This is a genomic window from Chryseobacterium nakagawai, from assembly GCF_900637665.1.
Lineage (GTDB): Bacteria > Bacteroidota > Bacteroidia > Flavobacteriales > Weeksellaceae > Chryseobacterium > Chryseobacterium nakagawai.
The window spans coordinates 518,712-749,397 of record NZ_LR134386.1 but is presented as its reverse complement, the minus strand read 5'-3'; the positions used below and the strand labels follow the sequence as shown (position 1 = coordinate 749,397).

Sequence of the window (230,686 nt, the reverse complement as noted above, 5' to 3'; positions counted from 1 at the left end):
TATTTTTAATATCAATCTTTACAAAGTTCTCATCACCATTGGACAATTTTTCCGGCAATATTCTTTGTGCCTGTACGGCATTTTTCTGATTAAAAATCAGCAAATAATCCACTATTACGGCAAGAAAGCATATCAGAAGTGCAATGTGGGCTACCCACATCAACACCGGAAAGAAAAATGTCAGAACATACAGTATCCCCACTCCAATGAGCGTAAAGAAGAAACGTGTATTGATATATAAGTTTTTCATTGTTTAGGTGGCTGGTAGCAGATTATAGGTTTTACAAGAGATCCTTACCTATTACCTATCTAGGGATTTCTATTCCTTCTAAGATTTGACGGATAATTTCATCTGCAGTAAGGCCTTCCATTTCTCTTTCCGGAGAAACAATCACTCTATGTCTTAAAACAGCGTAACTTGCCTCCTTAATATCTTCAGGAGTTACAAAATCTCTTCCTCTTAATGCTGCAAAAGCTTTGGAAGCCGTAAGAAGTGCTAATGAAGCTCTTGGTGAAGCACCTAAATACAAGAATTGGTTTTCTCTGGTGTTGATGATAATCTTCGCGATATATTCCATCAACTGAGATTCCACGATGATTTCCTTAACCAAATGCTGATAACTTTTCAGTTGTTCTGACGTAATAACATGGTTTACCCCTTCTGTCTTATCTTCTCTTTTACTTTCGTGCTGATTTTTAATAATGGCGATTTCTTGCTCAAGATTCGGATATCCCACAGTAATTTTGAATAGGAAACGGTCTAGCTGGGCTTCAGGAAGTCTGTATGTTCCTTCATGCTCTATCGGGTTTTGTGTAGCAACCACCAAAAATGGCTCTTCCATAATGTAGCGGTTACCATCCATCGTAATCTGTCTTTCCTCCATTACTTCAAATAATGCCGCCTGAGTTTTCGCTGGTGATCTGTTAATCTCATCAATTAATATAAAATTGGAGAATATCGGTCCTTTTTTAAATTCAAATTCAGAATTTTTCACATTGAAAACTGAGGTTCCTAAGATATCAGAAGGCATAAGATCCGGTGTAAACTGAATTCTGCTGAAACCTACATCAATGGTCCTTGCTAATAATTTTGCGGTAATCGTTTTTGCTACTCCCGGAACACCTTCAATAAGAACATGTCCGTTTGAAAGTAATGCTGCCAGAAGATGTTCTATCATTTTCTCCTGTCCTACAATTACTTTTCCTATTTCCGCTTTTACCTTATCCAGGCTTGCACGAAGCTCAATCATATCAATTCTTGACTGAAACTGATCTTCGTTCTTATTAAGATTTATAGAAGATTGATTTTCTATGTTTGGGTTATCAAGATTTTCCATATTTTTTTCTTTGGGTTTGATAGGACTTCGTTCTATCTTTTATTAAATCGTCCCTTAGGATGCTTATTTTATTTTAATATCTCGTCAAGCAGTTTATTGATTCTTGCCAGATCTTCTTTCATTACACTGGCATACGGATCCTGTGCTCTTTTGATCAGGCTAATGGCCTCATTAATCATTTCCATTGGTTTTCCTGTTTTCATTTGCAGCTTTTTAGCAAATTCTTCATCTAGATTTTGCGTATCAATCAGAAGATCCATTCTTACCTTATTCAGGAAATATTGAGCCTTCTTGGCCATCATATCATGAAAATCTCCTTCCTGAAGGTATAGATTTCCAATGCTTTTCACAAAATCCAGTGATGTATTTCTCAATGCCTCTATAACCGGTACAATTCTTTGTTTTCTTTTTGCATTGAAGAGAATAAAAAGAATAAGGCCACCCAGGAATATCCACCATGCATATTTCAACGCTGGATTTCCCAATACAAATCTCATGAAGAAACGGGATGTCTTAGTGTTATTATCAACAAACCAAAGGGTTTCCCTATCCTGAAGATAAGAGAAAACATCCTGTGCATATTTCACATTTCCAGGCTTCAATAAATAATAATTGGTAAGGAAAAGTGGCTCAGTGTGAACATAGAAGTTTCCTTTTCCAAATTTCACCTTGATAAAGTTAGCCTGATCTGTATTTTTACTCTCCACCGTCTTTCCCAATACTTCCACTCCAGGCTTAATAAATGAGAACCCTCTTCCTGAAGGAAACTTATCTAATTGAATAAAGTCATTTTTATATTTTTGATCTGTAAGCTTTAGTACATTCTCTTCTTCAAAAGAAATTTCTGAATCATAAAATCCTATACTGTCTGAAATCTGCTTGGGCATACTGCTTATCACCAGCATAGCATCTGAACCTTTTGATACCTGATCCATAATCTTCTTCCAGGATTCTGTATCAATATCAGTTTCAATAATGACAATATTATGAGCTTCTTTTTTATGTTGGTTATAATATTCGTAAGGAGCCCGATCTATTTTCTTCAGATGAGTTTTAAAAAGATCTTTTGCTTCGTTATCAAACACAAAAAGGCCAAATGGAGACTTCTCATTGATATCAAAATTTTTACGCCAGTCTGTAGTTTCTTTTTTATTCACTTCAAGCAATGCCAAAATAACCATCACAACGATGAAGATCACAGCATATATTCTGAAAGTCTTATTCATGGTAATGGGGTTATGGTTTAAATGCCTGGTATTGATTTTTAAATCTCTGGTAACTCTGTTCGTCAATATTGAATTCACCATACCATACATAATCAAAGATGTAGGACAGATCGAAGAATTCATTTTTAAGATGTGCCGCTTTTAGCTCTGTTACATAATCTTTATTGGTTTTCTCAGGATTCCAGTTAATCAGTTTTTTATCACTTAATTTTTTAAGAATGAATAAGAACTGATAACGAACAGCAGAACGATAATCTCCAGCATGTTCAAATTTTGCAATACTTTCCGGAAAGTTGATTTCATGGATATTTTCGTGAAGTTCTTCTACATTCAGATCTAGTTTTTTATTCTTTTTACCAAAGATAAAACTCCCATCTTTTCCAAGAATATACTTAATAATAAAATATAAAAGAAAGCCTACCAGAATAATAGCAAAAAGCCGAACAAGTGCTACCGTCAATTGGGAAGATTTTTCAAAAACGGTCTCTCCAAAAATGCTTCTAAAAATACGATCTATTTTCTTCAATAGTTTTTGCCAAAAAGATTCTCTGGGTTTTGATACAGAATAATCAAATTCATTTCCTTTATATCTTGATGGAACGTTTTTCTTAAACTCTTTAGGATATACAGTATTTTCAGAAATAGGATTCTTTGCCAGTACGGAATCTGCACGCAGCATATTATGATAATGTCCCGTTGTAAACAGTGAATCGCCCATATCATTTTCATCCTGAGCTTTAACAAGGCTTAGGGAGAAAACGAATAATATGAAAAAAAGAATCTTATTCATTAATTCCAATAGTGTCTATTTCTTCAAGTTCTACTTTCTGATGAAGATCTGTTCTGCTGTCATAATACATGAATCCTGCATTCACATACAACAGATTAGAAAGGAAGAATGAAAGCAGCATTGAAATTCCGTAAAATACAAAAAATATAATTCCGAAAGCACCTGTAAAAGGATCTTGCTCAAAACTTCCATCGGGTGTAGAGGTAAGTATTGAACCGTAGAAAAAAATCATGGGAATATAGGTAAATACAGAGCTGGCGATGGATATGATAATAAACATCACAAATCCTGCACCCCAATATTTCCAGTAAGGAGATTTTTCGCTTCCATTAGGATAAGAAAACTGTGAACGGATAGAATAACTCAGGCTCTCCATAAAACCTCTGCCCGAATTAAAATAATCATACATCAGAAATGTAATCACATTAAATAATGTAGGATAAACAATCATGACAAGAAAAATCCCGATAAGCACAAATATCAGAAGATAGGAAAACCCTACTATAAATAAAGATAAAGGAATTACAATAAATGTCATCCCAATACACAACTTACCAATTCTACCTATATTTTCTTTAAAGTCACCTAAGATCTCATCGGTCTTTATATTTTTTGCTCCGGCAGCGATTCTTTTAAGATAAAAAACAGGATAAAGATAATTAACAATAGCCAGAATCATAAAAAGCAGGAATGTCACTATCCCAACTCCAATCAGCATTCCGGCGTTGTCTGAAAAATACCGTTCAAAATAATAAGTATCTCCCCCCAGATTAGATCCGAAAATTTGAGAAAAAAGCTCTCTATATCCAAAAATAAAAACGGTTACCATTAAAATTAACAGTAAGCCATTGATCAGAATGTAATTCTTAAAATAATTCTTTCCGTATAATTTGAAAAAATTGAAACTGTCACTGATGAAAGTTCCAAAATCTCTTTTTTTATAAAATTGTATCATTGATGTGTTTATTAGTTTTTTTATTGACCATAACCGGATATACAAAATAGTAAAATCCTATAATCGCCAGAGATCCCAGAATAATAATCAGGTTCAGGATGATAGGCATTTTTAAAGCATGTCTTGTCACATACCCTTCGATAATTCCGGCACAAATAGTGAAGGGAACGGTGCTTAAAAATATTTTAAAAGAATCTTTAAATCCTTTTTTAAAAGAATTAAATCTTGAAAAGGTTCTCGGAAATAAAATAGATGCTCCTAAAATCAATCCACACATCGCTTCTACAACCATAGCAAAGATTTCAAAAACGCCATGAAGCCAAATTCCTCTGGCACTCTCTTTCAAAGCACCATAATCATAAAAAAAGTATTGGAAAGATCCTAACATAACACTGTTGGAGAGCAATGCAAATAAAGTTCCCACTCCACCAGCAATTCCGTAGATATATAATTTAGCACCTACCTGGATATTGTTAAAAATAATACCAATGGTTGTTCCCCAAGTTGTTCCACTCTGATAGACTCCAACTGCATTATTCTTTTTAATATTTTCAATAGTCTCATTTACATAACTTTCACCAAGAATAATATTCACAAAATCTTTATCATACATAGCAGAAAGTACTCCTATAGAAGTAAAAAGAACAAAAAACAGAAAAGCATACAGTAAATATCTCCGATACTGATACACCAGCAGCGGCACTTCTGTTTTAAAGAAATACACCAACCTGTTCTCCTCTACTCTTTTGGTTTTGTAAATCTTTTGGAAAATTTGTGAAGATAGGTGATTCAGATAAATGGTTGTATTACTTTTAGGATAGTAAGTCTGGGCAAAAGAAAGATCATTGATCAGGTTAATATATAACGAAGACAGGTCATCAGGATTTTTTTTAATTTTCCCATCAATAACCTGTTCTATTCCCAACCATTTTTCTTTATTTTGTTTAATGAAATAAACTTCTCTCATAATTGTAAGGCTAAAATAATAAAAAATATGTCTCAGATTGCGATAAATACCTCACAAAATGTAAATATTAACTTCAATACCGCAAGTGTTGGAGAAAGAATGCTTGCATTTATCATTGATCTTTTGATAAGAGTTGCTTACGTTGTCATTGTTCTGTATTTGTTTTTCAATATCCTGGACTTGGGATATTTACTTAATGGTCTGGATAACTGGTCTGTAATGGCAGTTTATATTATACTCACCTTCCCTACTTACATTTATCCTCTTGTTTTGGAAAGTTTGATGGAAGGGCAGACGCCAGGTAAAAAACTCATGAAAATCAGAGTGGTAAAGATTGACGGATATCAGGCAAGTTTTGGAGATTATTTGATCCGTTGGGTATTCAGGCTGATAGATGTATCTTTTGCAGGAGTGGTAGGCTTAATCTCAATGATTGTTTCCAAAAACAATCAGCGTCTGGGAGATATCGCTTCCGGAACGGCTGTAATTTCTTTAAAGAACAATATTAATATTTCTCATACGATTCTCGAGAATATCAATGACGATTATATCCCTTCATTTCCTCAAGTTATTGCTTTAAGTGATAATGACATGAGAATCATCAAAGATAATTATACGAAAGCAGTGAAAGCCGGTGATCGCCTGATCATCAGTAAACTTTCCAATAAGATCAAAAGCATTCTGAAACTGGAAATAGACCCTACAAAAATGACGGAAAAACAGTTTATTAATGTTATTATTAAAGATTATAACTATTACACAGGAAAGGACAAATAAATTGTCAATAGTCAATTTTGCTTCGCAAGTAAAGAGTGAATAGCAGGACTATCGAACCCAATACATTTTATCAGTCCTCATAATTTTTGTATCTTTAATAATAATAAACATTCTATCATGAAATTTGAAAACAACAGATCCGGAAACGGCGGAGTTCTTACCCTGAATAATGAAACAAAAGAAGTAGGAAGACTAACCTATACAATTTTTCCTGAAGATCATAAATTGATTATTTCTTTTGTTCTGGTTCATCCTGAATTTGAAGGACGAGGAATGGGAAAATATCTGGTAGAAGAAGCCATCAAATTTGCAAGGGAAAATAATTGGAATGTTTATCCTCACTGCTCTTATGCAAGAGCTGTAATGATGAGAATGAATGATGTGGATGATATTTTCTTAAAGAACTAAGACATCCTTCACCAGGATTTCTTCAATATTATCAGGATAATCAACTTTAAGGTGATGATCTGAAGCCACCCATTCCATAATCTCCTGCAGATTTAAAACCTTAGAGTTGGGAATTCCCATTTTATCCAGAGCACAGGCATTGCATTCCTGTTCATATTGGTTATGAATTGGGATCACAAATAATTTTTTATCCATAAAAAGTGCTTCAGCAGGGGTTTCAAAACCTGCATTGCAAAGAATTCCTTCACACCCTTCAAAATATTTCAGATATTGGATTTCATCAATAGGAAATACTTCAACATTTTTTACTTTAACCTGTACTTTACTGTATTTTGAAAACACTTTCCACTCTACCGGAATTTTTCTCAGAACTTTAATGATATTTTCATCTGCAAAGCTCGGAAGATAAACAAGGTAATATCCTTTCTTATAAGGATTAAGATTTCTTATCTTTCTGCGGATTACCGGTTTCTTGATCTGCGGATGGTAATTTTCAAAATGGAATCCGATCTTCCTTTCACTGGGAACATAATATTTTAAAATCATTTCTCCCAGAAAATCTTTTTTTTGAGGTTTAGGGGTTTCAGGAAAACTCATAGATGCCTGATGACTAAGCTCAATCATTGGTAGTTTCTTTAATTTAGAAGCCCACCCCGTTAAAGGCTCATAATCATTGATGATCAGATCATATTGGGAAAGCTCCAAATCCCTTATAGTTTTTGCTGCATCAATAAATTTATTATCTGTAAATGTTTTTCGGTAGGATAAACCGCCTGTTTTATTATAAAGAAGGGAAATACCCCTATATTGAAAGTTAATGTCAAAATCAGCCTTTAATTGTGATTGATGACCACTAATGAGTGTATCCACCGAAGCGTACTTTTTGAGTATCGGAATAATCTCCTGTGCCCGGGCTACATGTCCATTACCGGTACCCTGAAATGCATACAAGATCTTCATTAGGTAAAATTAGTTACGATTTTTAAAAGCTCAGAATTATCCATCTCTTGGATTTCCTCTGCTTCATCATCATTCAGTAAATGTTTGTGTTCATCATAATAAAAGATCTTCCATTCTTTATCATGATATTCCAATGCAGAAAGATTCTCTATCCAGTCTCCAGAATTCAGATAAGTACAAGAACCTTTTTTATTCACAACTTCTCTGATTTGTGGTTGATGAATATGTCCGCAAATTACATAATCATATTGATTATCAATAGCCAGTTCAGAAGCGGTGAGTTCAAAATCACCAATATACTTTACTGCTTTCTTCACATTATTTTTAATTTTTTTTGAAAATGAATATTTTTCTTTACCCATTTTTTCCAAAAACCAATTTACAATATTATTTATGATTATTAAAAGGTCGTATCCCTTTCCGCCAAGTTTGGCGATCCATTTAGAATGTTGAACGGATGCATCGAAGACATCACCGTGAAAGATCCAGGTTTTCTTCTGGTCAATAGTCAGGCAGATTTTATTACAGACTTTAAGCTTTCCCAGTTCAAAATCGGTAAACTTACGGAACATTTCATCATGATTGCCTGTAATATAATACACATCTGTATTCTTGGTAGCAAATGAAAGAATCTTTCGGATCACTTTCAAATGAGGTTTAGGGAAGTAAGACTTTTTGAATTGCCAGATATCAATGATATCACCATTTAAAACCAAAGTTTTAGGCTGGATAGAATTGAGGTATCTCAGCAATTCCTTAGCCTTACATCCATAAGTTCCCAAATGAACATCCGATATAACAACTAACTCAACGTTTCTTTTCATCCGTATATTTTTCAGCTTTTAAATTGGCCGGACGGAACGCCTGCTATTCCACAACGAAAATATGTTAAGGCGTTTCACAGTTTTTTACAAAGAAACTAATTGAAAGTTAACTGTATATGAATGCTATATTATTTTTTATAAAGAGTTCATTAGCTCTTCGCTGATTTCCATATTGTGGTAAACGTTTTGCACATCGTCGTCATCTTCGAAACGTTCAAGCATTTTCATATTCGCTTTGAACTGTTCTTCATTTACCTCTTTCGTGTTATTCGGAATTCTTTGTAATTCTGCACTCTTTGCTTCAATTCCAAGTTCGTCTAATTTGTGAGATAAAGATCCGAAGTCTTCAAAAGCAGTAGTAATCATTACTTCTTCTTCATCTTTTTCTACATCTTCAGCTCCCCCATCAATCATTTCCATTTCGAAATCATCCCAGTCCATTTTAACTTGAGCTAAATCAATTGTAAAAATTCCTTTTCTGTCAAAGATAAATGCCAATTCACCATTTTTACCAAGATTCCCGTCAAACTTATTGAAAACAGCTCTTACATTGGCTACCGTTCTGGTTGTATTGTTTGTAGTACATTCTACAAAAAAGGCAACTCCTCCTTGCCCGTATCCTTCATAAGTAACTTCTTCATAGTTTTCAGCATCTGCACCGCTCGCTTTTTTAATTGCTCTCTCTACGTTATCCTTAGGCATGTTTGCCCCTTTTGCATTTTGGATACATCTTCTCAATGCCGGATTCGCTTCTGGATCTGTCCCTCCAGCTTTTACTGCTAATGCAATATCCTTACCTATTTTAGAGAAAGTTTTGGCCATTTTATCCCATCTGGCCATTTTAGAAGCTTTTCTATATTCAAATGCTCTTCCCATTTTTAAATTTTAAATTTTCAACAAAATTACTTAAAAGTCTACAAAAAAAAAATACCTCCAAAAAAAATTGGAGGTATTCATTATTTAGAAAAATTAATTATTTTTTCTTTTTAACTACTTTTTTCGCAGGAGCTTTTTTACCTCCTTTTTTAGTAGCTTTTTTCACTTTTACTGGAGTTGGATCATCGTAATCTCTTTTCTTAAGAGCATTCCATTGAGCATCATCTTCAATAGCAGTTACAACAACTTTTCTGTCTACTTGTCTTTCAGCGTCAGTAGCTTTAGCAGGAACTGTAGCTTTAGCAGAACCTACACCGATTGATTTAAGAGCGTTAGTTTCAACACCTCTTGTATCTAAAGCAGCAACTACAGAAGCAGCTCTTTGTCTAGATAATTTCAAGTTGTAAGCAGCAGCACCTTTAGCATCAGTTCTACCTTCTAATAGATAGTGACCACCATCCTTCTTAATAATTTCAGCAGCCTGATCTAGAGCTGGTTTAGATTCAGCTTTAATTGTAGCTTTATTGAAATCGAAGAATACGCTTCCTAATTTAGTTTCAACATCTTTAGCAGTTACAGTCTTAGGCTTAGGACATCCGTTGTATTCTGGAAGACCTGGAACAGTAGGACAAGCATCATCTTTATCAAGGATACCGTCACCGTCTGTATCTGGCCAAGGACAACCTTTGTTTTCAGCAGGACCTGCAACAGTAGGACAAGCATCATCTTTGTCGATAACACCATCACCGTCTGTATCTGGCCAAGGACAACCGTTGTTTTCAACTGGACCAGCTACATCTGGACATTGATCGTCTTTATCTGGAACTCCATCTCCGTCAGTATCAGGACATCCTTGGAATTCTGGTAAACCTGGAGTATCTGGGCAAAGATCGTCTTTGTCTAGGATACCATCCTTATCTCTGTCTCTGTTTCCGAATCTGAATAAGATAGAAGCAGAAGCTTGCCAGAAGTTAGCAACTGTAGATTTATCACCTGGAGTTGATACATAATCTCCTTGGATACCAAGACCGAAGTTTTTAGTTACCCAGAAGTTAGCACCAGCACCTGTAGATACAGCAAAGTGGTTAGCTTTACCATTCTCGTTACCATCTTTTCCATTAGGTACATTGTAATCTAATACATTTCCATTAGCATCAAGTCCATTTTTAGGGAAAGCTTGACCTGTATAGTCATGTCTTAGGTAGTTAGCACCAACTCTTAAATATGGATCAAACCAAGATTCTTCGTTCCATAAAAGACCTGCAGCTTTAGCCTGGAAACCAATACCTGTCATTAGGAAAAATTCTTTCCCCATGTTGAATCTTTTGTTTTCAACATTTCCAACAGAAGTTTGCCAGTCAATTACTAAACCTTTACCAATGTTTCTAGCAACTGTTAACTTAGATAATGGAGGTGTAATAGAATAGCTGTTCATATTGAACAGATTCTTTGTCAAATTTTTCGCAGAGAACGTATTACTGAAACCTGCACGTGCAGCTACATGGTTTTCTGCGTGAGCACCAACTCCGATTAACCACGGATTGTTGGTAGTCTGTGCGAAAACAGTAGAAGCAACAGTAAGCGCCAATGCTGAAATTCCTAATTTTAGATTTTTCATAGAATTAAATGATTAAATAATTGATAATGCAAAATAAATATAATTTTTCTTTATATACAAAGTTTTTCAAATGATTTTTAACTTTTCTTTAATATTCTGTCCAGGTTCCGCTTATTTTCTCTATCTTTAATGGCCTCTCTTTTATCGAAAAGTTTTTTCCCTCTACCCAGCGCTATCAGCACTTTTGCTTTACCTCGATCAGTGATATATAATTTTAAAGCTATAATCGTGTTTCCTGCATCCTTTAACTTTTTTTCAAGTTTTTGCAATTCTTTTTTGTGCAAGAGCAATTTCCGTTCCCTTTTTGTCTTATGGTTGTAAAAAGTTCCCAATTTATATTCATCAATCATCATATTAATGATGTATAATTCCCCATCAATAAACTGACAGAACGATTCTGTGATAGATGCTTTAGAGGAACGCAAAGATTTTATTTCCGTACCCGTTAAAACCATCCCGGCTTCGTATTCTTCAAGAATCTCATATTCAAAGCGGGCTCTTTTATTTAATATATTAACTGTTTTCTCAATCTTCATTATTATAAAATTTCGTTAATGAAATATATAAAAAATACCATACATTTAAAAACTTGACTATTATATTATTACAATATACCCAAATTCTTTTTGTATTTTTGCGCCAAATTTACAAAACTATATGTTAACAGTATCTAACTTATCTTTACAATTCGGGAAAAGAGTTCTTTTTGACGAGGTAAATATTATGTTTACCAAAGGAAACTGCTACGGGATCATCGGAGCAAACGGGGCAGGAAAGTCTACATTCCTTAAAATATTAACAGGAAAGCAAGATCCTACAACAGGTCACGTGTCTCTGGAACCAGGGAAAAGAATGTCAGTTTTAGAGCAGGATCACTTTGCTTATGATCAGTATACTGTTCTTGAAGCTGTATTAAGAGGTAATAAAAAATTATTTGAGATAAAGGAGGAAATGGATGCGTTATACGCAAAAGAAGATTTCTCCGATGAAGATGGAATTAAAGCAGGTGAATTGGGGGTAATCTATGATGAAATGGGTGGATGGACTGCGGAATCAGATGCACAAACCATGCTTTCCAATGTAGGTGTTAAAGATGAAATGCACTGGCAAACGATGAGTGAACTTGAGAACAAAGATAAAGTAAAGGTTCTTTTGGCTCAGGCACTTTTTGGAAATCCTGATGTATTGATCCTGGATGAACCTACCAATGACCTTGACATTGATACGATCTCTTGGTTAGAAGATTTCCTTGCTGATTATGAAAACACGGTAATCGTAGTTTCTCACGACCGTCACTTCTTAGATACAGTGTGTACTCACATTGGAGATTTAGATTATGCGAAACTTAACCTTTACACGGGTAACTATTCTTTCTGGTACCAGGCATCTCAATTAGCAACAAGACAAAGAGCTCAGGCTAATAAAAAAGCTGAAGAGAAGAAAAAAGAACTTCAGGACTTCATTGCCCGATTCAGTTCTAACGTTGCTAAGGCTAAACAGGCTACTGCAAGAAAGAAAATGATCGACAAATTAAATATTGACGATATTAAGCCTTCTTCAAGAAGATACCCGGCTATCATTTTCGAAATGGAAAGAGAAGCAGGAGATCAGATTCTTGATGTAAAAGGTCTTGAAAAAACAAAAGACGGAGAATTATTATTCTCTAACATTGATTTAAACCTTAAAAAGGGAGATAAAGTAGCTGTACTTTCTAAAAACTCTTTAGCCATCACGGAATTTTTTGAAATTTTGGCTGGAAACGTTGAAGCAGACAAAGGAACTGTTGCTTGGGGAGTTACTACGAACCAATCTCACATGCCTTTAGATAACACCAATTTCTTCCAGGAAGATTTAAGTTTGGTTGATTGGTTAAGACAATTCACTAAAAATGATGAAGAGCGTCACGAAGAATTCGTAAGAGGATTCCTAGGAAGAATGCTATTCTCTGGTGATGAAGCGTTGAAATCTTGTAAAGTACTTTCAGGAGGTGAAAAAATGAGATGTATGTTCAGTAGAATGATGCTTCAGAAAGCTAACGTTCTTTTATTGGATGAACCTACCAACCACTTAGACCTTGAAAGTATCACAACATTGAACAACTCATTGTCTAATTTCAAAGGAAATCTATTATTGGCTTCTCATGACCACGAAATGTTGTCAACGGTCTGTAACAGAATTATTGAATTAACTCCTAATGGAATTATCGACAGAGAAATGACTTATGACGAATATCTTGCTGATAAAAAAGTAAAAGAATTAAGAGAAAAGATGTATTCTTAATCTGATATACCAAATGAATATAAAAATACCTCAAAGCATTGCCTTGAGGTATTTTTGTTTAAACAATAAATAAAATAATTATTTTGTAAGTTTTGTTGTAGGAAGTGAAACAGTTCCCGGATCTTTCCATAATCCGTCTTTTTCTGCTCTCTTTTTGATTGCTTGAGCTCTTTTTTCACTATCCGGGTGAGAGTTAAACATTTTTTCAAAACCAGATTGTGCACTTCCTTCAGATAACAATGCTAACTTTCTGAAAGCTGTATAAGCACCTACTACATCATATTTATTAGCTTTCATAAAGTCATAAGAATAAGTATCTGCTTCAGATTCCTGCTTTTTGCTGTGGGAGGCATCTAAAAATGCATTGGCCATTTTCCCAACCTGGCTTTCATTAAGAGTAGCTACTGCGTTAGAAGCAGATGATGCTGCATCTAATGCTGCTGCTTTTAAATAAGCAGATTTCATGGCATCTTTTGTATCCTGATTTTTAACATGACCAATTTCGTGACCAATTACAGCCAGTAATTCATTATCTGTCATAATATCCATCAGGGAAGAAAACACACGTACACTTCCATCCGCACAAGCAAAAGCATTGATATCTTTCACTTTATACACTTTATAGTTCAAATTCAAACCATCTTGTGTTTTGTGTTTTCCAAACAATTTGTTCAGTCTTACTGTGTAAGGATCTTTGGGTCCTGCTACAGTATTGTTTTTATCCATCCAATCTACAGATTCTTTGGATAATTTAATAGCATCTTCGTTAGTAAACGTTAAAGCTTTGGCACCATTTGAAACAATCCCGGCAGCTTTTCCAAGATTGATTTTCTGTGCACTGATCGAATTCATTGCCCCTAAAAATGCAAGGCATACGATAATTTTTTTCATACTCATTTAAATTTGGAGCACGAAGGTAATCAATTTTTAACAATCTTTAAGTCAAAACTTCGTTCCCTATCCAATCAAAATGCTATTTTTTTTCCTTATTTTTGTGAACATGAGTCAAAAATGGATTTACAAGCCCGAACCCGATGAGGAAGTTGTGGATGGACTAAGTTCGTCACTTGGTTTTGGCACTTTTGAATCTAAACTTCTCGTTCTAAGAGGAATTGACAATTATCAGAAGGCGAGAGAATTTTTCAAACCAAACCTTACCGATATACACAGCCCGTTTTTAATGGCAGACATGCAAAAAGCTGTAGAGCGTATTGCCACTGCAATAGAAAATGGTGAAAAAATATTAGTATATGGTGACTATGATGTGGACGGAACCACCGCCGTTGCCTTAATGTACCTTTACCTCAGCAAAATTGTTGAGAAAAAATATCTGGATTACTATATTCCGGACAGGAATTCTGAAGGATACGGAATTTCTACAGAGGGAATTGATTTTGCCAAAGAGAATGGTTTTTCATTAATCATTGCACTAGATTGCGGAATTAAAGCTCTTGATATGATTAATTATGCCTCCAGCCTGGACATAGATTTTATTATTTGTGATCATCACCTTCCCGGTGAAGAGATTCCTGATGCTGCAGCTGTACTTGATCCTAAAAGAAGTGACTGCCGATATCCGTTCAAGGAACTTTCAGGATGTGGTGTAGGTTTTAAACTTTGCCAGGGACTGAATACCATCTACAAACTTCCGGATGCTGAATTATTTGAACTCACAGATCTTCTGGCTATATCCATCGCTGCAGATATTGTTTCGATGACTGGAGAAAACAGAGTTCTTGCTAAAATGGGATTAAAAACCCTTAGAAAAACAAGAAATCTTGGGTTAAGATTATTAATTCCAGAGGATAAACTGTCTCATTTCGAAATTTCAAATATTGTTTTTGAAATTGCGCCTAAGATAAATGCTGCGGGAAGAATTTCCCATGGAAAAGCGGCTGTAGAACTTATGGTTTCTGAAAACCTGAAACATGCCAACCAGATCGTAGGTGATATCATGAACCTCAATGATGAAAGACGCGAACTGGATATGAACTCTACCCTTTCCGCTTTGAATCAGATTATAGAATCCCAACAGGAAACAAAGCATACTACCATTGTTTATCACCCCGAATGGAACAAAGGTGTAATTGGAATTGTGGCGTCAAGACTTATTGAAACCTATTATAAACCTACATTGGTCTTTACAGACGGTAATAATGGTGAAATGGTTGCTTCTGCAAGATCTGTTTCAGATTTTGATGTTCATGAAGCTCTTGATATGTGTTCAGAATACTTTCTTAAATTCGGGGGACATCATGCTGCTGCCGGACTTTCAATGGAGAAAGATAAGTTTGAAGCATTCAAAGTTAAATTTGAAAAAATTGTTTCTGAAAAAATAAAAGAGCACCAAAAGGAACCTTCCATTAATATTGATTCTGAAATTAAGGTTGATGAGATCAACAGAGAGTTTATCAACTTTCATAGAAAACTAGCTCCTTTCGGACCTCAAAATATGAAACCTATCTTTACCTTGACTAACCAAAGGCTTTCTGGTTATGTAAAAACAATGGGTAAAGATAACAATCACCTGAAGTTTTATATCAAACAGGAGGCTACAGGAAGAAATATTGAATGTGTCGGTTTTAAGCTTGGGCAGTTTGTAGAGGATTTTAAAAATAAAAATTTTGATCTTGCATTTACACTGGAAGAAAATCACTGGAAAGGCAATGTGACTCATTATCTTAATATAAAAGATGTAAAGTTTAGGGATTAGATATATTCATTTATAATACTCCCCTATCTACTATCTAACAAACATGAAAAAAATCGGTCTATTCTTCGGATCTTTTAATCCGATCCATATCGGACATCTTATCTTAGCCAATTATATTCTGGAAAATTCGGATATGGATGAGCTGTGGCTTGTAGTAAGTCCACAGAATCCTTTCAAAGACAAAAAATCTTTACTGAAAGACCATAATAGATTAGATATGGTTCAGCTGGCAGTGAAAAACTACCCTAATATGCGTGCTTCCAACGTGGAGTTTTCTCTTCCAAAGCCAAGTTATACCATTGATACGCTTACTTATCTGCATGAAAAACACCCAGACTATTCTTTCAGCCTGATTATGGGCGAGGACAATCTGGATAGCCTGCACAAATGGAAAAATTCTGAAGCTCTGATTAAAAATCATCATATCATTGTTTATCCAAGAGTGTTTGAAGGAGAAAAGAAGGATTCAGAATATCTTCAGCATGAAAATATCTCTTTGATAAAAGCTCCTGTGATAGAACTTTCTGCTACAGAAATCCGTAATATGATCAAAGAAGGTAAGAATGTAAGACCTATGTTACCACCTGAAGTTTTTGAATATTTGGATGGAAGTAACTTTTATAAGTAATTTTGCAAAACCATTAATAAGAGATTAAAGTGGGAAACTGTAGAGTCTCTTATCTTTAATACTCAACTTATTCTACAAAAATGAACTTCATCGAAAATTTCTTCTCAAAATATTCTCAGGAAAAACTCATCAAATGGTTTAAACAGATTTGTCTTGCGGAAGCTATTTCATGTGTTTTATTATATTGTGTGGCTATGATCTGGATCCGGTATGATGAAAATCTGTATTCTATTATTTTCATCAGCGTCATTGGTAGTCTACATGGGTTATTTTTTACACTTTATCTTTTACTCTGCATTCCCGCAAGAAAAATTTACAACTGGGATGACGAAGATTTTGTGTTCGCTTTATTAGCAGCCTTTTTCCCCTTTGCTACAGTATGGGTAGATAAAAAATTGGCTCAGTTCGACAGAGAATAAATTATTTTTTTATAAAATTTCATATTTTGCTGTAACAAAATTCTTGTTACAGTTGTCTTATTATACAGAAAGGTCAAGCAAGCAATATTTTAATACAAAATTTTAACAACTGAAAATCAACTATTTAAAACTATTTAAAAATATTTTTCAGTACTTTGTATTGCATGATACTAAATTTATTATATATCTTTGTAATGTAAAATAACAAACGATACAAGCTATTAAACTAAAAATATAATAATCATGAAAACTCAAATTTTTATTGCAGCCCTATTTTTAAGCGGATTTGCTACAGCTCAGCAGAAAAAAGACAGTTTGAAGGTTAACAGCATTGAGGCTGTCAATATTAAGAAACAAGTTTTCAAAAAGCAGGGTGACCGATTGGTGTATGATGTAGCAGCCTCTCCTATTGCAAAAGGTACCAATACATTTAACCTTTTAAAGCAAACTCCTATGATTTCCAGCATTGATGGTAAAACCCTGAAAATTCTTGGGAAGTCTGATGCTGTTATTTACATCAACAATAAAAAAACCAATATGGATTCTGAGGCATTGATTGAAATGCTGAAGTCTACTCCATCGGAAGATATTCAGAAAATTGAGGTGATTACGGTTCCGGGAAGTGAATTCCAAGTTGAGTCTAAGGAAGGGGTTATCAATATTGTAATGAAGAGGAACAAAAATAATGGCTACAACGGGACGTTGAAAATGCAGAACGAGCAAGCTTATTACAACAACCCTAATGCAGGAGGATCTTTTAACTTCAGACAGGGGAAATGGTCAGGAAATTCTAATTTTAGAATGGGTAGCTGGACAGAAAGACAAAGATATACGCTTTCTAATGGAGACCCAACTTTCAGAAATGAGTCTTATGGTTCTAACGATGATCCTAATAAAAACTTTGGAGGTGGGTTTAATATTGATTATGAGATCAGCAAAAATCAAAGTCTGGGATTATCCTATAATATGAGATACAATAAGAGTTTCAATTCTATTTTGGATATGACGAACTGGCAAAATGGGGTCTTAATGGACAGAACTGTTAACCATGAAGATGCTCAAACCAGAAATCACTCTTTCAACTTAAATTATGAGATCAAGACAGATTCTATAGGCAGTAAACTTACTTCTAATGTTTCTTATTTATGGTTCAACAGAAATAAAGTAAGTTTCAATGAAAGTATTCCGTTCAATCTTGATCCTTCCAGTGAAGCGTACAAAAAAAGGTATTCAGCTTTACAACAATCTGTACCTCAAATCATCAACAATTATGCAGCTAATATAGACTATCTTAAAAAAACAACAAAAGGAGCAACCTGGTTAATGGGAGTAAGCTATAATTATACGAATACAGATAATGATACCAGACAGGACAAATTAATCGGGGATGAATTTGTAATGGATACTAAGCAAACCAATCATTTCATTTATAAAGAAAATATTATTGGTATTTACCTCAACTATGAAAGAAAACTGACTGAAAAGTTATCCGGAAAAATAGGTGCCCGTTACGAAATGACCAGAAGTACCGGAGATATCCTTGGAAAAACAGGATTTGAAAGAAATTATAATAATCTGCTTCCTTATCTGAATTTAAACTATGCCATCAATTCCGACCATAATTTAAGTTATACTTTCTCCAGTAGAATCAGAAGACCAAGATTTTGGGAACTCAACCCATCCAGAACGTATTTTACTCCAACCAATTATACCCAAAATAATCCTTTTGTCCTGGCAGCTAAATTCTATAATCAGGAGCTGAACTATATGTATAAAAATGCATTTTATGCTAACCTGAGTTATACAATGGTAGACGATGCTGCAGCTTCTGACCTGCTTCCTTTACAGGGAATTTTAACTACTCCGCAAAAGGATGAAAATGGTAATTACTTATACGATGAAGCGGGTAATATGCTTATGGATAAAATAAGATTCTTAAGATATATCAGAACCAATTATGGTAAGAATAGAGAAATCAGTTTGACGCTTGGAATGAACAAGTCCTGGTTTAAAGATATCTGGACCACCAACTATTCTGTGAATCTGGGATATATTACTTACACAGGCGGAGTATGGCAAGATCCAACGTCTCAGCTTGGGCCATACGAAACGGAAGAACTCGAACCTTATATTGTTAATGTTAAAAACTATAATATGTCTGCAACCATCAATAATATTGTTCGTCTTTCTTCTAAAAAAGACTGGTTTCTAGGAGTGAATTACTTTTTCGGAAGCAAAGTAGCTATGGAAGGTGGTACAATCGGAGTAAGACAGAGCTTTGATATCAGTCTGAAAAAAATTATTGGCGATTGGACTGTAGTTGCAGAAGCAAATGACCTATTTAATCAAAGTTTTTATAGAGTTAACAGTATACAGCCGAACGGAAATTATAATAATATAACCAACTTTAACTACCCACGATTAATAAGCATTGGAGTAACCTACAATTTCGGAAATCAGAAACTGAAAAAAGCGAGGGAAATGAAATCAGCCAATGATGCTGTAAAATCAAGAACCTAATCTATAAAACTTATCTCTCTTAACCACTCTTAAAAAAATAAACATGAAACGTATACTTTTGTCAATTGCAGTCATATTCGGAACTTGTGCTTTTGCACAGGAAAAGAAATCTGACTCGACAAAAACTAAAAATATAGAAGGGATTACCATCACCAAACAAGTTTTCAAAAAACAAAGTGACCGTCTAGTATATGATGTTGCTTCTTCTCCTATAGCCAAAGGAAACACAACCTTTGATATTCTGAAACAGACTCCATTATTGTCTTCAACCGATGATAAAACATTAAAGATTGCAGGAAAGAACAATGTGTTAATCTACATCAATGGAAGAAAATCCAATATGGATGCAGAATCATTAGCTCAGTTCCTTAAAAATACTCCGGCAGAAAACATCCAGAAAATTGAGGTAATTACAGTTCCGGGAAGTGAATATCAGGTAGAATCTTCTGACGGAATCATCAACATCGTTTTAAAGAAAAAAATGATTGATGGTCTTAATGGAAATATGAGATTCTCTAACACCCAAGGTAAATACAATGCCAGCCAGGCAAGTTTCTCTGCTAACTACAGAAAAGATAAACTGGGAATAAGTGCCAGTCTCAGCGGTGGTGAAAATATTGAAGCTCAAACCTATACTCTGAAGAACAGCAGTAAAAATGCATCCAATGAATCTACAGGTGATATTGATGATCCAAACAAAAACATTGGCGGTTATCTGAACATCGACTATCAGTTAAATGATAAAAGCAACTTAGCTCTATCCTGGAATACCTGGGCCAATAAGAGTTATAATTCAACGGTAAACTTGTTCAATACTATTGTTAACGAAAAAGGCCCACGTTATACATGGTCCAAAAATAAAGAAGATGCAAGAAGTTATAATAACTCGCTCAATTTAAATTATGAATTGAAAACCGATTCTTTAGGAAGTAAACTGAATGTAAATGCAGCTTACCTGAATTATAAAAGATTCCAAGCTATAGATAATATTACTTATAATTCTGACATCAACAGAAACATAGGAAATAAGTCTATACAGATGTTCCAGGATCTTCCGCAGATTATCAACAATTTCTCCGGAATGGTGGATTACATTCAAAAATTTAAAAATGATCTGACCATTTCCATTGGAGGAAATTATAATAAAACCCAAACAGATAACGATACAAAAAGTGATACTTACTTTTTTGACCCAGAGGATACGCCAAAGTTAGCCCCTAACCACTTTATCTATGATGAAAGTATCTATGGTTTCTATGTGACTGCTGAAAAAAAGTTTTCGGATAAGTTCTCTGGAAAAATTGGAACAAGATATGAGATCACTAATAGTTTAGGAACCTCAGATAATCCACCTGAAGGGGCAGAAGCTCTTAAAAGAATTGAAAGAAACTACAATAATTTTCTTCCTTACCTGAGCCTTAACTATACTATTAATGATAAGAACAATATTTCCTATTCATTTTCAAGCAGAATGAGAAGACCAAGTTTCTGGGAAATCAATCCTGTGGTGAACAAGCTGACTGATGACAATTATACACAAAACAACCCATTTGTAAAGGCTTCCTCGACTTATAATCAAGAGCTAATGTACATGTATAAGAATTCATATTTTGTAGTTTTAAACCATTCTTATATTAAAGATGCAATCACCCAGGTTCCTCTACAGGGCTATCCTGTGAAGCCTAATGGAAATACTGGCAAAAATCTTGCTTTAAGATATATTAGAACCAATTTTGGAGATAAGCAGGAAATGTCAGCGATGATAGGAGTTCAAAAATCATTCTTTAAACAGTATTGGACAACCAACTTCAGCATAGGAGTTCAGCATAACAGTAACAACGGAAGTTTGGATATGGATCCTACCACAGGGGATCGATTCAAAGATGAGCTTGGAAATTTTGTAACCTATGTCAATAATGTAAATTCTACCAGTCTTTTGATTCAGACCAATAATACCATTCGTCTTGATAAAGCGAAAACGTGGTTCCTTGGAGTGAACTTTTTCTACATAGACAAACAGCAGATAGAATTGGGGATGTTACGAGGTTTATCAAGTTTAGATCTTAGCATCAAGAAAAACTGGAACGACTGGACTTTTGCCCTGAATGTAAATGATGTTTTAAGAACCAATATTGTAGTAATTGATGATTACCAAAGCAACGGAAACTATAACTATATCCACCAGAATCAGTATAAAAGAAACTTAACAGTGAGCCTTACTTACAATTTCGGAAATAAAAAACTGAAAAAGGTAAGAGATATTGAAGGGGCTTCCGATTCTATCAAAAACAGAACTAGATAAAAACTATCTTTCTTCATATTCAATCAAATTATTTTGTACACAAACCTGTTGATTCTTCAGCAGGTTTTTTATCTTTAATTGTATGAAAAATAGCTTAGTATTCATCACCTTTTTTACTTTCTTTTTACTTACAGCCTGTAAAGAGGACAAAATCAATCTGGGCAACAATATCAGTTTTAAAAAGGAGAAAAATGTACATTATGGAAATCATCCGGAACAGGTTATGGATCTTTATATTCCTAACAAAGCATTATCTGGAGAAAAAGAGGTTTTTATTATTATTCATGGTGGAGGCTGGCATGGTGGAGATAAATACCAGCTCAGTCTCTTTACTCTTTCTTTGATGAAAAGGTTTCCGGATCATGTCTTTGCTAATATAAATTACAGACTTGCTTCTTCACAACAATATGCCATTCCTAACCAAATGAATGATATTAAAAGTGTCATTACAGCCCTAAAAAAGAAATTCAACCATAAAATTAAGTTCCTTCTGCTGGGAAACAGTGCAGGTGGGCATTTATCTATGCTCTATTCTTATCATTTTGATGCGGATAAAGATGTAAAAGCAGTTATTAATATAGTAGGTCCTGCTGATCTTTCAGATACAGGTTTTAAAAACTATGAAGAATATTCTTTTGTAGAAAAGCACATGGTTGACCCCAAAATATTATCTACAGGAACCCCAGCCGTCAACTTTGCCAGCCCAATACATTGGATTACCTCAGCATCTGCTCCTACTCTTTCTTACTATGGAACAACAGACCGGGTGGTTCCTTTAAGCCAAAACAAAATTCTGGATTCTATTCTCAGCAAAAATAATGTCGTTCACGAATCATACGAGTTTAATGGAGGTCATCTGGATTGGGATAAACAACCCAATAATACTTTTCTTATTGATAAAATTGGAAAATTCATCAAACATATTGATAAAAAATAGCACGCCCTAATTAGTTAAAGCGTGCTTCATTTTATATCCCAAATTATTTATTCAGATTTTACGATTTCTGTTCTTTCAGACATTCCATTGGCATTGAAAGCTTCAATCTGGAAATAATAAGCATCCGTTCTGTCTGCACCTGTAAAAAAATATTCGTTCTTTCCATATACCATAATGCTTCCGTATAATTTATCAGGAGATTTTCCCCAATAGATTACGTAGCCGTCTGCTTCAGGATTTTGCTGCCATTCATCCAGATACTTCTTCTTTCACCATATTTCTTAGGATCGGCTCTTAATGGGACAAAACCTTCTACTTTCTTAGGTTTTGCTCCTGCTCCTTTCCCGAATACCCTGAAACCGCTTAATGCAAATTTCCCTGTTGGCATTTTCAGATTTTCTATTTTAAGGAATCTTGCGATTGCTGGCTTTTCAAGCTCAATATAGTCATGAGGAACATCTTTTGTGTTTTTGCTTTTATCCACAATGACCTTCCATTTTTTGCCATCATTTGATCCATAGATTTTGTATTGGTGCATTTTGCCTAAAGTCTTTCCCATAAACTCTGCGTCCTGATCTGCATAGTTAATCTGAATGGCATTGATCATGGATACCTCCCCAAGATCGGTCTGAAACCATTCTCCGGAATTTGCGGTTTTTGCACTCCAATAAGTCTTAATATCTTCATCTACGGCAAAATTGGGCTGATAGCTTCCCAGAGTAGATGAAACCTGAACGGGCTTATTGTAATTCAGCAACATCCATCCGGCAAAAAGACCTTTTGAAAAGTCTTTCCCTTGCGCATACTGCGGCAGGTAAGTCGGGTAATCCCCATAAGCTGTATTGGTATACATGACATCATCTTTATCAAATCCTGCCGGCCATATTCCCAGTCTTCTTTCAAAGTTATTTTTTGTGGAAATAAAAATGGTTGAAACATGCCACCAGTTTTTATAATTGTCTTCAAAGGTTGCCCCATGTCCGGCACCTCTTGCAAATCCTCCCGGTTTATAGGAAAACGGATTGTGCTTCTGATATTCGAAGCCTTCCAAAGGATTTTTGCTGACATATACACCATCTGAATATCCGCTAAACTCTGTTGCCGGAGCACCATACTGCATATAATATTTTCCTTTGTGTTTGGTCACCCAGGCTCCTTCCACAAAGGGTTGAAGAAAAACATTATCGTTATATTCTCCAAACCTTTCCCATCCGTGATCTTCCGGCTTCAATTTAAGGATCGGTTTTACAAAGCCTTCAGATTGAAGGGTTTTCACTTTTACTTCTGTTCCTAATAAAGGCCATTCGTTGCTGGAACCCCAATACAGATAAAGCTTGTTTTTATCTTCATCATAATGGAATGCAGGATCCCAAGCGCCAACCTTTAAGGTGTCTACAGCTATTTTCCAATCATCTTTGGTGGGATTGGTACTTTTCCAAATGGGGAAATCCTGTTCCCAGGTAGAGCCATACACATACAGGGTATCTTTCATTGCCCATACTGCCGGAGCATTGAGATCGTGAATATATTTATTATCTCTTAGAAATTTTCTTTTTACAAACTTCCAATCCAGCATATCATCGCTATACCAGTATCCCTCCTGGTTCGTAGAGAAAAGGAAAAGTTTATCTTTAAAATTGACAATTACCGGATCTGCTGTAGCACGATGTTTTCCTTGTTTTGAAAAGACTTCAAAAGGAGTATATCCATAATCTATATTAATCGGATTACAGAACGTCTTCTGTTGCCCGCCCACCAATATTCCGAGGAGAATTGCTAAAGATAAAAAGTATTGTCTCATTTTTAGATTTTAAACATTCCAGACAAAGTTAGCTAACTTTTTCCTGTTTCTTCATGTAAAAAACATACAGAAACTTTTATCCTCTGAATGATAAAAAAAACTTCTGACCCTGTTTCCAAAGTCAGAAGAATATAATGGTAATGATTTTAATTATTTTTTAGGAAGAAAAACCTCAGCAAGCATACATCTTGCACTTCCACCACCGTTTACTTCAATGGTATTTAAATCAGAGTAAATAATTTCGCAATATTTTTCAATGGCAGCTACTTGCTCCGAAGTTAAAGATTGATAAGCTGTCTGGCTCATAACAAGGAATTTTTCACCTTCTTTATTCTGAACCTGAAGCATATTTCCTGCAAACTGCTGCATTTGCTCTTCTGAAATTTCAACGATTTCTTTTCCTGAATTTTTAATGGCTTCAATCACCTTTTCTCTTTCCAGCTCATCATCAATACAGTCAAGACAAATAACTACAAACCGATCTGCCACACACATCATTACATTGGTGTGATAAATAGGAAGTCTTTCTGCACCCACCGTTTGATAAGAATGGAAAACTACTGGTGTAAAGCCATATTTTTCACAGAATTCTCTGAATAGATTTTCATCTAATCTCAAGGAAACAGATCCGTAAGCAATCTTATTATCGTGATCGAAGATCATACTTCCTGTTCCTTCCAGGAAATGTCCCTGAGTTTCAGGAAATGACCAGTCGTCAATTTCAGCAACTTCAAATCCCTGATCTTTGATACTTTCTATAATATCATCTCGTCTTTCCACTCTTCTGTTGGAAGCGAACATCGGATATAAAACCACTTTTCCATCTTTGTGGAAACTTACCCAATTGTTAGGGAAAATGGAATCCGGTGTATGAGGGTCTAATGTATCTTTTATGGTAATTACATTGATTCCTTTCTCTCTCAGCTTTCCAACAAAGGTATTGAACTCTGCTAAAGCCTTTGATTGAATATCAGAACCTGTCTGTTCTACCTGAAAGTAATTATTTTTTGCAGTTTCTGCGTTGTAACCGAATGCAATCGGTTCTATCATTAATACTGTATCTGTCGTTTGCATGTTTTTTGATTAAAAGATTGAAAAATTAAAAGATTGAAAGATTAAAACTCTCTCACTTTCAGACACTAAAACTCTACCGCTCAACTATTCTCTCACAAGCGGCATGGTAGAACATCTCAACAGGCCACCCATTTTAGAGATCTCTCTGTAAGGAATTTCTTCAACGGTCATTCCCCATACATCTCTTAAGTGATTGTTCATTCTGGTAAATGCTTTGTCTGAAACTACAACATCCGGAGAAATAGAGAAGATATTCGGAAACATTTCAAACATTTCTTCATCATTGATATGGAAACAGTTTTCTTCTCCGAAAATATCGATGATAAGACGGTAATCACTTTCGTCTACAAAACCGTTTTTGTAGATGATACATTTATCTTCTCCTACCGGATTGAAGGTGCAATCCAGATGTAAGATTCCTTCAAACGGAACTTTATCATTTTTCTTCAGTTCAAGATCAATGATTCTTTTCTTCGGAAAGTATTCTTTTAAAATTTCGATGGCATACTCGTTGGTCCTTGCCGTTTTATAATTTCTGTAATCTTCACTGAAGCAGGTTCCTATAAAAAGGAAATCATTCCATACAATAACATCTCCTCCTTCGATATGTGCTGTTTCCGGCAGGTTGATAATCTTTCTCCAGGCTACTTTTTCAAAAACACTTTTGTAGGCTTCCTGCTCATCTGCCCTGTCAACAATCACATTAGAAATGATCATTTTATCATCAATTACAAAGGCTACATCTCTTGAAAAGACCTGATTATAATCTTGGATAATGCTTGGACGAAGTACTTCTACGTCATACTTTTTTAAAACTTCTTCGAAGGCGTTCATCTCATTGATGATATCCACTTCCTTAGGATAAATGTTGTGTTCGATTGAGTAATATGACTTGGCGTCATAACTTTCCTCTAGCGTGGGAACAGCTCCCAATGAATTAGGCTGGCCTAGAACTACTGACTTCAGCCTTCCCGTTTCGTTTTTAATGTTTAGTCTCATAAAGATTTATGCAATACTACAAATATAAGTAAAGGACTCTATCTAGAAAACTTTTGGATTATTTTATGCCTGAAATTTGGCCTTCCTAAGTACTCTCTTCTAGCGAAATCCTCCCCCTATTCACTAAACCGTAGTATAAAGCATACAAAAACATCTACAACCTACTATATTTCATCTACATAAGAACGAAAAAATAGATTTTTTTTACAATTTAACATCCTACATTAGTGATATAATTTTCGCGGAATTATATATGCTAAAACTTTATTATTAACATCAAAAATCAAAGTCATGAACAAGAAAAATCCTGTGCTGAAAAATGCACGAAAATTAGAAAGAGACCAACAAAAATTTATTATTGGAGGTGAATTTACAGGGCCTAGAAAATGCTGTGAATATGATGATGTAACTGGAGCATGCTTCCTGTGGGTATGTAACAGATGTGGTTGTCCATAAAATATTTAGAAAGCCGTTTCATGAATTTTGATACGGCTTTTTTAATGCGTCTAAATCAAATTATATGTATAAGGGTTTTTGTAACAGTAACTTTCAATTTCACCTTTCTGAGTCGTACTCTATCTTCTTTATTTTATGATAAAAAATTGTTGAAATTCTATTTAATACAATACAACTTATTAAATTTCACATACATAATAATAAAAAATTCTTTTTTAAACAAAATAAAATCATATATTAGTGATATAATTTATCATTAAATTATATTGTTTAAAACTTAACTATCAACATCAAAAAATCAAAATCATGAACAAGAAAAATCCTGTGCTAAAAAACGCACAAAAATTAGGAAGAGAGCAACAAAAATCAGTAGTAGGTGGAATAGGAATCTCAGCAGGCAAAAGATGCTGTGAATGGGATCCGTCAGGAAAATGCACGCTCTATACTTGTGATAGATGTCAATGTCCATAAAAAATCAGAACTTAACTATCTATTAACATCAAAAACAACAAAATCATGAACAAGAAAAATCCTGTGCTAAGAAACGCACAAAAATTAGGAAGAGAGCAACAAAAATCGGTGATCGGTGGAATAAACAGAGAAAGATACTGCTGTGAGTGGAATGAAGATGGTAGCTGCAGAATCTGGACATGTGGTAACTGTGTTTGCCCTTAATAAAATAATAAACCTGCTTTTCCAAGCAGGTTTTCTTTTATCTTGCCCTGTTTTCTTCCTCTGTTCTCTGAACTTCTTTCACCTGATACTTTGAAACTCCGAAAGTATAACTCAATGAGAAGAAAAATCTACTGCTATCCCACCAATGCCTCAAACGATTATCCATAATCTGTTTATGCCTGAACTCCAGGCTCTGCTCATTGGAATCAAAAATATTATTATATCCCAACTTTGTATTCAGCTTATTATCCAACCAGGATTTTTGAATGGATAGATCTATGCTATAACGTGGTTTAATAATATAAAGGCTATTTCCGGTTTTGGATTCATAATTTGCAAATAGATTAACGGTATATCCTTTGGGTAAAGTAAAGACCTGATTTAACCTAATTTCATAATTATAGATATCTAGTGCAAAGACCTCATCAAGATAGGGTCTGAATTCGTAATTATAATATCCAGCTACCTGGCTAGTGATACTCCACCATTTTGTCATTTTTAAAGGAAAACTGGTTTCAAGAGAGGCAAATTTACGATAAGGAAGATTGGTTCCGAGATACTCCAGTACATTGGTTGCCGGATTATATATCGGATAACGGGCCATTACATCTTTTTCTTTACCAATGGTAAAGCTTGTAATCCAATTTTTATACCGATAGGTTGCTTTAATCTGACTGGTAAAAGAAGGTAGCAGATAAGGATTTCCAATCCAATAATTCAAGGGACTAAAGTAAAAACGAAAAGGATTAAGCTGTGAAAAAACAGGTCTTGTAATCCTCCTGCTGTAGGAAATGGAAAGTTCATTGGATTTATTAAAAGAATAACTTACACTGAAAGAGGGCAGCCATTCAAGGTAATTTTTTGAAACAATAGAATCAGTAGTAACGGCATCAGAAATACTCTGGGTATTTTCAGCTCTTATTCCTGCGTTGATCTGAAGTTTTCCGAATTTCTGTCTGTAAGCAACATAACCAGCAACTATCTTTTCCCTGTAAGAAAAGATATTACTTCTTGAAGGATCAAATATAAACTGGTTGTTCACAGATAAGGTATCATATCTGATATTATTGTTAGTTAATGAATGACTGTACTTAAATCCTGCTTCTATATCTGCATTTCCAATTTTTTGAGAGGCATCAATCTGTCCTGTATAAATATCAATTTTATTAAAAAGGTCAGATTTCCAATAGGATAATAATTCAGAAGATGGCTGATTTTTATTGATAAATTTATCTTTCTGTTTATTTTTTACAGAAAGATAATTGCCTAAAAAACTTATTTTAAGACCTTTATTTTGAAACGAATAATCCGTAGTTACCCCCCAATTATTCTGTGAATAATCTATTGGATTTAAGCTTTCGGTATTAAAAACAACCTGGGTTTCACTTTTATCAGTGGTAAATAATGATCCTGCTCGGGTACGGTCACTATCTCTAAAATTGCTTCTCAGATTTAGGCTCAATCTATTTTTAGTATTTAATCTGAAATCAGCTCCTGCCTGAATACTATATACCTGCCCTATATCTTTTTGGTTGGTATTGGTACGCATAACATTCGTATTGGCCAATCGCTGTAAAGCACTATACCGATAGGTGGAAATCCCATCATTTAATCCCACCTGCATCGTATAGGCAATCTTTTCTGTGTTGTATGACAGATTTAAAGCATTTTCTCTGTAATTGAACTTATTGATGTATATATTCCCATTATAATTTCCTTTCCAGCCGAGATTAGTGTTCTTTTTTAATCTGATATCAATAATTCCTTTAAATTCTGCATCATATTTTGAAGAGGGATTGGTGTTTATCTCAAGAGATTCAACCATTTCAGGAGACAGGGACAGGAGGTATGCTTGCAATTCCTGATTACTCATTACAGTAACTTTTCCATCTATAAAAATAGCCGGAGAAATTCTTCCTCCAATAAAAATCCCTCCTTCCTGATCTATGGAAACTCCGGGAGTTTTTCTTAAAACATCAAGCAAATGGGTGGATGTTTTAAAGTCTTTATTTCCGGAAATAGTCATCGTCAAATTTCCATCATTCAATTTAACGTTTCGCGGAGCAGATTGAATAACAACTTCTGAAATGTTTGTTGTCGGAGGCTTTTGTTGAGCAAGAGAATCTGATACCTTTTGTCCTGTGGTTTGCTGTGCATTACCAAAAACAGAAAGGAAAAGCAGTAACAGAAAGAACCATAATTTGATCATCATAATTTTTAAATTTTATGAGATCAAAAGTATTGGCTTGTTGCAAAAATCTGGTTTTGAAATTAAAATTCCGCAGTACGAAATTATAAATTAAGACTATGAAACCCAGTATCAGAAGGTGTTTGTGTTTGCTTGTATAAAAGTGGTGTTGTATTCTTTATTTTTTTGAATGTTGAAAAGAAAGTTGATTTTGAGTTGAATCCTACTTCATAACCAATCTCTTCAATTTTTAAATAAGAGCCATTTTCTATTTTTCCACAAGCTTCATTAATTCTGTATTCATTAATATAGGTGGAAAAACTTTTACCCAGATTATCATTTAACAGCTGGGAAAGCTGATGAGTCGATATATTCATTCTGAAGGCAAGGTCACTTAATTTAAGATTCGGATTTTTATAGAGTTCTTCTGCGTTCATAAGTTTTTCTAATCTGGAAACAAAATTATCCGCCTGCTCTTCGGAAATCTTTTTATTGGAATACCTGTTGCCGGGATCTTTTACCGGGATCTGCTGATCTTTTTTATTGAATAAAATTAAAAAATTAGCATACAGAACGAATGAAAAAACTAAGCTTCCTCCTGCACAATAGATTTGTACCCAACCTGTAGAAATCAGTTGGTAAGTCAAAAAGATAATCACATTACTGATCAGAACCGGAAGAACAAATTTGTTAGTCATTACAATACTCTGCTTAGAAAAAATATAATACTGATAGACTGTCAGACAAATAAATACTGACCAAACGGTGTATATAAAAGTTCCAAAATAATGATCTAAAGTTATTGGAAAGAACAGGTAAAGCAAACCAACAATACCTAAAATCACTGTCAGTATTCCAAATATCTTACGGCAACTTTTCCAATTAAAATGTTCTTGTTGAAATGATGACTTAATGTAATAATATAAAGTAGGCCCTGTAAAAAACAATGCTGCTAGTCCCAAATATGGTATCAGTCTAGGCAGATCAGGGTAAAAGTAAATACACACTGAGATTCCCACTCTTAAGCTAAGCATGAGCAAAAGAAGTCCGAGGAAAAAATCCGGTATATATTTCAGTTTTTTGACAAACAGCAGATAAATACCAAGCAGCAACCCATTAAAGGCCCCTACTGCACTAAAGAAAAAAAGCAACTGTTGTCCGAAGGTCATGGCTTATTTATTTTTCTAATATCAATTGTTCTATCAATAGAAACGGACTTTAGTCCGTTTCATCGATAAATATTATTCATTTGGCTTTAGCCGAAACTTATCTTTTTTACAAGAGTAAATTTAATAAATTATTAAATTGAATTTCAGACAGATGGAATATTTTTTAGGTTTTGGCTAAAGCCAATCCATTTTTTTTATTTCTAAACGGGCTAAAGCCCGTTTCTATTGAATAATAAGCATTGTGGATAATGTTGTTCGGGTATTTATAATGCCCCATATCCTTAGCCCCGATAGAAACGGCTACCCCGCAGCAGCTTTTGCATAGCATGGGCGCGAGGAGTAAAAGTGGATAGCGGGAAACAGCTCCTAACCATTAAAAAACAAAAAATCCCAAAGCAAGCCTTGGGATTTTGATATGGTAAAAGCAAATATTATCTGCTTGCGATATCGATATAGTTTCTTTCCTGAGCACCTTGGTAAACCTGTCTTGGTCTTCCGATTGGGTCTCCTTTCAATCTCATTTCTTTCCATTGAGAGATCCATCCTGGTAATCTTCCTAATGCAAACATTACTGTAAACATTTCTGTAGGAATTCCTAATGCTCTGTAGATGATCCCTGAATAGAAGTCTACGTTTGGATACAGCTTTCTTTCGATGAAGTATTCATCTTCAAGCGCAACTCTTTCTAACTGCATTGCAATATCAAGAGCTTTATCCTGGATACCTAGTGCAGTAAGGATATCATCAGCAGCTTTCTTGATAATTTTTGCTCTTGGATCGAAGTTTTTGTATACTCTGTGTCCGAATCCCATTAGACGGAAGCTATCTCCTTTATCTTTAGCTTTAGCCACATATTTAGATACGTCACCACCATCTTTCTCGATCAGTTCAAGCATTTCGATTACAGCCTGGTTAGCACCACCGTGAAGTGGTCCCCAAAGTGCAGATACCCCCGCAGAGATAGAAGCGAACAGACCTGTATGAGCAGAGCCTACCATTCTTACCGTAGAAGTAGAACAGTTTTGCTCGTGGTCAGCGTGAAGGATTAATAATTTATCTAATGCATTTACAACTACCGGATCGATTTCGAAATCAGCGTTTGGTAATCTGAATGCCATTTTGTAGAAATTTTCTACGTAGCTTAAGTTATTATCTCCGTGGTTTAATGGTAAACCTTGAGTCTTTCTGTATGTCCAAGCACAAAGATGAGAGAATTTAGCGATCATCAGCTCAGCAGCGTGATCCATTTCTTCTTTAGAGTTTACGTTAACGGCTTTCGGGTTGAATGCTGTTAAAGCAGAAGTCATAGAAGAAAGAACTCCCATAGGGTGAGCAGAACGAGGAAAAACATCAATGATCTTTTTCATCTCATCTGCGATGAAGTTATATTTTTTAATATTATTGTCGAAAGAAGTAAATTGATCCTGAGTAGGTAATTCTCCATGTAATAAAAGATACATTACTTCTGTGAAGTTAGATTTTTCAGCAATTTGTTCAATTGGATAACCTCTGTAGAATAACTCTCCTTTATCTCCGTCTAAGTAAGTGATGTCGCTAATAGTAGCTCCTGTATTTTTGTAACCTAAATCCAGAGTGATCAAACCTGTCTGGTCTCTTAATTTTGAAATATCAATCCCTCTGTCTCCGATAGTACTATCCACGATTGGATATTCATATGAATTACCGTCGTAATTCAATATTACTTTGTTGTCTGACATTATTTATTTATTTTTTTTAAATATACCACTTTCCATAAAATACGGCAAACAAAAATTATCGCTTGCCGTTATTTATAAATTCAATTATCTTTTTATTTTAAATGCTTCTAAACCTGGGAAAATTGCTGTTTCACCAAGAGCTTCTTCAATTCTTAACAACTGGTTGTATTTTGCCATTCTATCTGATCTTGAAGCTGAACCTGTTTTAATTTGACCACAGTTCATTGCTACCGCTAAATCAGCAATCGTAGAATCTTCAGTTTCTCCAGATCTGTGAGACATTACTGAAGTGAACTTGTTGTTCTGAGCCATCTGTACTGCTGCCATTGTTTCAGAAAGAGAACCAATCTGGTTTACTTTTACAAGGATTGAATTGGCAATTCCTTCTTTTACTCCTCTTGATAACCTGTCAACGTTAGTTACAAATAAATCATCACCTACTAACTGTACTCTGTCACCGATTTTATCCGTTAACATTTTCCATCCTTCCCAGTCATCTTCCTGCATACCGTCTTCGATAGAGATGATTGGATATTTAGCAGCTAGTTCTGCAAGGTAAGAAACCTGTTCTTCTCTTGATCTGTGCGCTCCTTTATCTCCTTCAAATTTTCTGTAATCGTAAGTTCCGTCTTTGTAGAATTCTGAAGCGGCACAGTCTAATGCCAACATGATATCGTCACCTGGCTTATATCCTGCCTTTTCGATCGCCTGAAGTAGAGTATCCAAAGCGTCTTCAGTACCATTGAAAGTTGGAGCAAAACCTCCCTCATCTCCTACAGCTGTAGAAAGACCTCTCCCTTTAAGGATTGATTTAAGGTTGTGGAAAATTTCTGTTCCTTTTCTCAATGCATGAGAGAAAGAATCAGCTTTTACCGGCATGATCATGAATTCCTGGAATGCGATAGGCGCATCTGAGTGAGACCCACCATTGATTACATTCATCATTGGAACAGGAAGAGTGTTTGCGTTTACCCCTCCTACATATTTATACAAAGGCATTCCCAGTTCTGCTGCAGCTGCTCTTGCTACTGCCAAAGAAACCCCAAGGATTGCATTAGCACCTAGATTTCCTTTGTTAGGAGTACCATCAAGCTCAATCATAATCTGATCGATATAGTTTTGTTCAAAAACCGGCTGACCAACTAAATTCTCTGCAATTACTTCTTTTACATTTTCAACAGCTTTCAAAACTCCTTTCCCTTGGTATTCTGAACCTCCGTCACGTAATTCTACGGCTTCATGCTCTCCTGTAGATGCTCCTGAAGGAACAGCTGCACGACCCATCGCACCGTTTTCTGTAAATACATCCACTTCAATGGTAGGATTACCTCTGGAATCTAAAATCTGTCTTGCTTCTATGTAAGAAATTGCACTCATTTTTTATTTTTTTAGTTTAGACAAATTTAATCAAAATTTAGCTTTTAGGGGTATTTAAGGAGATCTTTTTGAAATAAATCCAAGTTAAATTTTAGTTAATTTATATTATGATAAACTGGGGAATTGATAGGGTGGAATTATACTAAAAAACTCTCCGGATTATATGATCCGGAGAGTTGAAATTTGTGTTTGATATTCTTTTACCTATCATGTCTGTATTATAATTTCATTCTTCCTAATCCAACTAATAGATTCAGTGCCACAATAAGGTTACCTTTCTTTTCATAGTCTCCATTAAAGTCTTTTCCGAATGAGAATGTTAGCCTTTGGTTTTTAGCCAGCTCATACTCAAAATTAAGAATATATTTCCAGGAAGCTTCAAAGGCTGATTTATTCAAAATACTTCTATAAATACATTCCCCACTCAAAAAAAATTTATCATCAAATAGTCTGAATATTAATCGTGAACCCATATCTAAAGTATGCAGATTTTCTTTTTTCAATGATGGGTTTGCCAAAGATGAGTCCGGATTATATAAATATCTGGCCATAAAAATAAATGTTGAAGGATTCTTCTGCCAATTATAACCACCGGTAAGCCAAGCTCCAACTTTGGATATTTGTGAGTTATTGAATGTATTAGTTCTAAAATCAAGAACGGTTCCCATTGACATATCTAAGAAAAGACCAAAGCGTTCCAATTTAATGTCTTTTGCTATTTTTGTTATTTCCTGTATTTTTTCTTCGTCATCAATTACTTTTTTATGATAGTTCTCAATATCAATTCTAATTTCTTCGATCTGTTTTTCTAATTCTTTATATTCTACAGTATTTGTTTTTTCAGCATCTTCCAAAAGCCTTTTCTTGTGTAAAAGGGAGCTGTTGATACGGTCAAGCTCGGCTAATTCCGGACTGGTATTATTCACCCAGATTCTTCGTTCCTGTAACAATTGATGGACTTCGTGAATTTTATCTAATGCACTCATCGTTTCACTATTGAATTTTCCCCTTTTAATAGAAAACTTTATCCCGAAACCTATCCTTGATTTTTCTTCTATATTCAGATCTTCATCTGCTGCTATTCCTTTATAAGCTAAAGAAGTTACAAATGTCTGCTTAAATGTTGTAGCAAAATCAGTATTAGCTCTTAAATCCTGATAATTTCCATTCAATTTAAATGGTGCAAGATCAATCGCAAATGAAGTAGGTAAACTTGAAAAATTACTGGTTCCCTCTCTTAATGCAACCATGATACTTTTAAGATCTGTAGGTTTTTCAATATCAGAATTAGCAATTCCTAACAGATTGGCTCCTGGTGATGCCTGAGCTCTTAGTATATCTAAGTCTATTCCTTTCTCTTTTTCTTCCTGCCCAAAACAAAAATGTGAAAGTAAGAGAATGACTAGTACATAAATCAATTTTAATGTTTTCATGGCTATTTTTTAATAAAATGTAATATGATGTGTATATAATGAAACTCCGCCTTCAGTTTTAACTTCAGAAACATGGGTATCATCATAAATAACTTTTCCTGCATTTCTAATCTTTACAGTCAAAATAGTTTTATTGCTCTCTCTACTTACATCCTGTATAAAAGATTCTATATTCAAAACATGTCCAATAAGCTCGTTACATGTTCCTATTAAAATATTGTCAATAGATTCTTTAATGAATTTACTTTCCTGATTGGTTCTCAAAACCTTAAGTGTAGCGGATCCTAACTGCCCCTCCCCACCAAAGTAAATTGAAACAGTAATCTGAGATCCATCATCTGGAAGTCTTATATTTTTAGCAGCAACATATCTGCTGTCATTTTCCTGTGTGCCTGATACAACACTCCCCATCTGTAGTTCCATAATTTTAAGATTGAGTAATTGAGATTGGGTATTTATAATTCTTGTTAATTGATCTTTTTTAGTTTTCATGATTTTAGTTTTTTAAGTTTAATAATTTATTTTCTAGGGGAAGGAGATAAAAGGCCAGCTAAAGCTCCAATGGCTCCTGATGAAATGGTAGCAAAGATGGTTACCAGCTGACTGTCTGGTTCACCTTCACTCCAAAAGGAAAGAAGAATAAGTCCTGCGATAATGGCTATAATGGCCAAGCCAAGCATAATCACAATAATCCTGTAAATCCAGTAATCCGTGTCTTTGGGATTTCTTATTTCCACACTTCTGATGGCCTCTATAGGATTGGTTCTAAACTTCTCCTGAAGATCACTGTTGTTTTTCAAAGCAGTTTCTAAATCTTCAATACTGTCATTAATTAAAGTTTTCATGGCTATTGGTTTTATATATCAAATTTCCCTCTAAAAAATATACCTGTCAATTACACAAAAGGGTGATTATAAAACAAAACAGCACCATTAGAAATGGTGCTGTAAATAAAAATTATTAGTAATTATAATGTAACTTTGAAGATCAGATTATTTCCGGAACTTGTAGAGCATACTTTACACTCTCCTTCCGCTTCACTCATTCTTCTTTTCATATTTCTAAGTCCGTTTCCTTCAGTTTGTCCATCGGGAATACCGATTCCGTTATCCTGAATCTTCATTAAAAAATGATTTTGATTTTGAGAGAATGAAAGTTTTAATGTACTTGCCTGACTATGTTTATAGACATTGTTAACCGCTTCTTTTAAGCATAAAAAAAGGTTACGTCTCAGCTCTGTAGAAATGGGAGTATCAGAAATAATGTCTTCACATTCTGAATGAAGGACAATTTTTGTTTTCTTTAAAAAGTTCCCGGTATAAAGTATAGCATAATCAACAAAGCTTCCTAGTGTATCATTTCCTGAGTTCAGACTCCAAAGCATTTCACGCATGGAAATATTCATTTCTTCGGAAGTTTTCAGAAGTTCTGCGATATCATTCTTCAGATCTTCATCATTTGCTTTCTGTTTTAAAAATTCTGCCTGAAGCTTCAGTGCGGAAATACCTGCTCCGAGATCATCATGCATATCATGAGAAATACGTTCACGTTCCTGTTCTATGGATTTTTGTTTTTCGAGCTCTTTTTGGAGGAGCTGGTTCTCGTATTCTGCTTCCTGAAGCTTCTGCTCCTGTATAAAAAGCAGTCTTTTTTTATTAAAAAGATAGGTTATAAAAGCCAAGCTTATCACTATAAAAACAATGATTATACTTATTAAAAGTATGGTAAGCTTAATCTTGTCCGGCATAGCTATTTTTTTTCCATTTAAAATACGAAAAAGTGTATAAGATAATACAGATATAATTTCCGGCAATAAAAAGGATCTTGCTAAAGCTTAAAATACCTTTATTAGAATCATTAAAATAATACATGGGAACTGTTCTTAAAATAAAAAAGCTGGCCCAAACAATTTGTGAAAGACTGATCCAGTATAACGGATTATCTATAATCTTTGCACCATCAAAATAATAGTTTTTTTTCAAAAGCCATGACAATGAAAGAATGATATAAAAGAAAGAGATAATGAAGCCTAATTTCAAGTCGAAAATATTGTTCAGGAGATCTATTTTCAACACATAAATAAAGAATAAACACAGAGCCGAAAGAATAATTAAAAAAATATTCCAACGCTTTTTATCCCAATACAAATAGAGAAAATAGAACATTGAAAAAATGATATAAAAATTAAATCGTATAGCGTTAGGTTCATCTACCTTTATTATTTTTTCTGCAAAGCCCATGACAACATCTACTAATAAAGTAACTAACAGATATATAAAAAAGAAACTTTGGGAATAAAATTTCTTTCTTATTCCCAAAGTGAAAAATAATATTGTAAGCGTTAATAAACTACAACAATATATATAATAAAATACGGTTAAGGCCATAAACTGGTTATATCAGAAGGATTGCTAAAAGACATCTGTTTACCTTCCGGATCTTGAGTTTCAAAACAATATTGCATAGCGATTGAAAGCCTTCCCAGTCTTTTTTTATATTCAAGATCGAGAATTGATCCTTTTATTCTTTTAAACAGAATAAAACTTATTTTAACATATTTAAAAAATCTCCACATAGCAGAATAAGATTTAGAAATATTAAAATTAAATAGAGCAATATCATCCACCTCATAAGATACAATGCGGGTATTAACCATATTGGTTATTCTATCCACATAATCTCCAAGCCCCACCTCATAATTTTTCTTTTCCTTAAGAAAGTCAACGAGATCCGTTGATGGAATTAAATTATATACCGTGACTCCTCCATTCTGAACTTCTTCCAGACTATAGACTTCGTCGTCAGAGTCTAAAGAGATAATACTGTCAGATAAATGGATCATTAAAGAAATATTTTTATTTTTTTCAACAAAGCAGAAGTTTACATACTTTTTTGAAGATCTTAAAATAATCTGAATAAGCGCTGCGTCCACTATTAAAGAATCCGTAAAGGAAATTTCATTTTGGTTTTTTAAGCGCTTAAATTCTCCTGTAAGTTCAATAAAATCACTTTCTGGCAAAGGGCTTACGGCAAAAGCTTCGAGAAAAGATTTTGGCATTTCTTCAATGTTTTCATGAAAAAAAAGTTCTGATAGTTTGGTTTTCATAATGTCTTAGTTTTTAAAATGGTTAAATTTATTAATAGCCTCCACTTTATTATTGACGTGGAGTTTTCGGTAAATATTTCCCACATGCTTTTTAACGGTATCCATACTGATATACTTTTTATCAGCAATTTCTTTGTACAGCAATCCTTGTGAAAGAAGTTCAAGAATTTCTTTTTCCCGTTCTGTAAGTTCATCCAGTTCTTTAATTTCAGAACGTTTTTTTTCGAAATGCTGTAACACTTTTCGGGCGATAGAAAAGCTCATGGGAGCACCACCATTATAAACATCCCGGATTGAGGAAAGTATTTTGTCCATGCTTTCTCCTTTCACAAGATACCCCATAGCACCAGCTTTTAGAGAATTGAAAACCTTTTCATCATCTTCAAAACTGGTACACATGATAAACTGGGTGTTAGGCATGTCTTTTTTAATCTTTTCAATGATTTCAATGCCCAACATATCCTGAAGCTGGATATCCATCATGACAACATTTGGTGAAATATCGGGAAGGTTTTTCAAAGCATCATTCCCATCAAAGAATTGAGCTACTACTTTCATATCCTGTTGATAATTGATTACCTTCTTCAACGCATTGTTGTAGTTCTTCTCGTCTTCTACTATCGCAATGGAAATGCTCATGTCATTATTATTTGAAACAAATTTCAACAGAAAACAGATGGGAGTCAATTACACCTTTGTGTAATATTAAAGTTTGAGTTTAGAGTTATGGTTATTTTTTAGTCCTATTAAAATTAATTATTTTTCCATTTCAAAACTATATTTTTTTAATAAATGTTAAATACCCCATAAAAGCATTAAACTGAGAATGATTTCATTACTCTAAACCAAGAAGAAAAAAAAGCAAATTACTTGTAAAAAGAGCAAAAAAATCATCATCTTGCAAGGCATGATTTTTGTAAAATTAAAAGGTAAAAATCATATTGAATTCAAATAAAGTAATCATGAAAAAAAGTCTTTTAGCACTAGGTGCTGTACTTACATTAAGCGTAATCAGCTGTAAAAAAAGTGAAAGCGGAAATAAGAGTATCATTAAAACAGACAGCTCAGAAACGCTAATTACAGATCACAATGGAAAGGTTGATTCGATAGATCAAAGCTCAACTATAGTTGATATCAATGGTAAAAAATACGAAAAAACAGATTTCGTTTATAAAGCGACAGATGGTACTCTGGTAAAGGTTGTTTTCAAAAATGATCCGAAGGAAAGTACTGTAGCAATTACCAGTAACAAAAAAACATTTACTTTGCCTAAAACAGACACCAAAGGTGATGAAACCATCTATAAAAAAGATGACATGACTGCAAGGGTAAAAGGTGATAGTCTTCACCTTGAACAAGGCGGTAATATTATTGAATTAAAAAGAACTAAAATATAAAAAAAAGCTGTCTATTAGGCAGCTTTTTAATTTGACTCTCTTATTTATCAATATTTAAAACAAAATTAGGAATACCTATATAGCATAAAAAAAAACCATCCGGATTTCGGATGGTTTTCATTTTATATCTGAATGAATATTACTCTTCAGTTTTTTCTTCAGTAGTATCAGCCTTAGCTTCTTCTACTTTTTCTTCTACAACTGGAGCATCAGCAGCAACTACTGCTTTAGCTGGTGTAGATCTTCTGCTTCTTCTTGTAGCTTTTTTCTCCTCAGCATTCGGGTTGTAAAGCTCATTGAAATCTACCAATTCGATAAGAGCCATATCAGCAGCATCACCTGGTCTGAAACCTGTCTTAATGATTCTTGTATAACCACCGTTTCTTTCAGCGATTTTCGGAGCTACAGTTCTGAATAATTCAGCAACCGCAAATTTATTTTGAAGGTAAGAGAATACTACTCTTCTGTTGTGTGTAGTATCTTCTTTTGCTTTTGTTAATAGAGGCTCAACATATACTCTTAAAGCTTTAGCTTTAGCTACAGTAGTGTTGATTCTTTTATGCTCAATTAGAGAACAAGCCATATTAGAAAGCATCGCACTTCTGTGAGATGAAGTTCTTCCTAAGTGATTGAATTTTTTACCGTGTCTCATTATTAATTATTTATCAGCGTCTAACTTATATTTTGCAACGTCGAAACCGAAGTTAAGACCTTTTGAATGCACTAATTCTTCTAGTTCTGTCAAAGATTTTTTACCAAAATTTCTGAATTTCATCAAATCAGACTTACTGTAAGAAACCAATTCTCCAAGAGTTTCTACTTCAGCTGCTTTTAGACAGTTAAGGGCTCTTACAGAAAGATCCATATCTGCTAATTTAGACTTAAGAAGTTGTCTTGTATGAAGAGTTTCTTCATCGTACTGGATAGATGCTTTTACGGCTTCAGTTTCAAGCGTGATTCTCTCATCAGAGAATAACATGAAGTGATAAATTAATATCTTAGAAGCTTCTGTTAAAGCATTCTGAGGGCTAATAGACCCATCAGTTTCTATATCTAATACAAGTTTTTCGTAGTCTGTTTTTTGCTCTACACGATAATTTTCAATGCTGTACTGTACTTTCTTGATCGGCGTAAAAATAGAGTCAATAGCAATAGTACCTACAGGTGCATTGTTTGACTTATTTTGTTCTGAAGGAACATATCCTCTACCTTTTTCAATATTGAAAGTAATTTCGAAAGTTACATCAGTATTTAGGTTACAAATCACTAAATCCGGGTTTAAAACCTCGAATCCGTTGATCGATTTTCCTAAATCACCAGCAGTAATAATCGTTTGACCTGAAACTTTAGCAACAACCTGCTCATTCGCCTGGCCTTCTGCTGAAGCTTTTAATCTAACCTGCTTTAGGTTAAGAATAATTTCGGTAACGTCTTCGATTACTCCTGGAATAGTTGAAAATTCGTGCTCTACACCTTCTATTTTGATAGATGAAATAGCGTATCCTTCCAGAGAAGAAAGCAACACTCTTCTCAAAGCATTACCGATTGTAAGCCCGAAACCTGGTTCTAAAGGTCTGAATTCAAATTGACCTTTAAATTCATCAGAGTTAAGTAAAATTACTTTATCGGGTTTTATGAATTGTAAAATTGCCATATTATTGGGTTGAGCAAAAATTTGATTAAAAAATTATTTAGAGTAAAGTTCGACGATAAGGTTCTCCTTAATGTCCTCCGGAATTTGGATTCTTTCAGGAGCAGAAATGAAGGTACCTTCTTTCTTCTCATCGTTGAATTGTAACCACTCATAGTTTGACTTAGAAGCCAATGCATTGGTAACAACTTCAAGAGACTTAGACTTTTCTCTTACAGCGATTACATCACCAGCTTTTACCAAATAAGAAGGGATATTAAGAATTTCTCCGTTTACAGTAATGTGTCTGTGAGAAACTAATTGTCTTGCACCAGATCTAGTTTTAGCAAAACCTAATCTGTATACTACGTTATCCAATCTTGATTCACAAAGTTGTAATAGAACTTCCCCTGTTACTCCTTTGCTTCTGTGTGCTTTTTCAAATAAGTTAGCAAACTGTCTTTCTAAAATACCGTAAGTATATTTAGCTTTTTGTTTTTCAGCTAACTGAACTGCATATTCTGATTTTTTAGCACCTCTTCTTTTGTTAGGACCGTGTTGTCCTGGTGGTTGGTTTTTTCTCTTTTCGAAGTTCTTATCATCTCCGTAGATTGCAGCTCCAAACTTTCTAGCAATCTTAGTTTTAGGTCCAATATATCTTGCCATAATGGGTAAATTCAAAAATTAAACTCTTCTTCTTTTAGGTGGTCTACATCCATTGTGTGGCATTGGAGTCACATCAACGATTTCGCTAACTTCAATTCCTGAATTATGGATCGTTCTGATTGCAGATTCTCTACCTGCTCCAGGACCTTTCACATACACCTTTACTCTTCTTAATCCAGCTTCATGAGCAACATTAGAGCAATTTTCAGCTGCCATTTGAGCAGCGAAAGGAGTGTTCTTTTTAGAACCTCTGAATCCCATTTTACCGGCAGATGCCCAAGAGATAACCTCTCCGTTTTTATTTGTTAAAGAAATGATGATGTTATTGAAAGAAGCTTGAATATGTGCTTCACCAATAGCTTCAACTTTTACTTTTCTTTTTTTAACTACTTTACTTTGTTTTGCCATAATTCCTAACGATTATTTACTTGCCTTTTTCTTGTTAGCAACAGTTTTTCTCTTTCCTTTACGGGTTCTAGAGTTGTTTTTCGTTCTCTGGCCTCTTAAAGGTAATCCTAGTCTGTGACGTATTCCTCGTTGGCATCCTATGTCCATCAATCTCTTGATGTTCAATTGCACTTCAGATCTTAATTCTCCTTCTACTTTTACGTTTTCTGAGATATAGGTTCTGATTGCAGCCAATTCATCGTCATTCCATTCGTTGACTTTCTTGTCTTCGCTGATACCGGCAGCTTTAAGGATTTCAGAAGAAGTATTTCTTCCTACTCCATAGATGTAAGTTAAACCGATAACACCTCTTTTGTTTTTTGGTAAATCAATACCTGCAATTCTCGCCATAATTTAATGTTAACCTTGTCTTTGTTTAAATTTTGGGTTCTTCTTGTTGATTACGAATAGTACACCTTTTCTGCGTACGATTTTGCAATCAGCGCTTCTTTTTTTAATTGATGCTCTTACTTTCATTTTGATAGTATTTATTTTTTACAAATGCCAAATGGAATGAGTATTCCATTTGGCTAAATGTTTTAATATCTAAATGTGATCCTCCCTTTCGTTAAATCATAGGGAGACATTTCTAGTTTTACCTTATCACCAGGTAAAAGTTTAATATAGTGCATTCGCATTTTACCAGAAATATGAGCAATAAGAATATGCCCATTTTCAAGTTCTACACGGAACTGAGCGTTCGAAAGTGCTTCCGTTATAACGCCGTCTTGTTCAATATGTTTTTGTTTTGCCATAAATTAATATCCAGTCGTTCTAGACAGTTTAGATTGCATTAAGCCATCATAATGATGATTCAGCAGATATGTATTAATCTGTTGAACTGTATCTAAAATTACACCTACCATAATCAATAGTGACGTTCCCCCGAAAAATAGGGCAAACGCATCTGTCTGAACAAAGCTTCCATGCACAATTGCTGGAAGGACTGCAAAGATAGATAAAAAAATTGCACCTGGCAAGGTAATTTTTGATAAAATATCATCTAAGTAATCTGCTGTCTCTTTACCGGGTCTTACTTTCGGTACTAAACCTCCATTTCTCTTTAAATCATCAGCCATTTGGTTCACCGGAATTGTAATTGCAGTATAGAAAAACGAGAAGATAATAATTAATAGCGCAAACAATACATTGTACTGCCAGCTAAAAACATTCTTGAAACCTGCAAGAAAAGTGTTGGACTCATCGAATTTTGTTAATAATCCTGGTACGAACATCAATGCCTGAGCAAAGATAATTGGCATTACACCAGCAGCATTTACTTTCAATGGAATCCATTGTCTTGCGCCCTGCATAAGATTCTTGTTTACACCTCCTCTTGCTTGAGCTCTGCTTACATACTGAATAGGAATTTTTCTAACAGCAACTGATAAAATTACTGCTAAAAGAACAACCACCATCCAGAATAATACTTCGATAAGGATCATGATAGATCCCATTCCTCCTTTTCCGTTCTGCACGGCCATCTCCTGTACGAATGCCTCAGGTAATCTTGAAAGAATCCCCACCATAATAAGGATAGAGATACCATTTCCGATTCCCTTATCGGTAATCTTTTCACCTAACCACATTGCGAATACTGAACCACCTACCAAGATTACAATACTTGGTAACCAGAACATAATCGAATTGGGTTCTACAAAATATGCAGATTGGAACTGAGCATACGGTAAGAATAATTGAGTAATAGAAGTTAAGTAAGAAGGTGCCTGTACCAGACAAACCCCAATCGTTAACCATCTTGTAATTTGGTTCAATGTATTTCTACCTGACTCTCCATCTTTCTGAAGCTTCTGAAGATAAGGAATAGCCATCCCCATCAACTGAACAATAATAGAAGCAGAAATATAAGGCATAATTCCCAACGCCATTACGGAAGCGTGGCTGAAAGCTCCCCCCGTAAACGACGAAAGCAAGCCAAGGAGACCTGCTCCTTGCTTGTTACCGCCTTGATTTTTATAATGCTCTAAGAGATCTCCCACTTCTGCAAGGTTAATCGCTGGAAGTGAGATATAAGATGCGAATCTATACACAAGGATAATCCCTAAAGTGAAGAGAATTTTATCTCTTAATTCTTTAAGACTCCAAATATTTTTAAGTGTTTGTATAAATTCTTTCATTAGTAAGTATTATAAGGTAATTGCTTTTCCACCTGCCTTAGCAATAAGCTCTTCAGCAGATTTAGTGAACTTGTCAGCAGAGATTGAAACCGCAGATTTCAATTCTCCTCTACCCATAATTTTCACTAATTCGTTTTTAGAAACTACTCCATTTGCTACTAAAACTTCTTTCGTGATCTCTCCAGTGATGGATTTGTTCTCGATTAAAGTTTGGATAGTATCAAGATTAACTCCTCTAAACTCTTTTCTGTTTACGTTTTTGAATCCGAATTTAGGTAATCTTCTTTGTAAAGGCATCTGTCCACCTTCGAAACCGATCTTCTGAGAATAACCAGCTCTAGCTTTCTGACCTTTGTGTCCTTTTGTTGAAGTACCTCCTTTTCCTGTACCTTGACCTCTACCAATTCTTTTTGAGTTGAAAGTAGATCCTGCAGCAGGTTGTATGTTATTTAAATTCATTTTAATTTCTCTTTTATAAAATTATTTTTGAACTTCTAGTAAGTGACCTACAGCAGCTATCATTCCTAAGATAGAAGGAGTAGCTTCGTGCTCTACAACTTGGTGAAGTTTTTTTAATCCTAATGCTTCAAGCGTTCTCTTTTGGGTTTTTGTTCTACCAATAGCGCTTCTTACTTGCTTTACTTTAATTGTTGCCATTGTTTTATTATTAACCGTTAAACACTTTACTTAGAGAAACTCCTCTCATTCTAGCGATCTCTTCAGGTCTTCTGATATCCAATAACGCTTTGAAAGTAGCTTTCACCACGTTGTGAGGGTTAGAAGATCCTTTAGATTTTGAAAGGATATCGTGAATACCAGCTGATTCCAATACCGCTCTAACCGCACCACCGGCGATCAATCCTGTACCGTGAGAAGCAGGTCTTAAGAAGATATCTGCACCACCGTATCTAGCAGTAGTTTGGTGAGGAATAGTGTGGTTCATTACAGGAACTTTAACAAGGTTTTTCTTAGCGTCTTCAACTGCTTTAGCAATTGCAGAAGCAACCTCTTTAGATTTTCCTAAACCGAAACCGATAATACCTTCTTCATTTCCTACTACAACAATAGCAGAAAATCCGAAAGCTCTACCCCCTTTAGTTACTTTTGTTACTCTGTTAACAGCTACGAGACGATCTTTTAATTCTAATCCTCCCGGTTTTACTCTTTCTATATTATCTAGTCCTAACATATTTTCCGAAATTTAATGATTAGAATTTAAGTCCACCTTCTCTCGCTCCATCAGCTAGAGCTTTTACTCTACCGTGGTAAACGAAACCGTTTCTGTCAAATACAATACTTTCGATTCCTGCAGCGATAGCTTTAGCAGCGATAGCTTTACCAACAGCAGCAGAAATTTCAGTTTTAGTACCTTTAGCGTCTACACCTTTCTCTCTTGAAGAAGCTGATGCTAAAGTTTTACCATTTTTATCGTCGATTAACTGAGCGTAAATTTCCTTATTACTTTTGTATACAGATAATCTTGGCAATTCAGAAGATCCAGAGATTTTCCCTCTTACTCTTCTTTTGATTCTTATTCTTTTTTCTAATTTACTTAATGCCATAATACTTATAATTTATTAAGCAGATTTACCAGCTTTACGTCTAACAATTTCTCCTACGAATCTTACACCTTTTCCTTTGTATGGCTCAGGCTTTCTGAAAGAACGGATCTTTGCAGTCACCATTCCTAGAAGTTGCTTGTCGTGAGACGCTAAAGTAATAATTGGGTTTTTACCTTTTTCAGTCAATGTATCAACTTTTACTTCACTTGGAAGCTCTAATACGATACCGTGAGAGAATCCTAAAGCTAACTCAAGTTTTTGACCTGTGTGAGAAGCTCTATATCCTACCCCTACGAGTTCTAGTTTCTTTTCGAAACCTTCAGTTACACCAACGATCATGTTGGCGATTAACGCTCTGTATAAACCGTGAAGCGCTTTGTGTTGTTTAGAATCAGATGGTCTGTTTACGTTAAGTTCACCCTCTTTCTGTTCTAAAGTGATTCCTGCTGTAAGCTCTTGAGAAAGTTCTCCTTTCGCTCCTTTTACAGTTACTACACCATTGTTTTCAGTGATTGTAACTCCAGCTGGAATTGTTATAATTGCTTTACCAATTCTTGACATTTTCCTCTGATTAAAAATTAATAAACATAGCAGATTACTTCACCGCCTACTTTCTCTTCTCTAGCTTTCTTGTCAGTCATTACTCCTTTAGAAGTAGAGATGATAGAAATACCCAAACCGTTTAGTACTCTTGGAAGTTCAGTAGAACCTTTGTACTGTCTCAAACCTGGTCTAGAAGCTCTTTGAATAGACTTAATAGCAGGTTTGCTAGTTTGCTTATCGTACTTTAAAGCGATTTTGATCACTCCTTGAACAGCGTTATCTTCAAACTTGTAGTTTAAGATATACCCTTGATCAAATAAGATCTTAGTAATCTCCTTTTTGATTTTCGATGCAGGAATTTCCACCACTTTGTGGCCTGCGCTTTGTGCGTTCCTTACTCTTGTTAGGAAATCTGAAATTGGATCTGTTACCATTTTTCTTTTATAAATTATTGGTTAAAGACAATCAGTATTGAAAAGACTTGAAGATCAAAATATCAGACGTCAGAAATCTTCGGTCTGATATTTTTATTCTCTAGTATCTTGACAACTTAATTGTCCCGATTTTTAATTAGTAATTATTACCAACTAGCTTTTCTTACACCTGGGATAAGACCGTTGTTAGCCATTTCTCTGAAAGTTACTCTGGAAATACCAAACGTTCTCATGTATCCTCTTGGTCTACCTGTTAGTTTACATCTGTTGTGTAATCTTACAGGAGAAGCATTTTTAGGTAATTTTTGAAGTCCTTCGTAATCACCAGCTTCTTTAAGAGCTTGTCTTTTAGCAGCGTATTTAGCAACTAGTGCTTCTCTTTTGCGCTCACGCGCTTTCATTGATTCTTTAGCCATTTCTTAGTTCTTTTTAAATGGTAAACCGAAGTGAGTTAGTAATGCTTTAGCTTCTTTATCTGTCTTCGCAGTAGTAACGAAAGTGATGTCCATCCCTTGGATTTTTTTCACTTTGTCAATTACGATTTCAGGGAAGATAATCTGCTCAGTAATACCTAAGTTGTAGTTACCTCTACCATCAAAACCATCAGCTTTGATTCCAGAGAAATCTCTGATACGTGGTAAAGCAGAAGCAGTAAGTCTGTCTAAGAACTCATACATTCTGTGAGCTCTTAACGTTACTTTTGCACCTACAGGCATTCCTTTTCTAAGTTTGAATGCAGCTTCATCTTTCTTAGAGATTGTACCTACTGCTTTCTGACCTGTGATGTTAGTTAACTCTTCTACAGCATAATCAATAATTTTCTTATCTGCAGTAGCGTCTCCTAAACCTTGTGATACAACGATTTTCTCTAATCTAGGTACTTGCATAATTGACTTGTACCCGAATTCTTCCATCATTGCAGGAACAATTGTCTCTTTGTATATTTTTTTGGGTCTTGCTATAAATTCCATGTTAATTCAAATTATAAAGTTTCACCCGTTTTTTTGTTGATTCTTACTTTCGTATCTCCTTCGATTTTGTAACCGATTTTGATAGCTTTTCCGTCTTTACCAACTAAAGCTACGTTTGAGATATGAATAGAAGCTTCTTTTTCAGTAATTCCTCCTTGAGGATTTGCAGCTGAAGGCTTAACGTGTTTTTTAACGATGTTAAGTCCTGCTACGATTACTCTAGGGTCTCTCCCTTCTTTCTTAATCACTTCAATAACTTCACCAGTCTTACCTTTGATATCTTTCTTACCAGTAGTAATGATTACGTTATCTCCTCTTTTTATTTTTAACTTTGACATTTCTTTTAAAAATTTTTAAAATTAAAGTACTTCAGGAGCTAATGAAATGATTTTCATATATTCTTTGTCTCTCAACTCACGAGCAACCGGTCCGAAAACACGCGTTCCTCTCATTTCTCCTGCTGCGTTTAGTAATACACAAGCATTGTCGTCGAATTTGATGTATGAACCATCTTTTCTTCTTACTGCTTTTTTAGTTCTTACTACTACAGCTTTAGATACCTGACCTTTTTTAGCGTTTCCTGATGGTGTAGAATCTTTGATCGTAACAACGATTTTATCACCAACTGAAGCATATCTTCTTCTGGTTCCTCCCAGAACTCTGATAACTAGTACTTCTTTAGCACCTGTGTTATCAGCAACTTTTAATCTTGATTCTGTTTGTAACATTATTACTTAGCTTTTTCAATGATTCTTACTAATCTCCATCTCTTGCTCTTGCTCAAAGGTCTAGTTTCTTGGATCAAAACTGTATCACCTTCTGTGCATTCGTTGTTCTCGTCGTGTGCAGTATATTTTTTCGTTTTCAAAACGAATTTACCGTACATCGGGTGCTTTACTCTTGTAGTTTCGCTAACAACAATAGTTTTTTCCATTTTATTGCTGGAAACCACTCCGATTCTTTCTTTTCTTAAATTTCTATCCATTGTAAAATGAAATTATTGTTTGTTAGTTAACTCAGTATTTAGTCTAGCGATTGTTCTTCTCAAATCTTTGATTTGAATCGGGTTTTCAATTGGGCTGATTGCATGAGCCAATTTCAATTTTGAATATTGAGCTTTTGCTTCAGTTAATTGAGCTTGAATATCACCCGCGCTTAAATTTTTAATATCAGCATTTTTCATTGTACTCAAAGATTATAAAGGTTTAACAAAATCGTTAGCAACGATGAATTTAGTAACTACTGGTAATTTTTGTGCAGCAAGTCTTAAAGCTTCCTTAGCGATATCGTAAGGTACACCTCCGATTTCGAACATAATCTTACCTGGTTTTACTACAGCTACCCAGTATTCAACAGCACCCTTACCTTTACCCATACGTACTTCCGCTGGTTTCTTAGTAATTGGCTTATCTGGGAAGATTTTGATCCATAGTTGACCTTCTCTCTTCATATATCTTGTAGCAGCAATACGAGCAGCTTCAATTTGTCTTGCAGTGATCCAAGCCCCCTCAGTTGCTTTGATCCCAAAAGTTCCGTAAGCAAGTTGACTACCTCTTTGGGCATTCCCCTTCATCTTCATCTTGTGAACTCTACGGAATTTGGTTCTTTTTGGTTGTAACATAATCTCTAAATTTTAGATTTTAGATTTTAGATTTTAGATTTTTTTTAATTTTAAAAAAGTAACGGTAATTTAAAATTCAAAATTTCTAATCTAAAATTTTAATTATTATTGTTATTGTTGTTGTTTTTTCTAGGTCTTCTGTTGTCTCTGTCTCCTCCTCTGTTTCCTCTGTCTGACTGACCTCCTTTTTTCTGTTGTCCTACTAATGGGGAAAGTTCTCTTTTACCATAAACTTCACCTTTCATAATCCAAACTTTTACACCTAATCTACCGTAAGTAGTGTGAGCTTCTGCCCAGTGGTAATCGATATCTGCTCTGAAAGTTGACAATGGAATTCTTCCTTCTTTGAAAGATTCTGATCTTGCCATTTCAGCTCCGTTCAATCTACCAGAGATTTGAACTTTAATACCTTCAGCACCCATTCTCATAGTACTTGCCATTGCCATTTTAACAGCTCTTCTGTAAGAAATTCTGTTTTCAATTTGCTTAGAAATACTATCAGCAACTAGTACAGCGTCTAATTCAGGTCTTTTGATTTCGAAAATGTTGATTTGAATATCCTTACCTGTAAGTTTCTTCAATTCTTCTTTCAATTTATCAACTTCCTGACCTCCTTTACCGATGATTAATCCCGGTCTAGCAGTAGTGATTGTAACGGTTACTAATTTTAGTGTTCTTTCAATATAGATTTTTGAAATACCACCTTTAGATAATCTAGCCTCAAGGTATCTTCTGATTTTGTAGTCTTCAGCGATTCTGTCTCCATAATCGTTTCCACCAAACCAGTTAGAATCCCATCCTCTGATGATACCTAATCTATTACCAATTGGATTTGTCTTCTGTCCCATACCTTGATTAATTTTCTTTTTTACCTAAGATTAATGTAATGTGGTTTGATCTTTTTCTGATTCTGTACCCTCTACCTTGTGGAGCTGGTCTCAGTCTCTTCAATTGTCTTGCACTGTCTACAAAAATTTCTTTAACGATAAGATTTGCTTCTTCAATATCAGCACCTTCGTTTTTAGTTTGCCAGTTAGCCATTGCTGAAAGCAATACTTTTTCTAACTTGTTAGATGCGTCCTTTTTAGAATATTTTAGAATGTATAAAGCTTTGTCTACTTCTACTCCTCTGATGATATCAGCTACTAATCTCATTTTTCTTGGAGAAGACGGGCAATCATTATGTAATGCTTTTACTACATCTTGATTTGTTAATTTACGTGCTAATGCACTTTCTCTTTTTCTTGATCCCATGATTATCTGCTTCCTTTGTTTTTGTTACCACCATGACCTCTGAAAGATCTTGTTGGAGAAAATTCGCCTAGCTTGTGACCAACCATGTTTTCTGTAACATAAACAGGGATAAAAGATTTCCCGTTGTGTACTGCAATAGTTTGTCCTACGAAGTCCGGAGAGATCATTGATGCTCTAGACCAAGTTTTAATAACTGTCTTCTTACCAGACTCTATGTTTGTCTGAACCTTCTTATCTAAAGTATGATGAATGAATGGTCCTTTTTTAAGTGATCTTGCCATAATTATTTACGTTTAGATATGATATGACGGTTAGACGCTTTATTTTTCTTTCTGGTTTTGTAACCTTTAGCAGGCATACCATTTCTAGATCTTGGGTGACCTCCTGAAGAACGTCCTTCACCACCTCCCATTGGGTGATCTACTGGGTTCATTACAACTGCTCTTGTTCTTGGTCTTCTACCTAACCATCTGCTTCTACCAGCCTTACCTGATACAGTTAACTGGTGGTCAGAGTTAGAAACAGATCCAATCATTGCCATACATTCAGTAAGGATCATTCTAGACTCTCCTGAAGGTAATTTGATGATTGCATATTTCCCGTCTCTTGAAGTCAATTGAGCTGAAGAACCAGCACTTCTTGCTAAAATTGCACCTTGACCAGGCTTCATTTCAACACAAGAAATTACAGTACCTAATGGAATGTTTTTCAACTTCATTGCGTTCCCTACATTTGGTTCTACGCTTTCACCAGAAATTACTTTCTGATCAACTTTGATACCGTTTGGAGCGATGATATATCTCTTCTCTCCATCAGCATACTCTAGTAAAGCGATAAATGCAGTTCTGTTTGGATCATACTCTACAGTTTTTACAGTTGCTTCAACGTTTGCTTTGTTTCTTTTGAAGTCAATAATTCTGTATTTCTTTTTGTGTCCACCTCCGGTGTAACGCATGGTCATTTTACCAGTTTGGTTACGTCCACCTGACTTACTAATACCAACTGTTAGAGATTTCTCTGGTTTGTTGGTAGTAATTTCTTCAAAATTGTTAACAATTCTGAATCTCTGTCCCGGGGTGATAGGTTTTAATTTTCTAACAGACATTACTATTATATATAATTAATAATTAATTTACAGCAAAAATATCGATAACATCACCTTCAACAAGTTTAATTACCGCTTTTTTCAATTTATTTGTCTTTCCTACTTGAAGACCTTTTTTAGTGTACTTTGAAGAAACCTTCGGAGCATAAATCATTGTATTAACGTCTGCTACTTTTACACCATAAGCTGCTTCTACAGCCTTTTTAATCTGAACTTTATTCGCCTTAGGGTTAACTAAGAAAGAATAAGTACCTCTTAAATCTGTAAGGTAGTTAGCCTTTTCTGAAATAACTGGTTTAATAATAATAGACATGACTTATTTCTTTAAATTTTCCTGGAATTTTTCAACTGCACCTTCTAAGAAAATGATCTCACCAGCGTTTACTAAATCGTAAGAACTGATCTCGTTGAAGTTCATTACTTTAGTTTTAGGTAAGTTTCTTGAAGATAAATACACATTCTTGTTAGCTTCAGGAAGAACGAATAAAGATTTTTTACCGTTAAGTTCCAATGCATTTAATACATTGATAAAATCTTTAGTCTTAGGAGCACCAAAGCTCAAATCTTCTAAAACTTTAATGCTGTTATCTCTCATTTTCTGAGATAAAACAGATTTCTTAGCTAATCTCTTAAGAGCTTTGTTCAATTTGAATCTGTAGTCTCTTGGTTTTGGTCCGAATACTCTACCTCCACCTCTGAAAGTTGGAGATTTAATATCACCATATCTAGCAGATCCTGATCCTTTTTGCTTCTTAAGCTTTTTAGTAGAAGCAGTAATTTCGCTTCTTTCTTTTGCTTTATGAGTCCCTTGTCTTTGTGCAGCAAGGTACTGTTTAACTTCTAAGTAAACCGCGTGCTGATTTGGCTCAATTCCGAATACTGTTTCGTCTAGAGTTACTTTTCTTCCGGTCTCTTTTCCTGATGTATTTAATACTACTAGTTCCATTTTCTGATAATTACATAAGAATTTTTAGCTCCCGGAACAGCACCTTTTACTACTAAAAGATTTTGTTCTTGATCAACTTTTAACACTTGAAGGTTTTGAACAGTTACCTGCTTACCTCCCATTCTTCCAGCCATTCTCATCCCTTTGAATACTCTTGAAGGGTCTGAACCAGCACCGATAGAACCTGGAGCTCTAAGTCTGTTGTGCTGACCATGAGTTGCCTGCATTACACCTCCAAATCCGTGTCTTTTAACAACACCCTGGAAGCCTTTACCTTTTGAAGTTCCTGTTACGTCAACATATTCACCTTCAGCGAATAGATCAACTTTTACTTCTTCTCCTACTTTCACTTCATCAACAAATTCTCTGTAGAATTCTACTAATTTAGCTTTAGGAGCAGAACCAGCCTTTTTAAAATGGCCAGCTAACGCTTTACCAACGTTCTTCTCACTCTTGTCATCGAAACCTAATTGAACAGCTTTATATCCGTCAACTTCTAAGGTTCTGACCTGTAAAACCGAGCATGGACCAGCTTGAATAACTGTACAAGGAATGTTTTTCCCTTCTTCGTTAAACAAAGACGTCATACCGATTTTTTTACCAATAATACCTGACATTGTTTATATTATAATAAAATTTATCCTTTATTTTTCCCATTTTTCGGAAGTCTGAAGTGATTTCTACTTTTGATATAGGCACACTACGCTCCTAAAATGAGTGTGCAAATTTATGAATAATTTTGTAACCGACAAATATTTTGAGTAAAATATTTTGATTTTTAATCATTTAGACCATTTTAAGAAAAAAGTACAGGTTACAAAAATGAGTTCAACATAAACAACACCTCTTTTCTTCTCATTGTTTATTATAACAATTCAAAGCCAACAGCTGATAACAAAAAAAATGCCATAACTATAGGATAATGAAACATTTCACAATTCTCAGCAGAAAAACACCATCCTTATATTTTAAATAAAACAAGAAAGCCTCAATCTCCTCTTCTCAGAAAAAATAAAATAACACCCTAATGGCAATTCACTAAAAAATAAAAGCCACATGATTACTCATGGGCTCTGTATTTGGAATATTATTATATAGATTTAGTAACTTTTATAAGATTATTTAATTACATTAACTCCAATTTCCTCTAGTCTGACCTGGTCTTCGGCAATAATCCCGCCATCCGTAATCAGATAATCCACCTGATCCAGGGAAGCAATTTTACCAAAACCTTTTTTATTTAACTTTGAAGAATCTGCAAGAACTACTGTTTTATCTGCACATTCAATCATAACCTGATTAAGGTGAGCTTCAGCAGCATTGGATGTACTGATTCCAAACTCAAGATCAATCCCATCTACCCCAAGAAAAAGTTTATTACATGAGAATTGTTTAAGAATGCCTTCTGAAATAGATCCTACAATGGAAGTAGAACTTTTTCTTACCTCTCCTCCTAATTGAATCACATTAATATTAGGATTATTACAAAGTTCAATTGCAACCCTCAATGAAGAAGTTAAAACAGTAAGCGGACCGAAGTTCATTAACATCCTTGCAAGATAATGCATAGTAGTTCCTGATGCCAATATAATACAGTCATTCTCTTGAATTAAAGACAGCGCAGCTCTTGCAATAGCTTGTTTTGCTTCTACATTAATATTTTCTTTTTCACCTACGTTCTGCTCATAAGCATATCGTACCTGTTTACTTGCTCCTCCATGATTTCTAAAAAGAAGTCCTAAACTTTCGAGATAGTTCAGATCCTTTCGTATCGTAACCGAAGAAACATTCAGCCTTTCGCACAAATCCTGAACAAGAACATGTCCTTTTTCATCCAGTTCCTTTAATATTTCATCATGCCTTGGTATTAGCTTCTCCATTTTATTCGTTTCCTCAAAATTACCGTTTTTTTTTCACATGCAAATTTTTATTGTTTTTAAGGTCCTACGTAATTACTTCACCTTCAATAATAAAGGTTTTTATAAATCATAGTCATTTCACATTTTAAAATTTCATTTATTTTCTTTTTGCTTTCATTTTTAATTTATATATTTGAAAACGAAACATAAACGAAACATTTATGAAACGAAACGAAGAACTCAGTAAATTAACCAGTATAAAAGAATGGGACTTTATTGTCATAGGAGGAGGAGCCAGTGGTTTAGGTTCAGCATTAGACGCAGTAAGCAGAGGATTCAAAACTTTATTACTTGAATCTCATGACTTTGCGAAAGCAACTTCCAGCAGAAGTACCAAACTGGTACATGGTGGAGTAAGATATTTAGCACAAGGAGATATAGGCTTGGTGAAAGAAGCATTAAAGGAAAGAGGCCTGTTAGCAAAAAATGCAGCACACATTGTAAAAAATCAGTCTTTCATTATTCCTAATTATACTTGGTGGGGCGGAATCTATTATAAAATAGGTTTATCCGTTTATGATTTCCTTGCCGGAAAATTAAGTTTGGGTAAAACGAAATACATCAGCAAATCAAAAACCATTGAAAAACTTCCTACTATTGAACAAAATCATTTAGCAAGTGGTGTTGTTTACCAGGACGGACAGTTTGATGATGCGAGACTTGCAGTCAATTTAACTCAAACCATTATTGAAAAAGGAGGAAGCGCTGTGAACTATGTAAAGGTTGTCAATCTTCTGAAAGATGATAAGGATAAAGTAATAGGTGTAGTTGCAGAAGACCAATTCTCCAAACAACACTACCAAATTCATGCAAAAGTGGTTATTAATGCTACCGGTGTTTTCACAAATGACATCCTTAATATGAATAATCCAAAACATGGTAAACTGGTAGTACCAAGTCAGGGAATTCACCTGGTTCTGGATAAATCATTCCTGAAAAGTGATGATGCCATCATGATTCCGAAGACTTCTGACGGAAGGGTGCTGTTTGTAGTACCTTGGCATGACAGGGCTTTGGTAGGAACAACAGATACTCTTTTGGAAAACGAAAGCTTTGAACCTCGTGCTTTGGAAGAGGAAATTAGTTTTGTTTTAAATACAGCAAGACAATACCTTTCTAAAAAACCAACCCGTGATGATGTAAAATCTGTTTTTGCCGGGCTTCGTCCTCTTGCCGCTCCAAAAGACGGAAGCAAGAGTACAAAAGAAGTTTCCCGAAGCCACAAGGTGATTGCTTCTGACACAGGATTGGTTTCTATTATTGGCGGAAAGTGGACAACTTACCGTAAAATGGCTGAAGATACTATTGATAAAGCCATGCAGGTACACAATCTGGGCAATACGAGTTCTAAAACAGAACATATGTCTATTCATGGAAACGTAAAACCAGAACAAGTAGACAGAACGAATCATTTATATGTATACGGATCTGATATCCCTGCCATAAAAGCTTTACAGGAAGGTAATCCACGTTTTTCACAGAAACTACACCCGGACCATCCATTCACGGTAGCGGAAGTAGTTTGGGCTGTAAGAAATGAAATGGCTGAAACAATTGAAGATGTACTGGCAAGAAGAGCTCGTTTGTTATTCCTTGATGCAAGAGCAGCTATAGACACGGCACACAATGTGGCCAGAATTATTGCTGAAGAAAAAGGACATTCTGAGGAATGGGCCCAGCAACAGGAAAATGAATTCATCGAATTGGCAAAAGGATATTTATTAACTCCTTATTCACCTAAAGTTATCAACCTTAATTAATCACCATATGAATGAAAAGCTAATTCTCGCTTTAGATCAGGGAACAACTTCCTCCAGAGCGATTCTATTCAACCATAGCGGAGAAATCAAATATGTATCACAAAAAGATTTCAGACAAATCTTCCCTACTCCAGGCTGGGTAGAACATGATCCAAACGAAATCTGGTCATCACAGATCTCCGTTGCTGCAGAAATTATTGCCAAAGCAGGCATCTCCGGACTGGAAGTAGCTGCTATTGGAATTACCAACCAGCGTGAAACCACAATAGTTTGGGATAAAGAAACCGGAGAACCTATTTACAATGCGATTGTATGGCAAGACCGAAGAACTTCCAAATATTGTGATGAACTGAAAGAACAAGGTCATGCAGAAACCATTAAGGAAAAAACAGGTCTTGTACTGGATGCCTATTTCTCTGCCACCAAATTAAAATGGATCCTTGACAATGTTGACGGAGCAAGAGAAAAAGCAGAAGCTGGAAAATTATGCTTTGGAACAGTTGATACCTGGTTGGTATGGAAACTAACCCGTGGGAAAATGTTCATCACTGATGTTTCTAACGCCAGCAGAACCATGCTTTTGAATATTCATACATTGGAATGGGATAATGATCTGTTGGAGCTATTCAACATTCCTAAAGCCATTCTTCCTGAAGTAAAACAAAGCAGTGAGATATATGGTGAGACAGCCACTACTCTATTCTCTACCAAAATTCCTATTGCGGGAATTGCGGGAGATCAGCAGGCGGCTCTATTTGGCCAAATGTGTATCAATCCGGGAATGGTAAAAAACACTTACGGAACAGGATGTTTCTTATTAATGAACACAGGAAAAGAAGCTGTTTCATCAAAAAATAATCTTTTAACGACCGTTGCCTGGAAAATCAATGGAGAGGTGAACTATGCATTGGAAGGAAGCGTATTTGTAGGTGGTGCAGCTATTCAATGGCTAAGAGACGGTCTTAAACTGATTCATTCTTCTGATCAAGTGAATGATCTGGCAGCCTCTGTTGAAGACAATGGTGGTGTTTACTTTGTTCCTGCCCTTACAGGGTTGGGAGCTCCTCATTGGGATCAATATGCACGTGGGACTATTGTAGGAATTACCCGTGGTACCACTGACGGACATATTGCAAGAGCTACATTGGAAGGAATCGCATTCCAGGTGTTTGATATTGTAAAATCTATGGAAGCAGATTCCGGAAGAGCAAGTCTTGAACTGAGAGTAGATGGTGGTGCTTCGGCAAGTAACCTATTGATGCAAATACAATCTGACCTTTTCGGATTTAAAATTACAAGACCAAAAACATTAGAGACAACAGCATTAGGTGCGGCTTATTTAGCAGGTCTTGCTGTAGGATACTGGAAAAATATTGATGAGATACAGGCTCAATGGATTGTAGATAAAGATTTCCATCCTCAATTGGAAAAGGAAAAAGTAGATACTATGGTTCATTTCTGGAACAAAGCGGTATCCCGTGCTCAAAGTTGGATTGAAGATTAATTTCTGACCTTAAAAATACACATATGACTCCATTTATCGCAGAAGTGATCGGGACGATGCTTCTAGTTTTGTTAGGCAACGGTGTTGTAGCCAATGTTGTCTTGAAAGATACCAAAGGGAATAATTCCGGATGGATTGTTATTACTACTGCCTGGGCATTAGCCGTTTTTGTAGGAGTAACTGTTGCAGGGCCTGTAAGTGGAGCCCATCTAAATCCGGCCGTTACGATCGGTTTGGCTGCAGCGGGAAAGTTTGCCTGGGATCTGGTTCCGTCTTATATTGCGGCTCAGATGATTGGAGGAATGTTGGGAGCCTTTTTGGTTTGGCTGTTTCATAAAGATCATTTTGCCATTACAGAGGATGAAGGAGCAAAACTCGCTTGTTTCAGTACCGGACCAGCAATCAGAAAAGTTTCATCTAATCTTATCAGTGAGATTATCGGAACTTTTGTATTGGTATTTGTTATTTTCCACTTTTCGGACCCAAGTATTAACTTACAGGCCGACCCTAATGCGAAAGTAGGATTGGGTTCTATAGGAGCAATTCCTGTAACCTTTCTTGTATGGGTAATTGGATTGTCATTAGGTGGAACTACCGGATACGCCATTAACCCTGCTAGAGATCTTGCTCCGAGAATCATGCACGCTATTCTTCCGGTAAAAGGAAGCAGTGACTGGAGTTATGCATGGATCCCTGTTATAGGACCTATCACCGGAGCTGTCATTGCCGCATTATTATTCATGGTATTAAAATAAAAATACGATGAAGAAAATCTTAACAGGCATCTTCTTGCTTACTTTAGCTACAGGAAGATTATTTTCACAGGAAAACAGCGAAGGTAAAGAAAGTAAAGAAGGAAGACTTGATTTTACCGCTAACATTCAAAACAACCATTTATGGAGAGGATTGATTATTACAGATAAACCTGTAGTGATGGGAAATCTTTCGTACGCTTTGGATGCAGAAAAGAAATGGAAAGTAGGTATTTGGGGAGCTTCTGCTTTGGCAGATGATAAAGATAACACTCATTATAAAGAAATCAATTATTATGTTCAATATTCTAACGGACGTTTTTATATTGGATTATGGGATCTTTATAATTCCAGAAATATCAATACGGCTGTTGCTGCAGATGATATCTTCAGTTATTCACAAAGAAGAACAGCACATATCATTGATTTAAGAACAAACTATACCTTTGGTCCTTCATTTCCAATGAATATTGAGGCAGACATTATGTTATATGGAGGTGCCAATGCAGGAGAAGTAATCCTTGAACCTGATGGAAGTTATAAAAAGAACAGATATTCTACCTATGTTCAGGCTAGTTATCCTGTCATCAGTGGCCAAAAAGTGAATCTTGATGCTTTTGTAGGTGCAGGATTTTCATTGAATGGCAACACCTTTTTGTATGGAAATGGAAAAAACAACTTTGATATTGTAAACTTAGGGGTAAAAGCTGGAAAGGTTCTCAAGATCACAGAACATTACAGTTTACCTGTTTCTATGATGGCCATGTGGAATCCTTCTAATAAATATGCAAGAATTCAACTGGCTGCGACAGTTTTTTAATTTAATTTTTGACTAAATTATATGGAAGCCACTCCAAAAGGAGTGGCTTTTTGTTTGTTACGTAGAAAACTAATCTGTCAAATCTGCGATTTACTACCATTCCGGCGGAAGGGAGTAATTATATGAATGAGAGTTGGAAAAGAACCAGAAGAATACTAATAATAATCACTTACTCAATTACCGGGATTTTACGGTTTATAGGTTTGGCTGATATTTTTAAATTTGAAGAAAAAATATTATGAAAAAAGTTTTCAGTTTAATGATCTTATGCATCAGCATTTTCACTCTCGCACAAACAAAACTGCCTTTTACCGGCCACAGAAGTTTTGATATCCTGAAAGGATACAGTGGTACTGGCACTCCTCAATATTATCTGGATGTAAAAAAGACAGGTGATGTGTATTTCGGATATGTTCAGGTTAATCAGGCCAACGGAAAAGAAACCAAAGAAGAAATTAATGCGGGTAAATATGCTCCCAATAAAGTAATGAAAGTGGTTTTCAAAAAGTATAAAGAGACCTTCTTTGTGAAATTCGGTAAAGATAAGATCTACCTTACTGATGAAAAGGGGAATATTCAGAATCTTGAAGGCTGCTGTTCTGCCAAGGATAGTATTGATAAAGATACTTGTAATTGCGAAAGTGAATTGTATCAATAAGCATAATAGAAAACCACTCCTTGTGGGGGTGGCTTTTTGTTTGTTGAGGTGTAAATCGTCAGCAAAAAGTGTACCGATTTAGTTCAGAACTAAGATAGTGTTTTCATAATAAACAGAACAAAAAAAACCATTAAATTTGATTTATTATGACAGCCAAAAAACCAATCAGTAATCCTGAAAATTATTTAAAAGACATCCGCAGAAAAACCAGAAGGATTTTCACCGCGGAACAAAAGATCCTAATTGTGATGGAAGCCCTTCGGGCTGAAACCTCCATAGCCGAACTCTGTCGCAAGCACGCTATTCAGGAATCTACCTTCTACAAATGGAATAAGGAGTTCATTGAAGCCGGTAAAAAGCAACTCTCAGGAGATACTCTTCGCCAGGCAACCTCCGAAGAAGTCTCTCAGCTTCGGGAAGAGAACCGAAAACTCAAGGAGACGGTCGCCGACCTCGTTATCCGCTACGACATTGTAAAAAAAAGTTTGGAAATTCTGGAATAACCGAAAAATACAGAAAGTATATGAGGTTGTTACCTGAAGAAAAACTGGAAATCATCCAAATGGTTACCCGTAGTGAAATCGGCGTGAACAGGACACTCAGGGAACTTGGCATTCACAAAAGCACCTTCTACAAGTGGTATAATCTGTACCTTGAGAAAGGTGAAGCGGGATTTCATTCTTCCCCTTCTTCTGGCAGAAGGCAGTGGAACAACATTCCTGAAGAAGAGAAAAATCTGGTGGTAGAAATCGCTTTGAATTATCCTGAACTCTCCAGCAGAGAACTGGCTCATAAAATCACCGATGAGAAGGGTGTATTTATCTCAGAATCCAGTGTTTACCGTATTTTAAAGAAAAGAGGACTGATAACGGCTCCATCGCACATCCTGATTTCTGCCTCGAATGAATTTAAGGATAAAACCAATTTTGTTCACGAAATGTGGCAGACAGATTTTACTTACTTTAAAATTCTGGGTTGGGGCTGGTACTATCTAAGCACGGTGATTGACGATTTTAGCCGCTATATCGTTCATTGGGAATTGTGCCGAAATATGAAGGTGAATGATGTTCAAAGAACCATTGACCGAGCTGTGAAGAAAGCAGGTTTAAGAAAAGGACAAGTTCCGAAACTTCTGTCGGACAACGGTTCTTGCTATATTACCGAGGAATTAAAGGAGTATTTACACGATAATCACGGCATGAAGCAAATCCATGGAAAGCCCGCTCATCCACAGACGCAAGGCAAGATTGAACGCTACCACAGGACGATGAAAAATGTGGTGAAACTGCATCATTATTACAGTCCAGAGGAATTGGAAGCGGCTTTGGAAGTATTTGTAAACCGCTATAACAATGAGCGTTATCACGAATCTTTGAAGAATCTAACTCCAGCGGATGTGTACTTTGGAAGAGCCGATGAAGTGTTGAAAATAAGACAGCAGATAAAATCTGAAACTCTAAAAAGAAGAAAAAAGGAATATTACAAAAGAAAATTAATCGAAACCTAATTTTTTTTCTTTTTAAAAGCAAAAAACTAAACTTTAAATTCTATATTTGAAACAGAAAACACTCTCTAAGAAAAAGTACACTTTCTTTTGAAGACATACACCAAAACTGGGTTTGATAAATTGTTTGTATTGATATCAAACCAGGTGAAGTTAAACCTTAGACGCTCATTGAACCAATCCGATTTGAATCCAGCTTCCCATTGTTTAGTGGTAGAAGGTCCCATCAGCCCTGCAAACTGAATAGCATTATTTGCCGTTCTTAAAGAAGTGGTAGTGGTATAAGATCCAAACACATTAATATTTTCAACTGGAGAAAGAATTAATCCAAAAGACGGGTTCCATGCATCTTTATCTGCATTGCTAGTTCCATTAAGCCTGCTGTATCTTAATCCTAAATGTGCTTTTACATATTTCCCGATTGATAGTACATCCTGAGCCATAATACCAATGGTAGGACTTAAATTAGGGACAGATCTTTCCAGTTTATCAAACGCCAGATCAAATGGTAGGACGTTTGGAATAACGCCATTAACTACATCAAACTGATCGATCACAACTGATGGAATAGCTTTATTATTTACTTTTCTTGGTGAAGAAAGCAAGTTACCCGGAGCAATAGAGTTTTTATAAACATCATAACCCGTAGTAGAAGTTTCTGTTTCTCTCCAGTCAAATCCTACCTGGAAGGTATGCTTGATAAAACCAGTTTTAATATCTTCTCCAATGAAGTCAAACTGTAATACCTTGTTAAGATCTTCTGATGCAGATCTGCTTATTGTACGTTGTCTTAAATTATAATTGATTGTTTTAGGATCATTCCCTATTGTAGAAACAGATGAGCCTAAATTATCTGAATTGCTCACAGAATTGATGAAAGCTCCTCTTACTTTTAATTTGCTGGTAAGCTGACGTACCACAGTTGTAGCAAAGTTATAGGTTTCCGTTTTCATATAATCGGAAGAATATCCTAAGAACTTTCCTTTTGGCATATGATATAATGCTTCTGTAGTTCCAGGTGCAAGATTCACAGTTCCTCTGTCCGGAGTTCTTTTATCATGAAGATAATCCATCTCCACATTGATTAATGTTTTATCATCCGGGCGGAATGCCACTGAAGGATTCACATATATTCTTTCTCCTGAAACATGACTTCTGAAAGAATTATTGTTCTGATAGGCACCATTAAATCTTACTGCAACTTTCCCTTGAGAATCCAAAACTCTTTGGAAGTCTACAGTAGGTCTGTAAAAGTCCCAACTTCCATAACGGAAGCCTACATTAGTTTGATCAATAAATTGAGGTCTTTTAGTTACCACATTGATTACTCCCCCTGCAGATCCTAAACCATTACCAATCCCCTGGCTTACTGCCGCTGAACCTTTAATTACCTGGATACTTTCAACTCCCTGCATATCTGTCATCATCCCAGCAGTACGGAAGTCTGAATCCATCTGAACACCGTTCTTCAATACCGGAACCCCACGGTATCCTCTGATAGACATACTTTCACTTCCTCCTCCATAGCTGGAAAATAAAGTTACTCCGGGTACGTTTTTCGCTACATCGGTAACGGTAAGTGCTCCTAGTTCCTCAATTGCTTTATGGGAGATCACAGAAATGCTCTGGATCTGATCTCTCGTCTTCAATGGTAATCTGGTAATTGCCTCCAAACCTTGCGGCTGTTTTTTTCTTTCACCAAACAGTTCTACTTCTTCAATTTTTTTATGCTTAATTGAATCATTTGTCTTCTGTGCATTTGCAAGAACCCCACCCAATAATAGCAGAGAAAAGGATACTACTTTATTCATCTGATAATTTTTTGCAAATTTATTATTTTTAATGATTCTAAATAAATAAACTAAGGTGACATATCTCACCTGATAATTACCATCAATATAGGATCAACAATCTCATCATAATTATGATAAAAATATACTAAAGTAGCCTTTCTGCTATTGAGGATAAGCCCTCCATACTATACAATGATTATCAATATTGAAAAAGAAAAAAAATGCGCATATTATATGGATCTCAATTTCATTTATACCCATCATTAAAAAATAAAAAATCCATCCCTAAAATAGGGACGGAAAGTATTATGTATTGTCTTTATATTAGTTTAAAGGGTACTTTATGGCTTTATCAATTTCGATTGGATTATTATCCCGAAGCATTACTCTTCTTCGTTCATCAGACATTCCTTTGAGCTGATCTATGCTTTTAACCTGTACTCCGGAAACCCAGAAAGTATTCTCGGGATTAGTATTGGATTTAAACGATTCTGCGATGTCATGTAACGGATCGTTGTAAAGCTCCAATTGTTTCTTTGCAATAATTTTTTCAGTTACAGGAAGTGGTTTCTTTCCAACAAAGCTTTCAAGAAAGGGTGTTTCATAAGTCTTGGGGAATTTCATACTTTTAGCCAGCTTAAAAATAAAATTCTTATTAGTGTCTTCTATTTCAAAGATGAGCCCCGGAAGCCCACGGAACTTATAAGGTCCCTCACTTAAGTTGATGTCTTTGCAAAACCATGCAATCCATTCTCTGCCACCAAAGCGAGTAGTTGCTTTCTGCAAATTATATTGTCCGTCAACTTTTGTATCACTTAGTAGCTTCCAGTTTATTTTATCAGTGGATTTTACAGAAAAGAAATCATTCACCAGAATCAATGAAGTATTTTCAAAAGAACCCTTTTTCCTGATAACAGCAGGAAGATCATCATCCCATCTTGCTCTGTTCTGGCCACGAACCTTATTCAAAGAATCAGTCTGGGCATATGAGTACGGATAAAATTTGACATCATCAGGGTTGACGTCGAGGATCATATTAGCTTTGGTAAAATCCTGTGCTAATGAATCTTTTTTATATTGTAGTAGATATATAAAACGATGGGTCTGTGCACTCAATAGTAAAGGGAATAATAAGAGTATCAGTTTTTTCATGGTATAGATTTGAGCCAAAAATATCAATAATATTTGGATTCAACTAAATAGGTCGTCATCATTTTGAAAATGAAAATAAAAAAATCCGCTCCTAAAAAGGAACGGATTCTATAATCATTGCAAAGTATGCAGTTATCACACTTTAATTTCAACGTCTACACCTGAAGGAAGTTCTAATTTCATTAGAGCATCAACAGTTTTAGAAGAAGAAGAGTAGATATCCATTAGTCTCTTGTGAGCTGATAATTGGAACTGCTCTCTTGCTTTTTTGTTTACGTGCGGAGATCTCAACACTGTGAAGATTCTCTTGTTCGTTGGTAATGGAATTGGTCCGTTTACAACAGCACCAGTAGCCTTTACCGTTTTTACGATTTTCTCAGCAGACTTGTCTACCAAGTTGTAATCGTAAGATTTTAGTTTTATTCTGATTCTTTGTGACATTTCTTTAATTTAAAAATTAACCTTTTGCTTTAGCTATGATTTCTTCAGCAACGTTTTGTGGAGTAGCTTGGTACTTCTCTAATTCCATAGAAGAAGTAGCTCTTCCTGATGAAAGTGTTCTTAGAGTAGTTACATATCCAAACATTTCAGAAAGTGGAACAGAACCTTTGATTACAACGGCACCGTTTTTCTCCTCCTGACCACTGATTGTACCTCTTCTTTTGTTAAGGTCACCAATGATGTTACCCATATATTCTTCTGGAGTTACAACTTCCAGTTTCATAATAGGCTCCATAATTACTGGCTTAGCAGCACGTCCCGCTTCTTTAAATCCTAATTTAGCAGCCATTTCAAATGAAAGAGCATCAGAATCCACCGCGTGGAAAGATCCATCTTTAAGAGTAACTTTAATACCTTCAACTTCGAAACCAGCCAATGGACCGTTCTTCATTGCAGCTTTAAATCCTTTTTCAATGGCAGGAACAAATTCTCTAGGAACGTTACCACCCTTGATCTCATTGATGAATTCTAAACCAATTTTACCTTCGTCAGCAGGTCCTAGTTCAAATACAATGTCAGCAAATTTACCTTTACCACCAGATTGTTTTTTGTAAACTTCTCTGTGTTGAGCAACTTTTGTTAAGTTTTCTTTGTACTCTACCTGAGGTTGTCCTTGGTTTACTTCAACCTTGAACTCTCTTCTCATACGATCTACAATGATATCTAAGTGAAGCTCACCCATACCAGAGATAATCGTTTGTCCAGAAGCTTCGTCAGTTCTAACAGTAAACGTTGGATCTTCTTCAGCCAATTTAGCTAAAGCGTTACCCATTTTATCCTGGTCAGCTTTAGTTTTAGGCTCAACAGCGATACCAATTACCGGATCAGGGAAAACCATCGATTCAAGAACGATTGGGTTTTTCTCGTCACACATTGTATCACCAGTTTTGATAGATTTGAAACCTACCGCAGCACCAATATCACCAGCTTCAATATATTCTACTGGATTTTGCTTATTAGCGTGCATCTGATAGATTCTAGAGATTCTTTCTTTATCTCCTGAACGAGTGTTCAAGATATAAGAACCAGCATCTAGTCTTCCTGAATATGCTCTGAAGAATGCTAATCTTCCCACGAATGGGTCAGTAGCAATCTTAAATGCTAATGCAGAGAAAGGCTCATCTACAGATGGTTTTCTTGTAATTTCAGCGTCAGTTCTTGGGTCAGTACCTTTGATATCATCTTTATCCAATGGAGAAGGCAAGTATTTACATACTGCATCCAACATAAACTGTACTCCTTTATTCTTGAATGAAGAACCACAAGTCATTGGGATAATAGATAAATCGATAGTAGCTTTTCTTAGAGCTTCGTTGATTTCCTCTTCAGAGATTGAATCTGGATCTTCGAAGAATTTCTCCATCAAAGTATCATCATAATCTGCAACAGCTTCAACTAATTTCTCTCTATATTCAAGAACCTCATCTTTCATGTCTTCAGGAATTGGAACTACCTCGAAAGTAGCACCTTGTCCAGCTTCATCCCAGATGATCGCTCTGTTTTTGATTAAGTCTACAACTCCTTTGAAATCTTCTTCAGCACCGATTGGTAAAACGATTGGAACTGCGTTAGATCCTAACATATCTTTAACCTGGTTTACCACGTTAAGGAAGTCAGCACCTTGTCTGTCCATTTTGTTTACGAATCCCATTCTAGCAACTTTGTAGTTGTCAGCAAGTCTCCAGTTTGTTTCAGACTGAGGCTCTACTCCATCTACTGCTGAGAATAAGAATACCAATCCATCTAATACTCTTAAAGATCTGTTTACTTCTACAGTGAAGTCAACGTGTCCTGGTGTATCAATGATGTTGAAGTGGTAAGGCTTAGTATCTGCAAGAGGCTTTCCTTGGTCTGTTGGAAAGTTCCAAGAACAAGTAGTTGCAGCAGAAGTAATAGTAATACCTCTTTCTGCTTCCTGCTCCATCCAGTCCATTGTAGAAGCACCATCGTGAACTTCTCCAATTTTGTGGTTTACTCCTGTATAGAATAAAATCCTTTCAGTAGTGGTAGTCTTACCTGCGTCAATGTGAGCAGCAATACCAATATTTCTTGTAAATTTAAGATCTCTACCCATTTCAGATTAGAATTTAAAGTGTGAGAAAGCTTTGTTAGCTTCCGCCATTTTGTGAGTATCAGATTTCTTTTTGAAAGCTGCACCTTCTTCTCTTGAAGCAGCTACAACTTCATTAGCTAATTTCAAAGCCATAGACTTATCATTTCTCTTTTTAGAGTAGCTAATTAACCATTTCATTGCCATAGAAATTTTTCTATCAGCTCTGATTGGCATAGGAATCTGGAAGTTAGCTCCACCTACTCTTCTAGAACGTACTTCTACGTGAGGCATAACGTTTGTTAATGCATCTTTCCAGATTTCAAGGGCTGTTTTCTCAGTTTCTCCTTTTTTAGTTTCTACGATATCTAGTGCATCATAGAAAATTTTGAATGCGATAGACTTTTTACCGTCTAGCATTAAGTTGTTTACGAATCTCGTTACCAATTGATCATTAAACTTCGGATCTGGTAACAACGGTCTTTTTTTCGCTTTTGTCTTTCTCATTGCTTCTGTACCTTATTTAATGATTATTTTTTCTTTCCTTTTGCAGGAGCTGCAGCAGCTTGTCCTGGTTTAGGTCTCTTAGCTCCGTACTTAGATCTTCTCTGAGTTCTTCCATTTACACCAGCTGTGTCTAATGCACCTCTTACGATGTGGTAACGTACTCCCGGTAGGTCTTTCACCCTTCCGCCTCTAACCAATACTATCGAGTGCTCCTGAAGATTATGTCCTTCGCCCGGGATATAGGCGTTAACTTCTTTACCGTTAGAAAGTCTTACCCTTGCTACTTTTCTAAGTGCAGAGTTAGGTTTCTTAGGTGTAGTAGTATATACTCTCGTACATACACCACGTCTTTGTGGACAAGAATCAAGGGCAGCCGATTTGCTCTTCTTGGCAAGCGTGGCTCTTCCTTTTCTTACTAATTGTTGAATAGTAGGCATTTAATTGCTTTTTATTTTAGGCTGCAAAAATAGTAATATTTTTTTAATTGACAAGCAGTTATGATATTTTATTTCGTCATCAATTTTCTTTAATTGTTTTCAAAACTACCGAAAACCTCCATTACTTTTATGTTATTGTGGCATTTTAAGTAATGGAGGTTCGTATCAAAAAATCAAAATTTTATCTAAAGGCATCCTTTATTATTTTTCCTTTCATATATTGTTTAGGAACTCCTAAAAGTTCAGCCATTGTACTTGCAATGTCAATTTGCTCATAATTTCCGGTGCTGATTGTCGCATTCTTTTTAAAATCGGGCCCCATCGCGAAAAATTCTATGTGTCTACAACCTTCACAATCATCTCCATGGTTTCTGAATCCACCTTTACTATCCAAATGTCTTCCATGATCATTGGAAACAATTAAGGTCGTTTTATCTTTATAAGTAGGAAGTGACTGAATATAATCCCAAATCTCTTTAATAGAAGCATCTGTTGTCTTGATCGCCTGAATGTATTCATTATACTTATTATCATGCCCATATGAGTCTACATCTTTTAGGTTGATCACAATCATATTAGGGCTATACTTTTTCATGATCTCCTTCGTATTAGCCATTGTAACGGCATCAGCTCTATAACCGGATCCATTTCCACTTATCCCACAATCTACACTTGGCTGATATTTTCCTTTCCAGTCTGCCAGTTTACAGTCGTTCAACACTTCCAATTTATCTTTGGAAGCAATCACCCATGCTTTTGTTTTATCTGCTCCAGTGAACTTTAACCATTGTTGCATCACAGACGGATAGCCTGGCAATTCTGTTCCATCATTTACAATATTTTCATAGACCCCTGAACACATCGCACTATGCCCTGGGTTTGTATTTGTAGTTCCATTGTTTTTAAAATTGCTGATAAAAACACCCTGGTTTAATAAACTTACCCTGTTAGGGATGTTTTCTTTATTTGGAGCTTCCCAGGTTTCAGAAATACGAGGGCCATCCACCACTAAAAGTACAACGTTTTTAGTTTGGTATTTACTTTCAACTTTAGGGTCTGTGATGATCTGCGCCTCTGCATCATTATTACTGCATGAGAACATGAATAATGATACCATAGAATACAGGAAAAACTTCTTCATTGCTTTTTACTTTAAATTATATTTCGAGTGCAAAGCTAGAAAACACAATCTCCGGATTCATTAACAAATTGTTATCTATTTCTTAAGAATTTAATACGAAAATCAACAATAAGAGAAATAAAAAAACATCGGAAAGGGAGGTTGTAATTGATATCTATTCTATTATTGTAACTGTAACATTTTTATTCCAATTGAATTTTTTGATATTTTGTTTCAACTGTTCAAGATTCTTCACATCTATAGAATATAAGGAAACTTCCAATCTGGCAACTGTTACTTTATCTTCAATCTTTAGCGTGGCTGCTTTTCTCCAATAAGAAGGAACATATCCCTGCAGCCAGCCTTCATATACAACCGCAATGTCATATTTATTATCCAGACAATAGTTGCTAAGAAAGTTTCCAAATTTTTGGTCAAACGATTTTTTATTTTCATTAAAATGAATGGTTTCTACAGATCCAAGACCTGCAATATCCAGCAAATGAATATCCGTATAATAACAAACTGCCCCAATATCATTAGCTACTACTTTAGAAGTATTATAAAACTGGTGTAAAAATTTTGCAGACTGTACCTGTTGTTCATAAATATTCTTACCTCCATTGCTCATAATAGGATGAGCAACCCAACATTTATAGATCATCAAAAAAACATTAGCTGCCACTAACAGACTTATCCATTTTTCTTTTACAATATAATCTTTCCAATTAAAGAACAGTCCTTTACATTTTGGTATTAATACCATACTAAAGCCTGTAAGAATATAGGCTTCATAACGTAAATGCCCTTTTAAATCAGCAAACATAGAATGACAGATCATCAACAGTGAAAATACAATTAATAAAAAATTATCACTCACTACATCTTTTAGTGTTTTCATTCTAAAGTCTCTGTAAATAAAGACTGTACACAACAAAAGAGGAAAAATTCCTATTTTATAAAAGCTGATATTCAGCAAAAGATTATCCAGAAAAATGACTTTAAACTGACCTAACACATTGGTATCAAGACTTAGCTTTGTTCCTTTTACCACTACTGAGTTAGGAAAAAAATAACCATCCTGCTGATAATTGAAAGCACAAAATGCTATAATAGGAATGAAACCCAGCAATACGACAAACAATGCTTCTTTCCATTTTCTGACAACGGCAAACATAAAGGCCAGAATTACAAAATAAAACATACTTTCGAAGCGAACTAATCCCATCAACAGCAAACTGAAATAAAAGCCAAATAGGATAAGTTTATTATGATCAATACGGGAAAGACAAAAGATATTAACCGCAAACAAGAACACCTGAAAAACATGTTCCATTCCTGAAAGAATATTCAAAGGAAGTACAATAAAGAATGCAGTAAAAAGTATGGCTAAAACAGTTTTTTTAACTTCTTTAAAAATTTCAGCATAATATTCGGAAAGAACATAAAGAATTCCAATACTAAAAATAACATTGAAATACAGCGGAATCTGATCATTGTTTCCAAAAACTTTAATCAGTACACTAAGAATATACGTGAATAATGGAGAAGAAGAAGTAGAGGAAAACTGATATCTTGTCATCCCCCATACTTCATAGAATGCAAAATTCTTTGCCATTGCAAGATGAATGTATGCATCATCTAAAAGATAGACGTAATGTCCGTCAGTTTTCAGAATAGAATTGATATAATATAATAAACAAACTGAGAAAAAAAAGATAAAAGACAGCAAGAAGCTTCGTACACCTATATTTCGGACTATTTCCATTTTAAAATTAAATATAAACATTAATTATTCAGCTGATAAATTCAGCCTATGATTTCAGCTATCACCTTCCTATCCCCACGCATAGCCTTCATCATTTGCAATATTAATACTTCCAAACTATTTTAAAAAATTTTCTTATAGTTATCATCTATTGATATCCCTGGCTATTCGGCACGATATTTCGTAACTTTGAGATATATAAAAAGATAAACTTATGAAAAACGCTAGTATTATAGGGCTTAAAGAAGCCGACTGCAAGAAAATAGCAGAAAAATTAAATGCACTTTTAGCCAACTATTCTATTTTTTATCAGAACACCAGAGGTTCTCACTGGAATATTAAAGGGGACCAGTTCTTTACCCTTCACCCGAAGTTTGAAGAACTTTACAATAGCTTAGTTTTAAAAATTGATGAAATTGCAGAAAGAATTCTGACATTAGGGGCTATTCCTGCCCACAACTACTCTGATTATTTAAAAGTAGCCACCATCAAAGAAAGCAAAGAAGTAACGGACGGAAACAAAAGTGTTGAGCAAATTCTAAGCTCATTCAAAGTTGTTATTGACCTACAGAGAGAACTTTTGGATATTACAGATAAGGCTGGTGATGAAGGTACCAACTCTCAGATGAGTGACTACATTACCGAACAGGAGAAAGAAGTTTGGATGTACAATTCTTATTTGGGGAAATAAACCGATAGGTTCATCAAAATATTTCAAAAAAATCGCCTTACATTTAGGCGATTTTATTTTTAATTTTTATATTTGCGTTAAAATTACACATATTATGAACGACGTGAGACTAAATTCTATACTGGATAACGATTTCTATAAAATAACCATGCAAAATGCTGTGGTAAAACTTTTTCCTAGTTCTATTGTTAAATATGAATTCATCAACAGAGGGAAACATCATTTTCCGGAAGGTTTTGATGTAGCATTAAAGGAAGCTGTTAATAAAATGGCTGAACTTAAACTTACCAAGGATGAAAAGAAATTCATGGCAAGAACATGTCCTTATATTGATCTTCCGTATCTCGATTTCCTTGAAGGCTATCATTTTGATCCATCTGAAGTGAAAATTCATCAGGAAGGTGGAGATCTTTCTGTAATTGTTGAAGGTCTTTGGTACAGAACAATTCTTTGGGAAGTTCCTCTATTGGCACTCATCAGTGAGCTGCACTATGAAATGAACCATATGGAGAGGGATTCTAATGAAGTGGTAATGAGCAAAACCCTTGAGAAAGCAGATTCTTTAGGCAGACTGGGAGTAACATTTGCTGAGTTCGGGACCCGTAGAAGACATTCCTATAAAGTACAGAATTTAGTCATGGAAGCCTTAACACAGAAAAAAGATTCTACTTTCATCGGAAGTTCCAATGTTCATTTTGCGATGAAATATGGAGTGAAGCCAATCGGAACCCATGCTCACGAGTGGTTCATGTTCCATGCTGCCGAATATGGTTTCAAAATGGCTAATGAGCTGGCTTTGGAACATTGGGTGGACGTTTACAGAGGCGATTTGGGAGTAGCTCTTTCTGACACTTATACAACAGATGTTTTCTTCCAGCAATTCGATAAAAAATTCGCAAAACTTTTTGATGGGGTACGTCATGACAGTGGTGATGCCTTGGAGTTTGCGGATAAAACCATTGCGCATTATCAGAAAAACGGCATCAATCCAATGTTTAAATATATTATTTTCTCTGATGCCTTAAATCTTGAAAAGGTGGAAGAAATTACAAGCTACTGCAGAGGAAAAATAGGAATTTCTTTCGGAATAGGAACTAACCTTACGAATGATGTGGGATTAAAGCCAATGAATATCGTAATGAAACTTATTGGTGTACAAGCACCCAACAAGGAATGGATTCCAACGGTGAAACTTTCGGATGAGCGCGGAAAATATACCGGTGATCCTAAAATGATTGAATTGGCCAAAGAATTTTTAAGAATAAAAGATTGATATAACCTCATCAAATCTATTAGATATAACCTCGTAACCATCGAGGTTTTTTCGTATCATATCATCATTTGAAATCGAAGTCTCATCAATTTATTGGGTTTTATTATATTTGATCAAAACAAAGCAATATGATATTAAGAACATTACTTACCGCTTCTCTCCTCTTCTCTGTATTATCTTTCGCTCAGGAAAAGAAAAATGAAAAAGCAAAGTTCAATCAGGAATTGGCTACTTCATTGGGAGCAGATCAATATGGCATGAAAGCTTATACTATTGTGATGCTGACAACCGGTACTGCAAAAATTGAAGATAAAACCAAAATGGGAACTTTAATGAAAGGACACATGGAAAACATTGGTAAACTGGCTAACGAAGGGAAAATTGTGGTAGCAGGTCCCTTCCTGGAAAAGAATAAAGAAAACTACCGGGGGATGTTTATTTTCAATACAAAATCTAAAGAAGAAGCCGAGCAGTGGGTAAAAACTGACCCTGCAGTTCAGGCTGGAATTTTCAGTTATGAAATTTTCCCTTGGTATGGCTCCGCAGCCTTACCGTTATACCTGAAACATCATGATGAAATTTCAAAAGAGAATCCTTAAAGAATAAAGCAAAACCCCTCAATTGAGGGATTTTTTATTGTTAGTCCATACAAATAAATGGTTTTCTTGGCGGATAGCAACAATAAGGATTGCTACAGAATGTATAGCCTGCCGGGCAGTTTCCTCCCTCCACTGGTACCAGGCATACAGCTGCGGCACCTCCTAAAACAGTTTTCAGCTCTTTTCTGTTTAAATTTTTTAAATTTTTCATAGGTATTTAGTTTAGTTTTAATTTCCTACTCTTTAAGATTTTCGGATTCCTCTTTTTATTTCTCATTAATTAGAAATAAATATACAATTTATTTTTTAATTAACTACATTTCAAATAATTATCAAACAAACCAATCATAATATCTCTTGTTTTAATGAATTAATTTAATTATTTTAGCTTATGGTAAAACAAACTTACAAAACTGACTGTAAGCAAGTTATAATTATCATTAACATAAAAAATTAATTCCATGAAAAAAATGAATCTCTCAAAACTTTCAAGACCAGAACTGAAAGATGTATTCGGCGGGTATTTACATCTACCAGAATGTCCAGGAGGATGTCCTGGTGAAGGCATGATCAGATGCCCTGACGGCTCAACCACTATGACTAATTTTGTATGCATGGGGGGAAGATGTGAACCGGCTGCGATGTGTAAACCTCTGGTTCTTGAACCTTTTCCTGAACCGATTGTAATCACTCCATAGCCTGAGAAATAAAGTGAGCTTACTGCTCACTTTTTTCATGAATAAAAACTACTCTACGAATTTCCAAAGCCATATACCACTGATCACTGGTTTTTATTATCTTTAAATAAACAAAACCTGCCATGAAAGCCATCGAAGAAGTCTTGAAAAGACTAGATGAAATCATCATCTGGTGTAAGGAAAACAAAAGCCCGGCTGGGTATTTTGCCTGTACCTACCGCATCATGACGGCTCAGGTACTAAAAGGGATTCAGCAAAAGAAATTTGAAGACAATCCCAGAATGGCACTGCTTGATCTGGCTTTTGCACAACGCTATCTTGAAGCATGGGAAAACTATCATAATGATAAAAAATGTAGCAATTCCTGGTATATTGCCTTTGAAGCCACCAAAAATAAAGACCTTCTGATATTACAGCATATTTTTCTGGGGATGAATGCTCATATTAATCTGGATCTGGGAATTTCTGCAGCGACTATTATGCCCTATCGGAAGATTAACCCACTAAAAAAGGATTTTGAAAATATCAATACTGTTATAGCATCTATTAATCAGAAAGTTCAGGATTCCCTGAACAAAATATGTTATCCCGTCAACCTCATCGATAAGCTGTCTAACGGAAAAGATAACGCTGTACTAGATTTTGCGATATCCAAAGCCAGAGATACCTCCTGGGCCACCGCTGTTATATCTTCAAACTCTCCTATTTTTTTAAGGGAATCAGTCATTAATATTGTAGATTACGCTGCTGCCAAAGTTGCCACACAAATCTTAAATCCTAAAATCCTTACCCCTACCCTGCTTAACGAACTGAAAAAATGTGAGAGCAATGATGTTGTAAAGAATATTGAAATTCTGGGATCAACGAAAACGGCTTAAGCTCAAAATAAAAAGGCCGGGATCTTCCTCACGGATCCCGGCCAAATAATGAACAAATAAAAAGAAACTATAGGGTCTTTTTATGCTTTTTACGATAGGCATAATAGAACACAATCGGTAATATGGTAAATGAGAGCAGCATACAGATAATTAATCCGCCTACAATCATAATAGCCAAAGGTTTTTGAATTTCAGAGCCCATTCCATTGGACATTGCTGCCGGAAGAAGTCCCATAGATCCCATCAGCGCAATCATCACCACCGGGCGGATCCTGCTTTTAACTCCTTCAGCAATGGATTCTCTGAGTGACATTCTGTTCTGAAGATTTTCTTTCATCACTCCAATCAGAACAATCCCATCAATAGTAGCTACTCCAAAAAGAATAATGAAACCAATTCCTGCAGAGATTCCAAAGATGGTTCCTGTAAACCACAGGGATAGAAATCCTCCAATGAAAGCAAATGCTAATGTAATAGAAGAGATCAATGTATCTTTTACATTCCCAAAGTTGAAATACAGCAACATTAAAATAAGTACAAGTGAGATAGGAACTACCATGGCCAATTGCTTCGCAGCTCTTTCTTTACTTTCAAACTCGCCGGCCCATGTCATCTTATGACTTTTCGGAAGTTTGACTTCTTTCTCTACTTTTTCTTTAGCTTCTTTAATGGTACTTCCCAGATCTCGTCCTTCAATATTAAATCCTACACCAATATATCTGCTGTTCCCTTCTCTGTAAATAAATGAAGGTCCGGTATGATAATCAATGGTTGCTATTTCTTTCAATGGAACTTTTTTATTATCCTGTGTCGGGATCAGAATATTCTCCATTTTTTCCGGCGTATCACGATATTCTTTTTCGAATCTGAGCATCACATCAAACATTCTTTCTTCTTCATAGAACTTAGTAGCCGCCTGTCCGCCAATGGTCATTTCAATTACCGCCTGGGCATCTGCTGTAGACACTCCGTATTTTGCCATTTTTGAATCGTGAAGCTGTATCCTCAATTCAGGAAGTCCAATATTTTTAAATACATTCACATCTGAAATTCCAGGAACCGTTCTGATAGAATTGGCTACCTGATTGGCATAATTTTCAAGTTGAAACAAATCATTCCCGAATATTTTAATCACCAGCGGTGCTTTTACCCCGGCTACATATTCTTCCACATTATCCTGAATCGGCTGACTGAATCCAAAATTGATTCCCGGATATTTTTCAAGGGAAACTCTCATCTCTTCAAGAAGTTCATCCTTGGATATTTTTTTCTTCCATTCGTTTTCTGGTTTCAGCTGAATATTAAATTCGATATTAAAGAATCCTGTAGGGTCTGTCCCGTCATTAGGGCGGCCGGTTTGAGTCATTACGAATTTCACTTCATCATATTTCATCAAAATCTCCTTCATCTCTTTAGTCAAACGAACAGATTCATCCAGGTTGACACTATTGGGAAGTGTAGCACGTACATAAATAGCTCCTTCATTCAGTTTAGGTAAGAATTCCGAACCGTAGTTTGAAAATCTCCACCCACAAATGGCAAGTAAAGCGATAAAACCGACAACAAATCCTTTTTTATGACGAATACTGAATTCATAGATTCTGTAAATGTTTACTCTAAAGAATTTTGAGATGAAGTTTTCTTTTTCCTCAATATTTTTAGTTAATAAAAGCTTACACATTGCCGGAACGTATGTCAAACTTAAAATCAAAGATCCTAATAAGGCATATCCCAATGTAAATGCTAAAGGAGAGAACATTTTCCCTTCCACTTTCTGGAAAGAGAAGATGGGCATCAAGGCTACAATCAGGATTAGTAAGGCAAAGAAAATATAGCTTGCCACACTTCCTGCACTTTTCTTAATAATTCCCAATTTGGAAATTTTATTAAATCTCTTTAATCCGATCTTCTTGGCCTTCAGCTCGAGGGCAACAAATACATGTTCAACGATGACTAGCGTTCCTTCCAGTAATAGTCCAAAGTCCAGGGCTCCCATAGAAATAAGGTTAGCTGGAAGTCCTTGAATTTTCAGCATAATAATGGCAAAAAGAAAAGCCAGCGGAATTACTGATGCTACAATAAATGTTGTTCGCCAGTTATACAGGAAAATGAATACAATAATGGAAACCAGAATAACTCCTTCAATCAGGTTTTTGGAAACCGTATGAACCGTTGTATTTACTAATTCTGTACGGTCAATGATTGGTACGATCTGAACATCACCAGGTAATTCTCCACCATTTAACTGTTCTATTCTGTCTTTAAGTCTTGCGATCACCTCACTTGGGTTTTCTCCACGAAGCATGATGACAATGCCTTCCACTACATCATTTTCCTTATTGTATCCTACTTGCCCTAATCTCGGTTTTGCCGACACTTTAACTTCAGCAACATGCTTTACCAAAATAGGAGTGGAACCTTTTACTTCAATCTGAATATTTTCAATGTCATCCTTCTTCTCTAAAAGACCGATCCCCCTTACCACATAAGCCTGATCTCCTTTGGCCACAACATCACCTCCTACATTAATATTACTCTTCGAAACTGCTTCATACACATCCAGGGGGGAAAGGTCGTAATTATGTAATTCCGTAGGATTAATTTTTATTTCATATGTTTTTTCTTCGCCACCAAAGCTTACCACATCAGCAACTCCGGGAACAGCCAGTAATTCTCTTTCTACCACCCAATCCTGAATAGCCGTGACTTCTTTAATCGGCAATTTACTTTTAATGATATAGCGGTAAATTTCACCAGTTGCTCCGGATGGAGGCTCAATGCTATATTCTGCACCGGCAGGAAGATTTACATTACCCAGTTTATTAGATGCATACTGCTGCGCATAAAAATCATTGACATGGTCATCAAAAATTACTGTTACCACTGATAATCCGAACAGGGAAATAGATCTCACCGAAGTTTTATTCGGAATAGCATTCATTTCCTTGGAAATGGGCAAAGTGACAAACTTTTCTATTTCTTCGGCACTTCTTCCCGGCCATTGAGTGATTACTCTTACCCTGGTATTGGTAACATCTGGGAAGGCTTCAATCGGAGTGTGTATATAAGAATAGATTCCTCCAAGCAACAGCATGAAAGTTCCTAAAAGAACAATCAAAGAATTTTTCAAAGAGAAGGAAACTATATTCTGTACAAATTTTCGCATTACTTCTTAGAATTATTTAATTGGTTTTTCAGGTTCTCATAAATCAGCAAACCATTGGAAGCAATTACATTTTCTCCCTGTTTCAGATTTCCTTCCACATAGATATATTGACTGTTTGAAGCGATCTCAGTTACCGGTCTTATTTCCAACTCACAGTCTTTTTTATATACTACTACATAGCTTTGATTATTATCGAAGATCAAAGCCTTCGCAGGAATAGCCAAAGCACTTTTATTTTGGGAATTAATCGGCAATACAACATCTGCAGACATTCCCGGTCTTAGTTTCATCCCGTTATTATCCATAATGATCTTCGCTTTCAGTACTCTTTCATTTTCATTAAAAACCTGAGAGATATTATTGATCTTCCCTGAAAAACTATCATTCGGATACGCTAAAGTCTTTACTACTACCGGCTGATCTACATAAACATGTCTCATATTGGTAGCATACACATTCGCCATAACCCAGACCTTATCCAGATTGGAAATGGTAAAAAGCTGGTCACCACCTGCAGTAACAGGCATCCCTTTAGAAATATTCTTGTTGATGACATAACCATCCGCAGGAGCTTTGATCTGAAGATTGCTTCCTCCCGCAGAATACAATTGCATATTCTTTTGGGTTTTAGAAATATTGGACTGCAAAATTGTTACCTCTGCTCTTGCTTCCTGAAGATCTTTCTGAGAGGCAATATCATCTTTATACATCGCTTCTACAGAAGACAGTTTTCTCTTAGCTACGGCAAGCTGAGCCTGCAATGTTTGAGTATCATCCTGCATTTCATTAACAGCCGTACTTTTTACAGTCGCCAGAATCTGTCCTTTTTTTACATAATCTCCAAGAGAAAAATACGTATCGGTAACTACTCCGTCCACAAGGCTCACAAAGGGAACTGTTTTATCAGAATTGCTCTCCACTTCTCCGGTAAGGGTAATGCTTTCTTCAATAGGAAGCATTTCTGCCTTAGCCAGTTTAATATCTTTTTTAAGTTCTTTGCTGATACAATATCCTTTTTCAACTTCGTTGCCCTGCTTCTGATCTTTACACCCCGTAAGTGTTACCATAGCGGACAGATAAATTACTGCGATATATTTAGTAGTGTTCATTTTCATAAGTAGATGTTCATATATTTTAAGGCCATGCTGAATGTTCATTTATAAATCCTGTCCTACAACGTATTGCAGGTTTTCAAAGTATTGGTTAAGTTCTTTTTTAGTATCCAGAATAATCATTTTATTACCAATGTAGGTATCCAGAAAATCCATATACTCCAGCATACTGATATTTCTAAGCCTAAAGTTTTTTTCATGACTTACCAATAAACCATCCAGTGTAGATTCGTAGGTATCATCAATTTCTTCGGAAACTTGCTGAGTAAGGATATAGTTTCTGAAAACAGAGACAATTTCATTCTCTGATTTTAGCTGATTTTTACGGGTTTCATTTTTACTTTTCTCGATTTCAAGCCTGGCTTCCTGAATATTTCCTTTATTTCTGTCGAAGATGGGAAGGTCAACCGAAACTCCTAATCCAATAAAATCTTTCATGATGTTACCTCCGCGGTCATAGCCTATTGAAACAGCTACATCAGGAGTTTTCATCGCATTTTGTATTTCAAGATTCTTGGCAGCGTGCTTCTCCTTATTTTTAGCGATCAGGATATCCGGACGGTTTTCTTTTGCTTTTTCCATCCATTGTGTCAGTTCAATTTCTGAAAGCTGTTTTTCCGGCATTGCAAATGAATCTGAAATAACGAGATAAGAGTGAGATGGGATCATCAGCAAAGCCTTTAGTTCAGCCTGTTGGTCTTCTATTTCCTGCTTCAATGAAACCAGCTTTTTCTTGAATTCAATTTCCTGAGCCTTCAAACGGATATATTCAGCCTTACTGATATTCCCCAAGGTTAATTGATTGTTATAGGATCTTGTTAATTTTTCGATAGAAGCAATTTGCCCTTGATAAATCTTCTGCTGTTCCTGATTGTATTGAATTTCAGTAATCGAATTCCTTAGCGTCTTTTTGAGCTCCCGCAATACTTCCTGTAATTCATATTTTTCACCTTCTACTTCTATTTTTTGCAGTTCGATATTTTTCCGCCTTTTCCCTGCGGTCTGAATCACCTGCTCTATTTCAGCAGAAATCTGAGTGTTCTTTCCCCAGTTTCCGATCAGGGCAGGCTGTTCTTCAATATCATAGGTTCTCCAAAGGTTTACTTCACTGATACTTAATTTAGGATTGGGCCAGTATTTGGCCTGAAGCGCTCTGGCTTCAGCCTGAGAAATCTCTAATTTCTGAGCAATAAGATCTAGGTTATTGGTCAGAAAAATGGTTTCAGCTTCCTTTCTGCTGATCTTCAGGGTATCTGAAATCTGTGCTGAAAAGAAACTGAAACAATGAATATAAAATAGTGTAAAAAAAATCTTCTTCAAGGTCTCTTATTTTAAGACCACAAAGCTATTCTCCTAATATTAGAGCTAATTTCGAATGAAATTAAAATTCAATTAGCCCAACATTAGAGTTTGATTAGAACAGGTAGAGATTCATTTTAAAACACTCATAGATCATATAGATTAAGGAGATTTCTAAACACGATTTACATGAATGCATTCACAAATGACACGATTTATATTCCCTTAAAAATTCATCCATAACCCTCTGTGAAAATTCGTGGAATCTGTAGGAGATTACCATCAAAAGAAACGGACTTTAATAGGTTTACATCTAAATAAGGATTCGATTGGCTTTAGCCAAAACCTTTATAATTTTAGAAATTAGCTGGAAATACAAGCAGGACATCCGTACCCACATCTACTATAGAATCAATTTTCATAGTAATATGATGGTGATCAAAAATACTTTTTGATAATGATAACCCAATGCCACTCCCCTTAATTGAATCCACATTCTTCCCTCTGTAAAATGTTTCTGTAATCTTTACAAGATCATCTGCAGGAATCCCCTTTCCTTGATCTCTAACTTCAATATTCAATTGATTGCTTTTTTCGGATAAGATGATCTCAACAGGATGGCTGTAGGAATACTTAATGGCATTTTCTACAATATTATATAAAGCCAAATAGAGGAGGGTCTCATTTCCGGGAAATTCTAATAAAGCGGGTTTTGTAACCTGCAGCTGTATTTTAATATTAGATTTTTTTTCTTTTGCTTTGGATTCCAATTTTTCATAGATCTTCCATATAAGCTCATCTATTCTTACTTGTTTGTGAGAAGATTCAAGTTTGGACATTCCGGACATCAGGAGAAGGTTATTGAGAATATTCTCAATCTCATAAACATTATCCAGAGATTCTTTGACTACCGTTTTATATTCTTCGGGAGTACGGTCTTTTTGAGCAAATACTTCCAGGTTTCCGGAAATTGCTGCTAAAGGAGTTTTAAATTCGTGAGAAACATAGTTAATAAAGTTTTGCTGCAACAGAACATTTTCAGAAATTCTTCCCAGTAATTTATTATAAGACTTGATCAGATCTTCAATCTCATCATTGGTATTGGTAGAAGTAATAGCAGTAGAAATATTATTATAATCTACCTGATTAATACGCTCCACTACATTAGAAATAGGCTTATATACCACCTTTGAAAGATAACGGCTTAAAAAATAAATAGCCAAAAGCCCAATAATCAACACAGAAAGCATAATGATAGAAAGCCTCCAGATCTGTGATTGAAATGACTCATTGGGAGATTTCACAAAAACAACAAAGTCTCCCTGATTATCAGGATAGAAAATCCCATAGTAGAACTGATTATCAGACATAAACTGAGTTCCCTTATTATTTCTGGCAGCTTGTAAGTGAGAAGCTTTAATATTTTTATCATTCAAATTTTGCCCAAACGTGACTTCATTATTCTGATTATAAACAGCTACCTGATTATTCTGAATAAGATGTTTGTATTCCTGTTTAATCTGGGCATGCCTGTCTTTAGGTAATTCGTCTTTTTCAAGATAATAAATGGCTGAAATCAGAGCGGTATTCCTGAGTTTTTCAAAATAAAAGATCTTCGTACTGTCATAATAGGCAAAAAATATCACCGCAGATGTGATGATAGAAACAATGCCGAACGAAAGGCTGGAAATAAGGGTAAACCTGTTCCTGAGCGTCATCCTAATCTTTAATTAAATATCCTGTTCCTTTTACAGTATGAATAATTTTCTGTCCCGATTCATCAATCTTGTTACGAACGTAGGAAATGTAGACATCTACCACATTCGTTGTACTGTCAAAATCAATTCCCCAGACGTTATGCAAAATCTGAGTTCTGCTCAACACCTTGTTTTTATTCTCCATAAGAAAAGTAAAAAGCTTGTATTCTGTAGGAGAAAATTCGATTTCCGTATCATTTTGGGTGACTTTATGAAGATCAGTATCAATTCTAATATTACCACAAGACAGATACTGGTCTTCTTTCTGATAACTTAATTTATTTCTTCTTGTTAATGCTTTAATCCTCGAGATCAATTCTTCGAAATGAAATGGTTTGGATAAGTAATCATCCGCTCCCAGATCTAACATCTTAATCTTATCATCCGGACTATTTAATGCACTTAACACTAAAATCGGAGTATAATTTCCTTTAAACCTTATGATCTGTGTAAGCTGCATTCCATCCAATCCCGGAAGCATAATATCCATTAATATAATATCAAAATCATAGGTATGAAGAATTTCCCTGGCCTTTTCACCAGAATCTGCAAGCGTCATCGTATAGCCGGCTTCAGAAAGTCCTTTCAACAGGAAGCTGCTAATTCTCTGATCGTCCTCTACCAATAAGATATTCATAATGTCTCTGAAATTTCCCATAAATATAGGGATTATGATTGAAGAAAGGAAGCCAGAGGAAGGAAGCAAAGATTTTTTCAGAGATTAAAAGAATGCTTATGGTAATGTAAAACGCCTTCCGAAATTTATTATTCAGTATTAACTTCCAGCCTTTTTTCCTAATTTTGAAGAATGGAGATGACCTATTTAATTATTGGATGTATTGTGGGCGGAGTCCTGGGAGCCATTATTTTATATTTTGCCTTGAAATCTTCAACGGTTTCAAGAAGCTCTTATGATGAACTCAATTTCTTGCATATTAAAAACAAATCAGATCTTGAAAACTCGAACACAAAGATCCAGGAACTTAACCAGCATCTCAATAAAGAAAAAGAACTCAATATCCAGCAGCAGGATCTTCTAAACGATCTGAAAAATGAATTTGCCAGACTTTCTGCTCAACATTCTTCACTGAACAGCCAATTTCAGGATCAAAAACAACTAATGTTAAAACAGGATTTCCAGATTGAAAATCTTATCGCTGAAAAACAGGATTTCTTTGCTAAAAATTCTGAGCTTTCTGCACAAAATGAAAGTCTTCAGAAATCGCTGAATACTCAAAAAGAAGAGATCACTAAAATACAGGAAGAATCCAAACTGCAATTTGAAAATCTGGCCAATAAGATATTGGAAGAAAAAACAGAGAAATTCACCACTTTAAATCAGAATAATCTAAAAAACATCCTTGAACCCTTCCAGGAAAAGATTACAGATTTAAAAAACAGAGTGAATGAAGCCTATGAAAAGGAAAATAAAGAACGTTTCTCTTTGGCTGAAAAAGTAAAAGAACTTGCCGAACTGAACCAACAAATCTCCGAAGATGCCAAAAAATTAACCAGAGCGCTGAAGGGTGAAAGTAAAACCCAGGGAAATTGGGGTGAGATGATTCTTGAAAGCATCCTTGAAAAGTCCGGATTGGTAAAAGGAAGAGAATATTTTCTGGAACATGAACTTCGTGATGAAGACAATAAAGCTTTATTCTCTGAATTTTCCGGCAAGAAGATGCGACCAGATGCCGTTGTAAAATACCCGGATGAAAGAAACGTCATCATTGATTCTAAAGTTTCTCTAACTGCATTTACGGAATTAGTGGACGAAAACGATCAGGATGTCTATATGATGAAACTTAATCAACATTTGGGTTCCATCAAAAATCATATTATGCAGCTTAGTCAGAAAGCGTATGATGATTACGGAAAATCTTTGGATTTTGTCATGATGTTTATACCTAGTGAACCGGCATATATTGCAGCTATGCAAGCAGACCAAAACCTTTGGAATTACGCCTATGATAGAAGAATCTTGCTATTAAATCCAAGCAATCTGATTACCTCTTTAAAGCTAATTGCAGATCTTTGGAAACGTGAATATCAAAACAAAAATGCTCTTGAAATTGCTGAAAGAGGAGCCCGGTTATATGATAAATTCGTAGGATTTGTGGATAACCTTGAAAAAGTAGGACGAAATCTTGATCTTGCCAAAAATGTTTACAATGATGCTTACAAACAGCTTTACACAGGAAACGACAACCTTGTGATCCAGACTCAAAAACTGAAATCATTGGGAATTAAAAATAAAAAGGACCTGCCTCAAAGTCTTATTGACAACAGTAATCTGATAGAATAAAAACCAGAATACTATGAAAAAAACAAATCTTATCTTATTAATATGTCTTATTCTTTATCTCACCTCACTTCCTTTTACAGCAGTTTACGCAAAAGGACATGACATGAGTGGGCTGGCCTGTGCACTGCTAGGTTGGGCAGAAATGGATGGCGGCGGAATAGCATGGCTGGCTAATCCTCTACTTTTTATCGGAGCTTTTTTTCTATTATTAAAACAAATAAAAATATCTGCTGTACTCAGCCTTATCGCCTTTGGTCTTACGTTTTGCTATTTATCTGTAGGAGAAATTACAGTGAATGAGGCTGGGCACAAATTCTCCATAACCGGATATGGTCCGGGATATTTTCTTTGGATAGCAAGCTGTTTTTCATTACTGATTGGAAATATTATTTTGATAAAAACATCTGAGAAGACCCACAACCCTACTTAATTTTTTAGGCATAATCAGTAGATAAATAAATTCAGAATACTGAAAAACAAAATGAGACAGCCTTTATTTCAGACTGTCTCATCTATTTTATTTCCTGATAAACTGAACGGATTTTCCGTTTTCAAGTTTCAGAAAATAGACACCTGAAATAAAATGATGAATATTAATTTTTCCATTATCGGAAATATTTCCTTCAGCAATGTGGCTTCCTACTGCATTATACACAGTGTATTTTTGAAGTTTACCTACTCCTGAAACCTGAATAACATCAACCGCAGGATTAGGATATACAGAAAGTTCGGTTTGTTTGATTTTCACTTCCTGTGTTGCTAATGTACCTCCTGAAACATTAATCGTGCTACTGAAATCCTGTGTACTCTGTCCACTTCCAGCTGCAGTTCTCCATTCTATTGTATACGCTCCAGCCTTTGTTGGATTTTTAATCATCCCTGATATTACAATCTTAATCTTTGCACCAGCCGGAATAGCAACACCGGTTGTTGACCCTCCTACAGATAGCTGTACACCAGAATTCCAGCTTCCTCCTACTCCAAATGAAGTAGAACATGGATAAGCTACTCCATTTACTTTAAAACTAACATAAGGATCTAAGTTGTTTGCACCTGTTACAGCAGGAGAAATTGCTGGAAATTCTGTAGGCAATAAAAGATAAAAAACATTAGGCGTTAGAGTTCCTTTACCAATAGCCACAGATGTTGTATACTCAAAAGTATAAACAGATGATTGCCCCGCTCCGCTATTACTCACAGTTACTGTTTGTGCTTTGGATAGTGAAATCCCACATAGCAGGTTAATCATTAAAACATAGAAAAATTTCTTCATAAATTCTTTTTTAAAGGTTGTTTGTATAATAAAAGGCTATTAGTTTTTAATTCTTTTTTCATCATTTAGTTTTTATTGAGTTCAGATAATAATGTAATATTTTCTTCCCTAAAATCAGTCGAGTTATACGAGTTATTATCCTGAAACCTTCTCTATCATTATGTTTTTGCAAAATTAAATCTTATACAAAATCATAAAAGCGATAGTAAAATCATATTGAAAAAATGATTGAAACATGTATACACTCCTGAATATTAATTTTTTAACCCAATCATTTTATGAATATGATTAATTATGTTTTTTTTGAAGATTATCAAAACAGTCTGTAATAAAAATTTAATTTGAATGTTTGCTTTGTATAAAAAAATTTAGAGACTATATTTGCCGCTTCTAAATCATGAATAAAAGCTGAAGGCCTGCTGCGATGAGAATTACTCAATATTACAATAACAGAATACATTCGTTAAAAAAGCAGCTTATTGAAACTTATTTAGTCATTCTAGCTGTCTTCCATATTGTTTCTATTTATATCTATCTGTTCTGGTTAAAAAATACTTTTCCTCTTTATTACTTTGCAGGTGCATTAGTATTTTATGTTTATTCATATATACTTATCAGGAGAAATTTTAATATATCCAGAATTGTTAATGCTTATCTTCATTTCAGTTCTCTATATATTTCTGTCATCATCTTAAACTTTATTGATGATTCCCTGTAGGATTTATCTGGTTAATCCCGATGCCAGTGTGTGCCTATGTTTTTTTAAAAAGGAAGATGGTTATCTATTACATGTTTTACACAATAATATTGATGCTGCTCATTATGCTGTTTGCTAAATACTTTGACCATCATTTTTATGAATACGACAAAAAATATCTCCGTCCCACTAATGCAGCAACGGTGTTGGCTAACTTTTCTCTCATCTGTTTATTTATCTATTACAAAATCAAAATAAGCCATTTAGAATTTAAGGCTTTTGGATACAGGATTAAAAGCAAGATGAAGGAAAAACATATACACAAAGCGAAAATGCTTTCAAAAGAACCCCATTATATTATAGAATTATCCTCTAAGCATAAAAGTGATGTAACAATAGATCATCACAAACTGGAAAATTTATTTTTGGAATTGGATAAGTACATGCGATACAATAATTACTTTACCAATCCTTCTATTAAACTATCCGGATTATGCTCAGAATTAAAAACAAATATAAACTACCTGTCAAGAGCTATTGATTATAAGGGATATAAGAACTTCAATCAATATCTCAATTCATTAAGAATCAATTACGTAAAAAACCTCATTGAAAAATCGGATTTAACCAAGGTTACCCTGATGTACATTTATACAGGCGCCGGTTTTACAAGTCAGGCAACCTTCAACAGAGTATTTAAACAATTCGAGGGCATCACTCCAAGTGAATACATAACTCAGCTTTTGCCTACTGACAGCAAATTATCTTCTGTTGATTCATAATAATCAAATACTAATTTTATATAACTTTACCAGGATGATATAAAATACTCAAGTACTGTAAAATGAAATTCCTAACTTCATTAAAATCATATCCATATCCGAAGTCTGAATCCTTCACAGAAATTCTTCTATCTTCTATAGGAGCCGGGGTCACAGTATATCTTTTTCTGATCATTTTTCAGCCATTTGGAACAGAAAACTTTCATCATCCTTACAAATATCTTCTTCTTTTTCCTTATACTATCATTTTTGGAACTGCATTTTTCATTTCAAGCCTTTGTACCTTCAGCTTCAATCATTGGAATATTGTATCAGAGTTATTAAAAATTTTTGTAGTTCTCTTACTGGGTTCTGTTCTTTCTTATTTTTATAATTCACTATTCATAAGCCATGTATCGCTAAGTTTTGAAAACTATGCTTATATGTTTCTCTATTCCATGGCAATAGGAATACCCATTTCTGCTATTTATATTCTGTCAAGGTATATTTATTTAAAAACGATCCATGAAAACACAGCCAAGAATATTTCACAGCATCTATCCCATAAAACAGAGCATATTCCTAGCAAACTTCTTACTATTTCAACAAATAATATAACGCTAACACTTTCTGAACATGATCTTATTTGTGCACAGTCTATGGAAAATTATTGTACTTTATATTTTTCTGAAAATGGTTCGGTAAAAAAAGTGTTGCTCAGAATAAGTTTATCAGGACTTTTAAAACAAAGTGAAACAAACACAATCCAAAAGTGTCATCGTTCATATATTGTTAATTTAGATAAAGTAGAAAGCCTTAGAGGAAATGCACAGGGATATAAACTTATCATCCCAGAAATAGATTTCGAAATTCCGGTTTCCAGAAGTTTCATTCCACAAATTATCCCACAATTGCAACGATAGAAAGGCTAAGTTTGTCATTGGTCACTATTTCTTGTCATTCATCACTTTACATTGATTCACTTTCCGAAAAGCTTCATTTTTGCTCAAAAATATTCAATATGAGTAAAAACATCCGCTTTATTTTAATCTTTATTCTGGGCTTCACAGCCTACTATTTTTTGGATCTTATTTGTTTTAAATCGATTCAGTCTTATTCGAAAGATCTGTTTCATAATAAGGCTATAGCCCATGTTATTGCTTATACAATTACATTAATTCCATTAATGATCACGGCAAAGATTTTATTTCCTGAAAAAAATATTCCCTACGTATTTTCTTTGGACCAATCTATTAGCAAGGGTTTTATCTTCTCTTTTATGGGAACACTGCCCATGCTTATAGGATATATTGTTCATTTCAATATGACCCACACCATCCATTACCAGTCTCTATTCATTAACACGATCTCTTCAGCCTTCTTTGAAGAAATTATTTTCAGGGCATTTCTTATTGGAATTTTATTCAGATTTACAAAACTGGGATTTTTATCTTCCATACTCCTGGGATCATTATTGTTTGCCCAGGTACACTTATATCAAAGCCAGGAAACGGTAGAACTGATGGAAATTTTTGCCATTACATTTCTTGGTTCTGTTTTCTTTTCATGGGTTTATTTTGAACATACATTCAATCTTTGGGTGGCCATATTCCTTCATTTTTTCATGAATCTGTATTGGGAACTCTTTAATGTATCAGAAAATGTTTCCGGAAATATATATGGCAACCTTTATAAAATTATTTCTATTGTACTGGTTGTAGTACTTACAATTGTTCACAAAAGAAGAAGCCGCCAACCATTTCAGGTGACATGGAAAAACCTTTTTATAAAATCTAAAGAAGTTCAATCATAAATTTTGCATAATTTTGCGGAATGTTGATAGAAAGTTTTCAAAACGATAAAATAAAAAATATCACTAAACTTCTTAGTGATAACAGATTTCGAAAAAAATCAAATGTTTTTGTAGTAGAAGGACAACAGGAAAATGAAAGAGCGATACAGTACGATTTTGAGCCTGTGGAATTCTTTATAAGTGAAAATATATTCAAAGGAACGCCTCCTGAGGGGAAAATTCATTATGTAAGTGATAAAGTGTATGAAAAAATAGCGTACAGAGGAAGTTCAGAAGGAATCATTGGGATATACAGCTCAAAGGAAACTCCACTTTCCTCTTATGTTCCGAAGGATGATTCTACTATTATCATCGTTGAAGGAGTAGAAAAGCCGGGTAATTTAGGAGCTATCCTGAGAAGTTGTGAAGCTTTCGGTATTGATGCCCTTATTGTTGCTGATGGAAAAACCGATTTTTATAATCCAAATGTGATCAGATCTAGTGTGGGCTGTCTTTTCGGAATGGAAGTTTATCAGGCTGAAAACGAAGAAACACTAGAATTTCTTCAGAAAAACAGTTTCAATATTTATACAACATTGATGGACGAAACGGCTGAAGATCTTTATAAAAGAGATTTCACACAGCGTTCTGCTGTATTATTCGGGACTGAGCACTCGGGGTTAAGTGATTTCTGGATCGGAAAAGGAAAGAATACATTGATTCCGATGGCTGGCAGTATTGATTCTTTGAATCTGAGCAATGCTGTAGCCATAACTTGCTATGAATCTTTAAAACAAAAGAAAGGATAAGATACGATTGGGGTAAAGTTTGGCGATTGTCAGACAGATCAATATTGTTATATTATCCTATAATGAGATTGCTTCATCTTCAGTTCAGGATGACAGGCTAAGGGAAGAGACCCTATATAAGCATAAAAAAACCGTTTCACTGGGAAACGGTTCTTTTATTTTTAAGCTTAAGCTAGAATTATTTCTTAGCAGCATCTTTAGCAGCATCAGCAGCTCCTTTAGCAGCATCAGCAGCACCTTTAGCAGCGTCAGCAGCACCTTTAGCAGCATCTTTAGCAACTTCAGCTCCAGCAGCAGTAGTAGCAGCAGCAGCATCTTTAGTAGCTTCTACAGCAGTAGTTGCAGCAGAATCAACAACTTTAGCAGCAGAATCAGTTACAGTAGCAGCAGAATCAGCAACAGTAGCAGCAGCAGAATCAGTAGTACCTTCAGTAGCTGTAGCGTCAGTTTTTTTACAAGCAACTAGAGAGATTGCAGCGATAGCAGCTACGAATAATGACTTTTTCATAATAAATTAAATTTAATTTTGTTAATATTGTTTTATAAAATTTTCTTCTGTTCTGTTATTTGAACAAGACAAAGGTATAGCAGTTAGAAAGTTTGTTTATGAAAAATAATTGTAATACCTTTGTAAAATAGTTTTACAAAAAAAGATAACTGATAATCAACAATTTAATCATTTTAAAAAAAATTGACAGATTTAGATCTATTACACTTTGAACAGCTAAAAAAGGATGTCCAAGGTCAATATTTAAAAGAATACACCCCTTCACAGGATGACATATCCAAGTGGAAGGGTATAGATATCATATATTTTCAGGAAGACCTGCGCAAAAAAGCCAAAGGTAACATCAGTGAAAAGTCATTTTATACCTATTTCAAAAATTCACCAGTCACTAAATTACCAAGGATAGACATGCTTAATTTATTGAGTATTTATGCAGGTTACGACTCATGGTATGAATTCAAAAAACAGCATCTTTTTGCCGGGGAATTGCTTCAGGAAAACGAAAGTCTTGAGGAAGATGAGATCAATGAACTGGAAGAAATAGTTTCTAAAGCTCCTGATCTTCCAAAAACTGAAATTCAGCCTAAAAAAACCGAATTACAGACCCAAGAAAATATTGATTTACAAAAAACAAATACTGAAAACCAACAAGTTAACCAAAAACAAGTTAATCAAAATGAAGTTGAAATTTTAGCTTCTCCTGCTAAGAAAAATTTCTTCAAAAAGAATGCCTGGGCTCTTATTACTTCCGTTTTAATTGCAATCACAGGTTTATTGGGATTTAAGGATGTCCTTTTTTCAAAAACGTATACCTATTGCTTTATTGATAAAGACAGAGGAGTTTCTGTTATCAACACCTTAGATATAATGGTTATCAAGGAAAATGAATCTCCTTTGATGTATAAAATAAAACCTGGTGAATGTTTTTCTTATTCAACCAAAGATAAAATTCTGAAAATGAAGATCAGCGCTGCTTTTTATGAGCCACTTGATGTCAACAGAAATCTTGAAAATGCTCCCGAAGAAGAAAAAATTGAGCTTAAACCGGATGATTACAAAATGGCAGCTTATTATTTCTCAAGAAAAGATATTACAGGAAATTCTGAAGAACAGGTAGCCCTTATTAAACAGAAAAGAAACCAGCTGGAAAACCTTATCAGTAATAATGCTGTGATCTATCAGGTATATGATAATAACACCTATGGTATCGAAAGATTAGACAAACAAAAGTATATCACCCTCGTTACAACCCCTACTACATCTCTAAAAAACCTGAATGTAATAGAAATGAAAAAAGACAACGGTAAGATCGTATCCATTAAATTCAAAATTGCGACTACAGATGAAAAGAATTAATAATTTTTTACTCCTCATTATACTTCTGACTTTATGTGTTGCCTGTAATAAAAAAACAGAAGCTAGTGACCTAGATAAACTACGAAACAGTAACAACACCAAAAGTTATCCGGCTGTACAAATGGATAGTATGCAGGCCATCAATTCTATAACAAAGCAGAAAGTTCAAGAGCTCCTTGATCTATCTACTCTTTACATAAGTGGCAATAGAAATACTGAAGTAGACAGTTTTATTTATTCCCAAATGGAAAGTTATTTCCACAAACCTGACTCTCTGACCTTCAAAAGAATGTTTAAGGAATTAGATAGTATGAAAGTGAAAGCAGCCAAGGTAAACTCGTTAAATGTTTATAAGGAATTTTATAAAAAAGATACTCTGGATTACGCAAAATTCAATGTAGAGTATTTTGATGATAAAAATAAATCCTTGGGAAGTTTTGAAAAGAATGCACAATATATATTACTTTCAACCTCCAAAATGAAAAAGGAATTTAAATTTTACTTTTTAGATTTTTATTCCAAACCGCTTAAAAAAGACAGTACCTCGGTAGCCGTAACCAAATAGTCCAGAGGAATATCATTTTCCCAGACATCATCGATATATTCATCGGGGTCAAAATAATTGACTCCGATTTTTTTTGTTTCAGGAGATACACTTTGGAAAAGCCTGTCATAGAAACCTTTTCCATATCCTACCCTATTTCCTTTCGGATCACAGTATAAAAGCGGAGTAATCACATAGTGAAAATCGTTCTCTCCGGAATCCTCATTGGAAATTGGTTCTAAAATCCCCCAATTATTTGTTTCAAAGACAATATCGTTGAAAATTTCAATAGCAATCAGTTTATCCTCTACAATTTTAGGCACGTAGACATGGATATTTTGCGCTAAAAAATAATCAATGAAGATTTGAGTATCCATCTCATTAAACTTCTCAATCGGAACAAAAATATGGACCTTTTCTCCAGACTGAGGTTTAAAGTAAGTAATGAAATTCTGAAAAATCTTTTCAGATAACAAGAAAGCCTCATCACGAGATAAGGCTTTTCTTTTTTGCATATATTGTTTTCTAAGCTCAGCTTTCAACATAATAGTTACATTATTTTTACTGAACAGCTTCTTTATACTTTATACGTTTTCAGAAGGTTCAAGAATTTTATACAGTTTGTCTGATAAACGAACTCTAAACGGAATTTCAAAAGTGATCTGATCTCCCTGTTTTGCTGTTTCGCAAGGACCTCCATTAGCATAAATCTGAGTAATTGTGAGTTCCTGTTCTCCTGTTGTAGGTCCGGAAACCAACACTCTATCTCCTACTGAAAGTTCTTTGTTTTCAATTAAAAACTGCCCGATTTTTGATTTTGAGAAATAATGTTCTGCTTTTCCAACCAAAACTTTTTTAACCGATATTTTCTGGCGGATATTTTTGGTTTCCGCCTTTGCTAAAGGCGCTTTAGGCAGATCTCCTGAGTTTTTAAACTTCAGCGCATCAGATTTCCCTTTTCTGAACACTTTATTTCCAACCTGCAACCCTTTTCTTAATTTCAATTGTTCTTCCCAAGGCAAATGGATGGTATCCAGACATTCTGTTGAACAGCAGTTTTCCATTGCCGCCTTACATTCATCACACTGGATAAATAACAGGTGACAGGCATCATTGGCACAATTGGTATGATTGTCACAAGGTTTTCCACATTGGTGACATTGAGAAATAATATCATCTGTAATTCTTTCCCCTAAACGGTGATCGAATACAAAATTTTTACCAATAAATTTACTTTCTATTCCATCTTCTTTAATCTGGCGCGTATATTCAATGATTCCGCCTTCCAGCTGGAACACATTTTTAAACCCTTGATGTTTGAAGTAGGCACTGGCTTTTTCACAACGGATCCCTCCGGTACAATACATCAATAGATTTTTATCTTCTTTAAAATCCTGTAGTTGCTCATTGATAATAGGCAAACTTTCTCTGAAGTTTTCAACATCAGGCGTAATCGCTCCTTCAAAATGCCCTACTTCACTTTCATAGTGATTTCTAAAATCAACCACGATGGTATTAGGATCATCAAGCATATTATTAAATTCCTGAGCTTTTAAATGAACTCCTTTATTGGTTACATCAAAAGTTTCGTCATTCAGACCATCTGCAACAATTTTATGTCTTACCTTAATGGTCAGTTTTAAAAAGGAATGATTGTCTTGTTCTACCGCTACATTCAAGCGGATACCTTTCATGAAGTCGTACACTTCTAACGTATCGCGGAAAGCCTCAAATTGTTCCGCAGGAACACTCATCTGAGCATTAATTCCTTCATGGGCAACATAAATACGGCCAAGAGCATCAAGGGCATTCCAGGCTATGAATAAGTCGTCACGAAATTTTTTGGGATCTTCAATTTTAGCGTACGCATAGAAAGATAAAGTAAGACGTTCCTTACCAGCTTCATCAATAAGTCTAGCTCTTTCTTCTGCGCTTAAGGTGTTATACAGTTGCATGCTATAAACGTTTTAAGTGAGAAAAATATTTTTGCAAAGATAAACATTTTCAAATTAACGCCTTTCCATAAGCTAAATGATAATTGACAGCTACCTATCATGAGTAATGAAATTATTTTTTTACGTTGGTATTATTATGGCAACATTTTGTCACATTTTCTTTAATTTTTTTTTAATTTTTGTTAACTCAGGGCTTAACAATTATGACATAATGCATAAAATGATATAATGGCCGTTAAATTTTAGTTAAAATTGAAACATAGCATACTAATTGCTTACTTATTTAACATTAAATTTGTTTAGTCAAAAACAAAAAAAAGATTAATTAATAAACAAGAAAGATATACAATGAAGAGTACTTTAAAAAAACTATTACCATTTGCAGTAGTTGGGGTTATTTCCGGAGCTACTACCGTTGGAACTATACAATATTTCGGACACGGTTCCAATAATGGAGATCAATCATTTTTCACTACATCCGCACCTAATACATCATTCGCAGGAATGAATACAGGAGCAGTAGGTGATGACTTTGTAAAAGCAGCTAAAACAACTGTTCCGGCTGTAGTTACTATTAAAAACTATCAAAGCAGAACAGCAAGCAGAGCTACTGAGCAGGATCTGTTCGATTATTTCTTCGGGGATCCGTTCGGAGGAAGAGGCCAGCAAAGGCAAAAGCAACAGCAGGCTCCTGACAATATGCCTTCAGGGATGGGTTCTGGAGTAATCATTTCTCCTGATGGTTATATCATCTCAAACAACCACGTAGTGGCAGGTGCCAACAAACTGGAAGTTGTTCTGAGCAACAAAAAATCATATATCGCAACTTTAGTGGGAACTGACCCCAATACAGATATCTCTCTATTAAAAATTGAAGAAAAGGGACTTCCTTACTTAAATTTTGCTAACTCTGACAATATTGATGTAGGACAATGGGTACTTGCAGTAGGAAACCCACTGGGATTAAACTCCACTGTAACAGCAGGTATTGTTTCTGCTAAAGGAAGAGGAATCGGTATCTTAGGAAGCCAAGGAAAAGCAAGTAATCCAATTGAGAGTTTTATTCAGACAGATGCTGCCATTAACCCAGGTAACTCTGGTGGTGCTTTGGTAAATACTAACGGTGAACTTATCGGGATCAACTCTGCGATTCAATCTACAACAGGATATTATCAGGGATACGGATTTGCGGTTCCATCTAACTTAGCAAGAAAAATTGTTGAGGATATTAAGAAGTTTGGTATTGTACAAAGAGGATTCCTAGGCGTTTCGTCATTAGACCTTTCCAATGACCAGCAAGTTGCAGCCTATAATAAACAATTTAAAACCAATATTAAGTCCGGTTCTGGAGTATATGTAACAGGATTTGGTGATAATAGCGGTGCAGAAGATGCCGGTCTGAAAAAAGGAGATATCATTACCAAAATAGACAGCTATGATATTTCAGATTTTGCTGATCTATCGATGTCAATTGGAAGCAAACGTCCTGGAGATAAAGTTCAGGTAACGTATTCAAGAAACGGTAAAGAAGCTACAGCAAATGTTACATTAAGAGACCAGAAAGGGGGAACTTCTACCAGAACTAAAGCTGATTTGAGCGTAACGGAAAAAATCGGAGCTGAATTTGATCCGCTTACTGAAAGGTTCAAAACTGAATATGGACTGACTAGCGGTGTAGTTAGTAAAAATGTATCGGAAGGAGGCGAAATGGCTAAGATAGGAATCGTAGACAATTATATTATCATTGAAATTAATGGTAAGCCGGTGAATTCACAAAAAGACATCGAAAACATACTGAATAAATACCAAGGTAATGTACAGGTGAAATTCGTAGATGACTATGGAAGAATGTACACGAAAGGATTTAAAATGCCTTAATCAATAACAGAACAATAGTTATTTTCATATCAAAAGAAAAACGCTGCAAATATTTGCAGCGTTTTTTTATTTATTTGGATTTATTCATTTTCTCAGCGATTCTTTTCTGTTTGTTCCGTTCATAGATCACTTCTACAATCTTACCTCCAATCCAGGAAAACGGGAAAAAAGTAAGAAAGATGGAGATCTTATAAAAGGTAGGATGATAAGGAAATATAATTACATCCAGCATCGCTATAAAAAGCATGATAAAACCGATCAGAATAGCATAGGCCACTTTAGCGTATTTAACGATGATTGCCGTTGCTACTCCACCAATGGTAGTTCCCAGTCCGGAAACAAACAAAAGAAAGCCAAAAAAGGCCTTATCGTCTTTCATACTGAAAAGAAATCTCTGCCAATGCTCAAACGGAGCAAAAGCTTCAAAAGTAACCCATTGCGGGAAAGCCCTTATACCTAGAGTAATTATAAGCCCTGCTATACCAAGACCTATCAATACCGCAAATGTATTTCTTATAAAGTTCATTAATCCTGATGTGCGATCATAGAAATTTCAATATCCACATTTTTAGGCAAACAAGAAACCTGTACAGTTTCACGTGCAGGATAGCTTTCTGCATCTAAATATGAAGCATAAATATCATTCATTACGGCAAAATCATCCATGCTCTTCAGGAAGATTGTTGCTTTTACAACATTTTTAAAAGTCATTCCAGCCTCTGTAAGAATCGCTTCAAGGTTTTTCATTACCTGATGGGTTTCCTTTTCAATTCCTTCTACCAGTTTACCAGTTGCAGGATCTACAGGAATTTGTCCGGAGATGTATAAAACTCCGTTTGCCATATTTGCTTGCGAATATGGGCCGATAGCTGCAGGCGCATTAACTGTGTTGATTATTTGTTTCATATACGGATATTTATTTTTTTAATAAAACTATCTTTCTATTACCAACGATAAGTTAAGCAATTTCATGATAATTTCGTTAGATTTATTTTGGTTGCAAATATAAAATTTATATTGGCAAATGCCAATCTGATATTAGAAAGGTGAATTTGGCTGTGTAAAACTTCTATCTTTATACTTCAATGCATCGCTTAAGATATTGGCTTTGATCCCGATAAAGAAATCATACACTTTATACTGTCCGAATGGTACCCAGTTAAAATTAATGGTAAAACTTCGCTGATCTCTTGAAAAACCAATTCTTGTATAGGCTAGCTCTTTAGTCACCAAGTCATAGTGTGTACTACCAGTAACATTCCAATAAGGAGTAAGCTTAATACTTCCATCAAGACCTACAGATGCAATTTTACTTCCAATTCTGCTAGTCCCTCTTGAATAAGCATAATTGGCATTAACATTCAATGTCCAGCTTTGATCAAAACGTGAATAATTGTCATCATCAAAATAATAGTTTTCATTTCGGACTTCACCTTTTGAAGCATATTTCTTCGCATAATCTGTCTTTTCTCCAAAGATTTCACTGCTTAAAGGATAAGATAGCTGAACATTGAATCCTTGTACACCGAAAGCTCCAAATTTTTCTGTTCTTATTCCCTGATCCTGTCCCGGAATAAATTCAATTTTATAAGGATCAAGAGAAAGACTGGTATTAACGGTAAGTTTATTATTAAAGAAAGAAGACTGTCCATTGATACTGAAAATAGACCAAGGATGATCTTTTGCGGCAAAGTTATAGCTTCCTGTAAGGTTTAAAGATTCAAAAATCTTCACTTTCTTTACTCCGGTAGAATCACTCTTAGATTTCACCTTCATTTCAATATTGTTTCCTATACTGAATCCTAATGCACCAACCAGACTATTTGAAGGGCTTCCAATAATTCCTTTTTCAAAGATGGAATAAGGCGTAAGCGCTCCGGTTGCATTATAATAGTTCTTGTAATATCCAAAACCAGGGCTTGAGAAGTCTGGAGAGTAAGTAAATCCAATACTTGGAATCACCATGTGTCTCACTGCTTCTACAATAGATCCTTTTTTAAACTTCATCATCCCATACAATGTTGTCTGAAGACTGGCAGTAGTAGAAAATGAAGAATATCCTGCAAAGTTCTTATTGATTTCATCTACTGTTACATTCTTTATAGGATCATAATATCTGTTTAAAGTTTTTGTAGTTAAAGCATTATCAATATTCGCACTTAAACTAAATGTAAAATATTTAGCTAAGGTAGTATTGGTTGCTAGAGCGATATTGTTCTTAAGACCTGTCTGCATTTTATCCCACATTTCCTTTTTGAACAACTCATTTTCCTGAGTGTTGACAAAATTTGTAAGGTTAAAACCTGTATTTACTGTAATATTTTCAAGAAGTCCTTGTCTTACGCCGGATTTCGATTTAAACAGATAAAATTGATTTACAGCTACGTTCATCTGCGGAAGACGAAGATCTGAGAATCCTGTTGCAAAGTTCTGTGAGTAGGAGGCTGTTCCTGTAATCGTTACCGGAAGTTTCAAAAACCTTTTAGTAAGTGTTACTGTTGAATTCTGGCTGGTATTCAATACATTTTGATTGAATATATAGTTGTTGTTAAGTGGGTTATTATAGAACTTTGTACTTACCATATCCACTTGCGCACTGAAGGTAAGGAAAGGATTAGCCTTTGAATCCTGAGAATGCGACCAGCTGATCCTGTACGTACTGTTTTTAGTATAATCATCCAACCCTTTGATCCCTCTTATGACAGTTCCTATGTCTGCATTGAAAGACCCCGAATAGCGGTATTTTTTCTGATAATTCATTTGTGGACGCAAGTTCCAGCTCCCTTTGGTATAAATATCAGCAAGCACTTTAAGGTCAAAATGTTCCCCAATCGGCTGATAATATCCAATCCCATTCAGGAAAAATCCTACATCTTCCCTTTCTCCAAAACTTGGAATCAAAATACCGGCTGCTCTTTTATCCGAAAATGGCAAAATAGCAAAAGGCATAATCAGTGGTGTAGGAACCTGTTCTATATACATTTGAATAGGTCCTGTAACAATCTGAGATTTATTTTTTGATTTTATGAGCTTGATATTAGATGCTCTCATAAAATAATCCGCTGCTGTATCTTTTTTCTTAACGAAATACTCATCGGTTGTATAATCTGCTTTTCTCATCGCAAACACCGAATCGTTATATTTTTTTGTCTTCTGGGCTATAATTACCCCTTCACTTTCCTCTGTTCTAGCATTGAAAGCGATAGCTTGTTTGGTTTTTGTATTATAGCTGAATTCGTTGGTTTCGTATTTCTTTCCGGCCTGGGTAGTAACCACAGGTTCTATGATCTTTCCTAAAGAATCCAGTTTTCCTCTGGCATAAATCAGGTTTTTATTATCATCAATGGAAATATAATCTGCATCAATCTGCATATCCTGATATTTTACCTGGGCATTCTTGTTAAGAAATGTCATTTTCTTAGGGATATCTCTTCGCTGATCGTCTGCTTTTGTGTGAAGTACATCATCTAAAGCTTCTTTTTTCGCAACAATGGTATCCTTTTTGGAAATAGTATCATTAACCACATTTTTAGGCAATTTTTCAGGGGTTTTCTGTGCTAAAAAATTGTTAAAAATTAGGATAATTAAAATTTGTAATATATTTTTGAGGACGGTTTTGGCCAATTTTGTTCTATATAATTAAGGCCCAAAATTAATATAATTTTTATAACTGTAAGATGCGCAAACAAAATTTTAAAATAATTTTATCATTTCTCCTTCTCTTAATCAGCAACTTTGTTTTCTCTCAAAAGAAGTTTACACTAGTTCTTGATGCGGGACACGGAGGAAGTGATCATGGAGCCAATAGGACCTATTCGGACATTGGAAGAATTGCAGAAAAAGACATTACTCTCGCCATTACCTTAAAAGTGGGAGCCATGCTTGAAAAAAACAGAGACTTCAAAGTTATCTACACCAGAAAGATTGATGAATACCCTTCTTTATCCGACAGGACCAACCTGGCTAACAGAAGTAAGGCAGATTTATTTGTATCCATTCACTGTAATTCTTCTGCAAGACCTACAGCTTATGGTACGGAAACTTATGTACAGGGACCTAACCAGAATAATGAGAACCTGGAGGTTGCTAAAAGAGAGAATGATGTGATCTTTCTGGATGAAAAAGATAAACAGACCTTCGGATCTTATAATCCGGATTCTCCAGAATCTTTAATTGCATTAAAACTGCAACAGAGTAAATATCTTGAGTCCAGTCTTCTTTTAGGCGGATTGGTAGAGGATAACTTTGTGAATAAAGATAAAAGATCTTCAAGAGGAGTTTTCCAGAAGAACCTTCACGTTCTCCGTATGAATGCCATGCCTTCTGTTCTGATAGAAACAGGTTTCATCAACCATCCTGAAGAAAGTCATTATATTGCTTCTGAAAAGGGTCAGGAGGAAATTGCAGAAAGTATCTATAATGCGATTATTGACTATAAGAAGGCAATTGACAGAAAATCTGGTGGATCTTCTTTTACTGCAAAAAAACAAGAACCTGAAAAACCGGCAGAAGTTCCCTTGAAAAATGATTTCAGAATACTACTGATGAGTTCTCCTACGAAATATAATGAGAATGATCCTGCACTGAAAGGTTTGAACTATATTCTTACGCTTAAAGAAAACGGACAATACAAATACTATTATGCGGTAACCAATATGGCTTCTGTGAAAGACATTAATCTTAAAACAGCTAAAGATGCCGGGTTCAGAAATGCTTTCGCGGTAGGATTTATGCCTAATCAGAGAATAAGTATGGGCTATTATACACTGGAAGTGTATACCGGTGAGAAACTGAACGGAAATTCATATATCCTTCAGAATCTTAAAGACGTGGAAAGAGAGAAAGACAGTGGCGTTTTCTATTACACCTATGGAAAGGCCTATACTCTGGAAGATGCTGTAAAATTACAGAAAGAGGTTGAAGCCAAAGGAATTAAGAATACGGTGATTCAAAAAGTTTACAAATAACTAAAGAATAATTTTGAAGTTAAGAAAGGTTTTTCTACTTTTGCAACCTCAAAATTTGGCCTATTCGTCTAGTGGTCAGGACTCAAGATTTTCATTCTTGCAACAGGGGTTCGATTCCCCTATAGGCTACAAAAAAAAGGAGAAATGATACTTATCGTTTCTCTTTTTTTTATTTTTATACGATCAATCAGTAATCCCATTTTCGCCATTTACTATCTTCCCAATACAACCCGATTTTTCAGTGAAAATAAACCGATGGATTTTATTTTAAGCAGAAATTCTAGTTAGCAGACTACAAAAAATATTCTTTTATTGGTAAATCTACTATAAATGCAATATCCTTTTTTCCAATTCTTATTAGAACTTACCACTTAGTTTGCATCAGCAATAAAAAAACATGAATTTCTAGATTACTGGTACAGTGATATTTATTATTATTCAAATAAAAATATCATGATTTTTCTTTTAAAAAAGAATTCTATTTATATTATATCTCACAAAAGCCTTATATTTGCAAAAATTTTTTAATAAATTTAACCATAATTGTCAGACAAATATGGTAACACTGATGAAAGATATTATTGATAACCCCCTGTCTGTAGTTTTCTACAGACTATCAAATTTTATATCATGCCGGATTTAAAAATACAAGAAGCAAAGTTGCTTTTTAAGAAAATCCACTCTAACCCAAAAAGTTACGATTTACAAATCAATGAAGACGGGATTACAGGCAGAGATGATAAAATCAGTTTCAGACTTTACAGGACTGGAGAAAGGGTTGCTTTTGAAGTGACAATAGATGCACTCACTTTCACCAATACCACTGGAGAATGGAATAATGCACTGATCATGCTAGGGAATACGATCAAAAAAATAGAAAAAGAACAAGAAAATTTAAAAATAGAACAAGCAATAAATAAGCTTAGAAAGTACCTTTCAGAAGAAAATTAAATTTTTTCAAAATTAATTTGGTAGTTTAAAAAAAAGTTTATAGTTTTGCACTCACATTTGAACGATATGGCAAATCATAAATCAGCATTAAAGAGAATCAGACAGAACGAAACTAGAAGACTTCGTAATAGATATTATCACAAGACTGCTAGAACAGCATTGAAAGCCTTAAGAAATGAGGAAAACAAAGCTGCTGCAACAGAGCAACTGCCAAAAGTTATCGCTTTATTGGATAAATTAGCTAAGAAAAATATTATCCACAAAAACAAAGCGGCTAACTTAAAAAGCAAATTAACAAAGCACGTTAATAAATTAGCGTAAAAGTATAGCGGCCCGTTCGTCTATCGGTTAGGACCTCAGATTTTCATTCTGGTAAGAGGGGTTCGATTCCCCTACGGGCTACTTAATTTTTAAAAACCACTGAGTTTTACAGTGGTTTTTAAAAACAAAGTAGAAAAAAGCTATTACTTAAACCATCTAACCGGCCCGTTCGTCTATCGGTTAGGACCTCAGATTTTCATTCTGGTAAGAGGGGTTCGATTCCCCTACGGGCTACAAATTAAGAGTTGATACTTGTAAAAACAAAAGCTAACACACTATTTCGATAGTGGAAGATAGAGGGCCCGTTCGTCTATCGGTTAGGACCTCAGATTTTCATTCTGGTAAGAGGGGTTCGATTCCCCTACGGGCTACCAAAAAGGATTTTTTCGAAAGTCCTTTTTTTTGTTTCTATACATATACATTTTTCCTCTTCTCAATTTATATATATTGATCCCAGAATCTTTAATCTCATTCTTATAAGAAAACCACCTTCAAGCTTGAGTATACTGAGGTATATTAAATTTCATTAAAAATATCACCAAAAATGGAAATATTATTTTTTGCTTCTTCTTATTATCCTTAAATTTGACTAAAACTATTCATCTAAAAAATAATAACATGAAATTTAATTTACTTTTGAGAAATAAATTCTCTTTGCAAGGTGCCATAGTGGCATTGTGTTTATTTTCCGCTCAATTTTCATTTGCACAGGACAGAATTTACGCTCATGCACAAAGTTCAGGTGTATTTGGTGTAGCGTGTTTAGGATGCCGTGTCGACAATCCGTTGAATGCTGTTGGCGGTAATGAAGATGATTATTCTACTATGGTATTAGGAACAGCATTGCTAGGAGGAATTCAACAAACATTAATCTTCCCGGATCTTAGATCTGACACAAGACTAGTTGTAGGCATTGGAACAGATAACATTCCTTTATCTGTACAACTATTAAGTGGTGTAACCCTTGAAACCATGAATGGAGGAAGTTCTAATGAAGATCGCAGAACAATCGACATAAGCCTTCTGAAACTGGGAGCCACACCTAACAGAGGTACGGTAGAATTTAAACCGGCAAAACCTTATGACGGAATAAGAATTGGCTTAACAGGAGGTGTGCTAAGTCTTGGCGGAGGGTTCAGAATCTATTATGCTTATCAGGATCCATTAATACAGTTAATGGCTCATAGCCAAAGTGGACAAGTTACCTTAAGTGGAAATGTTATTGTAAAAGGTTCTGAAGTTGCATTAACCAATACTTCAGGAAAAGAAGTTTACCGCTCAAAACTAAGAAACAATACATTTGACTCTAATCAGCCTGGAGGAGTTTATATCATGACTCTTCAAACTAAGGAAGGAAAAACATATTCTAAAAAAATCATTATTAAATAAATGATTCATAAAAAACGACAGTCATTAAAAGGCTGTCGTTTTTTTATGAATCAAGAAAATAAAATTTAATTATTTTATAATTAAAAAAAATAGATTATAAAAATTGATTTATAACTACATCACAAAAAAATGAAATAAAATAATTAACATAATCATTTTATTTATAAATTTACATAAAACTAAAAAATCAAAATTTTTAAAATATGAAAACTAATTTATTATTGAGTTCCCGCAGTATTAAGGCTGCCGTTTTTGTTTGCTTATTATTTCTAACAAGCAATATGTCATTTGCTCAAATTGTAAAATATTATGCAAATGCTCAAAACAATCAGGTATATGGAGTATGTATAGGCTGTGGAGTACTAAACCCTCTGAATGCCATTGGTCCTAATGAAAATGATTATTCTGTTCTACAGGTATCCATCGGTTTGCTGGCACGCACCGAACAAACATTGATTTTCCCTAACAGTACTTATACGAATAAATTGGTTATTGGTATTGGTTCTAACGGAACTCCCCTAAGTGCACAGGTATTGGGAGGGGTATCTATTGAGACCTTCAATGGAGATGTTTCCAACAATGATTATCAAAACCTAAACAATGACATTTTAATACTTGGGGGAACAGATCCAAGCAAAGGGGAAATTGAACTTACGATGAACAAGCCTTATGATCGTATCAAGATCAATGTAAATGGAGGATTACTGAGTTTAGGAGGAGAGCTTAGGGTATATTATGGATACCAGTATAGAGATCCTTTCATCAGCTTTATGGCTCATGGTGAAAACGGACAGGTTACTTTGGATAAAAATTTAAAAGTAGAAGGCTCCGAGGTTACTCTTATCAACACTTCCGGAAAAGAAGTATTCCGCACTAAATTAAATTCAAATACATTTGAAACCAACCAACCTGAAGGACTTTATATTATAAAACTTCAGACTAAGGATGGAAAAACGCATTCAAGTAAGGTTTTACTTAAATAAATAATTAAACATGCCATGAATCGGCAGGCTTTTCAAGCCTGCCGATTTTATTTTATATCTATTGCCAGTTTTGTCATAAAACCGCATTCATTTATTGGAACGGATAAAATTGTTTTATCCCTCACCTTAATCAAAGACATAATCATTATTAGCTCATCAAGAATGGAGAGGTCTTTATACCAGTGAAGGGAACCATAGATTATTATTATGAGATAAGCTAAATGATATAAAAGAAGCAGGTTAAATGATAACCTGCTTCTTTTATGTTCTTTCTACTTATAAAGACAAACATTTCTTTTTTTGAAAACACGCCATAAAATACTTCTTATTTTATCAAAAAACCCGGCCAATTCATGGCCGGGTCAGAGTGAAACAAAAATTAGCTATGCTAAAATTAATTTTTAATTAGCTTTTGCTGATATACAGCTTTATCAGTGATCGCTTTTAGAATATACATTCCTTTTGGTAACATACTTACATTTACCCGCCCATTATTGAACTGAGTATTAATCAACTTACCTGAAGCATCATAAATAGAAACGTTTACTACTTTTTCCTGTGTTTTGATATAAAGGATATCTGTAACAGGATTTGGATAAATAGCGAATTCAAGCTTTTTCACCTCAGCGGTTGCTAAAGTAGAGGCAGTACTGCTTACCTTAAGTGTTTTTTCTACAACCTTACCATTAGAATTGAAACTAATAACAATATCAGCTGCTCCTGGTCCTATTGGGGTAAGTACTAATTCTTCATTGGCATTGATTTCTGCCGCAACTACTGATGGATTAGTGTTTGATTTGATCGTTTTTACAATAGATGAGCCAAAACTGTCTTCATCAGAAACCATTGTTTTCAAATCAATAGTTGTAGTTCCTGTTGCGGTAACCTGTGAAGGAAATGTATTGTTTATAACTGGTGCTGTATTATCCGGAAATACGGCTAATGAAGGAAACCAGTAATAATCAGCCAATGTTTTAGTATCAATCAGATTACCATTGCTATCAAATGTATGAATCCAGTTTTTCTGATAATGTGCCCCGAATCCACTTTCCGTAGTATTCAGGATAAGATTCCCATTAGCAGGATTTACACGAAGTGCTGCACCATAAGGAATTTGCTTATAAGTTGCTGTTTGTCCTGGTAATGTAATAAAGCTTTCATTAAATACCTTTGTAGTAACATCAAATTTCACAATCTGGTTTCCAGGATTAAATCCAGAGCCTGCTTTGATCCAATATAATGTATTTTCGGTATTACTTGCTGTAAAACTTCCTGCATTCCACGCACCCCATGAGTCAGAATATTTTGTAGTTGGGATATCATAGTACTGTATGGTAAGAGTTGCAGGGTTAATATTTGCCAGTTTCTGATTCTGAATCGCCCAGATACTTCCGTCTTTTGCCTGAGCAACAGAAATAAAAGCTCCGGCAATAGTATTCACAACAGTATCTGTAATTGGATCAATTACTAAAATTCCTACACTCTGCTTTACTGCAAAAACATATTTTGAAGTCCGGATCATATTTCCGATCTGCCCGGCATACTGGCTTCCACCACCGGTAGTCGCAATCATATTGCCTACCTGTAGGTTTGCAATATCGAATAAGAAAATACCATTGGATGCTCCAATATATCCTTTGTTCTCATTTACTCCTAAGAATGATCTTCCGTCTCCACCTCCAATCGTATTAAATGTTGCAATTTTCTGCATCGTCTGTGCATTGGCAATTACCAATCTACCACCAGGAGTATACTGAGCATCTCCTCCGTCTGCTGCCTGTTTAGATACAAAATAGAATTTATCTCCATAGATTGTTCCAAATTGCGTAGTTGCTCCGAAAGCATGGTTATTGTTCGCATTGCTGTAAACACGGTAATTGATTTGTCCGTTATTATCTATAAAGTTTACAGAACCGTTTGTATGTCCAAACCATTCTTCATTCACCATAAAGAACCCATTGGTAAAATTAGTGGAACTTACATAAGGAGAAACCGGTGTAAGAGTAGATGACATTGGAGGTGTTTGAAAATCCGGGCTGTAATTCCAAACATCCCATGATCCATTTTGTAAAGCACGGGAAGAAGCTCCAACACCGGAAAATCCGAAGTCAGCATCAGTTGGATTTTTCACCCAATAAGACCAAAAACCACTATACCATCCTGATTTCCAATGATCGTTAACATCTTTTGCTACATAATCATCAAAATCATAAGCTGTTGTATTTACAATACCATCCACAGGGTACAGAGGATAGGTCGTATTACCACTTTTAATAAGGGCATTAGAATCCTGTCCGTTCAAATCAAATCCCAGTCCTCCTATTGCTGATCCAAACTGAGTCCCCTGATAAAGCAATGTAAAAAATCTTTTGTCTGCCTTTGCAATTGCTTTAAGCATATCTTCACCTGTTGCATTTCCATCCCATCTGAATCCCCATACTAAAGCATCCGGATTTTTACTATCATTCCACTGTACTACGAATGCAGCCTGGTTAGAGCCTGTTCCCACCCAATACTGAATATCAGAAAAAGTGATGTTGGTTGTAATATTAGTGGTAGTTAACGGAGTATTCCCCGGAATATCATTCCTTGGAACTCCCTGTACTTTTATCTGGGCATTCGTGAAAAATGCAAACAGAAAAAGTAGGGTAAAAAGGTAGAACTTTTTCATTTTTATTGATTTAAATATATTTTACGTACGTTATTTTTTTAGATGTAAATCGTAGGCTCCTGCCACTTCTGTAGAAACCTCCCCCAGCCATCCGGCTTCCTGATTGATTCCAGTGTATACTTTTACGAAATCTATTCCCGGAAGCTTCACATATTTTCCGTTTTTGTCAACTGCCCATGAAATATCGATATTGGAAGCCTCATCATTATTAGGGGCATTATCCGCATATCCAAATTCATAGGATTTTCCTACCCAATAGTTTCCTACTCCACTCTGATCATAAAAATTATCTTTAAGCCTGGTCCCTGTAAAACTGTAAGAAGCATCTGAAAGCCATAAAGGATAGTAACTCTGTGAATGGAATGCATTTTTTGTTTTAAATCCTGTGTTCCCAAGATTATCCTGCCATTTGATATATTCTATATCTGTCTGCCAGCCGTCATTTCCCGGAACGGGAGCTTTATTTTCATTAGGTTTGAAGTAAGTAATATTATAATTTTTGGTCGTCGTATTTTTAAAGTACTCACTGCCTGCAATTTCGTACCACTCATCATCATCAGGTTTTCCATTTTTATTTTTATCATAGGCTACCATAATAATTCCTGGCTCACAACTTCCGGAGCGAGGATCATTAGCAGAGTTTCCAAAAAACGCATTGCCTAATATTTTAAAATCTCTTCCCTCCATATTAGGAATGGTATGATCGAAACCAAACACTACATGTCCTCCGAAACCTCCAAGGCTTATCATGGAAGAATTAGAACCTACCAGATAGTCATTGGCTTTTTTAATCATATCTGCTGCTGTATTGCCCAAATCATATTCTGGAATTTCATTCATAAACTGTCCTACTGCCGGACGGAAGTCAAAAACTTTGGAAATGTATTTACTTAATGTTCCTGCTTCTTTGGTGACTCTGATTTTAGAATGAAAAACTTTATCGCTTCCTACTTTTAATGTTAAAGGATAAGTAGCGGTCTTTGTGCTGATAAATTCCAGTTCGGAATTCTGGGAGATGATAGAGTCATTAATGCTCCAGGTAATGTTTCCTGAAATATTGGTAGGAATACTCAGTACCCTGAAACGTTCAATGGTATAAGCAGTATCTAATCCTTTAAACGTGGGAGGTATTACTTCCGGATCAGTAGGAACCGGTGCTGCAACCTCATCATCATGCTGACAGGACGCAATCATTCCTGCAAATAGAAGGGATAAAAACCCAGCTGTTAAATAAGTAATAGTTTTTTTATTCATGTTGATCAGTTTCATTTAATTATATAAAAAGGCAAAATGGGCAGGGATATTTCCACCTTCGGTTTTCCATTTAAAATGTCCGTTTTTATCAAAACAGTATACAAATCCCATTGATACGTAGTTTCGGGCATCTGTCATATAAATATCTTCTGTAATTGGATTGACTGCGATTCCGTAAGGTGTTTTAATGATGGATTCGTATTCTTTATCAATAATCCTATTGGAAATAACCTGCTCATTCTTTACGTCTATGATTCCAAATGTTTTTACATAAGCATGGGTATTATAATTGAATTCATTTCCGTAGTAATACAACTTATCATTCACGATGGTCATTTCACTAACGGCAATATGAAAGTCTTTCTTTATCACTCCGGTTGCTGCATCTACCAGGTATAAATTGGAAGGAACATTATAATAATCTCCTCTTGAACTTACATATAGATCTCCGTAATTGTCTTTTTTAAGACGGTGAAGGTTAATGGCAACATCAATTTTTTTCTTTTCTGTAAAAGTGTTCAGATCAATTACAGAAACAGTCCTATCATAATTCGGAACCATGTATCCTCCGGAATTGGCAACAAATAATTGATTTCCCACAATTTCCATTTCTTCGGGCTGGTATCCTACTGTTGCTGTACGCTGGATGGAAAGGGATACAGTATCTATTTCTGCAACTTTACCTTTGGGAGCCAGCGGATTGATATCTACAGGACCGGCATAGCTGCTGGCATACGCTTTTCCATCCTTGAAGGTCATGTATCTGCAATTCTGTAAATAAATTGATTTAATATGCTTGGCAGTCTTAGCATCAAGAACTTCGATGGTATTGGAAACATTGACCACAATATATAGCTTGCTTCCATAGATTTTAATATCATTTCCTACGTCTCCCAGTTCTTTTAAAACATTCGGATTGATCTCGGAATAAATATTCCGATAATAGGTGCCTTTGGTATAATCAAAAAAATCAAGGGTGCATTTATTGCTTCCCATATTTCCTTCATTCAATACATAGAATCCTTTTATTCCCGTGTTTTCAACAGGGTTAAGCCCTTCCACAACTTCCATAGGAATAAGAATCTCATCGGTACGACAGGAAACAAGCGTTACCAATGCAAAAAACAAGAAATAAATATTTAGCTTTCTCATAAGGTGAAGTTTAAAGTGAGTCTGAAATTTCTTCCCGGCATAGGATAGTTTTTTACCACATCATAATATTGGTTAAAAACATTGTTCATTTCAAGGTTGATTTTAAAAGGATGCCCTGCCAGTCTCAATTTTCTCTGAACAGAAAGATCGTGGGTATACCAGGGCTGAATAAAATTGTACTGAATATTATCCAGCTGCCCATCATATCTTTCTCCTACATAAATTGTACTGTAGTTGAAGCTCCAGTCTTTATAGTCGGCCATTAAGGTAAAAGATCCACTATGCCTGGGTGTATAAGGGATTTGTTGTCCATAATAGGTTTCTGTCTTCCCTTCACTAATCGTTTTATCTTTCGCTCTCTGGTAGGTATATGCTAATAATGGTTTAACTTTTACATCTCCAAACATTAATTCGGTCTGAATGTTCACGTCTGTTCCGATGATTTCGACCTTTCCAAGGTTCAGCATCATCCATCTAAACATATTGGTAGTAGGGACAGCAACAATTTTATCTGTTACCTTGTTATAATATCCATCTACTTTTATATAAAGTCCTTTAAATAAAGAATGATCGTATTTTTTCTGATACGTAAACCCTACATCATACTGATGGGTAAACTCGGGTTGCAGATAAGTATTTCCTACGCTGGTATAATACAGATCATTAAAAGTTGGTAATCTGAAGATATTTTTATAGAATGCCCTAAGCGTAAGTTCCGGTATTGAAGTCGGCTGGTAGCTCATAAAGAAGGCTGGTGTAAATTCTCTTCTGTCATCAGGTCGCTTGTTCATTCTTACCTCCTCAAAGGTAAATGTCCCTAAAAGGCTTCCTAAGAATTTAAATCTGTTCCACTGATAGGTTGTAGCCAATGCAACAAGAGTTGTATAACGCGTAGGATAAGAAAATTCACGTAAATCAGCATCAAGATTATTATACTGAAAGTCCCCACTTAAACTCACATCCCAATTTGAATTGATTGTATAAATATTGGAAGATGAAAGATAAACCTCCCGTTGGATATAGGTATTTTTTGCGGGATAAACTGCCTGAGATAATACTGTATCATTAAAATAAGTATAATCATAAGCAAACTTCGCCTTCAGCTGAGTTTCAAGCTTAGGAAACAGCTTTTTTCTGAAATTGGCCTGTACAAAATAGTTTTCATCAAGCATTCTTGCACCTCTTGCTTTAAAACGCTTCTTTACAATAGGTGCCGGAATACCACGGTTTGAAATATAACCGTATCCACGGATATTCCAGCTTCCGTTATTTAAAGTTCCATTAATAGCGGTTTCAAAACGCTTTGCCTTAATATCGGAATCATATCTTTTGGAAATGGTATCAGCTGCTGTAGTACCGTTTGGGAATTTCCTACCATAGTAAAATTTGTAAAGGCCATCACTTTGGAGAAATTCTGCACTGGCGCTTGCTGAAATTCTTTTTGAAATTTTTTGTTCTAAACGGAAGGAAGGATTAAATAAATCAATAGAAGCACTTTTTGCTCTGATCAGAAGATTGGTTTTCTTACCGCCGGTGAATGTTGGTGTTTTGGGTTGTAAATAAATGGATCCCGATGACCCGAAATCTTTGGCAGGCTGGAAAATTTCACTTTTCTGACCGTTGTACAATGAGATTTCTTCAAGATCATCCAAAGAATACCTTCCTAAGTCTACCAATCCGTTCTGAGCATTCCCTAATTGGATTCCATCATAGAAAACACCTACATGCTGACTTCCCATACTTCGGATATTGACCGTCTTCAAACCACCCATTCCGCCATAATCTTTAATCTGAACTCCGGCAAAATATCTCAGTGCATCAGCAACAGAATGACTGTTGAGCCGTTCAAGCTCTTCGCCTTGTAAGACCTGAGCAGGAAGGATTTCTTTAAAATTCTTTTTGTAAATATTGACAGTCTTTATAGCTTCTCCTTTAATACTGTCTTTTTTATGAGTCTGAGAAAACAGGAATTGTGAGGTAAACACGAATGCCGTGAAAACAATTTTATGGAATTGAAATGTAGTTAGTTTTGCTATCATTAGCTCATTCATGGATCATGATGACGCTAATGGATATAAGAAAAGCAACGACAAAGCACAGCTGTCACTGCACAAAATCATTGTTGTCCTAAGCTTTATTCCACGAAAGCGTCAAACGTTTATTATTTCTGGCAGGTCTTCTGACTTACTCCGTTTTTGAAATCCTTCCCATTCCTAAAAACAGTGGATCTATTTTTCAAAAACTTTGGTGTGGAGCTTACAGCAGCGGGTCTGTTCCGGATTTTCACCGGATTCCCTTTTAAGAGCTTATTATGGCTCACCAAATTCCGGCAAAGATATAAAATTCCCACCAGATACGATGGTATGCAGAACAAAATGATTATCAATCAATAAACATGAAAAATCCCGCTACATTGTAACGGGATTTAAACAATCAATTTTTACTGAGTTTTTCTGTTTTTAGCAATGATTATTTTTTCACAAATTCACGATCGCTCAGTGTTTTCAGAAACAGGATAAGATTGGTCTTTTCCTGCTCTGAGAGAGGAATTCTGTTTCCATTATTTTTAAAAACAGGATCAAGATTATCTGCAGATAGAACCCCTTTATCAAAATAATCAAGGACTGCCCTTAATGTTGGGAACTGGCCATAGCTTCCATAAGGAGCCGTATATTCTACATTTCTTAAAGAAGGAACTCTGAAGCTCATATAATCTGCTGGAATACCGGTAACTCTTCCCCGTCCCGCCTCATTGGTATCCGGATTTACAGGAAACCCGATATTTCTGAAACTCTGATCGGTAAATAATTCTGTATTATGACAACTCACACATTTCTGTTGAAAAGTCTGATATCCCAAGGCTTCATTTTCTGTGAAAGTTTCTCCTCCTTTTCTTTTTACCTTATCATATTTGCTATTAGCAGAAATCAGGGTGTACTCATACTGTGCAATACTTTTATAAATTCTTTCAGCAGTAATGGTTTCGTCTCCAAAGGCTTTTCGGAACAGATCTTTATACATCATATCATCTCTTATTTTGCCTATCACCTCCAGAATAGAAGAACCCATTTCTTCATGAGTGATAATAGGAACTAAGGGTTGATTCTCCAATTGAAGGATATTGCCATCCCAATTATAAAACTTCATAAAGAGCATGTTCTGAATAGCAGGAACATTTCGCAATCCTACTCTATTCTGAATTCCTATTCCCTGTGCATTATGATCTGCAAAGGCATTTCCTTGTATATGACAACTGGAGCAGGAAATACTATTATCTGCACTCAGCCTTTTCTCATTAAATAATTTTTCCCCCAACTCTACTCCATATTTTGTAGGTCTGTTAGAGTTCACCGAATTGTTTAGTTCCGGAAATCCAGACGGAATATTGAGCGAAATCTGTGGATTATCGCCAGAAATAGGTTCGTAACGATCGTTATTACAAGATATTAACAGAATAATAATGGCTAAAATGCTTAATCCTTTTTTCATTGCAGCAGAAAGAAGTTTAGTTTTCAACAGCACTCACTGAAAACATTCCGGAAATATCACTTGAACCGTTTCCACCGAGGTTATCAACAAATTTTACCATTTGGTTAGCAGTATGAATATTCGGAGTAGCATTGCCATCTGATCCTGTTCCCGTAACCAATACAATCGTATTGATTTTCCCCGTCAACAATTTATCAAAATCTGCTTTAATAATAATTTTAGGCGCTTTGCTACCCACGATAGCATGTTGGGAAAGATCTAAAGTGACATCTCTATACGCATCTACTCCCTGGGTAAAATTACCTTCTGATCCTTTTATGGTACTTCCTGTGTGGATAGACATCTGTTTGTTATCTGTTCCATAAAAACCTTCAATTTTTGTAAAACGATACCCTGCTCCCCACTCCCACATCATTTGGGTATCATTGGAACCTGCAGTGGCATAGAACTTTGGAAATCTCACCTGATCCAAAACATTCAGATCTTTTTTTACTCCTAATCCGAATTTGATTTTTTTATACTCTCCAGCAGGTATATTACTCAATAAGTAACGAAGCGTTTCCGGTTTTGATTGGTCAATCACTGTAGCGCCCTGATCCAGATCATTGACTTTATAAGGGACTTCATTACCATCTGCTTTTACCAGACGAATATTACTGATTACATATTTCAATTCTGAAAAATGATGAGCCTGTCCTTCTGCTGAGGTATTGATCGTGGCTGTACTTGAAGTAGCACCTCCGAGAATAATCGTTTCATTTTTAAACGTATTCTTGAATTCAAGGGTAACGTTATTGGCAACAGGATTATCATCACTGTTTTGGCAAGAAATTACACCTAATGAAAAAGCAGATAATAGTAGATATTGTTTTAAGTTTTGCATTTTAAAAATTTTAGTTGTTGTTTTAATTAAAGTTTCTGTCATCTTTAAAAGTTGACTTTTAAAGACGTATAAATATTACGACCCATTCTTGGGATATTTCCCCAGTCTGCATAGGTGCTGTAATATTTGTTTAACAGGTTTTCGGCTCCTACCTGAAAAATGGTCTTAAGTTTTTTGATTTTGAAAGTATAATCCATGGAAAAATTCCATACGGTGTAAGCCGCTGTCTGATCTTCACCATATTCCGGACTGTAATTAAGCTGAACAAAATCTCCATTTACAGAGGTCTGAACTCCAAAATTCCCATGGGTATAATGTAAAGAGGTCAGATAGCTCAAAGGACGGATGAAAGGCAGATTTTTTCCTTTATCATCCCTTCCTCTTGCATACGTCAATGTTCCTTTCCAGTGTAAATCCGGAATAATGCTGTAATTGGCATTCAGAGACATATTAAAGAGTGTGGCATGATCCAGTGAAGTATAAGCCTTTACTCCTACCGATTGATAATTCATAGGACTTCCAAGACTCAGAATTCTTCCGATAATATAATTCTGAATATAGAAGTAATTCACTTTGGCTTCAATACTCATCTTTTCATTCCTAAAACCTGCACTGGCATTGGTTTCATAAGAAATTTCATTTTTTAGGTCAGGATTTCCGATATAGTCATAGCGGTCAAAGCTGTTGTAGATATAATAGCCATACCCTTCTGAAACGGAAGGCGCTCTATGGCCGTAGCCCGTTCCTACAGAAAAATTAAAATGATGATTGGTAAATTGATATCCTGCATGCAGGCTGGGAAGAATTCTAGTCTTTTTCGGTGATGCTCCCGGATGGAAGATCCAATTGAATTCAGGATATTTAGACTCATTATAGTTCAGTCCTAATGATCCTCCGAAACTCAAACGGCTTTTATCAGATATATCCCATTTGTTATTCATCGAAAGACTGGCAAAACGTGTAGTTACCCAAGGCCAGCTATACGCAAACATAGTTCTGTTCTTTCTATCCTGAGGATACATCCGCATTTCTGCAATTGATGTATTGTTGTAGGCATTAAGTTCTATGTCTGAAGTATACCGCTCTTTTGTGAGATTCATTGAAGAAACCAGCCCATAGGTAGTACTCCATCCCGGCATATCCATGTGTACCAGATTCTCAGGACGCTTTGTGTCATCCATATAATGTTCAATGGTATTGAAATAGATTTTTGTATCCCAGGACTTAATTAATCCTTCTTGAAATAATTGTTTGTAGGATGCTGAGGTAATCATTGCTCTGGAAAGCCATAAATCCATTGGTAAAGCAGGAAATCCAACATTCTTTGCCATATCAAAGATTGCATCCACTTTCACTGAAGATAAAAGACTTGTTTTGTAAGCGATTCCAATTCCCGTATTAAACTTATTATATTGAGAGTGATTTACTTCTACATCATTCCCATCGTAATAATTACCTGCTTTCCGGAAGGAAATACTTCCGTCTACCACAAGCTTCTTCCCGGAATAGGATATATTTCCAAGGTTAAAAAACTGCTTATTATTGAATTCAAAACCTGTCTGATAGGCCCCATTCCATTTTTTTTCAAGACCAAAAGGAGTACTTTTTCTTTTCAGATCAATACTTCCTGCTACTGTTGCTCCATGTGAACTTCCTTCCTGACCTGATTTTATATCTACCCCTGAAAGAGTATTACTTTCCATATAGGAGGTAACCGGATCCATTTTATCAGTGCATGCTCCAAAAATACGCATCCCATCAAGAGTAATGACAGATCTTTCCGTACTCATATTATTGAGTAAGGGCTCCCACGCATATGCCCCTCGTTTTATAAAGCTTATTTTGTCCGAAGATGCTAGAAATTCATCCACTGAAACGGCCATTTTCATATCCGTTTCAATCTTCTTTTTATTGCTTTTTACTTTTACCTCAGCTAAATGAGCAATACTATCTTTTCGTACTTTTCTGTTTTGGGCATTGATAATAACTCCCAAAAAGATTAATATAATTCCAAACTGCTTCATGAAATTAGAATAAAGTATCAATAAAAAGTTCACTTTTAACGCCCGGAACACCTGGTGTAAAATCAGTAGAAACCTTAGTTCCTTTGATGATCTTACCATTTTGGTTCAGCATGATAAAATTTAAGGTCCAGTTTCCTGTCATGGTATAATTGACAAGACCGTGATACAATCCGTCATTCCCTTGTATTAAATCCTGATTATTGGGAGATGAATGATTTCCCATAGAAGGTTCCGGCATTCTTGGATCCAATTGCAGAGTATAGCCCTTCACTTCCGAATAAGAAAACTGTATAGGATCAGGAAAATTCCCTGTAGATACAGCAGGCTTATTGTATTTATAGATTCCTGCTACCAAGCTGTTTTCTGCAACTTTCGGTTTTTGAGGCGCAATAAGTGCAATACAATATTGTTCACCGTCATTTCCCGTAAAAGAGGTCATATTAAGGTTCTTATTCCCCTGTTCATTAACCGTGATATCTTTATTGATGGCATATATCTTCTGATTGACTGTGAAACTCAAATAAAAGCTCCAATTTGCCAGTGCATTGCTTTTATCCGTAAATACGGAATACCCTAAATAGTACTTACCATCCGGTTTGTAGCTCAGAATATATTGATATGGACATGAAGTTTTGCTTCCATCACCTTTCGTCATGATGGGTAAAAAAGTAACTTCCGAAGCATTGATATTTTCGTTTGTCTGAGTATTGATGACCTTTACTCTGATTTCATTATACCCTTGATAAAATGTTCCGTTTAAAGTTTCAATACTTATTTTATAATGATCTTTATTTATAGCTGTTGCTTCTTTAAATTCATAGAGTTCCGGAACAGTTGTATTGGTTTCATTTTCGTAATCTGTTTTGTCGAGGGTGCAGGAAACAACCATCAACAGTACACTCATTACAAAAAGTTGATACATTTTCATTGTTGATTTTTTTAGTTGATAATACAATAGAAATACTTTGAATGCGAAAACATCCAATATTTTTTACCACAAAAGGCACAAAAGATTTTATACTTAAGTTACTTAAGAGTTACAACTGAATTGTTGAAAGTGCACTTAAGCTTTTTTGAAAATCAAAGATTTTCAATTTTTGTAAACTTATTAAGCATGAAGCATTAAGCTTATTAAAACTATGTTCAATAAACTTTTGTGGTTAATCTCTATAAGTGAATAGTTGAATCCTAAAAAACAGGTGGTTTGAAAATGTGTTTCAGAAACAGAAAAGAATAATCTGTTTCGTAGAGAAAATTGAAATTGGAAACAATAATTTTTCCGGTGATAGCAACTTCTACAATCTCAGGCAGCGTATACACATCAAGAATTTTCTGCCCTGAATTCTTTGCTTTGTTGAAAGGAGTAGATTCCGTATCAGCATTGGTTTTTGCCAGCTCTTTGCTTAAGTAGCATTTTCCGTTACAGTGAACTTCCGGTTTGCTTTTATTAACACAAAGCGTGTTGGCAATATAATTATAATTTACAGCATACTCAACCAAAGGGATCAGAGGTCTGAACACCATATAGCCAATAAAGAGTATGCTGTAAATTATTTTCATTAATTATTTTTTGCTTAAAGCTTCATCATATCTTTTGCTGACTTCTTTCCAGTTCAGCACATTCCAGATTGCAGAAAGATAATCTGCTCTCTTGTTCTGATATTTCAGGTAATAAGCGTGTTCCCACACATCTATTCCCAGAATAGGAGTTCCTTTTTCTTCTACAATATCCATCAATGGATTGTCCTGATTAGGGGTAGAGGAAACGAAAAGTTTTCCGTTTTTATCCACGGCAAGCCATGCCCATCCTGATCCAAAACGGTCTGCACCAGCTTTACTCATCTTTTCTTTGAAAGCATCCAGACTTCCGAAAGTTTCGTTAATAGCTTTTGCTAATTTTGCAGAAGGTTGAGTATTTTTCTCCGGAGTAAGGATCGTCCAGAAAAGCTCGTGGTTATAATGTCCTCCCGCATTGTTTCTTACCGCAGGACTTAGCTTGGAAGTTTCAGAAAGAATCTTAAGTAAAGTTTCTTTTTCCTGTGGAGTTCCGGCAATGGCTTTATTCAAGTTGGCAGCATATGCAGCACCATGCTTTGAATAATGAATTTCCATTGTCTGCGCATCTATTGATCCTTCTAATGCATTATAAGCATACGGTAAAGGAGTTTGCTTAAACTGAGCCAGTGTAAACTGAGCTGCTAATACTGCTCCTAAAGCAGCAATTTTCATAATCTTCATAATGTTTTGTTATATGGTTAAACAATATTTTACTTTAGAATGGAAGTTTGAGGCCGGAAGATGGGAGTACTTGAAATTTTAAAAACAATTAAAGAATTGCTTAACGATCAATACTTCCAGCTACCATTCTTCCTTCTAATTTAATAACTTCTTAATATCCTCAATCAGGATTTCTCTATCCGGATGATATTTTCCATTTAGCTTAGGATTTTTTCCTTCCGGATCCTCATAATTCAATCCTGAATAATAAAGAATCGGCATATTTTCTTTATTATACCTGCAACGAATGTTCCCTTTTTCATCTACCAAAGCAATCATTCCACTGTGATTAAGACTTTCTGCTTCATCTTCTTTGTCTCCAACATAGATATTGAACTGATCGGCTAATTTACCAATATAACTTCTATCACCCGTCAGGAAATGCCAGTTAGGAGATTTCGCTCCAATTCTTTGAGCGTGTTCTTTCAAAGCTTCCGGAGTATCATTTTCCGGATCGATACTGATAGAAATAATTCCGAAATCAGGATTATTGATATGGTTTTGAACGGCCTTCATATTCGTATTCATCACCGGGCATATCGTAGGACATTTACTGAAGAAAAACTCTACCAGATACACCTTTCCCAGCATATCTTTATTGGTTATTTTTTTACCATTCTGATCTGTCAGTTCAAAATCAGGAACCTTCATCACCGTATAAAGATTCTTTTTAAAGTAACTCATTCCCACTCCTATCCCTAAGAAAAGTAAAGCAAAAATGGCAATCGGAATAATAACCTTAGTCTTATTATTTTTTGGCATAGCTTTCAGGATTTTTTTTGAATTCATCTTTACAATACGAACTGCAAAAGCCATATACCTTAGCTTTATATACTGCAGTATCTTTTAAAGAGCCTGCGGTTTTCATGTGACAAATAGGATCTTCTTCATTCACTACCTGGACATTCTTTATATTTTCCCCTGAAGTGCTCATGTTCATTTTATGTTTTACCTGAGGTTCTTTTGTACACGACAACAGGGCTATTGACAGCAAAGCCGTCAAAATAATTTGAAATTTCATTTTAATAATCAATTGAAATTAATACTATTGAATAAAATTACGAGATTAAACAATACATCAAAATAACCACACGATCAGATGCTATCATATAAAATTAACATAGCTTTTCATGTAAATCTATAATAAATTGTTTAAGTGTATTTTAGTTTAAAACTAAAACATTAGTTCAATATAAAAATTAAACTAAAGGAGGATGGAATATCCTGGAAAAATAGTCTGAAGAATGTAAATCAAAATAATATGAACCTGGAGCTTCAATCCGTGGCTCAATATATTTATGCTCTAAAAAAGAAAGGATTTCATTGGAAAGGAAAACATCCAGCCCTGCAATCTTTACCGTTTGTGAACTGTTTGATTGCTTTTCTGTTTTTGCCAGCTCTTTCTCTACATAACATTTCCCTTTACAGGTAGACTGAGGAACTTTTCTGTTTTCACAAAGATTTTTCACAATATAATCATAGTTTACAGCATAGTTTACCAGAGGCAGAACAGGACGTACTGCAACCGTAAAAATGATAAATATGGAAATGAATAGCTTCAATTCTTCAGTTCTGTGTTACAAATATACTATTTCAAAACTGTTTTACCTCTTATTTATGATGAATGTCATTAATGAGTTCTTCTAAATTTCCTTAATGTACATAGGAATATCCAAAGGCATTAAAGAGTTTTTAAATATCCTCAGCAATCTGATACCTATAAATTTAATAAAACTGTATCTGTCATCATGTTAATATTATGGCGAACTTTGGTTACAAGGCTTTAGAATTTATAAGATGATTCAGATCAGAACTGCCATATCAGAAGATGCACAACATATTGCACTACTGGGAAGAATAACCTTTACAGAAACATTTTCGGACTATTTGCGTGATCCAAAGGATCTATTTGATTATTTTGAACGAACCTTCAGTGTAGCTAAAATCAGGAATAGTATTCAGAATCCTAATAATAAATTCTGGATTGCGTTCTGGAACGAACTTCCGATTGGATATGCCAAACTAAAAATTAATTCTCCAACAGCGTTTATTAATTCCACTGCTGTTTCTCAGTTACAGAAAATTTATGTCCTGAAAGAGTTTTTGGATAAAAAAGCAGGAAAGGCATTAATGGATGAATTGATGAATTCTTTTGAAAATTCTGACCACCAATATATCTGGTTATCTGTTCTGAATTCTAATGAGAGAGCATTACAGTTCTATGATAAAAATGGTTATTCCAAAATTGGAGAGCATCAGTTCAGTATAGGGAAAGAGGATTTTAATTTCTTTGCCTTATCCAAACAGAAAATTTAGTTCTTTATAAAAGTTTAATCTTGTTAGCTCTGTTGTTTTTTCAGCAGGGCTTTTTCTTTGTTGCTATTTTTGTTGGAATTCGCGAACACACGAAGAATTCTTAAAAGATTACATTTTTAAGCTGCTATGATTATAATTGAATACCACATATTTGATAGCCACGAATTCACGAATAACCTTATTAGGGTTAAAGCTCTACACTAAATTGGAATGATTTTTTTTGAAAAAGGATATTAAAACTTTATAGGCTTATGGTGAAAAGTTCAAATAAATAATTCGTGAATTCGTGGCTGAAAAACATATATGAGTCTTAGCTGAAAATCTTTGATTTCTTACCCCTTAAAATCTTCACCAGCATCATAAAACCCCTTACCCCCTTGCAAATTCCAAAAACAAAAACAAAAAAAGACCCTGCTGTAGCCAGCAGAGCCTTCATTAATATAATATAGTTGTATGTTTTTTGTCTTTAAAACTTCATTCTCTGAATTCTTACTGCATTTAAGATCGCCAGCAAAGCAACTCCTACATCAGCAAATACAGCTTCCCACATCGTTGCTAAGCCTCCGGCACCAAGTACAAGAACTACCGCTTTCACAGCAAAAGCAAGGATAATATTCTGCCAAACGATCTTTTTCGTTTGTTTTCCAATATTGATGGCCATTGGAATTTTACTTGGTTTATCATCCTGAATAACAACATCTGCCGTCTCAATGGTAGCATCACTTCCCAAACCTCCCATCGCGATTCCTACATCGCTTAAAGCAACCACTGGAGCGTCATTTACCCCATCTCCTACAAAAGCCACGGTCTGGTTTTTTGCTTTGATCTCTTTTACTTTATTCACCTTATCTTCCGGAAGAAGATCTCCGAATGCATTATCAATTCCCAGCTGATCGGCTACATACTTCACCACAGTTCCTTTATCTCCACTCAGCATGGTCGCTTTTACACCCATTTTATGAAGATTATCAACGGTTTCTTTAGCATCTTCTTTTATACTGTCTGCAATGGTAATATATCCCGCAAATCTTTTATCATAAGCCACTGCAATAAGTGTATACACAATATTCGCATGGTTGATATCATAATTGATATTGAATTTATCCATTAATTTAAAGTTCCCAACCAGGAGCTCTTTACCATTGACAGTTGCTTTCAATCCGTGTCCCGCTATTTCTTCTACATTCTCTAAAGGAATAGAATAATTAATATCTCCTACATAATTGTGAATAGCAGTAGCAACCGGATGGGTACTTTTACTTTCCAATACATTCACCATCTGAAGGATTTCATCTTTATTAAATTCCGGGGCAATACTTACCTCCTGAACATTGAAAACTCCTTCCGTCATTGTTCCTGTTTTATCCATCACCACATTCTGAATTTCTGCAATAGCATCCAGGAAGTTACTTCCTTTAAATAAAATCCCGTTTCGGCTTGCTGCCCCGATTCCTCCAAAGTAACCTAATGGGATGGAAATTACTAAGGCGCAAGGACAAGAAATTACAAGAAAGATCAATGCTCTGTATAACCAATCCCTGAACTGATAATCACTTACAAAGAAATAAGGCAGTAAACAGATTCCTATGGCAAGAAGTACAACAATGGGCGTGTAAACTTTAGCAAATTTTCTGATGAATAGTTCTGTAGGGGCTTTCTGAGCAGTTGCATTTTGCACCAGCTCTAATATTTTACTTAATTTACTGTCTTCATAAGCTGTATTAACTTTTACAAGAGCAACACTGTTCATATTGATCATCCCTGCAAGCACAACTTCACCTTTATTTTTGGTATCCGGCTTACTTTCACCTGTTAAAGCAGCTGTATTGAATGAAGCTGAATCTGAAAGTAATTCGCCATCCAAAGCTAACTTTTCGCCTGGTTTCAACTGGATGATCTCTCCAATTTTACTTTCCTTTGCTTTAATGATTTTTGGTTGATTATTCTCCAGGATTGTAACCTCATCAGGACGCTGATCTAATAAAGCTTTGATATTTCCTTTTGCTCTGGTAACTGCCATAGTCTGAAATACCTCTCCTACAGCATAAAAAAGCATTACGGCTACTCCTTCGGGATATTCTCCAATCGCAAAGGCACCAATAGTAGCAATACTCATCAGAAAGAATTCTGAAAAGACATCACCTTTGATAATACTTTTAAAAGCGTCCTTTAATACAGGAAGCCCTACAGGAAGATAAGCTGCCAAGAACCAGACTAAACGTACCCAACCCGTAAACCAGCCCGGTTTTATATAGTTATCAAAAGCAATTCCTAACAATAGAATAATAAAGGATATAATTGCAGGAAGAAACATCTGAAAGGTACTCTGATCCCCGGTATCATGAGAGTGGCCATGTCCATCGTCATCGTGATCATGAGTATGTCCATCTCCTTCTGAATGATTATGAGTATGTCTTTTTGGGTCTATTTTTTCTGGGTTTGTACTACGGTACTTTTCCATAACTGTTATTTTTATACAAATTTAATAGTGAGAATGATGCAATGCTATTGCAAACTTTCAAGACAATTTTCACAGATTCCTTTGGCAAACAGTCTTATTTCATCAATTCTGAAATTGGTCTGTATATTCTCCGGAAAAGAAATATCTTCTTTACAAGTGGTCTGCTTACATATTTTGCAGTAGAAATGAAGGTGCCAGTCTTTATGTGTTTTTTCATCACAATCGTCATCACACAATTTATATTTTGTAGTGGTATTTTCCTGGATACTGTGAACAATTCCTTTATCTTCAAAAGTCTTTAATGTTCTGTAAATGGTAATTCGGTCTGCATTCTCAAAGTGATTTTCTATTTCAGACAAAGACAATGCAGTGTCTTGTGAGCTTAAAAAATCATATACCAAAATCCTCATACTCGTAGGCTTGGTATTTTTATCAATGAGTTTGTTTTCTATATCTTTTTTCATTTTTAATTTTTTAAAATATTACAGATGTGCTTCATTTTCTTCATATCCCTCCTCCTCGATCTGAAAAGTTGTATGGCTTATTTTAAAATTTTGAGTGGTATTATCCGTTAATGTCTTTAAAAGCGAATTCTGAGGATAGGCACTATCTTTCACAACATGAGCGCTCATTGCATTTACACTTGAGGTAAGCGACCATACATGCAGATCATGAATATCTTTTACCCCTGGAGTTTCTTCCAGCGATTTACGTAATTCCTGGATGTCTACATCTTTTGGCGTTCCTTCCAACAAAACATGAACGGCTTCCATTAGTAATTTCCATGTTCTTGGGAAAATTAATAACCCAATGGCAGCAGAAATCAACGGATCGGCATAATACCAACCGGTGGTAAGCATAATAACTCCGGCAATCATCACTCCTACGGAAGTAAGCATATCTGAAAGCACTTCAAAATAGGCTCCTTTCATATTCAGGCTTGCTTCCGAATCTTTTCTTAAGATCATCAATCCGACAATATTTACCACTAATCCGATTCCGGCTACAATCAGCATTGAGGAACTTTGTACTTCCGGTGGATTCTGAAATCGACGGTACGCTTCAATTAAAACATATATTGATATTCCTAACAAAACAACAGCATTAATTACCGCTGCTAATATTTCAGTACGATAATACCCATATGTTTTAGAAGGGTTAGCTTTTCTTTCTCCAATTTTTATGGCAATAAAAGCCAAAAGTAATCCCACAACATCTGTCAGCATATGAGCTGCATCTGCCAACAATGCAAGACTATTGGTGACAATTCCTCCTATAACCTCTGCAATAAGATAGGTACCACTTAAGGCGAGTACAATCAGCAGATTTTTTTTATGTTTGCTGGCTGCAGACTGTGTTTGTATTTGTGCTTTTATCTCTTCCATAATAAGTATGGTTTTTAGTTACATTTCATAGTATAATGGATTTTCTTTTTTTAAAGGAACGTTTTGCTCCCCCATCATTTGTCTGATGTTAATTTCAATGGTTTGTGCCAGAGAAGTCATAGGAGTATCCACTGGTGTATTTTCAAATGGATCCTGCATAATGATGGATGTCTTTTCAATCATAATAAATACAATCGGGATCAGGAAGGTAATGGCGATCTCTAGGAATAGTTGTGAATCATCTAATCCAAAAGGAAGCAATATGGCAAATACATAGATCAAAATATGGAGTAAAACACTATAAGATCTTGGGAAGACTGTATTTTTGAGCCTTTCACATTTCCCCATACTTTCACAGAGCCTGGTGATCATATCATTCAGCTGCATTTGTTGAAAATCTGTTAATCCCTTAGAAACTGCAACTTCTTTCAGCTGTCTGGAATGAGCATCCAAAAGAGCATTGGGAATATTCATCCCGCTGATATTATTCTCTTTCAGGTACTGTTTAACTTTTTCTGAGAAAGGTTGCTTTCTTAATGATTCTCCCAGGGCATAGGTCCAAATAATCTGTCTTTCCGCAAAATCCTTTATGACTTTATCATCTCCTACCGGAATAAATTGTATTACCAGCCTTATCAAAGAACGGGAGTCATTAACAATAGCCCCCCAAACGGTTCTTGCCTCCCACCATCTTTCATAAGACTGTGAAGTCCGGAACGCCAGGAGAAGCGATACTGCTGTTCCTAAAAGCGCAGGGATGTTTAATGGGAGTGAAATTTTACGGAACCATGGAAGCATATCCAAAATTCCTATGGCCACGGCAAATATTCCGATAAACAAAATCTGAGATTGTATTCCACGGAGGAAATACCCGATTGATATTCTTTTGTTTAATAGCATAGTAGAATCATTTATTAAATACTGTAAGATAATCTTTACTTCTTATCAGCCTGTTCTATACTTCAATCAACTATTTCGTAAACAGTTCTAATGTAAGCATAAAAATTGATATTCAGCTGATTCCGATCACTTTCATCATGACTTATTCATGCTCCCCTGAGTTCACCAGTTTAGCATTCACGAAAAAGGCTCCTTTCACTACAATCCTGGCATCAGCGGGAATCTGCCCTATTGGTGTAATGGCAGTATACCCCATGTCTGAAGTTCCTTTCACCACTTCTATTTTTTCAAAATTCAAAGTTTTAGGATGAGGTTTTCCTTTTTCCTCATGTTCTTCTTCCGGTTTCTTATCGGTTTGTACAAAAACATAATATTTGCTGTCTGCCTCTACGATGGCTGAAGAAGGAACTGCTGGAGTGGTACTTTTATCCAGACTTACAATACCTGTAATATTCATACCGTCAATTAACCCAGTCTTATTTCCGATCACCTGGCAGTGCATTGAAATGGTTTTGCTTTCATTTTCAAATGAAGATCCTATGCTGTAAATTCTGGCATCATATTCTGTTTCAGGGTTATTGGTCAGCTTAAAATGAACAATCTGCCCTACTCTCATTTTCGGAAGGTCTCTTTCAAAAACCTGAAGATCGAGGTGAATAGATCCATTATCAATTACTGTAGCTACGGGGGACGAAATATCCACGTAGCTTCCGATCTGTGCTGTGATTCCGCTGATCGTTCCACTAATAGGAGCTGTAATTACCAATCCGGACTTCATATTCCCATTGTTAACATTACCCGGACTTATCCCCATCATTTGAAGCTGTTTTAAAAGAGATGCTCTTTTCGTTCTTAAGGTCTTCAGCTCAGCATCGGCACTTTGTAAGTTCTTCTTTGCACCGGCATCGTTATCAAAAAGTTCTCTTTGTCTTCTGTATTCCTGTTCTGCATAGGTAATTCTACTGTTTGTAGTCAGGTAATCCTCCTGAAGCTGTATATATTCGGGATTGGCAATTGTAGCAATAACCTGTCCTTTTTTTACAATACTTCCTACCTGAACATTTAAGGTTTTGATAATTCCTCCATATAAAGAAGTAATGGTTGCTTTATTACTGTTGGGAACACTTAATAAACCATTGGCTTTAATGGTAGAGGTAAGCTCTTTCATTTCTACCGTTCCCAGAGTAACGCCTACCGACTTCATCTGTTCCTCCGTTAATGCAGCTATTGTTTCAGGAACTTCTTCTTTGGGCTTTTCTGTTTGCTCTGCCTTTTCCGGAGCTTTTTCTATTGGAGTTTCTTTCTTTCCACAGCTTGTTATAAACAGAGCAATAAGTATAAGAAATATGATATTATATTTGAGTTTCATATGCAAATATTTATTTTTTATAAGGTCATATGCAATCGTCACCTTGGTTAGTGTTTGTTTCCCTGGAATTTTATTTAACGATTTCATATTATTTATTAATGATTGAATTAATAGTTACTACAGATTGATTGACCTGTTGGATTGACTCCAGATATTTTAATTGAATATTAGTAGCTGTTTGTAAGGCAAAAAGATATTCTACATAAGAAATTTCCCCTGTTTTATAGCCTAACTGAGCTGCATTTACAATCTTTTCAGCATTAGGCAGGGCCTGACTCGTATAATAATCATACTGCTGTATATCCTGCTGATATTGACTGAAAGCATTTTCCAACTGTGTGGTTAATTGCTTTTGCTGCATTTTTGCATTGGTCTCAGCAACCTGCTTCTGATATTCCAACGATTGCATTCTTGCTTTTGTAGCTCCAAAGGTAAGTGGAATGGCAACACCCACTGTAGCCGCACTGAAACGATTTCCTGATCCATAATATCTTTCCATTCCGTTTACGGTCTGAAAGCCAATCAATGACTGGTTTGTATATCCTAAACTAAAATCAGGTAACCCTAAGGATTTCTCAACCTTTTTATTTTTTTCTGCAATTTCCATATCCTGATAAAATGCTCTTACTGACGGATTGTTAGCTACAATAGAACTGTCGAGGATATTTTCTACTTTTAAAGGTTCATAATTCTTATTGAAAGGAACCTCAAAACCTTCTGAAATATTTAAAATAGTTTTTAAATTTTTATAGGCATTATTTAAATACACCTCATTCTGTCTGAGTAACAGGTCAATTTCTCCTTTTTGCGTTTCTGCTGTATTTATTTCAATTTTTTTGATATCTCCAGCTTTAAATCTTACAGTAGCAATCCTTATAAAATCATCATAAACCTTGTCAAGACTTGTTAGCTGTGCTTTATTGTACTGGAGGTATTCAATCTGATAATAGTAGGTTCGAACCTGTCGTATCAGTTCATTGGCTGTCACTTCTTTATCAATCTGCTTACTCTTAATATTTTCGTTGATTAATTCTTTTTTTGCTTTAAAGAGTGTTGGAAAAGGAATACTTTGGGAGATCGCAAAAGACTGATCAAAATTCCGGCTATTGTACTGCCCCAACTGCGCTTCAAAACCTAACTTGGGAAGTTCTTTGGATGTTGGTCTCAATGCTTCGGCTGATTTAATACTTAAATCTTTTGATTTTAAAATTAAATTATTATCTACCGCTATCTGGACAGCTTGTTCAACAGACATTTCTCTGGACTGTGCCTTAAAAGCCTGCCCCATCATCATAAATCCTAAAATAAGAATTATAGTAAATGATCCTGTGTTATTCTTTTTTCTTTTTAAAACCTTTGTATTAAAAATAATATACAGCATTGGCAAGACAAATAAGGTGAGGAATGTAGCTGATACTAACCCACCAATTACTACTGTAGCCAAAGGCTTTTGAACTTCTGCTCCAGCTCCCGTAGAAATAGCCATTGGCAAGAATCCTAATGAAGCTACTGTAGCGGTCATTAACACCGGTCTGAGTCTGCTTTTTGTTCCTTCATATACTCTTTTCAGAAGATCAGTTTCACCTTCTTTTTCAAGTTGATTGAAAGTTCCGATCAAAACAATTCCGTTAAGCACGGCTACTCCGAAGAGCGCAATAAATCCGATTCCGGCACTGATACTGAATGGCATATCTCTCAGGAGCAGCGCAAATATACCTCCAATGGCGCTCATTGGAATCGCTGTAAAGATCAATCCTGCCTGCTTAAATGAACGGAAAGTAAAATATAACAACATAAAGATCAGCAGCAATGATATTGGAACCGCAATCATTAGACGTTTACTGGCTTCCTGTAGATTTTCAAATTGTCCGCCATAGGTAAAGTAGTACCCCGATGGAAGCTTTATTTCTTTATCAAGTTTTGCCTGAATATCTTTTACTACACTTTCCACATCACGGCCTTTTACATTAAATCCGATAACAATTCTACGTTTTCCCTGTTCACGGCTAATCTGTGCTGGACCTAGTTTATAACTTACATTGGCAACCTGAGACAATGGAATTTGTGCTCCTGTGGCCGTTGCAATCATTAAATTATTAACATCTGAAATATCTGATCTGTGAAGACTATCCAAGCGAACTACCAAATCAAAACGCCTTTCATTTTCAAAGACTTGCCCGGCGGCTTTACCTGCAAAGGCAGTACTTACCGCATTGTTGACATCTTCAATATTCAATCCGTAGTTAGCAATTCTTGTTCTGTCATATTGTACATTGATCTGGGGTAAACCACTTACTCTTTCTATCTGTGGAGCAGTTGCCCCATCAACGGACTGGATTACTTTTCCTACTTTATCAGCATATACTGATAGCGAGTCTAGATTTTCTCCAAAAATCTTCACGGCAACATCCTGTCTGATCCCCGTCATCAGTTCATTAAAACGCATTTGAATCGGTTGGTTCTTTTCAAAAAATACGCCCGGAATAGCTTCTAATTTTTCGCTGATCTCATCAGCCAGCTCATTGTAAGATTTTTTGGTTTTCCATTCACTTTGTGGCTTCAATACCACAATCATATCGGTTGCTTCAGGAGGCATTGGATCTGTAGGAACTTCGGCTGAACCGGTCTTCCCTACTACCATTTTCACCTCATCAAATTGTTTGATAATTCGGGAAGCCTGCATAGATGTTTCTATACTCTGGCTTAATGAACTTCCCTGTGGAAGAATACAGTGGAATGCAAAATCTCCTTCCTGTAGCTGTGGAATAAATTCCCCCCCCATATTCTTAAAGATGAAAGCAGCAAGGACAAAAATGGCAATGGTTGCTGAAACAATAATATATTTGATTCTAATTGCTTTTTGTAACAATGGTTGATACACCTTCTGTATGGCATTCATCATTTTATCTGAAAGCGTCTCTTTATGTGAGATTTTTTTAGATAAAAACAATGCACTCATCATGGGAATATAGGTAATGGATAGTATTGTTGCTCCAATAATTGCAAAACCTACCGTTTTAGCCATTGGGGTAAACATTTTTCCTTCTACTCCTGCCAGTGTAAGAATCGGAACATACACAATCAGAATAATAATCTGTCCAAATATAGCACTGTTCATCATTTTAGAGGCTGCACTCCCTACTTCCTGATCCATTTGAACCTGGGTCAGCATTCCTTTATTTTTATTGTGAAGTAAATGCAGGGTTGCTTCAACGATAATAACAGCTCCATCAACAATAAGCCCAAAGTCTATTGCTCCTAAGCTCATTAGGTTCGCACTTACTCCAAAGACATTCATCATTCCCAATGCAAATAACAAGGAAAGTGGAATGGCTGATGCTACAATAAGTCCTGCTCTTAGATTCCCCAAGAAGACTACAAGAACAAAAATTACAATTAATGCTCCTTCCATCAGGTTTTTCTCAACGGTACTGATCGCTCTGCTTACCAAATCTGTTCTATCCAGAAATGGCTCAATGACCACATCATTCGGAAGAGATTTTTGGATGGTAGGAATCTTTGCTTTAACATTCTCTACTACCTCATTACTGTTTGCTCCTTTCAGCATCATCACAACTCCTCCCACTGCATCTACTTTTCCGTTATACGTTAAAGCCCCGTATCGAACTGCACTTCCCAGACGAACATCTGCCACGTCTTTCACAAAGATAGGAACGCTACCTGTTTCATTTTTAACGGCTATATTTTTTATATCATCCAGAGACGACACTAACCCTATTCCTCGGATAAAGTAAGCATTAGGCTTCTTATCAATATAAGCCCCTCCGGTATTCTGATTATTTTTTTCAAGTGCTGTGAATAAGTCACTGATACTGATCCCCATTGCTTTCAATCGGTTAGGATCTATAGCGACTTCATATTGTTTTAATTCTCCCCCAAAACTATTGATCTCAGCAACTCCCGGTGTTCCGTTGAGCTGTCTTCTAACGATCCAGTCCTGCATGGTTCGAAGCTCTTTAGCATTATATTTTTTCTCACTTCCTTTTTTAGGGTGGAGAATATACTGATACACCTCTCCCAGACCTGTACTTACAGGAGCTAGTTCGGGAGTTCCTACTCCCTTAGGAATTTCTTCTACTGCGCTTTTCAGTTGTTCACTGATTAACTGTCTCGCGAAGTACACATCAACCTGCTCTTTGAATACTACGGTAATTACGGAAAGTCCGAATCTCGAAATACTTCTTGTTTCCTGAATACCCGGAACATTGGCAATACTCTGCTCAATAGGAAAAGTCACCAATTGTTCTACTTCCTGCCCTGCCAGTGTAGGGCATACGGTAATGATCTGTACCTGATTATTAGTAATATCCGGTACAGCATCTATTGGAAGCTTGGTGGCACTCCATACTCCCCAGATAATCCATACCAGGGTCATAAGGCCAATAACCACCTTGTTTTTAATACTGAATTTTATTATTTTATCTAACACGATCTATATTTAATTTTTATTGAAAATAAATGCATACAGTGAGAATACTGCAGCAAAAATATCATGAAAACCTCTGCAATGGTATTGCAAAGTTTCAAGTAAGCTTAGAAAGCATAACTTTCTAAAGATCAATAAAATTAAATTTTAGGAGGCTGCCAGATAGGATCGTATATCTTGTAAGCGAAGTCATTTTTATGAAATAAGATCTTCTTTGAAAAATAAGCGGAAACCTGTTCCGGAATTTCCAGCAAAGGATCCATTCTAAATGCAGAAACTGTAATCTGACAACAGCTACAAGCACAAAGTGGTGAACAAACATCTCCTTTTTCAGTAGAATGAGCTCCATGAATGCTTAATGCTATTTTCTTATTTCCTGAATCCAGTGGATGGGACACGTCTTCACATGGCATCAGTGATAATGCCATGAAATAAATCGCCAGTATCCATCTTAACAGGTTCATTGTTACAAAGGTAAAGTTTTTTTCTAAAACATATGGATCATTACATTTTAAAAATACGATAAAAATCAAATTACTTTTTGACTTTATACGTTTTTCAAAAGTCACATTTTTCACCAAATTGTTATTTATTTTCAAAAAAAATGCTATCCTTATTAATTGTATCAATCAAAATAATCAGCAATTCTAAAAAAAGCATAATACACATAATAATAGAATATTAAATATGACCTCAAATAAGCACTCATTATATTTGCAAGAAAAATAACCCTGATCAAAAACGATGAAACAATTAATTTATCATACAAATAGGGCTGGAAATTTTAATTTATTTTTATTAACAAGCTTTTTAAAATCTCAAACAAAAAACCACCGCAAAAGCGGTGGTTAAAAAATCAAATCTAATATGGACTATAGATTATAAATTGGGATTATTTTCAATCTCCTTCAGTGGAATACTGAATAAATAGTAAGGACTGTTTGGTACAAACGGAGTCTTATTCGGAAGATCAAATACGCTATGACCTTTTCCATCAACGGTTTTTATCGTTCCGTTAGAAGTGGTCACCTGAACTTTAATAGGCTTTCCTTCTGCATCTACAAATGGCTTTCTTTCCACAGTTCCCTGCGTTCTGATAATATCTGAAAGAGAGAATCCTTCACCAAATAATTCTTTTCTTCTTTCAATCAAAACTTCATTTACCACATCATTTTGTGTTAATGGGCCTATATAAGCATTAGCATTTCTTGCTGACCTCAATTGATTTAAAGCTGTTACTGCCTGAGTTACATTTCCGTTTCTTGCTTCTGATTCTGCTTCGATCAAATACATTTCAGCTGCTCTCATATAAACAAGATCTGCAATAAGCGTTGCCTTAAATTTAAATTTAGCATATCTCAACAACCCTTCCCTTGCCGGAAGAGCATCCCATGAAAACAATTGGAATCTGATATCATTGGCATCAAATAATTTTTTAAAATAAGGATCTGCCATAAAGCTGTAATAATAGCTTCCTGATGAAGATACATCCAAATAGTGAAAAGCATAACTCCCATCGGACTGCTCCTGAGTTTGTCTGCTTCCCCAGATCCATTCCTCATTATTAATATCATTAAATCCTTCCTTGTACTTTTCAGGAGTCATCAGAGGGAAACCTTCTCTTGCTGTTTTTGCCGATGCTGCAGCCTTACTCCATTCTCCTGTATTCAGATAAACTCTTGCAAGAATCCCATTTACTACGTTCCTGTTAATTTTATCCTTATTATTTCTTGTATAATTCTTCAATAAATTATCGGCATCCGTAAGATCACTTTTAATTAAAGTATAAACATCCTCCAGACTGGATTTTTTCTTTGCAACAGTACTTGTTGTTGAAGGTTCCGTATAAATTGGAGCAACTAGTGCTGATTTATCTTTAAGATAACTGAATTGATAAAAGCTGGCAATATTCAGATAACAGAAAGCACGCAATGCCTTTGCCTGCCCCTTTACCTGGTCTTTTTTTGCCTGGCTTCCTTCTGCAGCATCAATTTTGGCAATAACATTATTCATATTATTGATAGTGGAATACAACATCGTCCAGATAAATAAAGGACGACCTACTGTATTGTTCACCATTTCTGTAAAATCATAAGTAGATGAGAAACCATACTTATTGGTCAACACAGCTACATCGCTTCCCATCGCATCACTTGCTCTTAATACAGTCGAATATCCGATATTAGCAAAAGTAGTCCCGTCATTGTTAAATTTTGCCCAGGTTCCATTGATAACCGTTTCTGCACTTTCAGCCGTTTTGAAGACTTCCACACTGTTAGCCTGATCTGTAGGAGCAGTATCCATCTCACTTTCACAACTTGTGAGTGACCATAATCCTATTAATGCAAAAGATAAATATTTTAAATTTTTCATTGTTCAAATTTTAAAAGTTAGAATGTTGCCTGAAGACCAAAAGTAATCGTTCTCATCGCCGGGTATCGGTAATAAGTTGTCCCATCCAATGCCTGTTCAGGATCCATTCCTTTATGTTTATAGAAGGTCAGAAGATTCTCTGCCTGAATATAAATTCTGAATTTCTTCAATCCGATCGTTTCAAAATAATCAGATGGTAATGTATATCCTAAGCTTACGTTTTTAAGCCTTGCATAGGTTCCTGAATAAAGAAACCTTGTAGAAACTGAAGTCCAATTATTCGTTTTTGTGCTTAAAGCCGGAACATCTGTATAAGGATTGTCAGGAGTCCATCTGTTTAGCATTTCCGTACCCCATGCGCGTCCACCTAAGTTTCCATTATGTAAGATGGAAGTATAATCTGTGTCCAGAATCTTCCCCCCAATCTTGAATGTCAATAATGCAGAAAAATCAAAATTCTTATAATTAATGCTCGTACTGACTCCTCCAGTTAACTTAGGCAGAGCAGAACCTTGCAGCATTTTTGTAGCCTTGGCATATTCTGAAGTTGTTCCTTCCACCGGATTTCCATTAGCATCCTTTGTAATGGTTTTCCACAATGGTTTTCCATTACTTGGGTCTACTCCTACCCATTCCGGAATAAAGAAATCATATACAGATCCCCCTTCATTCAATTGTTTGGTTGTTCCTACCACAAGAGGACCTTTAGGCAATTTAGTTACCGTATTGTTTAAGGTGCTCAGATTAATATCCACGTTCCATTGGAAGTCCGTATTTTTAATAGGTGTTGTGAATAATGAAAATTCAAAACCTGTATTCTTTATTGTTCCAATATTGGCCGGATAATCAGTGATCCCTAAAGACGGAGCAACCGGTACATTAAAGAGGAGGTCTTTACTTTTTCTTTCAAAATATTCTACGTTTCCTTTAATTCTGTTATTAAGAATGGCAAACTCAAGTCCTACATTCAAATTAAGATTGGTTTCCCATTTCAGATTAGGAGTTCCTACTTTCTCCAACGTTTTTCCAGGCTCACCAGCTAGAGGTGAGTCCCTGTATAATTCCTGATAAGCATAATAAAGGCTCTGTCCATTGGGCCTTAATAATTTATCATTCCCCTGTCCTCCATAGCTTGCACGTAATGTCAACTGATTGAAGAAATTTAGATTTTTAATAAATTCTTCATTTGAAAGTTTCCATGAACCTCCTACAGACCAGAATGTCCCCCATCTGTTATCTTTTGAAAATCTTGAAGAACTATCAGCTCTTGTAGATGCAGATAAGAAATATTTATTATCAAAATCATACTCCACCTTTCCAAGGAAACTCAACAAGCTTAATTTATCACTATTCCCTCCAAAATCCACTAACAGAGAGGCTGCATCAGGCTCATAGTAGTTGGGTAATGAGAAACCTTGTCTGCTACCGGAAATAATTTGGTAATCATATTTATAAAATTCATGACCTCCCAATACATTAATATGATGTTTTCCAAACCTCTTATCATAAGTCAGAATATTACTGGTCGTATAGGAAAGTGTTCTGCTATTCGCTTTTCTTACAGATCCTCCGGTCTCCTTTCCTTGTCCAAGAAGCGGATTGGTATAAAAATGCTCATTAAAGCTAACAAGATCAACAGAAAAACTTGTTCTAAACTTCAGCTCCGGAAGAAATGTAAACTCCATAAATCCTTTCCCTGAAAAATTATCGATCTTATTTTCATTTTTATCCAATGGTAAACTTGCCGCTAAATTTTGATTCTGAAGTGCCGCAGTAGGTCTGTATCTTCCAAAATCATAAATCTTGTTCCCTTCCGCATCCACTACATAAGATCCATCCGGATTTCTTTCATAATAAGGATAAAAAGACGGAATTGCCCTTGCCGCCTGAATAATATTACTCGCCTTAGAATCTGAAGAACTTGGAGCCTGCTGAATACTGTTCGTGTAACTTAAGTTCGCTCCAACATTCAACCATTTTTTAACTTCAGAATTTATTTTTAATCTCGTACTGTATCTTTTAAACCCAGATTCAATAGCCATTCCTTTATCATCTAGATAACCTAATGAAAAGAAATAATTACTTTTTTCATTTCCCCCGCTGATGTCTAGATCAACCTGATTTCTGGAAGCAACTCTTTGAAGAACATCTCTCCAGTCATCATTCCATAAAGCTCTCGCCCCCGGTAATAATTTCCCGTCTGTTCCCACTGGTTTTGGATAATTAGCTCCATAAGGATTAATTGATAATCCGGTACCAGATACAATATTGTCTGTTGCCATCTGTGCTGCCTGTTGTGCAGAAATCTGACCGGATTGGTATCCGTTTCTCATTGCCTCCCAATACAATTGGAAATATTGATCCGTAGTGACCTGCTCATAATCTTTTACCGCTCTGCCTGAAAACCCCTGGCTGATGTTAAGGTTTACCCTGGCTTCTCCTTTTTTACCGGATTTTGTGGTAATGATAATAATTCCGTTCGCTCCTCTTGAACCATACAAAGCACTTGCCGTAGCATCTTTTAAAACACTGATGGATTCTATATCATTAGGACTGATCGCATTGATGTTTCCGTCAAAAGGAATCCCATCCACAACGTATAAAGGCTCACTGGAAGCACTAACCGAACCTACCCCTCTGATCCTGATCGTAGAAGTAGCTCCAGGCTGTCCTGATGCACCGGTAACCTGAATTCCGGGAACCTGTCCTTCCAATGCTTTGGTAATGTTGGTCACAGGTCTGTTATTGATTTTATCACTGGAAATTGTTGCTACGGAACCGGTGTAGCTATTTCTTTTTGCTTTTCCGTAAGCCACCACAACCACTTCATCAATTTCCTTTTCTTTAAGAGTATCCTTTTTCGGTTTGGAATTTTGCCCGCTTACACTTACAATTCCTAAGAAAAATACAGCAACGGGTGGAATCCAAATTTTAGAATTAAATAGATTTTTATTAATCATAATCAATTTTATTTACCATATATTAAAATTTTGCCCTTTACTGAAAAAACAGCAAAGGGCATCGATAAATACGATAAACCAAATGCTTATTTTTCCTTTAAAGGCTGAATGTAACACCTTACATAACGCAGGTTGTCAAGACTTCGTAGGGTCAGTTCCCTCCATCTTTCTTTATAAGCCGATCGAAATATGGTTGCAAATCTATAAACTTTTAGTCTACAAAACAAGTAGACTTATAAAATTTTCATGATAATTTTTCAAAATTTATTATAATATTTTATTAATACCCACCACTATAAGACCTTAAATAAATTATCATTTTAATAAATATGATAAATATCATTAAATTGTATTTAATGATAAAACCATCTCATAATATCAAAAAAATGGTGCCTAAGCACCATTAAATTAAAATCCCTAAAAACCGTTTTAAATGTAAAATTATTGATTACATTCAAAACTTTTTTTCCACTTTGCTAAAGTATTTCTACTCATTTTAAATTGATTCGCCATTTGAGTATTATTATATCCATGGTCTTTTTGAAAATTTAAAATTTTTATAATAGCAGACTTATCATAAGACTTATGTCTTTGATTAAATTTTTCTGTTTCAATTCCTTCTAATCCGAAGACAATTTCATTAAGCTTAAGAACATCCAATGCCGTCAATCTTTTTTTTTGTAAAATAGGCGCACATATTTCAAGCTTTTGAGGATGCTTCATGGCAATGATATCGGTATAAATTCTTATATAATCAGGACCTTGTTCTATCATATATTCAATGTTTTTAATTTAATATTTCAGTGCATGAGCCAACCATTTATTTTCTAACTATCAAAATGAAAAACCTATTTAAGATTTATCATACTTACTAGCCCATTTATAAAGTGTAGTTTTAGGAATCTTGTATTCCTCTATTACCTGTTGTTTTGTTTTCTGTCCGGTACTGATAAGCTCCAAAACAAAATCTATTACTTCTTTAGTATATACATTCTTCCGAAACTGCGGAAGAGAAGAATCCTTTTTGGGACTAACTGTATTATATCCCATATTGGCTTGCGGTGCAAATATGATGATATGCTGGGTATAGATTCTAAAGAAATCATATTCTAAAAGCTTACTCCATCTCAACAGAACTTCCGTATCCAGACTTTTTTGCATAAACATTTCGTACACTTCATCATCTGTAATATTAAGAAAGTTGCAAACCCGAATCATTGAAATTCCCAAGCTCTCATATCTTTCCTTAATACACGCTCCTATATGAATGTTTTTAAAATCAAATACCATTATTTAAAAATTACATATTGATAAATTAAAAAATCAGGCAGAATTAAGATTCATCATCAAAATATGGAAATTAGCAAGATGAAAAAATCACAATTATAACTGGACGTTCTACCTGATATTCTTTATTTCATTCAGTCCCAAAAATAATATCTTTTTATGTATGACTGCTTTACAACATCATCTTCAAAGACAAGGAGAAGGCATCTGCGGCTTTCAAACATCTTTTGAGGCACAGCATAGCTCCAAATCTCTGAATGCCAATAGTTAAAACCATGTCCTAACATTGAGACGATTTCCTCTTTACTCTTATTAAGAAAAATCTCCGGCTTAATCAGCTGTAAATCCTTATATAAATACTTCATTATATAGTGCATGTTATTAAATCAAACTAAGAAATCATTCCGTCTATCCATCTTCAGGATATTACCTCCTCCTATTGTTGCATAACATGACTGTTCTCCAATATTTAGTTGGGAAGATGGTAGTAGTAGGATTGGTAATTGTAGGTATACTGACACCGTATACCTCAATGTACCCTCTCCAGAATTAAAATTCCCTGAAGAAAGAGTTGCTGTAAGCCCATTCACGGTCCTATGGATTGTGTAGGATAAGTTCCACCACTTTCTCCCAGATAAGGAACATTCATGGTTCCCATATAAGGAGTCCTGGCATTATTAATCCCTACGTGGGAAAATGATACTTCAGAAACAACAACCATTAGTAAATGTATTTTTATTTTAGTTAAAAAATTGATAAGGTATTTCTTAGAGACTCCATAAGTATTAAAAATCATCATTTGTGTTTTTATTTATTGAATGACATTTGTGTTGTTAATTATTGATTTTTGCATTTCATAAAGGATTGATTAGTTTATCTTAATTTCTAAATCATAATTATTTTTTAGCATAATAGTTTACTTGTTAAAAATAACCTCAAAACCATTTTTCTTTTCTTTATTTAAATTTTTGTCATAAATTCGAAAAATATATGTGAAAGAAAAATTCATAAAAACTATTATAATAACCTAAGATTAAAAATTCATTTATAATCAATCATTTTTGATTTTGTAACAAGCTTTTTGCAAAGTTATTCCTCAAGAAGATTCAAAAAAAATCAACTATAAATGATAATCTAGAAATTGACTTAACATTCATAAGGATCTTAAAGCCAAACAATTAAAAGAATGATTTATTAGATTTCATTAACAATTATTATAATATTTAATTTAAATGTCCACATTGAAAATAAAAAAAGACCAGATACATAGGTTAAAACTGGAACTGATGGATAGATATGTGATTCTTATGATTTCTATCTTAGGAGTCTACTCCATCATTTTTATTTTTTTTATACCCGACAAAATTCTATCCTGGTATCTGCCGGCAGGGATCTTATTCTTAGGATCCGGTTATTCATTTGCACGAAAAAGATTTTCTCCCAACCTCATTGTAAATACTTATCTCATACTTGCCCCCATATTCGGTTTTTATCTCATGCTTGCTTTTTGGGAAAATTCTGTAGCCAGCTTCTCATGGTTATTACCCATTCCTTTAGGAGCTTATATTTTTTTTTCTAAAAAAGGCACCATAAAGTATGTTGCCTATACTCTGATCATAATTATTACAGCCAGTATCACCGCTGACAATTTGAAATATGCCTTTCCAAAGCATACTCAAAGGGAGGTCATGTTTACAGACATCAATTTATTTATTTCAAATATTCTGGTCGTATCCTTATTGATTTATTACAAAGACAAAATCAAAAAGCAAGAAATACTGGAACATGCAGATTCACCACCTCTCCCAAAGGCTAAACCTTATGAACCCAAAAGCGCAACAGACATTGCAGATATTGAGGGCATGGAAAAATTATTTGAAAGAATAGAAAAAGCCATGAACCAGGAAATGCTTTTTAAGGATGTTAAATTGAACCTTTCACGATTAAGCGTTGTTCTAGATGTCAACAGTTCTTATATTTCTAAAGCAATTCGATATAAAGGACATTCTAATTTCAACATTTATCTCAATACCTATAGAATCAACTATGTAAAAAAACTTTTAGAAGAAATTGATTTTCAGAAAACCACTCTCATGTATGTCTATACTGAAGCAGGGTTTTCAAATCAATCTACATTCAATAGAGTTTTTAAACAAATTGAGGGAATCACTCCTTCAGAATATATTCAACAGAACTTAAAAATTGATGACAATTAGGATGTATAGTACAGTCCATTTCCCGTCAATTTTTTAAGAAAAATATTACATCATAAAAAGGTGTTGTTTAAAAACAGCCACCTTTTTACGTTCAGATTCTCAAAAATCATTATTTTTTCAGTATCAATTTAGTGATCTCTAAAAATAAATCTGAATTTAGATCATTAAATCACCTATGTGCTTTTATATTTGAAAACAAATTATAATCCCGTTTTATCCAAAGCATATGCAATTACATTATGAATAAATCTCTCCTGAGGAGTATCTATAGCTCCTGTTACAGATGCACGGAAAACTCCTTCATCCCAAAAGAAAATAGCCCTTCCATCCGCTCCTGCAATCCACCCTCCAGCATTATTTGTGGCCTCAGTAGCAAGAAGCCTTGCACCTGCAGGGAGTTGTGACATTAGTATTCTTCCAGCAGTATCAGCACCTGATAATGCAATATCTCTCACATCACCGAAAACACCATTATTTACAACATCATTTGTACTTCTCGCAATAACTGCACCACTACCCACAGTTCCGTTACCTCCAAAAGCCTGAAGCAATCCCGTTCCTACATTTCTGTCAAATAGTAAAAGGGCAACACCACCCCGATCTACATACTCTTTAATCTTCGCAGCATCAGCAGCAGGTAAGTTAGACCCATTCCATCCTGTACATATCATATCAAAGTTGGAAAGTAATTCATCAGCCGTCATGTTTGATAAAGTAGAGGTGATATTCGTAATCTGAATTCCGGAAACTTTATTATATGTTCCGGAAGTTCCATAATTATTGGTGTCAGTAAGTTGAGAATTAAAAGGCATCCCAGCAGGAACAGCCCACTGGGCCATACGCAAAACAGGTGGTCTTCCTTTCCTGTCAGACACACACCGTGACCATCCGTTTAATTTATAAAATCTAATACAATCCAGCGTGGAGTCATATATAATAGTCCCAACAGCAACATTACCTCCCTGAGGGTTAATAATATTATCCATATCTGAATTGGTAGGAATTACCAATCCGGAAGTATTGGTGACAGACTTATTAATATCTAAAGCACCTCTTGGCGTTGTTGTGTCTATGCCCATTTGTCCATACATCTTAAACAATGCACTGCACAAAACAACAATACTAAAAATAATTTTCTTTCTCATTACCTCTTGTTTTTTAATTAAATATAGATGGCAGATTATAATCCAACCCTATCTAAAGTGTATGCTATTACATTGTGCAAGAACTTCTCCTGAGGAGTATCTATTACAGTACCCGCTACATCGGATGAACGAAAAACTCCTTCATCCCAGAAGAAAACAGCTCTTCCACCAGCTCCAGTAATCCACGCCCCTGCATTATTAGTAGCTTCATTAGCAAGTAGCTTACTGCCCGTCGGAAGTTGGGATATTTGTACCCTGCCTGCACTGGCTGCCCCTGTTAATGCTACATTTCTTGCATCTCCAAAAACACCATTATTAATATTGCTCGTTGTGCTATTCCCTGCAAGACCTCCCGTTGTTACATTACCAGTACCTCCAAAAGCTTGAAGTAATGCTGTTCCAATATTATTATCAAGCAATATGATAGCAACACCCCCTCTGTCTACATAACTTTTAATCTTGGCAGCATCAGCAGCACTCATATTAGAAAACCCTGTACAGATAATATCATAATTAGTCAGAAGGTCTTCAACGGTTGCATTTGCCAAAGTAGAGGTAATGTTAGTAAACTGAAATCCGGAAACATTTTTATATGTCCCGGATACACTATAATTATTAATATTATTTAACTGAGAATTAAAAGTAGTCAAACCTGAACTGCCAATAGCAAATGTTGACCAATAAGCAAAACGAACAGTCTCTGGTCTGTTGATCTTATCAGACAAACATCGCGACCATCCATTTGATCTGTAAACCTTGATACAATCCTGAGTAGAGTCATACATCATTGTTGCAAGGGCAACATTTCCTCCCTGAGGATTAACAATATTATCAGTATCTGAATTAGTAGGAAGAACCAATCCAAAAGTATTTGTAGTAGGCTTATTGATATCTAAAGCACCTCTCGGCGTTACCGTACCAATACCCACTTGCCCATATACCAGAAGTAGTGTACTACATAAGACCACAGCAGTCAAAATAATTTTTTTTTTCATTACTTTATATTTATTAATTATAATACAATTGAGAGGAAATCATTGAAATACATCTGGCTATTATAACTTTAGCATCATCAAACCAATTCTCTTTGGTAGTAAATCTTCATTTCAAATCATCAATAAGAAATATTATAAGTATCTTATAATTAAATTAAAACAACTACGCAGAATTAAACCCTGAAAAGGATTTATTATTCACCCAACTTTTAGCTAAAGTCCTATCCCATTTTAATAGAATTTACGCTGTCAATTCATCTTATAGTTTTTACTTTCTAACTACCAAAACAGTTAATATTAATTAAACGTCCAACAATAACTCCACAAAAAAGAATTATTATATGTTCATTAATTTTATATTTTTTCTATAATTTAGTAGACTTGATATATTTTCAATCCAAAGTTTGAGAAGCAAAATAATGTAACTAAATTGGATGAAAAAGAAATTTAATTTTAAGAAACTTCAAGGAATTAATGATAGAGTATTTTCATTATCTTCAACTTTTCAAAGTCCTGGTGCAAAGTTATTATTTACGATGCTAAAAAAAATTAAAGCATAAATGAAAATCTAGAAAATGACTTACAACAAACATATAACCAACTATAAAACAATAAATTAAACAAACCCATTATGAAAAACTGATTACCTGTATAAAATAATTTAATAGCTTCATTAAGTGCAAAAAGAAGACCTGATAAAAGACCTGAAACTAGAATTGATGGATAGATATGTAGCGATTATGATTTTCATATTAGCTATTTATATCTCTATTTTCATATTTTTTATCCCAGACAAAATAATGTCATGGTATTTGGCTTTTGGTTTATTTTCTTTAGGATTTCCTTACATATTAACAAGAAAAAAATATTCACCTGATTTACTGGTCAATTTTTTTTTAATTTGTGTTCCTCTATACAGTGCTTATATTATACTATCCTTTTGGGAGAACTCTGTAGCAAGTTTCTCTATCTTATTGCCCATTCCGTTGGGCGCTTACATATTTTTTTCTAAAAAAGAAGTTATATTATATACCATTTATGTAATACTTACCATTGTTACAGTCAGTATAATGGCTAACAATTTCAATTTTGATCTCCCCAAACATACCCAAGAAGAGGTTAAGTTTAATGACACCCTTCTATTTATTTCCAATATATCAATTGTGTTTTTACTGATCCACTATAAAGATAAAATTAAAAGACTGGAAACATCAGATCAGGTTATTTCACCTTCTTCTACCCTGATTAAAGATGAAAATGAAAGTATAATCAAGACTATACCAGACTCTATAGATATAGAAGCTTTTGAAAAATTATTTGAAAAAATAGAAACAACAATGAATCAGGACATGCTTTTTAAAGATCCAAAGTTTAATCTTTCAATGATGAGTGTTGTTTTGGATGTCAACAGCTCTTATATTTCCAAGGCTATTCGTTATAAAGAATATCCCAACTTCAATACCTATCTTAATAGGTATAGAATTAATTATGTGAAAAAGTTATTCACTGAAACTGATTTCAAAAAAATCACTTTAATGTTTATCTACACTGAAGCCGGGTTTTCGAATCAATCAACCTTTAACAGAGCTTTTAAGCAAATTGAGGGGATTACACCCTCTGAATATATTCAGCAAAACCTGTAATTTGTAACAGATAATAGTCTGTAAAAATATTTATCTTTGGATAAATTCTTTTTATGAAAATTTTAATTATTAATGGTCCTAACCTTAATCTTTTAGGCACCAGAGAACCTGAAGTTTATGGGAGTATTTCTATGGAAGCTTATTTAGAAAATCTAAAAATTGAGTTTCGTTCTCATGAATTAAAATATTATCAATCCAATATTGAAGGCGAGCTTATCAACAGGCTTCAGGAAGATGATTTTGATGCCATTGTGATTAATCCAGGAGCATTTACCCATTATTCTTATGCAATAGCAGATTGTTTAAAGAATATCCAAAAACCAAAGGTAGAAGTTCACATCAGTAACATCTACAAAAGAGAAGAATTTAGACAGAAATCTGTTACAGCAGCCAATACAGATGCGGTTTTATCAGGTTTCGGAATGGATGGATATAGATTGGCCTTATTGAGCCTTAAGTAAATTTTGACCAATTACCGAAATGAATTAGTCAACAATTACATAGACATATTAAAAACCAAAAGAGTCCATCTCACTATCCGTGAAAATGGACTCTTTTATTTTTTTCTTAGCCTCTGTCTAAGAATGATAAGGTTAAAATTTGTATTAGATCTATGTTCATTGTAATTTTCCAGAATTCTATAATTTAACTGTATATTTTCAAAATCTACCTTACATATTCGATCGCTATACTAAATATATTACAAAACATTCTGGCATTAGGACTTTCTGTACAACCTGTTCCTTCATTATAAAATTTATCTGTGGATTCATAATTATAAAATAAATTCACATCGGTATACACTAATAGATTACCATCTATGGTCCCAGCAACTCCACCGGCGCTGTCTTTCATAAATAATTTGGCAGTAGAAGGAAATTGCGTGATTCTTCCCATATAACGGTTAGTCTGTATCCTTGTATTTTCGGTAAGATTCCCAAATACACCACTATTTGGTCCTTGAGAGGTTGTGGTAAAAAAAGATCCTGGTCTTTGAGAATTAATATATTGTACACTGTAACCTATATTAAGTTTATTGATTGGAGTAAGATTTTGATGTTCCGCATCAATAATAAAAAACTTTTTCTTTTCTTGAATCTTCTGTTTCAAAATAGTGATAGCCTGATCCGAGAAATAACTAGTATATACATAACCAATCCAAATAATATCTGAGTTATCGATTGCCTGCGATAATTCAGCAGAGGTTGCAGTCTGGATATTAACAGTATTGAAAATAAAATTTGACATTACCACACTTCCATTGGGCCCAAAGTTACTAGGATTGGTCAACTTAGACCTCGCAACTGACGAATATCTCCCATAAGAATCTGTCGATAAAGTACCATTCCAAGCATCAGGAACTATGGAAAGTACTTTTATTGTCCTTCCAGAAGGCTGATTCGTCACCGTGATATTAAACGTACAACTGTCATTTCCTGAAGGATTAATAATAGAATAGGTATAGGTTCCTGTTTGTAAAGGAGTTCCTTCAGCGGAAAGAATAACATATTGTTCTCCTGTATTCTCAAAATTTCCATCTCCACTAAAACTCAACCCATTGATTGTTGCCGTATTAATTTTATAATTTCCAGGCTTGTTTACGGTTACTTTAATCCTTACAGAACCTGCTGCCGCAGCACCTGCATAAAAGCTTCCGCTGACAACAGGCTCACAATTGATCGTATAAATTGATGAGCCTCCCTGGCACATATTAATCCATTCCAAACTATTCCAAAATTCCAGACAGTGAACGGTTGTATTGTAAATCACCATCCCTTCAGCCTCTACATTTGGAGATTCCGGAGAAAGCAAATCATCTCTTTCCAGAGTTGTCATGCGTGGCGGAAGAAAACCTTTATTTTTAGAAAATACTTCTAGCGCTGATTTAGGGTTTGGTGTAGCAGTATTTATCCCTACCTGGCCATAGATCAATAAGAATGGGGCTATAAAAGCCACCATTTGTAATAATTTGTGTTTCATCATTTTTTTATATTTAATTTGTATTCTTTTGTATCTAAAACAGATAGCTATCCTGACTGGCTTTACGCTATAGCAGGATCTCCATTATTTTAAAATCACACTGTATTCATTTCAAAAGTGGTTATTTTTTTAAACAGTATGTATTAATCACCATTTGTGTTTTTAATATATATAGCAATTGTGTTTATTTTATTAGATTATGGCATAACAAGTTCTTAATACTCTATCCTCAAAATAGATAGGAATATTTTTTACTATAATTTATTCAAGATTAAGAGATTTTCAATTCAAGCTTGAAAAGTAAACGATCTGAATAAATAGAGGTATTTTCCTTTATGATGTAAAAATGATTATAACGAGAAGAAACGAAAAGCCCTTTTCGCCGTTGTCGTACTAATACCAACCTACCCGTGTATCAGAAGCAACGTACTCTATAAAATTAGTAACACTCAAAATATTTTTTTCATTACCTTATATTTACTAAGAACCATTAATTGATAAAATGATCATACACTCAAAGACATCACTCTCAAAATTAAAAAGCCATTAATCATACATTAACGCAGCGTCATTTATAAAAATAAATTTCTCCTTCATAATCATTGACTATTTACTTAAAGCTTATTTTCATATTCATTAATACTTTATCCTTTATTCCAACCTGCTAAAATTATTCGTTAATCTTCTATTGTAAAAGCAGCAAATATTACAATAACTCTACAAAATAGAATTATTATTTGTAACTAAAATAGACAAAAAGAAATTTAATTTTTTTAAAAAATATAAGGAATTAGTGATAGAGTATTTTCATTATTTTCAACTTTTCAAAGCCCTGTTGCAAAGTTATTCTTTACGGTCCTACAAAAAATTAAATCATAAATGAAAATCTAGAAAATGACTTATAACAAGTACATAAAAAGCTATAAAACAGCAAATTAAAAAAATTAATTATGAGAAACTGATTATCCAATATATAATAATTTAATCGCTTCATTAAGTGTAAAAAGGAACAAATAAAAAAACTGAAATTAAAATTGATGGATAGACATCTGGCAATTATGATATCCATATTAGCTATTTATATCACTATTTTCATATTCTTTATCTCAGACAAAATAATGTCATAATATCTAGCGGGTTATCGGTTTATTTTTTTCTTCTAGATTTAATAGATTAAGAGTATTTTTCATTCTGAAAAGTCTATTCTTTTTATGTAATATGGCATCAGCTTAATCCGTAAGATATAAAATAAAAAAAGCCTCATCGTGGATGAGGCTTTCTATTTGTACTCTATCTTATTAGATAGTTTGTTCTTGTAATTGTGGTCCAGAAGGAATTAATCTCTTACCTTCTTCAGTATCACAATACTGTTCGAAGTTTTTGATATATCTTGAAGCAAGATCTTTTGCTTTCTCTTCCCATTCTGAAGCATTTTCATAAGTATCTCTAGGATCTAAAATACCTGTAGATACGTTTGGAAGTTCAGTAGGAATTTCTAAGTTCATGATTGGAACCTGAGTTTTAGGAGCATTATCAATAGATCCGTCAATGATCGCATCAATAATTGCTCTTGTATCTTTTAGAGAAATTCTCTTTCCGGTACCATTCCAACCTGTGTTTACCAAATACGCTTTAGCGCCGTGTTCTTTCATTTTTCCGATCAATGTTTTAGAATACATTGTTGGGTGTAATGTAAGGAACGCTTCACCAAATGCCGGAGAGAAAGATGGCTGAGGCTCAGTAATTCCTCTTTCAGTTCCAGCTAATTTTGAAGTATAACCGCACAGGAAGTGGTATTGAGCTTGATCTTCATTCAGGATAGAAACCGGAGGAAGTACTCCGAATGCATCCGCTGAAAGATAAACGATCTTACTTGCATGACCAGCTTTAGATGGTAATACAATTTTATTAATATGATAGATTGGATAAGAAACTCTTGTATTTTCAGTGATAGATCCATCTGTATAATCTGCTACTCCATTGTGTACTACAACGTTTTCAAGAAGCGCATCTCTTTTTATTGCTCTGAAGATATCCGGTTCTTTCTCTTCTGAAAGGTCAATTACTTTAGCATAACATCCACCTTCATAGTTAAATACTCCATTGTTATCCCATCCGTGCTCATCGTCACCGATAAGGTATCTTTTCGGATCTGCAGATAAAGTAGTTTTTCCTGTTCCGGAAAGACCAAAGAATAGAGCAACATCCCCTTTTTCTCCTACGTTTGCAGAACAGTGCATTGAAGCCATTCCTTTTAATGGAAGGTAATAGTTCATCATAGCAAACATCCCTTTCTTCATTTCACCTCCGTACCAAGTACCTCCGATGATCTGTAGTTTTTCAGTAAGGTTGAACATCACGAAGTTTTCAGAGTTCAATCCCTGAGCTTCCCAGTTAGGGTTAGTTGTTTTAGAACCATTGATTACTGTAAAATCTGGTTCTCCAAAATTTTCAAGCTCGAAGTGAGAAGGACGGATAAACATGTTGGTAACAAAATGCGCCTGCCATGCTACTTCCATAATAAATCTTACCTTAAGTCTTGTATCTGCATTTGTTCCACAGAAAGCATCTACAACATAAATTTTCTTAGCTTCAGAAAGCTGAGTCATCACTAGTTCTTTACAAGACCCGAAAATTTCCTGCGTTGTTGGTAAGTTTACTTTACCATCCCAGAAAATTGTATCTCTTGTAACATCATCCTGAACAATATATCTGTCTTTAGGTGAACGACCTGTGAAAATTCCTGTTTTTACTGATACCGCGCCCGATTCTGTAAGTTCCGCTTTCTCAAACCCCTGATTTTCAGGAGAAACTTCAGCCTGGTATAATTCTTCATACGAAGGGTTACACACTACTTCATAGTTTCCTTTAATCCCTAATTTCTCTAAATCCTGGATGATTTTAGTGTTTTTCATTTTACTTATATTTTCTATTTCTTTATTGACTTCAACAAAAATAATATTAATTATTTGTTAAAGGCGGTTTAAATATACTGATATAAGTCAGAATGGCAAATAAAAAAAAGGAGCTATAAAACACTGATTATAAATCAATTAAATCAGACCATTTAAAAACAGTAGTAAAACCTTTCTCCCAAAAATACTCTTTAAAGCCCCCAAATTTGGCACTCATCACGAAATCTCCGCCCCAAGCACCCAAACTTTTGACAAATACAGGGCAATCTGAGAATATTTTTTCTTTAACTGTAGGAATTTCAATAAAATCGGAAATTTTACGCTCATGAATCATCATTAGTTCAGAAAAGGTTTCCAATTCATTGCATAATAAAACTTTCTTTGTGATATCTGAAAATTCATTAACTAATTCCTGAGACTTCTTTTTTGATTTGTAAAGATTGATTCCTTCACGGCTGTCCTGCTTTTGATTTAAGTGGATAAAAATCAATTCATTTTTAAAGGATGGATTAAAATCTATCTTCTCATACCAGATTTCTGGTTTGCTCTGAAAAAGTACGGCTGATTTTTCTTTTGCAACAGCAATATCATACCCACTGCCGCCTAAACTGATTGTATTTAAATAGAAAGGATCAACTTTAGCCCATTCAGAAAGGTTGTTCATCAATGTTGAACTGCTTCCAAGGCCAAAATCAGCAGGAAACTGAAGATTGGTTTTTAAATGGTAAGTAAAATCGTTTTTGAATTTTGTAGTAGAAAGCTGCTGAACATTCTTTAATGTTTTCAAAATAAATTCAGCGCTAGATGGAATATTGGTTTCAAGAATCTGCCACGTTTTATAATCAATGACAGCTTTTAACCAAGGTTTGTTCTGATGGAGTGCTTCCCAAAGAATCAAAGATCGGTTATCATCTTTTTCATCAAAAAAAAACTCTTGTCCCAGCTTGGTAGGTACCGCTAAGACAAGAGCTCCATCGATTGCGAAATATTCTGAAGTAAGCATAAGCTTGCCCGGTGAAAATATCGCGCTCATATTTTTATTAATTAGATGGCAGAATTAGATTCTACTGATCCGTCAATTTTTTTGATTAGTCCTTGAAGGGTCTTTCCTGGTCCAACTTCTACGAAGTTAGAAGCACCATCTTTAATCATATTCTGTACAGACTGAGTCCATTTTACAGGCCCGGTAAGCTGAGCAATAAGATTTTGCTTAATCTCATCAGGATTTGTTACTGCTGTAGTTGTGATATTCTGATATACAGGAATAGTAGCTTTTCTGAATTTTGTATTTTCGATAGCAGCTGCTAATCTTTCCTGAGCAGGTTGCATCAAGGGTGAATGAAAAGCTCCGTTTACAGGTAGTAATAAAGCTCTTTTAGCTCCTGCTTCCTTCAATTTTACGCAAGCTTCTTCTACTGCAGGAGTTTCTCCAGATATTACCAACTGTCCCGGACAGTTATAGTTTGCCGGAACTACAATTCCACTGATCTGTGCACAGATTTCTTCAACTTTAGCATCTTCAAGACCTAAAATAGCTGCCATTGAACTTGGATTTGCATCACAAGCTTCCTGCATAGCTTTAGCTCTCTCAGAAACCAATTTCAAACCATCATCGAAAGATAGAACACCATTCGCTACCAATGCAGAGAACTCTCCTAAAGAGTGTCCTGCTACCATTTCAGCTCCAAGACCGTTTACGGCTTTTAATGCTGCTACTGAGTGAATAAAAATTGAAGGCTGGGTAACCTCTGTTTTTTTAAGATCCGCATCTGTTCCGTTAAACATAATGGAAAGAATGTCGAAACCTAAAATTTCATTGGCAGATTCCATCAGATCTTTAATATCTTTTCTAGAATCATACAATTCTTTTCCCATTCCTACGAACTGAGAACCCTGCCCTGGAAATACAAGTGCTTTCATGTATTAAATTAAATATTATGCAAATATAACTATAATGTTAACAATATTCTTTTAAACAAAGATAAATCATCTAAGGTACTAACCTGATTACTCTGTAACCGGTGTTTACATAGGCCCCATTTGCCTTAGATTTTACAAACTCAAATTTAGTTGCAAGCTGAGTCTGTACTTTATTCATTTGTTTGAAAATTTCTCCTTTTCTATTTTCTCTTGTCAACATATCATTAACAACATCAAATCCTACGATAGCATATTTTGGTGGAGTCTTACAGTATTTACTTTTATAAGCTGCCAGAATCTCTTTTTCAAAATTACCGTCTGTATTGATTTTTCTGTCCATCAGATATACCAGACTTGCCTGGCTCAAATCATCTACTTTCTTCTCAAAAACCGGAGAGTAGAACATACTGAATGCTTTTACTCCCTGTACTTCTTTAGAAAGGGCAATCACTTTATTAGCAAAAGCTTCTCCCATATCATCATTGGCTAAAATAGCAATAACTGGAGCAGACTGTCCTGTCATCATGTTTTGATCCAACTGGATATCAGCCGGAGAGTTGACAATAACGATGTTAGGATTTTTCACTGCTTTTTCAAGCCCTGTCTTGATGTAGTTTGCATTTTCTTTTTTAGTATCTGCTACTACATATATTTTTTGATCTGAATATACTGCTTTAACTTCTTCTACAATTTTATCTGCATACGTCTGACTATTCGTTTCAACGATAATCAAATTACTATAATTGTATAATTCCGGCGTATTGGCAAAGGGAGCCACAACTGGAATTTTTTGATTTTTAGTAAAATCCAATACATCAATTACGTTGGACTTAAAGAAAGGTCCAATAATAAGATCTGTATTTTCTGGATTGATCTGCGTTAGAGAGTTTTTAAAAGAAGCCTCATTTCCGGAATCTACAATTTTAATATCCAGTTTCTGCCCCCCCTTTGCATTTCTTTCAATAGCAAGTTTTGCTCCTGTCAGGAAATCAAGAGCCATCCCTCTGTATTGTGTTTCGTTAGTACTGTATCCAAAAGGAAGCATCAATACCACGCTTAGGGCATCACCATTTTTCTTAACGTATACCGGATCCTGTTTTTTGATTTTCAAGACCATTCCTGATTTCAACCCTTTTGAAAGATCGGGGTTAAGGGCAATTAATTCATCGATACTTACTCCAAACCTATTTACAATAGAGAATACTGTATCTCCTTGCTGAACGGTATAAGTAACATAGTCATCACCAACCACTACATTATTGGAAACAGGCGTAGATTTCTCGTTGCCTGCATCCATTTTTTCTTTTGAATTGGTTGTTTCAGCTACAGAATTGGTATTTACTTTTTTTATTTTAATGGTATCACCAGGTTTTAATCCTTTTTCTTCTAATCCTGGATTTAAGGTATAAAGATCCTGTTGACTGATCCCAAACTGTTTTGTAATTCTATAATAATTATCTTTAGCCTGAATCACATAGCTTTCTCCTTCTACAGCAGGTGTAGTTGGGGTAGCTACTACTTTTTCAACAGGAGTTTCCACAGTCTTTGCTTCTGTTACAGTTGCTGTAGGCTGATCTCCACCATATTTTTGGATGCTGGTAAGGGGTAATGTAATCTCATCCCCAATCTTCATGTGAGAATCCAATTCAGGATTCAGTCTTCTCAGATCCGTTTCAGAGATTCTATATTGTTTTGTAATGCCATAAATTGTCTGCTTAGGCTGCAAAATAATTTTGCCCACCGCGGTTCCTGCAATTGTACCTGCTTTTTCAGGTGCAACAGTTTTAGGAGCAACCGGAGCTGCTGTTTTTTCTGTCTTTACAGCTAAAACATCTCCAATAGCCAGCTTGCCATCTTTATGTTTAGGGTTTAGTTTCAGCAATTCATCTACAGTCATTCCATACTTCTTTGCAATGTTGTAAGGGTTATCACCTTGTACAACGGTATGCGACTTCTGGGCTGAAACTCCCAAAACTATACATAAACTGGATAGAATAAAAAACCTCTTTATCATATTAGATAATTATAATTTACAAAAATACTTCTTTAAAATTAAATGGCAACAATTATTAATTTGGAATCTTGAACCACCATTTCTTCCAAACAATTTTCAAGCCATGGATAGCCTTCATCTGAAAAGAATACACTAAAGTTGAAAACTCTTTCCTGCCATGTTTTGGAAGGATGTACATCTAAAAACAATCTTTCAAGTCTTTCCAATAATTCATTCTGCTTTATTTTTTCTGCATGAAGAAGACGTTTTTTCATTCTTTTAAATGATTTCAACTGTCTTACCTCTTCTGCTTTCACCATATTTCCAAAGGATTTTTCCGTAGTTTCGGCAGATGCTTTTAATGCAATAAAACTGTTAACCAGTATTTCTTCTTTTGTATTGAGTAATTCTAAAATAGGATTATTATTTAAAATTTTGTGATTGGTAATTACTGTAAAATTCTGGAAGAAATCTTCTATTTTAAGATTCAGTTTTTCAATTTTCCCTAATGTTTTCTCTTTCAGGAAAAGCATAGAATTTCTTGGAATCAGAATTGGGAACGGAATATTTAATTTTGAAAAATAATCTTTCAGTTCCAGCCAATACATAATTTCAGCATTCCCTCCGATATAGGCAAGATTCGGTAATACTTTTTCCTGATAAACCGGACGCATTAAAGCATTCGGGCTGAATTTTTCTGGATAACTTTCAAGCTCAGCAACAATTTCTTCCTCTGTAAACTGAATATCTGTATCTACAACAATGTATTTCTGTCCATTAAAATCTATTCTGTCTCTCGTTTCGGAAAGATAAAAAAGATTAATTTCCCGAGGGTTCACCTGAACCTTACCATATTTTTTAGTCAGGAAATCTACTTTATCCTTTGAACTTTTCTGTAAACTGAAATGAACTAACTCATCTTTAAAGACCTCCTTAATCTGTTCTTTAAGCTCTTTTGAATCTCCATCCAATATCAACAATCCAAATTCAGAAAAAAGACGGTTTACCAAAATCTGGATCGCTTGCGTCAAAGTATTTCCAACCTTATAGGCTTCTTTCAACATTAAGATCAATTCTGTACCAAAAACTGAATCTTTGAATTCTTTTTCAAATTCAGAGATAAAGTAAGTATCATTAATTTTGATTCTGCCTACAGGACCACCGGATTTCTCATTAATTTCATAATAATTATTCTCCGTTTTAAAGTGGTTGATCTCAGCAAAATCATGATCTTCAGAAGCCATCCAATATACTGGAACAAAATTAAAATCTGGAAAATGTTCTTTAAGATAAGCACAGGTTTTAATAGTCTGTAAAATTTTATAGACAAAGAAAACCGGTCCTGAAAACAGATTCAATTGATGTCCCGTTGTAATGGTAAAAGTGTTTGGCAATCTTAGATGTTCAAGATGTTCTCTCTGCTTTGAAGAAAGGGTAAGATCTGACAACTGCTTTTCAAATACATCATATAATATATTCCTCTGTTCTGAAGAAAAAGAATCTTTTTTCAAGTGAATCTGCTCGCTGAAATGCTCTACAGAAAATGTTTTATTTTCAAAACCTTCAATATCATGATTCAAAAAATCTTTTACCAATTGAGGTATGCTTTCTATATCATTAAATGATATTTTATTAATTGTTTTCAACCTGTATCGTTTTTAGTTGAACAAATACCACACAATTCCGATATTCAGTCTGAAATCATACACCGGATAGTGTGGAAATGCATAAGCTTTGTTATTAGAAATAAAGGTTCCTACCTGCTGCCCTTCTATGAAAAAGAACATTTTTTTCACCTTCATATTAACATAAAGATCGGCGATAGGCTGCCCTCCAATAGAAAATGAATTAGTACCGGGAAGAACATATTCATTAAGAACAGGGAAGTATTCTCTAGAATTAAATTTAGAGAAGTAATATACTTTAAGCCCTGCCTGAATTTCTGCAGCCTTTTTAAACGCCTGCGTTTGATAGAAGAAATTTGCTCTTCCCACAAAACTTGGCATTGGCAGCAGATTTTTATTCGTTAATGCATTTTGGAAATGCAGTCTTGTATTCAAATGGAATTTTCCATAGCTGAATGTAGCGTCACCTCCAACCTGAGAAATACTCAATGAATTCTCACTTTGTTTAGGAGCTGCGTTGCTATCAAAATAAGTATAGTTGTCAATTCTGAAATAGTTTGCAAAAAGTTCTGTCTTAAACCATTTCAGATTAATACTCCCTCCAAGCTCCATTACAGATTGGTTCTTGGCATTTTCAAGATAATAATTAAAATTATTATAAACAGAAGTATTCAATAAGTAATTGAATGATGGATAAGCACTCTGAAAGTTCACTTTTGCATTCACAAAATAATCTTTTATTGGCTCAAACTTTAGATTGTTTGTCGTTCTTAAATAGCTTTTAAACTGACTTCCATTTGAAAACTCAAGGAATGAATTCAACTGAACTTTATCCCAAAGTTTTACCTGCAGATTTCCAACGGCTCCGATTCTGTTCTCTTTAAGTTCATTAGGAAAAGGTACCCCATCAAGAGCAACAATATCATTTATTCCAAACTTAATCATCTGGTAACGTACTCCGGCATCTAGCTTAAATTTTTCATTATTAAAAACTAAGCTCAATGTATTACTTAGATTGCTGGAATATTTTTTTGTTGTCAAAGGAAATCCATTAACTAAATCTGCAGCAACCTTATACCAATACCCTTCTAATGCTCCCTGATTATAATAATATTTATTCCCCTGATGAGAGATGGTATGTCTGATGCTAAAAGGGAATTTCTCTGCATTGAATGGAGTAAACTGATGGCTGAGATAATATCTTCTATAAGCAAATTGCGAACTCGTTGACGCCAGATTAACCTGAGCATTCTGTCTGTTTTTATAATTGCTGTCTCCACTTTGGAACAGGTTATCTTCAGTAATCCCTCCACTTTCCTGGTTGTTAACATTCTGATGAAGATAGTGTGCGAAGAGTTCATAGTTTCCGCTTTTCGAAACATAATGTCCGGAAAAAATGGTATTGTTATTTGCAGCAAGGGAGTTTCTGTAAAGCCCCTGTGAACGAAGTCCCATATACTCAATGGAAAAGTTGAATCTTTTTCCAATATTTTGAGTATAAGTAGAGTTCAGCGCAGCTCCATTCCTCATTGCATTATGATAGATAAATGTTGCAGTAGGTGTTTTCACATCGTAATACTTCACATCATTTGCACCCAAAATCATATACGATTTATTGGAAGGCAATAAGGATAAATTCTGCTCTGCATTCACTTCAAATACCAATGGATTAAATCCTGACCCGATATTAGCAGGCTGTATTCTTCCAAAGTTATCGTTATTATTATATTGTGAGAAAATATAAGTTTTATTGGAAGTCATTACCGTATCAAAAACTTTTTTTTCTGAAAACTGAGTCTGATATTGATAATCGTTGATCGTTGGTTTAAAAATTTTTAAGGAATCTTTCTTCCCGGAGTCTATCACCAGAGTATCTTCTGGCTGTTTAGGCTTTTTGGCATCTTCTGTTTTAACAACTTGTGCACTGGCAGCGAAGCCGAAGAAAGTGATTATGAAAAGGATATACTTCATTATTCATTATTGTACAGCAAAAATAAGAAATAATAGTAAATAAAAGAGCCTGCCACATTTCTGCAGCAGGCTTTTACTTTATAGATTCATCCTCTAGGATCTTTAGCAGCGTTATTTATTAATAAAATCAAACAATTTCACTAAATCTTCTTCTTTATTAAAGTTGATCTTATTGGATTTAGCAAAATCCTGAACCTTGTTTTTATCTAAAGAAAGCTGCTCTGCTAATTCATTTACATTTTTAGGAAGTTTATAGAATATACTACCATTTGATACTAAGTAAATATCTTTTTCTTTTGCATAATAATCATTAGCATCTTTACCAAAAGCGTTTGGGCTCTTCTCACCAGGAATAAGTTCTACTTTTTCGCGCTTAAACAACCCATACTTTCCATCTTTTTTACTTAAAAGTACAAGATATCCAAACTTATCATTACCCATATAGGTATAGCGTTTAACAATATAAGTTTTTTTCAATGATGGGAAAGTAATCGTTAAGCCTTCTGTTTTATCAGCATAATAAGTATCTTTCTTATCCAGGTATTCCATTTCATCAGCATATGCATTATAACGAAGGTCTTGTACATTTTTAGAATATCCATCAATAACAACCTTTTCAAAGTTTTTACTATTAGTGTATGGATTTCCATCTATTTTATATTCACCACCTTTCACTCTTTTTCCGCCCAGTGTAAAGATTTTATCACTGGACATAAAAACGTTGTCATTGCCTGTTTGTGCATAGACGCTTAATGTTGCTGACAACAAAAATAGAGATAAACAAAATTTTTTCATATTATATGATATTGATATTTGTAAAGATAATATTTTTCCGAATCAGTTTTTATAAAAAAAACCGCTAATTAGCGGTTTTTTTTATAAAATACTTATTTAATTTCTCAAAAAGCATTATTTAAAATTATCATAACCTTGGTTTGGCTGAACAGCTCCAACATTAGTTTCTGCCAACGGAATAGGGAAGGCATTTAAGAATGGATCTGCACTAGCACCTGTAGGTCTAGGTACAGCATCACCCCATCTTCTAAGATCCCATTGTCTTAATCCTTCACCAAGAAGCTCTCTTGTTCTTTCTTTCTTCAGTTCTGCCATATCTATAGAGCTTACTGCAGCCAATTGTTGGGCAACCGTTTGAATAACATTACCATTAGTATCTTTAATATCTGTCCATCTGTTTCCAACCAATTGTTTATAGTATGCAAGAGCTTTTGCTGGGTTACCTCCGTTTAATTCAGCTTCAATACCATCAAGAAGAATTTCTTCAAAACGTAACATTTTAATATTATCAGCTCCAGCTGAGTTCATATACTTACCTCTAGTTGCACCAGTTCCAGTCAAAAATGACAAGTAATAAGTAGTCCCAGATTTTGTTATAAGATCTCTTCTGACATCATTAGCTTTATATAGAGCATAAGTACTGGCATTCACAACAACATTTGCATATCCATTGTTACTCAATTTATGTCTGTAAGAAGCTGTTCCAAGTGCCCCTGTATTTCCTACTGCCAATTCAAAAATTGAATTAGGAGCAGAACCATTCATTGAAAACGTATACGAACCTTGAAGATTAGCAGTACCCACGACTGAATAAGCACCACCATCAATAATATCACTTGCCAGTTCTCTAACTTTAGCATAATTCCCTTTGTAAAGATAGAATCTAGCCATTAACCCCTTTAAACCATCTATTGATAATTCAGTTCTATTACTAGTACCAGAATCCCAACCACCATGCTCTTCCATAAGCTCTAAAGCTTTAGTAAAGTCAGCTTCAATCTGGGCTTCTGTTTCAGCGATAGTACTTCTTGCCTGCAACGCCTTTGGATCATATTTTAAAGGTAAAACGATTCCTAAGCTTGTTGGAGCTCCTGTATATTTTTGACCATATACACGTAACAAATCAAAAAAGTTTAGAGCTCTTATTGCATAAGCCTGTCCTTGTAAGAAACCAGCATAATCCTTATCATCAGGTTTAAATGAACTAATATCTGTATTAATAACAACATTAGCATTTGCTACAGTCCGATAAATAAAGGTCCAAGTATCTTTTGCATATCCATCAGCTGCAACTTGAGTATAAGCCAAAACATTTTGATAGTAGCCACTTGCACCATTACTCACCATTTCATCAGATCTTATTTCGCCATAAGCCATAAAATCACATCCATAATAGTATTGGCTTCTCATCCCTGAATAAGTTCCTCTAACAAACGATTCTACTTCCTGAACAGTTTTCAAAGGCCCCTGCTCTACTTCCTGAAAGAATTCTCTCTCTACAAAATCATCACTACAAGAGACATTAACTGCCAAAAGTCCTATAGATAACAATGCTACTTTTATAATTCTATTTTTCATTTCTTCTAATTTTTAAAAACTTAAATTAACACCAAATAAGAATGATTTCAATACTGGTAAGTTTAGATCTGTAAATCCAGAAATATTGGTTTCAGGGTCAAACTTAAGATTTTTATCAAATCTATAAGTCCAAGCATTATTAGCCATTACATATACTTGTACTGAACCAAGACCTGATCCCTTAAGGAAATCACTATCGAATGTGTATCCTAATCTTGCATTACTTAAGCGAATGTAATCGGATTTATATAAGAATCTTGTTGACGCTTGGTTTGATCTCTTGTTACCACCAATAATTGGTTTTGGATTAGATGCTCCCGTATTTGTAGGAGTCCAATAATCTCCCATTACATCACCATATCCTGGGTAATTAACAGAATACTGTCCATCAGAGTAAAGGTAGTTAGCCCAGTTATCATAAATTTTACCCCCAAAGCCATAAGTAAACTGTAAATCTAGAGAGAATCCTTTATAAGAAAGGGAAGTATTAGCTCCACCAAATACATTACTTAAGAAAGACCCTTGTACAGCTTGTTGAGCTTTATTATAATCATTAGTCGTTGCACCATCAACTCCATTAATATACCAAAGTGGATCACCATTATTTGGATCTACTCCTGCCCACTTTCTTAAATAGAATGTTCTTACTCCCTCACCAACTCTAACAGTTGTAGTAGCAGCATTAACAGGTTGTCCATATAATTCTGTAATCTCATTGTTCAATGTGGATAAATTAGCCCCAACAGACCAATTAAATTGGTTTCTATCTCCTCTAAAGATATCTCCATTTACAGAAAATTCAAAACCTTTGTTAACCAACGTTCCAATATTATCAACAAGATAGTTGTTTCTATTTGGGTTATTGGTTTCATCAGGATCCATACCCCCCTGAGCTCCAGATAATGGAATATTATAGATTAGATCTTTTGTTTTCTTGTTATAATATTCTGCACTAATTGTTAATCTGTTTTTGAAGAATCCAAAATCAAATCCAACATTGAAAGGGTTTACTGTTTCCCAAGATAAGTTAGGATTGAAAACTCTATTTATAGATGCTGCAGCAAAATCATTATAGTTAGTTGTATAAGAATATGTAGCATAAGGATTAGCTAAAACCTGATTTCCTAGCTTACCATAAGATGCTCTAAATTTCAACATTGAGATTGCATCAATATTTTTAATAACATCAAATCGTGCTACATCTAAACCTACCCCAACAGACCAAAAGTTACCAGCTTTCTTTCCTGGAAGAAACTGCGAAAGGATATCACGTCTGTATGACGCATCTAACATCACTAACTTATCATAGTCATAGTGACCTGTAACAGCGTATCCGTAACGAGATGAAATTTCGTTCTCTCCTTGATATCCAAAAGGAACAATAAAATTAGTTAGAGTCTGTAATGTTGGAGTACCAACAGTAATTCCAGTTGCAGTTAAATATTTATTATCTTTTTTATAGGCTTCCTGGATTAATGAAGCTCCAAAATTATGACGATCAAGTCTATAATTAAAATCTAAGATATTTTGTACGTTGAAATTAAAAAATCGGTTAACACCCGTTTTTTGGTATCCTCCATAATTGGCACCGTCACCGTGTATCGGATTCCAATATGTATCTTCTTCTAAATTAATATATTCAGGAGAGAATACGAATCTGTATGTAAGATTTTTTAAGATTTTATATTCAACATTTAAATTTGCAAAAGCTCTGAATGTGCCTCCACGCACATAATTCAAATCTTGTAAAGCTGCAGAGTTGAAATTTCCATTACTTAATCTTCCTCCATCTCCAAAATTCCAAGTTCCATCAGAATTTCTTATAGGGTCAGTTGGTCTGTTAAAATATTGTGTAAGAATAGGGTTTGAAAACGCACCTCCATTACTTAGTGTACTAATTTTACCATATGAGAACTGGAAATCTGTACTTACTTTAAGTTTATCTGTTGCCTGATATGATAATTTATTTGTAAAAGCAATTCTATTAAAATAAGACCCTCTAACAACACTTTCTTGGTTAAAGTAATTAAAGGATGAGTAATATGTAAATTTATCATTTCCTCCTGACATACTAATATCAAGATTTTGCTGATATCCCTTTTTCTGGGTTGCATTCTGCCAATCTGTAGTTTGATCGCCTGCGCTAAAAACGCCTGCAGCATTAGCACCTACAGCACCAGCAGCAATCTGAGCAGCTGTATATGTCTTATTATCACGGTTTGAATATGCCTGAAGTAAATAAGTTCTCCAATCTGCAGTATTAAAAGAGTCGTGTGGTTTTATTGCTCTGTCATTAAAACCGCTATTGAATGCAACATTGAATTTTGGTTTACCTTTTTTACCACTTTTTGTTGTAATAACAATTACCCCAGCACCAGCATCAGCACCATAAACAGCAGTAGAAACTGCGTCTTTAAGAACTGTTACATTTTCAATATCATCAGGATTCAGACCTGCTAAAGCATTTGAAGTAGTAGTCTGTTTTGATACATCTCCTGAAGAAATCCTTACCCCATCAACAATATAAATAGGTGAAGATACTCCATTAATTGAAGAAATACCACGAACACGAACATTCGTCATACCTCCAGGTTGTCCAGAGGCAGAACCTGTCTGTACCCCAGCAACTCTACCCTGCAACATTTTGTCGACAGAAGCAACAGGAATATCTTCAATTGATTTAGCAGACATGGTACTAACAGACCCTGTCATTTCCTGAATTGTTTTTTTCTGGCCGAACCCAACCATTACAACTTCCTCAATCTGAGTTGCATTAGCCGTATCTTTTTTTGTTGTCTGTGCAAAAGCTGCTTGCCCCAAGAAGAACAATGCTCCAGCACTTAATACACGTAGTTTAACATTCATATTAACAAATTTTAATATATTTTAGAGGCAAATATGTTAATAAATATTAACACTAGCAAATTTTATATGCACAGATAGATCAATTTCATTCACAATACACCAGGAACACCCCCCACAAAACAGAAAGATTCGCAATATTTTCCCACATTTATTTATGAAAATAAAAAATAACCGTTTTAAAATGGGATTTAACAATTAATAATTCGACGTGAAAAAATTTATTTATAATCAATCTAAATTACAAAAGTGCTAATTTTCAGTTAAATAGGCGTTTAAAAGTAAAAAAAATCAATCAGTTTTGACAGGATATAAAGTTTTATACATTTATTTACAGTCCCATCGCTTACCCATATTCTACTAAAAAGATCTAGCAGACAACCTATTGCGTATCCAATACTTCGGTCATTAATAAAAAAAATAATTTTAACATTCAATACATTAGTTTTCAATTCAAACCTATACTAAAATAAATATTTGAAAAAATTACAATGAAAGGAAATCGATAGGTTTAGAAAAAAGAGATTTAAACAAAGTGAATGCAAACAAAAATAAGCCGTCTCATTGAGACGGCTTATTTTATATTCGTATCTGAATATTATTTCAGCTTTTTCTTAACAGCTACTTCTTCGTAAACTTCAAGAATATCTCCGATTTCAATATCGTTATAACCTTTTAAGTTCAGACCACATTCATAACCTTTTGTTACTTCTTTCACATCGTCTTTGAAACGCTTCAAGCTTTCAAGCTCTCCGTCAAATTTCACAATACCGTCTCTTAACAAACGTACTTTCGACTGTCTTGTAACTTTTCCGGTAAGAACCATACATCCTGCAATTGAACCAACCTTAGAAATCTTGAATACCTCACGGATCTCAACATTACCAATTACCTGCTCTTGAATTTCAGGAGAAAGCATTCCCTCCATCGCTTCTTTTACTTCGTCGATTGCTTTATAGATTACAGAATATGTTCTGATCTCAATTTCCTCACGGTCTGCAAGTTCTTTTGCATTAGCACCAGCTCTTACATTAAATCCAATGATAATAGCATCTGATGCTGCTGCTAGGTTGATATCTGATTCTGTAATCTGTCCTACACCTGAGTGAAGAATTTTTACACTGATTTCCTCTGTTGACAATCTTTGTAATTGATCAGAAAGTGCTTCCACAGAACCATCCACGTCACCTTTAAGGATAATATTCAATTCTTTGAATTCTCCTAAAGCAATACGTCTACCCAATTCTTCAAGCGTTGTATGCTTTTTCGTTCTGATAGAAAGTTCTCTCTGAAGCTGCTCTCTCTTGTTAGCGATAGCTTTACCTTCACTTTCGTCAGCATATACTCGGAATTTATCACCAGCTGTTGGTGCTCCATCTAAACCTAGGATTGTTGCAGGGATTGAAGGACCTGCTTCCGCAAGGTTTTTCCCTCTTTCATCAAGTAAGGCTTTTACTTTACCATGATTTTTACCCGCTACTACATAATCTCCTACTCTTAAGGTTCCAGTCTGTACCAACATTGTAGCAACATACCCTCTACCTTTATCAAGAGATGCTTCAATAACAACACCATTTGCAGAACGATCAGGATTTGCTTTTAATTCAAGCATTTCAGCCTGTAATAAAACTTTCTCCAATAATACATCTACATTATTACCAAACTTTGCAGAGATTTCCTGAGCCTGAACATTTCCTCCCCATTCTTCCACTAAAACCGGAGGGTTTAAACCTGAAAGTTGTTGACGAATGTTATCAGGATTTGCATTTGGTTTATCAACTTTGTTAATTGCAATAATCATTGGTACCTGTGCAGCCTGAGCGTGAGCAATAGCTTCTTTCGTTTGTGGCATTACATCATCATCAGCAGCAATTACAATAATTGCAATATCCGTGATCTGAGCACCTCTCGCTCTCATCGCTGTAAACGCTTCGTGACCTGGTGTATCTAAGAAGGTAATTCTCTGACCGTTTTCCAGTTTCACATTATAAGCACCAATGTGCTGAGTAATACCTCCAGATTCACCTGCAATTACGTTAGTTTTTCTCACATAATCCAGTAATGAAGTTTTACCGTGGTCAACGTGTCCCATTACCGTAACTACTGGTGCTCTTGACACCAAGCTTTCTTCAGTATCAATTTCATCTTCTGATTCTGTATCTTCAAGATCTGCATCAGAGAATTCAATCTTATAACCGAATTCATCAGCTACCAACAATAAGGTATCAGCTTCCAGTCTTTGGTTCATGGTAACCATTACCCCAAGTGAGAAACATGCAGAGATTACTTCAGTTGGAGAAACGTTCATTAAGCTCGCTAATTCTCCTACCGTAATAAATTCTGTTACTTTCAGCGTTCTGTCTTGTGCTTCAAGCTCCTGCTGACGCTCATCCTGTTCTCTACGATAAGTTCTCTTATCTTTTCTGTGTTTTGCAGATTTAGATTTACCTCCTTTATTGGTAAGTTTTTCTAAGGTTTCCTTGATCTGGTTTTTAACTTGTTCGTCAGTTAATTCGACTGGCATAACTCTTTGACCAGGTCTGTTGTTTTGACCTCCTTTCTTAAATCCACCACCTTGGCCACCTGGACGGTTTCCACCTTGGTTATTTCCGAAACGGTTTCCGCCTTGACCTTGTGGACGATTTCCTTGTCCACCTTGTCCTTGACGGTTTCCACCTTGTCCACCACCATTATTATTGTGCGGACGGTTTCCACCCTGGCCACCTTGGCCTTGGTTATTATTTCCAGAGTTTTGATTGTTTCCACCTTGGCCTTGGTTATTTGGACCTCCACCTGGCTTTTCAATTCTCTTTCTTTTCTTTTTGGCACCAGCTCCTGGTTTTGGTGCAAACTGAGTTAAATCAATTTTTTCACCTACGATCTTAGGACCGTCCAGTTTCTGATAAACAGTTTCAATTTTTTGAGGTTCCTGAGACTCAGGTTCAGCTTCCACTTTTGGAGCTTCTATTTTTTTCTCTTCTACCACTGGTTTTGGAGTTTCTTTTACAGGTTCAACCGGTTTTGCTTCTTCTTTTTTCTCCTCCATTTTTGGTTTGTCTTTTTTTACAGGTCTATTTCTAGATTCTATCTGAGACAAATCAATTTTATCCAAAACTTTAAATTCCTGCTTTTCAGGAGCTGCTTTTACTTCCGGTTCTTCTTTCACTATTTCTTCTTTCTTTTCTTCCACCGGTGTCGCTACAGGAGCTGCAGGGGTTTCTTCAACTTCAGGTTTAGCAGGTTCTAGATCTATCTTACCTAAAATTTTAGTTTCTGGTTTGTTTGCTTTAGCTCTTATCACTTCAGGGGTTTTCTTTTCTTCAATTTCCAGTTTTTCTTCCGGAACTTTAGTGATCACCACCTCATGGGAAGCTTTTCTTTGTTCGCCATCTTTAGCAAACTCAGCTTCCAATGCAGAATATGCCGATTCTTCCAATTGAGCGTTAGGATTGCCTTCAACCTCGAAACCCTTTGATTGTAAAAATTCTACTAATCTGGACATCGAAATATTGAATTCCTTAACCGCTTTATTTAATCTAATTTTTGGCATCTATATTATTTACTGTTTTTTAATTTTTAAAATTAAAGTATTTCCTTTTTACTGTTTTATTAAGATCTATTTTAAATCTTAATCTTCAAATTCTTCTCTCAGAATACGCTTAACCTCTTCAATTGTTTCTTCTTCAAGGTCAACCATATTTAAAAGACTCTCAGTTTCTTTATCCAATACTGATTTTGCAGTTGTAAGTCCTACTTTCTTAAACTCATCCAAAATCCACTGCTCGATATCGTCATTAAATTCTCTCAATTCAACATCGTCATCCTCACTGGACTCTCTGTAAACATCAATCTCATATCCTGACAACCAAGAAGCCAGTCTAATATTCTGTCCTTGTTTTCCGATTACTTTAGAAATCTCTTCAACAGGAGTGTAAACTAATGCATAGTTCGCATCTTCGTTGATATCAATTTTGTTAACAGTTACATTTCCTAAAGCTCTCTTCACCAAAATCTCAGGGTTTTTAGACCACTGAATAACGTCGATGTTTTCATTTCTCAATTCTCTTACTACTCCATGAATTCTGGATCCTTTAACACCCACACAAGCTCCTACCGGATCAATTCTGTCATCATAAGCATCTACTGCAATCTTTGCCTTTTCGCCAGGAATTCTCACTACTTTTTTCAGCATGATTGTTCCATCCTGGATCTCAGGAATTTCCAGCTCTAATAATTTCTCAAGGAATTTAGGTGCAGTTCTGGAAATAATAATCTGCGGTTTTGAACCTTTAAAATCTACTGTCTCAACAATAGCTCTGATATTCTCACCTTTTTTAAAGAAATCGGATGGGATCTGGTTTTCTTTTGGTAAAATGAATTCGTTTCCTTCGTCATCCAACAAGATTACATGTTTGTGACGGATGTGGTGAATTTCACCTACAACGATTTCACCAATTTTATCTCTAAACTGTTCATACAGCATAGCATTGTTATGCTCTTGAAGTTTTGTAGCCAAAATTTGCTTCAGGGTAAGGATATTCCTTCTTCCCAATTGTGCAACAGGAATTTCCATTGTAAAATCCTCACCCACTTCGAAGGTAGGGTCAATCTTCTTTGCTTCAGAAATTTCAATCTCCAAATCATCATCTTCAGACATTTCGTCCTCTACAATTGTTTTATTCAAAAATATCTGAAAATCTCCTTTATCCGGGTTTACAATCACATCAAAGTGGTCATCTGAATCGAATCTTTTTCTCAAAAGTGTCTTCAGTGAATCCTCAATAATCGCCATAAGATCAATCTTACTGATCCCTTTTTCGTCTTTAAAATCACCAAAGGATTCAATCAACGCTATATTATCCATCTATTCTTTTTTCTTTTTTAAAATTTAATTACTACCAATGCCTTTTTGATCTCCGTGTAAGGAATTTCTTTTTCCTCTTCCACATCCACCTTTCCTTTCCCGATATCCTTCGGTTTACGGTAACGTAAAACAAGAGTGATTTTCTCTTCGTCTACTTTTGACAATTCTCCTTCAATTTTAGAAGAATCCTCCAGCATCACCTCAATCTCTCTTCCTATGTTTTTATTGAACTGTCTTGGTGTTACTAATGGTTCGCTTAATCCTGCAGACATTACCTGAAGGCTAAAGTCATGTTCTTCACGATCCATATTGAATTCTATCGCACGGCTAGCATCAAGGCAGTCCTGCAAAGAAACTCCATTATCACCATCTAAAATCACTGTAACATCATCCCCAGCAGAAATTTTAAGATCAATAAGAAAAAGATCTTTTCTGGTCTCAAGGAATTCATTTAATAATTCTTCAATTCTTTTTTTAAACTCCATACATTCTTTTATGTTGATTTACAGTACGAAAAAAGGCTTTCTTGCGAAGCCTTCTCATTTTTTCCGTAAATCCATTGCAAATATACGCTTTTTTTCTAAAAATGCAAAATTATCTTATTATCAAGCAAATAGAACGAAATTCATTTACATTAAATTAAAGAAGCAAATGAAGGTATTTTTATTATTTTTGTCTTTGAATTTTAAAAACAAAAACATTTTGAATATAACAATTGTAGGAACAGGCTACGTAGGATTAGTTACAGGAACTACTCTTGCAGAACTTGGCAATTCAGTATACTGTGTTGATATTGATGAAAAAAAAGTAGAAGGTATGAAAAACGGCATCGTTCCCATCTATGAGCCGAACCTTGAAGAGATGTTTCTTAGAAATATCCAATCTGAAAGATTATTTTTCACGACCAACTTAAAAGAAGCTTTAGACAAAAGTGAAGTAATCTATTTAGCATTACCTACTCCTCCCGGAGAAGATGGCTCAGCGGATCTTTCTTATGTATTGAAGGTAGCAAATGATATTGGAGAACAGATGACCGAGTATAAAGTTGTTGTTAATAAGAGCACTGTTCCTGTAGGCACAGCAGACAGAGTAAGAGAAACCATATCTTCTAAAACGAACATTCCTTTTGATGTTGTTTCCAATCCTGAATTTTTAAGAGAAGGGTTTGCTGTTGAAGATTCCATGAATCCGGCAAGAGTAGTTGTAGGAGCAAGTTCTGAAAGAGCTAAAGATATTATGGCTAAAATTTATCAGCCATTTACCAATACGGGTATCCCAATTATTTTCATGGATGAAAAATCATCTGAACTTACAAAATATGCAGCCAATTCATTCCTGGCTGTAAAGATTACCTTTATGAATGAAATTGCAAACTACTGTGAAAAAGTAGGAGCTGATGTAGATAAGGTAAGATTAGGGATGGGTAGCGATGACAGAATTGGACACAGATTCCTGTTCCCTGGCATCGGATACGGCGGAAGCTGTTTCCCTAAAGACGTAAAAGCACTTATAAAATCAGGAAAACAGGAAGATTTCAACTTCCAGATTCTGGAAGCTACAGAAAACGTAAATACTTCCCAGAAGGTCATTCTTGTTTCAGAAATTGAAAAATACTTTGGTGGAAATATAGAAGGAAAAAAGATTGCTATGTGGGGGCTTGCTTTCAAAGCCAATACGGATGACATCAGAGAAGCTTCTTCTTTAGACAACATTGCTCTTTTATTAGAAAAAGGCGCAATAATTGTAGCCTATGATGCAGTTGCTGAAACGAATGTTCAAAAATTATTGGGAGACAAAATTCAATATGCTAAAGGAATGTATGATGCCTTGGAAGATGTAGATGCCTTATTTATTGCTACGGAATGGCCAGAGTTTAAGAATCCTAATTTTGACCTTATGGCTAAGAAAATGAAAAATAAGGTTATTTTTGACGGAAGGAATATGTATCCGCTTGAAATCCCACAGCAAAAAGGATTTTATTATAAAAGTATAGGCAGAAAAACAATTACAAAATAAAGAAATGAAAAATATCATTATTACAGGAGGAGCGGGATTTATTGGATCTCATGTTGTAAGAGAATTTGTAAAAAACAATCCGGAAAGTTTGATTATCAACCTTGATGCACTTACTTATGCCGGAAATTTAGAAAACCTGAAGGACATTGAAAATGAACCTAATTATGTTTTCGAAAAAGCAGACATTACAAAACCTGAAGAACTAAGAAAGGTTTTTGAAAAATATAATCCAGATGCAGTGGTACACTTAGCTGCAGAAAGTCATGTTGACAGAAGTATCACCGATCCAATGGCGTTCATCAACACAAATGTAAACGGAACAGCCAATCTCCTTAATCTTTGTAAAGAATTCTGGACCTTAAATCCGGATCATACCCATGGCAGATTCCCGGATGAAAAAAGAACAAACTTATTCTATCATGTGTCCACTGATGAAGTATATGGAAGCTTAGGGGAAACAGGATTCTTCCTTGAAACCACTTCTTATGATCCACAATCTCCCTACTCTGCATCAAAAGCTGCTTCAGACCACCTGGTAAGAGCTTATGGAAACACTTATGGAATGCCGTTTATTGTCTCCAATTGTTCAAACAACTATGGACCCAACCATTTCCCGGAAAAATTAATACCTCTTTGTATCTCCAATATCATTAACGAAAAACCTTTACCTATTTATGGGGACGGAAAGTATACAAGAGACTGGTTATTTGTAATTGATCATGCAAGGGCTATTCACCAGATATTCAATGAAGCTAAAACGGGTGAAACATACAATATTGGCGGATTCAACGAATGGCAGAATATTGACCTGGTAAAAGAACTGATTAAGCAAATGGATGCTAAATTAGGAAAACCAGAAGGGCATTCTGAAAAACTAATCACTTTTGTAAAAGATAGACCGGGACACGATAAACGTTATGCTATTGATGCCAATAAATTAAACAAAGATTTGGGCTGGAAACCATCCGTAACATTTGAAGAAGGATTAGGAAAGACCATCGATTGGTATCTTGAAAATAAAGAATGGCTGGAAAACGTTACCAGCGGAGATTATCAGAAATATTACGAAAACCAGTATAATTAAGATTGAGTAAGATTGAAGAAACATATTTTATTGCTTCTTAAATTAGACCTTATTTAATCAAAAGAGCAGGCTCTACTTCCCTAGAATAGAGAATATCAAATAATAAAAAGATGAAAGGAATAATATTAGCCGGAGGTTCCGGAACAAGACTTTACCCTCTAACAATTGCCGTAAGCAAGCAATTAATGCCTGTTTATGATAAACCTATGATTTACTATCCGCTATCCACCCTTCTTCTGGCTGGAATTAAGGATATATTAATCATTACGACTCCACATGATCAAGCCGGGTTCATTAAACTTTTAGGTGATGGATCTCAAATTGGCTGTAATATAGAATATGTTGTACAGCCAAGTCCGGATGGACTGGCACAAGCCTTTATTCTGGGCGATCAGTTTATTGGTAATGATCCTGCAGCTCTTGTTTTAGGAGATAATATCTTCTATGGTTCTGAAATGGGGACTTTATTAAAAAACAAAACCAATCCGGATGGGGGTGTTGTTTTTGCTTACCACGTTGCAGACCCTGAAAGATATGGTGTCGTAGAATTTGATGACAATTTCAAAGCAGTTTCTATTGAAGAGAAACCTTTGAAACCTAAATCTAATTATGCAGTACCTGGTCTATATTTTTACGACAACAACGTTGTGGAGATTGCTAAAAACATCCAGCCTTCTGCAAGAGGAGAATTGGAAATCACTGATATTAACAATGTTTACCTTAAAAATGAAAAACTTGAAGTAGGGGTTCTGGACAGAGGTACAGCATGGCTGGATACAGGAACTTTTGATTCCCTTCATGATGCTTCGGAATTCGTAAGTGTTATTGAAAAAAGACAAGGTTTCAAGATTGGATGTATTGAGGAAATTGCTTTCAGAAATAAATTCATCAACGAAGAAAAATTACTGGAAACAGCAGTAAAATATGGTAAAAGTGGTTATGGTCAGTATTTAAAACAACTTGTTGGTCAGTAATCATATAATATAATTTATAAACTTTACAAACTATTGGCTTATAGCCAATAGTTTTTGTAATTAATAACGAAGATCAGTTCAGGAATAAGGATAAAAGTAGATAATACCACAGTAGACCTTTTTTACCTGAAAAGTTCTCATGAAATAATTGTGATGAGTAATCGTTTTATGATTATTGGACGTAGAGAAAAAGGCAACTATTCTATGAGTTTTGAAGTCAATGGAATCAAAAATCACCTGGTGTAATTTTCCTTGCTGTTCAGAAATCAAAAAGTTATACCTTTTCCGTGCTTATCATTCAAAATAATTAATCATGCTTTTAAATATTATCTTTTCATATAACCGTGCCATGCAGGTAGATTACTTGTTGAGTACCATTTTAAAAAGAATCAAAATAGATGATTATGAAACGGTAGTTTTATACCATACCACCGGCAATCATCATTTAGGCTACAAAAAATTAATTGAAAAATATAAAAACTATCCCAATATCCGCTTTGAAGAAAGAAAAGAAATATGGTTTGATCCTGCTTTTTTCAGAACGCTGACCAACAAAAAAAATATAAAATTCTTTCTTGAGAAAAACCTAAAGAGTAAACAAGGGGATAATTTTAAAGGATTACTTCAGGGTCTTTTGCGAAAAAGCCGACATGAACTCATTATGTTTAACACTGATGACGGTGTTTTTTATAATGATGTCTTTCTTGATGAAAATATTCTTTCTGAATTTAAAAAAGATCCCGAAAACTCGTCCTACAGGATGTATGTAGGTGATAATATTGAAGGATTCCCTGATTATATTCAGAAAAAGGACAATTATTATGAATGGGATTATTATGCTGATAAAAACATTACGCACTGGTCCTACCCTTTTTCAGTTGATGGAACTATTTACAATACCAAACACCTGCTAAAGGTTTTAGAAAAAATACCTTATCATAATCCAATCACTCTGGAAGAAAATGTGTTTCGATATGCATTGCAACATCAACTTTTCAGAAAAGGGATGGGGCCGTTACAATCCAAATTGGTAGGAACAACCTTAAATCGGGTTTCTGTGGAAACATTTAACCCAACGATCAACATCAGCGTGGATGAATTAAATGAAAAATTCATCGAAGGATATACTCTTCATCTCGGGCTTCCCGATCATATTGATGTCGTCAATATTGTTCCATTCGAAGTAAGTGTAGTAAAAGAAGACAAAAAAGAACTTTTATATTCTTTAGATGATGATGGCAAGAAAATACAAAATTCTTATGGAATTGAAGGGACTAAAAACGAGCCCTAATAGATATACAAATTAAATGATTATGACTCCGCATATTATAGATTTTTCAAAGATCGGATCTCCGGAATTAGGATATATTACTGTAGCAGAAACTCAAAAAAATATTCCTTTTCCCATCAATAGAGTTTACTGGACTTATTTTACGCCTCAAGATGTAATCCGTGGAGGACATGCCCATAAGAAACTACAGCAAGTGATCTTTGCCGTTTCAGGAACAATAGAATTCAACACTAAGGACCTGGATGGCAATGAGGCAACATTCGTTTTAGACAACCCTTCCAAGGGACTTTATATTCCGGAATTAATCTGGAGAGATATTAAGTTCAGCCACAGTGCAGTACTTTTATGCCTTGCTTCTGAACATTATGACGAGCATGATTATTTCAGAGATTTTGAAGAGTTTAAAAATTACAAAAAATGATACACCCTTTAGCTGACGTACAGTCTCAAAATATAGGCGAAGGAACTTCGGTATGGCAATTCTGTGTCATTTTAAAAGGTGCCAAAATCGGAAGTGGATGCAATATCAACTGCCAGGTCCTTATAGAAAATGAGGTTACTATTGGAGATAATGTCACCATTAAACCCGGAGTTCAAATTTGGGATGGGGTAGATCTTGAAGACAATGTATTCATCGGACCTAATGTAACTTTTACCAACGACCTATTTCCAAAATCTAAAAATAAAAATTTCACATTAGAAAAAACTTTGGTAAAAAAAGGAGCTTCGATTGGTGCCAATGCGACTATTTTAGCTGGAGTTACGATAGGTGAAAATGCATTAATTGGTGCAGGCAGCGTAGTGACCAAAAATGTTCCCGATAATGAAATATGGGTGGGAAACCCTGCAAAATTTTTAAAGAATAATAACAATGATAAAGTTTCTTGATTTACAAAAAGTTAATCTCAAATACCAACAGGAAATAGAAAGTGCCTTATTACAGACATTCAGATCAGGATGGTATCTTTTAGGAGAAAAAACCAAAGCTTTTGAAACTAATTTGGCACAATATATCGGATCAAAACATGCTATTGGGGTAGCCAACGGATTGGATGCTTTACGCCTTATTCTTCGTGCTTACATAGAATTAGGCATCATGAAAGCAGGAGATGAAATCCTTGTTCCTTCCAACACTTACATCGCTTCTATACTAGCTGTTTCTGATAACGGATTAATACCTGTATTAATAGAACCGGAACTCAATACCTATAATATTGATATTGCTAAAATTGAAGAAAAAATCACCCAAAAAACAAAAGGAATTCTTATTGTTCACCTTCAGGGAAGAATTGTTTTCTCAGATCAGCTTAAAGAAATTGCTCAGAAATACCATTTAAAAATCATTGAAGACAACGCCCAGGCCATAGGAGCAGAGTGGAATGGCATAAAATCCGGAAATCTTGGAGATGCTGCCGGATTCAGCTTTTATCCGGGAAAAAACTTAGGAGCTTTAGGAGATGCAGGGGCTGTAACAACTAATGATGATGAGCTAGCCAAAGCTATCAGAGCATTGGCTAATTATGGTTCCAATCAAAAATATGTAAACATTTATCAGGGATTAAATTCCAGACTCGATGAACTTCAGTCAGCAGTGTTAGACATCAAGCTGAAATATATTGATGATGAAAACAATGCAAGGAGATTTATCGCAAAAAGATTTATCGAAGAAATCAACAATCCTGCGATCATCCTTCCTGAGTATCCCGAAAATGAAAATGAGCATGTATGGCATGTTTTCGTAATCAGGACCCAAAGAAGAGATGAGCTTCAGGCTTATCTTACAGAACATGGAATACAAACCATTATCCACTATCCTATCCCTCCTCATCATCAGGAAGCGTACAAAGAGTGGAAAGATCTTTCTTTTCCTATAAGCGAAAAAATACATACAGAAGTGTTAAGTCTGCCAATTTCATCTGTTTTAGAAGAAGAGGAAGTACAGGCAATTATTAAAACGGTAAACGAATTTTAAATGGACCAACCCTTAGTAACAGTTGTTGTAGTTTCTTATAATCAATCACAGTTTATAAAGGAAAATCTAGATAGTATAAAAAATCAAACTTACAAAAACATTCAGTTAATTGTAGGTGATGATGCGTCTCCGGATCATTCAGTAGAAGTTTTTGAACAATGGCTACAGGAAAATAATTATTCTGCAGCAAAAAACTTCCATACTAAAAATACAGGTTTACCCACAATGCTTAATGAGTGCCTTGATTTGGCTAAAGGGAAATATATAAAAATCATTGCTGCAGACGATTTCCTACACCCTGAATCCCTTGAAAAATCAGTATATATCCTTGAAAAACTGGGAAATGAATATGGAATGTCTTTTTCTCATACCCATGCTGTAAATAACGACAGCCAGATTATTGAGGATATTGCTGACTATGATGCATTGGGAAATATAGATCCTTATATTTTCAGAGAAGAACTATTAAAAGGAAATAGAATTGCAGCGCTCACCGTCTTATTAAGAACAGACGTTGTAAGGGAAACCGGAAAATATGATTCACAGTTTATTATAGAAGATTATTATCGATGGCTCAAGGTCAGTCAAAAATATTTAATTGCTTATATTCCTGAAAAGCTGGCATATTACAGGCTTCATGCTGACAATATTTCAAAAGTAAAGGCAGACAGAATCGAAATGGAGGCAGCTACACTTCAGATGATGTTTGATAAAAAAGGAGTTTCGAGAGGAAGCATCAATCATATTACTCAAAAATTATATCAATCTGGAACTCAACTCCCTGAGGAATATATCAACGCTTATCATGCTTATCCGTTTCGGTCAAAAAAACTGGACTTTGCAATAAAAAAGAATCTTCCTGTTTCTTTGTATAAGATTTTAAAGAAAGTTATGTAAGATCAATTCTTTAATCTCAACCATACTTTCTTTTTGTTATCTATGTAACGGATATAAGAACTGAGGTATGACGCATTGGAAGATGTAAATACTTTATATGTATTACTGCAGAATAATCTGGTTCAAAAATTTAAACTTTGAACTGATAGTAAGGAAAATAAGGTTATTTTTGACAAAGGGAATATCTATTCATTTGAAATCCCGGGATAAAAAAAATTTCATTATAAAAGTATAAGTAGAAAAACAATTACAAAATAAGAAATGGAAAATATCATGATTACAGGCATAGCAGAATTCATTGAATCCTATATTGTAGAAGAATTTATAAAAAATCATTCGGAAAATATAACCATTAATCCTGAGATGTCTGCCTATACTGAGTATTTATAAACTTTGCAAAATAATTACATTATAGAGTCAATAATTTTTATACATAATAACAACACCAATATATTAGTTATTATTTTTAGTTTTATATAATCAATAATTTACAGACTAAAAAAATGGTAAAAATTAATTATTATAAATTTGTTAAAACTTACACAGATGAATGAACCACAACAAAAGTGGACGGAAACCATTGAAGCAGACCATTCTTTATTTAATCTAAAACTAAAAGAAGTTTGGCACTACAAAGATTTAATTTACATGTTTGTAAAGAGAGACTTCATATCCAGTTTCAAGCAAACCATTTTAGGACCAATCTGGTTTTTTATAAATCCCATCTTTACAACGATTACTTACCTAATTATTTTTGGGAGATTTGCTAAGTTACCTACAGATGGAGCTCCCGGTATCATATTTTATCTCTCCGGAGTTACTTTATGGAATTATTTTTCAGGCGCATTGCTGGGAACTACTGCGACTTTTACAGGAAACGCCAATATCTTTGGTAAAGTATACTTCCCAAGATTAGTAACTCCCATTTCAATTGTCATTTCAAACCTGATGCGTTTAAGTGTTCAGTTTATCCTGTTTCTTATGGTATGGGCATACTATCTTGTTAATCATGAGGTTTCTCCTAACTGGTGGATCCTGGCAACTCCATTTTTATTAGTTCTGATGGCCCTTTTTGCACTTGGGGTTGGAATGATATTTTCTGCACTTACCACAAAATATAAGGATTTAAGTATGCTTTTAGCATTCGGTATCAGTTTATATATGTATGCTACACCGGTTATTTATCCTGTATCAATGCTTCCGGGATATTTCAAAAAGTTAGCAAAATTTAATCCATTGACAGGTATTTTTGAATGCTTCAAATATGGCTGGCTGGGCGTGGGAGATTTTTCTCCGGTTATGCTGGTTGCCAGTACTGTGATTATCTTACTTCTTCTTATGGTTGGAGTGGTTACTTTTAACAAGGTTGAAAAAACCTTTATGGACACAGTATAAAAACTATAGCATTGGATATAAAAACACTTGAGTAAAAATTTAAATCACAAAAACATGTTAGCTTTAAAAGCAGAAAATATATCAAAACAATATCGTCTTGGAGAAGTGGGAACCGGGACTTTATCCCATGACCTCAACAGATTTTGGCATAAAGTAAGAGGTAAGGAAAATCCTTATCTAAAAATTGGTGAAGCCAATGACAGAACAACCAAAGGTGAATCTGATTATGTATGGTCCCTCCGTGATATCAATTTTGAGATTAACCAGGGAGATGCTGTCGGGATCATAGGGAGAAACGGAGCTGGAAAATCTACTCTTCTCAAACTTTTAAGTAAAGTAACAAAACCTACCACTGGAAAAATTTATACCAATGGAAGAATTGCATCTTTATTAGAAGTGGGAACCGGATTTCACCCGGAAATGACCGGTCGTGAGAATGTGTTCTTGAATGGCGCTATTCTTGGGATGACCAAAAAAGAAATCAAGCGTAAGTTTGATGAAATTGTAGATTTCTCAGGAGTTGAAAGATATATAGATACCCCTGTAAAAAGATATTCTTCCGGAATGTATGTGCGTCTTGCTTTTGCTGTTGCCGCTCACCTGGAATCTGAAATATTAGTCGTTGACGAAGTTTTAGCCGTAGGTGATGCTGAATTTCAGAAGAAATGTTTGGGGAAAATGGGAGATGTTACCAAAGGAGAAGGCCGAACTATTTTGTTTGTAAGTCATAATATGGCTGCTGTAAAAACTCTTTGTAACAACGGTATCTTATTAGAGAAAGGAATGGTAAAATATTCAGGGAATATCGATAAATGTGTAAGCTATTATCTCGGAAATTCCAAAGAAAATGAATATATAAAAACCTTTGATATTGGAAGCGAGAACGTAAGAATCCAAAGAGTTACCGTGAAAAACGCTGGCTCAGATGATTTTAAGAATTTATATGAAAACCAGGCAATAGAATTAATCACAGATATTAATGTTCTTTCAAATAATCCGGGAAGATATCATTTGACCTATGTTTTGAATAATGAACAGGGAGAACCTCTTTTTTCTCTTTCTCATTTTGAACAATTTGGACTAAAACCCGGACATAATAAAATAAAATGCACTTTCCCGGCAAAATATTTTCAGTCAGGTAACTATTATTTGAGTTTATACATTATTGAAGATGCTTTAAGAGCAGATTTTATTGAATCTGATATATTTACATTTATCGTTGAAGATACTCCAAGGGAACTAGGTGACTGGATGGGTCGTGAACCTGGATATATTCGCCCGACCTTCAACTGGACCTTAGATTAAAATTAAAAAGATGAAAGATTTATTACAAAAAATAGCCAACAAAGTAGGCTATACAATCATTAAGAACGACACTTATGATAGTATGGTCCAAAGAAGTAAAAAAGCAGCAGTTGCAAACGAAAAAAATGACCTGCTGAATAAATTTTATGCAACCCTGAAAGCATTAAACTTTCAGCCTAATTTTATTGTTGATATTGGGGCGAATACCGGAACATGGACAAGAGAGGCTTTAAAACAATTCCCTAACTCTTCCTATCTTCTTATAGAACCACAGGAAAGGCTTTCAGCAAATTTTCAAGACTTGCTGCAAAATCCTAAAATCAAATATTTACCTGTGGGTGTTGGAGATAAAAATGATATCTTAAAATTCACAATAGTTGATAGAGATGACAGTTGCTCTTTTATTTATTCAGAAGAGGAAGCTGCCAAAATGGGATATGAGCAAATTGAAGTTCCTATCAAAACTCTGAGTTCCATTATCAAGGAAAATAATCTTGATTATCCTGACATTGTAAAAATTGATGCTGAAGGACTGGACCTGGAAGTGATTGATGGTGCCTCCGATTTATTTGGAAAAACAGAAGTGTTTATGGTAGAAGCAGGCGTTCAGGTTAAAGTGTATAAAAACTCCTTATTGAGATTGGTCAACAAAATGGACGAAGCTGGATATGAGTTATATGATATTACAGATTTAAACAGACCCATTGACATCCCTGTTTTATGGCTTGTAGAACTTGTCTTTGTAAAAAAAGGCGGTAAACTTACTCAATTTCCAATAAATCTATAATTATGATTCCTGTAACAAAACCTTTTCTTCCCCCGAAGGAAGAGTATGATGCATATTTAGAAGGTATCTGGAAAAGAAACTGGCTTACCAATATGGGACCACTGGCCAGTCAGCTTGAAATGGAACTTAAAGATCATCTTAAGTTACAGCATCTCCTTTTTGTCACTAACGGAACTGTTGCTATACAAATGGCGATAAAAGCGTTGGAAATTACAGGAGAGATCATTACGACTCCTTTCTCTTTTATTGCAACTACCAGTACTATCGTCTGGGAAGGATGTACACCGGTTTTTGTAGATATTGACCCAAAAAGTTTATGTATAGATCCAAAGAAAATAGAGGAAGCTATCACAGAAAACACCCAGGCAATTCTTGCTACTCATGTTTATGGAAACCCTTGTGATGTGGATGCAATAGAAGCCATTGCTAAAAAACATAATTTAAAAGTTATTTATGATGCAGCCCATGCTTTTGGAGTAAAAATAAATGGGAGATCTATTTTTGAATATGGAGATATTTCTACCTGTTCATTACATGCTACCAAACTTTATCATACTATCGAAGGTGGATTATTAGTTACCAAGAAACCTGAGCTTTTAAAAAAATTAGCCTCCATAAGGAATTTTGGAATTTCCGGGTATGATTCCTTTTCTGATCTGGGAATCAATGGAAAAAATTCAGAATTTCATGCAGCAATGGGATTAGCTAATCTAAAATATATCACCCAAATTCACGAAAAAAGAAAGGCTCTTTCAGAATTGTATGACGAAAAGCTTAAAACACTAAAGGCTGTAAAACCCCTTTGGCATGCCAAGGCCACTGAGAATTACCCGTACTATCCTATTGTTTTAGAAAGTGAAGAACTTTTACTAAAATTAAAAAAAGAGATGGATAGTCATGAGGTATTCACACGCAGATACTTTTATCCAAGTTTAGCCTCAGCTTTACCTTATCTTCCAAAATTAGAATTACCTATTACTGAAGATATTTCTAAAAGATCTTTATGTCTTCCGCTTTACTATGATATGACTTTTGAAGAAGTTGAATTCATTTCAAGATTGATGCTAAGAATCCAAAATAATTAGTATGAAAACAGCAATAATGCAGCCCTATTTTATGCCCTATATAGGCTATTTAAGTCTTATTAAGCATTCTGATCTGTTTATTTTGTTTGATCCTGTACAATTCATCAGACATGGATGGATAGAAAGAAACAGAATCCTTAAGCAGAACGAGGGCTGGTTATATATACAGGTTCCGCTAGTAAAAAGTGGCAGAGACACCTTAATTAAGGAGTGTCTGATTGATAATTCTCAAGATTGGAAAGGTAAAATTCTGTCTCAGTTACAGATTTATAAAAAACAAGCTCCTTACTATTATAAAACAGTCCAGCTACTGAAGGAAATATTTGAAGGAGAATATGATACGATTACAGCATTGAATAAAGCTTCGCTGGAAAAAATATGTAATTATCTTGGTTTCCCGAAAGAACTTCCTGTATTCTCAGAAATGAATCTCGAAATAGAGGAACCTAATAGTCCGGATGAATGGGCTTTAAATATATGTAAAAAACTGGATGGAAAGATTCATTATATCAACCCTATCGGAGGGTTAGAATTTTTTGATACAGAAAAATATACAAATCAGAATATTGATATTTCATTTCAGAAAATGATTCCGGTTCATTATGACCAAAAAAGAACACCTTTTGAATACGGATTATCAATTATTGATGTCATGATGTTTAATTCACCTGAAGAGATTAATAATATGTTAGATCAATTTGAGCTGGTCAATGAATAATAAAGCAATAGGAGGATATTTTGAACTTGAGCTGCCTGTTGGTAACTCAGATTTTGCAGGTAATAATTCTATTACTCTTAATTCTGCACGAAATTGCCTTGAGTATATTCTCCGTGCCCGGAAGAAGTCAAAAATTTATATTCCTTATTATACTTGTGATGTCATTTTAGAACCTATTCAAAAAATTAATCTTGAATATGAATTTTACGATGTGGATTCTAATCTGGAACCTCTGTTCGATTACTCAACGATAAAAGAGAGTGAAGTTTTTTTATATACTAACTATTTTGGGATTAAAGATCTTTTTATCCAAGAGTTAATCAACAAGATTCCCAATAATATCATTATTGATAATGCTCAGGCTCTGTTTGCTCCTGTAATAAAGAATATTGATCAGTTTTACTCACCAAGAAAGTTTGTTGGGGTAGCCGATGGAGGGTTTCTATACACTAACAAACGCCTGAATATTGATTTTGAAAAAGATGAAAGTTACCAACGGATGAGCCATCTGTTGAAAAGAATAGATCTATCCGCAGAAGAAGGGTATTCTGATTTCAGTGAAAATGATAAATCTTTGGAAAATCAGCCCATTAAGACCATGTCTAATTTGACAAAAAAAATGTTAACAGGCATTGATTATGATTATATAAAAAAGCACAGAAAAGAAAATTTTCTTTTTTTACATGAAGCATTAAAAGAAAAAAATAGTCTTCCTATTGAATTATCCAAAGAGTCTGTTCCCCTGGTATATCCTTTCAGGACTCAGGATAAAAAACTTAAACAAAAGCTCATCAGTGAAAGAATTTACTGCGCCACTTATTGGCCAAATGTTTTAAACTGGTGTACGGAAGATAAGAACTCTCATATTTTAGCACAAGAAATAATAGCATTACCGATAGACCAGAGATATTCGGTTAATGAAATGAAAAAAATTTTAGCATGTATAATGTATTAATAAGACCACTTGTTAAAGAAGATGCCCTTACTTCATACCAATGGAGAAATGATCCTGAAATCTGGAAATATACAGGTTCCAGACCAGATATCACAATAACAAAGGAAATAGAATCCGAGTGGATTGAAAAAGTACTGCAGGATGATACCAGTAAAAGATTTGCTATTGTATGCAATGAAGAATATATTGGAAATGTACAGCTTACTAATATTGATAAGTATTCTGCTGAGTTTCATATTTTCATTGGTAAAAAAGAATTTTGGGGAAAAGGGATCTCTCAATTGGCAACATACCAAATATTATACTTTGCTAAAGAGGTTTTAAAACTAAAAGAGGTTTATCTGTCTGTAAAATCAGAAAATATTTCTGCTGTAAAATCTTATCAAAAAAATAATTTTGTTATTAAAGAACAAACTGAAGGAGAGATTACTATGTCAGTAGTATTATCTGAGCTTCCCAATACCGTTGTAAGCATATTTATGATGGTATATAATCATGGGAAATATCTGAAAGAATGTCTTGATAATATCCTCCTGCAAAAAACGAATTTCAACTACGATATTGTAATAGGTGAAGATTGTTCTCAGGATAATTCCAGAGAGATATTACTTACTTATCAAAAGTTATATCCCGGAAAGTTTAAACTTCTGCTCCATCCTCAAAATATCGGAGCTATGAAGAATCAAAATGAAACATTTAAAAACTGTACGGGTAAATATATAGCAATTTGTGAAGGTGATGATTACTGGACAGATCCTCTAAAACTTCAAAAACAAGTAGATTTTTTAGAGGAAAATAAAGATTGTATCCTATGCTTTCATAAGGTAAAGATATTAAAACCAACAGGTGAACTGGTAGATGATTTCATCACTAAGGTTCCTGAAAATTTTGAGTTAAGAGAAACATTAGCAAAAAAACTAAATTATATACATACTCCTTCTGTTCTTTTCAGAAATGTAATACAAACAGAAGTGGATGCCATGGAGTTTAAAAACTCGCCTATTGGAGATTATTTCCTTTATATGATATTGACAAAATATGGAAAAATAGGATATCTAGAAGATTCTATGGCAGTATATAGATATGGTGTAGGTATATTTAGTTCTTTAAACAGGCTTAAACACATCAAAGTCAATATATTATTGTTTACTAATCTCTATTCTTATGAAAAAGATCCCGTAATAAAAGAGATTTTTTACCAACATCTTCAGGATGCCCTTTTATTAGTAGATGAAGAATTTCAGAAAAGTGATAGAATTCTTAATTCAAGAAGACATAAATTAGTTGAAAAGATATATAGGTTTTTGAAAAAATAAAAAGCTTCATCTAAACTAATAAATCTATATTTATATAAAAGAAACCGTAAATGTTACAGGATCTTCAAAATAAACTTGCCATCATAATTCCTTACTACAAGATAGATTTTTTTGAAAAAACTATCCAGTCTCTTGTTGCTCAAACTAATAAGAACTTTACATTGTACATTGGGAATGATGCAAGCCCCAATAATCCTCTACCTATTCTCACTCAATACCTCAATCCTGAAGAGTACCATTACTTTGATTATAAAGAAAACGTAGGCGGCAAAAATCTAGCTTTGCAGTGGGAAAGAGTACTGGAAAATATACATGAAGACTGGTTTCTTATTTTAGGCGATGATGATACCATTTCAGAAAATTTTGTTGATGAATTCTACAAAAATCTTAAGACTGTAGAAGAAAATAAGATCAATGTGATCAAATATTCTCAGGCATTAATTGATGAGACTGACCAAATTCTCACTTCTTTTACAACATATAAGCCTATAGAATCTTCGACCAACTTATGGCTTCAAAAACTTTATGACGGGCATCGTTCAAGTTTGTCAGAGCATATTTTCAGAAGAGTTTCATATCAAAAATATAAATTTAAAGAACTTCCTTTAGCCTGGCATACGGATGATTTAGCAGTATTGGAATTTTCTGATTTCGGATCAGTTTATTTTATTAATCATGCTCAAACATTTGTACGGATCTCCTCAGCCAGTATTTCCGGAGATGTAGAAAATACTACTTATCAGGAACAGAAGACAGAGGCCAGATACCAGTTTTTTGGATATCTGATAACGGCTTATTATGATAAATTCCCTGTAGAGCCACTGAAAAAATTAATCAATGTGCACCTGCATTTTTGCTGGCAGCATAAAAAGAAATTGAATATTGATCTGTATAAACTTTACTATTATTTAAAAAGCTACAAACAGCTGTTGGGAGTTCCGCGGAAAAAGTATTTGTTGCTGAAAAATCACAATCCTGTATGGGACCTAGAACATTATACTGCAAAACTCCATAAAGTAAAAAATAAATATCTGTACCAGTATCTTATTCGGTATGATCAACATGTAAAATCTCAAAGACAAAATCCTTTAAGCATTCCTGTGATTATCATTAATTTTAATCAGCTACATTATCTGAAACAATTAATAAGCTTTTTACAGGAAAGAAAATTCGAAAATATCGTTATTATAGATAATAAATCGGATTATCCTCCGCTTCTTGACTATTATCAGTCTATTGATAAAACAGTAACAATAGAAAGAATGAACGGAAATTTCGGACATAAAGTTTTTTTTGATCACAAAGATCTACAGGAAAAATATGGTAAAGGCTATTTTATAGTAACCGATCCTGATATTGTTCCCAATAAAAACCTCCCTCAAAACTTTATAACGGAAATGATCTCTAAGATGGATAAATATTATAATACCATCACCAAGGTGGGATTTGCTTTGGATATAGAAACCATCCCTGATTATTTTCCATTAAAATCCAAAGTAATTAAATGGGAAAATAAATTCTGGTCCCATAAACTGGAAGACGAGGTATATTCTGCATTTGTAGATACAACCTTTGCACTATACAAACCTTATTATCCAATGAAATTCAATAACTTGCCTTTTTTAGAAGGAATAAGAATTGGAGGAAGCTATACTGCTTTACATGGCGGATGGTATATGGATCCTCAAAATTATACCGAAGAATATCTGCACTATATCGAATCGGTGGATAAATCAAGTTCGTGGAAGCTCGATACAAAAGGCGGACATGACAATAAAGGAATTGCAAAATATGAATAACAAAGTAACTTAAAAAGTCTTTATAAGAAAATTGTAACACAAACGCTGATAATGATTATAGGAAATGGGCTTATTGCCAACTCATTAAAAAAAATTGATTCAGAAGATTATTTATTCTTTGCCTCAGGAGTATCCAATTCACTGGAAACAAGGACATCTGAATTCGAAAGGGAGCTTTCTCTTTTGAAGACTGTATCTGCAGAAAACAAAGAAAAGAAATTAATTTACTTTTCTACTCTCAGCATTCATGATCAATCTAAGCAAAGTAGTCCGTATGTGATTCACAAAAAAGAAATTGAAGACTATATTGAAAACAATATTGAAAATTACCTGATATTGAGAATAGGAAATATTGTAGGGAAAGGAGGAAATCCAAACACCCTTTTTAACTTCCTTAAAACTCAAATTTTTAATGACTGTACATTCACAATACATCTGAAAGCGAGAAGAATACTTTTAGACATTCAGGATATTCCAAAATTTATAACACCCTATTGTCTGAATACAAATAATAAAGTAATCAACTTTTCTTATCCCTACTATTATGATCTCAAAGAAATTGTCAATGCCATTGAAAAAGAAATCAATAAAAAAGGGAGGTACTCAGAATCTGATGAAGGAGATTTCTATAAAATAGATTTTGATGCAGAAATTATTAGCTTTTTCTCCACCATAAATCCGGAGGATTATTTAAAAAGTCTAATCCAAAAATACATTTAAAATGGCGAGTATATATGTTATCATTGTCACTTACAATGCCATGAAATGGGCAGAAAAATGTTTTAGCAGTTTAAAAAGTTCTTCTGTTCCGGTACAATGTATTACCATAGACAATGGTTCTACGGATGGAACCCAGGAATATATCACAACTCATTTCCCAGAAGTAGACTTTATACAGTCTCCTGAAAATCTTGGTTTTGGAAAAGCCAACAACCTGGGAATAGAAAAAGCACATAAAGAAGGTGCTGATTTTTTTTATCTGATGAATCAGGATGCATGGATTTATCCAGACAGTTTTCAACAGGTTCTGGATGTGTACAATAGCTATCCGGACAACAAGCAGATTGGAATTCTAAGCCCAATGCACCTTGACGGAAGCGAAAGAAAACTGGACCTTCATTTTGAGAATTACTTAGCCAAAGACTTACGAAATAACAGAATGCTTTCAGACATTTATTTTGATGAAACAAAAGCATACTATGAAATAGGTTTTGTAAATGCAGCTCATTGGTGCATTCCAAGAGGTATTATCGAAAAAATAGGAGGCTTCAATCCTTATTTCTTTCATGGTGCTGAAGATTATGAATATGTCAACCGTGTCACCTATTTTGGGCTAAAAATAGTTGTATGTTCCCAAAGTAAAGTGGTACATGACACTGTACAATCTTTTTATAAACAGGAGCCCAAGGACAAAGCAGAATTATTGAAAAATAAAAGACTTTCTATGATTATGCAGCGGGAAACAAAGTATCTTGATCCCAATTATCATTATGATACCAAGAGAGAAAAAAAGGCGCTCTTTTCTTTTGCTCTAAAAATGGGAGCTAAGGGAAATATGAGTGAATATAAATTTTATATGGAACAGTATAAATATTTCTCAGGGAAATTTAATGAAATTGAAACAGCTAGAAAAACAGCAATGACAGGTCTGCATCCGTTCCTGAATCTTAAATAAGAATGAATATGGAAAAACTACCCATAAGCATCTGCATCCTCTCCTGGAAAACAGGAAAAACATTAAAAAACACACTGAAATCATATAAGAAATATGGACTTCTGGATATGATTGATGATATTGTTATTCTTTTTCAGGAGGTAAGTGAGTCTGATAAGAAACTGGCGGATCAGTATAAAGTAAGATATATAGGATTAGAAGATAATATAGGTATCGGAAAAGGAATGAAAATGCTGGCAGAAAATGCGGCCTGTGAAAATATTCTTTTTCTGGAACATGACTTTGAACTGATTGAAGATCAAGAAACTCTATTTTCGCGGCTTAAAAGCGGACTTGAAATGCTAGACAACGGCTTTGATGTAGTCCGTTACAGAAGCAGGAAAACACCAGGCTATCCTTTGATTTCGATCAGACATAAAGGAAATGAACTGAACTATTATGATGACTGGCATGAGTGTACTTCACCTCATCTTCTGGAATCCCTACACTGGCTTGATCCCGCCTCAGAATTTCCGGATAAGATACAAAAGCAGGGTGAATACTTTATTACCACTTCACGATGGGCCAACTGGACCAATAATCCTTATCTTGTAAGAAAAAGTTTTTTACTGGAAACCATTATTCCTTTTTCGGGAGAGACGGTCTCATTAGAAAGAAATATTGCAGCCTGGTGGGTAAAGCAGAATTTCAAAATTGCACAAGGAGAAGGGCTTTTTAAGCATAATGATCTTACCAAGTATGCAAAAAAAACGATTATTCAGAAGATCATAGGGAGATTAAAAAACAAACTTAAATAACTCTTTTAGATGAAAATTCTTTTTCATGAGGATGAACTCAACTACAGAGGTACTTCCATCGCAGTATATGACTACGCAGATTTCAATGAGAGATATCTGGGGAATGAATCTATTATTATATACAACAAAAATGCAAAGACCAATCACCCATTGGGCGTTGAAAAATTTGAAAAAAGATTCCGGGTACATGGTTATTCAGACTTCAATGAAGTGGATAAACTTATCCGTGAGGATAATATAGATCTTTTTTATGCCATCAAAAATGGCAATATCGATGGGATAGACACTAAGGAATGTAAATCCGTAATACATAGTGTCTTCAAACATTTTGAGCCCCATGGAGATGTATATGCATATGTTTCCGAATGGCTGAGTCAGGAAATGACCGGTTCAAAATACCCCTATGTACCTCATATGGTTAATTTTGAGTCTCAAACCCATGAGGACCTGAGAGCAGAATTTAATATTCCTCCGAAAGCAAAAGTATTTGGATACTATGGAGGCCACATCAGTTTTAATATTCTTTTTGCTCAAAAAACGATTGAAAAGATTTCCTCAAAATATAAAGATATCTATTTCATTTTTATGGGAGTAACTCCTTTCATCAAAAAGAAATGGTGGAAATCTGTTCCTTCAAACATTATATTTCTTCCTCCAAGTTCGGATATTATTATGAAACAGAAATTTATTAATACTTGTAATGCACTTCTTCATGCCCGCGAAAGGGGAGAAACCTTCGGAATTACCGTTGCAGAATTTGCCATTATGGGAAAACCTGTGATTGCTTTTGCCAACCCTCCGGAAAAGGCACACATCACTCATCTACAGGATCAAGCCTATTATTATAATGACAGTAAAGAACTGCAGGATATTATTCTGGATGCTGATCTTTCTTTGTCAGCAAAGGGGCTTTACGAAAAATTCCTTCCTAATCCTGTAATGGATACATTTAAAAAGGTTTTTATTGATTAAAGAATATTTTTTATCCCATTTAAAACCAGCTAGCAAATAATTATGAAAACGAAAATCATCAACTATATAATAGGATTGATATTTCTCATTTACTATTGTATCTGTATTAGCAACAGTTACATTCAGCTCGTATTTCATAAAAACGGTTGGTATCTTGGTGAATGGCTGATTAATTATCAGGATGGAGGATTCAAACGAAGAGGCCTTTTTGGAAGCTTATTTATTTTCCTTAACGAACTTACCAATATTAAGCTTGAGTTCCTTGTATTTACATTTGTATCTATCGTCTACGCTATCTTTTTTACGCTGTTGATCCAATTGTTCATGCAGAAAAAAAATACGCTGCTTACCATAAGTATTTTATTGCTTCCTGCAGGAATGGGAATGGTATTGAAAGACCCTACTATTATTGCAAAAAAGGAAATTATTATTTTTCTGTTGTATCTGATTTATTTTTTAAGGCTGGAGAGCAAAAAGACTGTAAAAGATATTGCAGTCAGTTTTTTTATTATTCTCGCAATCCTGAACCATGAAGCGGCTTTCTTTTATATTCCATTTGTAAGTTTTACTTACTTTATTAAAGACAGTTCTCCTTCTTTTACCAAGGCAAAAAAAATAATACTTTATCATTTTGCCCCTGGAGTTATTATCCTGTTGCTGCTGTATAAATTCGGGTACAGTATAACGACACCCAATTCTATTCAATTTCTACAGGAACATGGGCTGAAATTGATCCTTAAAGGGATTTATGGCTATGACCCTAACTATAATGTTCTGAATTTTTACAAAGCCCATTCATACGGTTATTTTACCTACCTTATCAGTCTATTTTTTGCAACAATAACTTATTATATCTATTGCAGATCAAACGAAATAAACATTCATAAAAAGTTTCTGATTATACAGGCTATTTTCCTTATCCCATTATTTTATGTAGCATATGATTGGGGAAGATGGATCAATATTTTCTTTACCTTATTTACGATATTCATTGCAGGTGAGCCACAATTGGCTCCTACTTTAAAAAAAGATATTACAGGAGTCATACTGATTCTGTTTAATTCGTTATGGAAAATGCTGCTTTTTACTGCAGGCTTCCTTACCTTTCCTGTTATTGATACCATTATAAAAAAACTGTATTACTTTATCTATTTTAAACTTTTTTAAAATAAAAACACAAACGTTGTTTAGAGAACAAGCATGAAAACGAAAATAATTAATTACATCATTGGTCTACTATTTATCATTTACTACTATGTAAGTATTACCACTTCTTATACTCTTATTATAGTTAAAAAAGGGGGTTGGTGCTTCGGAGACTGGATCATCAATTATCAGGATGGAGGATTCAAACGACGAGGCCTTTTCGGAACTTTGTTTATGGGGATTAATGAGCTTACGCATATTAAGCTTGAATATATTGTTTTTACTTTTGTAGCAGCACTTTATACCGCCATTTTTTATCTTTTATTCAAACTCTTTTGGAAGGAAAAGAACAATCTTCTGGTCATAGCGCTCCTCCTGCTTCCTGTGGGTTTTGGAATGATCATCAAAGATCCCAATATTGCGACCAGAAAAGAAATGCTATTCTTCTTCCTGTACCTTTTATACCTTTTATCACTTCGCTCAAAGGTTATTATTAAAGATATTACGATTACTTTCTTTATTATCATTGCCCTTTTAACCCATGAAGCTGCTTACTTTTATTTACCATTTGTAGGATTAGCTTATTTCATGAAAAATGAAGGCTCATCGTTTGATAAATTCAAAAAAATAATCTTTTATCAATTTGTTCCTGCAACCCTTATCATGATTCTTCTTTATAAATTTGGAATCAGCTTAAGAACAGAAAATACAATACCTTTCTTTAAAGCTCATGGGCTAGTAATGGAAGAAATGGGAATCTTTGATTACGATCCTCATTATGACGTTCTTGGATATTATAAATCTCACTTGTATGATTATCAGACCTACGCAATAAGCATATTATTAGGAGTACTAACCGTTTATATATACTGCAAGTTCAATAAAGTTAAAATCAATACTCTATTCCTGATCATACAGATTCTCTTTTTAATTCCATTGTTTTATCTAGCGGTAGATTGGGGAAGATGGGTAAATATTTTCTTTACCCTTTTAACCATATTTCTTGCCACAGAGCAGAGAGCTGTCCTAAGCAGAAAACAAGACATTATCGCAGTTGTATTAATTGTATTTAATCTTTCATGGAAAATGATGCTGATGACTCAGGGATTTTTAACTTTCCCTAAGCTTGATGGCTTTCTAAAGCAAGTGTACTATTTTTTGTATTTTAGAATTTCGAATTTACTATAACACATGAGCTATCAACAATCCCAAAACAAAAATATTAATTAAAAAATGCCTGAGATTCATATCATTATTGTCACCTACAACGCCATGAAATGGGCTGAACGATGCTTTAACAGCTTAAGAAAATCATCTGTTCCCGTAAAGTGTTTCGTAATAGATAACGGATCAACGGATGGAACCCAGGAATATATAAAAACTCATTTCCCTGAAGTAGACTTCACTCAATCCGAATCTAATCTTGGATTTGGAAAAGCTAATAATATAGGTATTGAAAAGGCTTATAAAAATGGGGCAGATTTCTTTTATCTGATGAATCAGGATGCATGGCTCTATGAAAACAGTATCGAAAAGATGCTGGAAATATATAACAGCTATCCCAACAAAGATGAAATCGGGATTATAAGCCCTATTCATATAGATGGTTCAGAGAAATACCTTGATATTTTTCTGGATCAGTATATCGCTAAGAATTACGAAAAAACAAGGATGATCTCAGATTTGTATTTTCAAACATTAAAACCTTACTATGAGATTCACTTTGTCAATGCCGCTCATTGGTTATTACCAAAGAGAACAATAGAAACTATAGGAGGATTTAATCCTTATTTTTTCCATTATGGAGAAGATGATGAATATACCAATAGAATTCATTTTCATAAAAAAAAGGTGCTTCTTGTTCCCGGCAGTAAAGTAGTACATGATGGAGTACAATCAATTCACAAAATAGATTTGAACAAATATGAGGATCTCCGTATTGAAACCAATATTATGAACCCTCATCTTCCCAATGCCCTGCAGCAAGAGAAAAGACACCTGAAACAAAGTATAATCAAAAATCTTATGACAGGTAATATCAATAAATATAAAGAGCTGTCCAGGAAATATAAAAAGATCTCGAAAGACAGCGAAAAATTAAGCAGCCTACGAAGTCAATTAATTCAAATTGCTCCTACTTTTCTGAATCTGTCGTAAATTAGCTGTACAATAATTGAAAATTAATGATGAAAAATAAAATATTATGTGTGGAATAGCGGGGATTATAGGCAATAATGCCAGAAATTATCAGGTTGAAATCCAGAAAATGACGGATTCACTGATTCATCGTGGTCCTGATTCTTCTCACTATGAATTTTATGAAAATGCAATACTGGGCCACCGCCGACTTTCTATTATAGATCTCTCTGACAATGGAAAACAACCTATGTTCTCCAATACTAAAAATGAATGTATTGTTCTCAATGGCGAAATATATGGATTCCAAGATATTAAGAGACAATATGCTGACTACCCTTATCATGGTGGTTCTGATACAGAGGTTATTCTTGCCATGTATCAGAGAAAGCAGGAAAACCTGATCCATGATCTTCCGGGAATGTTTGCCTTTGCCATTTGGGATGAACAGAAACAACAGCTCTTTTGCGCGAGAGATCGTTTTGGAGAGAAGCCTTTGTATTATGCTATTGGCCCTAATAATGAATTTATTTTTGCATCTGAGATTAAAGCAATTTTAGCTTCAGGGATTATTCAGCCTAAAGTAAGCTCCCAAGCACTCTCTCATTATCTTCAATATGGATATGTAAGCTCACATCAGAGTATTTACAGCAATATATATACGCTTCCGCCAGCCCACCAGTTAATTTGGAAAGATGGAAATTTTAAAGTTTCCAGATATTACAGTTTACCGGCAAAAGACCGCGTTATAAGTCTATCCGATGCTAAAGAAGAGTTTTTGCATTTACTGAAAAATGCTGTAAAAAAACAGCTGATTGCAGACGTAGAAGTAGGCAGCTTTCTGAGTGGAGGATTAGATTCTTCATCTGTTGTTGCTTTGGTAGATGAATTTTTACCTCATCAGACCACCATCAGCTTTGGATATGATCACAAAGACAATGAGCTGAAATATGCCAAGGAAATTGCAGACAAATATAAAACGAATCATATCGAGGTTCACGAAAAGAAAACAGACCTTGTCACTTCTCTTTTAAAAATATCACCTTACTTCGACGAACCTTTTGCAGACACCTCTTTTATCCCACATTATGAAATTTGCAAAGCAGCTAAGAAAAATCTTACCGTTGTCTTATCCGGCGATGTGGGAGATGAACTCTTTGGAGGATATCATTTTTATACCGTTGAGAATAAATTAAAGAAGCATTTCAGCTATAAAAATATCATTGCCCAATTCGGATTAAAGCTCTATCAACAAATAAGACCGACTTCATTCATTACCCGAAAAAATATGGAGTATTCCTCCATTCTGGATTTTCACCTGAATGATGTAAGAAATGCTTTCAACAAAAAAGAACGTGACCTTCTTGGAGTTTCTTCTGATTATTTGCAGCACTATAGTTTTACCCCCAACCCGGACTCTCTTAATGATATCATGAGGGTAGATCTTGAAAACTATGTTCCCGCTAATATGATGGTAAAGTCTGACAGAATGGCGATGGCTAATTCATTAGAAGTAAGAACCCCTTTCCTTGACCTGGACTTTGCTGAGTTTTGTATTCAATTACCAGAGCAATTGAAACTTAATGACACCAATGATAAAATCATTCTTCGTGAAGCAATGGGTTCTTACTGGACCGAAACCATCAGATCACGCCATAAACAAGGATTTGGTCTTGGAGTAAAAAGCTGGTTCGCAGAAGAAAACCTGATGAACCTCTCAAATGATCTGCTAAAAGATCCCAACCATAAAGTATTTAATTTCATTGATTTTAAAGCAACTCAGCAATTCCTTATTCAGGATGAGAAGCACTGGAACCTTTTACAGCTTGCCTTATGGGCAGATAATAATCAATCTGTATTATAAAGAATAAAGTAGCATTTTTAAAGCCTGTAAATCGTAAAAATCAAAAACCACTACAAAAGATAAAAATGAAGATTTCAGTAATCATTCCTGTATACAACGCAGAACTATATATATCAAAAGCTGTAGAATCAGCCTTACAGTTTGATGAAGTATACGAAGTGGTTTTAATAGAAGACCAGTCACCGGACAACGCCCTTCAGATGTGCCGGGAGCTGGCTCAAAAATATAACCGGGTAAAACTCTTTCAGCATCCAGATTTAGGTAATCATGGAGCTGGGGCAAGCAGAAATCTTGGAATTGAGAAAGCTACCGGAGATTTTATTGCATTTTTGGATGCCGATGATTATTATCTTCCCAACAGGTTCTCAGCTGAAAAAAAACTTTTCAGTGATATAACTACAGAAGGAGTATTTAATGCAATTGGCACAGAGTATCTTACTGAAAAAGGAAAAGAACAATTCCTTTCAAACGTTAGCAGTAATGAAATACTTACTGTAAAGTATCCGGCTGAAGGAAACGAAGTATTCAGAGGCCTGCTGGGACTTACTCCTAAAACATTTGGGTCATTCTTTCACTTGAATGCGCTCACTATCAGGAGGTCTTCACTAGAAGCAAAAAAACTAAGGTTCAATGTAAACCTTCGTTTGCATCAGGACTCAGACTTCATCATAAAGTTGGCATATCACTGTTATTTAAAGTCGGGAATCATAGATAAGCCTGTTGCCATAAGAGGTGTACACGATGATAACAGGATCTCAAAGATTGTTAGATACTCGCCACAATACAACCAAAGACAATCTCTTTTCTGGAACTCTCTATATGAATGGTCTAAAACTTCAGCTTTAGAAGCTGATGCTGCCCAGCATATTTTTCTTCAGAAAAAAGCCTTTGAATTATCTGGAAAAAGAGGTTTTTCCAAGACTCTGGACTTACTCATTACCGTTCTTAAAAATCCCAATATATTAAGAACTAAATATAGATTTACATATTCGCATTCATAATAAATTATTTTAAGGTTTTCAAGCATTCTCCGATCAAATAAGAAAAAAAACACTGTTAATAATTCCCAATATTGGGGGTTTAGCGTCCTATTTTAACCTCAAAAAAATAAATTTTTCAATTAAAATCATAGCTGTACCTTCTTCTATCACGTTTACTTCCCGTTTTATAGAAAAATTGGAGGTTTAATAACCTTAAAATAAAATTAAAAGCTTAAATTTCGAATTCAAAAGGTACTAAAATAAAACGCAATTGCAATTCTAAATTTATTGTAAAAAGGAGAAGAAATGAGGATCTCAGTAGTTATTCCCGTTTATAATGCAGAAAAGTATGTTTCCCAGGCAGTAGATTCTGTTCTTCAGTTTGATGAAGTTCATGAAATCATTCTGATTGAAGATAAGTCCCCGGACAATGCATTACAGATATGTCAGCAGCTCGCCGAAAAACATGAAAGAGTTAAACTTTACCAGCACCCTGATAAGGAAAACCATGGTGCTGGCCCAAGCAGGAACTTGGGAATAGAAAAATCAACCGGAGAATTTGTAGCTTTTCTCGACGCAGACGACTATTTCCTACCCAATAGATTCGATGCTGAAAAAGAACTGTTCAAAGATCCAAAAATAGAAGGAGTTTATGGAGCGCTTGGTGTACACTACTATTCTGCCAAAGCAAAAGAGCAATATTATCAATTATTTGGAGACAGACTCACTACCGTCTATAAAAAATATGAACCCAAAGATGTTTTCCCCGGACAGCTTCATATGCTGGGAAGTTTTGGACTCTTCAGTATTGATACTTTAACGGTACGAAGAGAAGCTTTAATGAACAAAGTAAAGCCTTTATTCAAACCCCATTTAAGGCTTCATGAAGATACCGAATTTCTCTTCCGCTTATCTTATTACCTGGATCTCTATCCCGGAATTCTGGACAAAGCTATAGCTATAAGAGGTGTGCATGAAAATAACAGGATAACAAAGGTTGATATGAGGGTTATAAACCCTGCTGTCTCAAGGGCTATTCTTTGGAAAGAGGTTAATCTTTGGTCTCACACCGAACATGACATTCCAGAAGAAGTAAGGACTCATATCAAAAGAATGCACCGCAGTTTTGAAATTGCGAAAGCCCCCTTATTAAAAAGGTGGGGAATGATTATAAAATACTTCTTTACCGATTACAAAAGTATAAGATCAGGATTGTATAACATCAATTTCCGACATTCATTGATCTCTTAAAAAATAAAATCTTACATTTACAGCTTACATTAAAACACAAAATCAGAAAGGATTGCGTTACAAATTCTTTGCTAAAATCATCTGAACCCTCTGTTGTTCGGTAGATTTTTTGAATCAAAAACCCAGGAGACAATCTATCTGTTTTTTTTAATAAAAAAACAGACGTAAGTCTTCATAATTGATTATCTTGCAACGCTTTTCTACACACAAATGATATAAAAAATTAAGTTGGCAAAAATGAAAATTTCAGTAATTATTCCCGTTTACAACGCTGAGAAATATGTATCCCAGGCTGTGGAATCTGCTTTGCAGTTTGATGAAGTATATGAAATCATTTTAATAGAAGACAAATCTCCGGATCACGCGCTTGAGGTATGTGAGCAGCTTGCCAAAAAATACGAAAGGGTGCAACTTTACCAGCATCCGGATAAAGGAAATCATGGCGCAGGTCCAACCAGAAATCTGGGAATAGAAAAAGCCAGCGGAGATTTCATTGCTTTCCTGGATGCCGATGATTATTTTCTTCCCAATAGATTTGATGCTGAAAAAGAACTTTTTAAACACCCTGAAGTAGAAGGTGTCTATGGAGCTATTGGAGTTCATTACTATACAGAAAAAGCAAAAGAACAATATTATTCTTTATTTGGAGATCGATTAACAACGGTTTACAAAAGACATGACCCAAAAGATGTCTTTCCCGGGCAGATCTATATGCTGGGCAGCTTTGGACTCTTCAGTATTGATGCGTTAACGATCCGTAGGGATTCTTTAATGAAAAAAATGAATCCTCTATTTAAATCCACTTTAAGGCTGCATCAGGATACAGAATTTCTCTTGAGGCTATCTTACTATCTTAATCTCCATCCTGGATTTATAGACAAAGCCGTTGCTATACGTGGCGTACATGAAGATAATAGAATTACACAGGTAGATTCCAAAAAAGTAAATCCAGCAACAACCCGCGTTCTTTTATGGAAAGAAGTGGATACATGGGCCAAAAATGAAACAACTCTTCCTGAGCATATCAAACTTCACATTAATAGAATGTATCGCAGTTTTCAGATTGCCAATTCTCCTAAATTAAAAAGATGGCGAATGATTCTGAAGTATCTTGTAACAGACTATAAAAGTATACGGTCTGGTATTTATAACATTAATTTCAGAAACAATCTTTTTTAATTCATTCTATCATCTTTAGCAGATATTATCTGCCTCTACTTCTAATGATGGAGTCACCTATTCGAGCAGTAATTTTACGACTTGATTCTTTATACAAATGATTTCCATCCGTATAATCATATTGCGCATAATCTCCTGAAAAGTCAAAAAACGTTACATTTTGTCTTTTTGCTATATCCTTCAACAGTTTATTAAAATGAGGATATTTTTCACTCTCTATAGCGGTAAGACTTTTAGATGTAGGAAGCCGAACCAGATATACCCTACCCTTTGTCCTTAGGTAATTAATCATTTCATTAATAGCCTTAAGACGTTCCGGGGAAAGCTCTACTGTTTTGGCAAGCTCCTTATAAAATTGCTCCTTTCTATTTGTTCTCACAGCAACAGAATCAGAATGCATATTGATATTTACTTCCAGCCAGCCATCGTCATGAAGAAAAGTATTGGATTTCCCCGCTTCTGCCCTTTCTGTATAAATCTTAAACCAGCTTCTTGTATAATGCTTCAGCAGATATTCATAATTAGGAGACCTATCATAAAAATACATATCATTTAATGGAGAATGTTCTTCGGGAAAATCTTTTTCCTTTTTGACACCTTTATCTAAAGACAGGTTCCATGGACTCACAGTAAGGATAAAAATTCCATTTTTAGTTTCAGGATCTAGTTTTCTTTTTAAAGCCTTAAAATAAACTTGCCCATAGGGCGACTCTACAATATTCAGGGAAAAGTTGTCAAAATTTGCGGCAAGTTTACTTTTCAAAACTACGGGAACCACTCCCTGGGATCCACGGGAATCTCCTAGTATCATATTCTGAGGCTTTTTAACTGCAAAATGCATGTAATTATCATCCGTATTGCCATCTGCATAAGATCCAAGAATTGCTAATACAATAAGTACTGCAACAAAATAAGGTCCTATTTTAATTAAAAACTTCTTCATGCTAAAACTGAAAATAAATAAATTCATTATTCCCGAAGTTGGCATAACGGAGAATGATATAAATAACAACCAGATAGAAAGTACGCCTTACCCAAGGATGGAATCTTTTAATTTCCAATCCGTGAAATCTTTCTCTGTTGATCCATTCAATAATCATCATAAATCCTATCAATCCCAATACTTTAAATGGTAATGTTTGTGGAATAGAAAACAATTCACGACTAAAAATTCTATCAATATAATGAATTGCCTGAGTTACAGACCCTGCCCTAAAAAAGATCCATGCCAGGCACGTAATCAGAAAGGTCATTAGAATTTGAAAACATTCTCTGAAAGATGGTAAAAATTTCCCTTGAGCAGCAACTTCCATATTCTGACGATTTATGTTCATAATAAGCAAAGGCATAAAATACAGCGCATTCAGGCCACCCCAGATCATAAATGTCCAATTGGCACCATGCCAGAACCCTGAAACCAGAAAAATAATAAATGTGTTTCTTACCTTCATCCAAAGACCTCCTTTACTTCCCCCCAATGGAATATACAGATAATCCCTGAACCATGAAGAAAGCGAAATATGCCATCTTCTCCAGAATTCAGCGATATCTCTTGAGAAATAAGGAAAGGCAAAGTTTTTCAGCAATTCAATTCCAAACAATCTGGAGACCCCCAATGCTATATCTGAATATCCTGAGAAATCGCCATAAATCTGAAAAGCAAACAATACAGCTCCTATTACAAGATTACCGGGACTTTCCGTTTGATAATTGTTAAATATCTCATTCACCAGCGGAGCACAATTATCAGCAATGACCATTTTTTTGAAAAATCCCCAAAGAATTTGCCGCATTCCATCCACCGCCTGCTCATAATTGAATACCCTCTCCTTCTGTATTTGGGGCAAAAGGTGGGTAGCTCTTTCTATAGGACCTGCCACCAGAAGAGGAAAATAGCTTACGAAAACAGCATAATCTGTAAAACTCCTTTCTGCCTTTATTCTTTTTTTGTAGACATCAATTACATAAGACAGACCATGAAAGGTATAAAATGAAATTCCTACTGGAAGTATAACATTAAGCAGCCAGACATTCACTTTGAAGCCAAAGCCACCAAGAAGGTCTGCAAAACTCTCAACAAAGAAATTATAATATTTGAAGAACCCTAGAAAACCAAGATTAATCACAATACTCAAAGTAAGCCAGAACTTCGCTTCCCGGTTGGTTTTGCTATTCTCAATCTTAATTCCCGATACATAGTCGAGACCGATGGAAAACATCAGTAGAAAAAGAAATCTCCAATCCCAGCAGGCATAAAAATAAAAACTGGCTAATAGCAATAGCCTGTTCTGCTCATGAAATTTTCTGTTGAATACAAACCAATAGAGACAAAATACTATCGGTAAAAAAATAAGAAATCCTATTGAATTAAATAACATAGTGTTTAGAAGTTACTAATTATTATACTTCTCTGAAAACTTTTGTCTCAGCCTTTATGTTATTCTTTTTATCAAAAAAACTAAATCTGGATTCTCATCTGAGATAGGGATGAAGGGAACTTTTCTCATTTCTATAATTGTGTTGCTTTGTTACAAAAATAAAAATTTTTATCTGATCTTCAACCTTTTCAGATAATCTCTTAATGGTTTTTCTATAAATTCATAAAACAGAGCACAGATTATAATAAGAAAAACTATGTAAATCCCAAATACAATATCAATGGAAAAATTATACTTTCTCCACTTTAAAAGCTCTCTCAAAATGTAGAGAACAGGAATATGGGTGATATATATTGCATAGCTTGCCTCTCCCAGATATTCCAAAGGCTTTAATGAGAACAGCCTCGACAGAGCTCCATTATTTCTTGAGATCAAGATAATAAGCGGAATAAATAACAATGCCATTAAACCATTATGATAGAAAAATGAAGTAAACATTAGTGATAATAAAATCAATCCAAAAATAACTATGATAGGAATATCATAATTCTTCTGACTCGAATTTCTCACAAAATATAATCCTGCAAGATTTCCCACCAGAAATTCATTGATATGCATCAGCGGAAAGTAATACAACAATTCATGGCTTTTGGTATGAGGCCCCTCATAATAAGATGAAGCTGAATATAGACTGCAAAATACCTGCGTAATGATCCATATGATAATGGTGACTACCCAAATACTTTTATTTCCTTTAGAATAGAAATAATTGTACAACAAAGGGAAAAGCAGATAAAACAGAAATTCCACAGAAATGGACCATCCTGGAAAATTCAGAATCATAGCTTCGCCGGGAATCCAACTCTGAAGCCCAAACAGATACAAAAATCCTTTATAGATGCTGAAATCGGAATATCTGGTCACCAAATACAGTAAAAGCCCCAGTACATATAAGGGGTAAATCCTAGCAAATCGGTTTTTATAATACTCAAAATATTCAATTGTATCTTTTTTGTGGTAAGCCACAATCATAATAAACCCTGAAAGAATAAAGAAGTAGCTCACTCCTACATTGGCTTTCAGGAATATATTTGATATATAATCGATTTTATATAAAAATAAATCTTTATTAAAATGGGAAATGACAATAGCCATCGCCGCAAGAAATCTGGTAAATGTAATCTGACTTATCTTCATAAAAACTGCTTAAACAGCTGTTGTATAAATTTATTTTTACACTTTTTCCATCCAGAAATCTTCAACGGTTTATTCGTATTACCAACATTTCTTATTAAGAGTATAAAACCTTACTATAAAGTTATTTAATAAAAACACCAATGTATTTTCCTTCGTACTCTACAACTGTAGTGTCTATATTATTTTTTTCACAGAAATCTTGATAGGAAGAATTATCGCCAATATCATCACTGATGAAAACACCTCCTTTTTTCAAATGCTGGTAAAGTTCGTCGTAAGCCCACATTCTTCCGTTATAACTTTTATCTGAATCATAGTGAAGAACATCGAACGTTGTTTTTTCAGCAAAAATCTTCGGCAAAGATTCCCTGTCTGCAAAACGGAATAATTTCCAATTTCCTCTAAAGGTTTTAGGAACCACATATCCTACATACTGATCTCCATCCTGCGCAAGATAAGGCATATCTGAACTGTACAGCGTTCCGTTTCTTTTTACAAGAGATAATAATGACGCCAATGAAGACCATCCATAAGCTACTCCCGTTTCCACAACATGTTGAGCGTTGGTAAACTCACAGGCATAGTAAATCAGTTCCAAAGCTCCGGGACCTCCCATTTTCACAGGACATTCTTTTTCTTTTTGACTGGCATTTGCTAAAACTTCATGGTAATCAATGCGAAAAGCATCTATCTCGGACCCAAAAAGCTTTAAAACAGCTTCTTTCTGTGATATTGCTCTTCCGGCTGCCCAGGAATTGGTCTTTTCTTTTCCCTTAAAAGCATTCCCTCTGTTGACCGTATTTTTAATAATTTTCCGCCCCAATTCCGGATAAAGATCCGGTCTTTTCAGATACCCGATAAATGTTTTGAAAACTCTCCTTATTTCACTCACTCTACAGCATTTAATAAAAGCAAAAATAAAGTTTTTTTTCCATTTATATAAAAACGGATTATATTTGTGTAGCTCAAGTGAAAAAAAACATTACCTTCTTTCTATTATGAAAAATGCCAGTTTACCATCAGGATTTCATTTTTCAATGAACAATTTTCTTTCAGTCTATTTCCTGAAATATTCGTCGGCCATCACTGATACAAATACAAAGTATGTTAATCATTATGACCACACAGGAATTAATTGTCAACACTCTTTATAAATTGATATGAAGTTTTCCGTACTTATCGCTCACTATAATAATGCTTCATTGTTCAGGGATTGTTACGATTCTCTGCTAAAACAGACCTACTTTAATTGGGAGGTTGTTATTGTAGATGACGCTTCTTCAGAAGGTGAAAAAGAGCAGGTAAAGACCCTCATTGCAGGAGATGAAAGATTTAAGTTTTTTGAAAATGAAAAGAATAGTGGTGTAGGCGTTACAAAAAGCAGGCTGATAGAATTGGCAACCGGAGAAATTTGTGGTTTTGTAGACCCGGATGATGCCATACTTCCCACAGCGATTGAAAAGGCAATTCAAATTTTTAAAGATAAAAAGAATGTGGTACTTACCTATTCCCGCTTTATGGGTTGTGATAAGGACCTGAAACCTATTGCACCATTTAAATCTGCAATGCAGGTAAGGAACGGTGATCCCTATTTTTTCAATTATCCCAACCAGATCAATCATTTTGTAACGTTCAGAAAGGGTGTTTATGAACACACAGAAAAAATGAATCCGGGGTTAAGAATTGCAGAGGATCAGGATCTGTATTTAAAGATGTATGAAAAAGGAAATGTTTATTTTATAGATGACACCAATTATCTTTACAGGGCTCATGCAGGAGGCATTTCCCAGAATAACAATAAAGATAAATCTTATGATTACTTTGCACAGGTTGTTTTAGAGACCATGAAAAGAAGAAATCTTACAAGCATCAATGGAAAAAAGATCCCGAAAAACTATACCTGTTATCAGGAGATCTTTGCTCTTTTGGAATATCAGCATGGAATTTGGTACAGGATTAAAAAAAATATAATTATTACTTTACAAAAACTTTTCAGATAATGTCAGAAAATAAGAAAATACAGGTCCTTTTCAGACACCGCTCGATGGAAATGGGAGGGGTGGAAAAAGTGGTATTGAGCATGCTCAACAATCTAAACCGTGACAAATTTGAATTAACCATATGCCTAAACATGAATCAAGGAGAGCTTCGAAATGAAATCCCTAGCCATGTAAAAAAGGTTTACCTCACCGAAGGCAAAGAAAGTTTTTCTAAAAATCCTTTTATTCACAAGCTCCAGCTTGTTCGCAGAAGATTAAAACTGATGCGAATATTAAAAAATCCCAGAATATCTGACCGTATCTTAGGAAATAAAAAGTTTGATATAGAAATTTCACCTTCTTATGCTACATTCTCATCCGTCAATAATTCAAGCAATAAACACTCAAAAAAAATTGGCTGGTTTCATTCTGAAATTAATTTACCTGCCTTACAACCAGCAGTTCCGGAAATCATAGATAACTTTCAAAAGTTTGATCATATGATTTACTGTTCGAAAAGAATCAAAGAAATGATGCATCTTTATTATCCGGACTTAAAATATCCTTCAGAAAGTGTAGTCATCAATGCTATTCCTATCGAAGAAGTTAAAAAAAAGGCAGAAGAAAAATTAAAGGACTTCCCTCAAGGACCAGTGTTTGTCTCTGTAGGCAGACTACATCATAGGAAAGGTTATCACAAACTTATTGATGCTCATAAAAGACTGATAGACGAAGGTTTCCATCATAGTATCTTAATACTTGGGAACGGAGAAGAAATGGAAAACCTAAAAGCACAGATCAACACCCATAATGTTCAGAACACATTTATTTTATGTGGCAATAAAATGAATCCCTATCCTTACATTAAAAATGCTGATTACTTTATTCTTCCATCCGAATCAGAAGCGTGGCCACTTGTAATTGCTGAAGCACTCATTCTTCAAAAACCGATTATTGCTACAGATACGGGTGATGTAGGAATTATGATTAAAGATCGAGAAACAGGATATCTGATCAATTATGAAACCAACGAAATGTATGAAGCCATGAAAAAATTCCTTTCTGATCCGGAGTTGATCTCCAGAATCAGAAAGAATCTTCTTACTATCGAAGATCAGTTTGACAATCAAAAAATCTTCAATGCCGTTGAACAGATTCTTGAAAATCTTTATCAACAAAAACAAAGCGAGTGATGATTATTGAATCACCATCACTCCGCTTCAAAGTTTTCTAACCCAATAATATTCATCAGATCGGAAACCGTTTCCATATTTTTAAATTGATCCGGATCAAGCTGTTGATCAAAATTTTCATCTACAAAAGCAATTACAGAAAGCAAGCTAATAGAATCGTAATTCTCCAAATCTTTTAGCTTAGTTTCTTTGCTCAATACTTGATTTTCTTCTAGTTCCTCTTGTAATTTTTCTAAAAAGATGGAAGTTTTCATATATTTTAAATTTTGTGATTCGAAATTAAAAATCCATAATGGTAGCAGCCCAGGAATATCCTACTCCAAAGCCGGCAATTAAAATCTTATTTCCTTTTTTCAACAGACCTTTATCCTGCATATCTTTCAGGGCTATTGGAATGGTTGCGGAGACTGTATTTCCTGTTTTTCCCATGTCAATGTAGAATTTTTCTGTGGGAATTTTTGTTTTCCGTCTCAAATAATTCAGCATAAAAGAATTGGCCTGATGAAAAACAAAATAATCAATATCATCCATAATGAGCGCATTAGCATCCATGGTTTCTTTAATCAACCCCGGAATCTTTTCTATGGTAAAATTAAAAATTTCAGGTCCGTTCATATAAAGATTCTCAGGACCAAATTCATGATGGGGATTTACTAGAAAATTTGTCCTGAAGCCTCCCTTCTTCACCATTAGATTTTCCGCCCCGCTGCCATCAGTTCCCAGACAGAATTTATAATCCCCAGCATCGGCATCTTTTTCAACAATTACTGAGGCTGATGCATCCCCAAATAAACAACGGTTTCCTTTATCTTTCGGATGAATATGTTTGGTATAGGTTTCCGAAGTGATCAACAAAATACTGCTGGCAATTCCAGCGGTAATTAATCCTTTAGCAAAAGCCAAACCATAAACAAATCCGGAACATCCCAAATTGAAATCTACAGCTCCAATATTTTTCCTCAATCCCAATTTATCCTGTAAAATACAAGCAGTAGTCGGAAGAAAATAATCCGGACTTTGGGTACAGAAAAGAATAAAGTCTATTTTGCTCCTGTCATAATTCTCAAAAACCTTTTCTGACGACTGTATAGCCAGATCCAGCACGGTCTCTTTTTCTGAAGAAATATGACGTTGTACGATCCCTACTTTTTCCCGGATTCTTTCAGAACTCCATTCCGGAAATTCTTTTTCCAAATCCATATTAGTAAGAATCAACTCAGGTAAATAATATTCTATTTTAGAAATTCTTATCATATAAATTCTTTTCTTTGTATGAGAAAAACAAATTTAGAATAATGATATTCATATATCGTATCATATTAAAAATTCATACCACTTATCAATATCTTATCAAGAGAATCTATCTCAAAATTTGTATTGCTAAAGGATTAAAGGTAGGAAAAAATGTTCGTTTTGTAGAAGTTCCCGAATTAGGTACAGAACCTTTTTTAATTGAAATAGGTGACGAAACAACACTTTCTAATAATGTTAGATTCATTAATCATGACGGGGGCTATAATGCTTTACATTTTTTCGAAAAATATAAAGATGTAAGAGCTTTCGGCCGTATAAAAATTGGAAAACAATGCTTTATTGGGGCAGATACCATCATCATGCTCGGCTCAGAAATAGGTGACAACTGTGTACTGGGAGCCGGTTCCATTTTAACGTCCTCTATGCCGAACGGAACAGTGTATGCCGGAGTTCCTGCAAAATTTATTTGTACTATTGAAGAGTATGGCGATAAAGCATTAAAAAACAATGTTATGTATCCACGAGAGCTTGAATTAGATAGGCCTAAACTGGAAGCTTACGTAAAAAAACACCTCCCTCATACTTATAAACCTATAAAAAAATAAATGTCTGAAAAAAAGAAAATTCTTATTAGAATCGGTTCCCTTCGCCATGGTGGTGCAGAAAAAGTTCTGATCAACTTTCTTAAAAACCTCCCCAAAGACAAATATGAAGTTGATCTTTTAATTAACCTTTATACGGGGATGTACATCAAAGAAGTTCCGTCATGGGTAAACTTACATTATCTGTTGAAAGGCGAAATGATTACGACCAATAGACCTCATGAAATTCCAGTAAAGGCATTTAGGGTACTTTATCAGAAAATGTTTTTGATGTTTCCTTCTCTTCTTTATAAATTTATACTAAAAAATAAAAAATATGATGTAGAAATAGCTGCGATCCATGGAATGTATAAAGAAGTCTTATCCAGTCCGCAAAAGGATTCTAAAAAGATCGTGTGGATTCAGAATGATATCTTTAATCTCAAAGAATATACTCCTGATGTGATCAGACAGTTTTTCAAGTTTGACAGAATCCTGGTCATTTCCAATAAACTGAAAGAGGAAATGCAAAAACTGGCTCATAATAATACAGAGAAACAAGCTGTTGTGAAGATCTTTAATCCCATTGATTCCCAGGATACCCTTCATAAAGCTGAAGTTAAAATTACAGATTATCCTTTTTCCAAAGACCTTCCAACGTTTGTAACCATTGGGACAGTATACCCTCAAAAAGGCTACGACAGACTTTTGGATGTCCATAAAAAATTAATGGATGAAGGATTGAAACATCAGATCATCATAATTGGTGATGGATTTGATTTTGAAAATATCCAAGCAAAGCTTAACCAACTGGGACTTCAGGAGACTGTAAAAATGTTAGGGTTCAGAAGTAATCCTTATTCGTATCTTAAACAATCGGATTTCTATATAATGTCATCCCGCCATGAAGGATTTCCTACCATTATTGCGGAAGCTCTTATCCTCAACAAACCTGTAGTATCTACAAATGTTTCAGGAATAAAAGACCTACTTCAAGATGGAAAATTAGGTCTCATTACTCCCAACTCAGAGGAAGGAATTTATGAAGGTATGAAACAATTCTTAACCAACAGCGAACTTTCCGGAAACTATGAAAAGGAAATAGCTCATACAGAACTTCCGTTTGTGCTTGAAAAATCAGTAGCACATCTTCAGGAAATCATTGATCATGTATAAAAGATTTTGTTATGCCAGAATATACAGCAATACAGAAAGATTTTTACAGGGAAAGCGGAAAATGGCTTTCTACATTTGAGATTTGGAAAAAGTGCATTAATCCTAATCTTCACTATCTCTATGTCCTTAGAAAAGCCCAAAAACACCAGAAAAAACCGGTTTCCGGTATGTTTTGGAGATTTGTTTTAAGGCATTATCAGATAAAATATGGTTTCCAGATTTATCCCGAAACACAAATCGGAGAAGGTTTATATCTCGGACACTGGGGAGCGCTTGTCATCAATCCTAAAGCAAGAATTGGGAAAAACTGTAATATTGCCCAAGGAGTAACTATTGGGCAACAAAACAGAGGTAAAAATGAAGGCTATCCTGTTATCGGGAATGAAGTCTGGATAGGCCCAAATGCTGTGATCGTAGGAGGAGTAAACATAGGAAATAATGTTTTAATTGCTCCTAACGCTTACGTGAATTTTGATGTTCCCGGTGATTCTATGGTCATGGGAAATCCCGGCAAGATCTATCCTACAGAAAATGCCACCAATGGATATATCAATAATAAGATCTCTTAATTAGCTTCAAGATTCTTTTTATTAATAATGTAAGCTACCATCAAATTGGGAAGCCAGCATAACCATGCTACGGCAATATAGGAGTTGACAGGATCCTTCGTGATATTGCTTAATAGAGGATACCAAAGTCTCAATGTTACTGCAGCAAAAGTGCATGCATAGCTGTAAATCATCAATTGCTGATGCTTTATCATATTGCCTTTTCTAATCTGAATAAGCCCGGTCAATGTAGTAATCAACCATACTATTCCCAGGAAGATAAACCCTGCAGATGAAATCATTCCACCATTCGCATATAATCCCATATAAATAGCAGAAACAGAACTTATCAATACAGAAATAACATAAGATTTTCCAATTATTCTATGAAGCTGCGGATGCTTATTTCGAAATTTACTGCCAAACTGACGCCAACCAATAAAGAGAGAAATTCCACCAAAAATAATATGAGCAAAAAAGGCAAATTTCCAGATTTGATTTTGAAGAACCTCCCAAGATTTAGAACCCAGAAAAGTATTTTCATGGGCAACAAAAAAATAAATTAAAGGATAGGCACCTATCAGCAATGCTAAAATACAGATGATAATAAATAAGAGTTTCCTCATAACAATTGATTCTTTTTTCTGTAAAATTGGGCATAAAGAAACACTCTACTGTTCCAAAATGAAAGATGAAACCAATATTATAAAAACTTATGATCTTACACTTATGGTTCTACCATAAGATTTTGACTTTTTAAAAATTCTCTGGGAGAGCAATTCATATATTTTTTAAAATTCCGGTTAAATGAGGTCTTTGAATTGAATCCACTTTCAAAGGCCAATGATAGAATCGTGTATTTTTGATTTTCAGGAAGGCTTGCTATTCTTTTAAACTCCTCAACCCGATGACGGTTGATATAATCATAAAAATTCTTATTTTCTACAGAGTTAATGGTCTGAGATAATATATTGGGATGAACATCCAGCAATTGAGCAACATGATTTAAATTAAGTTCCGGATCTTTATACAGCTTTTCATGAGTCATCCGCTCTATCAGTTTTTCATAAACAGCCTGTATAACCTCATCTCCAGGAGAGTTTTTTTGATACTTTACAACTTCATTTTCATCTGCTTTTTCAGCATTAACGGGCAAGTCTAAGATACCAACACGGCTGATCCCAAAATAGGCAGCAATCAAAATAAACAAAACAACCATTGAAAAAATAAGAATATCATTTCTTATGATAACAGCAATCCATATCATTGCAATTCCTGTAATCAGGTAGTATGACCAATTCAAATTAATTTTTTCTGTATTAGAATATTGATCTGAAATTTTTTGTTTGTAATTTTTAATAGCAAGAAGACTCAGAGTTACATACAATACTCCCGAAAAATTCATTAAAAATTTGATCACATCGCTCAATACTTCATACCCTTTCCCTTTATTCTGGTAAACCCTCATTCTATCATGCGGTGACAGCAGTAAAAATGGGAGCAAAACAATATAAATCATTAAAATAGGAATCCAATTCAGCAACCAGGCCTTTTTACCTGGATTACTACCCGTTACAGATAAAATATACAGATAAAGCATTGGACCATGCATAAAGGGAAAAGACAATTCAAAACCAATGAGATAAGGATATTTTAAGTAGCCCCCCGAACGTAATACCACAAAAAAAACGAGATGAACTCCGATAATTAAAAACCATATTGCCAAAAGAAAATCCTGTGTTTTCTTTTTCTGTTTTCCCAGTATCAGAAAAGATGAAAAAAAGGCAATAAAAATCCCTGCCCAATACAATATTCCCAGATCAAAATCCGCCATTGAAACTTTAGGGTTTAGAATCAGGATGTTAAATTATTCATTTTTCTACAGTAAATGGTTATTTATTTCAATAGTTTATAAGTTTTTTTTGAAGAATATAAAAATTTAAAAATATTTTAATCTTGATATTCTATTTTATGATTTATACTTTGTAATTTTATCTTAGGTTTTAAACGTTTGGATTATTGAGAAATCCTTATTCAGGCTAAGGCAAAGTGTATCGGAATATTAGACATGATTTTAAGCATATTTTAATATTAAACTTTGTTAAAAGTGAATAGTTTTTCTGCAAAAAGTATATTTTTGCATAATTATTGATTCAGTCTATTGAATTTGAAAATAATTTAAACGAAATAAATAATTATAAACCATTTAAAATTTAAAATTATGTCACAATCGTACGAAGTTATTTTTGAGAACAATAAGAAATGGGTAGAATCTAAGGTTGCAGAAGATCCACACTTCTTTCAGGAATTGGCAAAAACTCAACACCCTGATTATCTTTATATAGGATGTTCAGACAGTAGAGCAACAGCGGAAGAATTGATGGGTGCAAAACCAGGAGAGGTTTTTGTTCACAGAAATATTGCGAATGTTGTAAATACTTTAGATATGAGTTCCACAGCGGTTATTCAATATGCTGTAGAACATCTTAAAGTAAAACATATTATCGTATGTGGACATTATAACTGTGGCGGTGTAAAAGCAGCGATGACTCCTCAGGATTTAGGATTATTGAATCCTTGGTTGAGAAACATTCGTGATGTTTACAGATTGCACCAAGCAGAACTTGATTCTATCGAAGACGAAGATAAGCGTTATGACAGATTGGTTGAACTGAATGTTCAGGAACAATGTATCAACGTAATAAAAATGGCCTGCGTACAGGAAAGATATATTTTAGAAGAATATCCTATTGTACACGGCTGGGTATTTGACCTTAGAACAGGTAAAATTATTGATCTTGAGATTGATTTTGAGAAAATCTTAAAAGACATCCAAAAGATCTACAATCTTACCGGTTCGGATTGGGTAATGAGCAGAAAGACTAAATAGTTTTTCTAAAAAGAATGTAAAATGAAATTCTGGAGTATTATTGTATTAACGTTTTTTCTGAATTTTACAGCGCTGCCAAGCATTGCTGCGGTGGCAGGCTGGGACATTCTGAGAACAAATATAATAGTGAATGAAGAAGAGCCACATTCTCACCCATCCTCTTTTATTGTTTACGAAAAGACACTTCCAAAACCTTTAGATGTTTTTGACTATCTGAAGTTTTCTGAGCCTGCACCTCAGTCAATGTCTTTTATATTGATAGATGATTCCTTTCATCTATCTCCTTTACTTAGTATATTTTCTCCGCCTCCGGAAGCTTAATTTTAAAGTAGTAGTTAGATTTTTTTATAGTTTTTCATGCCTTTTCAGGTTAATGAATAAGCTGTTTATACTTTTAAAATTAATTTTCCAATCTTTTATAATTGATTATTTAATAATAAATCAATCGGTTATAATATTTTCAAAAATATCATGAAAAAAACATCATTATTAGGAGGAATCAAGGAGAATTTCCCTTCCGGACTCGTTGTATTCTTAGTAGCACTACCATTGTGCTTAGGGATCGCTTTAGCATCTGGAGCACCACCATTATCAGGGATTATTTCCGGAATTGTAGGTGGTCTTGTTGTAGGATTTCTTAGTAATTCAAATATATCAGTTTCAGGACCTGCTGCAGGTCTTACGGCTATAGTACTTACAGCAATTACTGATCTTGGAGCATTTGAACTTTTCTTATGTGCCGGGATTATTGCTGGTCTGATTCAATTGGTCTTAGGCTTTGTAAGGGCTGGTAGTATTTCCAATTATTTTCCAAATAATGTTATTGAAGGAATGCTTGCAGCCATCGGGATCATTATTATTTTAAAACAAATTCCTCACGCATTGGGATTTGATAAAGATTACGAAGGAAACCAATCACTATTCAGTAACGGTCTGAATTTTAACTATTTTACAGAACTCTTCGGGGCAATTCACCTTGGAGCCATTATTGTAACGATTGTATCTGTTGCGATACTTATTGGCTGGGATAAATTTCCGGCTCTTAGAAGAATGAAAATGCTTCCAGGAGCATTAGTGGCTGTAGTTGCCGGAATATTGTTAAACGAACTGTTCAAACTATCAGGAAGTACATTAGCTATTGGTACGGAACATTTAGTATCATTACCTGTTCCGAAATCATTAGATGACTTTAAGAACTTAATTACCATGCCGGATTTTGGAGGTTTTACCAATCCTAAAGTATGGATTGTAGGAGCAACTATTGCCATTGTAGCTTCTATTGAAACATTACTTTGTATTGAAGCTTCTGACAGATTAGACAAGCAAAGAAGAATTACAGATACCAACCTTGAGCTTAAAGCACAAGGAATAGGAAACCTGATAAGTTCATTTATTGGTGGACTTCCTATGACCTCTGTAGTAGTGAGAAGTTCTGCCAATGCCAACGCAGGGGCTACTTCTAAATCATCTGCGATGATTCATGGTGTACTTTTGTTAGTGTGTGTATTGAGCATTCCATTCATCCTTAACCTTATCCCACTAGCAACTCTTGCTGCCGTGCTGATTCTTGTAGGATATAAGTTGGCGAAGCCTGCTACTTTTAAACATTTCTGGCATCTTGGAAAGTTCCAGTTTGTACCATTTGTAGCTACAGTGGTAGCGGTGGTAGCCACTGATCTTCTAAAAGGTGTTGGTATTGGTCTTGCGATCTCTGTATTCTACATCCTTCAGGGAAATATGAAAAGAGCTTATTACTTAAGCAGAGAAAAACTGGATGATGCAGATGGAATCAAGATTAAACTGGCTGAAGAAGTATCTTTCTTAAATAAAGCAGCCATTAAAAAAACATTAAAAAACATAAAATCTAACTCTACGGTAATCATTGATGCAAGAGAGACTTCATATATTGCGACAGATGTACTGGAAATGATCCAGGATTTTGCCAATATCCGTGCCAAAGAAGAAGACATCAATGTAGAACTTCTAGGCTTTAAAACATCATACAAAGATTATGAAAAAAGTGAGGATTCTCACATCCTGATTACCCACAAAAGAGCAATGTAAGCTCATCTCAATTATTTTATTTTAAATTTAACAATTCAACAAACAACTAAATTATATGAAAGCACATACATACGAAACTCAGTCTACCATTACTCCTGAAAAAGCATTAGAATTTTTAAAGGAAGGAAACCAAAGGTTCGTTAATAATCTTAAAGCCAACAGAGACCTTCTGGAGCAGGTAAATGCAACCCGTGAAGGACAATGGCCTTTTGCAGTAGTTCTAAGCTGTATAGACAGCCGTACTTCTGCAGAATTGATTTTCGACCAGGGATTGGGAGATGTTTTCAGTATCAGAATTGCCGGTAATTTTGTCAACCAGGACATACTTGGTTCTATGGAATTTGGCTGTAATGTAGCAGGTTCTAAACTAATTGTGGTTTTAGGACACACTAAATGCGGCGCTCTGAAAGGAGGTCTTGATGCAGCACAAATTGAAGGAATGGGAATGGACAACCTGAACCACCTTATCAATCATTTCAATCCAATTATCAATGACGTGATTGAAGAAAATGAAGAACGTTCATCAAAAAACAGCTCTCTTTTAGAAAGACTTAATCACCAGAATATCAAAAGCTCAATCGAAGACATCCGTAAACAAAGCTCAACCCTTAAAAGGCTTGAAGAAGAAGGTAAGATCAAAATCGTTGGAGCTAACTATGATGTTGAAACGGGAGCGGTAAACTGGTTATAAAAATAATCAAGAGGTCCTATTTAGCTACTTACTAAAAAAGTATATAATATAAGCTCAGATAAATTGATTGGAAATTAATTTAAAAGTAAAACAGAAGGCCATCGGAAATCCGATGGCCTTTATTTATCTTATAAAACTGAAGTAGGAAAAATGATGAATTACTTTCCGTTAAATGCAGACATCGTATTGTTGATTCCTGCAAAAACAAAAGAAAGACTGGCTTTCGAAAAAGTATCTATTCTTTCGGTAAGTTTTTCTGCTTCTTCTTCACTCCATGTTCCCAATACGTAATCAACCTGACGTCCAGCTGCAAAATCTGCTGAAATTCCAAAACGAAGCCTCGCATAATTCTGAGTCTGTAATACTTCATTAATATTTTTAAGCCCATTGTGACCCGCATCAGAACCTTTGCCTTTCATCCTTAGGGTTCCGAAAGGGAGAGCCAGATCGTCTGTTACAATCAATACATTTTCCAAAGGAATATTTTCTTTCTGCATCCAATATCTTACAGCATTACCAGATAAATTCATATAGGTGTCCGGCTTAAGAACAAGAACTTTTCTTCCCTTATATTTTCCTTCTGCCATCCAGCCAAAATTAGCCGTATTGAATGATACTTCAAGTTTTTCAGCTATTCTTTCAGCCACTTTAAAGCCTATATTGTGTCGTGTATTTTCATATTCTGAGCCCTTGTTTCCAAGCCCAACAATTAAATATTTCATCAGAAATTTTTTGCAAAATTAAGAGTTATAAAATAAAAAACTCAATCTTAGGAAGATTGAGTTTAAATATTATTGAAAAACTATTCTATCTTGGTTTATAAATATAGTTTACACCGTAACCTTTTGTCATATAAGTTTGTATATCATAGACATAGTTTGTACTCATAACAATAGGAACTGGAATAGGTACTGTAATATCTGTTACAGACCATCTCTTAGGGCTATTCGGAGACAAAATCAAACTCTCTTTAATACTGCTTTTAGTTGCTAACAGCCTTGAGATTTTATACACCTGTGGTAATAAAGTAAATGGGCTGATCTGTTGATCATAAGCATAATATTCAAAGCTATATTTTTCAGTAGGAGCTCCCAGTACATTTGGATTATTTGAAGTTACTGGTCCTGAAATTTGAAGTACTTTAGATACATTATCTCCTACGTAAGTAAAATCTGATTTTGAATACTCTGTATACTTAATTGGACCTCCTATAACCTCCTCTCCTTTTACTGTCGTCATTGACTCTAATTTTGAAGTAGCCGCGTTATAAGTTAAAGTATGAATATATTTTTCGGAAGCAAATAAGGTTTGAGGCCCTGGTTTAATAGAAGGCGGAACCGGTGGTGGTCTTCTAAAGACAGAACGAGTCTCAGAAATCGACTGTAGTTGGCTGTTATTTCCATAATTGAACTGTCTATCATAAGAGATACTATCTTTATCAAGTTTTCCGTTTCCATCAAGATCAAGAAAACCTCTAAAATTGATCTGGCTGATTCTCTCACCACTATACATAATATCAGTAATAGAAGCACTGTCTGTAATTACTCTGTTTACAAGCAATCCGCTGTACTGATATTCTGCCAGAGTATCTTTAGCCGTAACTTCTCTATATAATGCTCTTGGGCCACTCAGCCCTCCTGTATTATTCAAATCCAAAAGAGGATTCCCGTCTTCATCCAATAAATCTTTGCAGGAATGGATTGAAGAAAAGCCTGCAATTAATAAGATAAAATAGAAAATTTGTTTCATTTCCTGGTAATTGATTATTTTTTGACAAATATAATTTTTTTTTGCATAAAAATTATATGATTATTTATATTCCGAATAAGATTAACAATAATTGTTCATCTATAATGATCAATAGGTAAATATCAGATTCTGAGGCCTGTTATCACCATGTGATGTGGGCTTTGATAGTCCCGTACTGTATGAAGTGAAACCAGCATCCCAAAAGGAGTAATACCAGCAAGCACATTAAGAAAATAGTTTTTTGCCATATATTTTTAATTTGTTCAAATATAATCCAATTTTATACAACACAGGCTATTAAAGCCAATAAATTCATAAAGAATAAAGCTAATAAATAAAAAAAACCTAAAAACATAACGCTTTTAGGTTCTTATTTATTATATAAGTTTGCAAATTAATAAGGTTGCAATACGGACGTTGTTAAAACAGATTGCACCATATCACTACTAAGGACTGATCCGTCTACAGCTCTTCCAATCCCAAGGGTTGTCCCATTTAATGTCCTGTTTATACAAGCTACCTTAACAGAATACTTGTTTTTAGGAGTAAGATTCTCAAGCGTCGCATTAAGATTAAATATTTTATAGGCACCACTGTCCCCCAGCAACACATCAGTTCTCACTGCTTTAAGCTTATTATCAACAAATACACCACAGGCAAAACTTGCAGATGCCGTACTGGCATTAACCTTTTGAGCAGTGGTTTGAAATGAAAATGTCACTTTATTGGTCATGTTAGTTACAGAAAAGGTATCGATAGCTTGAGGGATTACAAGCCAGCTGCTCGTTAAGTCATCATTCTCATTATAAGGTACAGGGTTACCATTACTATTAAATGAAACTCCTGTTTGATCTGCAACTGTATTAATAGAAAACAAGGACATACTTCCCTGCCCATCAGCTATTTTGATACTTTTCCAATCATTTGCTGTCATTGTCGAATTATTATGAAAAATATCACCAGCATTACCTGGCGATCCTTTTAATACATCAGTACCGTTAGTTCTTAGCTCCCTTCTTATATTGATATCTCCATTTACATCTAACTTATTAACAGGATTTGGAGTATTAATACCGACCTGAGCTTTAATGCATCCGATAATCAATAAAAATTGAATAAAAAATATTTTTTTCATAATTGGTTTTTAATTTATTATCGTGTTAAATGCTTGAGGAACTTCATATACATCTACTTTCAAAGATGATTGAGCAATAAAACCGTTAATATTGGTGTTTGTATTTTTTCCTATCGCTAATTTTCTATTTGAAGCATCGCCATATGACACAAGTCTTGAACATCCTACACTTACGGTATGATTTCCTTTAGAAAGATTTGCTACAACACCAATTTGATTGTGTGTAAGGAAAGGATATTGAGCACTACTCGCCTTTAAGTTACTTTGTCTTAAATTGATTAGTTTATCATCTACAAAAATACCACAGGCATAGTCTATAGATGTATCTGTACTCCCGTTAGCTGCAAAGTTCGACTGCACTACCGTTTCAAACTGAAAATAGGCTTTACTCTCAGTACTGTATACACTGATATTTTGTGACAATCCACTAATTTTTTTAAATCCAGTAAGACTTGCAAAATCTGCCCCTTTTGTAAAGGTTGCTGCTTTAGAAGTAGTCATATTGGGTTCATCCGAATACGAAAAATCCATCCCTACTTTATCCGAAAAGGAATTATTAAAGATCAAATAAAACTTATTCGGTTCATATTCCGGAATACGAAGAGTTTTCCAGATAGGTGCATATCCTTCCCCTTGAGAAACCAGTAACTGGTCATTATTTCCCATAGAAAGGGTATTATCTGTAGCATCCAATACAGCAATTTTGTCTCTAAGGTTCAAATCCCCGTTTACATCCAGTTTTGCTTTTGGAGATTCAGTATTAATACCCACCTGGGCTGAAAGCATCAAACCCGAGGCAAGAAGTAAAGTTGATAATATATTTTTCATCACTTGGTTTAATTAGATTTATAGGTTACATATTCAATAACATCGATCTTCATATTAGATTCCAGCGTAAATGCATTAGACGCTCCATTGGAACTTTGAACATCACGACCTATGGCAAACTGAGAGTCTATGTTTGATGTATTGATTTTTCTACATGCAATTTCAAGTTTCTGTACTCCTACAGGAACATTGAGTTCTGTATAATTAAGTGTGAAAATATAATCCTGAACACCGGCTTTTGCAGTGTTATTATTGGAAGCTACTCTATCAGGACGCACAGCAACCAATTTATCATTTCTGAAAACAGCGCAAGCGAATCTTACATTATCAGAAGTTGTAGATACCGGTGCTTTCATTTCAATTCCTGTCTGAAACTGATACGTAAGTCTGTTTTTACCATTTTTAATAGTGAATGTATTTTTAAGGCCATCAATTTTCACCCATTTACCTTTGGCAGCATCATTGATATCATCTCCAACGCTATTTCTAGAGACTCCATCCCCTTGAACACTATTGGAAAGAGCTGTAATACCCGTCTGATCTGATGATAAATATGAATTGATTAGCTTATACTGTCCCTCTTCCATAAAAGGAACATTTAATGATTTCCAAACAGGGGATTTACCGTCTCCTTGAGAGACTAAAACCTGTCCGTTTAATCCTGCATTTCCTACTTGAGTGGAAGTTCCACCTACTCTAAGTTCTCTTCTTAAAGTAGTCTTTCCATTCACATCGAGCGTTGATTTTGGTTTAGCGGTCCCGATTCCCACCTGTGCGTTGACATAGAAAGAAACAAGTCCAACTGCACAACTGTATATAATTTTTTTCATAATAAGGACTGCAAAGGTACGAATTACGAATCGAAAAAATTCCAGTTATTATATTTAAAACTATAGAAATAAACACATTACGCAATAGAATTAATTATATGAAAAAGTAGAATTATTTCTACAAAACCCTTTTTATTCAAATCAATTGAAATACTAAAACTCTTTAGACTCCTTATTGATCGATGTTTATTGAATGTTTTTTTCTCATCAAAACGTGATTTTAAACCGTCTAAAAAGCCCTTAATTCCCTTGTAAATGAATAGTTTAACAAAAAAAACATGATAACAATCACAAAAAACCATATAAAAACTAATTTTTTTATATGGTTTACATCTTTTACGGAAAACTTTTTAATATTTGAAAACTATACCTTAATTATTTTCAATAATAGCCTTTAGCAGGACATTCACCTCATCTACGTTTTTAATACGCTCTTTTCTCATCATCAACTGGTTCCCTTCCTTACCAGATTTCTCCTTAAGCTGTGCTTCTGCAGGATTGCTTGTTAAATAATTAATAATATGCCTGAATCTATCGGTCTGATAAAATTTATCCTGAGGATTGCTTGGAAAATAGCCTAAAAATATACCGTTTTTCATTACAATCTTCTCAAAACCAATATCTGCAGCCAGCCATTTCAAAGAAACACTTTTCAGTAAATTCACTGCTTCTTTCGGCAACGCACCGAACCTGTCAATCAGTTCAAGTTCAAACTGATGAAGATCTTTTTCATTATTAATCTCAGCAATTTTCTGATACAATAACAATCTCTCTTCGGTATTAGAAATATAAAAATCAGGCAGCATAAGTTCAAGATCTGTATCAATATTGACATCCTTTATAGATTTAAAAAGCTTTTGTCTGTCTTCTTCATTTTCAAATAAATTCTCAAAATCAACATCATCCTTCAATTCTTCAAGGGCTTCCTGCATCAGTTTCTGATACGTTTCAAATCCCATCTCATTAATAAATCCACTTTGTTCTGCTCCCAATAAATCCCCGGCACCACGAATTTCAAGATCTTTCATCGCAATCTGAAAACCGCTCCCAAGATCAGAAAACTGCTCAATAGCCTCCAATCGTTTTCTGGCATCAGAAGTCATCATATCATAAGGTGGGGTAATCAGAAAACAAAAAGCTTTCCTATTGCTTCGTCCTACTCTTCCTCTCATCTGGTGAAGATCTGCCATTCCAAACCGTTGAGCATCATTAATAAAGATGGTATTCGCATTCGGAACGTCCACTCCACTTTCTACAATAGTGGTAGAAACAAGTACATCATACTTGCCTTCCATAAAATCAAGGACATTCTTTTCCAACTGTTTACCATCCATCTGCCCATGTCCTGTGATTACTCTGGCATCAGGAACCAGACGCTGGATAAGCCCGGCAATATCTTTAAGGTTTTCAATTCTGTTATTAATAAAATAGACCTGGCCATCTCTCTGAATTTCATAAGAAATAGCATCACGAATGATCTCTTCATTAAATCCTACCAACTGGGTATCTACCGGTTGTCTGTTGGGTGGTGGTGTTTTAATTACGGATAAATCCCTTGCCGCCATTAAAGAAAACTGCAATGTTCTCGGAATCGGAGTAGCAGTAAGAGTAAGGGTATCTACATTACTTTTCAGAGTCTTTAATTTATCTTTCACTGAAACGCCAAACTTATGCTCTTCATCAATAATCAATAATCCAAGATCCTTGAATTTAACAGAACTACTTGCTAACTGATGGGTTCCTATAATAATATCTACTTTACCATTCTTAAGATTATCCAATGTTTCAGACTTCTGCTTAGCCGTTCTGAATCGGTTAACATAGGAAACATTTACCGGAAAATCTTTAAGCCTCTCCTTGAAACTTCTATAGTGCTGAAATGCCAAAATAGTAGTAGGAACTAATACAGCAACCTGTTTTCCATCTGTAGCGGCTTTGAACGCAGCACGAATTGCAACCTCTGTTTTCCCAAAACCTACATCCCCACAAACCAAACGATCCATTACCGTATCCGCTTCCATATCTTTTTTCACATCTATAGTAGCTTTTTCCTGATCCGGGGTATCTTCATAAATAAAGCTTGCTTCCAACTCATTCTGCAGATAAGAATCTGGCGTATAAGCAAATCCTTTTGCGGTTTTTCTTTGCGCGTATAATTTAATAAGATCAAATGCAATCTGCTTTACCTTAGCTTTTGTTTTTTGCTTTAAAGACTTCCAGGTTGGGGAACCAAGTTTACTCAGTACAATCTCCCTACCATCCGGTCCGTTATATTTCGATATCTTATGTAATGAATGAATACTTACATATAATAAATCTCCGTTTTTATAAGTCAGTTTAAAACATTCCTGAATTTTTCCGTCATTATTCACTTTCACCAATCCCATAAACTTTCCGATTCCATGATCGATATGGGCAATATAATCACCAATCTTCAAAGACATCAGGTCTTTTAAAGTAAGCTGCTCTGATTTTGCAAAGGTATTTTTAGCCTTATATCTTTGATAACGGTCAAAGATCTGGTGATCGGTATATACTAACAGCTTGTGCCCGTTATCTACAAACCCTTCATGGAGTTCTGATTTAAAGCTTTTAAAAGGAAGTTCATGTTCAAGCTCTTCAAAGATAGACTCCAATCTTTCTTTCTGCTTTTCCGTTGAAAAGGAAATCCAGGTATCAAACCCATCTTCCTGCTTTTCTTCCATATCTTCGATCAAAAGCTCAAAGTTTTTATGGAAGGAAGGCTGTGGAAGCTGTTCCATTTTTACTTCAGCAATGTCCTTCAATCCTTCAATAGCAACATTTCCGAAGTCTACTGTCTTAAATTTTTTATAATCAAATACAAACTCCTGATCAGAAATAAAAAGTTCTTGTGGAGTTCTATGAGCCACCTGCTTACTTAAGGTTTCATATTTTTCAAGGGATTTTTCATAGAATGTTTTAATCTTCTGCATCCCGATCATTCCATTTTTAGAAACCACATAGCTTTCTTTAGGCAATAGCTGCAGTAATGAAACCCTGCTTCCCGTTACTGAAAAATTCATATTGGATACCAACTGAAAATCTTTCACTTTATCTATAGAAAGCTGAGTTTCTATATCAAACGTTTTAATACTTTCTACTTCATTACCAAAGAACGTGATTCTATATGGTTTTTCATAGGAATAAGAGAATACATCCACAATTCCTCCTCTTACAGAGAATTCTCCGGGTTCGGAAACAAAATCTGCCTGCTGGAAATGATAATGGTTAAGAAGTTCATCTACAAAATCGAAATCCAGTTGATCTCCTACTTTTATATGATGGGAAATGGCTTTAAAATCTTCCTTCTTCAGTACTTTTTCTGATAAAGCTCCGGCATAGGCAACAATTACTTTTGGAGATCTCCCGGAATTGATTTTATTCAGTACCTCAGTCCTTAGCACAAGATTGGCATTCTGTGTTTTTTCCACCTGGTAAGGCTCAAGGTGAGTCGCCGGAAAATACAATACCTTTTCTTTCCCCAGCAAATCTTCCATTTCGGTATTCGCATACAATGCATCCTCTTTATCATCTACCAGATAAAGAATATTTTTTTTCTGAACCAAAAACAGTTCAGCCACAAAAACAGAAACTGAGGAACCTGCGCTCCCTTTCACGGCAATATGCTGACTATTTTCTAACTGGGTAAAAATTTCTTTTCCGAATTCTTTTTGCATCAGATCCGGAAGGAACTTTTCATTGATGGATTTTAACTGCATAAATAGTAATGGTATAAACGACAAAAGCGATTTCGGGAGTTTTCCGAAACCGTTTAATGGTATACAAAGGTAAGGATATTTTTTTCTTTGAATGGAAATCCGCAGACTTTAAGATTTAAAATGAATTACTTAGCCTGTTTAAATCTTAATTTTTTATTAATTTAATTAATTACCTGTTAAAAAAAATCGAATATTTTCTCATGGCATAGTGTTTGGGATTCACAATGAACCAAACATTAAAAGTAGTATTATGAAAAAAGCAATGAAAATTCTAGGAGTTTTGATGCTGTTTGTTTTTACAGCATTATCTTTTTGGTCGTGTAGCAAGGATGATGATCCGGCAGATAACGATTTTTTTGCAGGAACCTATAAAGGAAGCGTATCTTATAAAGATGGAGGCTCTACCAACATCAGTACAGATGCAGGAAGCGTATTCGTAACAAAGATTGCCAGTGGTACTAAGTACAATTTTTCCTTCTCAAACAGTATTCCGAGTCTCAATGGAATAGAATTCGACAAACAGGGAGACAACACCTTAGTAATGGTAGGATCTACTGCCACTTCTTATATCAGAATTGATAATAATACATTGAAAATTTTTTATACCCAGGATGGTAAAACATGGACAGCCAATTGTACACGTTAACATCCACTAAGTATTCAAAAGCCTGTTCTCCTAACCGAAAGCAGGCTTTTTTTATTCTTCAGCCAACGACTTTAATTTTTTTTTAAGCTGTAATAAACTTTAGTTAAGTTTAAAAAACCAAAATTTTTAGCCTACTTTTTGTATATCTTTATTCAACAAAAATAAACAGTATTCCTATGAAAAAATTATTATCAGCAATGTCATTAGTCTTAGGATTAGGCCTTGCTACTGCTCAGCAGACTGCTCCCGCTACAAGTACTCCTCATGCGCCTGTAAAAGCTACTGCCACTAAACCTGCAGAAGTAAAAGCTGCAAAACCTATGGCCGCTAAAACAGCTAAGCCGGCAGAAGTAAAACCTGCTCAGCCTGCTGCTAAAATGAAAAAAGACGGCACTCCGGACAAGAGATATAAAGAAAACAAACATCTTAAAAAAGATGGTACTCCGGACAAAAGGTATAAAGCAAATAAATAAAGCATAACATCAACATATAGTTGTTATTTTCATAATCAAATTTCGAGAAAAGCCGATGGATTTATTTCATCGGTTTTTATGCCTTTCATTCTAAAAAATAATTCCACAATTCTCTACTTATTTATAAATTTGAACCATGTTAAACTTCTTCAAGAAAAACGCGGCACTTATCTGGGCAAAAAAACATGTTCAAAAGGCAGAGGAATTCAAAAAAAATGCAGAGAGAAACCAAGAAGACTTATTGATTTCCCTTATCAGCACAGCTCAGAAAACACTTTTTGGGCGGGAACATGATTTTGAAAGCATCCGTTCTGTAAAAGATTTTCAGGACAGAGTTGCTGTTGCCGACTATGAAGATTTAAAACCTTACATAGAAAGAGTAAAAAAAGGACAAGGAAACATCTTATGGACAGATACTCCTGAATATTTTGCCAAAACGTCAGGAACTACTTCTGGGTCAAAATACATCCCTATCTCTAAAGAAGGAATGCCTTATCAGATTGCAGGGGCTCAAAGTGCTTTATTTCATTATATAAGCAAAAAGAACAATGCGGATTTTGTTAACGGAAAAATGATCTTTCTTCAGGGAAGCCCTGAACTGGAAGAAGTTTTCGGAATTAAAACGGGAAGATTATCCGGAATTGTAGCGCATCATATCCCTAATTACCTTCAAAAAAACAGATTACCAAGCTGGGAAACCAATATCATGGAAGACTGGGAAGCAAAAGTAGATAAGATTGTTGAGGAAACGGAAAAACAAAATATGACCCTGATTTCAGGAATACCGCCCTGGCTCATCATGTATTTTGAAAAACTGACTGCAAAACATGGAAAAAAAATAAAACAACTTTTCCCTAACCTCCAGCTTATTGTCACAGGTGGTGTAAATTATGAACCCTACCGTGATAAAATGGAAGATTTATTGGGTGGAAAAGTAGATATCATTCAAACTTTTCCTGCCTCTGAAGGGTTCTTTGCCTTTCAGGATGATTATACAAAGGAAGGTCTTCTTCTTCTGACCAACCACGGTATTTTCTATGAATTTATTCCATTGGAAGAGTACGGAAAACCAAATGCCAGAAGATTAACATTAAAAGAAATTGAGCTTCATAAAGATTACGCCTTGATTTTAACAACCAACTCTGGATTATGGGCCTACTCTATTGGTGATGTAGTAAGATTTATTGATAAAAACCCGTATAGAGTGCTGGTAAGTGGAAGGACCAAACATTTTACTTCAGCCTTCGGGGAGCATGTTATTGCATTTGAAGTAGAAGAAGCTCTAAAAGCAACTCTCGAAAAACATCCGGCACAGGTCACTGAATTTCATTTAGCCCCACAGGTCAATCCAGGTGAGGGGCTTCCGTATCACGAATGGCTGATTGAGTTTGAAAAAGATCCTGAAAACATGGAAGCATTTAGAAATGAATTGGATCAGCAGCTTAGAAATAGAAACACTTATTATGACGATCTGATTTCTGGAAATATTCTGGAAAAGCTTCATATCACAAGGCTGAAAAAAAATGCGTTCCATGAATATGCAAAGTCTCAGGGAAAATTGGGGGGACAAAATAAGACTCCCAGATTAGCTAATGACAGAAATATCGCAAATTTGTTAGAAATTTATAAATTTTAGAGATATTTTTTCAATTCCAAAAACATATATTCAAAAAAAATTATAAATTTGAAAAACTAAACGAAAATAATGAAAGCATCTGTACTGTTGAAATCATCTTTATTAACGTCTTTATTTGTTATTACGTCTTGCGCTACTACAAAATATAGCGATGATGTTTCAAAAAACAACTATTCCAATCTGGAAGCCGGAAAAGTTTACAAAGTTACCTTGAGAGACGGGTCTCCAAAGCAGAAAATCCTATTCAGAAATATTGTTGGAGATAATCTTGTAGGTACTGCCGGAAAAAAAGACAGTACAGAAGTAATTATTCCAAAATCTAATGTAGCAGCCGTGAAAGACAGAAGAAAAGCAAGAATTGCAGCAGGCGCTACCATTATCGGGGCAGCAGGAGTTGCTGCTATCATTATCAGTTCTTCCAGAGCCGACTAAAATAGATTTTATCTTTTGATATATATTTACTATATCTTTTAAAAATCAAGATATACATAGCCCTAAATAAATTTTTAGGGCTATTTTTGTTCATGATTTCCTTTACCCCGTTACAAACATTACAAAATGTTGAGTTCAGAAATCTTCTTACTGGGAGATTTTTTATTGTTTTAGCTTTCAGAATGCTTGCTACCTTATTAGGATGGTGGGTGTATCAATTAACCAAAGATCCTTTTTCAATTGGACTTATCGGACTTTCAGAGGTTATTCCCGCGGTGAGCTGCGCCTTATATGCTGGTCATGTTATTGATATGAATGAAAAAAAGAGGCTTTTACTCATTTGTAATTATGCCTATATATTTCTAATCGGACTTCTTTTGATTCCGGCTTTTCTCAATGTTCAAATGCATTTTACGGGACATCAAATTACCTATTTCATTTATGGAGTTATATTTTTTACAGGAATAGCAAGAGCCTTTATAGGACCCATTGTTCCTTCTATGATTCCTAAAATTGTAAAGAAAGAAAACTTACCTAATGCTGTCACCCTTAACCAGGCAACCTTTCTGATTTCTTCAGTTTGCGGACATGCGGTGGGAGGTCTTCTTATTGGATATTTCGGGGTACAGTGGACATTGGTTGTTATTTTATCCCTGATATTCATTGCCTCGCTTTTTTTCTGGCAGCTTAATAAGCAACATTCTGAACATAAGAAAGAAAATGTAGATGTTGTGGAAAGCATGCGTGAAGGAATTACTTATATTTTTAAAACAAAGGAAATCCTGGGAGCTCTGTGCCTTGATATGTTTGCCGTACTTTTTGGAGGAGCAGTAGCAATGATTCCTGTATTTGCAACGGATATCCTGAATTCAGGAGCGGAAGGCTTCGGTTTACTGAATGCAGCTTCTGATATTGGATCTATGTTTATTATCACACTTTTATCTATTATTCCTTTACGAAAAAATCAAGGAAAGATACTTCTTGTGGTAGTGACCGGATTTGGAATTTGTATTGTAGGTTTTGGGTTATCTAAACTTTACTGGCTTTCTTTTATGTTCCTTGTATTAAGTGGAATGCTTGATGGTATTTCCGTAGTCATTAGGGGAACCATTGTACAGTTAAAAACTCCAGATCATATAAGAGGACGTGTATTGAGTGTTAATTCCATATTCATTATGTCCAGCAATGAGATGGGACAATTTGAAAGTGGAGTAATGGCTAAATTACTAGGTGTAGTTCGCTCTGTAGTATTTGGCGGATGCATGACAGTCCTGGTAGCCTTAATTGTTGGAAGCACCAATCCGAAACTGAGAAAGATGCAATATTAGCAATTTTATTATCAATTGATTTAAAAACACTTAAAACCAATAAAAATCACACCCCTATAAAATAAGGATAGAATATTTTCTATCCTTATTTTTATTTTACACCTAATTTATTTCAAATAACTCACAATTCACACTACAATTTAAAAACAAAAACCCAACAAACATTACATTTTCCATATAAAACAACTAAAAATAAAAAATACCACATGTCGAAACAATAAGCCATATTCATAAATATATATCACAATTCATTATTAAACATTAATAATTTCATATATTTGTCACAAATACCCCCTTTATGAATAAACTTTTATTTATTTTAAGCTTTTTCGTGACTGGTTTCTGGGCAAGCGCTCAGACTTTTACTGACAAAGCATTACAACAAAGCGCTTCACAGCTCAATACCACCAATACTGAAGGTGATTTCGACAAACTTTTTAAGAAATTTACAGAAACAAAAACTTCTGAAAAATGGCAAGCTAATTACTACGCTGCTGTATCTATGTATCTTAAAGCAGAGTTATTATCAAAAAAGTCTACTGCTTCTGCTACTGAATCGAATGCAATGGCTGAAAAATTTGCACTTGGAACCTCACTCTCGCAGCCAGACAATGCTGAAATAAATACTCTTTTAGGCCTTATCACTCTTCAAAGTATGCAGATAGGCATTTACAGATATCCTGCAAAAGGAACACAAGCTATTACACAGTTTATTTCCAAAGCTGAGAACTCTGATCCCAACAATCCCAGACTGGCAATTTTAAAGGCAAAGTCAGCTGAAAAATCAGGAAACAAGGCTGAAGCTGAGATGCAATATCAAAAAGCTGCAACAGCACTAGATTCTGTACCAGGATGGGGTAAACAACTTATCCAAACGAACAAATAACTCACATTAAGGATTCAATTTTAAATCGGTCAAAATGAAAAAATATCTACTGATTTTTCTAATTTTCATTACCCAAATGGTTTTTGCACAACAGGACTGCATCACTGCGATACCAATCTGTAGTGATTCAGAGATCTCCCTGAAACCTAATGGGTACGGAAGTACAAAAGAAGGAAGTGGCTGTCTAACCAACGAAACAAACTCTATGTGGTTTACTTTCAGCATACAAACAGCTGGAACACTTACCTTTTTAGTCACCCCTATAGGTCCTACAGCAGCCAGCATCGATTACGACTTTGCACTATATGGTCCTAATCACGATTGCGCCAACATAAGAGAAACACCTCTAAGATGTTCTTTTGCAGGACTAGGAAGTTCTATCACCCCCCCTTTAACAGGACTTGATATGACTTCTACAGAGATTACAGAAGGCGGTGCCGGAACTGGATTTGTAAAATATATCGATGTACTTCCAGGACAGGTATATCATTTATTTTTAAATAACTACTCAACAGAGGTTGCCCCTTTCAAGTTAAGCTTCGGAGGAACAGCAACACTACTTACCCCATTTGACAACAATTCATTAAAGATCTACCAACCTTTCCCGTTTTTAAAGCCTGGCCCAAAACAGGATGGAAATATTGACATTTGTGGAAATCCTGTAACATTTGATTTCGGTACATTATCAAATCATATCAGAAATAACAACCCTAATTTTGTTATCAAATATTATCGTAGTCCAGCGGATGCAGCAAGTGATTATGATCCCATCACAACCCCTATTCCAGTAAATACAACTACGAATTATACATACTCTATTTCTTACGTTGATCCTACCAAACCCGTTAACTTCTTAAATCAGTGTAGGGAATTTGGAGATATTAAGTTTTTTGACAGATCTTTTGCATTAACTCCCGGAGAACTTACCTCATGCAGTAATAACAACTCAGGAACAGCATTATATGACCTATCAACAGCAGATATAGGACTAACCCCTAATCTTACTGTAAAGTACTATCCTTCAATGTATGACCTGGACCATGTCATTAACGAAATAACCAATCCTTATCAATATGTTTCTGCAGAAGGATCAGCTTTTGTAAAAGCAACCAATGAATACGGATGTATTACAATTACAGAAATTAAATTAAAATTCAACCCACTGGTAAAAGTTCTTGCTGAACCTACACTTACTGAGTGCCATATAGAAGCAACACCTTCTATGGGGTTGTTTAATCTTGAAAATGCGCCGGTTATAACAGCTGCTTCTGGTTATAAGAAAAAATACTTCCCTTCACTGGCTGATGCTGTAGACGCAACCAATGAGATAACAAACTACAAAACCTATACTGCTCCTAATGGGGTAATCTATGTAAGAGTATATGATAATCTTGGATGTTTCAATGTTGTTAAAGTAACACTTAAAGTACTTCCTCCGGAGAAATCCAGTGTACTTGTTGATAAAATCATTTGTATGGAAGACAAGACCACCCTGGATGCAGGACCTGGATTCAAAAAATACGAATGGAGTACCGGAGCAACTACACAAAGCATCAGCAATGTAGGAGTAGGAACCTATTGGGTAAAACTTACCAGTAAAGTTGGTGAATGTATATCCACTCAGTCCGTAACAGTATACCCTTCCGAACAACCGGTAATCTCCAGCATTGATGTATCTACAACAAACTTAACGGTCAATGTAATTGGAGGAACACCTGACTACAAGTACTCTATAGACAATGTTGTATGGCAGGACTCCAATGTATTTACCAATTTAGCAAGAGGCAATTACAAGATATATGTAAAAGATGCTTACGATTGTGACCCTATTGAAATTGAAGCATTAGTACCTAATATCGTAAACGTTATTACACCTAACGGAGACGGAATTAATGATGTTATGGATTATTCTGCAATTGCAGGCAAGCTAAATCTGACTTTAAGTATTTTTGACAGATATGGTGTTAAAATTCACCAGGCTGACAAATCCAATGGATACAAATGGGACGGAACCATTGCTGGTAAAAAAATACCTACCGGGACGTACTGGTATTCATTAACCTGGAATGAGAATAACCAAAAGAATACACCATTCAAATTCTCTGGATGGATTATTGTGAAAAACAGAGAGTAACATTTTACTCATACAATAAAAATCACCTCAATTGAGGTGATTTTTTTATCAACATACTCAGCCCCCTATTGGTCGTATTTTCACAAAGACTGCTAATAATTTGTTGAATACTATTTTTTAAATATTTTTTAAATAAGCTATCTTTGCACCATGGCGCAGAAAGAAACATTATCATCCCTTACACACGGAAACTTTGCAAAAGAGCTGTCTATAGCGGATGGAAAAATGCCTCCTAATGCAGTGGATTTTGAAAGACTTGTTATTGGAACTTTTTTGATTGACAAAAAAGGTCTTGACCACTCCATTGACCTCCTTACCCCAGAGGTCTTTTATGATCCCAGACATCAGGTCATTTTTTCTACTATCTTAAAACTTTACGAAGGCAACCATCCGGTAGACTTAATGACAATCATTCAGGAACTTAAAAAAGAGGATAAATTAAGTCAAGCAGGAGGTGATCATTATATCATTGATCTTACTATGGGAGTAAGTTCATCTGCCCATATTGAGTATCACGTTCGTGTTATTCTTGAAAAATATATTTTAAGAAGTCTTATTAACGTTTCTGCGAATGTGATTGATTCTTCCTATAAAGAATCAACAGATGTATTTGAACTTCTGGATAAAGCGGAACAGTCTTTCTTTGAGATCACCAACGGAACCATTAAAAAAGGTTTTGATACCGCTAATTCTCTAGTAAAACAAGCGATTGACACCATCAAATCTTTAAAAGACAAAGAGGGACTTTCTGGTGTTCCTTCAGGATTTAGGGATGTAGATAAAGAAACCGGAGGCTGGCAGAATTCCGACCTTATTATCATTGCTGCACGTCCAGCGATGGGAAAAACAGCATTTCTTCTTTCGATGGCAAGAAATATTGCTGTGGGCCACAAAATTCCAATGGCATTGTTTTCTCTCGAAATGGCCTCAGTACAGCTTATTACCAGGATGATTGCTTCGGAAACAAGAATCTCCTCTGAAAAGCTTAGAAAAGGAACCCTTGATGATGAAGAATGGCAAAGACTATTCTCCAACGTATCCGAATTGGAAAATGCGCCTTTATATATAGATGAAACTCCATCACTTTCGATATTCGACTTCCGTGCAAAATGCCGAAGATTAGTAATGCAGCACGGTGTAAGAGTCATAATGGTAGACTACCTTCAATTGATGACAGCAGGTAGCAGCGGAAAAGGAGTTGGAAACCGTGAACAGGAAATTTCCATGATCTCCCGATCATTAAAAGCAATTGCAAAAGAATTGAACGTCCCGGTAATTGCACTTTCTCAGCTTTCACGTAGTGTGGAAACACGTCCTGGAAAAAGACCTCAGCTTTCAGACCTAAGGGAATCCGGGGCGATTGAACAGGATGCAGATATTGTATCTTTCATCTTCAGACCTGAATACTACAAAATCACTGTTTGGGACAATGATGAAGAAGGCCAGGAAACCTCTACAGAGAATCAGGCTGAATTAATTATCGCAAAACACAGAAATGGTGCTACAGCTGATGTAAGACTATCTTTCTTAAAGCACTTTGCAAAATTTGGTGATATTGAAGCAGCTATTGATGGTGGCATGGGAGGCGGTTACCCTTCAAATTTTGGGGAACCAAGCGGTTTTGATAAAATCAAGACAACAATTCAACCCGGGGCAGCATTTGATCTTCCGGACAGTTCAAAACTTTCAGGATCTTCTATGAATGATTTTGATGATGATGATGACTTCCCGTTTTAAATAATTCAATTTTAGAAAACAGATTTGAAAATCGAAATTTATACAGATGGTGCATGCAGTGGAAACCCCGGAAAAGGCGGATACGGAATACTCATGCGTGTTCCTGAAAAAAACTACCAAAAAACATTTTCTAAAGGCTTCAGAAAAACCACCAACAACAGAATGGAACTCCTTGCTGTAATTTCTGCTCTGCAAAAACTAAAGTCTACAGAAAACGACATCCACGTATATACCGACAGTAAGTATGTAGCAGATGCTGTTAATCAGAATTGGATTACCGGATGGATTAAAAGGGGCTGGAAAAATGTAAAGAATCCAGATCTCTGGAAAAAATTCATTGAACTTTACAATCAACATCAACCTACGATGCATTGGGTAAAGGGACA

215 protein-coding genes, 4 tRNA genes, 1 pseudogene and 2 riboswitches (2 of these 222 only partly in view) are annotated in these 230,686 nt (G+C 34.9%); of the genes and pseudogenes, 89 read left to right on the top strand and 131 right to left on the bottom strand.

Annotated features, from left to right (window positions below; translation table 11 throughout):
* The 6 genes from EL260_RS03445 to EL260_RS03420 form a co-directional block, all read right to left on the bottom strand.
* Positions 1 to 250 carry the 5' portion of a DUF58 domain-containing protein gene (locus EL260_RS03445; RefSeq protein WP_123858863.1) on the bottom strand. Its footprint begins 1,073 nt before the window's first position, so only the first 250 of its 1,323 coding nucleotides appear in the window; it begins with the start codon at positions 248 to 250; its stop codon lies beyond the left edge, outside the window.
* Positions 251 to 305: 55 nt separating this feature from the next.
* Complete coding sequence (locus EL260_RS03440; protein ID WP_123858862.1) at positions 306 to 1,337, bottom strand: AAA family ATPase; 1,032 nt, start codon at positions 1,335 to 1,337, stop codon at positions 306 to 308.
* 68 nt (positions 1,338 to 1,405) lie between these two features.
* Positions 1,406 to 2,563 (bottom strand): DUF4350 domain-containing protein, encoded by a 1,158-nt coding sequence (locus tag EL260_RS03435; RefSeq protein WP_123858861.1) that lies wholly within the window; start codon positions 2,561 to 2,563, stop codon positions 1,406 to 1,408.
* A 10-nt stretch (positions 2,564 to 2,573) separates the two neighbouring features.
* Positions 2,574 to 3,353, bottom strand: coding sequence for a DUF4129 domain-containing protein (locus tag EL260_RS03430; protein ID WP_123858860.1), 780 nt, complete (start codon positions 3,351 to 3,353; stop codon positions 2,574 to 2,576).
* The gene (locus tag EL260_RS03425) at positions 3,346 to 4,308 is read right to left on the bottom strand and encodes a DUF4013 domain-containing protein (RefSeq protein WP_123858859.1); all 963 of its coding nucleotides are present in this window, start codon (positions 4,306 to 4,308) and stop codon (positions 3,346 to 3,348) included. Before EL260_RS03425 ends, EL260_RS03430 begins: the two co-directional genes overlap by 8 nt.
* Positions 4,292 to 5,275, bottom strand: a complete 984-nt coding sequence (locus EL260_RS03420) for a stage II sporulation protein M (RefSeq protein ID WP_123858858.1) — start codon at positions 5,273 to 5,275, stop codon at positions 4,292 to 4,294. Before EL260_RS03420 ends, EL260_RS03425 begins: the two co-directional genes overlap by 17 nt.
* A 27-nt stretch (positions 5,276 to 5,302) precedes the next feature.
* Here EL260_RS03420 and EL260_RS03415 point away from each other — a divergent pair, with 27 nt between their 5' ends.
* Together EL260_RS03415 and EL260_RS03410 are read left to right on the top strand one after the other, a co-directional pair.
* Entirely contained in the window at positions 5,303 to 6,052 is a 750-nt protein-coding gene (locus EL260_RS03415) for an RDD family protein (RefSeq protein ID WP_123858857.1), read from the top strand.
* A gap of 117 nt (positions 6,053 to 6,169) precedes the next feature.
* Positions 6,170 to 6,460 carry a GNAT family N-acetyltransferase gene (locus EL260_RS03410; protein ID WP_123858856.1) on the top strand — a complete coding sequence of 97 codons (291 nt, stop codon included), beginning with the start codon at positions 6,170 to 6,172 and terminating at the stop codon, positions 6,458 to 6,460.
* Here EL260_RS03410 and EL260_RS03405 read toward each other — a convergent pair.
* The 5 genes from EL260_RS03405 to smpB all read right to left on the bottom strand — a co-directional run bounded on the left by EL260_RS03405 (position 6,449) and on the right by smpB (position 11,274).
* Positions 6,449 to 7,420, bottom strand: coding sequence for a glycosyltransferase family protein (locus tag EL260_RS03405; protein WP_123858855.1), 972 nt, complete (start codon positions 7,418 to 7,420; stop codon positions 6,449 to 6,451). The two genes, EL260_RS03410 and EL260_RS03405, sit on opposite strands and share 12 nt — an antisense overlap.
* The gene (locus EL260_RS03400; protein ID WP_123858854.1) at positions 7,420 to 8,244 is read right to left on the bottom strand and encodes a UDP-2,3-diacylglucosamine diphosphatase; all 825 of its coding nucleotides are present in this window, start codon (positions 8,242 to 8,244) and stop codon (positions 7,420 to 7,422) included. The genes EL260_RS03405 and EL260_RS03400 overlap by 1 nt, the downstream gene beginning before the upstream one ends.
* A gap of 135 nt (positions 8,245 to 8,379) precedes the next feature.
* Complete coding sequence (locus EL260_RS03395) at positions 8,380 to 9,120, bottom strand: YebC/PmpR family DNA-binding transcriptional regulator (protein ID WP_123858853.1); 741 nt, start codon at positions 9,118 to 9,120, stop codon at positions 8,380 to 8,382.
* A gap of 97 nt (positions 9,121 to 9,217) precedes the next feature.
* Positions 9,218 to 10,738 (bottom strand): OmpA family protein, encoded by a 1,521-nt coding sequence (locus tag EL260_RS03390; protein ID WP_123858852.1) that lies wholly within the window; start codon positions 10,736 to 10,738, stop codon positions 9,218 to 9,220.
* A 77-nt stretch (positions 10,739 to 10,815) separates the two neighbouring features.
* Complete coding sequence (smpB, locus tag EL260_RS03385; RefSeq protein ID WP_068940217.1) at positions 10,816 to 11,274, bottom strand: SsrA-binding protein SmpB; 459 nt, start codon at positions 11,272 to 11,274, stop codon at positions 10,816 to 10,818.
* 121 nt (positions 11,275 to 11,395) lie between these two features.
* Between smpB and EL260_RS03380 the strand changes: the two genes are divergently transcribed.
* Entirely contained in the window at positions 11,396 to 13,018 is a 1,623-nt protein-coding gene (locus tag EL260_RS03380) for an ABC-F family ATP-binding cassette domain-containing protein (protein WP_123858851.1), read from the top strand.
* Positions 13,019 to 13,096: 78 nt separating this feature from the next.
* Here the strand turns inward: EL260_RS03380 and EL260_RS03375 are convergent, their stop codons facing one another.
* Positions 13,097 to 13,909 carry a M48 family metallopeptidase gene (locus EL260_RS03375; protein WP_123858850.1) on the bottom strand — a complete coding sequence of 271 codons (813 nt, stop codon included), beginning with the start codon at positions 13,907 to 13,909 and terminating at the stop codon, positions 13,097 to 13,099.
* 109 nt (positions 13,910 to 14,018) lie between these two features.
* Between EL260_RS03375 and recJ the strand changes: the two genes are divergently transcribed.
* The 6 genes from recJ (at position 14,019) to EL260_RS03345 (ending at position 22,537) form a co-directional block, all read left to right on the top strand.
* Positions 14,019 to 15,731: a single-stranded-DNA-specific exonuclease RecJ gene (recJ, locus tag EL260_RS03370; RefSeq protein ID WP_123858849.1), complete on the top strand. Its 1,713-nt coding sequence runs from the start codon at positions 14,019 to 14,021 to the stop codon at positions 15,729 to 15,731.
* A 43-nt stretch (positions 15,732 to 15,774) separates the two neighbouring features.
* Positions 15,775 to 16,359 carry a nicotinate (nicotinamide) nucleotide adenylyltransferase gene (gene nadD, locus EL260_RS03365; RefSeq protein WP_123858848.1) on the top strand — a complete coding sequence of 195 codons (585 nt, stop codon included), beginning with the start codon at positions 15,775 to 15,777 and terminating at the stop codon, positions 16,357 to 16,359.
* Positions 16,360 to 16,439: 80 nt separating this feature from the next.
* Positions 16,440 to 16,778, top strand: coding sequence for a DUF3817 domain-containing protein (locus EL260_RS03360; protein ID WP_123858847.1), 339 nt, complete (start codon positions 16,440 to 16,442; stop codon positions 16,776 to 16,778).
* Positions 16,779 to 17,021: 243 nt separating this feature from the next.
* A complete protein-coding gene (locus EL260_RS03355) occupies positions 17,022 to 19,298 on the top strand; it encodes an outer membrane beta-barrel family protein (RefSeq protein WP_123858846.1) in 2,277 nt (758 codons plus the stop codon).
* Positions 19,299 to 19,341: 43 nt separating this feature from the next.
* Positions 19,342 to 21,600, top strand: a complete 2,259-nt coding sequence (locus tag EL260_RS03350) for a TonB-dependent receptor domain-containing protein (RefSeq protein ID WP_123858845.1) — start codon at positions 19,342 to 19,344, stop codon at positions 21,598 to 21,600.
* Between the two features lie 82 nt (positions 21,601 to 21,682).
* Complete coding sequence (locus tag EL260_RS03345) at positions 21,683 to 22,537, top strand: alpha/beta hydrolase (protein WP_123858844.1); 855 nt, start codon at positions 21,683 to 21,685, stop codon at positions 22,535 to 22,537.
* Between the two features lie 47 nt (positions 22,538 to 22,584).
* Here the strand turns inward: EL260_RS03345 and EL260_RS26095 are convergent, their stop codons facing one another.
* From EL260_RS26095 to EL260_RS03330, 4 genes are all read right to left on the bottom strand, one after another.
* On the bottom strand, positions 22,585 to 22,710 hold the full coding sequence (locus tag EL260_RS26095) for a hypothetical protein (RefSeq protein WP_262696990.1): 126 nt from the start codon (positions 22,708 to 22,710) through the stop codon (positions 22,585 to 22,587).
* Between the two features lie 41 nt (positions 22,711 to 22,751).
* Complete coding sequence (locus EL260_RS03340) at positions 22,752 to 24,338, bottom strand: discoidin domain-containing protein (protein WP_228445293.1); 1,587 nt, start codon at positions 24,336 to 24,338, stop codon at positions 22,752 to 22,754.
* 150 nt (positions 24,339 to 24,488) lie between these two features.
* Positions 24,489 to 25,412, bottom strand: coding sequence for a citrulline utilization hydrolase CtlX (ctlX, locus tag EL260_RS03335; protein ID WP_123858843.1), 924 nt, complete (start codon positions 25,410 to 25,412; stop codon positions 24,489 to 24,491).
* An 84-nt stretch (positions 25,413 to 25,496) separates the two neighbouring features.
* On the bottom strand, positions 25,497 to 26,411 hold the full coding sequence (locus EL260_RS03330; protein ID WP_123858842.1) for a dimethylarginine dimethylaminohydrolase family protein: 915 nt from the start codon (positions 26,409 to 26,411) through the stop codon (positions 25,497 to 25,499).
* Between the two features lie 291 nt (positions 26,412 to 26,702).
* Between EL260_RS03330 and EL260_RS25450 the strand changes: the two genes are divergently transcribed.
* Positions 26,703 to 26,867 carry a hypothetical protein gene (locus EL260_RS25450; RefSeq protein WP_164464412.1) on the top strand — a complete coding sequence of 55 codons (165 nt, stop codon included), beginning with the start codon at positions 26,703 to 26,705 and terminating at the stop codon, positions 26,865 to 26,867.
* Between the two features lie 712 nt (positions 26,868 to 27,579).
* Here the strand turns inward: EL260_RS25450 and EL260_RS03325 are convergent.
* The 11 genes from EL260_RS03325 to EL260_RS03280 all read right to left on the bottom strand — a co-directional run bounded on the left by EL260_RS03325 (position 27,580) and on the right by EL260_RS03280 (position 39,172).
* The gene (locus EL260_RS03325) at positions 27,580 to 29,754 is read right to left on the bottom strand and encodes a TonB-dependent receptor domain-containing protein (RefSeq protein ID WP_123858841.1); all 2,175 of its coding nucleotides are present in this window, start codon (positions 29,752 to 29,754) and stop codon (positions 27,580 to 27,582) included.
* 80 nt (positions 29,755 to 29,834) lie between these two features.
* Positions 29,835 to 30,899 (bottom strand): helix-turn-helix domain-containing protein, encoded by a 1,065-nt coding sequence (locus EL260_RS03320; RefSeq protein WP_123858840.1) that lies wholly within the window; start codon positions 30,897 to 30,899, stop codon positions 29,835 to 29,837.
* A 163-nt stretch (positions 30,900 to 31,062) separates the two neighbouring features.
* Positions 31,063 to 31,227 (bottom strand): hypothetical protein, encoded by a 165-nt coding sequence (locus EL260_RS25445; RefSeq protein WP_164466594.1) that lies wholly within the window; start codon positions 31,225 to 31,227, stop codon positions 31,063 to 31,065.
* Positions 31,228 to 31,330: 103 nt separating this feature from the next.
* Entirely contained in the window at positions 31,331 to 32,617 is a 1,287-nt protein-coding gene (locus EL260_RS03315; RefSeq protein WP_123858839.1) for a citrate synthase, read from the bottom strand.
* Between the two features lie 84 nt (positions 32,618 to 32,701).
* Complete coding sequence (eno, locus tag EL260_RS03310; protein WP_045491082.1) at positions 32,702 to 33,994, bottom strand: phosphopyruvate hydratase; 1,293 nt, start codon at positions 33,992 to 33,994, stop codon at positions 32,702 to 32,704.
* A 218-nt stretch (positions 33,995 to 34,212) separates the two neighbouring features.
* Positions 34,213 to 35,427 (bottom strand): hypothetical protein, encoded by a 1,215-nt coding sequence (locus tag EL260_RS03305; RefSeq protein WP_123858838.1) that lies wholly within the window; start codon positions 35,425 to 35,427, stop codon positions 34,213 to 34,215.
* A 9-nt stretch (positions 35,428 to 35,436) separates the two neighbouring features.
* Positions 35,437 to 35,919 carry a hypothetical protein gene (locus EL260_RS03300; RefSeq protein ID WP_123858837.1) on the bottom strand — a complete coding sequence of 161 codons (483 nt, stop codon included), beginning with the start codon at positions 35,917 to 35,919 and terminating at the stop codon, positions 35,437 to 35,439.
* Positions 35,920 to 35,945: 26 nt separating this feature from the next.
* Positions 35,946 to 36,272 (bottom strand): hypothetical protein, encoded by a 327-nt coding sequence (locus EL260_RS03295; protein WP_123858836.1) that lies wholly within the window; start codon positions 36,270 to 36,272, stop codon positions 35,946 to 35,948.
* Between the two features lie 122 nt (positions 36,273 to 36,394).
* The gene (locus EL260_RS03290) at positions 36,395 to 37,174 is read right to left on the bottom strand and encodes a sensor histidine kinase (RefSeq protein ID WP_123858835.1); all 780 of its coding nucleotides are present in this window, start codon (positions 37,172 to 37,174) and stop codon (positions 36,395 to 36,397) included.
* 630 nt (positions 37,175 to 37,804) lie between these two features.
* On the bottom strand, positions 37,805 to 38,533 hold the full coding sequence (locus EL260_RS03285; protein WP_123858833.1) for a hypothetical protein: 729 nt from the start codon (positions 38,531 to 38,533) through the stop codon (positions 37,805 to 37,807).
* 6 nt (positions 38,534 to 38,539) lie between these two features.
* Entirely contained in the window at positions 38,540 to 39,172 is a 633-nt protein-coding gene (locus tag EL260_RS03280; RefSeq protein WP_123858832.1) for a response regulator, read from the bottom strand.
* A 323-nt stretch (positions 39,173 to 39,495) separates the two neighbouring features.
* Here EL260_RS03280 and EL260_RS03275 point away from each other — a divergent pair, with 323 nt between their 5' ends.
* A complete protein-coding gene (locus tag EL260_RS03275) occupies positions 39,496 to 39,930 on the top strand; it encodes a hypothetical protein (protein WP_123858831.1) in 435 nt (144 codons plus the stop codon).
* A 139-nt stretch (positions 39,931 to 40,069) separates the two neighbouring features.
* On the opposite strand, the gene rplQ is transcribed toward EL260_RS03275, so the two are convergent.
* The 29 genes from rplQ to EL260_RS03130 all read right to left on the bottom strand — a co-directional run bounded on the left by rplQ (position 40,070) and on the right by EL260_RS03130 (position 55,127).
* On the bottom strand, positions 40,070 to 40,582 hold the full coding sequence (gene rplQ / locus EL260_RS03270; protein ID WP_123858830.1) for a 50S ribosomal protein L17: 513 nt from the start codon (positions 40,580 to 40,582) through the stop codon (positions 40,070 to 40,072).
* A gap of 6 nt (positions 40,583 to 40,588) precedes the next feature.
* Positions 40,589 to 41,584 carry a DNA-directed RNA polymerase subunit alpha gene (locus EL260_RS03265; RefSeq protein ID WP_066695982.1) on the bottom strand — a complete coding sequence of 332 codons (996 nt, stop codon included), beginning with the start codon at positions 41,582 to 41,584 and terminating at the stop codon, positions 40,589 to 40,591.
* A gap of 33 nt (positions 41,585 to 41,617) precedes the next feature.
* Positions 41,618 to 42,226: a 30S ribosomal protein S4 gene (gene rpsD, locus EL260_RS03260; protein ID WP_045491111.1), complete on the bottom strand. Its 609-nt coding sequence runs from the start codon at positions 42,224 to 42,226 to the stop codon at positions 41,618 to 41,620.
* Between the two features lie 18 nt (positions 42,227 to 42,244).
* Entirely contained in the window at positions 42,245 to 42,634 is a 390-nt protein-coding gene (rpsK, locus tag EL260_RS03255) for a 30S ribosomal protein S11 (RefSeq protein ID WP_123858829.1), read from the bottom strand.
* 12 nt (positions 42,635 to 42,646) lie between these two features.
* Positions 42,647 to 43,024 carry a 30S ribosomal protein S13 gene (gene rpsM, locus EL260_RS03250; RefSeq protein ID WP_034738759.1) on the bottom strand — a complete coding sequence of 126 codons (378 nt, stop codon included), beginning with the start codon at positions 43,022 to 43,024 and terminating at the stop codon, positions 42,647 to 42,649.
* Between the two features lie 9 nt (positions 43,025 to 43,033).
* A complete protein-coding gene (gene rpmJ, locus EL260_RS03245; protein ID WP_007839480.1) occupies positions 43,034 to 43,150 on the bottom strand; it encodes a 50S ribosomal protein L36 in 117 nt (38 codons plus the stop codon).
* Between the two features lie 62 nt (positions 43,151 to 43,212).
* Positions 43,213 to 43,428: a translation initiation factor IF-1 gene (infA, locus tag EL260_RS03240; protein ID WP_034684855.1), complete on the bottom strand. Its 216-nt coding sequence runs from the start codon at positions 43,426 to 43,428 to the stop codon at positions 43,213 to 43,215.
* 3 nt (positions 43,429 to 43,431) lie between these two features.
* Complete coding sequence (gene secY / locus EL260_RS03235) at positions 43,432 to 44,811, bottom strand: preprotein translocase subunit SecY (RefSeq protein WP_103289186.1); 1,380 nt, start codon at positions 44,809 to 44,811, stop codon at positions 43,432 to 43,434.
* 9 nt (positions 44,812 to 44,820) lie between these two features.
* A complete protein-coding gene (gene rplO / locus EL260_RS03230) occupies positions 44,821 to 45,270 on the bottom strand; it encodes a 50S ribosomal protein L15 (RefSeq protein ID WP_123858828.1) in 450 nt (149 codons plus the stop codon).
* Positions 45,271 to 45,291: 21 nt separating this feature from the next.
* The gene (rpmD, locus tag EL260_RS03225; protein ID WP_027371710.1) at positions 45,292 to 45,468 is read right to left on the bottom strand and encodes a 50S ribosomal protein L30; all 177 of its coding nucleotides are present in this window, start codon (positions 45,466 to 45,468) and stop codon (positions 45,292 to 45,294) included.
* A gap of 10 nt (positions 45,469 to 45,478) precedes the next feature.
* Positions 45,479 to 46,000, bottom strand: coding sequence for a 30S ribosomal protein S5 (gene rpsE / locus EL260_RS03220; RefSeq protein WP_045491132.1), 522 nt, complete (start codon positions 45,998 to 46,000; stop codon positions 45,479 to 45,481).
* Between the two features lie 19 nt (positions 46,001 to 46,019).
* A complete protein-coding gene (gene rplR, locus EL260_RS03215; protein WP_077413597.1) occupies positions 46,020 to 46,373 on the bottom strand; it encodes a 50S ribosomal protein L18 in 354 nt (117 codons plus the stop codon).
* 15 nt (positions 46,374 to 46,388) lie between these two features.
* A complete protein-coding gene (gene rplF, locus EL260_RS03210; RefSeq protein WP_123858827.1) occupies positions 46,389 to 46,934 on the bottom strand; it encodes a 50S ribosomal protein L6 in 546 nt (181 codons plus the stop codon).
* A 17-nt stretch (positions 46,935 to 46,951) separates the two neighbouring features.
* Positions 46,952 to 47,350, bottom strand: coding sequence for a 30S ribosomal protein S8 (gene rpsH, locus EL260_RS03205; protein ID WP_076353268.1), 399 nt, complete (start codon positions 47,348 to 47,350; stop codon positions 46,952 to 46,954).
* A gap of 146 nt (positions 47,351 to 47,496) precedes the next feature.
* Positions 47,497 to 47,766 carry a 30S ribosomal protein S14 gene (rpsN, locus tag EL260_RS03200; protein ID WP_002983233.1) on the bottom strand — a complete coding sequence of 90 codons (270 nt, stop codon included), beginning with the start codon at positions 47,764 to 47,766 and terminating at the stop codon, positions 47,497 to 47,499.
* 3 nt (positions 47,767 to 47,769) lie between these two features.
* Positions 47,770 to 48,321 carry a 50S ribosomal protein L5 gene (rplE, locus tag EL260_RS03195; RefSeq protein WP_115973412.1) on the bottom strand — a complete coding sequence of 184 codons (552 nt, stop codon included), beginning with the start codon at positions 48,319 to 48,321 and terminating at the stop codon, positions 47,770 to 47,772.
* Between the two features lie 11 nt (positions 48,322 to 48,332).
* Complete coding sequence (gene rplX / locus EL260_RS03190; protein WP_123858826.1) at positions 48,333 to 48,659, bottom strand: 50S ribosomal protein L24; 327 nt, start codon at positions 48,657 to 48,659, stop codon at positions 48,333 to 48,335.
* 21 nt (positions 48,660 to 48,680) lie between these two features.
* Complete coding sequence (gene rplN, locus EL260_RS03185) at positions 48,681 to 49,049, bottom strand: 50S ribosomal protein L14 (protein WP_002983226.1); 369 nt, start codon at positions 49,047 to 49,049, stop codon at positions 48,681 to 48,683.
* Between the two features lie 2 nt (positions 49,050 to 49,051).
* Positions 49,052 to 49,306: a 30S ribosomal protein S17 gene (rpsQ, locus tag EL260_RS03180; protein ID WP_027371715.1), complete on the bottom strand. Its 255-nt coding sequence runs from the start codon at positions 49,304 to 49,306 to the stop codon at positions 49,052 to 49,054.
* Between the two features lie 12 nt (positions 49,307 to 49,318).
* Complete coding sequence (gene rpmC / locus EL260_RS03175; protein WP_027371716.1) at positions 49,319 to 49,504, bottom strand: 50S ribosomal protein L29; 186 nt, start codon at positions 49,502 to 49,504, stop codon at positions 49,319 to 49,321.
* A gap of 12 nt (positions 49,505 to 49,516) precedes the next feature.
* Entirely contained in the window at positions 49,517 to 49,942 is a 426-nt protein-coding gene (gene rplP / locus EL260_RS03170; RefSeq protein ID WP_029297776.1) for a 50S ribosomal protein L16, read from the bottom strand.
* A 98-nt stretch (positions 49,943 to 50,040) separates the two neighbouring features.
* Positions 50,041 to 50,790: a 30S ribosomal protein S3 gene (gene rpsC / locus EL260_RS03165; RefSeq protein ID WP_034694675.1), complete on the bottom strand. Its 750-nt coding sequence runs from the start codon at positions 50,788 to 50,790 to the stop codon at positions 50,041 to 50,043.
* A gap of 7 nt (positions 50,791 to 50,797) precedes the next feature.
* Entirely contained in the window at positions 50,798 to 51,196 is a 399-nt protein-coding gene (gene rplV / locus EL260_RS03160) for a 50S ribosomal protein L22 (RefSeq protein ID WP_103289182.1), read from the bottom strand.
* A gap of 2 nt (positions 51,197 to 51,198) precedes the next feature.
* The gene (gene rpsS, locus EL260_RS03155) at positions 51,199 to 51,477 is read right to left on the bottom strand and encodes a 30S ribosomal protein S19 (RefSeq protein ID WP_034702850.1); all 279 of its coding nucleotides are present in this window, start codon (positions 51,475 to 51,477) and stop codon (positions 51,199 to 51,201) included.
* Positions 51,478 to 51,479: 2 nt separating this feature from the next.
* Complete coding sequence (rplB, locus tag EL260_RS03150) at positions 51,480 to 52,301, bottom strand: 50S ribosomal protein L2 (RefSeq protein ID WP_105683334.1); 822 nt, start codon at positions 52,299 to 52,301, stop codon at positions 51,480 to 51,482.
* 22 nt (positions 52,302 to 52,323) lie between these two features.
* Positions 52,324 to 52,614 (bottom strand): 50S ribosomal protein L23, encoded by a 291-nt coding sequence (rplW, locus tag EL260_RS03145; RefSeq protein WP_123858825.1) that lies wholly within the window; start codon positions 52,612 to 52,614, stop codon positions 52,324 to 52,326.
* A gap of 3 nt (positions 52,615 to 52,617) precedes the next feature.
* Entirely contained in the window at positions 52,618 to 53,247 is a 630-nt protein-coding gene (rplD, locus tag EL260_RS03140) for a 50S ribosomal protein L4 (protein WP_047096820.1), read from the bottom strand.
* A complete protein-coding gene (gene rplC / locus EL260_RS03135; protein ID WP_123858824.1) occupies positions 53,238 to 53,864 on the bottom strand; it encodes a 50S ribosomal protein L3 in 627 nt (208 codons plus the stop codon). The genes rplD and rplC overlap by 10 nt, the downstream gene beginning before the upstream one ends.
* 501 nt (positions 53,865 to 54,365) lie before the next feature.
* The gene (locus EL260_RS03130; RefSeq protein WP_123858823.1) at positions 54,366 to 55,127 is read right to left on the bottom strand and encodes a DeoR/GlpR family DNA-binding transcription regulator; all 762 of its coding nucleotides are present in this window, start codon (positions 55,125 to 55,127) and stop codon (positions 54,366 to 54,368) included.
* 200 nt (positions 55,128 to 55,327) lie between these two features.
* Between EL260_RS03130 and EL260_RS03125 the strand changes: the two genes are divergently transcribed.
* The 6 genes and pseudogenes from EL260_RS03125 to EL260_RS03100 all read left to right on the top strand — a co-directional run bounded on the left by EL260_RS03125 (position 55,328) and on the right by EL260_RS03100 (position 62,167).
* A complete protein-coding gene (locus EL260_RS03125; RefSeq protein ID WP_123858822.1) occupies positions 55,328 to 56,926 on the top strand; it encodes a glycerol-3-phosphate dehydrogenase/oxidase in 1,599 nt (532 codons plus the stop codon).
* 7 nt (positions 56,927 to 56,933) lie between these two features.
* The gene (glpK, locus tag EL260_RS03120; RefSeq protein WP_123858821.1) at positions 56,934 to 58,430 is read left to right on the top strand and encodes a glycerol kinase GlpK; all 1,497 of its coding nucleotides are present in this window, start codon (positions 56,934 to 56,936) and stop codon (positions 58,428 to 58,430) included.
* Between the two features lie 23 nt (positions 58,431 to 58,453).
* Positions 58,454 to 59,185, top strand: coding sequence for an MIP/aquaporin family protein (locus EL260_RS03115; RefSeq protein ID WP_123858820.1), 732 nt, complete (start codon positions 58,454 to 58,456; stop codon positions 59,183 to 59,185).
* 7 nt (positions 59,186 to 59,192) lie between these two features.
* Positions 59,193 to 60,002 (top strand): hypothetical protein, encoded by an 810-nt coding sequence (locus tag EL260_RS03110; RefSeq protein ID WP_123858819.1) that lies wholly within the window; start codon positions 59,193 to 59,195, stop codon positions 60,000 to 60,002.
* A gap of 238 nt (positions 60,003 to 60,240) precedes the next feature.
* Positions 60,241 to 60,660, top strand: coding sequence for a hypothetical protein (locus tag EL260_RS03105; RefSeq protein ID WP_123858818.1), 420 nt, complete (start codon positions 60,241 to 60,243; stop codon positions 60,658 to 60,660).
* Positions 60,661 to 60,806: 146 nt separating this feature from the next.
* Positions 60,807 to 62,167: pseudogene (locus tag EL260_RS03100) on the top strand (IS3 family transposase).
* 65 nt (positions 62,168 to 62,232) lie between these two features.
* On the opposite strand, the gene EL260_RS03095 reads toward EL260_RS03100, so the two are convergent.
* From EL260_RS03095 to EL260_RS03060, 8 genes are all read right to left on the bottom strand, one after another.
* Positions 62,233 to 63,975, bottom strand: coding sequence for a TonB-dependent siderophore receptor (locus tag EL260_RS03095; protein ID WP_228445291.1), 1,743 nt, complete (start codon positions 63,973 to 63,975; stop codon positions 62,233 to 62,235).
* A 306-nt stretch (positions 63,976 to 64,281) separates the two neighbouring features.
* Positions 64,282 to 65,109, bottom strand: a complete 828-nt coding sequence (locus EL260_RS03090) for a GLPGLI family protein (protein WP_228445289.1) — start codon at positions 65,107 to 65,109, stop codon at positions 64,282 to 64,284.
* 135 nt (positions 65,110 to 65,244) lie between these two features.
* Positions 65,245 to 65,550, bottom strand: coding sequence for a 30S ribosomal protein S10 (gene rpsJ / locus EL260_RS03085; protein ID WP_002661363.1), 306 nt, complete (start codon positions 65,548 to 65,550; stop codon positions 65,245 to 65,247).
* 16 nt (positions 65,551 to 65,566) lie between these two features.
* Positions 65,567 to 67,684 carry an elongation factor G gene (fusA, locus tag EL260_RS03080; RefSeq protein ID WP_123858816.1) on the bottom strand — a complete coding sequence of 706 codons (2,118 nt, stop codon included), beginning with the start codon at positions 67,682 to 67,684 and terminating at the stop codon, positions 65,567 to 65,569.
* Between the two features lie 6 nt (positions 67,685 to 67,690).
* On the bottom strand, positions 67,691 to 68,167 hold the full coding sequence (gene rpsG, locus EL260_RS03075; protein ID WP_034677991.1) for a 30S ribosomal protein S7: 477 nt from the start codon (positions 68,165 to 68,167) through the stop codon (positions 67,691 to 67,693).
* Positions 68,168 to 68,190: 23 nt separating this feature from the next.
* A complete protein-coding gene (gene rpsL / locus EL260_RS03070; protein WP_002983146.1) occupies positions 68,191 to 68,604 on the bottom strand; it encodes a 30S ribosomal protein S12 in 414 nt (137 codons plus the stop codon).
* Between the two features lie 181 nt (positions 68,605 to 68,785).
* A complete protein-coding gene (locus EL260_RS03065) occupies positions 68,786 to 69,745 on the bottom strand; it encodes a sulfatase-like hydrolase/transferase (RefSeq protein WP_123858815.1) in 960 nt (319 codons plus the stop codon).
* A gap of 154 nt (positions 69,746 to 69,899) precedes the next feature.
* Positions 69,900 to 71,342, bottom strand: a complete 1,443-nt coding sequence (locus EL260_RS03060) for a hypothetical protein (protein ID WP_123858814.1) — start codon at positions 71,340 to 71,342, stop codon at positions 69,900 to 69,902.
* 364 nt (positions 71,343 to 71,706) lie between these two features.
* On the opposite strand from EL260_RS03060, the gene EL260_RS03055 reads away from it, so the two are divergent.
* The 3 genes from EL260_RS03055 to EL260_RS03045 all read left to right on the top strand — a co-directional run bounded on the left by EL260_RS03055 (position 71,707) and on the right by EL260_RS03045 (position 74,055).
* Entirely contained in the window at positions 71,707 to 72,183 is a 477-nt protein-coding gene (locus EL260_RS03055) for a Dps family protein (protein WP_123858813.1), read from the top strand.
* A gap of 94 nt (positions 72,184 to 72,277) precedes the next feature.
* The gene (gene pncB / locus EL260_RS03050) at positions 72,278 to 73,456 is read left to right on the top strand and encodes a nicotinate phosphoribosyltransferase (protein WP_123858812.1); all 1,179 of its coding nucleotides are present in this window, start codon (positions 72,278 to 72,280) and stop codon (positions 73,454 to 73,456) included.
* Between the two features lie 128 nt (positions 73,457 to 73,584).
* Positions 73,585 to 74,055, top strand: coding sequence for a YciI family protein (locus EL260_RS03045; protein ID WP_123858811.1), 471 nt, complete (start codon positions 73,585 to 73,587; stop codon positions 74,053 to 74,055).
* Positions 74,056 to 74,095: 40 nt separating this feature from the next.
* Here EL260_RS03045 and EL260_RS25440 read toward each other — a convergent pair whose 3' ends face one another.
* The gene (locus tag EL260_RS25440; RefSeq protein WP_164466593.1) at positions 74,096 to 74,266 is read right to left on the bottom strand and encodes a bacteriocin-like protein; all 171 of its coding nucleotides are present in this window, start codon (positions 74,264 to 74,266) and stop codon (positions 74,096 to 74,098) included.
* 609 nt (positions 74,267 to 74,875) lie between these two features.
* Between EL260_RS25440 and EL260_RS03040 the strand changes: the two genes are divergently transcribed.
* Positions 74,876 to 75,631 (top strand): DUF5995 family protein, encoded by a 756-nt coding sequence (locus EL260_RS03040; protein ID WP_123858810.1) that lies wholly within the window; start codon positions 74,876 to 74,878, stop codon positions 75,629 to 75,631.
* 67 nt (positions 75,632 to 75,698) lie between these two features.
* Here EL260_RS03040 and EL260_RS03035 read toward each other — a convergent pair whose 3' ends face one another.
* The 5 genes from EL260_RS03035 to EL260_RS03015 all read right to left on the bottom strand — a co-directional run bounded on the left by EL260_RS03035 (position 75,699) and on the right by EL260_RS03015 (position 83,602).
* The gene (locus EL260_RS03035; protein ID WP_123858809.1) at positions 75,699 to 78,797 is read right to left on the bottom strand and encodes an efflux RND transporter permease subunit; all 3,099 of its coding nucleotides are present in this window, start codon (positions 78,795 to 78,797) and stop codon (positions 75,699 to 75,701) included.
* Positions 78,797 to 79,912: an efflux RND transporter periplasmic adaptor subunit gene (locus EL260_RS03030; RefSeq protein ID WP_123858808.1), complete on the bottom strand. Its 1,116-nt coding sequence runs from the start codon at positions 79,910 to 79,912 to the stop codon at positions 78,797 to 78,799. The genes EL260_RS03035 and EL260_RS03030 overlap by 1 nt, the downstream gene beginning before the upstream one ends.
* A 42-nt stretch (positions 79,913 to 79,954) precedes the next feature.
* A complete protein-coding gene (locus EL260_RS03025) occupies positions 79,955 to 81,229 on the bottom strand; it encodes a TolC family protein (RefSeq protein ID WP_123858807.1) in 1,275 nt (424 codons plus the stop codon).
* 335 nt (positions 81,230 to 81,564) lie between these two features.
* Entirely contained in the window at positions 81,565 to 82,926 is a 1,362-nt protein-coding gene (locus EL260_RS03020) for a HAMP domain-containing sensor histidine kinase (protein ID WP_123858806.1), read from the bottom strand.
* Position 82,927: 1 nt separating this feature from the next.
* Positions 82,928 to 83,602 (bottom strand): response regulator transcription factor, encoded by a 675-nt coding sequence (locus tag EL260_RS03015; protein WP_123860642.1) that lies wholly within the window; start codon positions 83,600 to 83,602, stop codon positions 82,928 to 82,930.
* Between the two features lie 171 nt (positions 83,603 to 83,773).
* On the opposite strand from EL260_RS03015, the gene rmuC reads away from it, so the two are divergent.
* Both rmuC and EL260_RS03005 read left to right on the top strand, forming a co-directional pair.
* Positions 83,774 to 85,267 (top strand): DNA recombination protein RmuC, encoded by a 1,494-nt coding sequence (rmuC, locus tag EL260_RS03010; RefSeq protein ID WP_394343537.1) that lies wholly within the window; start codon positions 83,774 to 83,776, stop codon positions 85,265 to 85,267.
* A gap of 13 nt (positions 85,268 to 85,280) precedes the next feature.
* Positions 85,281 to 85,697: a hypothetical protein gene (locus tag EL260_RS03005; RefSeq protein ID WP_123858804.1), complete on the top strand. Its 417-nt coding sequence runs from the start codon at positions 85,281 to 85,283 to the stop codon at positions 85,695 to 85,697.
* 87 nt (positions 85,698 to 85,784) lie between these two features.
* Here the strand turns inward: EL260_RS03005 and EL260_RS03000 are convergent, their stop codons facing one another.
* On the bottom strand, positions 85,785 to 86,540 hold the full coding sequence (locus EL260_RS03000; RefSeq protein ID WP_123858803.1) for a T9SS type A sorting domain-containing protein: 756 nt from the start codon (positions 86,538 to 86,540) through the stop codon (positions 85,785 to 85,787).
* A gap of 774 nt (positions 86,541 to 87,314) precedes the next feature.
* On the opposite strand from EL260_RS03000, the gene EL260_RS02995 reads away from it, so the two are divergent.
* From EL260_RS02995 to EL260_RS02980, 4 genes are all read left to right on the top strand, one after another.
* Positions 87,315 to 88,019, top strand: coding sequence for a helix-turn-helix domain-containing protein (locus tag EL260_RS02995; RefSeq protein ID WP_164466592.1), 705 nt, complete (start codon positions 87,315 to 87,317; stop codon positions 88,017 to 88,019).
* A 62-nt stretch (positions 88,020 to 88,081) separates the two neighbouring features.
* Positions 88,082 to 88,921 carry a LytR/AlgR family response regulator transcription factor gene (locus tag EL260_RS02990; RefSeq protein ID WP_123858801.1) on the top strand — a complete coding sequence of 280 codons (840 nt, stop codon included), beginning with the start codon at positions 88,082 to 88,084 and terminating at the stop codon, positions 88,919 to 88,921.
* 98 nt (positions 88,922 to 89,019) lie between these two features.
* Complete coding sequence (locus EL260_RS02985; protein ID WP_123858800.1) at positions 89,020 to 89,811, top strand: CPBP family intramembrane glutamic endopeptidase; 792 nt, start codon at positions 89,020 to 89,022, stop codon at positions 89,809 to 89,811.
* A gap of 20 nt (positions 89,812 to 89,831) precedes the next feature.
* A complete protein-coding gene (locus EL260_RS02980; RefSeq protein WP_123858799.1) occupies positions 89,832 to 90,599 on the top strand; it encodes a TrmH family RNA methyltransferase in 768 nt (255 codons plus the stop codon).
* Positions 90,600 to 90,777: 178 nt separating this feature from the next.
* Here EL260_RS02980 and EL260_RS02975 read toward each other — a convergent pair whose 3' ends face one another.
* On the bottom strand, positions 90,778 to 91,107 hold the full coding sequence (locus EL260_RS02975; protein WP_065395887.1) for a hypothetical protein: 330 nt from the start codon (positions 91,105 to 91,107) through the stop codon (positions 90,778 to 90,780).
* A gap of 183 nt (positions 91,108 to 91,290) precedes the next feature.
* Between EL260_RS02975 and EL260_RS02970 the strand changes: the two genes are divergently transcribed.
* Positions 91,291 to 92,463, top strand: a complete 1,173-nt coding sequence (locus EL260_RS02970; RefSeq protein ID WP_123858798.1) for a hypothetical protein — start codon at positions 91,291 to 91,293, stop codon at positions 92,461 to 92,463.
* On the top strand, positions 92,450 to 93,028 hold the full coding sequence (locus EL260_RS02965; RefSeq protein WP_123858797.1) for a hypothetical protein: 579 nt from the start codon (positions 92,450 to 92,452) through the stop codon (positions 93,026 to 93,028). The genes EL260_RS02970 and EL260_RS02965 overlap by 14 nt, the downstream gene beginning before the upstream one ends.
* On the opposite strand, the gene EL260_RS02960 is transcribed toward EL260_RS02965, so the two are convergent.
* Both EL260_RS02960 and trhO read right to left on the bottom strand, forming a co-directional pair.
* A complete protein-coding gene (locus EL260_RS02960; RefSeq protein ID WP_123858796.1) occupies positions 92,977 to 93,552 on the bottom strand; it encodes a 5-formyltetrahydrofolate cyclo-ligase in 576 nt (191 codons plus the stop codon). The two genes, EL260_RS02965 and EL260_RS02960, sit on opposite strands and share 52 nt — an antisense overlap.
* 39 nt (positions 93,553 to 93,591) lie before the next feature.
* Entirely contained in the window at positions 93,592 to 94,962 is a 1,371-nt protein-coding gene (gene trhO, locus EL260_RS02955; protein ID WP_123858795.1) for an oxygen-dependent tRNA uridine(34) hydroxylase TrhO, read from the bottom strand.
* Positions 94,963 to 95,310: 348 nt separating this feature from the next.
* Here trhO and EL260_RS02950 point away from each other — a divergent pair, with 348 nt between their 5' ends.
* Positions 95,311 to 96,840, top strand: coding sequence for a trypsin-like peptidase domain-containing protein (locus EL260_RS02950; RefSeq protein WP_123858794.1), 1,530 nt, complete (start codon positions 95,311 to 95,313; stop codon positions 96,838 to 96,840).
* Positions 96,841 to 96,910: 70 nt separating this feature from the next.
* On the opposite strand, the gene EL260_RS02945 is transcribed toward EL260_RS02950, so the two are convergent.
* From EL260_RS02945 to EL260_RS02935, 3 genes are all read right to left on the bottom strand, one after another.
* Positions 96,911 to 97,366 carry a hypothetical protein gene (locus EL260_RS02945; RefSeq protein WP_123858793.1) on the bottom strand — a complete coding sequence of 152 codons (456 nt, stop codon included), beginning with the start codon at positions 97,364 to 97,366 and terminating at the stop codon, positions 96,911 to 96,913.
* Positions 97,366 to 97,746 (bottom strand): RidA family protein, encoded by a 381-nt coding sequence (locus EL260_RS02940; protein WP_045491236.1) that lies wholly within the window; start codon positions 97,744 to 97,746, stop codon positions 97,366 to 97,368. Before EL260_RS02940 ends, EL260_RS02945 begins: the two co-directional genes overlap by 1 nt.
* A 132-nt stretch (positions 97,747 to 97,878) precedes the next feature.
* Positions 97,879 to 100,464: a putative LPS assembly protein LptD gene (locus EL260_RS02935; RefSeq protein ID WP_123858792.1), complete on the bottom strand. Its 2,586-nt coding sequence runs from the start codon at positions 100,462 to 100,464 to the stop codon at positions 97,879 to 97,881.
* A gap of 53 nt (positions 100,465 to 100,517) precedes the next feature.
* Between EL260_RS02935 and EL260_RS02930 the strand changes: the two genes are divergently transcribed.
* From EL260_RS02930 to EL260_RS02890, 9 genes are all read left to right on the top strand, one after another.
* Positions 100,518 to 101,807: an N-acetylmuramoyl-L-alanine amidase family protein gene (locus EL260_RS02930; RefSeq protein WP_123858791.1), complete on the top strand. Its 1,290-nt coding sequence runs from the start codon at positions 100,518 to 100,520 to the stop codon at positions 101,805 to 101,807.
* A gap of 57 nt (positions 101,808 to 101,864) precedes the next feature.
* Positions 101,865 to 101,936: transfer RNA gene (locus EL260_RS02925), tRNA-Glu, on the top strand.
* 501 nt (positions 101,937 to 102,437) lie between these two features.
* Positions 102,438 to 102,758: a hypothetical protein gene (locus EL260_RS02920; RefSeq protein ID WP_123858790.1), complete on the top strand. Its 321-nt coding sequence runs from the start codon at positions 102,438 to 102,440 to the stop codon at positions 102,756 to 102,758.
* A 66-nt stretch (positions 102,759 to 102,824) separates the two neighbouring features.
* Positions 102,825 to 103,079: a 30S ribosomal protein S20 gene (gene rpsT, locus EL260_RS02915; protein WP_002983073.1), complete on the top strand. Its 255-nt coding sequence runs from the start codon at positions 102,825 to 102,827 to the stop codon at positions 103,077 to 103,079.
* Positions 103,080 to 103,088: 9 nt separating this feature from the next.
* Positions 103,089 to 103,160: transfer RNA gene (locus EL260_RS02910), tRNA-Glu, on the top strand.
* Positions 103,161 to 103,241: 81 nt separating this feature from the next.
* Positions 103,242 to 103,313: transfer RNA gene (locus EL260_RS02905), tRNA-Glu, on the top strand.
* A gap of 65 nt (positions 103,314 to 103,378) precedes the next feature.
* Positions 103,379 to 103,453, top strand: a tRNA-Glu gene (locus EL260_RS02900).
* Positions 103,454 to 103,697: 244 nt separating this feature from the next.
* The gene (locus tag EL260_RS02895) at positions 103,698 to 104,468 is read left to right on the top strand and encodes a T9SS type A sorting domain-containing protein (RefSeq protein WP_123858789.1); all 771 of its coding nucleotides are present in this window, start codon (positions 103,698 to 103,700) and stop codon (positions 104,466 to 104,468) included.
* A gap of 203 nt (positions 104,469 to 104,671) precedes the next feature.
* The gene (locus tag EL260_RS02890; protein WP_123858788.1) at positions 104,672 to 105,451 is read left to right on the top strand and encodes a T9SS type A sorting domain-containing protein; all 780 of its coding nucleotides are present in this window, start codon (positions 104,672 to 104,674) and stop codon (positions 105,449 to 105,451) included.
* A gap of 394 nt (positions 105,452 to 105,845) precedes the next feature.
* On the opposite strand, the gene EL260_RS02885 is transcribed toward EL260_RS02890, so the two are convergent.
* The 13 genes from EL260_RS02885 to EL260_RS02825 all read right to left on the bottom strand — a co-directional run bounded on the left by EL260_RS02885 (position 105,846) and on the right by EL260_RS02825 (position 120,763).
* Complete coding sequence (locus tag EL260_RS02885; RefSeq protein ID WP_123858787.1) at positions 105,846 to 108,122, bottom strand: DUF5074 domain-containing protein; 2,277 nt, start codon at positions 108,120 to 108,122, stop codon at positions 105,846 to 105,848.
* Positions 108,123 to 108,152: 30 nt separating this feature from the next.
* Positions 108,153 to 109,376, bottom strand: coding sequence for a cell surface protein (locus tag EL260_RS02880; protein ID WP_123858786.1), 1,224 nt, complete (start codon positions 109,374 to 109,376; stop codon positions 108,153 to 108,155).
* Between the two features lie 15 nt (positions 109,377 to 109,391).
* Positions 109,392 to 110,528 carry a YncE family protein gene (locus EL260_RS02875; RefSeq protein ID WP_123858785.1) on the bottom strand — a complete coding sequence of 379 codons (1,137 nt, stop codon included), beginning with the start codon at positions 110,526 to 110,528 and terminating at the stop codon, positions 109,392 to 109,394.
* Entirely contained in the window at positions 110,525 to 112,567 is a 2,043-nt protein-coding gene (locus EL260_RS02870) for a TonB-dependent receptor plug domain-containing protein (protein ID WP_123858784.1), read from the bottom strand. Before EL260_RS02870 ends, EL260_RS02875 begins: the two co-directional genes overlap by 4 nt.
* A 113-nt stretch (positions 112,568 to 112,680) precedes the next feature.
* A riboswitch (cobalamin riboswitch) is annotated at positions 112,681 to 112,867 on the bottom strand.
* 130 nt (positions 112,868 to 112,997) lie between these two features.
* Positions 112,998 to 114,017 carry a cytochrome-c peroxidase gene (locus tag EL260_RS02865; protein ID WP_123858783.1) on the bottom strand — a complete coding sequence of 340 codons (1,020 nt, stop codon included), beginning with the start codon at positions 114,015 to 114,017 and terminating at the stop codon, positions 112,998 to 113,000.
* A 16-nt stretch (positions 114,018 to 114,033) separates the two neighbouring features.
* Positions 114,034 to 114,900, bottom strand: a complete 867-nt coding sequence (locus EL260_RS02860) for an MbnP family protein (RefSeq protein ID WP_123858782.1) — start codon at positions 114,898 to 114,900, stop codon at positions 114,034 to 114,036.
* A 44-nt stretch (positions 114,901 to 114,944) separates the two neighbouring features.
* The gene (locus tag EL260_RS02855) at positions 114,945 to 116,924 is read right to left on the bottom strand and encodes a TonB-dependent receptor plug domain-containing protein (RefSeq protein ID WP_123858781.1); all 1,980 of its coding nucleotides are present in this window, start codon (positions 116,922 to 116,924) and stop codon (positions 114,945 to 114,947) included.
* A 4-nt stretch (positions 116,925 to 116,928) separates the two neighbouring features.
* On the bottom strand, positions 116,929 to 117,852 hold the full coding sequence (locus EL260_RS02850) for a hypothetical protein (protein ID WP_123858780.1): 924 nt from the start codon (positions 117,850 to 117,852) through the stop codon (positions 116,929 to 116,931).
* Between the two features lie 260 nt (positions 117,853 to 118,112).
* A complete protein-coding gene (locus EL260_RS02845) occupies positions 118,113 to 118,484 on the bottom strand; it encodes a hypothetical protein (protein ID WP_123858779.1) in 372 nt (123 codons plus the stop codon).
* A 3-nt stretch (positions 118,485 to 118,487) separates the two neighbouring features.
* Entirely contained in the window at positions 118,488 to 119,162 is a 675-nt protein-coding gene (locus EL260_RS02840) for a superoxide dismutase (RefSeq protein WP_123858778.1), read from the bottom strand.
* Positions 119,163 to 119,297: 135 nt separating this feature from the next.
* Positions 119,298 to 119,963 (bottom strand): SCO family protein, encoded by a 666-nt coding sequence (locus EL260_RS02835; protein WP_123858777.1) that lies wholly within the window; start codon positions 119,961 to 119,963, stop codon positions 119,298 to 119,300.
* Positions 119,950 to 120,222, bottom strand: coding sequence for a YHS domain-containing protein (locus EL260_RS02830; RefSeq protein ID WP_123858776.1), 273 nt, complete (start codon positions 120,220 to 120,222; stop codon positions 119,950 to 119,952). The genes EL260_RS02835 and EL260_RS02830 overlap by 14 nt, the downstream gene beginning before the upstream one ends.
* Before the next feature lie 178 nt (positions 120,223 to 120,400).
* Entirely contained in the window at positions 120,401 to 120,763 is a 363-nt protein-coding gene (locus EL260_RS02825; protein ID WP_123858775.1) for a hypothetical protein, read from the bottom strand.
* Positions 120,764 to 120,998: 235 nt separating this feature from the next.
* On the opposite strand from EL260_RS02825, the gene EL260_RS02820 reads away from it, so the two are divergent.
* Positions 120,999 to 121,517: a GNAT family N-acetyltransferase gene (locus EL260_RS02820; RefSeq protein ID WP_123858774.1), complete on the top strand. Its 519-nt coding sequence runs from the start codon at positions 120,999 to 121,001 to the stop codon at positions 121,515 to 121,517.
* 466 nt (positions 121,518 to 121,983) lie between these two features.
* On the opposite strand, the gene EL260_RS02815 is transcribed toward EL260_RS02820, so the two are convergent.
* The 12 genes from EL260_RS02815 to EL260_RS02760 all read right to left on the bottom strand — a co-directional run bounded on the left by EL260_RS02815 (position 121,984) and on the right by EL260_RS02760 (position 139,498).
* Positions 121,984 to 123,633, bottom strand: coding sequence for a heavy metal translocating P-type ATPase (locus EL260_RS02815; RefSeq protein WP_394343542.1), 1,650 nt, complete (start codon positions 123,631 to 123,633; stop codon positions 121,984 to 121,986).
* A 389-nt stretch (positions 123,634 to 124,022) separates the two neighbouring features.
* Positions 124,023 to 124,442, bottom strand: a complete 420-nt coding sequence (locus EL260_RS02810) for a Fur family transcriptional regulator (protein WP_123858772.1) — start codon at positions 124,440 to 124,442, stop codon at positions 124,023 to 124,025.
* An 18-nt stretch (positions 124,443 to 124,460) separates the two neighbouring features.
* Complete coding sequence (locus EL260_RS02805) at positions 124,461 to 125,363, bottom strand: cation diffusion facilitator family transporter (RefSeq protein ID WP_123858771.1); 903 nt, start codon at positions 125,361 to 125,363, stop codon at positions 124,461 to 124,463.
* 18 nt (positions 125,364 to 125,381) lie between these two features.
* Positions 125,382 to 126,263, bottom strand: coding sequence for a bestrophin family protein (locus EL260_RS02800; RefSeq protein WP_123858770.1), 882 nt, complete (start codon positions 126,261 to 126,263; stop codon positions 125,382 to 125,384).
* Positions 126,264 to 126,405: 142 nt separating this feature from the next.
* Complete coding sequence (locus tag EL260_RS02795) at positions 126,406 to 127,632, bottom strand: efflux RND transporter periplasmic adaptor subunit (protein ID WP_123858769.1); 1,227 nt, start codon at positions 127,630 to 127,632, stop codon at positions 126,406 to 126,408.
* 88 nt (positions 127,633 to 127,720) lie between these two features.
* Positions 127,721 to 132,082: a CusA/CzcA family heavy metal efflux RND transporter gene (locus EL260_RS02790; RefSeq protein WP_123858768.1), complete on the bottom strand. Its 4,362-nt coding sequence runs from the start codon at positions 132,080 to 132,082 to the stop codon at positions 127,721 to 127,723.
* A 137-nt stretch (positions 132,083 to 132,219) separates the two neighbouring features.
* A complete protein-coding gene (locus EL260_RS02785; protein WP_123858767.1) occupies positions 132,220 to 132,543 on the bottom strand; it encodes a DUF6660 family protein in 324 nt (107 codons plus the stop codon).
* A 415-nt stretch (positions 132,544 to 132,958) separates the two neighbouring features.
* Positions 132,959 to 134,452, bottom strand: coding sequence for a RagB/SusD family nutrient uptake outer membrane protein (locus EL260_RS02780; protein ID WP_123858766.1), 1,494 nt, complete (start codon positions 134,450 to 134,452; stop codon positions 132,959 to 132,961).
* 17 nt (positions 134,453 to 134,469) lie between these two features.
* The gene (locus EL260_RS02775; RefSeq protein WP_123858765.1) at positions 134,470 to 137,412 is read right to left on the bottom strand and encodes a SusC/RagA family TonB-linked outer membrane protein; all 2,943 of its coding nucleotides are present in this window, start codon (positions 137,410 to 137,412) and stop codon (positions 134,470 to 134,472) included.
* 83 nt (positions 137,413 to 137,495) lie between these two features.
* A riboswitch (SAM riboswitch) is annotated at positions 137,496 to 137,592 on the bottom strand.
* A gap of 261 nt (positions 137,593 to 137,853) precedes the next feature.
* Positions 137,854 to 138,186: a helix-turn-helix domain-containing protein gene (locus EL260_RS02770; protein ID WP_123858764.1), complete on the bottom strand. Its 333-nt coding sequence runs from the start codon at positions 138,184 to 138,186 to the stop codon at positions 137,854 to 137,856.
* Positions 138,187 to 138,264: 78 nt separating this feature from the next.
* Complete coding sequence (locus tag EL260_RS02765; protein WP_123858763.1) at positions 138,265 to 138,702, bottom strand: transposase; 438 nt, start codon at positions 138,700 to 138,702, stop codon at positions 138,265 to 138,267.
* A 583-nt stretch (positions 138,703 to 139,285) separates the two neighbouring features.
* On the bottom strand, positions 139,286 to 139,498 hold the full coding sequence (locus EL260_RS02760) for a hypothetical protein (protein WP_123858762.1): 213 nt from the start codon (positions 139,496 to 139,498) through the stop codon (positions 139,286 to 139,288).
* Positions 139,499 to 139,940: 442 nt separating this feature from the next.
* Between EL260_RS02760 and EL260_RS02755 the strand changes: the two genes are divergently transcribed.
* Positions 139,941 to 140,915 carry a helix-turn-helix domain-containing protein gene (locus tag EL260_RS02755; RefSeq protein ID WP_164466591.1) on the top strand — a complete coding sequence of 325 codons (975 nt, stop codon included), beginning with the start codon at positions 139,941 to 139,943 and terminating at the stop codon, positions 140,913 to 140,915.
* Positions 140,916 to 141,115: 200 nt separating this feature from the next.
* On the opposite strand, the gene EL260_RS02750 is transcribed toward EL260_RS02755, so the two are convergent.
* Together EL260_RS02750 and EL260_RS02745 are read right to left on the bottom strand one after the other, a co-directional pair.
* Positions 141,116 to 142,060 (bottom strand): hypothetical protein, encoded by a 945-nt coding sequence (locus tag EL260_RS02750; RefSeq protein ID WP_123858760.1) that lies wholly within the window; start codon positions 142,058 to 142,060, stop codon positions 141,116 to 141,118.
* A gap of 35 nt (positions 142,061 to 142,095) precedes the next feature.
* Complete coding sequence (locus tag EL260_RS02745) at positions 142,096 to 143,055, bottom strand: hypothetical protein (RefSeq protein WP_123858759.1); 960 nt, start codon at positions 143,053 to 143,055, stop codon at positions 142,096 to 142,098.
* A 1,070-nt stretch (positions 143,056 to 144,125) separates the two neighbouring features.
* Between EL260_RS02745 and EL260_RS25435 the strand changes: the two genes are divergently transcribed.
* Both EL260_RS25435 and EL260_RS02735 read left to right on the top strand, forming a co-directional pair.
* Positions 144,126 to 144,698: a helix-turn-helix domain-containing protein gene (locus tag EL260_RS25435; protein WP_164464416.1), complete on the top strand. Its 573-nt coding sequence runs from the start codon at positions 144,126 to 144,128 to the stop codon at positions 144,696 to 144,698.
* 53 nt (positions 144,699 to 144,751) lie between these two features.
* Complete coding sequence (locus tag EL260_RS02735) at positions 144,752 to 145,159, top strand: type II 3-dehydroquinate dehydratase (protein WP_123858757.1); 408 nt, start codon at positions 144,752 to 144,754, stop codon at positions 145,157 to 145,159.
* A gap of 205 nt (positions 145,160 to 145,364) precedes the next feature.
* Here EL260_RS02735 and EL260_RS02730 read toward each other — a convergent pair whose 3' ends face one another.
* The 13 genes from EL260_RS02730 to rimP all read right to left on the bottom strand — a co-directional run bounded on the left by EL260_RS02730 (position 145,365) and on the right by rimP (position 167,686).
* Positions 145,365 to 146,681, bottom strand: coding sequence for a hypothetical protein (locus EL260_RS02730; protein ID WP_123858756.1), 1,317 nt, complete (start codon positions 146,679 to 146,681; stop codon positions 145,365 to 145,367).
* A 1,295-nt stretch (positions 146,682 to 147,976) separates the two neighbouring features.
* Positions 147,977 to 149,593: a phosphoenolpyruvate carboxykinase (ATP) gene (pckA, locus tag EL260_RS02725; RefSeq protein WP_123858755.1), complete on the bottom strand. Its 1,617-nt coding sequence runs from the start codon at positions 149,591 to 149,593 to the stop codon at positions 147,977 to 147,979.
* A gap of 127 nt (positions 149,594 to 149,720) precedes the next feature.
* A complete protein-coding gene (locus EL260_RS02720; RefSeq protein WP_123858754.1) occupies positions 149,721 to 150,626 on the bottom strand; it encodes a GYDIA family GHMP kinase in 906 nt (301 codons plus the stop codon).
* 11 nt (positions 150,627 to 150,637) lie between these two features.
* Positions 150,638 to 151,513, bottom strand: a complete 876-nt coding sequence (gene fabD / locus EL260_RS02715; protein ID WP_123858753.1) for an ACP S-malonyltransferase — start codon at positions 151,511 to 151,513, stop codon at positions 150,638 to 150,640.
* A gap of 70 nt (positions 151,514 to 151,583) precedes the next feature.
* Positions 151,584 to 153,527 carry a LysM peptidoglycan-binding domain-containing protein gene (locus EL260_RS02710; protein WP_123858752.1) on the bottom strand — a complete coding sequence of 648 codons (1,944 nt, stop codon included), beginning with the start codon at positions 153,525 to 153,527 and terminating at the stop codon, positions 151,584 to 151,586.
* Positions 153,528 to 153,565: 38 nt separating this feature from the next.
* Entirely contained in the window at positions 153,566 to 155,152 is a 1,587-nt protein-coding gene (bshC, locus tag EL260_RS02705) for a bacillithiol biosynthesis cysteine-adding enzyme BshC (RefSeq protein WP_123858751.1), read from the bottom strand.
* Between the two features lie 12 nt (positions 155,153 to 155,164).
* Positions 155,165 to 157,102 carry a putative porin gene (locus EL260_RS02700; protein ID WP_123858750.1) on the bottom strand — a complete coding sequence of 646 codons (1,938 nt, stop codon included), beginning with the start codon at positions 157,100 to 157,102 and terminating at the stop codon, positions 155,165 to 155,167.
* A gap of 111 nt (positions 157,103 to 157,213) precedes the next feature.
* Positions 157,214 to 157,897, bottom strand: a complete 684-nt coding sequence (locus tag EL260_RS02695) for a hypothetical protein (protein ID WP_123858749.1) — start codon at positions 157,895 to 157,897, stop codon at positions 157,214 to 157,216.
* Positions 157,898 to 158,011: 114 nt separating this feature from the next.
* On the bottom strand, positions 158,012 to 159,448 hold the full coding sequence (locus EL260_RS02690) for a RagB/SusD family nutrient uptake outer membrane protein (RefSeq protein ID WP_228445285.1): 1,437 nt from the start codon (positions 159,446 to 159,448) through the stop codon (positions 158,012 to 158,014).
* Positions 159,449 to 159,487: 39 nt separating this feature from the next.
* The gene (locus EL260_RS02685; protein ID WP_123858747.1) at positions 159,488 to 162,340 is read right to left on the bottom strand and encodes a SusC/RagA family TonB-linked outer membrane protein; all 2,853 of its coding nucleotides are present in this window, start codon (positions 162,338 to 162,340) and stop codon (positions 159,488 to 159,490) included.
* Positions 162,341 to 162,935: 595 nt separating this feature from the next.
* Complete coding sequence (gene infB / locus EL260_RS02680) at positions 162,936 to 165,887, bottom strand: translation initiation factor IF-2 (RefSeq protein WP_123858746.1); 2,952 nt, start codon at positions 165,885 to 165,887, stop codon at positions 162,936 to 162,938.
* 78 nt (positions 165,888 to 165,965) lie between these two features.
* Positions 165,966 to 167,201 carry a transcription termination factor NusA gene (nusA, locus tag EL260_RS02675; RefSeq protein WP_089734773.1) on the bottom strand — a complete coding sequence of 412 codons (1,236 nt, stop codon included), beginning with the start codon at positions 167,199 to 167,201 and terminating at the stop codon, positions 165,966 to 165,968.
* Between the two features lie 17 nt (positions 167,202 to 167,218).
* Positions 167,219 to 167,686, bottom strand: a complete 468-nt coding sequence (gene rimP, locus EL260_RS02670) for a ribosome assembly cofactor RimP (protein WP_123858745.1) — start codon at positions 167,684 to 167,686, stop codon at positions 167,219 to 167,221.
* Between the two features lie 217 nt (positions 167,687 to 167,903).
* Between rimP and EL260_RS02665 the strand changes: the two genes are divergently transcribed.
* From EL260_RS02665 to EL260_RS02535, 28 genes are all read left to right on the top strand, one after another.
* The gene (locus EL260_RS02665) at positions 167,904 to 169,217 is read left to right on the top strand and encodes a UDP-glucose dehydrogenase family protein (protein WP_123858744.1); all 1,314 of its coding nucleotides are present in this window, start codon (positions 167,904 to 167,906) and stop codon (positions 169,215 to 169,217) included.
* A 4-nt stretch (positions 169,218 to 169,221) separates the two neighbouring features.
* Positions 169,222 to 170,301, top strand: coding sequence for a dTDP-glucose 4,6-dehydratase (gene rfbB, locus EL260_RS02660; protein WP_123858743.1), 1,080 nt, complete (start codon positions 169,222 to 169,224; stop codon positions 170,299 to 170,301).
* Between the two features lie 110 nt (positions 170,302 to 170,411).
* The gene (rfbA, locus tag EL260_RS02655) at positions 170,412 to 171,275 is read left to right on the top strand and encodes a glucose-1-phosphate thymidylyltransferase RfbA (protein ID WP_123858742.1); all 864 of its coding nucleotides are present in this window, start codon (positions 170,412 to 170,414) and stop codon (positions 171,273 to 171,275) included.
* A gap of 313 nt (positions 171,276 to 171,588) precedes the next feature.
* The gene (locus tag EL260_RS02650) at positions 171,589 to 172,566 is read left to right on the top strand and encodes a hypothetical protein (protein WP_123858741.1); all 978 of its coding nucleotides are present in this window, start codon (positions 171,589 to 171,591) and stop codon (positions 172,564 to 172,566) included.
* Between the two features lie 22 nt (positions 172,567 to 172,588).
* Entirely contained in the window at positions 172,589 to 172,987 is a 399-nt protein-coding gene (locus EL260_RS02645; protein WP_123858740.1) for a sugar 3,4-ketoisomerase, read from the top strand.
* Positions 172,984 to 173,454 carry an acyltransferase gene (locus tag EL260_RS02640; RefSeq protein ID WP_123858739.1) on the top strand — a complete coding sequence of 157 codons (471 nt, stop codon included), beginning with the start codon at positions 172,984 to 172,986 and terminating at the stop codon, positions 173,452 to 173,454. Before EL260_RS02645 ends, EL260_RS02640 begins: the two co-directional genes overlap by 4 nt.
* Positions 173,438 to 174,538 (top strand): DegT/DnrJ/EryC1/StrS family aminotransferase, encoded by a 1,101-nt coding sequence (locus EL260_RS02635; protein ID WP_123858738.1) that lies wholly within the window; start codon positions 173,438 to 173,440, stop codon positions 174,536 to 174,538. Before EL260_RS02640 ends, EL260_RS02635 begins: the two co-directional genes overlap by 17 nt.
* Entirely contained in the window at positions 174,539 to 175,435 is an 897-nt protein-coding gene (locus tag EL260_RS02630; protein WP_123858737.1) for a glycosyltransferase family 2 protein, read from the top strand.
* Positions 175,436 to 175,696: 261 nt separating this feature from the next.
* On the top strand, positions 175,697 to 175,825 hold the full coding sequence (locus EL260_RS26090) for a hypothetical protein (protein ID WP_262696988.1): 129 nt from the start codon (positions 175,697 to 175,699) through the stop codon (positions 175,823 to 175,825).
* Positions 175,826 to 175,981: 156 nt separating this feature from the next.
* Positions 175,982 to 176,830: an ABC transporter permease gene (locus EL260_RS02625; protein ID WP_123858736.1), complete on the top strand. Its 849-nt coding sequence runs from the start codon at positions 175,982 to 175,984 to the stop codon at positions 176,828 to 176,830.
* A gap of 54 nt (positions 176,831 to 176,884) precedes the next feature.
* Complete coding sequence (locus EL260_RS02620; protein WP_123858735.1) at positions 176,885 to 178,135, top strand: ABC transporter ATP-binding protein; 1,251 nt, start codon at positions 176,885 to 176,887, stop codon at positions 178,133 to 178,135.
* A 10-nt stretch (positions 178,136 to 178,145) separates the two neighbouring features.
* The gene (locus EL260_RS02615; protein ID WP_123858734.1) at positions 178,146 to 178,922 is read left to right on the top strand and encodes an FkbM family methyltransferase; all 777 of its coding nucleotides are present in this window, start codon (positions 178,146 to 178,148) and stop codon (positions 178,920 to 178,922) included.
* A 2-nt stretch (positions 178,923 to 178,924) separates the two neighbouring features.
* Positions 178,925 to 180,007: a DegT/DnrJ/EryC1/StrS family aminotransferase gene (locus EL260_RS02610; RefSeq protein WP_123858733.1), complete on the top strand. Its 1,083-nt coding sequence runs from the start codon at positions 178,925 to 178,927 to the stop codon at positions 180,005 to 180,007.
* Between the two features lies 1 nt (position 180,008).
* The gene (locus EL260_RS02605; protein WP_123858732.1) at positions 180,009 to 180,725 is read left to right on the top strand and encodes a WbqC family protein; all 717 of its coding nucleotides are present in this window, start codon (positions 180,009 to 180,011) and stop codon (positions 180,723 to 180,725) included.
* Complete coding sequence (locus EL260_RS02600; protein ID WP_123858731.1) at positions 180,718 to 181,680, top strand: hypothetical protein; 963 nt, start codon at positions 180,718 to 180,720, stop codon at positions 181,678 to 181,680. Before EL260_RS02605 ends, EL260_RS02600 begins: the two co-directional genes overlap by 8 nt.
* The gene (locus EL260_RS02595; protein ID WP_123858730.1) at positions 181,665 to 182,996 is read left to right on the top strand and encodes a GNAT family N-acetyltransferase; all 1,332 of its coding nucleotides are present in this window, start codon (positions 181,665 to 181,667) and stop codon (positions 182,994 to 182,996) included. The genes EL260_RS02600 and EL260_RS02595 overlap by 16 nt, the downstream gene beginning before the upstream one ends.
* 50 nt (positions 182,997 to 183,046) lie before the next feature.
* Positions 183,047 to 184,795 carry a glycosyltransferase family 2 protein gene (locus EL260_RS02590; protein ID WP_123858729.1) on the top strand — a complete coding sequence of 583 codons (1,749 nt, stop codon included), beginning with the start codon at positions 183,047 to 183,049 and terminating at the stop codon, positions 184,793 to 184,795.
* Positions 184,796 to 184,846: 51 nt separating this feature from the next.
* Positions 184,847 to 185,515, top strand: a complete 669-nt coding sequence (locus EL260_RS02585; protein WP_123858728.1) for an NAD-dependent epimerase/dehydratase family protein — start codon at positions 184,847 to 184,849, stop codon at positions 185,513 to 185,515.
* Between the two features lies 1 nt (position 185,516).
* The gene (locus tag EL260_RS02580; protein ID WP_123858727.1) at positions 185,517 to 186,470 is read left to right on the top strand and encodes a glycosyltransferase family 2 protein; all 954 of its coding nucleotides are present in this window, start codon (positions 185,517 to 185,519) and stop codon (positions 186,468 to 186,470) included.
* A gap of 8 nt (positions 186,471 to 186,478) precedes the next feature.
* The gene (locus tag EL260_RS02575; protein WP_123858726.1) at positions 186,479 to 187,267 is read left to right on the top strand and encodes a glycosyltransferase family 2 protein; all 789 of its coding nucleotides are present in this window, start codon (positions 186,479 to 186,481) and stop codon (positions 187,265 to 187,267) included.
* A 9-nt stretch (positions 187,268 to 187,276) separates the two neighbouring features.
* Positions 187,277 to 188,239, top strand: a complete 963-nt coding sequence (locus tag EL260_RS02570; protein ID WP_123858725.1) for a glycosyltransferase family protein — start codon at positions 187,277 to 187,279, stop codon at positions 188,237 to 188,239.
* Positions 188,240 to 188,281: 42 nt separating this feature from the next.
* On the top strand, positions 188,282 to 189,406 hold the full coding sequence (locus EL260_RS02565) for a hypothetical protein (protein WP_123858724.1): 1,125 nt from the start codon (positions 188,282 to 188,284) through the stop codon (positions 189,404 to 189,406).
* Positions 189,407 to 189,439: 33 nt separating this feature from the next.
* Entirely contained in the window at positions 189,440 to 190,573 is a 1,134-nt protein-coding gene (locus EL260_RS02560) for a hypothetical protein (RefSeq protein ID WP_123858723.1), read from the top strand.
* 45 nt (positions 190,574 to 190,618) lie between these two features.
* Complete coding sequence (locus EL260_RS02555; protein ID WP_123858722.1) at positions 190,619 to 191,542, top strand: glycosyltransferase family 2 protein; 924 nt, start codon at positions 190,619 to 190,621, stop codon at positions 191,540 to 191,542.
* 46 nt (positions 191,543 to 191,588) lie between these two features.
* Positions 191,589 to 193,385 carry an asparagine synthase (glutamine-hydrolyzing) gene (gene asnB / locus EL260_RS02550; protein ID WP_123858721.1) on the top strand — a complete coding sequence of 599 codons (1,797 nt, stop codon included), beginning with the start codon at positions 191,589 to 191,591 and terminating at the stop codon, positions 193,383 to 193,385.
* Positions 193,386 to 193,450: 65 nt separating this feature from the next.
* Positions 193,451 to 194,386 (top strand): glycosyltransferase family 2 protein, encoded by a 936-nt coding sequence (locus tag EL260_RS02545; protein ID WP_123858720.1) that lies wholly within the window; start codon positions 193,451 to 193,453, stop codon positions 194,384 to 194,386.
* A gap of 285 nt (positions 194,387 to 194,671) precedes the next feature.
* Positions 194,672 to 195,616: a glycosyltransferase family 2 protein gene (locus tag EL260_RS02540; protein ID WP_123858719.1), complete on the top strand. Its 945-nt coding sequence runs from the start codon at positions 194,672 to 194,674 to the stop codon at positions 195,614 to 195,616.
* A 237-nt stretch (positions 195,617 to 195,853) separates the two neighbouring features.
* Positions 195,854 to 196,795 carry a glycosyltransferase family 2 protein gene (locus tag EL260_RS02535; RefSeq protein ID WP_123858718.1) on the top strand — a complete coding sequence of 314 codons (942 nt, stop codon included), beginning with the start codon at positions 195,854 to 195,856 and terminating at the stop codon, positions 196,793 to 196,795.
* 25 nt (positions 196,796 to 196,820) lie between these two features.
* Here EL260_RS02535 and EL260_RS02530 read toward each other — a convergent pair whose 3' ends face one another.
* The 4 genes from EL260_RS02530 to EL260_RS02515 all read right to left on the bottom strand — a co-directional run bounded on the left by EL260_RS02530 (position 196,821) and on the right by EL260_RS02515 (position 201,262).
* Entirely contained in the window at positions 196,821 to 197,765 is a 945-nt protein-coding gene (locus EL260_RS02530; RefSeq protein WP_123858717.1) for a hypothetical protein, read from the bottom strand.
* A complete protein-coding gene (locus EL260_RS02525) occupies positions 197,740 to 199,173 on the bottom strand; it encodes an MBOAT family O-acyltransferase (RefSeq protein WP_123858716.1) in 1,434 nt (477 codons plus the stop codon). Before EL260_RS02525 ends, EL260_RS02530 begins: the two co-directional genes overlap by 26 nt.
* 168 nt (positions 199,174 to 199,341) lie before the next feature.
* Positions 199,342 to 200,370 carry an acyltransferase family protein gene (locus EL260_RS02520; RefSeq protein WP_123858715.1) on the bottom strand — a complete coding sequence of 343 codons (1,029 nt, stop codon included), beginning with the start codon at positions 200,368 to 200,370 and terminating at the stop codon, positions 199,342 to 199,344.
* A gap of 121 nt (positions 200,371 to 200,491) precedes the next feature.
* Positions 200,492 to 201,262, bottom strand: coding sequence for a class I SAM-dependent methyltransferase (locus EL260_RS02515; RefSeq protein ID WP_123858714.1), 771 nt, complete (start codon positions 201,260 to 201,262; stop codon positions 200,492 to 200,494).
* A gap of 268 nt (positions 201,263 to 201,530) precedes the next feature.
* Between EL260_RS02515 and EL260_RS02510 the strand changes: the two genes are divergently transcribed.
* Together EL260_RS02510 and EL260_RS02505 are read left to right on the top strand one after the other, a co-directional pair.
* Positions 201,531 to 202,370 carry a glycosyltransferase family 2 protein gene (locus tag EL260_RS02510; protein ID WP_123858713.1) on the top strand — a complete coding sequence of 280 codons (840 nt, stop codon included), beginning with the start codon at positions 201,531 to 201,533 and terminating at the stop codon, positions 202,368 to 202,370.
* Positions 202,370 to 203,542, top strand: a complete 1,173-nt coding sequence (locus EL260_RS02505) for a glycosyltransferase (protein WP_123858712.1) — start codon at positions 202,370 to 202,372, stop codon at positions 203,540 to 203,542. The genes EL260_RS02510 and EL260_RS02505 overlap by 1 nt, the downstream gene beginning before the upstream one ends.
* A gap of 17 nt (positions 203,543 to 203,559) precedes the next feature.
* Here EL260_RS02505 and EL260_RS02500 read toward each other — a convergent pair whose 3' ends face one another.
* Both EL260_RS02500 and EL260_RS02495 read right to left on the bottom strand, forming a co-directional pair.
* Positions 203,560 to 203,796 (bottom strand): phosphopantetheine-binding protein, encoded by a 237-nt coding sequence (locus EL260_RS02500; protein WP_123858711.1) that lies wholly within the window; start codon positions 203,794 to 203,796, stop codon positions 203,560 to 203,562.
* A 25-nt stretch (positions 203,797 to 203,821) separates the two neighbouring features.
* Positions 203,822 to 204,796, bottom strand: coding sequence for a ketoacyl-ACP synthase III (locus EL260_RS02495; RefSeq protein ID WP_123858710.1), 975 nt, complete (start codon positions 204,794 to 204,796; stop codon positions 203,822 to 203,824).
* A 41-nt stretch (positions 204,797 to 204,837) separates the two neighbouring features.
* Here EL260_RS02495 and EL260_RS02490 point away from each other — a divergent pair, with 41 nt between their 5' ends.
* The 3 genes from EL260_RS02490 to EL260_RS02480 are packed head-to-tail and all read left to right on the top strand — an operon-like array spanning position 204,838 to position 207,122.
* Positions 204,838 to 205,401, top strand: coding sequence for an acyltransferase (locus tag EL260_RS02490; RefSeq protein ID WP_123858709.1), 564 nt, complete (start codon positions 204,838 to 204,840; stop codon positions 205,399 to 205,401).
* Positions 205,402 to 206,553, top strand: a complete 1,152-nt coding sequence (locus EL260_RS02485) for a glycosyltransferase (protein ID WP_123858708.1) — start codon at positions 205,402 to 205,404, stop codon at positions 206,551 to 206,553. It begins immediately after the preceding gene.
* Between the two features lie 11 nt (positions 206,554 to 206,564).
* Complete coding sequence (locus EL260_RS02480) at positions 206,565 to 207,122, top strand: serine acetyltransferase (protein ID WP_123858707.1); 558 nt, start codon at positions 206,565 to 206,567, stop codon at positions 207,120 to 207,122.
* On the opposite strand, the gene EL260_RS02475 is transcribed toward EL260_RS02480, so the two are convergent.
* Together EL260_RS02475 and EL260_RS02470 are read right to left on the bottom strand one after the other, a co-directional pair.
* Positions 207,119 to 207,727, bottom strand: a complete 609-nt coding sequence (locus tag EL260_RS02475; protein ID WP_123858706.1) for a DUF2306 domain-containing protein — start codon at positions 207,725 to 207,727, stop codon at positions 207,119 to 207,121. The genes EL260_RS02480 and EL260_RS02475 overlap by 4 nt on opposite strands.
* Before the next feature lie 101 nt (positions 207,728 to 207,828).
* Entirely contained in the window at positions 207,829 to 208,935 is a 1,107-nt protein-coding gene (locus EL260_RS02470) for an AraC family transcriptional regulator (RefSeq protein ID WP_123858705.1), read from the bottom strand.
* A 387-nt stretch (positions 208,936 to 209,322) separates the two neighbouring features.
* Here EL260_RS02470 and EL260_RS02465 point away from each other — a divergent pair, with 387 nt between their 5' ends.
* The 4 genes from EL260_RS02465 to EL260_RS02450 all read left to right on the top strand — a co-directional run bounded on the left by EL260_RS02465 (position 209,323) and on the right by EL260_RS02450 (position 212,746).
* Positions 209,323 to 209,991: a carbonic anhydrase gene (locus tag EL260_RS02465; protein WP_123858704.1), complete on the top strand. Its 669-nt coding sequence runs from the start codon at positions 209,323 to 209,325 to the stop codon at positions 209,989 to 209,991.
* 21 nt (positions 209,992 to 210,012) lie between these two features.
* Positions 210,013 to 210,312, top strand: a complete 300-nt coding sequence (locus EL260_RS02460) for a hypothetical protein (protein ID WP_123858703.1) — start codon at positions 210,013 to 210,015, stop codon at positions 210,310 to 210,312.
* 150 nt (positions 210,313 to 210,462) lie between these two features.
* Complete coding sequence (locus EL260_RS02455) at positions 210,463 to 212,055, top strand: SulP family inorganic anion transporter (protein ID WP_123858702.1); 1,593 nt, start codon at positions 210,463 to 210,465, stop codon at positions 212,053 to 212,055.
* Positions 212,056 to 212,110: 55 nt separating this feature from the next.
* Positions 212,111 to 212,746, top strand: a complete 636-nt coding sequence (locus EL260_RS02450; protein WP_123858701.1) for a carbonic anhydrase family protein — start codon at positions 212,111 to 212,113, stop codon at positions 212,744 to 212,746.
* A gap of 158 nt (positions 212,747 to 212,904) precedes the next feature.
* Here EL260_RS02450 and pth read toward each other — a convergent pair whose 3' ends face one another.
* From pth to mfd, 6 genes are all read right to left on the bottom strand, one after another.
* The gene (pth, locus tag EL260_RS02445; protein WP_123858700.1) at positions 212,905 to 213,468 is read right to left on the bottom strand and encodes an aminoacyl-tRNA hydrolase; all 564 of its coding nucleotides are present in this window, start codon (positions 213,466 to 213,468) and stop codon (positions 212,905 to 212,907) included.
* A gap of 85 nt (positions 213,469 to 213,553) precedes the next feature.
* On the bottom strand, positions 213,554 to 214,495 hold the full coding sequence (locus EL260_RS02440; protein ID WP_123858699.1) for a hypothetical protein: 942 nt from the start codon (positions 214,493 to 214,495) through the stop codon (positions 213,554 to 213,556).
* Between the two features lie 394 nt (positions 214,496 to 214,889).
* Entirely contained in the window at positions 214,890 to 215,630 is a 741-nt protein-coding gene (locus tag EL260_RS02435) for a hypothetical protein (RefSeq protein ID WP_123858698.1), read from the bottom strand.
* Between the two features lie 9 nt (positions 215,631 to 215,639).
* Positions 215,640 to 216,458, bottom strand: coding sequence for a hypothetical protein (locus EL260_RS02430; RefSeq protein WP_123858697.1), 819 nt, complete (start codon positions 216,456 to 216,458; stop codon positions 215,640 to 215,642).
* 8 nt (positions 216,459 to 216,466) lie between these two features.
* Positions 216,467 to 217,288 (bottom strand): hypothetical protein, encoded by an 822-nt coding sequence (locus EL260_RS02425; protein ID WP_123858696.1) that lies wholly within the window; start codon positions 217,286 to 217,288, stop codon positions 216,467 to 216,469.
* 371 nt (positions 217,289 to 217,659) lie between these two features.
* Entirely contained in the window at positions 217,660 to 221,028 is a 3,369-nt protein-coding gene (mfd, locus tag EL260_RS02420) for a transcription-repair coupling factor (RefSeq protein ID WP_123858695.1), read from the bottom strand.
* A gap of 250 nt (positions 221,029 to 221,278) precedes the next feature.
* Here mfd and EL260_RS02415 point away from each other — a divergent pair, with 250 nt between their 5' ends.
* From EL260_RS02415 to rnhA, 9 genes are all read left to right on the top strand, one after another.
* Complete coding sequence (locus EL260_RS02415) at positions 221,279 to 221,674, top strand: hypothetical protein (protein ID WP_123858694.1); 396 nt, start codon at positions 221,279 to 221,281, stop codon at positions 221,672 to 221,674.
* 176 nt (positions 221,675 to 221,850) lie between these two features.
* The gene (locus EL260_RS02410; protein ID WP_123858693.1) at positions 221,851 to 222,147 is read left to right on the top strand and encodes a hypothetical protein; all 297 of its coding nucleotides are present in this window, start codon (positions 221,851 to 221,853) and stop codon (positions 222,145 to 222,147) included.
* Between the two features lie 136 nt (positions 222,148 to 222,283).
* On the top strand, positions 222,284 to 223,783 hold the full coding sequence (locus tag EL260_RS02405) for a GH3 auxin-responsive promoter family protein (protein WP_123858692.1): 1,500 nt from the start codon (positions 222,284 to 222,286) through the stop codon (positions 223,781 to 223,783).
* Between the two features lie 69 nt (positions 223,784 to 223,852).
* On the top strand, positions 223,853 to 224,215 hold the full coding sequence (locus tag EL260_RS02400; RefSeq protein ID WP_123858691.1) for a hypothetical protein: 363 nt from the start codon (positions 223,853 to 223,855) through the stop codon (positions 224,213 to 224,215).
* Positions 224,216 to 224,307: 92 nt separating this feature from the next.
* The gene (locus EL260_RS02395) at positions 224,308 to 225,543 is read left to right on the top strand and encodes an MFS transporter (protein ID WP_123858690.1); all 1,236 of its coding nucleotides are present in this window, start codon (positions 224,308 to 224,310) and stop codon (positions 225,541 to 225,543) included.
* 298 nt (positions 225,544 to 225,841) lie between these two features.
* Positions 225,842 to 226,429 (top strand): hypothetical protein, encoded by a 588-nt coding sequence (locus EL260_RS02390; protein WP_123858689.1) that lies wholly within the window; start codon positions 225,842 to 225,844, stop codon positions 226,427 to 226,429.
* 34 nt (positions 226,430 to 226,463) lie between these two features.
* Positions 226,464 to 228,563, top strand: coding sequence for a T9SS type B sorting domain-containing protein (locus EL260_RS02385; RefSeq protein ID WP_123858688.1), 2,100 nt, complete (start codon positions 226,464 to 226,466; stop codon positions 228,561 to 228,563).
* A 150-nt stretch (positions 228,564 to 228,713) separates the two neighbouring features.
* On the top strand, positions 228,714 to 230,300 hold the full coding sequence (dnaB, locus tag EL260_RS02380) for a replicative DNA helicase (RefSeq protein ID WP_123858687.1): 1,587 nt from the start codon (positions 228,714 to 228,716) through the stop codon (positions 230,298 to 230,300).
* Between the two features lie 24 nt (positions 230,301 to 230,324).
* Positions 230,325 to 230,686: the 5' portion of a ribonuclease HI gene (gene rnhA / locus EL260_RS02375; RefSeq protein WP_123858686.1), read on the top strand. 115 nt of this gene lie beyond the right edge of the window; the window shows 362 of its 477 coding nt (coding positions 1-362); its start codon is at positions 230,325 to 230,327; its stop codon lies off the right edge, out of view.

What these genes read in the sequence shown, in the direction of transcription:
- EL260_RS03440 (WP_123858862.1), bottom strand. Translation starts at nt 1,337, where the DNA reads ATGGAAAATCTTGATAACCCAAACATAGAAAATCAATCTTCTATAAAT.
- EL260_RS03435 (WP_123858861.1), bottom strand. Translation starts at nt 2,563, where the DNA reads ATGAATAAGACTTTCAGAATATATGCTGTGATCTTCATCGTTGTGATG.
- EL260_RS03430 (WP_123858860.1), bottom strand. Translation starts at nt 3,353, where the DNA reads ATGAATAAGATTCTTTTTTTCATATTATTCGTTTTCTCCCTAAGCCTT.
- EL260_RS03425 (WP_123858859.1), bottom strand. Translation starts at nt 4,308, where the DNA reads ATGATACAATTTTATAAAAAAAGAGATTTTGGAACTTTCATCAGTGAC.
- EL260_RS03420 (WP_123858858.1), bottom strand. Translation starts at nt 5,275, where the DNA reads ATGAGAGAAGTTTATTTCATTAAACAAAATAAAGAAAAATGGTTGGGA.
- EL260_RS03415 (WP_123858857.1), top strand. Translation starts at nt 5,303, where the DNA reads ATGTCTCAGATTGCGATAAATACCTCACAAAATGTAAATATTAACTTC.
- EL260_RS03410 (WP_123858856.1), top strand. Translation starts at nt 6,170, where the DNA reads ATGAAATTTGAAAACAACAGATCCGGAAACGGCGGAGTTCTTACCCTG.
- EL260_RS03405 (WP_123858855.1), bottom strand. Translation starts at nt 7,420, where the DNA reads ATGAAGATCTTGTATGCATTTCAGGGTACCGGTAATGGACATGTAGCC.
- EL260_RS03400 (WP_123858854.1), bottom strand. Translation starts at nt 8,244, where the DNA reads ATGAAAAGAAACGTTGAGTTAGTTGTTATATCGGATGTTCATTTGGGA.
- EL260_RS03395 (WP_123858853.1), bottom strand. Translation starts at nt 9,120, where the DNA reads ATGGGAAGAGCATTTGAATATAGAAAAGCTTCTAAAATGGCCAGATGG.
- EL260_RS03390 (WP_123858852.1), bottom strand. Translation starts at nt 10,738, where the DNA reads ATGAAAAATCTAAAATTAGGAATTTCAGCATTGGCGCTTACTGTTGCT.
- smpB (WP_068940217.1), bottom strand. Translation starts at nt 11,274, where the DNA reads ATGAAGATTGAGAAAACAGTTAATATATTAAATAAAAGAGCCCGCTTT.
- EL260_RS03380 (WP_123858851.1), top strand. Translation starts at nt 11,396, where the DNA reads ATGTTAACAGTATCTAACTTATCTTTACAATTCGGGAAAAGAGTTCTT.
- EL260_RS03375 (WP_123858850.1), bottom strand. Translation starts at nt 13,909, where the DNA reads ATGAAAAAAATTATCGTATGCCTTGCATTTTTAGGGGCAATGAATTCG.
- recJ (WP_123858849.1), top strand. Translation starts at nt 14,019, where the DNA reads ATGAGTCAAAAATGGATTTACAAGCCCGAACCCGATGAGGAAGTTGTG.
- nadD (WP_123858848.1), top strand. Translation starts at nt 15,775, where the DNA reads ATGAAAAAAATCGGTCTATTCTTCGGATCTTTTAATCCGATCCATATC.
- EL260_RS03360 (WP_123858847.1), top strand. Translation starts at nt 16,440, where the DNA reads ATGAACTTCATCGAAAATTTCTTCTCAAAATATTCTCAGGAAAAACTC.
- EL260_RS03355 (WP_123858846.1), top strand. Translation starts at nt 17,022, where the DNA reads ATGAAAACTCAAATTTTTATTGCAGCCCTATTTTTAAGCGGATTTGCT.
- EL260_RS03350 (WP_123858845.1), top strand. Translation starts at nt 19,342, where the DNA reads ATGAAACGTATACTTTTGTCAATTGCAGTCATATTCGGAACTTGTGCT.
- EL260_RS03345 (WP_123858844.1), top strand. Translation starts at nt 21,683, where the DNA reads ATGAAAAATAGCTTAGTATTCATCACCTTTTTTACTTTCTTTTTACTT.
- EL260_RS26095 (WP_262696990.1), bottom strand. Translation starts at nt 22,710, where the DNA reads ATGGTATATGGAAAGAACGAATATTTTTTTACAGGTGCAGACAGAACG.
- EL260_RS03340 (WP_228445293.1), bottom strand. Translation starts at nt 24,338, where the DNA reads ATGAGACAATACTTTTTATCTTTAGCAATTCTCCTCGGAATATTGGTG.
- ctlX (WP_123858843.1), bottom strand. Translation starts at nt 25,412, where the DNA reads ATGCAAACGACAGATACAGTATTAATGATAGAACCGATTGCATTCGGT.
- EL260_RS03330 (WP_123858842.1), bottom strand. Translation starts at nt 26,411, where the DNA reads ATGAGACTAAACATTAAAAACGAAACGGGAAGGCTGAAGTCAGTAGTT.
- EL260_RS25450 (WP_164464412.1), top strand. Translation starts at nt 26,703, where the DNA reads ATGAACAAGAAAAATCCTGTGCTGAAAAATGCACGAAAATTAGAAAGA.
- EL260_RS03325 (WP_123858841.1), bottom strand. Translation starts at nt 29,754, where the DNA reads ATGATGATCAAATTATGGTTCTTTCTGTTACTGCTTTTCCTTTCTGTT.
- EL260_RS03320 (WP_123858840.1), bottom strand. Translation starts at nt 30,899, where the DNA reads ATGACCTTCGGACAACAGTTGCTTTTTTTCTTTAGTGCAGTAGGGGCC.
- EL260_RS25445 (WP_164466594.1), bottom strand. Translation starts at nt 31,227, where the DNA reads ATGCTATGCAAAAGCTGCTGCGGGGTAGCCGTTTCTATCGGGGCTAAG.
- EL260_RS03315 (WP_123858839.1), bottom strand. Translation starts at nt 32,617, where the DNA reads ATGTCAGACAACAAAGTAATATTGAATTACGACGGTAATTCATATGAA.
- eno (WP_045491082.1), bottom strand. Translation starts at nt 33,994, where the DNA reads ATGAGTGCAATTTCTTACATAGAAGCAAGACAGATTTTAGATTCCAGA.
- EL260_RS03305 (WP_123858838.1), bottom strand. Translation starts at nt 35,427, where the DNA reads ATGAAAACATTAAAATTGATTTATGTACTAGTCATTCTCTTACTTTCA.
- EL260_RS03300 (WP_123858837.1), bottom strand. Translation starts at nt 35,919, where the DNA reads ATGAAAACTAAAAAAGATCAATTAACAAGAATTATAAATACCCAATCT.
- EL260_RS03295 (WP_123858836.1), bottom strand. Translation starts at nt 36,272, where the DNA reads ATGAAAACTTTAATTAATGACAGTATTGAAGATTTAGAAACTGCTTTG.
- EL260_RS03290 (WP_123858835.1), bottom strand. Translation starts at nt 37,174, where the DNA reads ATGCCGGACAAGATTAAGCTTACCATACTTTTAATAAGTATAATCATT.
- EL260_RS03285 (WP_123858833.1), bottom strand. Translation starts at nt 38,533, where the DNA reads ATGAAAACCAAACTATCAGAACTTTTTTTTCATGAAAACATTGAAGAA.
- EL260_RS03280 (WP_123858832.1), bottom strand. Translation starts at nt 39,172, where the DNA reads ATGAGCATTTCCATTGCGATAGTAGAAGACGAGAAGAACTACAACAAT.
- EL260_RS03275 (WP_123858831.1), top strand. Translation starts at nt 39,496, where the DNA reads ATGAAAAAAAGTCTTTTAGCACTAGGTGCTGTACTTACATTAAGCGTA.
- rplQ (WP_123858830.1), bottom strand. Translation starts at nt 40,582, where the DNA reads ATGAGACACGGTAAAAAATTCAATCACTTAGGAAGAACTTCATCTCAC.
- EL260_RS03265 (WP_066695982.1), bottom strand. Translation starts at nt 41,584, where the DNA reads ATGGCAATTTTACAATTCATAAAACCCGATAAAGTAATTTTACTTAAC.
- rpsD (WP_045491111.1), bottom strand. Translation starts at nt 42,226, where the DNA reads ATGGCAAGATATATTGGACCTAAAACTAAGATTGCTAGAAAGTTTGGA.
- rpsK (WP_123858829.1), bottom strand. Translation starts at nt 42,634, where the DNA reads ATGGCAAAACAAAGTAAAGTAGTTAAAAAAAGAAAAGTAAAAGTTGAA.
- rpsM (WP_034738759.1), bottom strand. Translation starts at nt 43,024, where the DNA reads ATGGCGAGAATTGCAGGTATTGATTTACCAAAAAACAAAAGAGGTGTT.
- rpmJ (WP_007839480.1), bottom strand. Translation starts at nt 43,150, where the DNA reads ATGAAAGTAAGAGCATCAATTAAAAAAAGAAGCGCTGATTGCAAAATC.
- infA (WP_034684855.1), bottom strand. Translation starts at nt 43,428, where the DNA reads ATGGCAAAACAAAAACATATTGAACAAGACGGCGTTATAACGGAAGCA.
- secY (WP_103289186.1), bottom strand. Translation starts at nt 44,811, where the DNA reads ATGAAAGAATTTATACAAACACTTAAAAATATTTGGAGTCTTAAAGAA.
- rplO (WP_123858828.1), bottom strand. Translation starts at nt 45,270, where the DNA reads ATGAATTTAAATAACATACAACCTGCTGCAGGATCTACTTTCAACTCA.
- rpmD (WP_027371710.1), bottom strand. Translation starts at nt 45,468, where the DNA reads ATGGCAACAATTAAAGTAAAGCAAGTAAGAAGCGCTATTGGTAGAACA.
- rpsE (WP_045491132.1), bottom strand. Translation starts at nt 46,000, where the DNA reads ATGTTAGGACTAGATAATATAGAAAGAGTAAAACCGGGAGGATTAGAA.
- rplR (WP_077413597.1), bottom strand. Translation starts at nt 46,373, where the DNA reads ATGGCATTAAGTAAATTAGAAAAAAGAATAAGAATCAAAAGAAGAGTA.
- rplF (WP_123858827.1), bottom strand. Translation starts at nt 46,934, where the DNA reads ATGTCAAGAATTGGTAAAGCAATTATAACAATTCCAGCTGGAGTTACA.
- rpsH (WP_076353268.1), bottom strand. Translation starts at nt 47,350, where the DNA reads ATGGTAACAGATCCAATTTCAGATTTCCTAACAAGAGTAAGGAACGCA.
- rpsN (WP_002983233.1), bottom strand. Translation starts at nt 47,766, where the DNA reads ATGGCTAAAGAATCAATGAAAGCGCGTGAGCGCAAAAGAGAAGCACTA.
- rplE (WP_115973412.1), bottom strand. Translation starts at nt 48,321, where the DNA reads ATGGAATTTATAGCAAGACCCAAAAAAATATACAAAGAGACAATTGTT.
- rplX (WP_123858826.1), bottom strand. Translation starts at nt 48,659, where the DNA reads ATGTCAAAGTTAAAAATAAAAAGAGGAGATAACGTAATCATTACTACT.
- rplN (WP_002983226.1), bottom strand. Translation starts at nt 49,049, where the DNA reads ATGTTACAAACAGAATCAAGATTAAAAGTTGCTGATAACACAGGTGCT.
- rpsQ (WP_027371715.1), bottom strand. Translation starts at nt 49,306, where the DNA reads ATGGATAGAAATTTAAGAAAAGAAAGAATCGGAGTGGTTTCCAGCAAT.
- rpmC (WP_027371716.1), bottom strand. Translation starts at nt 49,504, where the DNA reads ATGAAAAATGCTGATATTAAAAATTTAAGCGCGGGTGATATTCAAGCT.
- rplP (WP_029297776.1), bottom strand. Translation starts at nt 49,942, where the DNA reads ATGTTACAACCAAAAAGAACCAAATTCCGTAGAGTTCACAAGATGAAG.
- rpsC (WP_034694675.1), bottom strand. Translation starts at nt 50,790, where the DNA reads ATGGGACAGAAGACAAATCCAATTGGTAATAGATTAGGTATCATCAGA.
- rplV (WP_103289182.1), bottom strand. Translation starts at nt 51,196, where the DNA reads ATGGGATCAAGAAAAAGAGAAAGTGCATTAGCACGTAAATTAACAAAT.
- rpsS (WP_034702850.1), bottom strand. Translation starts at nt 51,477, where the DNA reads ATGGCAAGATCACTTAAAAAAGGACCATTCATTCATCATACTTTAGAT.
- rplB (WP_105683334.1), bottom strand. Translation starts at nt 52,301, where the DNA reads ATGTCTGTTAGAAAATTAAAACCTATCACCCCGGGACAGAGATTCAGA.
- rplW (WP_123858825.1), bottom strand. Translation starts at nt 52,614, where the DNA reads ATGTCTATTATTATTAAACCAGTTATTTCAGAAAAGGCTAACTACCTT.
- rplD (WP_047096820.1), bottom strand. Translation starts at nt 53,247, where the DNA reads ATGGAACTAGTAGTATTAAATACATCAGGAAAAGAGACCGGAAGAAAA.
- rplC (WP_123858824.1), bottom strand. Translation starts at nt 53,864, where the DNA reads ATGTCAGGTATTATTGGTAAAAAAATCGGTATGACGTCTTTGTTTAAC.
- EL260_RS03130 (WP_123858823.1), bottom strand. Translation starts at nt 55,127, where the DNA reads ATGGAGAAGCTAATACCAAGGCATGATGAAATATTAAAGGAACTGGAT.
- EL260_RS03125 (WP_123858822.1), top strand. Translation starts at nt 55,328, where the DNA reads ATGAAACGAAACGAAGAACTCAGTAAATTAACCAGTATAAAAGAATGG.
- glpK (WP_123858821.1), top strand. Translation starts at nt 56,934, where the DNA reads ATGAATGAAAAGCTAATTCTCGCTTTAGATCAGGGAACAACTTCCTCC.
- EL260_RS03115 (WP_123858820.1), top strand. Translation starts at nt 58,454, where the DNA reads ATGACTCCATTTATCGCAGAAGTGATCGGGACGATGCTTCTAGTTTTG.
- EL260_RS03110 (WP_123858819.1), top strand. Translation starts at nt 59,193, where the DNA reads ATGAAGAAAATCTTAACAGGCATCTTCTTGCTTACTTTAGCTACAGGA.
- EL260_RS03105 (WP_123858818.1), top strand. Translation starts at nt 60,241, where the DNA reads ATGAAAAAAGTTTTCAGTTTAATGATCTTATGCATCAGCATTTTCACT.
- EL260_RS03095 (WP_228445291.1), bottom strand. Translation starts at nt 63,975, where the DNA reads ATGAATAAAGTAGTATCCTTTTCTCTGCTATTATTGGGTGGGGTTCTT.
- EL260_RS03090 (WP_228445289.1), bottom strand. Translation starts at nt 65,109, where the DNA reads ATGAAAAAACTGATACTCTTATTATTCCCTTTACTATTGAGTGCACAG.
- rpsJ (WP_002661363.1), bottom strand. Translation starts at nt 65,550, where the DNA reads ATGTCACAAAGAATCAGAATAAAACTAAAATCTTACGATTACAACTTG.
- fusA (WP_123858816.1), bottom strand. Translation starts at nt 67,684, where the DNA reads ATGGGTAGAGATCTTAAATTTACAAGAAATATTGGTATTGCTGCTCAC.
- rpsG (WP_034677991.1), bottom strand. Translation starts at nt 68,167, where the DNA reads ATGAGAAAGACAAAAGCGAAAAAAAGACCGTTGTTACCAGATCCGAAG.
- rpsL (WP_002983146.1), bottom strand. Translation starts at nt 68,604, where the DNA reads ATGCCTACTATTCAACAATTAGTAAGAAAAGGAAGAGCCACGCTTGCC.
- EL260_RS03065 (WP_123858815.1), bottom strand. Translation starts at nt 69,745, where the DNA reads ATGAAGAAGTTTTTCCTGTATTCTATGGTATCATTATTCATGTTCTCA.
- EL260_RS03060 (WP_123858814.1), bottom strand. Translation starts at nt 71,342, where the DNA reads ATGGCAAAGAATTTTGCATTCTATGAAGTATGGGGGATGACAAGATAT.
- EL260_RS03055 (WP_123858813.1), top strand. Translation starts at nt 71,707, where the DNA reads ATGAAAAACGCTAGTATTATAGGGCTTAAAGAAGCCGACTGCAAGAAA.
- pncB (WP_123858812.1), top strand. Translation starts at nt 72,278, where the DNA reads ATGAACGACGTGAGACTAAATTCTATACTGGATAACGATTTCTATAAA.
- EL260_RS03045 (WP_123858811.1), top strand. Translation starts at nt 73,585, where the DNA reads ATGATATTAAGAACATTACTTACCGCTTCTCTCCTCTTCTCTGTATTA.
- EL260_RS25440 (WP_164466593.1), bottom strand. Translation starts at nt 74,266, where the DNA reads ATGAAAAATTTAAAAAATTTAAACAGAAAAGAGCTGAAAACTGTTTTA.
- EL260_RS03040 (WP_123858810.1), top strand. Translation starts at nt 74,876, where the DNA reads ATGAAAGCCATCGAAGAAGTCTTGAAAAGACTAGATGAAATCATCATC.
- EL260_RS03035 (WP_123858809.1), bottom strand. Translation starts at nt 78,797, where the DNA reads ATGCGAAAATTTGTACAGAATATAGTTTCCTTCTCTTTGAAAAATTCT.
- EL260_RS03030 (WP_123858808.1), bottom strand. Translation starts at nt 79,912, where the DNA reads ATGAAAATGAACACTACTAAATATATCGCAGTAATTTATCTGTCCGCT.
- EL260_RS03020 (WP_123858806.1), bottom strand. Translation starts at nt 82,926, where the DNA reads ATGACGCTCAGGAACAGGTTTACCCTTATTTCCAGCCTTTCGTTCGGC.
- EL260_RS03015 (WP_123860642.1), bottom strand. Translation starts at nt 83,602, where the DNA reads ATGAATATCTTATTGGTAGAGGACGATCAGAGAATTAGCAGCTTCCTG.
- rmuC (WP_394343537.1), top strand. Translation starts at nt 83,774, where the DNA reads ATGGAGATGACCTATTTAATTATTGGATGTATTGTGGGCGGAGTCCTG.
- EL260_RS03005 (WP_123858804.1), top strand. Translation starts at nt 85,281, where the DNA reads ATGAAAAAAACAAATCTTATCTTATTAATATGTCTTATTCTTTATCTC.
- EL260_RS03000 (WP_123858803.1), bottom strand. Translation starts at nt 86,540, where the DNA reads ATGAAGAAATTTTTCTATGTTTTAATGATTAACCTGCTATGTGGGATT.
- EL260_RS02995 (WP_164466592.1), top strand. Translation starts at nt 87,315, where the DNA reads ATGGTTATCTATTACATGTTTTACACAATAATATTGATGCTGCTCATT.
- EL260_RS02990 (WP_123858801.1), top strand. Translation starts at nt 88,082, where the DNA reads ATGAAATTCCTAACTTCATTAAAATCATATCCATATCCGAAGTCTGAA.
- EL260_RS02985 (WP_123858800.1), top strand. Translation starts at nt 89,020, where the DNA reads ATGAGTAAAAACATCCGCTTTATTTTAATCTTTATTCTGGGCTTCACA.
- EL260_RS02980 (WP_123858799.1), top strand. Translation starts at nt 89,832, where the DNA reads ATGTTGATAGAAAGTTTTCAAAACGATAAAATAAAAAATATCACTAAA.
- EL260_RS02975 (WP_065395887.1), bottom strand. Translation starts at nt 91,107, where the DNA reads ATGAAAAAGTCATTATTCGTAGCTGCTATCGCTGCAATCTCTCTAGTT.
- EL260_RS02965 (WP_123858797.1), top strand. Translation starts at nt 92,450, where the DNA reads ATGAAAAGAATTAATAATTTTTTACTCCTCATTATACTTCTGACTTTA.
- EL260_RS02960 (WP_123858796.1), bottom strand. Translation starts at nt 93,552, where the DNA reads ATGTTGAAAGCTGAGCTTAGAAAACAATATATGCAAAAAAGAAAAGCC.
- trhO (WP_123858795.1), bottom strand. Translation starts at nt 94,962, where the DNA reads ATGCAACTGTATAACACCTTAAGCGCAGAAGAAAGAGCTAGACTTATT.
- EL260_RS02950 (WP_123858794.1), top strand. Translation starts at nt 95,311, where the DNA reads ATGAAGAGTACTTTAAAAAAACTATTACCATTTGCAGTAGTTGGGGTT.
- EL260_RS02945 (WP_123858793.1), bottom strand. Translation starts at nt 97,366, where the DNA reads ATGAACTTTATAAGAAATACATTTGCGGTATTGATAGGTCTTGGTATA.
- EL260_RS02940 (WP_045491236.1), bottom strand. Translation starts at nt 97,746, where the DNA reads ATGAAACAAATAATCAACACAGTTAATGCGCCTGCAGCTATCGGCCCA.
- EL260_RS02930 (WP_123858791.1), top strand. Translation starts at nt 100,518, where the DNA reads ATGCGCAAACAAAATTTTAAAATAATTTTATCATTTCTCCTTCTCTTA.
- EL260_RS02920 (WP_123858790.1), top strand. Translation starts at nt 102,438, where the DNA reads ATGCCGGATTTAAAAATACAAGAAGCAAAGTTGCTTTTTAAGAAAATC.
- rpsT (WP_002983073.1), top strand. Translation starts at nt 102,825, where the DNA reads ATGGCAAATCATAAATCAGCATTAAAGAGAATCAGACAGAACGAAACT.
- EL260_RS02895 (WP_123858789.1), top strand. Translation starts at nt 103,698, where the DNA reads ATGAAATTTAATTTACTTTTGAGAAATAAATTCTCTTTGCAAGGTGCC.
- EL260_RS02890 (WP_123858788.1), top strand. Translation starts at nt 104,672, where the DNA reads ATGAAAACTAATTTATTATTGAGTTCCCGCAGTATTAAGGCTGCCGTT.
- EL260_RS02885 (WP_123858787.1), bottom strand. Translation starts at nt 108,122, where the DNA reads ATGAAAAAGTTCTACCTTTTTACCCTACTTTTTCTGTTTGCATTTTTC.
- EL260_RS02880 (WP_123858786.1), bottom strand. Translation starts at nt 109,376, where the DNA reads ATGAATAAAAAAACTATTACTTATTTAACAGCTGGGTTTTTATCCCTT.
- EL260_RS02875 (WP_123858785.1), bottom strand. Translation starts at nt 110,528, where the DNA reads ATGAGAAAGCTAAATATTTATTTCTTGTTTTTTGCATTGGTAACGCTT.
- EL260_RS02870 (WP_123858784.1), bottom strand. Translation starts at nt 112,567, where the DNA reads ATGATAGCAAAACTAACTACATTTCAATTCCATAAAATTGTTTTCACG.
- EL260_RS02865 (WP_123858783.1), bottom strand. Translation starts at nt 114,017, where the DNA reads ATGAAAAAAGGATTAAGCATTTTAGCCATTATTATTCTGTTAATATCT.
- EL260_RS02860 (WP_123858782.1), bottom strand. Translation starts at nt 114,900, where the DNA reads ATGCAAAACTTAAAACAATATCTACTATTATCTGCTTTTTCATTAGGT.
- EL260_RS02855 (WP_123858781.1), bottom strand. Translation starts at nt 116,924, where the DNA reads ATGAAGCAGTTTGGAATTATATTAATCTTTTTGGGAGTTATTATCAAT.
- EL260_RS02850 (WP_123858780.1), bottom strand. Translation starts at nt 117,852, where the DNA reads ATGAAAATGTATCAACTTTTTGTAATGAGTGTACTGTTGATGGTTGTT.
- EL260_RS02845 (WP_123858779.1), bottom strand. Translation starts at nt 118,484, where the DNA reads ATGAAAATAATTTACAGCATACTCTTTATTGGCTATATGGTGTTCAGA.
- EL260_RS02840 (WP_123858778.1), bottom strand. Translation starts at nt 119,162, where the DNA reads ATGAAGATTATGAAAATTGCTGCTTTAGGAGCAGTATTAGCAGCTCAG.
- EL260_RS02835 (WP_123858777.1), bottom strand. Translation starts at nt 119,963, where the DNA reads ATGCCAAAAAATAATAAGACTAAGGTTATTATTCCGATTGCCATTTTT.
- EL260_RS02830 (WP_123858776.1), bottom strand. Translation starts at nt 120,222, where the DNA reads ATGAAATTTCAAATTATTTTGACGGCTTTGCTGTCAATAGCCCTGTTG.
- EL260_RS02820 (WP_123858774.1), top strand. Translation starts at nt 120,999, where the DNA reads ATGATTCAGATCAGAACTGCCATATCAGAAGATGCACAACATATTGCA.
- EL260_RS02815 (WP_394343542.1), bottom strand. Translation starts at nt 123,633, where the DNA reads ATGAGTATTGCTACTATTGGTGCCTTTGCGATTGGAGAATATCCCGAA.
- EL260_RS02810 (WP_123858772.1), bottom strand. Translation starts at nt 124,442, where the DNA reads ATGAAAAAAGATATAGAAAACAAACTCATTGATAAAAATACCAAGCCT.
- EL260_RS02805 (WP_123858771.1), bottom strand. Translation starts at nt 125,363, where the DNA reads ATGGAAGAGATAAAAGCACAAATACAAACACAGTCTGCAGCCAGCAAA.
- EL260_RS02800 (WP_123858770.1), bottom strand. Translation starts at nt 126,263, where the DNA reads ATGCTATTAAACAAAAGAATATCAATCGGGTATTTCCTCCGTGGAATA.
- EL260_RS02795 (WP_123858769.1), bottom strand. Translation starts at nt 127,632, where the DNA reads ATGAAACTCAAATATAATATCATATTTCTTATACTTATTGCTCTGTTT.
- EL260_RS02785 (WP_123858767.1), bottom strand. Translation starts at nt 132,543, where the DNA reads ATGAACCTGTTAAGATGGATACTGGCGATTTATTTCATGGCATTATCA.
- EL260_RS02780 (WP_123858766.1), bottom strand. Translation starts at nt 134,452, where the DNA reads ATGAAAAATTTAAAATATTTATCTTTTGCATTAATAGGATTATGGTCA.
- EL260_RS02775 (WP_123858765.1), bottom strand. Translation starts at nt 137,412, where the DNA reads ATGATTAATAAAAATCTATTTAATTCTAAAATTTGGATTCCACCCGTT.
- EL260_RS02770 (WP_123858764.1), bottom strand. Translation starts at nt 138,186, where the DNA reads ATGATAGAACAAGGTCCTGATTATATAAGAATTTATACCGATATCATT.
- EL260_RS02765 (WP_123858763.1), bottom strand. Translation starts at nt 138,702, where the DNA reads ATGGTATTTGATTTTAAAAACATTCATATAGGAGCGTGTATTAAGGAA.
- EL260_RS02760 (WP_123858762.1), bottom strand. Translation starts at nt 139,498, where the DNA reads ATGATGATTTTTAATACTTATGGAGTCTCTAAGAAATACCTTATCAAT.
- EL260_RS02750 (WP_123858760.1), bottom strand. Translation starts at nt 142,060, where the DNA reads ATGAGAAAGAAAATTATTTTTAGTATTGTTGTTTTGTGCAGTGCATTG.
- EL260_RS02745 (WP_123858759.1), bottom strand. Translation starts at nt 143,055, where the DNA reads ATGAAAAAAAAAATTATTTTGACTGCTGTGGTCTTATGTAGTACACTA.
- EL260_RS25435 (WP_164464416.1), top strand. Translation starts at nt 144,126, where the DNA reads ATGGCTAACAATTTCAATTTTGATCTCCCCAAACATACCCAAGAAGAG.
- EL260_RS02735 (WP_123858757.1), top strand. Translation starts at nt 144,752, where the DNA reads ATGAAAATTTTAATTATTAATGGTCCTAACCTTAATCTTTTAGGCACC.
- EL260_RS02730 (WP_123858756.1), bottom strand. Translation starts at nt 146,681, where the DNA reads ATGATGAAACACAAATTATTACAAATGGTGGCTTTTATAGCCCCATTC.
- pckA (WP_123858755.1), bottom strand. Translation starts at nt 149,593, where the DNA reads ATGAAAAACACTAAAATCATCCAGGATTTAGAGAAATTAGGGATTAAA.
- EL260_RS02720 (WP_123858754.1), bottom strand. Translation starts at nt 150,626, where the DNA reads ATGAGCGCGATATTTTCACCGGGCAAGCTTATGCTTACTTCAGAATAT.
- fabD (WP_123858753.1), bottom strand. Translation starts at nt 151,513, where the DNA reads ATGAAAGCACTTGTATTTCCAGGGCAGGGTTCTCAGTTCGTAGGAATG.
- EL260_RS02710 (WP_123858752.1), bottom strand. Translation starts at nt 153,527, where the DNA reads ATGATAAAGAGGTTTTTTATTCTATCCAGTTTATGTATAGTTTTGGGA.
- EL260_RS02700 (WP_123858750.1), bottom strand. Translation starts at nt 157,102, where the DNA reads ATGAAGTATATCCTTTTCATAATCACTTTCTTCGGCTTCGCTGCCAGT.
- EL260_RS02695 (WP_123858749.1), bottom strand. Translation starts at nt 157,897, where the DNA reads ATGAAAAAATTTTGTTTATCTCTATTTTTGTTGTCAGCAACATTAAGC.
- EL260_RS02685 (WP_123858747.1), bottom strand. Translation starts at nt 162,340, where the DNA reads ATGAATGTTAAACTACGTGTATTAAGTGCTGGAGCATTGTTCTTCTTG.
- infB (WP_123858746.1), bottom strand. Translation starts at nt 165,887, where the DNA reads ATGCCAAAAATTAGATTAAATAAAGCGGTTAAGGAATTCAATATTTCG.
- nusA (WP_089734773.1), bottom strand. Translation starts at nt 167,201, where the DNA reads ATGGATAATATAGCGTTGATTGAATCCTTTGGTGATTTTAAAGACGAA.
- rimP (WP_123858745.1), bottom strand. Translation starts at nt 167,686, where the DNA reads ATGGAGTTTAAAAAAAGAATTGAAGAATTATTAAATGAATTCCTTGAG.
- rfbB (WP_123858743.1), top strand. Translation starts at nt 169,222, where the DNA reads ATGAAAAATATCATTATTACAGGAGGAGCGGGATTTATTGGATCTCAT.
- rfbA (WP_123858742.1), top strand. Translation starts at nt 170,412, where the DNA reads ATGAAAGGAATAATATTAGCCGGAGGTTCCGGAACAAGACTTTACCCT.
- EL260_RS02650 (WP_123858741.1), top strand. Translation starts at nt 171,589, where the DNA reads ATGCTTTTAAATATTATCTTTTCATATAACCGTGCCATGCAGGTAGAT.
- EL260_RS02645 (WP_123858740.1), top strand. Translation starts at nt 172,589, where the DNA reads ATGACTCCGCATATTATAGATTTTTCAAAGATCGGATCTCCGGAATTA.
- EL260_RS02640 (WP_123858739.1), top strand. Translation starts at nt 172,984, where the DNA reads ATGATACACCCTTTAGCTGACGTACAGTCTCAAAATATAGGCGAAGGA.
- EL260_RS02635 (WP_123858738.1), top strand. Translation starts at nt 173,438, where the DNA reads ATGATAAAGTTTCTTGATTTACAAAAAGTTAATCTCAAATACCAACAG.
- EL260_RS02630 (WP_123858737.1), top strand. Translation starts at nt 174,539, where the DNA reads ATGGACCAACCCTTAGTAACAGTTGTTGTAGTTTCTTATAATCAATCA.
- EL260_RS26090 (WP_262696988.1), top strand. Translation starts at nt 175,697, where the DNA reads ATGGAAAATATCATGATTACAGGCATAGCAGAATTCATTGAATCCTAT.
- EL260_RS02625 (WP_123858736.1), top strand. Translation starts at nt 175,982, where the DNA reads ATGAATGAACCACAACAAAAGTGGACGGAAACCATTGAAGCAGACCAT.
- EL260_RS02620 (WP_123858735.1), top strand. Translation starts at nt 176,885, where the DNA reads ATGTTAGCTTTAAAAGCAGAAAATATATCAAAACAATATCGTCTTGGA.
- EL260_RS02615 (WP_123858734.1), top strand. Translation starts at nt 178,146, where the DNA reads ATGAAAGATTTATTACAAAAAATAGCCAACAAAGTAGGCTATACAATC.
- EL260_RS02610 (WP_123858733.1), top strand. Translation starts at nt 178,925, where the DNA reads ATGATTCCTGTAACAAAACCTTTTCTTCCCCCGAAGGAAGAGTATGAT.
- EL260_RS02605 (WP_123858732.1), top strand. Translation starts at nt 180,009, where the DNA reads ATGAAAACAGCAATAATGCAGCCCTATTTTATGCCCTATATAGGCTAT.
- EL260_RS02600 (WP_123858731.1), top strand. Translation starts at nt 180,718, where the DNA reads ATGAATAATAAAGCAATAGGAGGATATTTTGAACTTGAGCTGCCTGTT.
- EL260_RS02595 (WP_123858730.1), top strand. Translation starts at nt 181,665, where the DNA reads ATGTATAATGTATTAATAAGACCACTTGTTAAAGAAGATGCCCTTACT.
- EL260_RS02590 (WP_123858729.1), top strand. Translation starts at nt 183,047, where the DNA reads ATGTTACAGGATCTTCAAAATAAACTTGCCATCATAATTCCTTACTAC.
- EL260_RS02585 (WP_123858728.1), top strand. Translation starts at nt 184,847, where the DNA reads ATGATTATAGGAAATGGGCTTATTGCCAACTCATTAAAAAAAATTGAT.
- EL260_RS02580 (WP_123858727.1), top strand. Translation starts at nt 185,517, where the DNA reads ATGGCGAGTATATATGTTATCATTGTCACTTACAATGCCATGAAATGG.
- EL260_RS02575 (WP_123858726.1), top strand. Translation starts at nt 186,479, where the DNA reads ATGGAAAAACTACCCATAAGCATCTGCATCCTCTCCTGGAAAACAGGA.
- EL260_RS02570 (WP_123858725.1), top strand. Translation starts at nt 187,277, where the DNA reads ATGAAAATTCTTTTTCATGAGGATGAACTCAACTACAGAGGTACTTCC.
- EL260_RS02565 (WP_123858724.1), top strand. Translation starts at nt 188,282, where the DNA reads ATGAAAACGAAAATCATCAACTATATAATAGGATTGATATTTCTCATT.
- EL260_RS02560 (WP_123858723.1), top strand. Translation starts at nt 189,440, where the DNA reads ATGAAAACGAAAATAATTAATTACATCATTGGTCTACTATTTATCATT.
- EL260_RS02555 (WP_123858722.1), top strand. Translation starts at nt 190,619, where the DNA reads ATGCCTGAGATTCATATCATTATTGTCACCTACAACGCCATGAAATGG.
- asnB (WP_123858721.1), top strand. Translation starts at nt 191,589, where the DNA reads ATGTGTGGAATAGCGGGGATTATAGGCAATAATGCCAGAAATTATCAG.
- EL260_RS02545 (WP_123858720.1), top strand. Translation starts at nt 193,451, where the DNA reads ATGAAGATTTCAGTAATCATTCCTGTATACAACGCAGAACTATATATA.
- EL260_RS02540 (WP_123858719.1), top strand. Translation starts at nt 194,672, where the DNA reads ATGAGGATCTCAGTAGTTATTCCCGTTTATAATGCAGAAAAGTATGTT.
- EL260_RS02535 (WP_123858718.1), top strand. Translation starts at nt 195,854, where the DNA reads ATGAAAATTTCAGTAATTATTCCCGTTTACAACGCTGAGAAATATGTA.
- EL260_RS02530 (WP_123858717.1), bottom strand. Translation starts at nt 197,765, where the DNA reads ATGAATTTATTTATTTTCAGTTTTAGCATGAAGAAGTTTTTAATTAAA.
- EL260_RS02525 (WP_123858716.1), bottom strand. Translation starts at nt 199,173, where the DNA reads ATGTTATTTAATTCAATAGGATTTCTTATTTTTTTACCGATAGTATTT.
- EL260_RS02520 (WP_123858715.1), bottom strand. Translation starts at nt 200,370, where the DNA reads ATGAAGATAAGTCAGATTACATTTACCAGATTTCTTGCGGCGATGGCT.
- EL260_RS02510 (WP_123858713.1), top strand. Translation starts at nt 201,531, where the DNA reads ATGAAGTTTTCCGTACTTATCGCTCACTATAATAATGCTTCATTGTTC.
- EL260_RS02505 (WP_123858712.1), top strand. Translation starts at nt 202,370, where the DNA reads ATGTCAGAAAATAAGAAAATACAGGTCCTTTTCAGACACCGCTCGATG.
- EL260_RS02500 (WP_123858711.1), bottom strand. Translation starts at nt 203,796, where the DNA reads ATGAAAACTTCCATCTTTTTAGAAAAATTACAAGAGGAACTAGAAGAA.
- EL260_RS02495 (WP_123858710.1), bottom strand. Translation starts at nt 204,796, where the DNA reads ATGATAAGAATTTCTAAAATAGAATATTATTTACCTGAGTTGATTCTT.
- EL260_RS02490 (WP_123858709.1), top strand. Translation starts at nt 204,838, where the DNA reads ATGATATTCATATATCGTATCATATTAAAAATTCATACCACTTATCAA.
- EL260_RS02485 (WP_123858708.1), top strand. Translation starts at nt 205,402, where the DNA reads ATGTCTGAAAAAAAGAAAATTCTTATTAGAATCGGTTCCCTTCGCCAT.
- EL260_RS02480 (WP_123858707.1), top strand. Translation starts at nt 206,565, where the DNA reads ATGCCAGAATATACAGCAATACAGAAAGATTTTTACAGGGAAAGCGGA.
- EL260_RS02475 (WP_123858706.1), bottom strand. Translation starts at nt 207,727, where the DNA reads ATGAGGAAACTCTTATTTATTATCATCTGTATTTTAGCATTGCTGATA.
- EL260_RS02470 (WP_123858705.1), bottom strand. Translation starts at nt 208,935, where the DNA reads ATGGCGGATTTTGATCTGGGAATATTGTATTGGGCAGGGATTTTTATT.
- EL260_RS02465 (WP_123858704.1), top strand. Translation starts at nt 209,323, where the DNA reads ATGTCACAATCGTACGAAGTTATTTTTGAGAACAATAAGAAATGGGTA.
- EL260_RS02460 (WP_123858703.1), top strand. Translation starts at nt 210,013, where the DNA reads ATGAAATTCTGGAGTATTATTGTATTAACGTTTTTTCTGAATTTTACA.
- EL260_RS02455 (WP_123858702.1), top strand. Translation starts at nt 210,463, where the DNA reads ATGAAAAAAACATCATTATTAGGAGGAATCAAGGAGAATTTCCCTTCC.
- EL260_RS02450 (WP_123858701.1), top strand. Translation starts at nt 212,111, where the DNA reads ATGAAAGCACATACATACGAAACTCAGTCTACCATTACTCCTGAAAAA.
- pth (WP_123858700.1), bottom strand. Translation starts at nt 213,468, where the DNA reads ATGAAATATTTAATTGTTGGGCTTGGAAACAAGGGCTCAGAATATGAA.
- EL260_RS02440 (WP_123858699.1), bottom strand. Translation starts at nt 214,495, where the DNA reads ATGAAACAAATTTTCTATTTTATCTTATTAATTGCAGGCTTTTCTTCA.
- EL260_RS02435 (WP_123858698.1), bottom strand. Translation starts at nt 215,630, where the DNA reads ATGAAAAAAATATTTTTTATTCAATTTTTATTGATTATCGGATGCATT.
- EL260_RS02430 (WP_123858697.1), bottom strand. Translation starts at nt 216,458, where the DNA reads ATGAAAAATATATTATCAACTTTACTTCTTGCCTCGGGTTTGATGCTT.
- EL260_RS02425 (WP_123858696.1), bottom strand. Translation starts at nt 217,288, where the DNA reads ATGAAAAAAATTATATACAGTTGTGCAGTTGGACTTGTTTCTTTCTAT.
- mfd (WP_123858695.1), bottom strand. Translation starts at nt 221,028, where the DNA reads ATGCAGTTAAAATCCATCAATGAAAAGTTCCTTCCGGATCTGATGCAA.
- EL260_RS02415 (WP_123858694.1), top strand. Translation starts at nt 221,279, where the DNA reads ATGAAAAAAGCAATGAAAATTCTAGGAGTTTTGATGCTGTTTGTTTTT.
- EL260_RS02410 (WP_123858693.1), top strand. Translation starts at nt 221,851, where the DNA reads ATGAAAAAATTATTATCAGCAATGTCATTAGTCTTAGGATTAGGCCTT.
- EL260_RS02405 (WP_123858692.1), top strand. Translation starts at nt 222,284, where the DNA reads ATGTTAAACTTCTTCAAGAAAAACGCGGCACTTATCTGGGCAAAAAAA.
- EL260_RS02400 (WP_123858691.1), top strand. Translation starts at nt 223,853, where the DNA reads ATGAAAGCATCTGTACTGTTGAAATCATCTTTATTAACGTCTTTATTT.
- EL260_RS02395 (WP_123858690.1), top strand. Translation starts at nt 224,308, where the DNA reads ATGATTTCCTTTACCCCGTTACAAACATTACAAAATGTTGAGTTCAGA.
- EL260_RS02390 (WP_123858689.1), top strand. Translation starts at nt 225,842, where the DNA reads ATGAATAAACTTTTATTTATTTTAAGCTTTTTCGTGACTGGTTTCTGG.
- EL260_RS02385 (WP_123858688.1), top strand. Translation starts at nt 226,464, where the DNA reads ATGAAAAAATATCTACTGATTTTTCTAATTTTCATTACCCAAATGGTT.
- dnaB (WP_123858687.1), top strand. Translation starts at nt 228,714, where the DNA reads ATGGCGCAGAAAGAAACATTATCATCCCTTACACACGGAAACTTTGCA.